Origin of the sequence: Micromonospora citrea, from assembly GCF_900090315.1 — a bacterium.
In the GTDB taxonomy this organism is placed as follows: domain Bacteria; phylum Actinomycetota; class Actinomycetes; order Mycobacteriales; family Micromonosporaceae; genus Micromonospora; species Micromonospora citrea.
In genome coordinates, this window is record NZ_FMHZ01000002.1 from 5227272 (window position 1) to 5457957 (window position 230686).

Annotated in this window: 207 protein-coding genes and 4 pseudogenes (2 of these 211 only partly in view); 124 read left to right on the forward strand and 87 right to left on the reverse strand. The window is 74.8% G+C overall.

Features of this window, described 5'->3' with window-relative positions:
• The 3 genes from GA0070606_RS23985 to npdG form a co-directional block, all read left to right on the forward strand.
• Nucleotides 1-858, forward strand: the 3' portion of a protein-coding gene (locus GA0070606_RS23985) for a hypothetical protein (RefSeq protein WP_091104500.1). It extends 9 nt beyond the left edge of the window; only the last 858 of its 867 coding nucleotides appear in the window; its start codon lies off the left edge, out of view; its stop codon occupies nt 856-858.
• Between the two features lie 193 nt (nt 859-1051).
• Nucleotides 1052-2485 carry an RNB domain-containing ribonuclease gene (locus GA0070606_RS23990; protein ID WP_091104502.1) on the forward strand — a complete coding sequence of 478 codons (1434 nt, stop codon included), beginning with the start codon at nt 1052-1054 and terminating at the stop codon, nt 2483-2485.
• A 112-nt stretch (nt 2486-2597) separates the two neighbouring features.
• Nucleotides 2598-3296: an NADPH-dependent F420 reductase gene (gene npdG, locus GA0070606_RS23995; protein ID WP_091104504.1), complete on the forward strand. Its 699-nt coding sequence runs from the start codon at nt 2598-2600 to the stop codon at nt 3294-3296.
• A gap of 34 nt (nt 3297-3330) precedes the next feature.
• On the opposite strand, the gene GA0070606_RS24000 is transcribed toward npdG, so the two are convergent.
• The 5 genes from GA0070606_RS24000 to GA0070606_RS24020 all read right to left on the reverse strand — a co-directional run bounded on the left by GA0070606_RS24000 (nt 3331) and on the right by GA0070606_RS24020 (nt 7422).
• Nucleotides 3331-3726, reverse strand: a complete 396-nt coding sequence (locus GA0070606_RS24000) for a RidA family protein (RefSeq protein WP_091104507.1) — start codon at nt 3724-3726, stop codon at nt 3331-3333.
• A gap of 16 nt (nt 3727-3742) precedes the next feature.
• Nucleotides 3743-4018, reverse strand: coding sequence for an MFS transporter (locus tag GA0070606_RS24005; protein WP_342672193.1), 276 nt, complete (start codon nt 4016-4018; stop codon nt 3743-3745).
• A 9-nt stretch (nt 4019-4027) separates the two neighbouring features.
• Nucleotides 4028-4513 (reverse strand): RrF2 family transcriptional regulator, encoded by a 486-nt coding sequence (locus GA0070606_RS24010; RefSeq protein ID WP_091104509.1) that lies wholly within the window; start codon nt 4511-4513, stop codon nt 4028-4030.
• Between the two features lie 161 nt (nt 4514-4674).
• The gene (gene panB, locus GA0070606_RS24015) at nt 4675-5520 is read right to left on the reverse strand and encodes a 3-methyl-2-oxobutanoate hydroxymethyltransferase (protein ID WP_091104512.1); all 846 of its coding nucleotides are present in this window, start codon (nt 5518-5520) and stop codon (nt 4675-4677) included.
• Nucleotides 5521-5661: 141 nt separating this feature from the next.
• Nucleotides 5662-7422: an NAD+ synthase gene (locus tag GA0070606_RS24020; protein ID WP_091104514.1), complete on the reverse strand. Its 1761-nt coding sequence runs from the start codon at nt 7420-7422 to the stop codon at nt 5662-5664.
• A 257-nt stretch (nt 7423-7679) separates the two neighbouring features.
• Between GA0070606_RS24020 and glnA (GA0070606_RS24025) the strand changes: the two genes are divergently transcribed.
• From glnA (GA0070606_RS24025) to GA0070606_RS24045, 5 genes are all read left to right on the forward strand, one after another.
• Complete coding sequence (glnA, locus tag GA0070606_RS24025; protein WP_091104517.1) at nt 7680-9029, forward strand: type I glutamate--ammonia ligase; 1350 nt, start codon at nt 7680-7682, stop codon at nt 9027-9029.
• A 90-nt stretch (nt 9030-9119) separates the two neighbouring features.
• A complete protein-coding gene (locus GA0070606_RS24030) occupies nt 9120-9545 on the forward strand; it encodes a DUF350 domain-containing protein (protein WP_091104520.1) in 426 nt (141 codons plus the stop codon).
• A gap of 97 nt (nt 9546-9642) precedes the next feature.
• Complete coding sequence (locus GA0070606_RS24035; protein WP_091104523.1) at nt 9643-10338, forward strand: helix-turn-helix transcriptional regulator; 696 nt, start codon at nt 9643-9645, stop codon at nt 10336-10338.
• Between the two features lie 73 nt (nt 10339-10411).
• Nucleotides 10412-13747, forward strand: coding sequence for an NACHT domain-containing protein (locus GA0070606_RS24040; protein ID WP_091104525.1), 3336 nt, complete (start codon nt 10412-10414; stop codon nt 13745-13747).
• Nucleotides 13748-13854: 107 nt separating this feature from the next.
• Nucleotides 13855-14229 (forward strand): VOC family protein, encoded by a 375-nt coding sequence (locus tag GA0070606_RS24045; RefSeq protein WP_091104528.1) that lies wholly within the window; start codon nt 13855-13857, stop codon nt 14227-14229.
• Between the two features lie 230 nt (nt 14230-14459).
• On the opposite strand, the gene GA0070606_RS24050 is transcribed toward GA0070606_RS24045, so the two are convergent.
• Entirely contained in the window at nt 14460-14930 is a 471-nt protein-coding gene (locus GA0070606_RS24050; RefSeq protein ID WP_091108095.1) for a hypothetical protein, read from the reverse strand.
• Between the two features lie 197 nt (nt 14931-15127).
• Here GA0070606_RS24050 and GA0070606_RS24055 point away from each other — a divergent pair, with 197 nt between their 5' ends.
• A complete protein-coding gene (locus tag GA0070606_RS24055) occupies nt 15128-16021 on the forward strand; it encodes a Vgb family protein (protein WP_245724787.1) in 894 nt (297 codons plus the stop codon).
• A 19-nt stretch (nt 16022-16040) separates the two neighbouring features.
• On the opposite strand, the gene GA0070606_RS24060 is transcribed toward GA0070606_RS24055, so the two are convergent.
• On the reverse strand, nt 16041-16916 hold the full coding sequence (locus GA0070606_RS24060) for a S66 peptidase family protein (RefSeq protein ID WP_091108099.1): 876 nt from the start codon (nt 16914-16916) through the stop codon (nt 16041-16043).
• A gap of 166 nt (nt 16917-17082) precedes the next feature.
• On the opposite strand from GA0070606_RS24060, the gene cpt reads away from it, so the two are divergent.
• The gene (gene cpt, locus GA0070606_RS24065) at nt 17083-17616 is read left to right on the forward strand and encodes a chloramphenicol phosphotransferase CPT (RefSeq protein WP_091104530.1); all 534 of its coding nucleotides are present in this window, start codon (nt 17083-17085) and stop codon (nt 17614-17616) included.
• Nucleotides 17617-17644: 28 nt separating this feature from the next.
• Here the strand turns inward: cpt and GA0070606_RS24070 are convergent, their stop codons facing one another.
• A complete protein-coding gene (locus GA0070606_RS24070) occupies nt 17645-18061 on the reverse strand; it encodes a VOC family protein (protein ID WP_091104533.1) in 417 nt (138 codons plus the stop codon).
• Between the two features lie 77 nt (nt 18062-18138).
• Here GA0070606_RS24070 and GA0070606_RS24075 point away from each other — a divergent pair, with 77 nt between their 5' ends.
• The 3 genes from GA0070606_RS24075 to GA0070606_RS24085 all read left to right on the forward strand — a co-directional run bounded on the left by GA0070606_RS24075 (nt 18139) and on the right by GA0070606_RS24085 (nt 22814).
• Nucleotides 18139-18729, forward strand: coding sequence for a TetR/AcrR family transcriptional regulator (locus tag GA0070606_RS24075; RefSeq protein WP_091104536.1), 591 nt, complete (start codon nt 18139-18141; stop codon nt 18727-18729).
• A 300-nt stretch (nt 18730-19029) separates the two neighbouring features.
• Complete coding sequence (locus GA0070606_RS24080) at nt 19030-19797, forward strand: type 1 glutamine amidotransferase (protein WP_091104539.1); 768 nt, start codon at nt 19030-19032, stop codon at nt 19795-19797.
• Nucleotides 19797-22814, forward strand: coding sequence for a bifunctional [glutamine synthetase] adenylyltransferase/[glutamine synthetase]-adenylyl-L-tyrosine phosphorylase (locus GA0070606_RS24085; RefSeq protein ID WP_091108101.1), 3018 nt, complete (start codon nt 19797-19799; stop codon nt 22812-22814). Before GA0070606_RS24080 ends, GA0070606_RS24085 begins: the two co-directional genes overlap by 1 nt.
• A gap of 63 nt (nt 22815-22877) precedes the next feature.
• Here the strand turns inward: GA0070606_RS24085 and GA0070606_RS24090 are convergent, their stop codons facing one another.
• Together GA0070606_RS24090 and GA0070606_RS33470 are read right to left on the reverse strand one after the other, a co-directional pair.
• Entirely contained in the window at nt 22878-23585 is a 708-nt protein-coding gene (locus tag GA0070606_RS24090; protein WP_245724788.1) for a class I SAM-dependent methyltransferase, read from the reverse strand.
• A gap of 173 nt (nt 23586-23758) precedes the next feature.
• Nucleotides 23759-25603 carry a hypothetical protein gene (locus tag GA0070606_RS33470; RefSeq protein ID WP_091104542.1) on the reverse strand — a complete coding sequence of 615 codons (1845 nt, stop codon included), beginning with the start codon at nt 25601-25603 and terminating at the stop codon, nt 23759-23761.
• Nucleotides 25604-25647: 44 nt separating this feature from the next.
• Between GA0070606_RS33470 and mptB (GA0070606_RS24100) the strand changes: the two genes are divergently transcribed.
• Both mptB (GA0070606_RS24100) and mptB (GA0070606_RS24105) read left to right on the forward strand, forming a co-directional pair.
• Complete coding sequence (mptB, locus tag GA0070606_RS24100; RefSeq protein WP_176737406.1) at nt 25648-27066, forward strand: polyprenol phosphomannose-dependent alpha 1,6 mannosyltransferase MptB; 1419 nt, start codon at nt 25648-25650, stop codon at nt 27064-27066.
• Nucleotides 27067-27209: 143 nt separating this feature from the next.
• A complete protein-coding gene (gene mptB, locus GA0070606_RS24105; RefSeq protein WP_141721786.1) occupies nt 27210-28751 on the forward strand; it encodes a polyprenol phosphomannose-dependent alpha 1,6 mannosyltransferase MptB in 1542 nt (513 codons plus the stop codon).
• 214 nt (nt 28752-28965) lie between these two features.
• Here the strand turns inward: mptB (GA0070606_RS24105) and GA0070606_RS24110 are convergent, their stop codons facing one another.
• From GA0070606_RS24110 to glnA (GA0070606_RS24120), 3 genes are all read right to left on the reverse strand, one after another.
• Entirely contained in the window at nt 28966-29964 is a 999-nt protein-coding gene (locus tag GA0070606_RS24110; RefSeq protein ID WP_091104548.1) for a hypothetical protein, read from the reverse strand.
• Nucleotides 29961-30320, reverse strand: a complete 360-nt coding sequence (locus tag GA0070606_RS24115) for a PadR family transcriptional regulator (RefSeq protein WP_091104551.1) — start codon at nt 30318-30320, stop codon at nt 29961-29963. Before GA0070606_RS24115 ends, GA0070606_RS24110 begins: the two co-directional genes overlap by 4 nt.
• 268 nt (nt 30321-30588) lie before the next feature.
• Nucleotides 30589-32013 carry a type I glutamate--ammonia ligase gene (gene glnA, locus GA0070606_RS24120; RefSeq protein ID WP_091104553.1) on the reverse strand — a complete coding sequence of 475 codons (1425 nt, stop codon included), beginning with the start codon at nt 32011-32013 and terminating at the stop codon, nt 30589-30591.
• Nucleotides 32014-32275: 262 nt separating this feature from the next.
• On the opposite strand from glnA (GA0070606_RS24120), the pseudogene GA0070606_RS24125 reads away from it, so the two are divergent.
• Nucleotides 32276-32671: pseudogene (locus GA0070606_RS24125) on the forward strand (RDD family protein); the annotation flags it as partial.
• Nucleotides 32672-32903: 232 nt separating this feature from the next.
• On the opposite strand, the gene GA0070606_RS24130 reads toward GA0070606_RS24125, so the two are convergent.
• Entirely contained in the window at nt 32904-33593 is a 690-nt protein-coding gene (locus tag GA0070606_RS24130) for a DUF4191 domain-containing protein (RefSeq protein ID WP_091104556.1), read from the reverse strand.
• A gap of 196 nt (nt 33594-33789) precedes the next feature.
• Between GA0070606_RS24130 and GA0070606_RS32670 the strand changes: the two genes are divergently transcribed.
• The gene (locus GA0070606_RS32670) at nt 33790-33960 is read left to right on the forward strand and encodes a hypothetical protein (RefSeq protein WP_176737407.1); all 171 of its coding nucleotides are present in this window, start codon (nt 33790-33792) and stop codon (nt 33958-33960) included.
• Between the two features lie 308 nt (nt 33961-34268).
• Nucleotides 34269-37166, forward strand: a complete 2898-nt coding sequence (locus GA0070606_RS33770) for an ATP-binding protein (RefSeq protein WP_281191024.1) — start codon at nt 34269-34271, stop codon at nt 37164-37166.
• 304 nt (nt 37167-37470) lie between these two features.
• Here GA0070606_RS33770 and lipA read toward each other — a convergent pair whose 3' ends face one another.
• Nucleotides 37471-38520 carry a lipoyl synthase gene (gene lipA / locus GA0070606_RS24140; RefSeq protein WP_091104560.1) on the reverse strand — a complete coding sequence of 350 codons (1050 nt, stop codon included), beginning with the start codon at nt 38518-38520 and terminating at the stop codon, nt 37471-37473.
• Between the two features lie 390 nt (nt 38521-38910).
• On the opposite strand from lipA, the gene aspS reads away from it, so the two are divergent.
• Nucleotides 38911-40197, forward strand: coding sequence for an aspartate--tRNA(Asn) ligase (gene aspS, locus GA0070606_RS24145; protein WP_091104562.1), 1287 nt, complete (start codon nt 38911-38913; stop codon nt 40195-40197).
• A 130-nt stretch (nt 40198-40327) separates the two neighbouring features.
• On the opposite strand, the gene GA0070606_RS24150 is transcribed toward aspS, so the two are convergent.
• The 3 genes from GA0070606_RS24150 to GA0070606_RS24160 form a co-directional block, all read right to left on the reverse strand.
• Complete coding sequence (locus GA0070606_RS24150) at nt 40328-40720, reverse strand: VOC family protein (RefSeq protein ID WP_091104565.1); 393 nt, start codon at nt 40718-40720, stop codon at nt 40328-40330.
• Between the two features lie 3 nt (nt 40721-40723).
• Nucleotides 40724-41365 (reverse strand): lipoyl(octanoyl) transferase LipB, encoded by a 642-nt coding sequence (gene lipB, locus GA0070606_RS24155; protein ID WP_091104568.1) that lies wholly within the window; start codon nt 41363-41365, stop codon nt 40724-40726.
• A 91-nt stretch (nt 41366-41456) separates the two neighbouring features.
• Nucleotides 41457-43277 (reverse strand): TgpA N-terminal domain-containing protein, encoded by a 1821-nt coding sequence (locus GA0070606_RS24160; RefSeq protein WP_091104571.1) that lies wholly within the window; start codon nt 43275-43277, stop codon nt 41457-41459.
• Between the two features lie 161 nt (nt 43278-43438).
• Between GA0070606_RS24160 and GA0070606_RS24165 the strand changes: the two genes are divergently transcribed.
• On the forward strand, nt 43439-44674 hold the full coding sequence (locus GA0070606_RS24165) for an extracellular catalytic domain type 1 short-chain-length polyhydroxyalkanoate depolymerase (protein WP_091104573.1): 1236 nt from the start codon (nt 43439-43441) through the stop codon (nt 44672-44674).
• Between the two features lie 110 nt (nt 44675-44784).
• On the opposite strand, the gene GA0070606_RS24170 is transcribed toward GA0070606_RS24165, so the two are convergent.
• Nucleotides 44785-45687 carry a TIGR01777 family oxidoreductase gene (locus GA0070606_RS24170; RefSeq protein WP_091108108.1) on the reverse strand — a complete coding sequence of 301 codons (903 nt, stop codon included), beginning with the start codon at nt 45685-45687 and terminating at the stop codon, nt 44785-44787.
• Nucleotides 45688-46077: 390 nt separating this feature from the next.
• Here GA0070606_RS24170 and GA0070606_RS24175 point away from each other — a divergent pair, with 390 nt between their 5' ends.
• Entirely contained in the window at nt 46078-47712 is a 1635-nt protein-coding gene (locus GA0070606_RS24175) for a cellulose-binding protein (RefSeq protein WP_245724789.1), read from the forward strand.
• 183 nt (nt 47713-47895) lie between these two features.
• On the opposite strand, the gene GA0070606_RS24180 is transcribed toward GA0070606_RS24175, so the two are convergent.
• Nucleotides 47896-48258, reverse strand: coding sequence for a MerR family transcriptional regulator (locus GA0070606_RS24180; protein ID WP_091104575.1), 363 nt, complete (start codon nt 48256-48258; stop codon nt 47896-47898).
• 63 nt (nt 48259-48321) lie between these two features.
• Between GA0070606_RS24180 and GA0070606_RS24185 the strand changes: the two genes are divergently transcribed.
• Nucleotides 48322-49125: an aminotransferase class IV family protein gene (locus tag GA0070606_RS24185; RefSeq protein WP_091104578.1), complete on the forward strand. Its 804-nt coding sequence runs from the start codon at nt 48322-48324 to the stop codon at nt 49123-49125.
• A 128-nt stretch (nt 49126-49253) separates the two neighbouring features.
• Here GA0070606_RS24185 and GA0070606_RS24190 read toward each other — a convergent pair whose 3' ends face one another.
• From GA0070606_RS24190 to lpdA, 6 genes are all read right to left on the reverse strand, one after another.
• On the reverse strand, nt 49254-50174 hold the full coding sequence (locus tag GA0070606_RS24190; RefSeq protein WP_091104580.1) for an LLM class flavin-dependent oxidoreductase: 921 nt from the start codon (nt 50172-50174) through the stop codon (nt 49254-49256).
• Nucleotides 50175-50578: 404 nt separating this feature from the next.
• A complete protein-coding gene (locus GA0070606_RS24195; RefSeq protein WP_091104582.1) occupies nt 50579-50995 on the reverse strand; it encodes a type II toxin-antitoxin system VapC family toxin in 417 nt (138 codons plus the stop codon).
• Entirely contained in the window at nt 50985-51254 is a 270-nt protein-coding gene (locus GA0070606_RS24200; RefSeq protein WP_091104584.1) for a type II toxin-antitoxin system Phd/YefM family antitoxin, read from the reverse strand. The genes GA0070606_RS24195 and GA0070606_RS24200 overlap by 11 nt, the downstream gene beginning before the upstream one ends.
• A 59-nt stretch (nt 51255-51313) precedes the next feature.
• A complete protein-coding gene (locus GA0070606_RS24205) occupies nt 51314-52645 on the reverse strand; it encodes a low temperature requirement protein A (protein WP_091104587.1) in 1332 nt (443 codons plus the stop codon).
• Between the two features lie 299 nt (nt 52646-52944).
• Nucleotides 52945-54759 (reverse strand): 2-oxoglutarate dehydrogenase, E2 component, dihydrolipoamide succinyltransferase, encoded by a 1815-nt coding sequence (gene sucB / locus GA0070606_RS24210; protein WP_091104589.1) that lies wholly within the window; start codon nt 54757-54759, stop codon nt 52945-52947.
• Nucleotides 54760-54825: 66 nt separating this feature from the next.
• A complete protein-coding gene (lpdA, locus tag GA0070606_RS24215; RefSeq protein WP_091104591.1) occupies nt 54826-56217 on the reverse strand; it encodes a dihydrolipoyl dehydrogenase in 1392 nt (463 codons plus the stop codon).
• 177 nt (nt 56218-56394) lie between these two features.
• On the opposite strand from lpdA, the gene GA0070606_RS24220 reads away from it, so the two are divergent.
• Complete coding sequence (locus tag GA0070606_RS24220; protein ID WP_091104594.1) at nt 56395-56724, forward strand: hypothetical protein; 330 nt, start codon at nt 56395-56397, stop codon at nt 56722-56724.
• Between the two features lie 69 nt (nt 56725-56793).
• Here the strand turns inward: GA0070606_RS24220 and GA0070606_RS24225 are convergent, their stop codons facing one another.
• Nucleotides 56794-58365: a leucyl aminopeptidase gene (locus GA0070606_RS24225; protein ID WP_091104597.1), complete on the reverse strand. Its 1572-nt coding sequence runs from the start codon at nt 58363-58365 to the stop codon at nt 56794-56796.
• 161 nt (nt 58366-58526) lie between these two features.
• Here GA0070606_RS24225 and gcvT point away from each other — a divergent pair, with 161 nt between their 5' ends.
• Nucleotides 58527-59651 (forward strand): glycine cleavage system aminomethyltransferase GcvT, encoded by a 1125-nt coding sequence (gcvT, locus tag GA0070606_RS24230; protein ID WP_091104599.1) that lies wholly within the window; start codon nt 58527-58529, stop codon nt 59649-59651.
• 21 nt (nt 59652-59672) lie between these two features.
• Here gcvT and GA0070606_RS24235 read toward each other — a convergent pair whose 3' ends face one another.
• From GA0070606_RS24235 to GA0070606_RS32675, 4 genes are all read right to left on the reverse strand, one after another.
• A complete protein-coding gene (locus GA0070606_RS24235; RefSeq protein ID WP_091104602.1) occupies nt 59673-60968 on the reverse strand; it encodes a DUF2314 domain-containing protein in 1296 nt (431 codons plus the stop codon).
• Nucleotides 60969-61034: 66 nt separating this feature from the next.
• Complete coding sequence (locus tag GA0070606_RS24240; protein WP_091104605.1) at nt 61035-61808, reverse strand: adenosylcobinamide-GDP ribazoletransferase; 774 nt, start codon at nt 61806-61808, stop codon at nt 61035-61037.
• Nucleotides 61798-63786 carry a bifunctional adenosylcobinamide kinase/adenosylcobinamide-phosphate guanylyltransferase gene (locus tag GA0070606_RS24245; RefSeq protein ID WP_091104608.1) on the reverse strand — a complete coding sequence of 663 codons (1989 nt, stop codon included), beginning with the start codon at nt 63784-63786 and terminating at the stop codon, nt 61798-61800. The genes GA0070606_RS24240 and GA0070606_RS24245 overlap by 11 nt, the downstream gene beginning before the upstream one ends.
• Before the next feature lie 230 nt (nt 63787-64016).
• Nucleotides 64017-66116 (reverse strand): serine/threonine-protein kinase, encoded by a 2100-nt coding sequence (locus GA0070606_RS32675; protein WP_091104611.1) that lies wholly within the window; start codon nt 66114-66116, stop codon nt 64017-64019.
• A 152-nt stretch (nt 66117-66268) separates the two neighbouring features.
• Between GA0070606_RS32675 and GA0070606_RS24255 the strand changes: the two genes are divergently transcribed.
• Both GA0070606_RS24255 and GA0070606_RS24260 read left to right on the forward strand, forming a co-directional pair.
• Nucleotides 66269-66469: a hypothetical protein gene (locus GA0070606_RS24255; protein ID WP_091104613.1), complete on the forward strand. Its 201-nt coding sequence runs from the start codon at nt 66269-66271 to the stop codon at nt 66467-66469.
• Nucleotides 66469-67266, forward strand: coding sequence for a site-2 protease family protein (locus GA0070606_RS24260; RefSeq protein ID WP_091104616.1), 798 nt, complete (start codon nt 66469-66471; stop codon nt 67264-67266). The genes GA0070606_RS24255 and GA0070606_RS24260 overlap by 1 nt, the downstream gene beginning before the upstream one ends.
• Nucleotides 67267-67442: 176 nt before the next feature.
• On the opposite strand, the gene GA0070606_RS24265 is transcribed toward GA0070606_RS24260, so the two are convergent.
• Both GA0070606_RS24265 and GA0070606_RS24270 read right to left on the reverse strand, forming a co-directional pair.
• The gene (locus GA0070606_RS24265) at nt 67443-68441 is read right to left on the reverse strand and encodes an aldo/keto reductase family protein (RefSeq protein ID WP_091104619.1); all 999 of its coding nucleotides are present in this window, start codon (nt 68439-68441) and stop codon (nt 67443-67445) included.
• A 73-nt stretch (nt 68442-68514) separates the two neighbouring features.
• Nucleotides 68515-70209 carry a WG repeat-containing protein gene (locus tag GA0070606_RS24270; protein WP_245724790.1) on the reverse strand — a complete coding sequence of 565 codons (1695 nt, stop codon included), beginning with the start codon at nt 70207-70209 and terminating at the stop codon, nt 68515-68517.
• Between GA0070606_RS24270 and GA0070606_RS33485 the strand changes: the two genes are divergently transcribed.
• The 4 genes from GA0070606_RS33485 (at nt 70172) to GA0070606_RS24290 (ending at nt 77645) form a co-directional block, all read left to right on the forward strand.
• On the forward strand, nt 70172-71782 hold the full coding sequence (locus GA0070606_RS33485) for a hypothetical protein (protein ID WP_245725012.1): 1611 nt from the start codon (nt 70172-70174) through the stop codon (nt 71780-71782). The genes GA0070606_RS24270 and GA0070606_RS33485 overlap by 38 nt on opposite strands.
• A 3229-nt stretch (nt 71783-75011) precedes the next feature.
• The gene (locus GA0070606_RS24280; RefSeq protein WP_091108118.1) at nt 75012-75860 is read left to right on the forward strand and encodes an ABC transporter permease; all 849 of its coding nucleotides are present in this window, start codon (nt 75012-75014) and stop codon (nt 75858-75860) included.
• On the forward strand, nt 75853-76686 hold the full coding sequence (locus GA0070606_RS24285) for an ABC transporter permease (protein WP_245724791.1): 834 nt from the start codon (nt 75853-75855) through the stop codon (nt 76684-76686). Before GA0070606_RS24280 ends, GA0070606_RS24285 begins: the two co-directional genes overlap by 8 nt.
• Entirely contained in the window at nt 76683-77645 is a 963-nt protein-coding gene (locus tag GA0070606_RS24290) for an ABC transporter ATP-binding protein (protein ID WP_245724792.1), read from the forward strand. The genes GA0070606_RS24285 and GA0070606_RS24290 overlap by 4 nt, the downstream gene beginning before the upstream one ends.
• Nucleotides 77646-77764: 119 nt before the next feature.
• On the opposite strand, the gene GA0070606_RS24295 is transcribed toward GA0070606_RS24290, so the two are convergent.
• On the reverse strand, nt 77765-78325 hold the full coding sequence (locus GA0070606_RS24295) for a helix-turn-helix domain-containing protein (RefSeq protein ID WP_091104622.1): 561 nt from the start codon (nt 78323-78325) through the stop codon (nt 77765-77767).
• A 66-nt stretch (nt 78326-78391) separates the two neighbouring features.
• Here GA0070606_RS24295 and GA0070606_RS24300 point away from each other — a divergent pair, with 66 nt between their 5' ends.
• Nucleotides 78392-79291, forward strand: a complete 900-nt coding sequence (locus GA0070606_RS24300; RefSeq protein WP_091104625.1) for an AzlC family ABC transporter permease — start codon at nt 78392-78394, stop codon at nt 79289-79291.
• Nucleotides 79285-79593 (forward strand): AzlD domain-containing protein, encoded by a 309-nt coding sequence (locus GA0070606_RS24305; protein ID WP_091104627.1) that lies wholly within the window; start codon nt 79285-79287, stop codon nt 79591-79593. Before GA0070606_RS24300 ends, GA0070606_RS24305 begins: the two co-directional genes overlap by 7 nt.
• Before the next feature lie 124 nt (nt 79594-79717).
• Here the strand turns inward: GA0070606_RS24305 and GA0070606_RS24310 are convergent, their stop codons facing one another.
• The 3 genes from GA0070606_RS24310 to nadA all read right to left on the reverse strand — a co-directional run bounded on the left by GA0070606_RS24310 (nt 79718) and on the right by nadA (nt 83161).
• Nucleotides 79718-80326, reverse strand: a complete 609-nt coding sequence (locus tag GA0070606_RS24310; RefSeq protein WP_091104629.1) for a DUF3043 domain-containing protein — start codon at nt 80324-80326, stop codon at nt 79718-79720.
• 72 nt (nt 80327-80398) lie between these two features.
• Nucleotides 80399-81754: a UDP-N-acetylglucosamine 1-carboxyvinyltransferase gene (murA, locus tag GA0070606_RS24315; protein ID WP_091108122.1), complete on the reverse strand. Its 1356-nt coding sequence runs from the start codon at nt 81752-81754 to the stop codon at nt 80399-80401.
• Between the two features lie 210 nt (nt 81755-81964).
• The gene (nadA, locus tag GA0070606_RS24320; protein ID WP_091108124.1) at nt 81965-83161 is read right to left on the reverse strand and encodes a quinolinate synthase NadA; all 1197 of its coding nucleotides are present in this window, start codon (nt 83159-83161) and stop codon (nt 81965-81967) included.
• Nucleotides 83162-83229: 68 nt separating this feature from the next.
• Between nadA and GA0070606_RS24325 the strand changes: the two genes are divergently transcribed.
• The 4 genes from GA0070606_RS24325 (at nt 83230) to GA0070606_RS24340 (ending at nt 86552) form a co-directional block, all read left to right on the forward strand.
• Nucleotides 83230-84369: a glycerate kinase family protein gene (locus GA0070606_RS24325; protein ID WP_091104632.1), complete on the forward strand. Its 1140-nt coding sequence runs from the start codon at nt 83230-83232 to the stop codon at nt 84367-84369.
• A gap of 161 nt (nt 84370-84530) precedes the next feature.
• Nucleotides 84531-84899: an iron-sulfur cluster insertion protein ErpA gene (gene erpA / locus GA0070606_RS24330; RefSeq protein ID WP_091104634.1), complete on the forward strand. Its 369-nt coding sequence runs from the start codon at nt 84531-84533 to the stop codon at nt 84897-84899.
• A 172-nt stretch (nt 84900-85071) separates the two neighbouring features.
• Nucleotides 85072-86049 (forward strand): carbohydrate kinase family protein, encoded by a 978-nt coding sequence (locus tag GA0070606_RS24335; RefSeq protein WP_091104636.1) that lies wholly within the window; start codon nt 85072-85074, stop codon nt 86047-86049.
• Nucleotides 86046-86552, forward strand: coding sequence for a P-loop nucleotide/nucleoside kinase family protein (locus tag GA0070606_RS24340; protein WP_091104639.1), 507 nt, complete (start codon nt 86046-86048; stop codon nt 86550-86552). Before GA0070606_RS24335 ends, GA0070606_RS24340 begins: the two co-directional genes overlap by 4 nt.
• Nucleotides 86553-86580: 28 nt before the next feature.
• Here GA0070606_RS24340 and GA0070606_RS24345 read toward each other — a convergent pair whose 3' ends face one another.
• Both GA0070606_RS24345 and GA0070606_RS24350 read right to left on the reverse strand, forming a co-directional pair.
• Nucleotides 86581-86814, reverse strand: coding sequence for a sulfurtransferase TusA family protein (locus GA0070606_RS24345; RefSeq protein ID WP_091104641.1), 234 nt, complete (start codon nt 86812-86814; stop codon nt 86581-86583).
• Nucleotides 86811-87962 carry a cysteine desulfurase family protein gene (locus GA0070606_RS24350; RefSeq protein ID WP_091104644.1) on the reverse strand — a complete coding sequence of 384 codons (1152 nt, stop codon included), beginning with the start codon at nt 87960-87962 and terminating at the stop codon, nt 86811-86813. The genes GA0070606_RS24345 and GA0070606_RS24350 overlap by 4 nt, the downstream gene beginning before the upstream one ends.
• 196 nt (nt 87963-88158) lie before the next feature.
• Between GA0070606_RS24350 and ctaC the strand changes: the two genes are divergently transcribed.
• The 3 genes from ctaC (at nt 88159) to GA0070606_RS24365 (ending at nt 90270) form a co-directional block, all read left to right on the forward strand.
• Nucleotides 88159-89130 carry an aa3-type cytochrome oxidase subunit II gene (ctaC, locus tag GA0070606_RS24355; protein ID WP_091104646.1) on the forward strand — a complete coding sequence of 324 codons (972 nt, stop codon included), beginning with the start codon at nt 88159-88161 and terminating at the stop codon, nt 89128-89130.
• 10 nt (nt 89131-89140) lie between these two features.
• Entirely contained in the window at nt 89141-89569 is a 429-nt protein-coding gene (locus tag GA0070606_RS24360) for a cytochrome c oxidase subunit 4 (protein WP_091104648.1), read from the forward strand.
• A 248-nt stretch (nt 89570-89817) separates the two neighbouring features.
• Entirely contained in the window at nt 89818-90270 is a 453-nt protein-coding gene (locus GA0070606_RS24365) for a GNAT family N-acetyltransferase (protein ID WP_091104651.1), read from the forward strand.
• A gap of 139 nt (nt 90271-90409) precedes the next feature.
• Here GA0070606_RS24365 and GA0070606_RS24370 read toward each other — a convergent pair whose 3' ends face one another.
• The 4 genes from GA0070606_RS24370 to GA0070606_RS24385 all read right to left on the reverse strand — a co-directional run bounded on the left by GA0070606_RS24370 (nt 90410) and on the right by GA0070606_RS24385 (nt 93467).
• The gene (locus tag GA0070606_RS24370; RefSeq protein ID WP_091104653.1) at nt 90410-90619 is read right to left on the reverse strand and encodes a hypothetical protein; all 210 of its coding nucleotides are present in this window, start codon (nt 90617-90619) and stop codon (nt 90410-90412) included.
• A 188-nt stretch (nt 90620-90807) separates the two neighbouring features.
• Nucleotides 90808-91854 carry an anthranilate phosphoribosyltransferase gene (trpD, locus tag GA0070606_RS24375; RefSeq protein WP_091104656.1) on the reverse strand — a complete coding sequence of 349 codons (1047 nt, stop codon included), beginning with the start codon at nt 91852-91854 and terminating at the stop codon, nt 90808-90810.
• An 83-nt stretch (nt 91855-91937) separates the two neighbouring features.
• Complete coding sequence (locus tag GA0070606_RS24380) at nt 91938-92333, reverse strand: response regulator (protein WP_091104659.1); 396 nt, start codon at nt 92331-92333, stop codon at nt 91938-91940.
• A 189-nt stretch (nt 92334-92522) separates the two neighbouring features.
• Nucleotides 92523-93467, reverse strand: a complete 945-nt coding sequence (locus GA0070606_RS24385) for a cytochrome c oxidase assembly protein (RefSeq protein ID WP_091104662.1) — start codon at nt 93465-93467, stop codon at nt 92523-92525.
• Between the two features lie 108 nt (nt 93468-93575).
• Here GA0070606_RS24385 and ctaE point away from each other — a divergent pair, with 108 nt between their 5' ends.
• From ctaE to GA0070606_RS24410, 5 genes are all read left to right on the forward strand, one after another.
• The gene (gene ctaE / locus GA0070606_RS24390; RefSeq protein ID WP_091104664.1) at nt 93576-94175 is read left to right on the forward strand and encodes an aa3-type cytochrome oxidase subunit III; all 600 of its coding nucleotides are present in this window, start codon (nt 93576-93578) and stop codon (nt 94173-94175) included.
• A 72-nt stretch (nt 94176-94247) separates the two neighbouring features.
• Complete coding sequence (gene qcrC / locus GA0070606_RS24395) at nt 94248-95081, forward strand: cytochrome bc1 complex diheme cytochrome c subunit (protein ID WP_091104666.1); 834 nt, start codon at nt 94248-94250, stop codon at nt 95079-95081.
• 67 nt (nt 95082-95148) lie between these two features.
• Nucleotides 95149-96237: a cytochrome bc1 complex Rieske iron-sulfur subunit gene (gene qcrA / locus GA0070606_RS24400; protein ID WP_091104669.1), complete on the forward strand. Its 1089-nt coding sequence runs from the start codon at nt 95149-95151 to the stop codon at nt 96235-96237.
• Nucleotides 96234-97856: a cytochrome bc1 complex cytochrome b subunit gene (gene qcrB, locus GA0070606_RS24405; protein WP_091104671.1), complete on the forward strand. Its 1623-nt coding sequence runs from the start codon at nt 96234-96236 to the stop codon at nt 97854-97856. The genes qcrA and qcrB overlap by 4 nt, the downstream gene beginning before the upstream one ends.
• 209 nt (nt 97857-98065) lie before the next feature.
• Nucleotides 98066-98743 (forward strand): DUF4142 domain-containing protein, encoded by a 678-nt coding sequence (locus GA0070606_RS24410; protein WP_091104673.1) that lies wholly within the window; start codon nt 98066-98068, stop codon nt 98741-98743.
• Nucleotides 98744-98823: 80 nt separating this feature from the next.
• Here GA0070606_RS24410 and GA0070606_RS24415 read toward each other — a convergent pair whose 3' ends face one another.
• From GA0070606_RS24415 to GA0070606_RS24435, 5 genes are all read right to left on the reverse strand, one after another.
• Complete coding sequence (locus GA0070606_RS24415) at nt 98824-99111, reverse strand: Lrp/AsnC family transcriptional regulator (protein ID WP_091104676.1); 288 nt, start codon at nt 99109-99111, stop codon at nt 98824-98826.
• A gap of 36 nt (nt 99112-99147) precedes the next feature.
• On the reverse strand, nt 99148-99993 hold the full coding sequence (locus GA0070606_RS24420) for a nucleotidyltransferase family protein (protein ID WP_091108126.1): 846 nt from the start codon (nt 99991-99993) through the stop codon (nt 99148-99150).
• A gap of 182 nt (nt 99994-100175) precedes the next feature.
• Nucleotides 100176-100718 carry an NUDIX domain-containing protein gene (locus tag GA0070606_RS24425; protein ID WP_091104678.1) on the reverse strand — a complete coding sequence of 181 codons (543 nt, stop codon included), beginning with the start codon at nt 100716-100718 and terminating at the stop codon, nt 100176-100178.
• Between the two features lie 55 nt (nt 100719-100773).
• Nucleotides 100774-102561 (reverse strand): RelA/SpoT family protein, encoded by a 1788-nt coding sequence (locus GA0070606_RS24430; protein ID WP_091104681.1) that lies wholly within the window; start codon nt 102559-102561, stop codon nt 100774-100776.
• A 130-nt stretch (nt 102562-102691) separates the two neighbouring features.
• The gene (locus GA0070606_RS24435) at nt 102692-104446 is read right to left on the reverse strand and encodes a DEDD exonuclease domain-containing protein (RefSeq protein WP_091108128.1); all 1755 of its coding nucleotides are present in this window, start codon (nt 104444-104446) and stop codon (nt 102692-102694) included.
• A 127-nt stretch (nt 104447-104573) separates the two neighbouring features.
• Here GA0070606_RS24435 and GA0070606_RS24440 point away from each other — a divergent pair, with 127 nt between their 5' ends.
• From GA0070606_RS24440 to GA0070606_RS24455, 4 genes are all read left to right on the forward strand, one after another.
• A complete protein-coding gene (locus GA0070606_RS24440; RefSeq protein WP_091104684.1) occupies nt 104574-105995 on the forward strand; it encodes an NYN domain-containing protein in 1422 nt (473 codons plus the stop codon).
• A gap of 289 nt (nt 105996-106284) precedes the next feature.
• Nucleotides 106285-106500: a hypothetical protein gene (locus tag GA0070606_RS24445; RefSeq protein WP_091104687.1), complete on the forward strand. Its 216-nt coding sequence runs from the start codon at nt 106285-106287 to the stop codon at nt 106498-106500.
• Nucleotides 106501-106792: 292 nt separating this feature from the next.
• Nucleotides 106793-108052: a M48 family metallopeptidase gene (locus tag GA0070606_RS24450; RefSeq protein WP_091104689.1), complete on the forward strand. Its 1260-nt coding sequence runs from the start codon at nt 106793-106795 to the stop codon at nt 108050-108052.
• Nucleotides 108049-109173, forward strand: a complete 1125-nt coding sequence (locus GA0070606_RS24455) for a glycosyltransferase family 4 protein (protein ID WP_091104692.1) — start codon at nt 108049-108051, stop codon at nt 109171-109173. The genes GA0070606_RS24450 and GA0070606_RS24455 overlap by 4 nt, the downstream gene beginning before the upstream one ends.
• A gap of 45 nt (nt 109174-109218) precedes the next feature.
• Here the strand turns inward: GA0070606_RS24455 and GA0070606_RS24460 are convergent, their stop codons facing one another.
• The 5 genes from GA0070606_RS24460 to GA0070606_RS24480 form a co-directional block, all read right to left on the reverse strand.
• Entirely contained in the window at nt 109219-110874 is a 1656-nt protein-coding gene (locus GA0070606_RS24460) for a putative bifunctional diguanylate cyclase/phosphodiesterase (RefSeq protein WP_091108130.1), read from the reverse strand.
• 115 nt (nt 110875-110989) lie between these two features.
• Nucleotides 110990-111799, reverse strand: coding sequence for an SAM-dependent methyltransferase (locus tag GA0070606_RS24465; RefSeq protein ID WP_091104694.1), 810 nt, complete (start codon nt 111797-111799; stop codon nt 110990-110992).
• Between the two features lie 183 nt (nt 111800-111982).
• A complete protein-coding gene (locus GA0070606_RS24470; protein ID WP_007072219.1) occupies nt 111983-112651 on the reverse strand; it encodes a response regulator transcription factor in 669 nt (222 codons plus the stop codon).
• Between the two features lie 7 nt (nt 112652-112658).
• The gene (locus tag GA0070606_RS24475) at nt 112659-114353 is read right to left on the reverse strand and encodes a sensor histidine kinase (protein WP_091104696.1); all 1695 of its coding nucleotides are present in this window, start codon (nt 114351-114353) and stop codon (nt 112659-112661) included.
• 14 nt (nt 114354-114367) lie between these two features.
• Entirely contained in the window at nt 114368-116182 is a 1815-nt protein-coding gene (locus tag GA0070606_RS24480) for an AMP-dependent synthetase/ligase (RefSeq protein WP_091108132.1), read from the reverse strand.
• A 190-nt stretch (nt 116183-116372) separates the two neighbouring features.
• Between GA0070606_RS24480 and GA0070606_RS24485 the strand changes: the two genes are divergently transcribed.
• The 6 genes from GA0070606_RS24485 to GA0070606_RS24510 all read left to right on the forward strand — a co-directional run bounded on the left by GA0070606_RS24485 (nt 116373) and on the right by GA0070606_RS24510 (nt 121696).
• Nucleotides 116373-116828: an SRPBCC family protein gene (locus tag GA0070606_RS24485; RefSeq protein ID WP_091104699.1), complete on the forward strand. Its 456-nt coding sequence runs from the start codon at nt 116373-116375 to the stop codon at nt 116826-116828.
• A gap of 31 nt (nt 116829-116859) precedes the next feature.
• Nucleotides 116860-117516: a hypothetical protein gene (locus GA0070606_RS24490; RefSeq protein ID WP_091104702.1), complete on the forward strand. Its 657-nt coding sequence runs from the start codon at nt 116860-116862 to the stop codon at nt 117514-117516.
• Nucleotides 117517-117593: 77 nt separating this feature from the next.
• The gene (locus GA0070606_RS24495) at nt 117594-118541 is read left to right on the forward strand and encodes an ROK family glucokinase (protein WP_091104705.1); all 948 of its coding nucleotides are present in this window, start codon (nt 117594-117596) and stop codon (nt 118539-118541) included.
• 9 nt (nt 118542-118550) lie between these two features.
• A complete protein-coding gene (locus GA0070606_RS24500) occupies nt 118551-119258 on the forward strand; it encodes an endonuclease/exonuclease/phosphatase family protein (RefSeq protein ID WP_091104708.1) in 708 nt (235 codons plus the stop codon).
• Nucleotides 119259-119350: 92 nt separating this feature from the next.
• Nucleotides 119351-120760 carry a flavin-containing monooxygenase gene (locus GA0070606_RS24505; RefSeq protein ID WP_091104710.1) on the forward strand — a complete coding sequence of 470 codons (1410 nt, stop codon included), beginning with the start codon at nt 119351-119353 and terminating at the stop codon, nt 120758-120760.
• 132 nt (nt 120761-120892) lie between these two features.
• A complete protein-coding gene (locus GA0070606_RS24510) occupies nt 120893-121696 on the forward strand; it encodes an alpha/beta hydrolase (protein ID WP_091108134.1) in 804 nt (267 codons plus the stop codon).
• Between the two features lie 91 nt (nt 121697-121787).
• Here the strand turns inward: GA0070606_RS24510 and GA0070606_RS24515 are convergent, their stop codons facing one another.
• Together GA0070606_RS24515 and GA0070606_RS24520 are read right to left on the reverse strand one after the other, a co-directional pair.
• Nucleotides 121788-123206 carry an alpha,alpha-trehalose-phosphate synthase (UDP-forming) gene (locus GA0070606_RS24515; RefSeq protein ID WP_091108136.1) on the reverse strand — a complete coding sequence of 473 codons (1419 nt, stop codon included), beginning with the start codon at nt 123204-123206 and terminating at the stop codon, nt 121788-121790.
• A gap of 174 nt (nt 123207-123380) precedes the next feature.
• A complete protein-coding gene (locus GA0070606_RS24520) occupies nt 123381-124229 on the reverse strand; it encodes a DUF308 domain-containing protein (protein ID WP_091104713.1) in 849 nt (282 codons plus the stop codon).
• A gap of 368 nt (nt 124230-124597) precedes the next feature.
• Here GA0070606_RS24520 and GA0070606_RS24525 point away from each other — a divergent pair, with 368 nt between their 5' ends.
• A complete protein-coding gene (locus GA0070606_RS24525) occupies nt 124598-125302 on the forward strand; it encodes a lysophospholipid acyltransferase family protein (protein ID WP_091104715.1) in 705 nt (234 codons plus the stop codon).
• 54 nt (nt 125303-125356) lie between these two features.
• Here the strand turns inward: GA0070606_RS24525 and GA0070606_RS33775 are convergent, their stop codons facing one another.
• Nucleotides 125357-128920 carry an ATP-binding protein gene (locus GA0070606_RS33775; RefSeq protein WP_091104717.1) on the reverse strand — a complete coding sequence of 1188 codons (3564 nt, stop codon included), beginning with the start codon at nt 128918-128920 and terminating at the stop codon, nt 125357-125359.
• A gap of 165 nt (nt 128921-129085) precedes the next feature.
• Between GA0070606_RS33775 and GA0070606_RS24535 the strand changes: the two genes are divergently transcribed.
• Nucleotides 129086-129301, forward strand: a complete 216-nt coding sequence (locus tag GA0070606_RS24535; RefSeq protein ID WP_091104720.1) for a hypothetical protein — start codon at nt 129086-129088, stop codon at nt 129299-129301.
• Nucleotides 129302-129376: 75 nt separating this feature from the next.
• Here the strand turns inward: GA0070606_RS24535 and GA0070606_RS24540 are convergent, their stop codons facing one another.
• Nucleotides 129377-130069 carry a Crp/Fnr family transcriptional regulator gene (locus GA0070606_RS24540; RefSeq protein ID WP_091104723.1) on the reverse strand — a complete coding sequence of 231 codons (693 nt, stop codon included), beginning with the start codon at nt 130067-130069 and terminating at the stop codon, nt 129377-129379.
• A 384-nt stretch (nt 130070-130453) separates the two neighbouring features.
• On the opposite strand from GA0070606_RS24540, the gene GA0070606_RS24545 reads away from it, so the two are divergent.
• The 4 genes from GA0070606_RS24545 (at nt 130454) to proC (ending at nt 133615) form a co-directional block, all read left to right on the forward strand.
• Nucleotides 130454-130951 (forward strand): polyadenylate-specific 3'-exoribonuclease AS, encoded by a 498-nt coding sequence (locus tag GA0070606_RS24545; RefSeq protein ID WP_091104726.1) that lies wholly within the window; start codon nt 130454-130456, stop codon nt 130949-130951.
• A gap of 61 nt (nt 130952-131012) precedes the next feature.
• A complete protein-coding gene (locus GA0070606_RS24550; protein ID WP_091104729.1) occupies nt 131013-131516 on the forward strand; it encodes a pyridoxamine 5'-phosphate oxidase family protein in 504 nt (167 codons plus the stop codon).
• A gap of 177 nt (nt 131517-131693) precedes the next feature.
• Nucleotides 131694-132722 (forward strand): ATP-dependent 6-phosphofructokinase, encoded by a 1029-nt coding sequence (locus GA0070606_RS24555; protein ID WP_091108138.1) that lies wholly within the window; start codon nt 131694-131696, stop codon nt 132720-132722.
• 74 nt (nt 132723-132796) lie between these two features.
• Nucleotides 132797-133615, forward strand: coding sequence for a pyrroline-5-carboxylate reductase (proC, locus tag GA0070606_RS24560; protein WP_091104733.1), 819 nt, complete (start codon nt 132797-132799; stop codon nt 133613-133615).
• A 121-nt stretch (nt 133616-133736) separates the two neighbouring features.
• Here the strand turns inward: proC and GA0070606_RS24565 are convergent, their stop codons facing one another.
• Complete coding sequence (locus GA0070606_RS24565; protein WP_091104736.1) at nt 133737-134285, reverse strand: flavoprotein; 549 nt, start codon at nt 134283-134285, stop codon at nt 133737-133739.
• Complete coding sequence (locus GA0070606_RS24570; protein WP_091104738.1) at nt 134282-135529, reverse strand: helix-turn-helix transcriptional regulator; 1248 nt, start codon at nt 135527-135529, stop codon at nt 134282-134284. Before GA0070606_RS24570 ends, GA0070606_RS24565 begins: the two co-directional genes overlap by 4 nt.
• A gap of 195 nt (nt 135530-135724) precedes the next feature.
• On the opposite strand from GA0070606_RS24570, the gene GA0070606_RS24575 reads away from it, so the two are divergent.
• From GA0070606_RS24575 to GA0070606_RS33495, 8 genes are all read left to right on the forward strand, one after another.
• Entirely contained in the window at nt 135725-135979 is a 255-nt protein-coding gene (locus tag GA0070606_RS24575) for a hypothetical protein (RefSeq protein ID WP_091104741.1), read from the forward strand.
• Entirely contained in the window at nt 135970-136332 is a 363-nt protein-coding gene (locus tag GA0070606_RS24580) for a globin family protein (RefSeq protein ID WP_245725013.1), read from the forward strand. The genes GA0070606_RS24575 and GA0070606_RS24580 overlap by 10 nt, the downstream gene beginning before the upstream one ends.
• Nucleotides 136329-137411: an FAD-binding oxidoreductase gene (locus GA0070606_RS24585; protein ID WP_245724794.1), complete on the forward strand. Its 1083-nt coding sequence runs from the start codon at nt 136329-136331 to the stop codon at nt 137409-137411. The genes GA0070606_RS24580 and GA0070606_RS24585 overlap by 4 nt, the downstream gene beginning before the upstream one ends.
• Nucleotides 137411-137665, forward strand: a complete 255-nt coding sequence (locus GA0070606_RS24590) for a DivIVA domain-containing protein (protein WP_091104743.1) — start codon at nt 137411-137413, stop codon at nt 137663-137665. The genes GA0070606_RS24585 and GA0070606_RS24590 overlap by 1 nt, the downstream gene beginning before the upstream one ends.
• Nucleotides 137666-137773: 108 nt before the next feature.
• Nucleotides 137774-138511: a hypothetical protein gene (locus tag GA0070606_RS24595; RefSeq protein ID WP_141721791.1), complete on the forward strand. Its 738-nt coding sequence runs from the start codon at nt 137774-137776 to the stop codon at nt 138509-138511.
• Complete coding sequence (locus GA0070606_RS32150; RefSeq protein WP_141721794.1) at nt 138508-139677, forward strand: hypothetical protein; 1170 nt, start codon at nt 138508-138510, stop codon at nt 139675-139677. The genes GA0070606_RS24595 and GA0070606_RS32150 overlap by 4 nt, the downstream gene beginning before the upstream one ends.
• Nucleotides 139664-140152 carry an NUDIX domain-containing protein gene (locus GA0070606_RS24600; protein ID WP_141721795.1) on the forward strand — a complete coding sequence of 163 codons (489 nt, stop codon included), beginning with the start codon at nt 139664-139666 and terminating at the stop codon, nt 140150-140152. The genes GA0070606_RS32150 and GA0070606_RS24600 overlap by 14 nt, the downstream gene beginning before the upstream one ends.
• A 459-nt stretch (nt 140153-140611) precedes the next feature.
• Nucleotides 140612-141334 (forward strand): McrC family protein, encoded by a 723-nt coding sequence (locus GA0070606_RS33495; protein ID WP_245725014.1) that lies wholly within the window; start codon nt 140612-140614, stop codon nt 141332-141334.
• A gap of 28 nt (nt 141335-141362) precedes the next feature.
• Here the strand turns inward: GA0070606_RS33495 and GA0070606_RS33500 are convergent.
• The 5 genes and pseudogenes from GA0070606_RS33500 to GA0070606_RS24630 all read right to left on the reverse strand — a co-directional run.
• Nucleotides 141363-141716 (reverse strand): annotated as a pseudogene (locus GA0070606_RS33500) (hypothetical protein); the annotation flags it as partial.
• On the reverse strand, nt 141640-142026 hold the full coding sequence (locus GA0070606_RS33505; protein ID WP_091104754.1) for a hypothetical protein: 387 nt from the start codon (nt 142024-142026) through the stop codon (nt 141640-141642). The pseudogene GA0070606_RS33500 and the gene GA0070606_RS33505, both read right to left, overlap by 77 nt.
• A gap of 131 nt (nt 142027-142157) precedes the next feature.
• Entirely contained in the window at nt 142158-143453 is a 1296-nt protein-coding gene (locus GA0070606_RS24620) for an exo-beta-N-acetylmuramidase NamZ family protein (protein WP_091104757.1), read from the reverse strand.
• Between the two features lie 251 nt (nt 143454-143704).
• Entirely contained in the window at nt 143705-144391 is a 687-nt protein-coding gene (locus GA0070606_RS24625) for an NADPH-dependent F420 reductase (protein ID WP_281191026.1), read from the reverse strand.
• A gap of 232 nt (nt 144392-144623) precedes the next feature.
• Nucleotides 144624-145115 carry a glutathione peroxidase gene (locus GA0070606_RS24630; RefSeq protein WP_091104763.1) on the reverse strand — a complete coding sequence of 164 codons (492 nt, stop codon included), beginning with the start codon at nt 145113-145115 and terminating at the stop codon, nt 144624-144626.
• Nucleotides 145116-145281: 166 nt separating this feature from the next.
• Between GA0070606_RS24630 and GA0070606_RS24635 the strand changes: the two genes are divergently transcribed.
• The 4 genes from GA0070606_RS24635 to GA0070606_RS24650 all read left to right on the forward strand — a co-directional run bounded on the left by GA0070606_RS24635 (nt 145282) and on the right by GA0070606_RS24650 (nt 150223).
• Nucleotides 145282-146907: a glycosyl hydrolase family 18 protein gene (locus tag GA0070606_RS24635; protein ID WP_091104765.1), complete on the forward strand. Its 1626-nt coding sequence runs from the start codon at nt 145282-145284 to the stop codon at nt 146905-146907.
• A 267-nt stretch (nt 146908-147174) separates the two neighbouring features.
• Nucleotides 147175-147654: a hypothetical protein gene (locus GA0070606_RS24640; protein ID WP_091108146.1), complete on the forward strand. Its 480-nt coding sequence runs from the start codon at nt 147175-147177 to the stop codon at nt 147652-147654.
• An 87-nt stretch (nt 147655-147741) separates the two neighbouring features.
• Complete coding sequence (locus tag GA0070606_RS24645) at nt 147742-149148, forward strand: class II 3-deoxy-7-phosphoheptulonate synthase (RefSeq protein ID WP_091104767.1); 1407 nt, start codon at nt 147742-147744, stop codon at nt 149146-149148.
• Between the two features lie 55 nt (nt 149149-149203).
• Complete coding sequence (locus GA0070606_RS24650) at nt 149204-150223, forward strand: threonine aldolase family protein (protein WP_091104770.1); 1020 nt, start codon at nt 149204-149206, stop codon at nt 150221-150223.
• 82 nt (nt 150224-150305) lie between these two features.
• On the opposite strand, the gene GA0070606_RS24655 is transcribed toward GA0070606_RS24650, so the two are convergent.
• Nucleotides 150306-151184 (reverse strand): deoxyribonuclease IV, encoded by an 879-nt coding sequence (locus tag GA0070606_RS24655; RefSeq protein WP_091104773.1) that lies wholly within the window; start codon nt 151182-151184, stop codon nt 150306-150308.
• Nucleotides 151185-151186: 2 nt separating this feature from the next.
• Nucleotides 151187-153178: a Stk1 family PASTA domain-containing Ser/Thr kinase gene (locus tag GA0070606_RS24660; protein ID WP_091104777.1), complete on the reverse strand. Its 1992-nt coding sequence runs from the start codon at nt 153176-153178 to the stop codon at nt 151187-151189.
• A gap of 164 nt (nt 153179-153342) precedes the next feature.
• Here GA0070606_RS24660 and GA0070606_RS24665 point away from each other — a divergent pair, with 164 nt between their 5' ends.
• Complete coding sequence (locus GA0070606_RS24665; RefSeq protein WP_141721797.1) at nt 153343-153735, forward strand: Rv2175c family DNA-binding protein; 393 nt, start codon at nt 153343-153345, stop codon at nt 153733-153735.
• Nucleotides 153736-153922: 187 nt separating this feature from the next.
• Here the strand turns inward: GA0070606_RS24665 and GA0070606_RS24670 are convergent, their stop codons facing one another.
• Together GA0070606_RS24670 and GA0070606_RS24675 are read right to left on the reverse strand one after the other, a co-directional pair.
• A complete protein-coding gene (locus tag GA0070606_RS24670; RefSeq protein ID WP_091104779.1) occupies nt 153923-155005 on the reverse strand; it encodes a polyprenyl synthetase family protein in 1083 nt (360 codons plus the stop codon).
• An 86-nt stretch (nt 155006-155091) separates the two neighbouring features.
• Entirely contained in the window at nt 155092-156663 is a 1572-nt protein-coding gene (locus GA0070606_RS24675; RefSeq protein WP_091104781.1) for an NsdA family TPR-like regulatory protein, read from the reverse strand.
• Nucleotides 156664-157115: 452 nt separating this feature from the next.
• Between GA0070606_RS24675 and metF the strand changes: the two genes are divergently transcribed.
• The gene (gene metF, locus GA0070606_RS24680) at nt 157116-158033 is read left to right on the forward strand and encodes a methylenetetrahydrofolate reductase [NAD(P)H] (protein WP_091104785.1); all 918 of its coding nucleotides are present in this window, start codon (nt 157116-157118) and stop codon (nt 158031-158033) included.
• Nucleotides 158034-158076: 43 nt separating this feature from the next.
• Nucleotides 158077-158766: a CDP-alcohol phosphatidyltransferase family protein gene (locus GA0070606_RS24685; RefSeq protein ID WP_091104788.1), complete on the forward strand. Its 690-nt coding sequence runs from the start codon at nt 158077-158079 to the stop codon at nt 158764-158766.
• An 89-nt stretch (nt 158767-158855) separates the two neighbouring features.
• Here the strand turns inward: GA0070606_RS24685 and GA0070606_RS24690 are convergent, their stop codons facing one another.
• The 7 genes from GA0070606_RS24690 to GA0070606_RS24725 form a co-directional block, all read right to left on the reverse strand.
• Nucleotides 158856-160343 (reverse strand): phytoene desaturase family protein, encoded by a 1488-nt coding sequence (locus GA0070606_RS24690; protein WP_091104791.1) that lies wholly within the window; start codon nt 160341-160343, stop codon nt 158856-158858.
• Nucleotides 160344-160354: 11 nt separating this feature from the next.
• Nucleotides 160355-161482, reverse strand: coding sequence for a glycosyltransferase family 2 protein (locus tag GA0070606_RS24695; protein WP_091104793.1), 1128 nt, complete (start codon nt 161480-161482; stop codon nt 160355-160357).
• Nucleotides 161479-162513: a carotenoid biosynthesis protein gene (locus GA0070606_RS33510; RefSeq protein WP_245724795.1), complete on the reverse strand. Its 1035-nt coding sequence runs from the start codon at nt 162511-162513 to the stop codon at nt 161479-161481. The genes GA0070606_RS24695 and GA0070606_RS33510 overlap by 4 nt, the downstream gene beginning before the upstream one ends.
• Before the next feature lie 44 nt (nt 162514-162557).
• The gene (locus tag GA0070606_RS24710) at nt 162558-163124 is read right to left on the reverse strand and encodes a GNAT family N-acetyltransferase (RefSeq protein ID WP_091104796.1); all 567 of its coding nucleotides are present in this window, start codon (nt 163122-163124) and stop codon (nt 162558-162560) included.
• Entirely contained in the window at nt 163121-163876 is a 756-nt protein-coding gene (locus GA0070606_RS24715; RefSeq protein ID WP_091104799.1) for a monooxygenase, read from the reverse strand. The genes GA0070606_RS24710 and GA0070606_RS24715 overlap by 4 nt, the downstream gene beginning before the upstream one ends.
• Nucleotides 163873-164361, reverse strand: a complete 489-nt coding sequence (locus GA0070606_RS24720) for a YbaK/EbsC family protein (RefSeq protein ID WP_091108149.1) — start codon at nt 164359-164361, stop codon at nt 163873-163875. Before GA0070606_RS24720 ends, GA0070606_RS24715 begins: the two co-directional genes overlap by 4 nt.
• Nucleotides 164362-164674: 313 nt before the next feature.
• Nucleotides 164675-165643 carry an EamA family transporter gene (locus GA0070606_RS24725; RefSeq protein ID WP_218106045.1) on the reverse strand — a complete coding sequence of 323 codons (969 nt, stop codon included), beginning with the start codon at nt 165641-165643 and terminating at the stop codon, nt 164675-164677.
• Between the two features lie 504 nt (nt 165644-166147).
• On the opposite strand from GA0070606_RS24725, the gene GA0070606_RS24730 reads away from it, so the two are divergent.
• From GA0070606_RS24730 to GA0070606_RS24755, 7 genes and pseudogenes are all read left to right on the forward strand, one after another.
• Nucleotides 166148-166597, forward strand: a complete 450-nt coding sequence (locus GA0070606_RS24730; RefSeq protein WP_091104805.1) for an SAV_6107 family HEPN domain-containing protein — start codon at nt 166148-166150, stop codon at nt 166595-166597.
• Between the two features lie 91 nt (nt 166598-166688).
• Nucleotides 166689-167411 (forward strand): annotated as a pseudogene (locus tag GA0070606_RS24735) (hypothetical protein); the annotation flags it as partial.
• A 170-nt stretch (nt 167412-167581) separates the two neighbouring features.
• A complete protein-coding gene (locus GA0070606_RS24740) occupies nt 167582-169144 on the forward strand; it encodes a DNA polymerase Y family protein (protein WP_091104808.1) in 1563 nt (520 codons plus the stop codon).
• 93 nt (nt 169145-169237) lie between these two features.
• Nucleotides 169238-172591: an error-prone DNA polymerase gene (locus GA0070606_RS24745; RefSeq protein WP_091104810.1), complete on the forward strand. Its 3354-nt coding sequence runs from the start codon at nt 169238-169240 to the stop codon at nt 172589-172591.
• 97 nt (nt 172592-172688) lie between these two features.
• On the forward strand, nt 172689-172862 hold the full coding sequence (locus GA0070606_RS32680; protein WP_176737409.1) for a hypothetical protein: 174 nt from the start codon (nt 172689-172691) through the stop codon (nt 172860-172862).
• A gap of 39 nt (nt 172863-172901) precedes the next feature.
• Complete coding sequence (locus GA0070606_RS24750) at nt 172902-173666, forward strand: methyltransferase domain-containing protein (protein ID WP_091104813.1); 765 nt, start codon at nt 172902-172904, stop codon at nt 173664-173666.
• Complete coding sequence (locus GA0070606_RS24755) at nt 173618-174814, forward strand: alkaline phosphatase family protein (RefSeq protein WP_091104815.1); 1197 nt, start codon at nt 173618-173620, stop codon at nt 174812-174814. Before GA0070606_RS24750 ends, GA0070606_RS24755 begins: the two co-directional genes overlap by 49 nt.
• A gap of 63 nt (nt 174815-174877) precedes the next feature.
• Here GA0070606_RS24755 and GA0070606_RS24760 read toward each other — a convergent pair whose 3' ends face one another.
• Nucleotides 174878-175450, reverse strand: coding sequence for a TetR/AcrR family transcriptional regulator (locus tag GA0070606_RS24760; protein ID WP_091104818.1), 573 nt, complete (start codon nt 175448-175450; stop codon nt 174878-174880).
• 84 nt (nt 175451-175534) lie between these two features.
• On the opposite strand from GA0070606_RS24760, the gene GA0070606_RS24765 reads away from it, so the two are divergent.
• From GA0070606_RS24765 to GA0070606_RS24775, 3 genes are all read left to right on the forward strand, one after another.
• Nucleotides 175535-177073 carry an MFS transporter gene (locus GA0070606_RS24765; RefSeq protein WP_245724796.1) on the forward strand — a complete coding sequence of 513 codons (1539 nt, stop codon included), beginning with the start codon at nt 175535-175537 and terminating at the stop codon, nt 177071-177073.
• 74 nt (nt 177074-177147) lie between these two features.
• Nucleotides 177148-178407: a DNA polymerase IV gene (locus GA0070606_RS24770; protein ID WP_091104821.1), complete on the forward strand. Its 1260-nt coding sequence runs from the start codon at nt 177148-177150 to the stop codon at nt 178405-178407.
• Between the two features lie 115 nt (nt 178408-178522).
• Nucleotides 178523-178921 (forward strand): DUF3040 domain-containing protein, encoded by a 399-nt coding sequence (locus GA0070606_RS24775; protein ID WP_091104824.1) that lies wholly within the window; start codon nt 178523-178525, stop codon nt 178919-178921.
• 453 nt (nt 178922-179374) lie between these two features.
• Here the strand turns inward: GA0070606_RS24775 and GA0070606_RS24780 are convergent, their stop codons facing one another.
• From GA0070606_RS24780 to GA0070606_RS24790, 3 genes are read right to left on the reverse strand one after another with little or no spacing between them, the layout of a single operon-like run.
• Nucleotides 179375-181843: a transglutaminase TgpA family protein gene (locus GA0070606_RS24780; RefSeq protein WP_091104826.1), complete on the reverse strand. Its 2469-nt coding sequence runs from the start codon at nt 181841-181843 to the stop codon at nt 179375-179377.
• A gap of 16 nt (nt 181844-181859) precedes the next feature.
• A complete protein-coding gene (locus GA0070606_RS24785; protein ID WP_091104829.1) occupies nt 181860-183158 on the reverse strand; it encodes a DUF58 domain-containing protein in 1299 nt (432 codons plus the stop codon).
• Nucleotide 183159: 1 nt separating this feature from the next.
• On the reverse strand, nt 183160-184215 hold the full coding sequence (locus tag GA0070606_RS24790; RefSeq protein WP_091104831.1) for an AAA family ATPase: 1056 nt from the start codon (nt 184213-184215) through the stop codon (nt 183160-183162).
• A gap of 561 nt (nt 184216-184776) precedes the next feature.
• Between GA0070606_RS24790 and leuS the strand changes: the two genes are divergently transcribed.
• On the forward strand, nt 184777-187614 hold the full coding sequence (gene leuS / locus GA0070606_RS24795) for a leucine--tRNA ligase (protein ID WP_091104834.1): 2838 nt from the start codon (nt 184777-184779) through the stop codon (nt 187612-187614).
• Nucleotides 187615-187727: 113 nt separating this feature from the next.
• Here leuS and GA0070606_RS24800 read toward each other — a convergent pair whose 3' ends face one another.
• The gene (locus GA0070606_RS24800) at nt 187728-188582 is read right to left on the reverse strand and encodes an ABC transporter permease subunit (RefSeq protein WP_091104836.1); all 855 of its coding nucleotides are present in this window, start codon (nt 188580-188582) and stop codon (nt 187728-187730) included.
• On the reverse strand, nt 188579-189493 hold the full coding sequence (locus GA0070606_RS24805) for an ABC transporter ATP-binding protein (protein WP_176737410.1): 915 nt from the start codon (nt 189491-189493) through the stop codon (nt 188579-188581). The genes GA0070606_RS24800 and GA0070606_RS24805 overlap by 4 nt, the downstream gene beginning before the upstream one ends.
• Before the next feature lie 132 nt (nt 189494-189625).
• Between GA0070606_RS24805 and GA0070606_RS24810 the strand changes: the two genes are divergently transcribed.
• Nucleotides 189626-190879 (forward strand): sensor histidine kinase, encoded by a 1254-nt coding sequence (locus GA0070606_RS24810; RefSeq protein WP_091104838.1) that lies wholly within the window; start codon nt 189626-189628, stop codon nt 190877-190879.
• Nucleotides 190876-191532, forward strand: coding sequence for a response regulator (locus tag GA0070606_RS24815; RefSeq protein WP_091108155.1), 657 nt, complete (start codon nt 190876-190878; stop codon nt 191530-191532). The genes GA0070606_RS24810 and GA0070606_RS24815 overlap by 4 nt, the downstream gene beginning before the upstream one ends.
• 152 nt (nt 191533-191684) lie before the next feature.
• Here the strand turns inward: GA0070606_RS24815 and GA0070606_RS24820 are convergent, their stop codons facing one another.
• From GA0070606_RS24820 to GA0070606_RS24835, 4 genes are read right to left on the reverse strand one after another with little or no spacing between them, the layout of a single operon-like run.
• On the reverse strand, nt 191685-192533 hold the full coding sequence (locus GA0070606_RS24820) for a phosphotransferase (protein ID WP_218106047.1): 849 nt from the start codon (nt 192531-192533) through the stop codon (nt 191685-191687).
• Between the two features lie 7 nt (nt 192534-192540).
• The gene (locus GA0070606_RS24825) at nt 192541-193275 is read right to left on the reverse strand and encodes a VTT domain-containing protein (RefSeq protein WP_425413111.1); all 735 of its coding nucleotides are present in this window, start codon (nt 193273-193275) and stop codon (nt 192541-192543) included.
• On the reverse strand, nt 193218-193937 hold the full coding sequence (locus tag GA0070606_RS24830) for a type 1 glutamine amidotransferase (protein WP_091104844.1): 720 nt from the start codon (nt 193935-193937) through the stop codon (nt 193218-193220). The genes GA0070606_RS24825 and GA0070606_RS24830 overlap by 58 nt, the downstream gene beginning before the upstream one ends.
• The gene (locus GA0070606_RS24835; protein WP_091108158.1) at nt 193927-195174 is read right to left on the reverse strand and encodes a Mur ligase family protein; all 1248 of its coding nucleotides are present in this window, start codon (nt 195172-195174) and stop codon (nt 193927-193929) included. The genes GA0070606_RS24830 and GA0070606_RS24835 overlap by 11 nt, the downstream gene beginning before the upstream one ends.
• Before the next feature lie 356 nt (nt 195175-195530).
• On the opposite strand from GA0070606_RS24835, the gene mraZ reads away from it, so the two are divergent.
• The 24 genes and pseudogenes from mraZ to GA0070606_RS24955 all read left to right on the forward strand — a co-directional run bounded on the left by mraZ (nt 195531) and on the right by GA0070606_RS24955 (nt 221263).
• Complete coding sequence (gene mraZ, locus GA0070606_RS24840; protein WP_091104847.1) at nt 195531-195962, forward strand: division/cell wall cluster transcriptional repressor MraZ; 432 nt, start codon at nt 195531-195533, stop codon at nt 195960-195962.
• Between the two features lie 202 nt (nt 195963-196164).
• Nucleotides 196165-197278 (forward strand): annotated as a pseudogene (gene rsmH, locus GA0070606_RS24845) (16S rRNA (cytosine(1402)-N(4))-methyltransferase RsmH).
• Nucleotides 197268-197873: a cell division protein FtsL gene (gene ftsL / locus GA0070606_RS24850; RefSeq protein WP_091104850.1), complete on the forward strand. Its 606-nt coding sequence runs from the start codon at nt 197268-197270 to the stop codon at nt 197871-197873. The pseudogene rsmH and the gene ftsL overlap by 11 nt, the downstream one beginning before the upstream one ends.
• A gap of 5 nt (nt 197874-197878) precedes the next feature.
• Entirely contained in the window at nt 197879-200089 is a 2211-nt protein-coding gene (locus GA0070606_RS24855) for a peptidoglycan D,D-transpeptidase FtsI family protein (protein WP_091104852.1), read from the forward strand.
• A 52-nt stretch (nt 200090-200141) separates the two neighbouring features.
• A complete protein-coding gene (locus GA0070606_RS24860) occupies nt 200142-201704 on the forward strand; it encodes a UDP-N-acetylmuramoyl-L-alanyl-D-glutamate--2,6-diaminopimelate ligase (protein ID WP_091104855.1) in 1563 nt (520 codons plus the stop codon).
• On the forward strand, nt 201701-203125 hold the full coding sequence (locus tag GA0070606_RS24865) for a UDP-N-acetylmuramoyl-tripeptide--D-alanyl-D-alanine ligase (RefSeq protein ID WP_091104857.1): 1425 nt from the start codon (nt 201701-201703) through the stop codon (nt 203123-203125). The genes GA0070606_RS24860 and GA0070606_RS24865 overlap by 4 nt, the downstream gene beginning before the upstream one ends.
• Entirely contained in the window at nt 203122-204249 is a 1128-nt protein-coding gene (gene mraY / locus GA0070606_RS24870) for a phospho-N-acetylmuramoyl-pentapeptide-transferase (RefSeq protein WP_091104859.1), read from the forward strand. The genes GA0070606_RS24865 and mraY overlap by 4 nt, the downstream gene beginning before the upstream one ends.
• A 327-nt stretch (nt 204250-204576) precedes the next feature.
• A complete protein-coding gene (locus GA0070606_RS24875) occupies nt 204577-205989 on the forward strand; it encodes an FtsW/RodA/SpoVE family cell cycle protein (RefSeq protein ID WP_176737574.1) in 1413 nt (470 codons plus the stop codon).
• The gene (gene murG / locus GA0070606_RS24880) at nt 205989-207095 is read left to right on the forward strand and encodes an undecaprenyldiphospho-muramoylpentapeptide beta-N-acetylglucosaminyltransferase (RefSeq protein WP_091104862.1); all 1107 of its coding nucleotides are present in this window, start codon (nt 205989-205991) and stop codon (nt 207093-207095) included. Before GA0070606_RS24875 ends, murG begins: the two co-directional genes overlap by 1 nt.
• Before the next feature lie 31 nt (nt 207096-207126).
• Complete coding sequence (gene murC / locus GA0070606_RS24885) at nt 207127-208671, forward strand: UDP-N-acetylmuramate--L-alanine ligase (RefSeq protein WP_091104865.1); 1545 nt, start codon at nt 207127-207129, stop codon at nt 208669-208671.
• Entirely contained in the window at nt 208668-209483 is an 816-nt protein-coding gene (locus tag GA0070606_RS24890) for a cell division protein FtsQ/DivIB (RefSeq protein ID WP_091104868.1), read from the forward strand. Before murC ends, GA0070606_RS24890 begins: the two co-directional genes overlap by 4 nt.
• Before the next feature lie 252 nt (nt 209484-209735).
• Nucleotides 209736-210854, forward strand: a complete 1119-nt coding sequence (ftsZ, locus tag GA0070606_RS24895) for a cell division protein FtsZ (protein WP_091104870.1) — start codon at nt 209736-209738, stop codon at nt 210852-210854.
• Between the two features lie 9 nt (nt 210855-210863).
• Complete coding sequence (locus tag GA0070606_RS24900) at nt 210864-211610, forward strand: YggS family pyridoxal phosphate-dependent enzyme (RefSeq protein WP_091104872.1); 747 nt, start codon at nt 210864-210866, stop codon at nt 211608-211610.
• A gap of 193 nt (nt 211611-211803) precedes the next feature.
• Nucleotides 211804-212499 carry a cell division protein SepF gene (locus GA0070606_RS24905; RefSeq protein WP_091104875.1) on the forward strand — a complete coding sequence of 232 codons (696 nt, stop codon included), beginning with the start codon at nt 211804-211806 and terminating at the stop codon, nt 212497-212499.
• A 30-nt stretch (nt 212500-212529) separates the two neighbouring features.
• Nucleotides 212530-212835 (forward strand): YggT family protein, encoded by a 306-nt coding sequence (locus GA0070606_RS24910; protein WP_091104877.1) that lies wholly within the window; start codon nt 212530-212532, stop codon nt 212833-212835.
• 44 nt (nt 212836-212879) lie between these two features.
• A complete protein-coding gene (locus tag GA0070606_RS24915) occupies nt 212880-213680 on the forward strand; it encodes a DivIVA domain-containing protein (RefSeq protein ID WP_091104880.1) in 801 nt (266 codons plus the stop codon).
• 75 nt (nt 213681-213755) lie between these two features.
• Nucleotides 213756-214367: a hypothetical protein gene (locus GA0070606_RS24920; protein ID WP_091104883.1), complete on the forward strand. Its 612-nt coding sequence runs from the start codon at nt 213756-213758 to the stop codon at nt 214365-214367.
• A gap of 8 nt (nt 214368-214375) precedes the next feature.
• Nucleotides 214376-214681 (forward strand): DUF167 domain-containing protein, encoded by a 306-nt coding sequence (locus GA0070606_RS24925; protein WP_091104886.1) that lies wholly within the window; start codon nt 214376-214378, stop codon nt 214679-214681.
• Nucleotides 214682-214703: 22 nt separating this feature from the next.
• Nucleotides 214704-216203, forward strand: a complete 1500-nt coding sequence (locus GA0070606_RS24930; RefSeq protein WP_091104889.1) for a potassium/proton antiporter — start codon at nt 214704-214706, stop codon at nt 216201-216203.
• Between the two features lie 223 nt (nt 216204-216426).
• Nucleotides 216427-216846: a TraR/DksA family transcriptional regulator gene (locus GA0070606_RS24935; RefSeq protein WP_091108162.1), complete on the forward strand. Its 420-nt coding sequence runs from the start codon at nt 216427-216429 to the stop codon at nt 216844-216846.
• Nucleotides 216847-216912: 66 nt separating this feature from the next.
• On the forward strand, nt 216913-217524 hold the full coding sequence (lspA, locus tag GA0070606_RS24940) for a signal peptidase II (RefSeq protein WP_091104892.1): 612 nt from the start codon (nt 216913-216915) through the stop codon (nt 217522-217524).
• Complete coding sequence (locus GA0070606_RS24945; RefSeq protein ID WP_091104893.1) at nt 217521-218465, forward strand: RluA family pseudouridine synthase; 945 nt, start codon at nt 217521-217523, stop codon at nt 218463-218465. The genes lspA and GA0070606_RS24945 overlap by 4 nt, the downstream gene beginning before the upstream one ends.
• A gap of 285 nt (nt 218466-218750) precedes the next feature.
• Complete coding sequence (locus GA0070606_RS24950) at nt 218751-220283, forward strand: MinD/ParA family ATP-binding protein (protein ID WP_091104896.1); 1533 nt, start codon at nt 218751-218753, stop codon at nt 220281-220283.
• A 56-nt stretch (nt 220284-220339) separates the two neighbouring features.
• Nucleotides 220340-221263: a DUF2567 domain-containing protein gene (locus GA0070606_RS24955; protein ID WP_425413069.1), complete on the forward strand. Its 924-nt coding sequence runs from the start codon at nt 220340-220342 to the stop codon at nt 221261-221263.
• Here GA0070606_RS24955 and GA0070606_RS24960 read toward each other — a convergent pair.
• On the reverse strand, nt 221178-221882 hold the full coding sequence (locus tag GA0070606_RS24960) for an LON peptidase substrate-binding domain-containing protein (protein WP_091104899.1): 705 nt from the start codon (nt 221880-221882) through the stop codon (nt 221178-221180). The genes GA0070606_RS24955 and GA0070606_RS24960 overlap by 86 nt on opposite strands.
• A gap of 106 nt (nt 221883-221988) precedes the next feature.
• Between GA0070606_RS24960 and hisD the strand changes: the two genes are divergently transcribed.
• From hisD to hisF, 12 genes are all read left to right on the forward strand, one after another.
• On the forward strand, nt 221989-223311 hold the full coding sequence (gene hisD / locus GA0070606_RS24965; RefSeq protein WP_091104902.1) for a histidinol dehydrogenase: 1323 nt from the start codon (nt 221989-221991) through the stop codon (nt 223309-223311).
• 49 nt (nt 223312-223360) lie between these two features.
• Complete coding sequence (locus tag GA0070606_RS24970) at nt 223361-224449, forward strand: histidinol-phosphate transaminase (RefSeq protein WP_091104905.1); 1089 nt, start codon at nt 223361-223363, stop codon at nt 224447-224449.
• A gap of 37 nt (nt 224450-224486) precedes the next feature.
• Nucleotides 224487-225098: an imidazoleglycerol-phosphate dehydratase HisB gene (gene hisB / locus GA0070606_RS24975; RefSeq protein ID WP_091104907.1), complete on the forward strand. Its 612-nt coding sequence runs from the start codon at nt 224487-224489 to the stop codon at nt 225096-225098.
• A gap of 58 nt (nt 225099-225156) precedes the next feature.
• Complete coding sequence (locus GA0070606_RS32685; RefSeq protein WP_176737412.1) at nt 225157-225330, forward strand: hypothetical protein; 174 nt, start codon at nt 225157-225159, stop codon at nt 225328-225330.
• Nucleotides 225331-225415: 85 nt separating this feature from the next.
• Nucleotides 225416-226048 carry an imidazole glycerol phosphate synthase subunit HisH gene (hisH, locus tag GA0070606_RS24980; RefSeq protein ID WP_091104910.1) on the forward strand — a complete coding sequence of 211 codons (633 nt, stop codon included), beginning with the start codon at nt 225416-225418 and terminating at the stop codon, nt 226046-226048.
• A gap of 54 nt (nt 226049-226102) precedes the next feature.
• Entirely contained in the window at nt 226103-226426 is a 324-nt protein-coding gene (locus GA0070606_RS24985; protein ID WP_091104914.1) for a hypothetical protein, read from the forward strand.
• Between the two features lie 16 nt (nt 226427-226442).
• Nucleotides 226443-227168, forward strand: a complete 726-nt coding sequence (priA, locus tag GA0070606_RS24990; RefSeq protein WP_091104916.1) for a bifunctional 1-(5-phosphoribosyl)-5-((5-phosphoribosylamino)methylideneamino)imidazole-4-carboxamide isomerase/phosphoribosylanthranilate isomerase PriA — start codon at nt 226443-226445, stop codon at nt 227166-227168.
• Nucleotides 227165-227554, forward strand: a complete 390-nt coding sequence (locus tag GA0070606_RS24995; RefSeq protein WP_091104919.1) for a RidA family protein — start codon at nt 227165-227167, stop codon at nt 227552-227554. The genes priA and GA0070606_RS24995 overlap by 4 nt, the downstream gene beginning before the upstream one ends.
• 80 nt (nt 227555-227634) lie before the next feature.
• Entirely contained in the window at nt 227635-228081 is a 447-nt protein-coding gene (locus GA0070606_RS25000) for a MarR family winged helix-turn-helix transcriptional regulator (RefSeq protein WP_091104921.1), read from the forward strand.
• A 5-nt stretch (nt 228082-228086) separates the two neighbouring features.
• Complete coding sequence (locus GA0070606_RS25005; protein WP_091108165.1) at nt 228087-228512, forward strand: organic hydroperoxide resistance protein; 426 nt, start codon at nt 228087-228089, stop codon at nt 228510-228512.
• On the forward strand, nt 228509-229510 hold the full coding sequence (locus tag GA0070606_RS25010; RefSeq protein ID WP_091104924.1) for an NADP-dependent oxidoreductase: 1002 nt from the start codon (nt 228509-228511) through the stop codon (nt 229508-229510). The genes GA0070606_RS25005 and GA0070606_RS25010 overlap by 4 nt, the downstream gene beginning before the upstream one ends.
• Before the next feature lie 91 nt (nt 229511-229601).
• Nucleotides 229602-230369: an imidazole glycerol phosphate synthase subunit HisF gene (gene hisF, locus GA0070606_RS25015; RefSeq protein WP_091104927.1), complete on the forward strand. Its 768-nt coding sequence runs from the start codon at nt 229602-229604 to the stop codon at nt 230367-230369.
• A 122-nt stretch (nt 230370-230491) separates the two neighbouring features.
• On the opposite strand, the gene GA0070606_RS25020 is transcribed toward hisF, so the two are convergent.
• On the reverse strand, nt 230492-230686 hold the end of the coding sequence (locus GA0070606_RS25020) for a hypothetical protein (RefSeq protein WP_091104929.1). The gene runs 267 nt beyond the window's last position; the window shows 195 of its 462 coding nt (coding positions 268-462); the start codon falls outside the window, past its right edge; it ends in the stop codon at nt 230492-230494.

The following is a 230686-nucleotide window of genomic DNA, read 5'->3' on the forward strand; positions in this document are numbered from 1 at the left end:
GCACAGCAGGCCACCACCCGCCCGGCCGCCGGACGCACGACCGCCAGGAAGACCGCCGCGGCGGAGCGGTCCGCGGGCGCGGCACGGACCGTACGGCCGTCCGGCTCGACCACCGCGGCGAAGAAGGCGCCGGCCAGCAAGGCGACGGGCGGCGCCGGGCGGGCCCCGGCGAAGAAGACCGCCGCCGCGAAGGCCCCGGCGAAGAAGGCCCCCGCGAAGAAGACGGCGACCAAGGCCGCCACCGGGGCGAAGAAGACGACGGCCGCGGCGAAGAAGACGGCCGCCGCGACCGCGAAGAAGGCACCGGCCGCGGCGAAGAAGACGACGGCGGCGGCCAAGAGCACCGCCACGAGGAAGACCACCTCGGCGAAGACGCCCGCCTGGCAGGCGGCGACCAGGGCGACCACCGCGGCGAAGAAGGCCGCCGCGCCGGCGAGGAAGACCACCGCCCCCGCCAGGAAGGCCCCCGCCAAGACGACCGCCGCCGCCCGCAAGGTCACCTCGACGGCGAAGAAGACCACCGCGACGGCGGCGAAGAAGACCACCACGGCCGCGAAGGCGCCGGCCCGGAAGGCCGCCGCCAAGAAGACGACGCCGGCCCGGAAGACGGCCGCGACCCGCCCCACCGGCGGCGCGCGCAAGGCGGCCGCGAAGAAGGCCCCGGCGAAGAAGGCCACCGCGACGTCGTCGGCCACCACCCGCAAGGCGGCCGCGAAGAAGGCGCCGGCGAAGAAGACGACCGTCGCCAAGGCGCCGGCCAAGAAGGTCACCGCCCGGAAGGCACCGGCGCGGACGACGGCCGCCCGGGCCACCGCGCCCCGGGGCGCGCGGGCGGCCGCGCGGAAGGCGACCGGCTGACCGTCGCCCGGGCCACCGCGCCCCGGGGCGCGCGGGCGGCCGCGCGGAAGGCGACCGGCTGACCGCCGCCCGGGTCACCGTGCCCGGGGGCGCGCGGAGGGCCGCGCGGAAGGCGACCGGCTGACCGTCGACCCGTGACTCCCGGCGCGCGCCCGGGGAGCGGATCATCCGCCACGCTGTCAGGATTGACCCCGTGGTGATCCGACGCGTACTCGCGCCCCGCATCGACTTCGGCGCGCTGCGCCGCGAGCTGGGACTGCCCGAGGGGTTCCCGGCCGCGGCGCAGCGTGAGGCCGACGCCGCGGCGGCGGCGCCGCCCAGGCCGGCCGTCGACCGCACCGACATCCCGTTCGTCACCGTCGACCCCGCCGGCTCCCGCGACCTCGACCAGGCGATGCACCTCGCCCGCCGCGTCGGCGGCGGCTACCGGGTGTCGTACGCGATCGCCGACGTGGCGGCGCACGTGCGCCCCGGCGGCGCGTTGGAGGAGGAGACCTGGCGGCGCGGGCAGACCGTCTACCTGCCCGACGGGACGGTGCCGCTGCACCCGGAGACCCTCAGCGAGGGCGCGGCGAGCCTCCTGCCGGAGGTCGACCGGGCCGCCGTCGTGTGGACCGTCGACCTCGACTCCGAGGGCGGCACCGTCGGGGTCGAGCTGGAGCGGGCGCTGGTGCGCAGCCGGGCCCAGTTGGACTACGCCGGCGTCCAGGTTGCCGCCGACGCCGGCCGGCTGCCCGACCCGATCGCCCTGCTGCCCGAGATCGGGGCCCTGCTCACCGCCCGCGGCCTGCGCCGGGGAGCGATCAACCTGCCGCTGCCCGAGCAGGACGTGGAGGCGGACGGCGACGGCTGGCGGCTGGTGCTGCGCGGGCCGGTGCCGATGGAGGAGCACAACGCGCAGATCTCCCTGCTGACCGGGATGGCCGCCGCCGAGATCATGCTGGCCGGCGGGGTCGGCCTGCTGCGCACGATGCCGGCCCCGAAACCCGAGGCGGTGGCGCGGCTGCGCGCCGCCGCCGCCCCGCTGGGCGTGCACTGGCCCGAGGGGGCCGGCCCCGGCGAGGTGCTCGCCGGGCTGGACCCGTCGCAGCCCCGGGCCGCCGCCTTCGTCGACCAGGCGGCCGAGCTGATGCGCGGCGCCGCGTACACGGCCTTCGACGGCGCACCGCCGGAGCAGCGGGAGCACGGCGGGGTGGCGGCCGCGTACGCCCATGTCACCGCGCCGCTGCGCCGCCTGGCCGACCGGTACGCCACAGAGGTCTGCCTGGCGCTGCACGAGGGCCGGCCGGTGCCCGACTGGGCCCGCGCGGCGCTGCCCCGGCTGCCCGAGGTGATGGCGACGACCGACCGGGTGGCCTCGGCGGCCAGCCGGGGCGCGATCGAGCTCGCCGAGGCGGTGCTGCTCCGGCACCGGGTCGGGGAGACCTTCGACGCGGCGGTGCTCGACGCCGACGCGGTCCCGGAGGGCAAGCCCCGCCCGGGTCGCCGGCCCGGCGGCACGGTGGCGCTCGACGACCCGCCGGTGCGCGCCCGCTGCCTGGGCGAGCTGCCGCTCGGGGAGCGGGTCCGGGTCCGGCTGGTCACCGCCGACCCGGCGACGCGTTCGGTGGCCTTCGAACGAGCCTGACGCCGGCTGCCCGTCGTGCCGGTCTTCGGTGCCGATGGGGGCGGGGCGGCAGCGGGGTTTGTCACAGTGCTCGCCCCTGCTGACGCGGGGCCGGGTTTGCGAGGATGACGGCATGGCTTACGACGCGAGCACGCTGCCCGACGTGTCCGGGCTGACCGTCGGCATCATCGGCGGCACCGGCGACCAGGGACGGGGGCTCGCCTACCGGTTCGCCCGGGCCGGCCAGTCCGTGCTGATCGGGTCGCGGTCGGCCGAGCGGGCCGCACAGTCCGCGCAGGAGATCGCGTCGCTGCCCGGCGTCCCGGCCGGGGCCGAGGTCGCGGGCGCCGGCAACGAGGAGGTGGCCCGGCGCAGCGACGTGGTCGTCGTCGCGGTGCCGTGGGACGGGCACGCCGCGACCGTCGCCGCGCTCGCCGAGCCCCTCGCCGGCAAGATCGTCATCGACTGCGTCAACCCGCTCGGCTTCGACAAGCAGGGCCCCTACGCGCTCGCCGTGCCGGAGGGCAGCGCCGTCCAGCAGGCCGCCGGGCTGCTGCCCGACTCCCGGGTCTGCGCCGCGTTCAACCACGTCAGCGCGCCGCTGCTGGCCGACCCGGAGATCGACCGGATCGACCTCGACGTGCTCATCTGCACCGAGGACCGGGATCTGGTCGGCGTGGTCGCCGCCCTCGCGGCCCGGATCCCCGGCATGCGCGGCATCTACGCCGGCCGGCTGCGCAACGCCCACCAGATCGAGGCGTTCACCGCCAACCTGATCGCCATCAACAAGCGCTACAAGGCGCACGCCGGGATCCGGGTCACCGACCTCTGACGTCCGGCGGCGTGCCGGTCCGGCGGTGGCCCGCTCAGGGCCGGGCGGCGACCGCGTCGACCTCGAAGAGCATGTCGGGCAGCGCGAGGGCGGCCACGCCGGTGAGGGTCTGCGTGGGCGGCGTGGCACCCCAGATCTCGCCGATGACCCCCGCGACGACGGCCAGCTTGTCGGCGTCGTGGTCCACGATGTGGGTGCGCAGCTGCACGATGTGGCGGTGCTCCAGCCCCTCGGCGGCCAACGCCTTCCCCAGGTTGGCGAACGACTGCCTCACCTGTGCGGCGAAGTCCGGGGAGGTGACCTGGCCGGTGGCGTCTGAGGCGTACTGGCCGGCGACGAGGACCAGTTCTCCCGAGACGCGGGCGACGTGGCTGTAGCCGTAGCTCACCGGGTCGTGCAGGGTGTCGGGGTTGCTGATGGTGTGTGGCATGGTGGTCCTTCCGTGGTCAGGCGGTGCGGTCCCGCCGGGCGGCGGCGACCGTGACGGTCGTGAGCAGGGCGAGGACGCCGGCGACGCCGAACGCGGCGCGCCAGCCGAGGAGGTCGCCGACCACCGTGCCGGCCGGCACGCCGAGGACGGACGCGGTGGAGACCCCGCCGAAGATGACGGCGGTGGCGGGCGCGACGTGCCGGGCCGGCACGAGGCGGACCGCGAGGCCACCGGCGATCACCCAGAGGCCGCCGACGCTGAGGACTGGTGGACGGGAGCGCCCCGCGGGAATGGGCGTAGGTCAGCCCCGCAGGGCGGTGAAGCGGTTCCGGGTCTGGCCCGGCGCGGCCGGGAACCGGTGCTCCACGGTGGCCTTGATGTCGGCCAGGCTCTGCGCGGCCAGCTCCCGCCGCCAGCTCAGCTCCGCCCGGCGCATGGCCTGGGAGATCACGCAGGTCTGCCGGTAGTCGACGTCCGGCTGGCCGCCGGGCCCCTGGCGCAGGATCTCGCTGCACCGGAACGCCTCCTCGGTGCCCTCGATCGCGACCACCACGTCCAGCAGGGTGATCTCCTCCGGCCGACGGGCCAGCCGGAAGCCGCCCCTCGGGCCGGAGGTGGAGGTGACGATGCCGGCGCGGGCCAGCGCCTGGAGCTGCTTGTTCAGATAGGCGGGGGGCAGCTCGTAGAACGCGGCGAGGGTGGTCGCGCGGATCGCCCGGCCGTCGGTGACCCAGGACAGGTTGAGGCAGGTGTGCAGGGCCCACTCGACGCCCTCGCTCATCTTCATAACATGGACGTTACTTGTCCAGGATCGCTGTGGCAACGTCTCCGGCGGGTCGGCCCGCCTCGGCCGCGGGGGGAGAGGCCCACGCCCGGCGGGCGGCCCGGGGGCCGTGTGCGCGTCCCCGGGCCGCCCGGCCGGCATCAAGAGGCGTCGGCCGACCGGCGTCAGAAGGTGTGCTCGGCGGCGGGGAAGTCGCCGCCACGGACCTCGTCGGCAAAGCGCCGGGTCGCGTCGGCGAGGGTGCCGGCCAGGTCGGCGTAGCGCTTCACGAAGCGGGGCGCCTTGCCGGCACGCAGGCCGGCCATGTCCTGCCAGACCAGCACCTGGGCGTCGGTGTCCGGGCCGGCGCCGATGCCGACGGTCGGGATCGGCAGCTCCGCGGTGATCCGCTTGGCTACCTCGCCGGGCACCATCTCCAGCACCACGGCGAACGCGCCCGCCTCGGCCACGGCGCGGGCGTCGGCGATGACGTCCTCGGCCGCGTCGCCGCGCCCCTGGACCCGGTAGCCGCCGATGGCGTGCTCGCTCTGCGGGGTGAAGCCGATGTGCGCCATCACCGGGATGCCGGCGCCGGTGATCGCGGCGATCTGCCCGGCACAGCGCCGGCCGCCCTCCAGCTTCACCGCGTGGCAGCCGCCCTCCTTCATGAACCGCACCGCGGTGCGCAGCGCCTGCGTCGGACCCTCCTCGTACGAGCCGAAGGGCAGGTCGCCGACGACCAGCGTGTGCCGGGTCGCCCGCACCACCGCGCGGACCAGCGGGAGCAGCTCCTCGGCGGTCACCGGCAACGTCGTCTCGTAGCCGAAGACGTTGTTCGCCGCCGAGTCGCCGACCAGCAGCACCGGGATGCCGGCCTGGTCGAAGATCGAGGCGGTGTACTGGTCGTACGAGGTGAGCATCGGCCACCGCTCGCCGCGCTCCTTGGCGGCGATCAGGTCGCGGGTGCGTACCCGCCGGGTGGCCGGGCCGCCGTAGAGGGCGGTCACCTCGGACGGGGTGGACTCCACCATGACTCTCTCCTTCCTCGAGGCCGCGTGCGCGGTCCCCGGGTTCCGTCGCGATCGTCGCACCCGACGACCGGCCGGCGGCAGAGCCCAGTGGAGGATGTCACTCCCGGGCCGGCGTGGTGACCGGCCCGGGAGCGACCCGGCTCAGCCGTCCTCGCGCCACCGGTTCGTGATCGGCAGCCGCCGGTCCCGCCCGAACGCCTTCATCGAGATCTTCGTGCCCGGCGCGGACTGGCGGCGCTTGTACTCGGCGGTATCCACCATCCGCAGCACCCGGTCGACGATGGCCGGGTCGTGGCCGGACGCGACCAGCCCGTCGCGGCCCAGGTCGCCGTCGACGTAGCCGATCAGGATCGGGTCCAGCACGTCGTAGTCGGGCAGCGTGTCGCTGTCGAGCTGGCCCGGGCTCAGCTCGGCGCTCGGCGGCTTGCCGATCGAGTTCTCGGGGATGGGCGGGGTCTCGCCCCGGCGGGCGGCGTCCGCGTTGCGCCACTTCGCCAACCGCCACACCAGCGTCTTCCACACGTCCTTGACGGGGTTGAAGCCGCCGACCGAGTCGCCGTAGAGGGTGGAGTAGCCGACCGCCAGCTCGCTCTTGTTGCCGGTGGTGAGCACCAGGTGCCCCTCCTGGTTCGACAGGGCCATGAGGATCACCCCGCGCACCCGCGCCTGGAGGTTCTCCACCGAGACGCCGGAGAGCGACATGTTGGCCAGGAAGGTGTCCACCATCGGCTGGATCGGCTCGACCCGGTAGTCCAGCCCGGTCCGCTTGGCCAGCTCCGCCGCGTCCTCGCGGCTGTGCTCGGAGGAGTGCTGGCTGGGCAGCGACACGCCGACCACCCGGTCGGGCCCGAGCGCGTCGACGGCCAGCGCGGCCACCACCGCCGAGTCGATGCCGCCGGAGAGGCCCAGCACCACCGACGGGAACCGGTTCTTGTCGACGTAGTCGCGCAGCCCCAGCACCAGCGCCTGCCACACCTCGGCCTCGTCGGCCACCGGGGCGATGATGCCGCCCGTGGCGGCGGGCCCGCCGGCCGGTGGCGGGACGGCGTCGACCGCGGCGCGGACCACCCGCATGTCGTCGGCCAGCGCCTCGTCGGGGCCCGCCGACTCCCGGGCCGGCGGCAGGTCGACGTCGTGCACCAGCAGGTGCTCGACGAACTGCGGCGCGCGGGTGAGCAGTTCGCCGTCCGCGGTCACGATCATCGAGTCGCCCTCGAAGACCAGCTCGTCCTGGCCGCCGATCATGTTGACGTACGCGATGGTGGCCCCCGCCTCGGCGGCCCGGCGCCGCACCAGCGGCAGCCGGATGTCGTCCTTGTTCAGCTCGTACGGCGAGCCGTTGATGTTCAGGACCAGACCGACGCCGGCCTGGCGGGCCGCGGCGAACGGGCCGCCGGCCTGCCACAGGTCCTCGCAGATGGTCAGCGCCACGTCCACCCCGCCGACGCGGACGACGGTCAGCTCCCGGCCGGGGACGAAGTAGCGGTCCTCGTCGAAGACGCCGTAGTTGGGCAGGTGGTGCTTGAAGTAGGTGGCCACGATGCCGCCCCGGTGCAGCAGCGCGGCCGCGTTACGGGCCCCGCGACCCGGTTCGGCGTCGCCGCTGACCTGCGGCGGGCCGTCGGCGTCCAGGTATCCCACCAGCACCGGCAGCTCGCCCAGCCCGTCGGCGGCGAGATCGGCGGCGAGCCGGTCCAGCGCGGCCCTCGACGCGGCGACGAAGGACCGCCGGAAGACCAGGTCCTCGACCGGGTAGCCGGTCAGCACCATCTCCGGGAACGCGACGAGCTGGGCGCCGGCGTCGGCGGCACGGCGGGCCCAGGCACGGACCAGGGCGGCGTTGCCGGCGAGGTCGCCGACGGTCGGGTTGACCTGGCACAGGGCGAGACGCAGGGTGGGCATGCCCTCATCTTGCCCCAGCGGTGCGGACCCGACACGCGCGGCGGGACGAGACCGCGGCGGGGCGGCGACCGGCCCCGGCGCCGGGTGTCGGGGCGGTGCCGGCGGGCGGCCACGGCCGGGCCGGCGGGTGCCGCGGGACAGGGCGGGACGAGGGCCGGCCGGTCGCGTAACGTCGGCGTAACGAGGCGGGTGGAGACTGGTCGGTCAGGCCGGGTCGACCCCGGTCGAAGGCGGACAACGTGTCGCGAGGGGTGGAAGTGGACCGTCAGCAGGAGTTCGTCCTCCGTACGCTGGAAGAGCGGGACATCCGGTTCGTCCGGCTGTGGTTCACCGACGTGCTGGGCACGCTCAAGAGCGTCTCGGTGGCCCCCGCCGAGCTGGAGGCGGCCTTCGAGGAGGGCATCGGCTTCGACGGCTCGGCGATCGAGGGCTTCGCCCGGGTCTTCGAGTCCGACATGGTCGCCATGCCCGACCCGACCACCTTCCAGGTCTTCCCGTTCGAGGGCGGGGTCAGCGGCGAGAGCGCCCGGATGTTCTGCGACATCCTGCTGCCCGACGGCGGCCCGTCCTGGGCCGACCCGCGGCACGTGCTGCGCCGGGCGCTGTCGAAGGCGGCCGAGAAGGGGTTCACCTTCTACACCCACCCCGAGATCGAGTTCTTCCTGCTGGAGAACGGCCCGCTGGACGGTTCGGTGCCGGTCCCGGTCGACACCGGCGGCTACTTCGAGCACACCACCCACGCGGTGGCCCGCGACTTCCGCCGCCAGGCCGTGCTGGCGCTGGAGCGGATCGGCATCTCGGTGGAGTTCAGCCACCACGAGGTGGCCCCCGGCCAGCAGGAGATCGACCTGCGCTACGCCGACGCGCTGACCACCGCCGACAACATCATGACCTTCCGGCACGTGGTGAAGGAGGTGGCGCTCTCCACCGGAGTGCAGGCCACCTTCATGCCGAAGCCCTTCACCGACCAGCCCGGCAGCGGCATGCACACCCACCTGTCGCTGTTCGAGGGGGAGCGCAACGCGTTCCACGACGGCGGCGACCCGATGAAGCTGTCCAAGGTGGCCCGCGCCTTCATCGCCGGGCTGCTGGTGCACGCCAGGGAATACACGGCCGTCACCAACCAGTGGGTCAACTCCTACAAGCGGCTCTTCCCGCAGGCGCTGCCCGACCGGGTCACCGAGAGCCCCGCGTACGTCTGCTGGGGTCACCTGAACCGGTCCGCGCTGGTCCGGGTCCCGGCCTACGGCAAGCCGAACTCGGCCCGGGTCGAGGTCCGCTCGCCCGACTCGGCGGCCAACCCCTACCTGGCCTTCGCGGTGCTGCTCGGGGCCGGGATGAAGGGCATCGAGGAGGGCTACGAGCTGCCGCCGGGCGCCGAGGACGACGTCTGGTCGCTGACCAGCGCCGAGCGGCGGGCGATGGGATACGAGCCGCTGCCGGAGAACCTGGCCGAGGCGATCGACGTGATGGCCGGCTCCGAGCTTGTCGCCGAGGTGCTCGGCGAGCACGTCTTCGACTTCTTCCTGCGCAACAAGCGGGCCGAGTGGGAGCAGTACCGCCGCGAGGTCACCCCCTACGAGCGGCAGCGCTACCTGTCGCTGTAGGGCAGGGCTCCCGCCGCTGGCGCGGTGCCGCTATCGTCTCGATCACCGCGCCGGCACCCCGCCGGGCGTAGGACGGTCGGGAGGCAGTCGGTGCTGGAGGACCTGCTCAGCGGAGCCTGGCAGAGCGTCGTGTTCGGGGTCGTCGGGGTGGCCCTGATGGCGGCCGGGTTCGGGCTGGTCGACGTGCTCACTCCCGGGCGGCTGCGCGAGCTGATCTGGGTGCGTCGCAACGGCAACGCCGCGCTGCTGCTCGCCGCCAACCAGCTCGGCATCGCCGGGATCGTGTTCACCGCGATCCTGACCAGCTACAGCGACTTCGCCAAGGGGCTGGCCTCGACGGTCATCTTCGGCCTGATCGGGCTGGCCATCATGGCGCTGGCGTTCTTCGTGCTGGACCTGCTCACGCCGGGCAGGCTCGGTGAGATCATCTGCTCGGACGAGCCGCACCCGGCGGCCCGGGTCAGCGCCGCCACGCACTTCGGAGCCGCCCTGATCGTCTGCGCCTGCATCGCCTGAGCCGTCGCCCGCTCCCGCGTCGCCCACGCCGGCTGTGCGCGCCGCCGCCTGACCGGGGCGGAGCGGTTCCGTCGGACCCCCGTCGTAGGTTGCGGGAGTGAACCGGACGGATCGTCTCTACGCACTGGTGGAGGAGCTGCGCGCCGTGTCGCCCCGGCCGCGCAGCGCCCGCTGGCTCGCCGAGCGCTTCGAGGTGAGCACCCGCACGATCGAGCGCGACATCAACGCCCTCCAGGAATCCGGCGTGCCGATCTGGGCCGAGCAGGGCCGCACGGGCGGCTACGCGCTCGACCGGGCGCGCACGCTGCCGCCGGTCAACCTGACCCCCGGCGAGGCCGTCGCCCTGGCGGTGGCGCTGCACCGGATGCGCGGCACCCCGTTCGCCGCCGCGGCCGGCTCCGCGCTGCGCAAGCTGGTCGCCGTGATGCCGGCCGCCGACGCCGCCGAGGCACACCGGCTGGCCGCGCGGGTGCACCTGATCGGCGAGGGCCCGGCGACACCCGTCCCGGCCGGCGTCGCCGACGCCGTACGCGCGGGGCGCGTGCTGCGCATCCGCTACGCCGACCGGGCGGGCGCCGGCTCGCTGCGCGACGTGGAACCGTTGGGCTACCTCGGCAACGCCCGGCACTGGTACCTGCTGGCCTGGTGCCGGTTGCGCGGCGGCATCCGGGCCTTCCGCACCGACCGGATCAGCACGGTCACCACCCTCGGCGAGCGGGTGCCGGAGCGGGAGCTGGCTGTCGACGACCTCGACATCCCCCGGGAGCGCATCCGCCGGCTCAGCCTGGTCTGAGACGGGACAGCGCCGGCCGCCGGGCGCACGGCATGCTGTCCCATCTGGACGTTCCGTGGGAGGAGTCACCGACGTGCCCGACACGCTCAGCTACGCCGACGCCGTACGCCTGCTCGGCGGGGAGAAGAGCAGGTTCGTCGACTGGTTCGACAGGCTGACCGGCTGGTCGCTGCTCGGCGCCTCCGCCGCCGGCGTCCCGGGCGCGCTGGGCATCTTCGACGCGAAGGCGGAGTTCGTCCGGCTCGGCCACGAGCTGGTGCGCGGCGTGGTCGAGAAGCGCTCCGGCCTGTCCCGGTACGGCCGGACGCAGCGGCTGGAGGCGGCGCACGCGGTGATCGCGGTGACCGCGTTCTTCGAGGCGCTCGACGAGATCGACCTGCCCTTCGACGTGGCGGGCGCCCGGATCGGCAAGGCCGAGCAGTTGTCGCTGGCCGGCGCGGGCGCGGTGCACGAGGCGGCTGTCACCGACGCGTTCTTCGCCACCACCGCGCCCCTGCCCGGCCCGCACCTGCCCTGTCCGGCGTTGCGGCACGCCCTGGTCGCCCACTACGACGTGCTCGTCAACCGGCTGCTGCACTTCCTGCGCGGCCTGGCCGTGTGGGAGGCCACCGACGAGGGGCGGCGACGGGCGACGGAGGAGGGGCTGCTCCGGCTGCCCGCGGCCGCCGCAGACCGGCACCGGGACCTGCTCACCCGGCTCGCGGTCGACTTTTCCGAGGTGTCGTTCTGGATCGGCCTGCACGAGCACGAGGCGACCCGGGAGCAGGTCCGTGCCCTGTCGACGGGGCTGGCCGAGATGCGGCAGGCCCTCGCCTCGCTCTCCACCGGCCGCTCGCCCGACGACCGTCGCGCGGCGCTGGCCGCGGCGTACACGGCCGAGCTGGGGCGGCCGATCATCTCGTCCGGGGACGTGCCGGCCGGGCTGACGGTGCCCACGCTCGGCCAGGCGTACGTGCCGCCGCTGTGCCGGATCGAGGAGCTGCTCGCCGACGCGCGGCCGAGCGACGAGGCGTGGTGGGACGAGCGGCCGCTGCGGAACGACCTGTGGCAGTCCCTGGTCGTACACCTCACCTCGCCAAACGCCGTCCGGGCCCCGCTGCTGGTGCTGGGCCAACCGGGCTCCGGGAAGTCCGTGCTGACCCGGGTCGTCGCCGCGCAGCTGCCGGCCGCCGACTTCATGGCGGTGCGGGTGGTGCTGCGGGACGTCTACGCCGCCGGGGAGCTCCAGGACCAGATCGAGCAGGCGGTCCGCAACGACACCGGCGAGCGGGTGGACTGGCCCGCGCTGTCCCGGTCGGCCGGCGACGCGCTGCCGGTCGTGCTGCTCGACGGTTTCGACGAGCTGCTCCAGGCCACCGGGGTCAGCCAGACCGACTACCTGCGCCGGGTGGCGTCCTTCCAGCGCCGAGAGGCCGACCAGGGGCGACCGGTGGCGGTGCTGGTGACCAGCCGCACCAGCGTCGCCGACCGGGCCCAGCCCCCGCCCGGCACGGTGGCGGTGCGGCTGGAGCCGTTCGACGACGACCAGGTGAGGGCCTGGATCGCCACCTGGAACCGGGTCAACACCGTGGCGTTCCGGGCGACCGGCGGGCGGCCCCTGGAGCCGGCGACGGTGCTGGTCCACCGCGAGCTGGCCGCGCAGCCGCTGCTGCTGCTGATGCTGGCGCTCTACGACGCCGAGGGCAACGACCTGCGGTCGGCGGGCGAGCTGCGCCGGAGCGAGCTCTACGAGCGCCTGCTGCGCAGCTTCGCCCGGCGGGAGGTCGTCAAGCACCGGCCGGGCCTGTCCGAGCGGGAGCTGGGCCGGGCGACGGAGGACGAGCTTCGCAGGCTGTCGATCGTGGCGTTCGGCATGTTCAACCGGGGCGTCCAGTGGATCACCGAGAACGACTTCGAGGCGGATCTCGCCGCGCTGCCGTTCCTGGGTAGCCGCCCGGCGCCCGTCTCGACCGACGGAAATCTCCGCACGCCGCTGCGAGCTGCCGAGATCGTTCTCGGCCGCTTCTTCTTCGTGCACCGCTCACAGGCGACGCGGGACGACACCCGATACCGGACGTACGAGTTCCTGCACGCCACCTTCGGCGAGTTCCTGATCGCCCGGACGACCGCGCTGGTGCTGGGCGACCTGGCGGCCCGGGAGGCGAGCGCCCTGCTGGGAGCCACGCCGACGGACGACGACCCGCTGCACGCCCTGCTGTCCTTCGCGGCACTGACCGGACGCACCCCGATCGTCACCTTCCTCACCGAGATCCTGACGTCCTGGGACGAGAGCCGGCGGGACGCCGTCGTCGACATGCTGTTGCGGCTGTTCCGGGGGGTGTGCGATCGGCGACCGGCTCGGCACTTCGAGTCGTACCAGCCCCGGCGGTTGTCGGTCCCGGCACGCCACGCCCTGTACGGCGTGAACCTGCTCGTGCTGCTTCTCGCGGCGACCGGGCAGCTGCGGGGGGCCGAGCTCCATCCGGACAGCGGCGACGGGGTGTCCGGGTGGAACCGGCAGGCTCTCTTCTGGCGTTCCCAGCTCAGCTACGGCGAGTACGACAGCCTCCTGAGCGTCGTGCGGGTCAGCCGGACGTGGACGGGGACCCGAAGAGATCTCGTCCTCTCGCTCCGGGAGGGCCGGGAGGAGCCGCCCCCACCGGCGAACGATCCTCGCTGGTTCATCGCCGCAATCAGGGACGACGGCCCTGCGGAGGACGCGGAGAGCTACTACCTGACGACCGGAACCGACTTCGCCCTTCTCGCCCGGACCGCCCACTTCGAGTGCGACCCGGACCTCGACACGGCGCTGCACGCGCTGGGACCGCTGGGCGACCCGCTCGACGCGCTCGACGGCTTCTGGACGTTCACGGACGGCGATCGGTCGGAAGCCCGGCTTCTGCTCGACGTGTCGCTCCTTCCGATCCTCGGCGCGAAGGTTCCGCAGCGGGAACGGGAGCGGGCCTACGAACGCCTGCTGGCCACCGTGGACGAGGAGGACGAGGTGCCGCAGCCACCGGTGGCGAGGTTCGTGCTGGATCGGATCTCGACCGACCCCGAGTTGTCCGCCGAGTTCGTCGCCGATGTGCTGGGTCGTCTCCAACGGGACGCGACGATCGTCGGCTCTCTCCTGACGTCGGCCGCCCGCTGCGTCCTCGCCTTCCTCGGCCGCGACCCGCAGACCGACCTCAGGCTGGGTGAGCAGGTCGACGGCCTGATCGCCGGCGCGCGTTGGTTCGCCGCCGCCGGCGGCCGTCGGCTCGACTGGCTGGGCATCGACACCGCGGAGCTGGTGGTCCGCACCTACGAGGCGGGCGTTCGGCGGTATCCGGTGTCGGTGGCCGAGGCGGAGAGCTTCCGCACCCGGCACGGTTCCCACCGCCCAGACCTGGTTGCGCGGATGCGTCCGCTCGCCGACCCGGCCGAATAGCGGCCGGTTCGGCCGGAAACACCGACAGGACGGTGTCGTGGAGGGGGCGGAGGCTTTCTCCCGACGACGCCGGCCGAGGGGGCCGGCGTGCGAACGGGAGGCGAGAGATGTCCGCGATCACCAGCGGGGTCAACTGGTTCGAGGTCGGCACCGACCGGCCGGAGGAGACCAGGCGGTTCTACACGGAGTTGTTCGGCTGGGCGTACGGCGAGCAGGGCACGCCCGAGGAGCCCTACCAGGTGGTCGAGCCGGGGCCGGAGGGCTCCATCCAGGGCGGGATCCGCGAGATTCGCGGGGCGGGCCCGAACTACGCGGTCTTCTACGTGCAGGTGGCCGACGTGGCGCAGACCTGCCGGCAGGCGGAGTCGGCGGGCGGCAGGGTGCTGGTGCCGGCGACAGAGAACCACAACGGGCTCACCTTCGCCCACCTGCACGACCCGGCCGGCAACCTGATCGGCGTCTACAGCCCGCCCGGGGCCTGACCCGGTCCGCCGTCCGCCCCGGCCGGATCCGCCGCGTGCGTCGGTGTCGGTCCGCCGTCCGCCCCGGCCGGATCCGCCGCGTGCGTCGGCGTCGGTCCGCCGTCCGCCCCGGCCGGATCCGCCGCGTGCGTCGGTGTCGGTCCGCCGTCCGCCCCGGCCGGATCCGCCGCGCGCGTCGGCGTCGGATCGCCGTCCGCCCCGGCCGGTTCGCCGGGGCGGACGGCGTGCGGTCACCTGCCGGCCGGGCCGCCGCGACCGCCCGGGCCGGGCAGGACGCCGGCCTCGGCGGCGGCGCTGACGGCGTCCGCCTGCTCCTGGGTGAGCTTGCCGTCCTCGACGGCCTGCGCCAGGCGTTCCTTCAGCGCGGCCCGACGGTCGGCGGAGTCGCCCTTCTCGGGCCGGTCGCCCTTGTCGCCCCTACCGGGCCGGTCGGCCGGCTTGTGCTCCTCGCGCAGCTTCTTCAGCGCTGCCGTGACCTTGTCGGTGTCGACGCCCAGCTCCTTGGCCAGCTTCTCGGCGAACTCCGCCTGCCGGTCGGCCCGCTGCTGCTGGCGGTCGCCGTCCTCGGTGGTGCTGGCGCTCGGCGTCGGGGTGGCGCCGTCCGCGGCGAACGCGACCGTCGGGGCCGCGACGCCCACGCCGAGTACGCCGGCCGCGGCCAGCCCGGCCAGCAGGTGCTTCTTCCTCATCGTGCGGGACACGTCGTCCTCCATCTGGTCGGTGGTGGTGCGAAGACCTCACCTACAGTGACCAGTCGGGCTGGGTGGAAGCCGTGGCGAGCCTGTCAGCGAGCTGGCAATCCGGGGCGCCCGAGCGGACAAACGGGTTGCATCGGCGCGCGGGGACGGCGAGGGTGGACGATCGGCACGGCCCCGCCGGGGCTGTAAGGTAACGGAAGGTGACCCTCTTGACGACCTCCGCGAAGATCCGGGAAGTCCCGCTGGCCGGTGCGGGCACCGGCCCGTACGCCGTCACGGTCGGCCCCGACGGCGCGCTGTGGCTGACGCTGGTCCACGCCGGCGAGATCGCCCGGGCGGGTGCCGGCGGTGAGCTGCGGACCTGGCCGGTGGCGGCCGACAGCCGACCGTTGATCATCACCGCGGGCCCCGACGACGCGCTCTGGTTCACCCGCTCCGGCGACGACCGGATCGGCCGGATCACCACCGACGGGGAGCAGAGCGCCGTCGCGCTCCCGGCCGGGACCGGCCCCTGCGGCATCGCCGCCGGCCCCGACGGCGCCCTCTGGTACGCGGCGATGAGCGCCGACGCGATCGGCCGGGTCACCGTCGACGGGCAGGTCACGCGGTTCCCGCTGCCGGTGAGCGGCGGCTTCCCCTCGATGGTCGCGGCCGGCCCGGACGAGGCCGTCTGGTTCACGCTCAACCAGGCGAACGCGGTCGGCCGGATCGGCATGGACGGCGCGGTGACGCTGCACCCGCTGCCGACCGAGGGAGCGGCCCCGGTCGGCATCACCGCCGGCGTGGACGGCGCGCTCTGGTTCGTCGAGATCGGCGCGGGTCAGCTCGGCCGGATCACCCCGGACGGGCGGATCGACGAGTACCCGCTGCCGGACCGGGCCGCCCGGCCGCACGCGATCGTCGCGGACCCCGCCGGCGGCTGCTGGTACACCGAGTGGGGCGGCAACCGGATCGGCCACGTCACCCCGGGCGGCGCGATCACCACCCATGACCTCCCGACCCCGGCCTCCGAACCCCACGGCCTCACGGTCGCCCCCGACCACACCGTCTGGGTCGCCCTGGAGACCGGCGCCCTGGCCCACCTGACCCCCTGACCCACGGGGGTGGGGCGGGTCAGCGGACGGCGGGGGAGACCGTGAGGGTGGCGGTGGAGGTGTCGAGGGTGGCCCGGGTGCCGACCGGGACGGTGAGCTGACCGACGCCGTGGCCGATCGGCAGGCCGCCGAGGACCGGGACGCCGAGGTCGCCGAGGCGCTCGGAGAGCACGTCGGCGACGGTGACCGTCCAGCCGTCGGCGCAGCCGGTGAACTGGCCCACGGCCACGCCGGCCAGCCCGTCCAGCGCGCCGGCCCGCCGGAGCTGGGTGAGCATCCGGTCCACCTTGTAGGGCGGCTCCTGCACGTCCTCCACGAGCAGGACCGCCCCGGTCAGGTCCGGCATGTCCGGGGTGCCCAGCGACGCCACGATCAGGCAGAGGTTGCCGCCGAGCAGCGGGCCGGTCGCCCGTCCCGGCACGCGCACCGGGAAGGTCTCCTCCTCGGCGACGGCGGTCACCGTCACGGGCTCGGTGGTCATCAGGGCGGCGTGCAGCGACTCGGCCGAGCGCAGCGGTGTGCGTTCGTCCAGCCAGGCGGCCCCGGGCCCGTGCACGCCCGCCAGCCGGGCGCCCCGCCACAGCGCGAACTGCAACGCGGTGATGTCGGAGAACCCGGCGACCACCTTCGGGTCCCGGCGTACGGCGGCCATGTCGATGGCGTCGACGATCCGCTGCGCGCCGTAGCCGCCGCGGGTGCAGATCACCCCGCGCACCTCGGGGTCGGCGAACGCGGCGTTCAGGTCGGCGGCCCGTAGCTCGTCCGCGCCGGCGAGATAGCCCTGCCGGGCGTACGCGTTCGGCGCCAGCACCGGCCGCAGGCCCCAGCCGGTGAGCAGCTCGACGCCCCGCGCCACCCGCTCCGGACGGGTCGGCCCCGACGGGGACACCAGCATCACCGTGTCGCCGGGGCGCAGTGCCGGCGGTCGGAGGACGGCTGGCTGCTCGGGCGCGGTGCGGTCGGACACAGCGGCAGAGCCTAGCGCCGGCACGGGTCGTAGGGCAGAGCGACGGTGCCGATTATCGTTCCGTGCCGCGCGGCACGCGCCCTACCATGGCGCGATGGCGGCTCAGATGATCATCATCAACGGTGGTTCCAGCTCGGGGAAGTCCGGGATCGTCCGGTGCCTGCAGGCCGTCCTGCCGGATCCGTGGCTGGCGTTCGGGTGCGACTCGTTCGTCGACGCCCTGCCCGCCCGGATGCAGGCCGGGGACGGGGGGATCGAGATCGCGGCGGACGGCGAGGTGAGCGTCGGGGCGGACTTCCGGGCGCTGGAGGCGGCCTGGACGGAGGGCGTCGTCGCGATGGCCCGGGCCGGGGCCAGGATCATCGTCGACGACGTCTTCCTCGGCGGCGCGGCGTCCCAGCGGCGGTGGCGCAAGGCCCTGGGCGGAGTGCCCGTGTTGTGGGTCGGCGTCAGGTGCGACAGCGCGGTGGCCGCCGGCCGGGAGATCGCCCGGGGGGACCGGGTGTCCGGGATGGCCGCGTTGCAGGCGGACCTGGTGCACGAGGGGGTCTCCTACGACCTGGAGGTGGACACCACGCACACCGAGTCCATGGCCTGCGCGCGGGCCATCGCCGCCCACGTCGGCTGATCTCCTGGTCGGCCCGCCCTGCGGCGGATCAGCCGTCGAGGTACTGCTCGGCGTACGCCGCCGACGGCGGGATGGGCGTGATGACGTCGATCAGGACGCCGTCCGGTGCGGCGACGATGAAGTGCCGCTGCCCGAAGTCCTCGTCGCGCAGCGCCAGTTCGGCGTGCAGCCCACCGTGGACGACGAGCCGTTCCCACTCGGCGTCGACATCGGTCACCTCCAGGTTGAGCAGCAGGCCTCGCACCGGGGCCCGGTACGCCTCCGGCAGGGTCGGGTGCCGGTGGTCGAGCAGCGCCAGCTCGTACGCCGGCGGTCCCGGCCGCCGCAGGCTCACGTACCAGTCGGCCTCGAAGGTCGTCTCGAAGCCGAAGAAGCGCCGGTAGAACTCGTGCGACTCGCCGAGCCGGGACGTGCAGACGACCGGGTAGAAGCTGGTCAGATTCACGGTGGATCCTTTCGCGTACCATCGGTATGTCAGTACCGTAATTCGCATACCGTTGGTATGTCAATGGAGGGGACGCGATGACCGAGGGCATCCGTGTCCGGCAGCGGGAGCAGACCCGGCGGGCGCTGCTGGACGAGAGTCGGCGACTGTTCGCCACCCGGGGGTACGCGGCGGTCGGCCTGGCCGAGATCGTGCGCGTCGCCGGGGTCACCAAGGGCGCGCTCTACCACCACTTCGCCGGCAAGGCCGAGCTGTTCCGGGCCGTGCTGGCGGAGGTGCAGGGGGACGTGGCGCGGCGGGTCGCGGGGGCCGCCGACGCCGAGCGCGACCCCTGGGCCCGGTTCACGGCGGGCTGCCAGGCGTTCCTGACCGCGAGCACCGACCCGGAGATCCAGCAGATCATGCTGGTCGACGGCCCCGCCGTGCTCGGCTGGGCCGACTGGCGCGCGCTCGACGAGGCCGCCTCGGGACGGCACCTGGCCGAGGAGCTGAGCCTGCTGGTCGAGCGAGGGCTGATCGCGCCGCAACCGGTCGCGCCGCTGACCCACCTGCTGTCCGGCGCGATGAACGAGGCGGCGCTCTGGCTCGCCCGCGCGACCGACCCGTCCGCCCTGGACGACACCCGCGCCGCTCTCGACCGGATGCTCGACGCGCTGCGCGCCCGCTGACCCGACGCCGCGCACCCCGCCGCGCTGCTGCCGTCCGCCGCGCCGCGCACCCCGCCGCGCTGCTGCCGTCCGCCGCGCCGCGCACCCCGCCGCGCTGCTGCCGTCCGCCGCGCCGACCGCCCCGCCGACCGCCTGCCGGAACGTCCGCCGCGCCGCGTGCCTGCCGGCCGTCCGCCGCGCCGCGTGCCGGCGACCCTGACCGTCGCGCCGTGCCCGCCGGGGTGACCCGACGGCGGGGGTCACCGCCGCGCCGTGGAGGCGTTCCGGGGGGCGTCGGGGTCACCGGCTAGCCTCGACGTCGTGGCTACCGCGTTGGTGATCGAGAACGACCCGACCGACGACGTCCGCCGGCTCGGCGAGTGGCTGACCGAGGCGGGCCTCGACCTGTGGGTCGTACGCCCGCACGCCGGCGACGAACTCCCCGCCGACCTGGAGGGATGTTCCGCGCTGGTGGTGCTCGGCGGCGAGCAGCAGGCCTATCCGCTGGCCGACGGCGCGCCCGGCGCGCCCTGGTTCCCCGCCGTCGAGGGGCTGCTGCGCAAGGCCGTCCGGCACCGGGTGCCCACCCTGGGCATCTGCCTGGGGGCGCAGCTGCTGGCGACCGCGCACGCCGGGCGGGTGGAGCGCAGCCCGTCCGGGCCGGAGATCGGGCCCGGCCTGGTCGGCAAGCGGGACGCCGCCGACACCGACCCACTGTTCCGCTACGTCCCCCTGATGCCCGACGTGCTCCAGTGGCACTCCGACGAGATCACCGAGCTGCCCCGGGGCGCCACCCTGCTGGCCGCCTCCACGCGCTATCCGCACCAGGCGTTCCGCCTCGGCGATCGGGCCTGGGGGCTCCAGTTCCACATCGAGTGCGACACCGCGATGATCACCGACTGGGCCACCGACTCGACCGTCCTGGCCGAGCTGGGGCACGACCCGGATCTGGTGGTGGCGGCCTGCCACGCGGTCATGGTCGACGTCGAGGAGGTCTGGCAGCCGTTCGCCGCCCGGTTCGCCGCGCTGGCCCTCGGCGAGCTGGTCGACGAGGCCCCCCGCCGCAGCCTGCCGCTGCTCGGGCAGTGATGAGCCGACCGACCAGCGCCGCGGGCCGGCTCGCCCGCTACGGGTTCGGCACCGACGGCGACCGTGCCACCCGCGCGGCCGACCTGCTCGGCCCGGACGGACTGTGCCTGTGGCGGCCGGACGTGCAGGAGCCGACCGACGACCGCGCGGCGGAGCTGCTGGGCGCGCTCTCCCGCGCCGCCGACCCTGACCTGGCGCTGCGCCAGCTGCACCGCATCGTCGAGGCCGAGCGCCGGGCCGCCGGTCCGGAGGCCGCCGGGTCGGCGCTGCTGGCCGCGCTCGTCGACGATCCGGGGCTGCGCGGCCGGCTGATCGCCGTCCTCGGCGCCTCCTCCGCGCTCGGTGACCACCTGGTCGCCAACCCCGACCAGTGGCCCGCGCTGCGGACCGCCCCGGACGGGCTCGCCCCGACCGCCGAGGGGCGGCTCGACCTGTCCGGCGACGGCAAGCCGATCGCGGTGCTGCGCAGGGCGTACCGGCTGGCGCTGCTGCGGATCGCGGCGGCCGACCTGACCGGCGGCCGGGGCTTGGAGCAGACGATGGCCGCGCTCTCCGCGCTGGCCGACGCGACCCTGACGGCGGCGTACGAGATCGCGGTGGGCGAACTGCCGGAGGGCACGCCACGGCCACGGCTGGCGGTCGTGGCGATGGGCAAGTGCGGCGGCCTCGAGCTGAACTACGTCTCCGACGTGGACGTCATCTTCGTGGCCGCCGAGGACGACGACCTCGCCGCCGCCACCACTGTCGCCACCCGGCTGATCCACGTCTGTGGCCTGGTCGCCTGGCCGGTCGACGCCGCCCTGCGCCCCGAGGGCAACCGCGGCCCGCTGGTGCGCACGCTCGCCAGCCACCTCGCCTACTACCGGCGCTGGGCGCGCACCTGGGAGTTCCAGGCGCTGCTCAAGGCGCGGCCGGCGGCCGGCGACCTGGCGCTGGGCCGGGAGTGGATCGACCAGCTCGCCCCGCTGGTCTGGCGGGCCGCCGAGCGGCCGGAGGCGGTCGAGGACGTCCGCGCCATGCGGCGCAAGATCATCGACAACATCCCCCCGAAGGAGCTGGAACGCGAGATCAAGCGCGGGCCGGGCGGGCTGCGCGACATCGAGTTCGCCGTCCAGCTGCTGCAACTGGTGCACGGCCGGGGCGACGAGTCGCTGCGGGCGCCCGGCACCATCCCGGCGCTGCGCGCGCTGGTCGCCGGCGGCTACGTCGGGCGCGCCGACGGCGAGGCGCTGCTGCGCGGCTACCGCTTCCTGCGCGGCGTCGAGCACCGCCTCCAGCTCCAGGGGCTGCGCCGCACCCACACCGTGCCGACCGAGCCGGCCGCGCTGCGGTGGCTGGCCGCCGCGCTGGGCCACGTGGCCACGCCCGGGCGCAGCGCCGTCGAGGAGTTCCGCGCCGAGTGGGTCACCCACGCCACCGAGGTACGCCGGCTGCACGCCAAGCTGCTCTACCGGCCGCTGCTGGAGTCGGTGGCCCGGGTGCCGGCCGACGGGCTGCGGCTGACTCCCGAGGCGGCCCGGCACCGGCTGGAGATCCTCGGCTTCGGTGACCCCGCCGGGGCGCTGCGCCACCTCCAGGCCCTCACCGGCGGGGTGAGCCGCACCGCCGCCATCCAGCGCACCCTGCTGCCGGTGCTGCTCAGCGAGTTCGCCGACGCCCCGGAGCCGGATCGCGGCCTGCTCAACTACCGGCAGGTCTCCGACTCCCTCGGCAGCACGCCCTGGTACCTGCGCCTGCTGCGCGACTCCGGGCCGGTGGCCCGCCGGCTGGCCCGGGTGCTCTCCTCCTCCCGGTACGCCGCCGACCTGCTGGCCCGCGAGCCGGAGGCGCTGCGGCTGCTGGCGGAGGAGAGCGAGCTGACCCCCCGTCCCGCTGCGGTGCTCTGCGAGGGCTTCGCCGCCGCGGCGGCCCGGCACGTGGACCCCGTCGAGGCCACCCGGGCGATCCGCGCGCTGCGCCGCCGGGAACTGGTCCGGATCTCGTGCGCCGACCTGCTGAGCCGGGCCGGCTCGCTGGCCCCGTCGCCGCCCCGGCCCGACGGCGCGCGGGCCGCGCTGGGGCTCGCCGACGTGACGGCCGTCGGCACCGCCCTGGCGGACGTCACCGACGCCACGCTGGCCGCCGCGCTGCGGGCCGCGCGCGCGAACCAACCGCCGATGCCGGGGCTGCGCTTCGCCGTTATCGGCATGGGCCGGCTCGGCGGGTACGAGTCGAACTACCTCTCCGACGCCGACGTGCTCTTCGTCTACGACCCCCCGGCCGGCGCCGACGAGAGCGCGGCCAGCGCCGCCGCCCACGCGGTCGCCGAGGAACTGCGCCGGTTGCTGGGCATGCCGGCCCCCGACCCGCCGCTGGGCGTGGACGCCGACCTGCGCCCGGAGGGCCGGCAGGGGCCGCTGGTGCGCAGCCTCGCCGCGTACGCGCACTACTACGCCCGCTGGTCGAAGGTGTGGGAGGCGCAGGCGCTGCTGCGCGCCCGGTTCGTCTGCGGCGACGCCGACCTCGGCGCCGAGTTCGAGGCGATGGTCGACCCGGTCCGCTACCCGGCCGACGGGCTGACCCGCGAGCAGGTGGTGGAGATCCGCCGGATCAAGGCGCGGGTGGAACACGAGCGGCTGCCCCGGGGCGCCGACCCGGCCACCCACACCAAGCTCGGGCGGGGCGGCCTCGCCGACGTCGAGTGGGCCGTGCAGCTGCTCCAGCTCCGGCACGCCGGGGCGATCCCGGCGCTGCGCGGCACGCGTACGCTCGACGCTCTCGCCGCGGCCCGCGACGCGGAGCTGGTCGACCCGACGGACGCCACCGAGATGGCGGCCGGCTGGACGCTGGCCGCGCAGGTCCGCAACGCGCTGATGCTGGTGCGGGGCCGCGCGGGCGACCAGCTGCCCCGGCACGGCGTCGAGCTGGCCGGGGTGGTCCGGCTGCTCGGCCGCGACGATCCCGGCGAGTTCCTCGACGAGTACCTCCGCACCTGCCGCCGCTCGCGGGCGGCGATGGAACGCGTGCTCGACGCCTGATGCCTGACGCCTGACGCCGTTGGCGCGGACGCGGGCCGGCCCGCCGGTCCGCGTCGCCCGGCGTCAGCGCTCGCGGCGGACCAGCACCACGTGGTCGACGAGGGTGCCGACCTGGCCGTCCGGGCCGGTGGCCTGCCGACGCGGGGCGTCGAGCCGTTCGGTGACCCACCGGTCGGGGTCGAGGTCGAGATCCGCGAGCGTCTCCTGCGGAGTGGGAAAGCGCGGGTGGTGGTGTTCGTGGCGACCCCACGGCGGGACCTCGCCGTGCTCGACGATCAGCAGCCGGCCGCCGGGGGCCACCGCCCGGGCCGCCGACCGCAGCACCTCGGCGCGCGGGAACTCCAGCGGCGACTGGAGGAACTGCGCGGACACCAGGTCGAACTCGCCCGACGGGAAGGCCCGGGTGAGGTCGTGCCGCCGGAACTCGATGCGGGACGCCACCCCGGCCTCGGTGGCCGCCGCCGACGCCCGGTCGAGGGCGGTCTGTGCGACGTCGACGGCGGTCACCCGCCAGCCCCGCCCAGCCAGCCAGATCGCGTCGCCGCCCTCGCCGCAGCCCAGGTCGAGCACGCTGCCGGGCGCCAGCGGCCCGACGACGTCGACCAGGACGGGATTCGCCCGCCCGCTCCAGAACCTGTCGCGCTGCGCGTAGAGCTCCTCCCAGTATCGTGCGGTCTCCTCGTCGACGTCGCGGTGCCGGTGCTCGCCGGCCATGCCCGTCGCCGTTGCGTCCTCGTGCCGGTGCTCGCCGGCCGTCGCGTCCTGGTGCACCTTGCTCGTCCTCCTGGTCCGCTGGGGCGACCCACCGTGGGCGGCGCCCCGTCTGGTCAGAAGCGTGCGCCCTGGCGACGGCGGGTGGCAAGAAACGTTGCCGGACCAGCAAAACGCGGACGTCGTCGTGCTCCTCGCGAACCGCATCCCGTACGCGGTGTCGCCGGCGCGGGTCAGCTACCGAGCCGGTACGTGCCGGCGCGCGGCACGGTCACCGCCGTCCACTCGCCGTCGGCGGTGACCGTGGCGTCGCCCGAGGCGGTCAGCCAGCGGCTGTGCCGGACCCGGACCGGCACCGTGGCGGCGGACGTGGTCCGGAAGGTCACCGACGCGCCGTCCTGCGCGACGGGTTCGGCCGGCGCGCCCACGACGGGCGTGGGGTCGGCGACCGCCCAGACCCGCCAGTGCGGGCCCGACCAGACGGGCGTCAGGTAGGGCAGCCCGCCCGTGACGAGCGCGGCCTCGGCCCGCCCCACCCAGGACAACGGGGCGTCGGGTACCGCGACGAACTGCACGGCGTTCTCCGCGAGCCAGCTTCGGTAGCTCGCGGCGGTCAGCGGCACCCCGGTGCCGGTCGCGCCCGGGACGGTGGTGAAGAAGAGCGGGTTGCGGTCGATGTCGGCCTGCCGCAGCCAGCCCCGGGCGAGCGGCACCTCGCCCAGCGCCGCCGCCTCGCGGTAGTTGCGGGTCGGCGGGATCTCCACCCGGCCGGTGAGCCGCTGGCCGTCGAGGAACTCCCGCAGCGGCGCGAAGTAGGCGGCCCGGCCCGTCGGGTCGTCGACGCTGCCCAGGTCGGCGGGGGGCACCGGGGGCTGCCACCAGCACACGGCCGCCAGCAGCGCGGCCAGCGTGACAGCGCCCGGCACCCGCCCCCGGACGCGCGCGCCGACGGGTCGCCCGGGCGGGTCCGCCCCGGGTGCTCCGGCCGTCTCCGCCCCCGGCCGGCGGGCCGGTGTGGCCCCGGCTCGCCCGGCCGTCTCCGCCCCCGGCCGGCGGGCCGGTGTGGCCCCGGCTCGCCCGGCCGACTCCGCCCCCGGCCGGCCGGTGGGGGGCGCCGTCCGGGGCCGGCCGCCCCGGGCCAGCCACCCGGGCAGCCGGGCCAGCCACCCGGGCAGCCGGGCCAGCCACCCGGGCAGCCGGGCCGGAGGGCGGGCGGCCGCCGCCAGCAGCGGCAGGGCGAACATGACGGCCAGCCGGGTGGCGTTCAGCCCGACCGGGGTGTGCACGAGCGCCGCCGCCAGGACCCCCGCCGCCGAGAGCAGCGCGCCCACCCGCACCGGCGCGTACGCCACCAGCGCGGCCACCAGCAGGCTGGTCAGCACGGCGCGCAGCGTGTCGGAGCGGCTGATGTTCATCCAGCCGCCGTCGCCGAAGAGCAGCGCGGTCACCCCGAGCGGCAGCGCGGCGGCGACCCCGAGCGTCAGGCCGTCGGCGTACCGGCGGGTCAGCAGCAGCGCCGCGCCGGCCAGGCCGACGAAGAGGCCCGCCACCGGGCTCGTCGCCGAGGCCAGCACCGCCCCGGCCGCCGCCAGGCCGAGCCGTACGAGCCGCCGTCGCCGCGCCCACCGGCCGGCAGTGGCTCCGGTGGAGACCCGGGGCAGGGTGAGGGCGAGCAGCGCGCCGAGACCGAAGGCCACCCCGACGCCGTACGTCACCCGGCCCGAGACCAGGTTGCCGGCGATCGTGACCACCCCGACCAGGCTGCCGAGCAGCGGGCGGGGCACCCCGGTGCGTACCAGCAGCGCCGCGAACGCCGTCGCCGCCGCCACCAGCGCCAGCACCCCGGTGACCCGCACCCCGAGCAGCGCCATCACCGGCTGCGAGACCAGGCTGTAGCCGAACTGCTGGACCCCGCCGTACCAGCGCAGGTCGACCGGCGCGAGACCGTGGGCGGCGAAGAAGTCGGCCCGGGCGACCTGCGCGGCGAGGTCGGAACCGGTGGGCGGGAGGGCGAGATACGCCACCCCGGCCAGCACGGCCGACGCGGCGGCCACCGCCACCACCCGACTGCGCCGCATGCCCACCTCCGTACCGCGACCACCGTACTGGCAGCATGTCCCGCGTGCCTCACCACCTCGCGCGCTGGACCGGCCTGGCCGGCTCGACGCTGCTCGCCCTCGCCGCGTTCCTCGGCGGAGCGCTGCCCGACGGCGACCTGCGCCCCACCCCGGTCAGCATCTGGCAGGGCCCGCACGGCCCGCTGATCATCGCCGCCTGGGCGGTCGGCACCGGGCTGATGGCGTACGCCTGGTGGGCCCTGCGCGGCCGGGTGCCCTCGACCCGCTGGGCCCTGGTCACCGTCGGGCTCTGGCTGCTGCCGTTCCTGGTCGCGCCGCCGCTGGGCAGCCGGGACGTCTACGCGTACGCCTGCCAGGGCGCCAGCTACGCCGCCGGGATCAACCCGTACGAGCAGGGCGTCTCGGCGCTGCCGTGCCCGTGGCTGGACACCATCTCCTACATCTGGCGGGACACCTCGGCGCCGTACGGGCCGCTGTTCGTGCTGCTCGCCGGGGCGGTGGTCGAGGCGACCGGGTCGCTGTACGGCAGCATCGTGCTGTTCCGGCTGCTCGCGGTCGCCGGGGTGGGGCTGACCGCGGCCTGCCTGCCGGCGCTGGCCCGGCGCTGCGGGGTGCCGGCCGGTCGGGCCGTCTGGCTGGCGCTGGGCTCGCCGCTGATCGGCGTGCACCTGGTCTCGGGCGCGCACAACGACGCCCTGATGGTGGGGCTGCTCGTCGCCGGGCTGGCGGTGGTGGCCGCCCGGCCGGGGCGCCCCGGTCCGCTGCTCGCCGGGGGAGCGCTGCTCGGGCTGGCCGGCGGGGTCAAGGTGACCGCGCTGGTCGTGGTGCCCTTCGCCGCGCTCGCCGCGATCGTCGGGGCGTACTCGATCAGGGCGCTGCTGCGCGACGGCGGCTGGGTGGTCGGCGGGGCCGTCGCGGCGGTGGTCGGGGTGACCCTCGCCGCCGGGCTGGGCTTCGGCTGGGTCACCGGGCTGGAACAGGGCGGCCTGGTGATCGCGTGGACCTCGCCGTCGACGGCGGTGGGGCAGACCGTCGGCTACCTCGCCGCGCCGTTCGGCTGGCACGGCGACCCGCTGCCGGTCACCCGGGGCATCGGGATGGCGGTGCTCGCGCTGGTGCTGGTCTGGCTGTGGTGGCGGGCCCGCACCCGGGAGCCGCTGTGGCACGCCGGCCTGGCGCTGGCCGCCACGGTCGCGCTCGCCCCGCTGTTCCACCCCTGGTACTGGATCTGGCCGCTGGCCGTGCTGGCCGCCACGTCGCGGCGCACCGGCTGGTACGCGGTCGTCGCGATCGTCTCGGCGTTCCTGGTCCTGCCGGACGGCACCGGCCTGGCCCGGTACAGCAAGACGGTCGGCGCGCCGCTGATGACGCTGTTGGTGATCCTGGCGGCCGTCCGCTTGGTACGGTCGGCTCGGGCGGCCCGCCGGCCGGCCGCCGTGCACGGAGGAGAGGCCCGCCGGTGACCGCTCCCGGCACCCCGCCGACCCCGTCCGGCACCCCACCACCCGCACCCGGCGTGTCGCCGTCGCCCGGTGTTTCGTCTGCATCCGATGTTTCGCGTTCGCCCGGTGTTCCGTTCTCGCCCGGTACTTCGTCTTCGCCCAGGGTGTCGCCGTCGGCCGGCGGGCCGCCGCCGGGGCGGCCCCCACGGTCCGGTGCCCCGTCGCGGTGGCCCGGGGCGGCCCGGCTCGCCCGCTACGCCGGCCTGGCCGGGGCGGTGCTGCTGGCCGCCGCCGGCTGGCTCGGCGGCGCGCTGCCCGGGGCCGCCGCGGCGCGCGGCGGCCGCCCCGCCGAGGAGCCGTGGACCGTCGCGCTCTGGCTGGTCGGTACCGGGCTGATGGTGGGCGCCTGGTGGGCGTTGCGCCGGGGCGCGCCGTCGACGCGGTGGGCGTACCTCACCGCCGGGCTGTGGGCGCTGCCGCTGCTGGTCACCGCGCCACTGGGCAGCCGGGACGTCTACTCGTACGCCTGCCAGGGCTGGGCGTACGCGCACGGCGCCGACCCGTACGCGACCGGCGTGGCCGAGGCCGGCTGCCCCTGGGTGGAGTCGGTGGCCCCGATCTGGCGGGACACGCCCGCGCCGTACGGGCCGTTCTTCGTGCTGCTCGCCGCGCTCGCGGTGACCCTCGGCGGCGGCCTGGCGGGCGCGGTGGTGGCGTTCCGGCTGTTCGCCGTCGCCGGGATGCTGCTGGCCGCCCTCTGTCTGGTCGGGCTCTCCCGGGCCGCCGGGGTGCCCACCCGCCGGGCGGCCTGGCTGGCGCTGGCCTGCCCGCTGGTCGGGGTGCACCTGGTGGCCGGCGCGCACAACGACGCGGTGATGCTGGGTCTGCTGACGCTGGGCCTGCTGGTGCTGGTCCGCCGCCCCGGCAGGCCGAAGCCGCTGCTGGTGGCCGGGGCGCTGCTCGGGCTGGCGGTCACGGTCAAGGCGACCGCCGTGGTGGTGCTCCCGTTCGCGGCGCTCGCGGCGGTGCTCGGCCGCTACACCGTACGGGCGCTGCTGCGCGACGCCGGCTGGCTGGCCGGCGGGGTGCTCGGCGCGGTGGCGGTCACCTCCCTGCTCTCCGGCCTCGGCCTCGGCTGGGTCGGCGGGCTGACGCGCAGCGGCGACTCCGAGCAGTGGACGTCCCCGCCGACGGCGGTCGGCTTCGTCGCCGACTACGTGGGGGCGCTGCTCGGCCGGGAGCCGGGCGCGGTGCCGGTGACCCGCGCGGCGGCGCTGCTGCTGCTCGCCGTGGCGGTGGCGACGCTGTGGTGGCGGGCCTGGTCGGGGCTGCGCCGCCTGAACGACGTCCGGCAGCGGGTGGCCCGCCTGGAGGCCGCCCGACCCAGGGCGGCCCTGCTCGGCGCGGGCCTGGCGCTGGCCGCCACGGTGCTCCTCGCCCCGGTCTTCCACCCCTGGTACGCCACCTGGCCGTTGGCCCTGCTCGCGGTCGCCGCGACGCGGACCGCCTGGTTCGCGGCGCCCTGCGCGGCGGCGGCCTTCCTGACCCTGCCCGACGGCGCCAACCTGGCCCGGTTCAGCAAGGCCCCGGGCGCGCTGGCGATGACCGCGCTGGTCGTCGGGCTGGCGGTGTGGGCCCTGCTCCGGCGTCGCCGCCCCCGCGCCGCGCACCCGGCTGACGCCCCGGGTGCCGCCAGTCCCACCTGACGCCCGCGGCTGATGCTCCCACCTGACGCCCCGGGTGCCGTCCGCCCCGCTGACGGCCCCTCCGAGTCGCCCGACGTCCGGCCCCTCCGAGTCGCCCGACGTCCGACCCCTCCGAGTCGCCCGACGTCTCGCCGCGCCGTGAACCCTGGCGAGATCTTGGTATGAAAGCGCCCCCGGAAGGGCCGTTTCTTGCCAAGATCTACATGCGCGGCGGTCAGCGGGTCGCCCCGCAGGACGGGCAGCGGTCGCCGGATCCGACCGCCCGGGGCCCGCGCCGCCCCCGCACCGCGAGCGCCAGGGGCAGCAGCGCCGGCCCGGCCAGGGCGACCACGACCGTCACCACGGCGAGCGTGGACCAGTCCGGGGTGGCCGGAAACCCCAGCAGTTGGCCGTACAGCGCGTCGGCCAGCGGATGCACGAGAAACAGGCCGATCGGGGTGAGCAGGATGAGCAGGGCCCAGCCGCCCCGGTGGTCGGCCCGCAGGGCCAGCCCCGCCGCGAGCAGCAGCACGACGACGAGCAGCGTCACGGCGGCGCCGGGCAGGATTCCGCTCGCCGTCCAGCCGTGGTAGCCGACGTGGGAGTCGTAGCGGGGTAGCAGGTTGACACCCGCGAGGGCGGCGACGACGACGGCGAGTAGGGGCGCCGCCCGTACCGCCACCGGCAGCCGGTCCGGCAGGCCCAGCGCCACGACGCCCAGCGCGACCTGCGGCAGCAGCACGTACAGTGGCGGGCGCGGCGCTCCGGCGAGAGCCGCGACCGGCACCACCGCGGCGGTGACCAGCAGGGCGAGGGCCACGGCGCGACGGGTCCACCGACCCGGGGCCACCGTGTGCACCGCCGCGGCGAGCAGCCAGGCGGCCCAGACGCCGATCCCCAGCGAGACGAACGGTCCGGCGTGCGGTATGCCCCACCGGGTCACCGGCGGGTGCAGTTCCAGCACCGACCATGCCCCCGCCAGCGCGGTCGCGGTGAGGAAGGCGAGGACGGCGGCGAGGCGTACGCCCGGGAGGACGTCGGCGGCCCCGGCGGCCCGCAGCCGCTGACGGAGGCCACCGCGCAGCAGGTCGGCGGCGTCCGCCGGCGAGGGCCAGCGCCGGCCCGGGTCGGCGAGGTCGAGGTACGTGCCGACGATCTCCGTGCCGCGCGCCCGGCGGTACTCGGCCGGGTACGCCCGCAGCAGCCGGTGGTAGCGCCGCTCCAGCTCGCTCATGCCAACCCCCCGGCGGCACGCGGGGCGAGCGGCCGGGCGGCGCGGGCGCGCAGCCGGGCGGTGGCCGCCTCGACGTTGCGGCGCAGGCGCTCGGTCTCGGCGGTGAGCGTGGCGTCGCCGGCGGGGGAGAGGCGGTAGTAGCGGCGCAGCCGGCCGTCCACCACCTCCTCCCGGTCGACCTCGACCAGGCCGGTGTCGACCAGCCGGTCGAGCGCGCCGTAGAGGGTGCCGGGGCGCAGCGAGACGCGCCCGTCGGAGAGGGCGGCGACCTCGCCGATCAGCCCGTAGCCGTGCAGCGGCTCGCCGGCCAACGCGGTGAGGATCAGGAAGGTGGGTTCGCGCAGAGGTGTGTCCACTCCCGCAATGTAACGGACGCGAAGGTATATCGGTGGCCGTTACGTGACCGACCGACCGCCTCGCGCCTCGTGCCTCGCGTCTCGCGCAACTTCGGGGAAAGCGCTGCATCCGCGCGCGCGCGCCGAGACGGCAACTTTCCCGAAGTTGCGTGGGGCGGCTGCGTGGGGCGGGACGATATCGGGCGGCTGGCGGGTGAGTTGACGGCACGAAGGAAGGCCCCGGGCACGCCCGGGGCCTTCCTTCGGTGGAACTTCGGCGGGTGCTGGATCAGCAGTCGAAGTACATGGCGAACTCGTGCGGGGTCGGGCGCAGGCGCACCGGGTCGACCTCGTTGGTCCGCTTCCACTCGATCCAGGTCGAGATCAGGTCGGGCGTGAAGACCCCACCGTCGAGCAGGTAGTCGTGGTCGGCCTCCAGAGAGTCCAGCACCGCCGACAGCGAGCCCGGCACCTGCTTGACGTCGCCCCACTCCTCCGGCGGCAGGTCGTACAGGTCCTTGTCGATCGGCGCCGGCGGCTCGATCTTGCTCTTGATGCCGTCGAGACCGGCCATCATCATGGCCGAGAAGGCCAGGTAGACGTTGGCCGACGGGTCCGGCACGCGGAACTCGACCCGCTTGGCCTTCGGGTTGCTGCCGGTCACCGGGATGCGGGTGCAGGCGGAGCGGTTGCGCTGCGAGTAGACCAGGTTGACCGGTGCCTCGAAGCCCGGCACCAGCCGGCGGTACGAGTTGACCGTCGGGTTGGTGAAGGCCAGCAGCGACGGGGCGTGGTGCAGCAGGCCGCCGATGTACCAGCGGGCGGTGTCCGACAGGCCGGCGTAGCCGGTCTCGTCGTAGAACAGCGGCTCGCCGTTGAGCCAGAGGCTCTGGTGGGTGTGCATGCCGGAGCCGTTGTCGCCGAAGAGCGGCTTGGGCATGAACGTCGCGGTCTTGCCGTTGGCCCACGCCTCGTTCTTCACGATGTACTTGAAGAGCTGGAGCTGGTCGGCCGCGTGCAGCAGCGTCGAGAACCGGTAGTTGATCTCGGACTGGCCGGCGGTGCCCACCTCGTGGTGCGAGCGCTCCACGGTGAACCCGCTGTCGACCAGCCGACGCACGATGCTGTCGCGCAGGTCGGCGAGGTGGTCGACCGGCGGCACCGGGAAGTAGCCACCCTTCATCGCGGTCTTGTAGCCGCGGTTGCCGCCCTCCTCGACCCGACCGGTGTTCCAGGCGCCCTCGATCGAGTCGATGTAGTAGTACGACTGGTGCGCCGAGGTCTCGTGGCGGATGGAGTCGAAGATGTAGAACTCCGCCTCGGCGCCGAAGTACGCGGTGTCGGCGATACCGCTCGCGGCGAGGTACGCCTCGGCCTTCTTCGCCACGTTGCGCGGGTCCCGGGAGTAGGCCTCCCGGGTGAACGGGTCGTGGACGAAGAAGTTGAGCGCGAGGGTCTTCTGCGCCCGGAAGGGGTCGATGAAGGCGGTGGCGACGTCCGGGAGCAGGAGCATGTCCGACTCGTGGATCGACTGGAAGCCGCGGATCGACGAGCCGTCGAAGGCCAGGCCCTCGGTGAAGAATTCGTCGTCGACCGACTCGACCGGCAGGTTGAAGTGCTGCATCACACCGGGCAGGTCACAGAAACGTACGTCGACGAACTTCACGTCCTCGTTCTTGAGGTATCGCAGGAGTTCCTCGGGATTGGCGAACACACGTCCTCCTGGCACGTCCACGGGTGGCTAGGCTCCTGGCGACGCTATGGCCGCGCGGTTGCCCGGCCGTGTCTTGAGTGTTTCTGCCGTGTTACGTCCCTCGCGGAGCGTCATCCGCGCCGCTCGGGCGGGGCGATCGGGCGAAGGGACGCCCCCGGCTGTGCCAGTGTAGTGACACTTGCTCGCTTTGGTCCCTTTATGCGCTGCGGGTACCCGCGACCACACCCGACCCGCCCGTACGCCCTGGATACCCTTGACCGTTGTGACCAACCCGCATGACCGGCCCGCGCCGCCCGCCTCCGATCCCACCTTCACCCCGCCCAGCCTGGGCCGCCGCTTCGGTGCGCTGGTGATCGACTGGGTGCTCTGCCTCCTGGCGGCCCGGGGCTTCGCCGACCCGGTACGCGACGGCTGGGCGCCCGTGCTGGTGCTGATCCTGGAGTACGGCTTCTTCCTCGGCCTGTTCGCCCAGACGCCCGGCATGTTCATCACGAAGATCCGTTGCGTCGCGTGGGCCGACGGCGGCCGCATCGGTCTGGTCCGGGGGCTGCTGCGCGGCCTCCTGCTCGCCCTCGTCGTGCCGGCCCTGCTCATGGACAACCACCGCCGCGGCCTGCACGACCGCCTGGCAGGCTCCGTCATCACCCCCACCCCCGCCCCTGACGCGCCCCCCGCCCCCACCCCCCGCCCGCCCCCGCGATCTTGTACTTTCTGCCCCGGCGAAACGGGCACAAGCCGCGAAGCGGGGGCCGAAACTGCAAGATCGCCGAGGCGAGGGGTGGGCGATGGACGGGGCGCGGGCGAGGGCGGGGCGGCGGGCGGTGGGGAGGGCGCGAAAAGTACGAGAGCCGGGCCCGACGGGGCCCGGCTCTTCGCGTACGTCTGTGTCGTCAGCGACCGCGCGACTGGCGGAACGCGCCGCGCGGGGGCCGCATGTTCTTCGGGATCGCGCCCTTGGGCATCTGCGGGCGGGCGGTGAGCGCCTTGAGCCGCTTGTCCAGCGAGTTGACATCCTTGCCGGTGAGGTTGCGTGGCAGCCGCATCAGCGTCATCCGCAGCTTGCGGATGGGCAGCTCGCCCTCCTCCTGCCCGATCACGTAGTCGTAGAGCGGGGCCGAGCCGATGACCTTGGCCAGCCGCCGCTTCTCCTGGCCGAGCAGGCCGCGCACCCGCTGCGGGTTGCCCTCGGCCAGCAGGATCACGCCGGGACGGCCGATGACCAGGTGGACCATGTCCATCTGCGTGGTCGAGCTGACCGCCGGGGTGACCCGCCAGTCGCCGCGCATGCTCTCCATGATCTGGGCCGCGGCGCCCGGCTGCCCCTCCGCCGCGTTCATCATCGCCCGGTTGGAGCGCAGGTTGAGCACGACCAGCAGGCATAGCAGGGCGAACAGGATGCCCAGCGGCAGCCAGATCCAGCCCCAGAGCAGGACCGCGACCACGGTGAGCGCGAGCGGGATCAGCACCGCGGCGGCGGCCAGCGGGGCGAACCACCTGTCCTGCTTGGCGGTGAACTTGAACACCATCCCGATCTGCTTAAGCCGCTGGCCGAACGAGACCTTCTCCTGGGGCTTTGCCATGCCGGTGAGTCTAGTGGTCGCCGCACGCCGCGATCACCCGCGGCCGGGCTGAGTACCTTACGCCGTCGTACCGCCCCCGGGCGGCCGGAGTAAGGCACCTCGGCGGGTGAAGATTAGGCGGCACACCCATGCCGCGGGGCCACCTTCACGCGGAGAGTCAGAGTCGACAGCTGACGACGACCGCAGGGAGCCCGAGATGTTCGCCACGGACGCAGACCTCATCCTCTCCATCCACCGTACGCACGCCGCCGAGTTGCGCGCCGAGGCCGAGGCCGACCGGCTCGCCCGGAGCCTGCCGCGCCGCTCCACGCGCGGCTGGTTGAGCCGGCGGCACCACGCGAGCCGTCGCGCCGACGGCCGCCGGTGAGCGCCCCCGTGCCCCCGGCGGGCGACACCGGCCCACCGGGGGCCGTGACCGTCGCGACGACGGTCCTGATCGAACCGACGACGGCTGGCGCCGACCCACCCCGGGTCGGCGCTGGCCCTCGTTCCGCGCCCTCCGGCGCGCCCGCGCCGTCTCCCGGCGTCCGGCCGGTCTCGGCGGTCGGGCCGTCTTCCGGCGTCCGGCCGGTCTCGGCGGTCGGGGCGCCCGTTCCGGCAGCGCCGGGGCCGTCGAACGCTGACCGGCCGGTCAGCGGAATCGGCGGCGGCGCGGGGCGTGGCATGCTCGGTGCCGTGACCGTACGCGCCGCCAGCACCGTCCTCGTGGGCCGCCAACCGGAGATCGCGGCCCTGCGCGACGCGCTCGGCCGGGCCCGCGCGGGGGAGCCGACCACCGTCCTGCTCGGCGGCGAGGCCGGGGTGGGCAAGACCCGTCTGGTGGAGGAGTTCGGCCGGTCGGCCGCCGAGGCCGGCGCCCGGCTACTGGTCGGCCAGTGCCTCGAACTCGGCGAGGCCGGCCTGCCCTTCGCGCCGTTCGCCGCGGCGCTGCGCGCGGTGCTGCGCCACGACGGCCCCGGCGTCTTCGACGGGTACGAGGCCGAGTTCGCCCGCCTCCTGCCGGAGCTGGGCCGAGGGCCGGTCGGTGTCGCCGCGCCGGCCCCGGCGCCGCTCTCCGACGCGCCGCGCGGCTACCTGTTCGACCTGGTCGCCGAGCTGTTTCAGCGGCTGGCCGCCGGGCAGCCCCTGGTGCTGGTGATCGAGGACCTGCACTGGGCCGACCGGTCCACCCGCGACCTCATCGCCTTCCTGGTGCGGGCCGCCCGCACGGCCCGGCTGCTGCTGGTCTGCACCTACCGCACCGACGAACTGCACCGCGGGCACCCGCTGCGGCCCTTCCTCGCCGAGCTGGACCGGGCGCGCGGCGTCGAGCGGATCGAGCTGGGCCGGCTCGACCGGGACGGCACCGGCGCGATCCTGGCCGACCTGCTCGGCGCCGAGCAGCACGCCCGGGCGGTCGACGACATCCACGATCGCACCCAGGGCAACCCGTTCTTCATCGAGGAGCTGGCCGCCGCCGGTGGCCCGATCGGCTGCGCCGCGCTGCCCGAGACGCTGCGCGACCTGCTGTTGGCCCGCGTGGACCGGCTGCCCGAGCCGGCCCAGCGCGTGCTGCGCATCGCCGCCGCCGGCGGCACCCGCTTCGCCCACCAGCTCATCGCCGAGGTCGCGGGGCTGCCCGAGCCCGAGCTGGAGGACGCGCTGCGCGCCGCCGTCGCCGCCCAGCTCGTGGTGGCCGACCCGGAGGGCGACTACGAGTTCCGGCACGCGCTGGTCCGCGAGGCGGTGCACGACGAGCTGCTGCCCGGCGAGCACGCCCGGCTGCACGCCCGCTTCGCGGCGGCCATCGAGGCACAGCCGCACCTGGTGGCGGCCGGCCGCGCCCCGGCCGAGATCGCCCACCACTGGTACGCCGCGCACGACCACCCCCGTGCCCTGGTGGCCGCCCGCGCAGCCGCGTGCGCTGCCGCCGACCGGTACGCGTACGCCGAGCAGAGCCGGCTGCTGGAGCGGGTGCTGGAGTTGTGGGAGCTGGTGCCCGACGCGGGTGACCGGCTCGGCATGGACCACCTCGCGGTGCTGGAGGAGACCATCGCGGCGGCCACCACGGCCGGCGACTACCAGCGGGCGCTCACCCTCACCCGGGCGGCGCTGGCCGAGGTGGACACCGACGCCGAGCCGCTGCGCGCGGCGCTGCTGCTGGACCGGCGCGGCCGGATGCTGGCCATGCTCGGCAAGAGCGACGGCACGGTCGAGCTGTGGGAGGCGTACCGGCTGACGTCGGCGGTGCCGGACGGGCCGGAGCGGGTCCGGCTGCTCGGCGACATCGCGGCGCACCTGATGAGGACGGATCCCGAGGACGCGGCCGCGCTCGCCGCCGAGGCGAGGGCGGCGGTGGAGGCGTACGGGGACGACCCGGAGCTGCTGCCGACCCGGATCACCATCCTCTGCCGTACCGCGCCCTCGCCCGAGCGTCGCCTGGCCGGGTTGCGCCTGGCCGAGGACCGGGCCCGCGCCGCCGGCTCCGGGCCGGCGCTGGTGAGCGCGCTGGTCCACCTCTCCGACGTGCTCTGCGAGCTGGGCCGGTACGCCGAGTCGGCCGACGCCGCCGCCGCCGGGGTGACGGAGGCGCGGCGGGTGGGCATCAGCCGTTCCACCGGGGCCTACCTGCTGTCGAACCAGGCCGAGGCGCTGATCGCGCTGGGTCGCTGGGACGAGGCCGACGCGGCGTGCGCGGAGGCGGCCCGAATCGACCCGCCGGGCGTGTCGGGGATGCACTGGCTCGAGCTTCGCGCCGGCCTGCGACTGGCCCGGGGCCACCCGGGCGCGGACGAGCTGGTGGGCCGGGCCCTCAGCTTCCTCGCCCGGCCCTTCCTGTGGCCGAACCACCGGTTGCCGTTGCGGGAGCTGCGGATCGAGGCGGCGCTGGCGGCGGACGACTCGACCGAGGCCGTGTGCGCGTCCCACGCCGCCCTGGCCGACGAACGGCTGCCGCAGGAGCCCCGCGAGGGCTGGCCGGTGCTCAGCGCCGTCGCCAGGACCGCCGCGCGGGCCGGCGACTCCGGGCTGGCCGCCCAGGCCGCCGCGCTCGCCGCCCGCCTGCCGGCCCGCGTCCCGGCCGAGCGGGCGCACGCCGCCCAGGTCGGCGCCCTCCTCTCGGCAGGTGCCGAGGCGCTGCCGGCGTGGCGGGCGGCGGTCGAGGCGTGGCGCGCGGACGGGCAGCCGTACCCGCTCGGACGGGCGTTGCTGGCGCTCGCCGAGGCGGCCGCCGCGGCGGGGGAGCGGGACGACGTGGCGGCGGCGGTGGCCGAGGTCGCCGCGATCGCCGACCGGCTCGGCGCGACGCCGCTCGCCGAGCGGGCCGCCACCCTGGCCCGCCGGGTGGGCCTGCGCGGGGCGACCCGTGGCCGCCCCGGCGCCGACCTGCTCACCCTGCGGGAGCGGGAGGTGCTGCGGCTGGTCGCCGAGGGGCACAGCAACAGCCGGATCGCCGAGGAGCTCTTCATCTCGCCGAAGACGGCGAGCGTGCACGTCTCGCGGATCATCGCCAAGCTCGACGTGAGCAACCGGGTCGAGGCCGCCGCGCTGGCCCACCGTCTCGGCCTGCTCGGCGAGCCCACCGCCCCCCGCTGACGGGGCGGCGAGCACCGCCGGCCGGGTGAGCCGGGGCCGGCGAGCGCCGTCTCCGGCTCGGCGGCGAGAGCCGTTCCGGATGGAAGCGGGGCGGCGAGAGCCGTTTCGGATGGGAGCGGGGCGGCGAGAGCCGTTTCGGATGGGAGCGGGGCGGCGAGAGCCGTTTCGGATGGGAGCGGGGCGGCGAGCGCCAGACCGGATGAGCAAGGCGGCGAGTACCACCGCCGCATCGGCGGGGCGGCGCGCACCGCTGCCCCGCCGGCCATCGGTCGGCGGGACGGCGGTCAGGCGGTGCCGGGCCGGGTCAGCCGGCGGTGACCGGAGCGCCCTCGCGGGCCTCCAGCGCCTGCCGGTAGAGCCGGCCGGCGCGGTAGGACGAGCGCACCAGCGGCCCGCTCATCACGCCCGCGAAGCCGATCTCCTCGGCCTCCTCGCGCAGCTCGACGAACTCCTCCGGCTTGACCCAGCGGGTGACCGGGTGGTGCCGGGGGGTGGGGCGCAGGTACTGCGTGATGGTGATCAGCTCGCAGCCGGCCGCGTGCAGGTCGCGCAGCGCCTGGGAGACCTCGGCGCGCTCCTCGCCCATGCCCAGGATCAGGTTGGACTTGGTGACCAGCCCGTCGGCGCGGGCCTGGCGGATCACGTCGAGCGAGCGCTCGTAGCGGAACGCCGGCCGAATCCGCTTGAAGATCCGCGGCACGGTCTCCACGTTGTGCGCGAGCACCTCCGGCCGGGCGCCGAAGACCTCGGCGAGCTGCTCGGGGACCGCGTTGAAGTCGGGGATCAGCAGTTCGACGCCGCAGCCGGGCTGGAGGGCGTGGATCTGCCGGACGGTCTCGGCGTAGAGCCAGGCGCCGCCGTCGGGCAGGTCGTCGCGGGCCACGCCGGTGATCGTCGCGTAGCGCAGGCCCATCGAGACCACCGACTCGGCGACGCGGCGGGGCTCGTCGGCGTCGAACTCGGCCGGCTTGCCGGTGTCGATCTGGCAGAAGTCGCAGCGCCGGGTGCACTGGTCGCCACCGATGAGGAAGGTGGCCTCGCGGTCCTCCCAGCACTCGTAGATGTTGGGGCAGCCGGCCTCCTGGCAGACGGTGTGCAGCCCCTCGCGCGAGACGAGCCCGCGCAGTTGCGTGTACTCCGGCCCCATCTTGGCCTTGACCTTGATCCACGGCGGTTTGCGCTCGATCGGCGTCTCGGCGTTGCGCGCCTCGATGCGGAGCAGACGCCGCCCCTCGGGGGCGGGCGTCGCGGTGCGCGCTGCCTGGCCTGTCGTCGGCGCGGAGTGCTCGATCGTCACGAAACCGAGCCTACGCCCGACGGCGGCCGTCGATGTACCGCGGGCGACCGGCGTCACGCCGGAAGTCTTGTGACGCCGCACACCGCGACCGGGAAAACGGCGTCACACGGGACGTCCGCGAGGTGCTAGCGTGCCGGGCAGAGCTGTGACGGAGCCGAGTAGCGCCCCGATCCGCCAGTTGAAGAGAGCCGCCGGTTGCTGCGAGGCGGTCTGGCGCCGGCGTGCGAAGACCCTCCCGAGCTGCGGGAAGAACGGCCGGCGACCGGCGCCTCGCGACCACGCGGACGCGCCACCCCCGCCCAGTAGAGCCCGCCCGGCTGGCCCCGGTGAAAAGGCGACGAACGAGGCCCCCGCCACGGCGGGGGCGAAGGTGTGGTGGCACCGCGAGGTTCCCGCTCGCCCACACCTCCCGGGGATCGCGTTGCGATTGATCGAGGAGGTAACGCCGTGCAACGCATCCTTTCCCACCAGCTCTCCGCCCATGTCGGCGAGGACGTCCGCATCGCCGGCTGGGTGCACCGCCGCCGGCTGCTCAAGTCGGTGGCCTTCCTGATCGTGCGGGACTCCGCCGGCCTCGCCCAGGTGGTGGTCACCGACCCGGCCGTCCGCGCCGAGCTGGGCGAACTCGGCGAGGAGACCGTCGTCGAGGTGAGCGGCACGGTGGTCGCGAACCCCACCGCGCCCGCCGGGGTCGAGCTGACCGCCCCGACGGTACGACCGCTCGGCCCGCCCGCCGTGTCGCCGCCGTTCGACCTGTACCGGCCGGCGCTGACCGCGAGCCTGCCCACCCAGCTCGACCACGCTTCGGTGGCCCTGCGCCACCCGACCCGCGCGGCGGCGCTGCGCGTCTCGGCGGCGGCGGTGGCCGGCTTCCGGGCCGCGCTCGACGCCCGCGACTTCGTGGAGATCCACACCCCGAAGGTGGTCGGCTCGTCCACCGAGAGCGGGGCGAACGTCTTCGCGCTGGACTGGTTCGGCCGGCCCGCGTACCTGGCCCAGTCGCCGCAGTTCTACAAGCAGCTCATGGTCGGCGTGTTCGAGCGGGTCTACGAGGTGGGGCCGGTGTTCCGGGCCGAGCCGCACGACACCGTCCGGCACCTGGCGCAGTACACCTCGCTCGACGCCGAGCTGGGCTTCGTCGCCGACCACCGGGACGTGATGGTCGTGCTGCGCGACACGCTGGCCGGGATGCTGGGCAGCGTCACCGAGCGGGCCGGGGCCGCGCTGGCCACGCTGGGCGTGACCGCACCGGAGGTGCCGGCGGAGATCCCGGCCGTGCACTTCACCGAGGCGCTGGGGATCGCCGGCGCGCCGGCCGACGAGCCGGACCTGGCGCCGGCGCACGAGCGGGCGCTGGGGGAGTGGGCGCGGCGGGAGCACGGCTCGGAGTTCCTCTTCGTGACCGGCTACCCGATGGCGAAGCGCCCCTTCTACACCCACCCCGACCCGGCGCGGCCCGCGTACTCCAACGGGTTCGACCTGCTGTTCCGAGGGCTGGAGCTGGTGACGGGCGGGCAGCGGCTGCACCGGCACGCCGACTACCTGGCGGCGCTCGCCGCCCGGGGCGAGCCGGTCGAGCCGTACGCCGGCTACGTCGACGCGTTCCGGCACGGCATGCCGCCGCACGGCGGCTTCGCCATCGGGCTGGAACGCTTCGTGGCCCGCCTCACCGGCGCGACCAACGTCCGCGAGGTCACCGCCTTCCCCCGAGACCTCCACCGCCTGACCCCCTGACCCCGACCCGCCCCGCCCCGCCCTGGCCCTCCAGGCTGTGGTTGATCATGACGTTGGCGGCGTCGGTGTCGGCGTGTCGCGCCGGCAACGTCATGATCAACGCGGCGGGGTCGGGGGTGGGGGTGGGGGGTCAGGGTGGGCCGAGGAGGTCCCAGAGGTTGCCGGCGATGTCGCGGAAGACGGCGACCCGGCCGTACGGCTCGGTGCGGGGCGGCTTCACGAACTCGACGCCCGCCTCGACCATCCGGCGGTGGACGGCGTCGAAGTCGTCGACGCGGAGGAAGAAGCCCACCCGGCCGGCGACCTGGTCGCCCACCGCCCGCGCCTGCCGGTCGCCGTCGGCGCGGGCCAGCAGCAGCCCGGTCTGCCCGCCGGGCGGCCGGACGACGACCCAGCGCTTCGGGCGGCCGTCGTTGGTCAGCGAGGGCGAATCCTCGACCAGGTCGAAGCCGAGCACCTCGGTGAAGAACGCGATGGCCGGGTCGTACTCGGCGACGACGATCGTGACCAGGTCGATCCGCACCGGTCAGGCCGTGACGAGGGTGGGCAGGTGGCGCTCGACGACCGGCAGCACGTCGGCCACGGTGACCGGGCGGCCCAGCTCGGCGGTGAGCGAGGTGACCCCGGCGTCGCGGATGCCGCAGGGCACGATCCGGTCGAAGTACGCGAGGTCGCAGTCGCAGTTGACCGAGAAGCCGTGCAGGGTCACCCCGCGGGCGACCCGGATGCCGATGGCGGCCACCTTGCGGGCCGGCCCCCGGTCGTCCTCGGGCACCCAGACCCCGCTGCGCCCCTCGACCCGGCCGGCGGTCAGCCCGAACTCGGCGCAGACGTCGATCAGCAACTGCTCGGTGCGGCGGACGTAGGCGACCACGTCCACCGGGTCGGGCAGCCGCAGGATCGGGTAGCCCACCAGCTGCCCGGGGCCGTGCCAGGTGATCTTGCCGCCCCGGTCCACGTCGACGACCGGGGTGCCGTCCATCGGCCGGTCCCACGGCTCGGTGCGCTTGCCGGCTGTGTAGACGCTCGGGTGCTCCAGGAGCAGCACGGTGTCGCCGCGCTCCCCGGCCACCACCGACTCGTGCAGTCGACGCTGCTCGTCCCAGGCGGCCTGGTAGTCGAGGACGCCGGCGCGGACGGCCGTGAGGCCGGGGGTCGTCGTGGTCACGCCGCCAAGCCTAGACCCGTACCGACCGGTCACCTCCGGTGACGCGGCTCACGAGGAGGACCCGGCGACGGGGCGGCCCGGGTGACCGGGCTCAGCCCTGCGGGACGCGCCAGAGCCACACGTCGTCGACCCGCTCGGGCGGGCCGAGCAACGCGGTCACGGTGCGCCGGATCGCCTCTTCGTCGACCGGCCACTTCGCCCCGTGCACCTCGTCGGCCAGCACGATCGTCTCGATCCGCCAGTGCCGCAGGTCGGCGCGGACCTCCTGGATGGTGCCCTCGGTGACGATCGGCACCAGCCCGGTCCGTCCCGCCTGGTCCACCAGCGCGCCGAACGGGCGCGGCGTCGGGCCGATCCGGCCCCGGCCGTCGGGGCCGCCCGGCCCGAGGAAGAAACCGGAGGGGATGGCGAACTCGCCCTGTCGGTGCGCCAGGGCGTACGCCTGCCAGCGCTGCCCGTCGGGATAGACGTCGAGGGTCAGCGGCACCGGGGTCAGCACCCCGCCCGGGGAGACGTGGTCGCGCCAGGTGCCGGCGGTGACGAACCGGGGGATCGGCTCGCGCTCGATGGTCAGCAGCGGGGTCGGCAGCAGCGGCAGCAGCGCCACCGCGAACGCCGCCCACCAGGCCCGCCGGGCGGCCGGACGCCGGGGCGGGTCGGCGCGCAACAGGTCGACGGCGTACGCGAGCAGCACCCCGATCACCGGCGCCACCACCAGCGCCAGCCGGGCGGGCAGGGCGGCGTTCACCACCGGCAGGTGCCCGAGCAGGTCGAACGGCATCGGCAGGTCGGTGCGCCGCCCGTCGACCTTGGCCTCGGGCCCGAACGAGAGCACCGTGAAGACAACGGCGGTCACGCCCAGCGCCCACAGTGTCGCCCGGCGACCCGCGTCGGCCCGGCGCCACAGCGCCACGAAGCACGCGACGGCGAGCAGCAGCAGGGGGAGCCCGAAGAACGAGTTCTCCTCCGTCGGGTTGGGCGCCAGCCGGGTGCCCAGCCCCACCTCGCCGGCCAGCGAGCGGCGCGGGTACGCCCCGAACGCCACCACGTCCTCGGAGTGGATGACGGCGTCGAAGCCGGTGCCGTGGAAGCGCTGCGGGCCGGCGAAGTGCAGCCAGAGCGGGTACGCCAGCAGCACCCCGGCGACCACGGCGGTCGCCGCGAGCCCTCGCAGGAAGCCGGGCAGCGCCGCCCGCGCCTCGGCGCGGTGGGCCGGGTGCAGCGCCCAGACGGCGACGAAGACGCCGAGCGCCAGCGCGGTGAAGAAGAGCCCCTCGGCGGCGATGGAGAAGGCGACGGCGACGAGCAGGCCGAGGATCGCGCCGTCGCGCAGCGGGCGCCGGGAGCCGCGCAGCGCGAAGGTCCGCCAGACCAGCAGCGGCACCAGCCAGCCGGCGGTCCAGTTCAGGTGGGCGTTGGCGTGCGAGACCATGCCGGGGGAGAAGCCGATGAACAGCCCGCCGACCGCGGCGGCGAGCGGGCTGCGGACCAGGTGCCGGGAGAGCAGCCAGTACCAGGCGAGCGCGGTGGCGGCCAGGTTGAGGGTGAGGATCACCAGGAACGTCGCCGAGGGGCCGACGAGGAACGTCAGCGGGGCGAAGACCACCGCGTACACCGTGATCGAGGTGTTGACCGCGAGGTTGACCCCGTCGGGGACGTTGACCAGGTAGGTGAAGAGCGGGTTGTCGCCGTGGGTCACCGCGTGCCCGCCGAAGGCCAGCAGCCACTCGAAGAGCGCCTGGTCGCTGGAGTTGACCGTGATGGCGCGGGCGTTCGGGTCCCGCCACAGCCCGCTGGTCACCCAGACGGCGAGGGCCAGCGCGACCAGCGCCACGATCAGGTCGGCCCGGCGGTTCCGGGTGACGCGGGGCGGCGGGGTCGGCGCGGGCGCCACGGACGGGGAGGTCGGCACGCAGCGGACGTTACCAACCGGACCTGGACACGCCGGTCAGGACGCACATCCTCTCGACGGTGAATGTGTGAGCGTGGCCCATGTCACACCATCGACGCATCGACGTAACGTCTCGGCAATTCGCGGGTGACCCAGTTCACAAACCGTCCCCAGGAGGCCCCGTGCGCCGCTCCCCGTCCCTGTCCACCCGGCTGACCGGTGCGGTCGCTGGGCTGGTCCTCGCCGTCACCGCGGCGGTGACCCTCGCCGCCCCCGCCCAGGCCGCCACCCTCACCCAGGTCACCGGCTTCGGCTCCAACCCCGGCAACCTCGCCATGTACGCGTACCGACCGGACAACCTGCCGGCCGGAGCCCCGGCGGTCGTGCTGCTGCACGGATGCACCCAGAACGCCGCCGGCTACTTCGCCAACTCCGGTTGGCAGAAGTTCGCCGACCAGTGGAAGTTCGCCCTGATCGTGCCGCAGCAGTCCAGCGCCAACCAGCCGCTGAGCTGCTTCAACTGGTTCGTCGAGCAGGACATCACCCGGGGCTCCGGCGAGGCGCTGTCGATCAGGCAGATGGTCGACCACGCCCGCGCAAATTTCGGCACCGATCCGAGCCGGGTCTTCGTCAGCGGGCTCTCCGCGGGCGGGGGGATGAGCGCGGTCATGCTCGCCACCTACCCGGACGTCTTCGCCGCCGGCTCCGTCATCGCCGGCCTGCCGTACCGCTGCTCGCCGCCCGCCTCCACCAGCACCTGCCAGTACAGCGGGGTGAACAAGAGCCCGCGGGAGTGGGGCAACCTCGTCCGGGCCGCCCACCCAGGGCACACCGGGCCGCGCCCGCGGGTCGCCATCTGGCACGGCACCTCGGACTCCACCGTCGTGCCGGCCAACGCCACCGAGCTGCGCGACCAGTGGACCGACGTGCGGGGCGTCTCCCAGACTCCGACCAGCACGGCGTCGCTGCCGGCCAACACCAGCCTCGAGGTGTACGGCGACGACGACGTGCGGGTCTACCGGATCTCCGGCATGGGCCACGGCACCCCGGTGGACCCCGGTGCGGCCGCCGACCAGTGCGGCACCGCCGCCCCGTACCTGCTCGACACCATCTGCTCCGCCTACCACGACGCGGTCTTCTTCGGCCTGAACGGCGGGACCACCCCGAGCCCGACGCCGACCGCCTCCCCGACCGCCGGCCCCACGGCGTCCCCGACGGTGACTCCCACCGCGTCCCCGACGGCGTCCCCGACCTGCGTCACGGCCAGCAACTACGCCCACGTCACCGCCGGCCGGGCCTACCACTCCGGCGGCTACGCCTACGCCAACGGCTCCGGCCAGCGGATGGGCCTCTACAACACCTTCTACACCAGCACCCTCAAGCAGACCGGCCCCAACCACTGGGTGATCGGCTGCTGACCCCCCACCGACCCGCTACCACTCCGACGCGTTGATCATGAAGTCGCGACGCGCCGAGCGCGGCGACCCCGACTTCATGATCAACGCCGAGAGGGAGGGGAGGGGCGGGGTCAGGGGGTGGTCAGGGCCGCGTGGAGGGCGGTGGACAGGGTGGGGTGGCGGTAGGCGAAGCCGGCCTCCGTGAGCACGCCGGGGAGGACGCGGGTGCTCGTCAGCGCCTCGTGGGCGAAGCCGCCGAGCGCCACCTTCAACGCCACCGCCGGGATCGGGATGATCGCCGGCCGGCGCAGCTGCCGGGCCAGCTCGCGGGTGAACTCGGCGTTGGTCACCGGGGCCGGCCCCACCCCGTTGACCGGTCCCGCGATGTCGTCGCGGGCCAGCAGGAACGCCGCCGCGTCCAGCCAGTCCGCCATGGAGATCCACGGCAGCCACTGCCGCCCGCTGCCGAGCCGGCCGGCGATGCCCAGCCGGAACGGCAGCAACTGCGGCTTGAGCAGCCCGCCGTCGCGGTGCAGCGGCAGCCCCGTGCGCAGCCGCACCACGCGTACGCCCGCGTCCTCGGCCGGGCGGGTCGCGGCCTCCCAGACCCGGCAGACGTCGGCCAGGAAGCCCTGGCCGGCCGGAGCGTCCTCCTCGACCGTCCGGTCGCCGGTGTTGCCGTACCAACCGACGGCCGAGGAGTTGAGCAGCACCCGCGGCCGGTCGCCGTCGGGCAGCCTGGCGATGGTGATCGCCAGCGTGGTGGTGCTGTCGACCCGGCTGGACCGGATCAGCTGGCGGTACCGGTCGTTCCACCGCCGGTCGCCGACGCCCGCGCCGGCCAGGTTGACCACCGCGTCCGCCTCGGCCACGACCGCCGGGTCGAGCTGCGCGGCGGGCGGGTTCCACTGCCGCTCGTCGGGGGTGCGCGGTGGTCGGCGGACCAGCCGGGTGACCTGGTGCCCGTCCGCCGTGAGCCGGTGGGCCAGCCGGGTGCCGAGGAAACCGGACGCGCCGGCCATGAGGATCCGCATGCTCATATCTTCGGGTACGGACCGACTCCTGGATGCGGTCAGCCGGACGAAGCCCTGCCGAAGGCGCTGTGAAGCCGCCGGCGACCCGGCTCGGCAGGATGGCTCCCCCGCGCCGTCAGCGCACCGGTGCCCCGGTCCCCGCCCGGCGGTCGACGTCTGGTCGTGCCCGCAGCGCTGGATGCAACAAACCTGCACGTGCCCGCCCTTGCCTTGCGGCAAGCGCTTTCCTAGCCTGTAACCCATTGATGCCTCTGATTCTCGACCGGGTCGAGAGTGTCGGAGCCACCTGCGGCGTCGGGCGGCAAGGCAGCGCCCGCGCCGTGCCTACTCCTGAGGAGTCCAGCAGTGAAAACCGCAACGCGACAAAAGCTTCTCGCTGGCGGCGCCGCCGTGGCCGCCGCAGCCGCGGTCGCCGTGGCGCTACCGATGACCCAGGCGTCGGGTGCGTCCGGCGGTCCCGGTCCCGCGTCGGTCGGTGCCGACGCGACCAACCTCAGCCTCGGGGCAGGCTCCGACGGCTCCAGCAAGGCAAGCGGTACCAGTTACGGCAACGTGCGCGACGGCGACATGGGCACCTACTGGTCGCCGGCCGGCTCGACCGGCCGCATCTCGATCAAGTGGGACACCGCCACCACCGTGGCCTCGATCAACATCCGGGAGGCGGCCGGTGCCGTCGGAGCCATCGGCTCCTGGCGGGTCGTCAACAACGACACCGGCGCCACCCTGGCCAGCGGCGCTGGGGCGGGGGCCATCACCTTCGCCGCCACCTCGCTGCGCAAGATCAACTTTGAGATCACCAGCTCGACCGGTACCCCGCGGGTCGCCGAGTTCGAGACGTACGCCCCGGGCGGGACCACTCCGCCGCCCACCACCCCGCCGCCGACGACTCCGCCGCCCACCACCCCGCCGCCGACCACGCCCCCGCCGACCACACCCCCGCCGTCAGGCGGCACGCTGTACGTGGCGCCGACCGGCACCGACGGCGCGGCCGGCACGGAGGCCAACCCGACGACGCTCACCTCCGCGATCACCCGGATCGCCGCCGGCGGCACGATCTACCTGCGCGGCGGCACCTACCGCTACTCGCAGACCATCACCATCGGGCAGGGCAACAACGGCACGTCGAGCGCGCGCAAGAACATCTTCGCCTACCCGGGCGAGACCCCGATCCTGAACTTCTCGGCCCAGAGCGAGGACCCGGCGAACCGTGGCCTCGCGGTGGGCGGATCGTACTGGCACATCCGCGGCATCATCGTCGAGCGGGCCGGGGACAACGGCATCCTGCTCGCCGGAAACAACAACATCATCGAGCGTACGGTGACCCGCCACAACCGGGACTCCGGGCTCCAGCTCTCGCGGCTGGTGGCCAACGCGCCCCGCGACCAGTGGCCCTCCAACAACCTCGTGGTCAGCACCGTGTCGCACGACAACGTCGACTCCGACGGTGAGGACGCCGACGGTTTCGCCCCGAAGCTCACCGTCGGCCCCGGCAACGTCTTCCGCTACACCGTGGCCCACAACAACATCGACGACGGCTACGACCTCTACACCAAGAGCGACACCGGGGCCATCGGCGCGGTGACCATCGAGTCCTCGCTCGCCTACGGCAACGGCACCCTCAGCAACGGCGGCCAGGCCGGGGCCGGCGACCGCAACGGCTACAAGCTCGGTGGCGAGGACATCGGGGTGAACCACATCGTCCGGGGCAACATCGCCTACGACAACGGCAAGCACGGATTCACCTACAACCGCAATCTGGGCACCATGCAGGTGTCGAACAACGCCAGCATCGGCAACACCGAACGCAACTTCACCTTCGATGGCGGCTCCTCGGTGTTCCGGAACAACACCTCGTGCGACGGCGGCTCGAACGACAAGATCGTCGGCAACTCCGACAGCTCGAACCAGTTCTGGTCCGGCACCAACGGATCCCGGTGCTCCCAGTACTCCGGCGCCCTGGGCTGGTCCTTCGCGTCCGACGGCCGCCTGGTCGTGACCTTCGGCGGCAGGGTGGTCATCCCGTGAGGGGTGGGACGCCGTCGCACCGCCGGGGTGACGGCGTCCCACCAGACCCACGTACCCCGGCCGCACTCCCCGTGGGACGCGCTGAGAGCGGGATCGGTGGCCGTTTCCGGCATTCCGCCACACCTGCGTGCCGAATCCGGCGCACCCTTGTGACGACGTTGCTGCGGCTGGCGAAGTCAGCGCCTAACCGGGTACCGCTCCGTCGGGGGCGGTGGTGGCGAGGATGCCGGCGAGTGCGGACCGTGCGTCCTGCAGGGCGGAGATCTTGCCGTCCAGGCTGTCGAGCTGTACGCGCAGCGTCGGCGCCGCACAGTGCTCCAACTCCAAGCCCGGGCCCTCGACGCAGGGCAGCACCTCCCGGATGACGCTGGTGGGCAGGCCGGCGGCGAGCAGCGCCCTGATGTGACGGACGGTGGCCACGGCGTCCTCGGCGTAGCGCCGGTGGCCGCCTCCGGCGCGATGCGAGGTGAGCAGCCCCTGCTCCTCGTAGTAGCGCAGCAGGCGCGGGCTGACGCCGGTCGCACGCGCCAGATCCCCGATCTTCATGTCGTGTGATCCCCCTCATGCGCGCTTGAAACTCACACCGGTGGCAGATTCTACGGTCCGGACATGACCTCTTTCGTAGTTCACCGCAACGGCCGGGCGGCAACCGCCGAGGACCTCGCGCCGCTCGCCTTCGCCGGCTATGCCCACTTCACCGCCATGCAGGTGCGCGACGGCGGGATCCGGGGCCTCGACCTGCACCTGGAACGGCTGCGCTCCGCCTCCCTCGAGATGTTCGGCCAGGCGCTGCCCGACGATCGCGTGCGGTCCTTCCTCCGCGCGGCGGTGGCGGCCGGTCCGGCCGACCTCTCACTGGTGGCCACGGTCTACTCGCCGGCGGGTGAGTTCACCGTCGCGGGTGCCGACATCGAGCTGGAGGTGCTGGTCCGCACCGGGCCGGCCGCGTCCGGTCCGGAGGGCCCGCTGGCACTGGCGACGGTCGAGCACGAGCGAGTCCTCCCCACCTTCAAGCACGTCGGCGAGGTCGCCAAGACGTACTTCCTCCGTCAGGCCGTCGGGCAGGGTTTCGACGACGCCGCCTTCGTCGACCGTCGGGGTCGGCTCAGCGAGGCGTCCATCTGGAACCTCGCCTTCTGGGACGGCACCGCCGTGGTGTGGCCGGAGGCCGAGGTGCTGGGCGGGACCACCATGGGCATCGTCCGCCGCCAGTTGGACCGCCTCAGTGTTCCCCAACGCGTCCGGGAGGTCACGCTCGCCGACCTGCCCACGCTGGCCGGGGGCGTGGTCATGAACTCGTGGACGCCGGGCGTGGCGCTGCGCCGGATCGACTCCGTGCCCCTGCCGGAGGCGCCGGGCTTCGTGGAGCTGCTCCACCGTGCCTACCGGGCCGAGCCGCTCACCTCGCCGTAGCGCTGCTCCCCGCCGGCGGTCGAGGGGACCGGCCGGTGCGGCGCCCGGGCGCCGGCGGGGACGTCTGCTGGACCCGCGGCGCCCCGGGCCCCGGATCAGCAGTGGCGGGCGGCGTCGGTGACGATCGCTCAGCCGGTGGCCGTCAGGCGGGCCAGCACCGGCGTGAGCGGGTCGAGCGCGTCGGCGCGGACGACGAACCGGGTGACGCCCCAGCGACGGCGGTGGGCGGCGACCGCCGCGACGATCTCGTCCTCGGTGCCGATCAGCACGAACGGCGTGGCCATCAGTTCGGCGACGGTCAGGCCGGTCTGCCCGGCGAACTGCGCGGCGGCGGCCTCGGCGTCGTCGGTGACGGCGACGTGCTGCACGAGCGCCTCCAGCACCGGCGGTTCGGCGCGCCCGGCCGCCCCGGCCGCCACGCAGGCCAGTTGCGCCTCGATGTCGGCCTCGCGCCAGCGCACCTCGTGCATGTAGCCGTCGGGCAGGGTGCGGCCCAGGCCGGCCAGCCCGACCACGTCGGCGTGGGCGCCGGCCCAGCGCAGCAGCGCCGAGTTCGCCGTGCCGAGCGTCAGCGGGACGCGCCGCACCGGGCGCGGCGTGTCCAGCCGAGCGCCCCGCACGACCAGGTCGGGGGTGTCGACGGTGACCTCCTCACCGTCGAGGAGGGCGCGGACGGCCTCGGCGACGGCCAGGCAGCGACGCACCCGGCCGGCGACGTCGGGGCGTTCCCGCCCGACCGCGCGCCACTCGGCCGGGGTGTGGCCGGCGCCGAGGCCGAGCCACGCGCGCCCGCCGGAGAGCAGGTCGAGGGTGGCCACGTCCGAGGCGAGCAGCATCGGCTCCCGGATGCCGGCGTTGGAGACGTACGAGCCGAGGCCGATCCTCGACGTCACCGCCGCGGCGGCGGCCAGGGCGACGAACGGCGAGGTCGTCCGGCCCGGGTGGTCGGCGGTGGAGAGGCTGTCGAAACCGGCGGCCTCGGCGCGGCGGGCCAGGTCCAGCCAGCTCGGGCCGTCGGACGGGGTGGCCTGGAGGGAGAAGATCGCCATGCGCCCACCCTGCCGGGCGGGAGGCGGTCCGACCAGCCCGACGCCGCTGATTCTGCTACCGGCAGACCTGCCCGCCCTCGGGCGGCGGGACGGGGGCCCGAGGAGACCTCCGGTGGTGCCGGTGGTCAGCGCCGCGCAGAAAGGCCAGGCAGTGGGTCCGCAGGTCCCGGGGTCGTACACCGGGCTCGCCCAGCCCGTCGCGAGTGCGGGTGAGCTCCTCGCGGAGTCAGAGGTGGATCTCGATCAGCTGGTTGCCGAAGGCCCGCAGGCACTCGTCCGGCGTGGATGGATGCACATGTGTCCCACGCTGTCCCGCGCCTCCGTGCCCTCGGCGGTTTACTTGCCGGGTGCACCGCGACGCTGCGGCCAGCCTACGACAGTGAGGGCGGGTGCGACGAAACCGTTCAGGGACGCCGGACGGACATGACCTCTACCAGCTTCTCCAGTCCCACGAAGTCGCTCGGGTTGGTGGTGTAGAGCGACAGGCCGTTCGTGTACGCGATGGAAGCGATCATCAGGTCCGCCAGCCGACGGCGAGTGGTGCGCCCGGTCGTCAGCACCGCACTGGTGATCATGCCGAAGGCCCGTGCCGCCTCGGCGTCGAAGGGTAACGGTTCGAACATGGCCTCGGCGTGTTGCAGAACGCTGGTCCGTCGGGCCCGCTCGGCGCGGTCGTCGGTGTGGTGCGGGCCTGCGGACAGTTCCGCGAGTGTCACCGCACTGATGACCATCTCGTCCGGCAGTTCCTCCGGAGCCAGGGCGCTGAGGTGGATCACGATGTTCGTGTCGATCAGGCCACGAACCGGCGGCTCACCACTCACGGCTGAACGGGTCCTGCTCCACCGACGAGTCGATGTCTGCGCGGAAGGCCTCGGCGTCGAGCACGGGGGCCGTGGCGAAGGCGGCGAGCACCTCGGCCCGCGGCACGAAGGTGCGCCGGCGCAGCGGGATGAGCTTTCCGATCGGCGTGCCGTTTCGTGTGATGACGAAGGATTCGCCACGCTCGACGTTACGCATGATCGCGCCCGACTCGTTGCGCAGCTCTCGTTGCGTTATCTCCCGATGAGCGTGGTCTGCCACGGAGTAATTCTAGGTCGGTGTGCTACGAAGTGCTACGACCCGCGGGATTCCTTGCGGTGTCAGGTCGACGGCTCCTCGGGGGCGCGCTCGCGCCAGCGGCCGCGCCAGGCGGCCTCGTGCGCCTCGTGGGTGGTCCGCTCCTCGAAGACCGCCTCGCGGAGGGCTCGTCGGGAGTCCGCCATCACCACCGCCTCGACCGCCACCATGCCGACGCAGATCGCCGTGAGCAGGGCGAGGGTGGCCAGGCCCGGCAGCCGGTAGCCCACCGGTACGGCGGCGGCGAGCAGGACGACGGTGCCGACCCTGGTCCAGGAGAGGGTGTGCAGGGTGCGCAGCTGGAACAGCATGTTCGCGCACAGGAAGCAGATCACCCCGCCGAAGAGCAGCGCCACGCTGGGGCCGGCCACCGGCTCGGCGATGGGCACCTCCGGGTCGGCGACGGCGTGCACGATCTCCTCCGCGCCGAGCGCGAACAGGATGATCCCGGCGATCATCGGCAGGTGGAGGTAGGCGTACGCGTCCCGGGCCATCGCCACCCGGGAACGGCCCTCCGCCGCGTGCAGGGCGATCCGGGCGGCCGGACCGATCACGTCGTAGTGCGCCCACCACAGCGCGGCCGTGAAGAAGATGCCGAGCACCGCCGCGGTCACCGCCGACCAGGTCGGGGGCTGGCCGAGCAGGTCGCTGCCGACGCCGACGGAGATGACCGACTCGCCCAGCGCGATGATCAGGATGAGGTCGTAGCGCTCGGTCCAGTGCTCGGCGGAGGTCACCGTCCAGCCCCAGGCGCCGGCGACCAGGCCCATGCCGTACTGGAGCACGACGACGCCGATCCAGAGCCCGTCGCGCACCAGCGCGGCCCGGCCCGGGTCGTCGATCTGCGGCGGGATCAGCGCGGCCGCCGTGAGCAGCAGGGTGCTGGTGGTCAGCTCGGGGGAGTACTTGAGCAGCATCCGGCGTTCGCCGGGTCGCTCCCGTGCGACGTGCCAGTACAGCAGCACGTGCACGAGCCGGATCACCAGGTAGCTCAGCGCGACGACCATCGGCCCGGCCGAGACCTCCCGCACGTCGCCGAACGCCTGGGGGAGGGAGAGCGCGAAGCAGAACAGCGCGGCCATCCCGACCACCATCAGCGCCGGCACGAAGCCCTCGCCGAGCCGGACGCGGGTGGCCACCACGCAGTGCACCACCCACACCCACCAGAGCACGGTGAGCACGAGCAGGGCGTGGAACAGTTGTTGACCGGTGACGTGGGCGGCGGTGGCCCTGGTGATGATGAAGAACGAGAAGACGAAGACCAGGTCGAAGAAGATCTCGAACCGGTCGACCCGGGCGCCTGGGGCGATCGCGACGGCGGGGCCCAACCGCTTGCCCCACCGGAAGCCGCCCACCAACCCACTCTGGCAGCGTCCCGGCCGTGCCGCGCCGGAATCGGGCCACCGAGGATCCCCGGCCGGCGGCCGCCACGGCGCGGACTCCCGTCCTCCCACGCCGGGCGGCGGCCCAGGCGTCGCTGGACCCGCCCGTGGCCACCGACGCGATCTTCTACGGCACCGACGGCGTCACCAACCTCGTCGCCGCCGCGCGAGGGCCGCGACCGGCGCCGAGGGCCGGGGCGGGCTCGGACGGGTCGACGACGACGAGGGCGCCCCGGCCGGTGACCGGGGCGCCCTGGCGTGTCGTGCGGGAACTACAGGCCCAGCTCGGCCTCGAAGTTGCCGGCCTCCAGCCGCTCCTTGATCGCGACCAGGAAGCGGGCGGCGTCCGCGCCGTCGATCAGCCGGTGGTCGTACGACAGGGCCAGGTAGACCATCGACCGGACGGCGACGACCTCACCCAGCTCGGGGTCGTTGACCACGACCGGGCGCTTGACCACGGCACCCGTGCCGAGCATCGCCGACTGCGGCGACGGCACGATCGGGGTGTCGAAGAGCGCACCCCGGCTGCCGGTGTTGGTCAGCGTGAAGGTCGCGCCCGCGATCTCGTCCGGGCTGATCTTGTTGGTGCGGGTGCGCTCGGCCAGGTCGGCGATCCGCTTGGCGATGCCACCCAGGTTCAGGTCGCCCGCGCCGTGGATGACCGGGACCATCAGGCCGCGCTCGGTGTCCACCGCGATGCCGAGGTGCTCGGCGTCGGGGTAGGTGATCGTGCCCGCCTCCAGGTCCATGCTGGCGTTGACGATCGGGTAGGTCTGCAACGCCTCCACGGCCGCGAGGGCGAAGAACGGCAGGAACGACAGCTTCACGCCGTGCCGCTGCTGGAACGCGTCCTTGGCGCGGGCCCGCAGCTTGGCGACCTTGGTGACGTCCACCTCGACCACGGTGGTCAGCTGCGCCATCTCGTGCAGCGACTGCTGCATCCGCTTGGCGATGGTGGCGCGGATGCGGGGCAGCTTCTCGGTGGTGCCGCGCTTCGCGCTCGGCTGCGGCTTGGCGGCCGGCTTCGCCGCCGGGGCCGCGGCGGGCTGCTGCGCGGGAGCCGGCGCGGCCTTGGCCGCCTTGGCCTTCTCCGCCGCCTCCAGCACGTCCTGCTTGCGGATCCGGCCGCCGACGCCGGTGCCGTTGACCGAGGCCAGGTCGACACCGTGCTCGCTGGCGAGCTTGCGCACCAGCGGGGTCACGTAGCCGGCCGCCTCCTCGCCGCCGCCCTGGGCGGGTGCCGACGGGCGCTGCGGCGCGGGGGCCGACGGCACGGCCTTCTGCTCGGCCTGTGCCGGCTGCGCCGACACCTCGGCCTCCGCCGACGGCTCGTTGTAGGACATGCCCGGGGTCGGCTCCGTGACCTTGGGCTCCGGCTTGGCCTCGGCCTTCGGTTCGGGCTTCGGCTCCGGCTTCGGTTCCGGCTTGGCCTTGGGCTCCGGCTTGGCCTCGGCGGGGGCGGCGCCGGCCGCGCCGATGACGGCCAGGTCCGCGCCGACCGCGGCGGTCTCGTCCTCGGCGACCTTGATCTCCAGGACGGTGCCGGCGACCGGCGACGGGATCTCGGTGTCGACCTTGTCGGTGGAGACCTCCAGCAGCGGCTCGTCCACCTCGACGGTCTCGCCGACCTGCTTGAGCCAGCGGGTGACCGTACCCTCGGTGACGCTCTCGCCGAGGGCCGGCATCTTGACCGGGGTGCCCTCGCCCGACGGCGCCGGGGCGGCCTGCGCCTGCGGCTCCTCGACGGCCGGCTGCTCCGCCTCTGCCTGCGGCTCCGCGGCGGCCTCGGCGGCCTCCTCGGCCGGCTCCTCCTGCTGCGGGGCGGTCTCGCCGCCGCCGGTCGACTCGCCCTCACCGGCGATCACGGCCAGCTCGCTGCCGACCTCGGCGGTCTCGTCCTCGCCGACCACGATCCGGCTCAGCACGCCCGCCGCCGGGGACGGGATCTCGGTGTCGACCTTGTCGGTGGACACCTCGAGCAGGGGCTCGTCGACCTCGACGGTGTCGCCCTCCTGCTTGAGCCAGCGCGTGACGGTGCCCTCGGTGACGCTCTCGCCGAGCCGGGGCATGGTGACCGATACCGGCATCTTCTAAGACTCCTTCATTCCCCTGGTGGGATCATCGCCCGTCGCCGGACGCCGCGGTTTTCGTGGTCAGGCGTGCGCGTGCAGCGGCTTGCCGGCGAGGGCCAGGTGCGCCTCGCCCAGGGCCTCGTTCTGCGTCGGGTGGGCGTGCACGAGCTGCGCCACCTCGGCCGGGTACGCCTCCCAGTTGTAGATGAGCTGCGCCTCGCCGACCATCTCGCCGACCCGGGCGCCGACCATGTGCACGCCGACGACGGGGCCGTCCTCCACCCGGACGAGCTTGACGAAGCCGGCCGTCTTGAGGATCTGGCTCTTGCCGTTGCCGCCCAGGTTGTAGTTGTAGGTCTTGACCTTGTCGGCGCCGTACTGCTCCTTGGCCTTCGCCTCGGTCAGACCGACCGACGCCAGCTCCGGGTCGGAGTAGGTGACCCGGGGGATGCCGGCCTCGTCGATCACGGCCGGGTTCTGGCCGGCGATCTCCTCGGCGACGAAGATGCCCTGCTGGAAGCCGCGGTGGGCGAGCTGGAGGCCGGGCACGATGTCGCCGACCGCGTAGACGTTCGGCACGCTGGTGCGCAGCCGCTCGTCGGTCAGCACGTAGCCGCGGTCCATCTTGACGCCCTGCTCCTCGTAGCCGAGGTCTGCCGTGTTGGGGCCGCGGCCGACGGCGACCAGCAGCAGCTCCGCCTCGACGGTCTCGCCGCCGGCGATGGTGACCTTGACGCCGCTGTCGGTCTTCTCGACCTTCTCGAACGGCTTGCCGACCTTGAAGTTGATCTTCCGCTTGCGGAACGCCCGCTCCAGCGCCTTCGACGACTCCTCGTCCTCGGCGGCGACCAGCCGGGGGAGCGCCTCGATGATCGTGACGTCGACCCCGAAGGACTTCCACACACTGGCGAACTCGACGCCGATCACGCCGCCGCCGAGCACGATCGCCGACGACGGGACCCGGTCGAGGGTGAGCGCGTGGTCGCTGGTGATGACCCGCTCGCCGTCGACCTCCAGGCCGGGCAGGCTCTTCGCGTACGAACCGGAGGCCAGCACCACGTTGCGGCCGGTGTAACGCTTGCCGTCGACCTCGACGACGTTCCTGCCGACCAGCTTGCCGTGGCCCTCGATGACGGTGACCGACTTGTTGCTCTTGAACATGCCCTGCAGGCCCTTGTAGAGCCGGGCGATCACGCCGTCCTTGTACGAGTTGACCGCGGCCATGTCGATGCCGACCAGCTCGGCCTTCACGCCGAACTGCTCCGACTCGCGGGTCTGGTCGGCGATCTCGGCGGCGTGCAGCAGGGCCTTGGTCGGGATGCAGCCGTTGTGCAGGCAGGTCCCGCCGAGCTTGCCCTTCTCGACCAGCGCGACCGTCAGGCCCAGCTGGGCGGCGCGCAGGGCGGTCGCGTAGCCGCCGCTGCCACCTCCGAGGATGACGATGTCGAAGGTTGCGTCGTTCGGCTCGCTCACGCTCAACTCCCAGGTCGCGTCGCTGCATCGGGGGTCACGGCAGGATCACGGAACACACCCCACCTCGGTCATCTTGTCACCACCGGGCACAGGGCGCGTAGTGAGGTGCCCAACGACACGTCCGTGACACGTACGCTTGGCACTGCCTTCGATGACGAAGCTTGGGGGAGAAAGCCGGTGGGACTGTTCCGACGACGTAAGAAGGCGCGCGCGGTGAGCCTCGACCGCGCCGCCGACCGCGCGGATCTGGATCACCTGGCGAACTTCGTCCGGAGCCGGCGCGGCGTCGAGGCCTACATCGAGCCCCGCACGACCGTGACCGAGACCACCGTCATGCTGATCGCCGACGACGGGGAGTGGACCCGCCGCCGCATCGACGGCCCGGACGGCGCGCGCCGCTTCGCGTACCGGATGGGCATCCCCGTCTACGACGTCCGGCTGATGGGCTACCCGCAGCGCATGCGCGACTACAACGAACGCCGCAAGCGCCGCCCCGAGCTGTTCTGAGCCGGCGTCCGCGCCCGGCCGGGAGACACGGAAGGGGCCCCTCGGCGCCGAGGGGCCCCTTCGCGTACGTCAGCCGTTGGCGGCGACGTCCTCGACGAGCTGGACCAGCGTGCGGACCGGGACGCCGGTGCCGCCCTTGGTCCAGTAGCCGGTCGCCTCGCCCGAGTGGTAGCTCGGGCCGGCGATGTCGATGTGCGCCCACGCCACGTCCTCGGTGACGAACTCCCGCAGGAACACGCCGCCCTGGAGCATGTGACCGGCCCGGTCCATGCCGGCGTTGACCTGGGAGATGTCGGCCACCTCGGAGTCCATGCCCTTGCGCACGTCGTCCGGCAGCGGCATCGGCCACGTCGGCTCGCCGACGGCGTCGCCGGCGTCGCGGACCCGCTCGCACAGCTCGGGGGTGCCCATCACGCCGGCGATCCGCTTGCCGAGCGCGACGACCTGGCCGCCGGTGAGGGTGGAGGTCTCGAAGAGGTAGTCGCAGCCGTCCTCGCAGGCCCGCGCCATGGCGTCGGCCAGGATCATCCGGCCCTCGGCGTCGGTGTTGAGCACCTCGACCTTCTTGCCGTTGTACATGCTGATCACGTCACCCGGCCGGTACGACCGCCCGGACGGCATGTTCTCGGCCATCGGCAGGTACGCGGTCACGGCCACCGACGGCTTGAGCGCGGCGATCGCCAGCATGGTCGCGGCCACCGCGGCGGCGCCGCCCATGTCGGACTTCATCTCCCACATGCCCTGCGCCGGCTTGATCGAGATGCCGCCGGTGTCGAAGGTGATGCCCTTGCCGACCAGCGCCACCCGCTTGCCGTTGCCGCCGCCGGCCGGGGTGTAGCTCAGCTTGACCAGGCGCGGCGGGGCGTCCGAGCCCTGCCCGACGGCGATGATGCCGCCGTAGCCGCCGGCCGCCAGGGCGTCCTCGTCGAGCACCTCGACCGCCAGGCCGGCCTCCCGGGCGGCGTCCGCCACCGAGTCGGCGAAGGACGGCGGGCGCAGCTCGTTGGGGGCGGTGTTGACCCAGTCCCGGCTGCGCCGGACGGCGCCGCCGACCACCTGGGCCCGGGCGATCTCGGCCTGGGCGCCGGCGTCACCGGCGTCCGGGACGGCGACCAGCACCTCGGCCACCGGCTCGCGCCGGGACGGCTGCGGCCGGGTCTTGTAGCCGGCGAACCGGTAACCGCCGAGCAGCGCCCCCTCCGCGACGGCGCGCAGCGCGGCCGGCGCGTCGGCGTCGTCCGGCAGCGGCAGGGCCAGCGCCACCCGGGGCGCGCCGGCGAGCGCCCGGACGGCCGCGCCGGCCGCCCGGCGCAGGGTCTCCGGTGCCGGGGCGGCGCCGGTCGGCTCCGGGCCCAGCCCGACCGCGGCGACCACCGGGGCGGTGACCGTGCCCAGCGTGGCCAGCTTGATCACCTCGCCGGGGCCGCCGGTCGCGCCGAGCAGCGCCAGCGTCTCGGTCAGCTTGCCGTCGAAGGCGGCGGCGATGCTCTCCGCGCCGCTGGCCAGGAGCAGGGTCCCGGCGAGTCCGCTGGTGGCGTCCTGCTCTCCGGTCTGGCTGTGCACGCCGATCACGATCGCGTCGACGGCGAGCTCGGCGGGGTCGGTGTCGACCAGGCTCAGGGTGGTGCTGGGCGATGTCACTGAAGCTACTCCGGGCGGGCCGGGCCGGCCGCGTCGTCGCGTACCGGCGATGAAGGTCTCCGGCGGAACGTACCCGCCGGAGGTCGGGGCTGTCCCGCCGACTGCTCCGACGGGTCCCGCCGATGCTAACCAGCCCTCCCGACCCCGGTAAGTTCCCACCCATGACCGACGCGACCCCCGACGCCGCCGCGACCCGGCTGCGCCGTTCCCCCCTGCACGAGCGGCACACCGCTGCGGGCGCCAAGTTCGCCCCGTTCGGCGGCTGGGAGATGCCGCTGGAGTACGCCGGCGGCGGAGTGCTCAAGGAGCACACCGCGGTGCGCACCGGCGTCGGCGTCTTCGACGTCTCCCACCTCGGCAAGGCGCGGGTGACCGGGCCGGGCGCGGCCGGGTTCGTCAACGCCTGCCTCAGCAACGACCTGCGTCGCATCGGGCCGGGCCGTGCGCAGTACACCCTCTGCTGCGACGACGTCACCGGCGGCGTGGTGGACGACATCATCGCCTACCTGCACTCCGACGACCACGTCTTCCTCATCCCCAACGCGGCGAACACGGCCGAGGTGGTACGCCGGCTCCGCGCCGCCGCGCCGTCGTCGGTCACGGTCACCGACGAGCACGAGGCGTACGCCGTCCTCGCCGTGCAGGGGCCGCGCTCGGCCGAGCTGCTCGGCGCGCTGGGCCTGCCGACCGGGCACGACTACATGAGCTTCTCCACCGCGACGCTGGACGGGGTCGAGCTGACGGTGTGCCGTACCGGCTACACGGGAGAGCTGGGCTTCGAGCTGGTGACGCCGGCCGAGCACGCCGTGGCGGTCTGGGACGCGCTCTTCGCGGCGGGCGTCGACCTGCGGGCCTGCGGGCTGGCCGCCCGGGACACCCTGCGCACCGAGATGGGATACCCGCTGCACGGGCAGGACCTGTCGCCGGAGATCACCCCGGTGCAGGCCCGCTCCGGCTGGGCGGTCGGCTGGGACAAGCCGGCGTTCTGGGGCCGTGCCGCCCTGCTCGCGGAGAAGGCCGCCGGCCCGAGGCGTACGTTGCGCGGCCTGGAGGCCGTCGACCGGGCGATCCCGCGCCCCGGTATGACCGTGCACGTCGGCGACGCGCGGGTCGGCACGATCACCAGCGGCACGTTCTCCCCGACGAAGAAGCAGGGCATCGCCCTGGCCCTCCTGGACACCGACCCGAAGCTGACCGACGGCGACGTCGTCGAGGTGGACATCCGCGGCCGCCGCGCCCAGATGCGCCTCACCCGTCCCCCGTTCGTCACCCCCTCGGTGCGCTGACCCCGCCCCGGCCCCCCGGGTTCAGACCGGGGGGCCGGGGCGTTCGCCGGCGTCCAGGACGGCCTGGGTCCAGCCGCCCTCGATGACGCCGGTGCCGTCGAGCACGGCCCAGTCGACCACGTCGGCGGCCTCCACCACGACCGGGGAGCCGATGCGCACCGTGGGGTCGCTGTCGGCGTCGCTGGCGCTGGCCGCCTCGATGCGCTCCGGGGCGTCCCACGAGGTCACCCCCGCCCAGACGAACTCCGGGCCGTCGTCGCCGGGCAGCCCGTACTTCACCACGAGCTGCGTCTCCGGCGGGAGCTGCCCGGCGAGGAAGCGGGCGCGGATGTCGCCCAGCCCGGCACGCGCGGTGGCGATCGCCTTGCTCATCGCGTCGCCCGGGCGGGCGTAGCGCACGTCCGGCTGGATGCCGGCGAAGAGGGTGGCGCAGGCGGCGGCGTAGTAACGGCCGTCCGGCCCCGGGTGCCCGGCGGGCGGGCGCAGGCTGAGGAACGAGTCGGCGTCCGGGTCGGTGGCCGGGTCCAGCTCCAGGCGCAGCAGCACCGGCGCCGTCGCCCCGTGCTGCTCCGGATTGCCGTACGCCACCGCGATGTCGTGCCCGGTCACCGTGGCGAGCACCGGCAGCTGCACGAACGCGGGCACCTCCTCGCCGGCGAGCCCGTCGGTCCAGTCCCGCAGCAGCCGCCGCGCCGCGCCGGTCATCACCGCGCCCCACGCCCGCGTCAGGTGGTCCGGCACGCCCTGGGTCTGCAGCTCCAGCAGCCCGAAGCGGCGCAGCCCCTTCGTGGTGAACCAGAGCCCCTCGGCGTCGGAGGAGTAGGGCACCAGCACCCAGTCGACCAGCCGGATGCGCCCCTGGGCGTCCGGCAGCGAGCGCAGCGCCGACGCCGGGTCGAGGAACTGCAGGCCGAACACGTCCACCACGTCGCCGTCGACCGACTCGGCCACGGCGGCGGCCACCGCCCGCGCCGCCCACTCGTGGGCCGGCGGCCAGCCGGGCCGGTACTCGGCCTGCACCACGACCAGGTGGCTCGCGGCGGCCAGCCGGGCGAGCTGCGCCTCCGTCGCGCCGAACGCGGTGAGCAGGTCCGGCGGCAGCGCGGGGAACTCGTCGATCGACCGGGTGTCCACGCTCATCAGCGGGCTGTCCAGCATCTGCCGGGCCAGCCCGTGCACCGGCTCGGCCAGCCGGCCGCTGAGCCGCTGCACGGCGGTCTTCGCGCTCACCTTCGGCAGCCCCGTCATGGGCACCAGATAGGTCGCGCTCAGCGACTCCGGGACGGGTACGGGCAGGAAGTCGTCCGTGATGAGCATGTCGTCCCCCGGTTGGCCGCGCCGGTGCTGTCGTGGGAGAACGCTACCCGCCGCGGCGTGCCCCGTTCAGCCGGACAGCACCAGTCCCAGGTAGACCAGCGTGGTGACCACCTCCACGGTCGCGCCGAGCACGTCGCCGGTGACGCCGCCGAGCCGGCGTACCACGTGGCGCAGCAGCCCCACCGCGACGGCGAGGGCGGCGGCGACGGCGAGCGGCCCCTGCCACGGGCGGCCCGGCACGGCGGCGACCGCCACCAGCGCGACGGCGACCGCCCCGGCGGCCAGCGCGACCGGGCCGACGGTGCCGGCCACCAGCGCGCCGAGCCCCTCCGGGCGGGCCGCCGGCACGCCGCGCCGGCAGGCCACCGCCACCCCGAGCCGGCCCGCCGCGGTCGCGGCCACGACCGCCGCGAGCGTCGCCGACCACGACCGCCCGACCAGCTCCGCGAGGGCCGCCGCCTGCAGCAGGAGTACGACCACCAGCGCGGCCACCCCGAACGGGCCCACGTCCGGCTTCTTCATGATCTCCAGCGCGGCCGCCCCCCGCCGGTACGAGCCCAGCGCGTCCACGGTGTCGGCCAGCCCGTCCAGGTGCAGCCCTCGGGTGAGCAGCGCCCCGGCGCCGACGGTCACCACCGCCGCGACCAGCGGGGGCGCGAGCGCGGCGGTCGGCAACAGGATCGCGGCGAGGACGACGCCGAGCAGCGCGCCGACCGCCGGGGCCAGCGCCATCGCCGTCCCCGCCACCGCCCGGTCGATGCGCCCGGCGCGCACCGGAAGGATGGTGAAGGTGGTCAGCGCCAGCCGCGCCCCGTCGGCGAGCCGCGACTCAGCCGGCACGCCGGCCGGAGGGGTCCACCGGTTCCGTCCGCGTTTCGGCGCCGGTCGGCGGTTCCGTGCTGGTCGGCCCGGGGCCGGCCGGCTCCGGCTCGCGGAAGTCGGGCTCGTCGGGGCCCGGCTCCGGCTCGGGCTCACCGTCCTCGTCGTCGTCACCGCCGCCGAGGGACGGGCGGGCCGGCAGCGCGGCGGCCAGCGCCAGCACCGAACGCAGCAGCGGCAGCGCGGCCAGCGCGTTCGCGCCCTCACCCAGGTCCAGCCGCACGTCGAGCAGCGGGGTCAGGCCGAGCACGTCGGCGGCGAGCCGGACGGCGGGGTCCCCGCGGTGGTCGGCCAGCAGGCACCAGTGCCGGGCCTGGCCGGCCAGGTCGCGGCTGACCATGGCGGCGGCCACGCCGACCGGCCCGTCCAGCATGACCGGCAACCGGCGGGCGGTCGCGCCCAGCAGGATCCCGGTCGCCACGGCGACGTCCCCGCCGCCCAGCTCGGCCAGCACGTCCTTGGCGCCGCGCGGCGAGCGTCGGGTCCGGTGCAGCGCGTCCCGCACCGCCGCGCACCGCCGCATCCAGGCCGCGTCGTCGATCTCGCCGGAGCCGGTGACCACCCGGCCGAGCACCGCCGGGGTCTCCGCGCCGGCCGTCGCGGCCAGCACCGCCGCCGCGGCGGCCTCGGTGCCGGCGCTGCACGCGCCCAGCACCAGCAGGTGCGCGCCCGCGTCGGCGGCCTCCTCGGCGAGCCGCCAGCCGTCCCGCAGGGCCGCCTCGACCTGCTCGCCGGCCAGGGCCGGCTCGTCCTCCATCGGGGCGGACACGGGGGTCTCCACGACGTGGACGTCGGCGCCGCTCTCGGCGGCCAGCCGGGCCAGCACCCCCCTGCCGGCGCGGGCCTGCCGCGCCCGGCGCGCGGACTCGCCGTCGACGGCGCCGGCGGCGGCGTCACCGAGGTGGTCGCCGTGCAGCAGCAGCACCCGTACGGAGCCCCACGGGGCCGGCGTGGCGGTGCCCTGGGTGGCGGCGGCGAACCCGACCACCCGTTCCAGCGCCCCCAGCCCCGCCCCGGGCACGTCCAGCGTGGCGAGCCGCTCGATCGCCTGCGGGCCGGCGTACTCGTCGGGCATGGGAAGTTCCATCCCGGGCTGGATGACCAGGCCGGTGGCGACCATCGGCAGCGCCATGGTCGGCGCCGCCCAGGCCGTGCCGGCGGGCCCGCCCGCGGCGACCCCCGGCGTGCCCGTCGAGCCGCTGGCCGTCGTGGTGGCGGGCGTGCCCGCCGGGCCGGTGGCGGCAGCCGGTGTGCCCGTCCGGCCGGTGGCGGGCGTGGCGGTGGCCGGGCCGGGCGTGGCGGTGGCCGGGCCGGCCGTGGCGGTGGCCGGGCCGGCCGTGGCGGTGACGGGGGCCGGGCCCGCCTGGGCCGGCACGACGCCCGGCTGTGCCGCGCCCGGCTTCAGCCAGGCCGCCTGGCCGGCGACCACCAGCACCACCGCGTCGCAGGCGTCGGCGACCGCCCGGTTGGCCGCGCCCAGCGCGTCGGTGAACGCCCGGCCGAGCGGGGTGGTCGGCACCAGGGAGAGCCCCACCTCGGGGCTGACCAGCACCAGCCGCGCCGCGCAGGCGCGCACCGCCGCCGCCAGTTCCGCGATGGTGGCGGTGTCGTCGGCCGGCTGGTGGGCCGGGTCGAGCAGCACCGTCACCCAACCGCCGATGTCGTCGACGAGCAGCGTCTCGTTCGGGCCGGCCGAGGCGATCACGTCCGCCAGCCGACGCGGGTCGGTCGCGGTCTCCTCGGTCGTCCAGGTCTCCGGTCGGCGGGCGCGGTGCGCCGCCAGGCGTGCCGCCCACTCCGCGTCGTCGGCGGGCGCGTCGGCTGCGGTGGCCACGTAGCGGACCGTCGGCGCATCGGCGACCAGGGACTCGGCGAACTCCGACTTCCCGGACCGGATACCGCCGAGCACCAGGACCGTGTTCCACCCGTCAACGGACATGCCCGTACTTTAGAGCCAGCGCCCGGCGCGCGGCCCCCGGAGGTGCACAGCACTGGCGGCCCTCGACGGGCGAGCGGGCCCGGGCGGCCGGTCACCGACCGGCGAGGCCGGCCGGGAGCGACCGGCGGCCGGCCCCGGAGCGACCGGCGCGCCCCGCCCCGCCCCGGCGGACCCGGCCCCCCGCCGGTACGGCGGATCAGGTGCCGCGGGTCAGGTGCCGCCGGCAGGGTTCAGCCGCAGTGCTCGAAGCCGCTGCCGTAGCTGGCCCCGCCGGCCGACCCGCCCCACTTCACGCAGACCCGGGCGGCCTTGGCCCGCACCGGCCCGGCGTAGTACGCGAACGACCCGCTGTCGGTGCTGCGCGCCCGCCCCTGCACCTCCAGCCACGCCGAGGCGGACGTCGCCGTGCCCACGGCCGACTCCTTCATCGTCACCACGCAGTTGGTGCCCGTGCCGGCGTGGTAGAGCAGGTAGACCTTTCCCTTGCGGACGCCCGAGACGGTCAGCGGGGCCGAGTCGATCACCTTGTACCCGCTGCCGCACGCCTGGACCGGCGTGTACGGGTTCGGCTTCGACGGCTGACTGGTCGTCGGGCTGGAAACGGGCCGTCCCGACGAACTGGCGCTGGGCTCCCCGCCGCCCCCAGGAGTGGGGGCGGGGCCGGACGGCGACGCCGACGGGGCCGCCGAGCGGGTGGCGGCGGACGAGGTCTGGTTGCGGAACTCGCCCGTGCCCTCGTCGCCCGCGGGCGCGGCCGACTGCTCCGTGGACCCGCCGGTCAGCGCGGCCGGCACGTCGCCGCCGTCGGGGCCGTCGCCGGAGAAGACCGCCGTCGCGCCCACCACTCCGGCCAGCACCACGAAGACGGTGGCCGCCGCGCCGAGCAGCGACGCCCGGCGTCGCGGGACCCGACCCGAGCCGATCGGGTCCTCCCGGGTCGGCGGCGTCGATCCCCACGCGCCGCTGCCGGTGTCCGGCTCCAGGTGGCCGAAGGGGCCGCCGGCGGGCGGCAGCGGTGCGGCGCCGGGCACGGGCGGCACACCGGCCGGCGGGAACGGCGCGCCGGGGGCCGGGAAGACCGGACCGGCGGGCCGGACGGGCGATCCGGTCGGCGGATACGGCGTGCCGGCGGGCGGGGTCGACATGTCGGTGGGCGGGGTCGGCGTGCCGGCGGCCGCGAAGGACGCGTCGGCCGGTGGACCGGTGGCCGCGAACGGCACGCCGGCGGGGTACGACTGGTGCCCGCCGACGGCGGGACGCGCGCCGTCGTGGGCCGGGGGGCGCGACACGGGAGTGACGGGGGGCAGCGGCGCCCAGGGGTCCGGCGGGGCGAGCGGCCCGGTGACGCCCGACGGTGCGGCGGGGGCGCCGCCCGGATCCGTCCGAGGGGTCGCCACGTCGGCGGCGCCGGTGCCGCCGCCGACCGGGCCCGCCTGCGCGGCGGGGCCCGGCCCGGCGATCGCCCACGGCGGGCGGGCGGAGTCGGGAATCACGGCCAGGGTCGCCTCCCGTGCGCCGGCGGCGGCGTCCGCCATCGCCGCCGCGTCCGGGAAGCGGTCCCCGGGGCGCTTCGCCATCGCCTGCTCCACCAGCGCCACGACCGCCGGCGGGGTGCCGGGCGGCAGCGGCGGCGGTGCCTCGTGGACGTGCCGCAACGCCACCTGGAGCGGGTTGTCGCCGTCGAAGGGGGGCTGCCCGGCCAGGCAGAAGTAGGCCACTGCGCCCAGCGCGTAGACGTCCACCGCCGGGGAGATCGGCTGGTTGGCCGCCTGCTCCGGGGACATGTAGGAGGCGGTGCCGAGCATCACGTTGGCGGCGGTGATGCCCGCCGTCGTGCCCGACCGCGCGATGCCGAAGTCCATCAGGACCACCCGGCCGTCGGACTTGACCATCAGGTTGCCCGGCTTCACGTCCCGGTGCACGATCCCGGCGAGGTGGGCGGCGTGCAGGGCGTCGGCGGCCTGCGCCACCACCGACATCGTCGACGCCGGGTCCAGCCGCCCCGCGCGCCGCAGCCAGGCGCTCAGCGGCCGGCCGTCGACGTACTCCATTACCAGGTAGTGCAGCGGGCCGCCGTCGGCGAGGGTGGCCAGGCCGACGTCGTGCACCGCGACCACGCCCGGGTGGCGCAGCGCCGCCAGCATCCGCGCCTCGGCCCGGAAGCGGGCGGTGAACTCGGGGTCGGCGGACAGCGCCGGCAGCAGCACCTTCACCGCGACCACGCGCTCCAACATCAGGTCGGTGCACCGCCAGACCGCGCCCATGCCGCCGGTGCCCACCCGCTCGTCCAGCCGGTAACGCTCGCTGAGCACAGCTCCTTCAGTCAGCACCGCGCCACGGTACCGGGCGGACCGGACACTGTCCGTCGGCCGGGCCGGACACCGTCCGCCCGCCGGACGGACGTCGGGCCACCCCGTGCCCGGCCGACTACGCTTGCGGGAGTCCGTCCCGAGGACGGTGGAGCGGCGAGGGGAGACGCGGCATGGCGTGGAGTTGGCGGTACGAGGGCGCGGACGGCGCGTCGGTCGACGGTCCGGTGGAGTCGTTCGGCAGCCAGGCCGACGCCGAGTCCTGGATCGGCCAGACCTGGCGGGAGCTGGCGGCGTCCGGTGTCACCTCGGTCGCGCTCGTGGAGGACGACCGGGTGGAGTACCGCATGAGCCTGCTGCCCCCGGCGGAGTGATGACCGGCGACCGCCCGGGGAACGAGCCGCTGGTGCTCGGCGTGCCCCGGGCGGCGTTCCGGCCCAGCCCGGTCTTCGTGACCCTGGTCGCGCTCTTCGTGACCAGCGGCGTGCTGACCTGGAACGGGTTCGGCAACGTCCGGCTCGACGTGTTCCTCTTCGTCGTGTCCGGCTGGCTGGTGTCGCTCTGCCTGCACGAGTACGCGCACGCGGTCGTGGCGTTCCGGGCCGGCGACCGCAGCGTGGCGCACCGCGGCTACCTGACGCTGAACCCGCTGAAGTACAGCCACCCGCTGCTGTCGATCGCGCTGCCGGTGCTGGTGGTGCTGCTCGGCGGCATCGGCCTGCCCGGCGGGGCCGTCTGGGTGGACCGGCACGCCATCCCCGGGCGGCTGCGGCACACCCTGGTCAGTCTCGCCGGCCCGGCCACCAACGTGCTGTTCACGCTGGTCCTGGTGGTCGCCGTACGACTCGGGGCGGGCGGCGGCGGGCCGGTGGAGTTCTGGGCGGCCGTGGCGCTGCTGGCGTTCCTCCAGCTCACGGCCAGCGTGCTCAACCTGCTGCCGGTGCCCGGCCTCGACGGCGGCAACATGATCCAGCCGTGGCTGAACGCGCAGTGGCGCAGGATGTACGACCTGTTCGCCCCGTTCGGCTTCATCCTGCTGTTCGCGCTGTTGTGGAACCCGCGGCTCAGCGACTGGTTCTTCGGCGCGGTCTTCGCCGTGGGCGACTTCCTCGGCCTGCCGCCGTGGCTCTACGCCCTCGGCCTGGACCTGATCCGCTTCTGGCAGGGCTGACCCGGGGAGCCTCCCGGCGGCACCGGCCGGGCCGTAGTTCCGTCCGGGTCTCGGCCGACGTTTCCGTCCGGTCCCGGCCGACGTGCCCGGTCCCCGGCCGACGTGCCCGGTCCCCGGCCGACGTGCCCGGTCCCCGGCCGCGCCCCGCAGGGGGACGGCCGGGGACCGGGGCGGGGTCAGGGACGCTCGGCGGGGGACTCGGTCCGGGCCGGGTCGCGCTCCACGATCGGGTCGATGATCTCGTCGATCGCCTTGAGCAGGCCGGCGTCGAGCCTCACGCCGGCGGCCTTGACGTTGTCGTGCACCTGCTCGGGGCGGGACGCGCCGACGATCGCCGAGGAGACGTTCGGGTTCTGCAGCACCCAGGCGATGGCGAGCTGCGCCATGCTCAGGCCGGCCTGCTCCGCGAGCGGCTTGAGCCGCTGCACCCGCGTCAGCACGTCGTCGGTCATGAACTTCGCGATGAAGCCCGCGCCCGACTTCTCGTCGGTGGCCCGGGAGCCGGCCGGCGGCGGCTGGCCCGGCAGGTACTTGCCGGAGAGCACACCCTGCGCGATCGGCGACCAGACGATCTGCCCGACGCCCAGCTCCTCGCTGGTCGGGACCACCTCGGACTCGATGACCCGCCAGAGCATCGAGTACTGCGGCTGGTTGGAGACCAGCGGGATGCGCAGTTCCCGGGCGAGCTGGTGCGCCTCGCGGATCTGCGACGCCTTCCACTCGGAGACGCCGATGTAGAGCGCCTTGCCGGAGTGCACGACGTCGGCGAACGCCTCCATCGTCTCCTCCAGCGGCGTGCTGTAGTCGTACCGGTGGGCCTGGTAGAGGTCCACGTAGTCGGTGCGCAGCCGGCGCAGCGAGCCGTTGATCGACTCCATGATGTGCTTGCGGGACAGACCCCGGTCGTTGCGGCCCGGGCCCGTGGGCCAGTACACCTTGGTGAAGATCTCCAGCCCCTCGCGCCGCTCGTTCTCCAGCGCGCGACCCAGCACGTCCTCGGCGCGGGTGCCCGCGTACACGTCGGCCGTGTCGAAGGTGGTGATGCCGGCGTCGAGGGCGGCCCGGACGCAGGCGAACGCCGCGTCCTCCTCCACCTGCGAGCCGTGGGTGATCCAGTTGCCGTACGAGATCTCGCTGACCAACAGGCCGGAGCGGCCCAGGTGACGGAATTCCATGCGTCCGACCCTACTCCGACCGATCATGACCGGCCGGGGACGCGGCTCAGATCATGACCGGCCGGGACGCGGCTCAGAGCACGGGGTGGGTGTCGGTGAGCAACCGCTCGATCTCGGCGACGACCTCGTCGCGGTCGCGGTGCACCGGGTCGATCAGCGGTTCGCCCCGCCGATCGAGCGCTCCCCAGTGCCCGGTGCCGTCGTCGACCAGGAACGCGACCGGGTGGATGACCACCGCCGGGTGGGTCGGCGGCACCAGCACCTTGCCGGTGCGGTCCACGACGCCCCGCCGGCCGGCCACGTCCACCACGGCCAGGCCCTCGTCGGTAAAGCCGTCGACGTAGCGGCCGTCGGCCAGGACTGTGGCGAAGCCGTGGTACCGGGTGGGCACCACGATCCGGCCGTTGCTGTCGACCGCGCCCCAGCCCTCCCGCCGCACCACGGCCACGCCGCGGTGGAACGGGCGTACGTCCGCGAAGCCGTGCGGCACGATCACCTCGCCGGTGGCGTCGATCGCGACCCAGCCGGAGGCGCCGTCGGACACCCAGGCCAGCCCGTCGGTGAACGGGCGGACCACCGGGTACGCCGGCCCCAGCACGGTGGCGCCGGCGAGGTCGACCAGCGACCAGCGGTCGGTCTCCGGCCGCCGTACCCAGGCCAGCCCCTCGCGGAACGACTGCGCCTCGGCGTACTCGGCCGCGACGACCATGTCGCCGTCCGGGTCGGCGAAACCCCACAGGTCGCCGTCGCGCGCCGGCACCGGGGGCCGGTCGCGCTCCAGCACCTCTTCCCGACTCCGGGGGTACGGCCCGAAGCCCGTCTCCGCCACCCGCTCCGCGACCGCGTCCAGGCTGAGCCGGATCCGCGCCTGAAGCTCCGGGTCACCGTCGCCGCGCAGGTCGAGGGCCCGCTCGAAGTGGTGGCACGCCTCCATCAGCCGGCCCTGGTCGTAGCAGGACCGCCCGGCGTGCTCGTGCAGCGCCGCGCGCAGCCGATCGGGCAACTCGGTCGAGTTCGCCTCGGCGAAGAGCCGGTCGGCCTCCGCGAACTCGCCACGCCACCGCAGCACGTGCGCCAGCCGCGCCTGCGCCACCGCCGTGCGCCGCAACTCGCCGGTGGCCTCCGCGTACGTGAGGGCGAGCCGGCCGTCGGCGAGCGCGTCGTCCAGCTCGCCGAGCAGCCGGGAGACCACCGCCCGCAGGCTCAGCAGCCGGGCGCGGGACCGGTTGTCGACAGCCGCGCCCAACTTCTCCGTGAGGCGTCGCCGGATCGTCCGGAACTCGTCCGGCTCGTCCACCACCTCGCGCAGGGTCTCCGGGTCGAGCCGCCAGCGGTAGGTTGCCAGCACCTGCTCGGGGTCACCCTGTACCGCAGCCGGCCGGTCGGCGTCCCGCGTCTCCGGACGGTGGACCTCCGGGCCGCGTACCGCGTCACGCCGTTCCGTGCTGGTCGGCTCGCGCCGCTCCGTGGCAGCCGGTTCGCGCCGCACCGCAGTGGGCGCCGTAGCCGGTTCGCGGTGCTCCGCCGTGGGCGGAGTGGTCGGCTCGTGGTGCTCCGCGGTGGGCGCAGTGGTCGGCTCGTGGTGCTCCGCGGTGGGCGGAGTGGTCGGCTCGTGGTGCTCCGCGGTGGTTGGTTCGCCTCGCTCCGCGATGACTGGTTCGAGTCGCTCCGCGCTGGGCGCGGTGGCGGGTTCGCGTCGCTCCTCCGTGGTCGGTTCGCGCTGCCCCGTGGTGGCCGGCGAGGTCTGCGCCGTCGACGGCGCGGACATGGCCGGCACGTGCGGAGCAGGCGGCGCCGACACGGGCGTTGCCGGGGTCGGCGGTGCCGGAGCGGCCGGTGTGGAGGCCGGCGGCGCCGACACGGGTGCCACCACGGGCGGTGCCGCCGAGGCGACCGGTGCGGTGGTGGGCGGTACGGCGGCCGGCGGTGCCGACACGGGTGGCGCCGGAATGGCTGGCGCGGTGGCGGGTGGTGTCACCGTAGGCGTCGTCGGGGCGGGCGGTGTGGAGGCCGGCGGTGCCGACACGGGTGGCGCCGGGACGACCGGTGCGGTGGCGGGCGGCGACGACACAGGCGCTGCGGCCGGCGGTGCTGGTGCCACGGTGGTGGGTGGGGGCGCCGTGGTCTCCGATCCGGCAACGGGTGACGCGGGCACCGAGGGCGCGAAGGCGGGCGGGGCGGGTGGCACGGTTACCGCCCGCGTCGAGGTGGCGGGGGACGACGCGGAGACGGGCTGCGCCGCAGGCGTGGCCGGGGGCGCGAGATCCGGTCGGGCGGGTGGCTCGGACGCCGGCGGGGGCGGTGCGGCCGGGGCCGACGTGGCCGAAGGGACGACAGCGGGTGCGCTGGTGTCCGTACCGGCTGCGGTGGCGACGCCGCGCGGATCGGCTGGTTCCGGCGAAGCGTCGGCGCTCGCGGGAGCCGAGGCCGCCGGCATCTGCCCGGCCATGCCGTTGAGCGGCGTGGAACCCGATCGGTCGGCGGCAACGGTTGGTCCGGGCACCGGGGCTGCCAGGTCGACGGGTGGCGCGGGCACCGACGGCGGATTCGTCGCCTCGGGTGGAACACCATGGTGGTCACGACGCCTCGGTGACAACCATGGTGTTCCACCGATGGGCTCGGCTGCGGGCGCGGTGCCGGTGTCGAGGGTGCGCGGGGCCGCTGGGGCTGGGTCGGGCGACAGGGCGGCGGGCGCGTCCGTGAGAGGCGCCGGGAAGGAGCTTGCCGATGCTTCCGGCTCCGAGCGGTCCGCCTGGAGATCGGCCGACGCGGTCGGGGCAGGCGCCGGGAAGGGGGTTGCCGATGCTTCCGGCTCCGAGCGGTCTGCCTGGGGGTCGGCGGGCGCGGTCGGGGCAGGTGCCGGCAGCGGGTGTGCCAGGGGTTCGGGCTCGGAGCGGTCCGCCGGAAGATCGGCGGGCGCGGTCGGGGCGGCGTCGACCTGCTCCGGTGTCCGGTCGGACACCGGCCCGATCGGCGTGGGTGAAACCGGACGGGCGACGGGCGGCACCGACCCGGCTGCGGCCGGTGGGACCGCATCCGGAGCGGTCACGCCGGCCGGCGGCGCGGGAGTCGGTTCTTCCGACGCGACCACGCCGTCCGCCGGCGCGGTTGCCGGCTCGTTCGGCACGGTCCTGGCCGCCGGCGCCGGATGCACCGGCCCGTGCGCGGCGGCCGGCGATACGGGGGCCGGGACGCCGGAGATCCCGTCCGGCTCTCCGCTCCGACCAGCGGCAGCGAACTGGTCGACGGGAGGTGGCCAGGGCGACGGCGCAGGCGGCGTCGGCTCCGACCGATGGTGCGGCGCCGGTTCGGGTTGGACCGAGGGCACCGGTTCGGGCTGAGCTGGCGGTGCCGACGCGACGGGCGGTGTCGGACTCGACGGGGTGGTGAGCGTCGCCGAAGCAGTGTCGGCGGGACTGCTCGGACGGGCGGGATCGGCCGGTGCGGGCGGCGTGGGTGGCGCGGAGACGGGTCGGGCGGGCGGGCCGGACACCGGCGAACCGACGGCCGCCGAGTCCGGTGCCGCCGAGTCCGGTACCGGCGGCGCCGGCACCGCTGGCGTGATGGCGTCCTGCACAGCGGGACGGTCGTGGAAGGGCTCGGACGACGGGCGGCCGTCCTGCGCGGGCTGCGGCGCCGGCGGGTCGAGGGACGCCGGCGCGGCGGCGGGACGAGCATCGGCCGACTCGGCCGGCGGCGTCACGGGCTTGGCGGGGCGGAACCAGGCGTCTGGGCCGCTGGGCGCCGGCGGCTCGGGTCGGGGCGGGACCGCCGATGCCGGCGGTTCGCTCGACGGCGGCGGGACGTACACCCGGGGCATGCCGGGTGCGAGCGGCATCGATGGTGCGGGCACCTCGGACGGGACCGCCGCCGCAGCCCGGTCCACGGGCGCGATGTCCGGTGCGGCCGCCGGGCGGTCGACAGGTGGCATGGTGGGCGGGCGCCCGATCACGGGTTCGGCGTCGCGGAGCGAGGCGTCCGGGCCCGGGTGCGCTGCCGGAACGTCGGGATGTGCCGGGGCCGCGCCGGTCGTCGTGCTGGACGTGGCCTCCGGCGCCGGCAGGAACTCCAGGCGCAGCCGGGCGGCGGGCGGTCCCGAGACCGGCGCGTCGTCGGGAGCGGGGTGCGGCGTCCCACCGCTGGATCGGAAACCCTCCTCGGCGGCGGGCACCGGTGGCCGAGGCCGGGCAGCCGGCGGCCCGTCGACGGGTTCCGCCGGGGGTACGGGTCGACCGGTGCTCGGGCTCGGCGGCCGTGTCGCGTCACCGCTGAGCGCGCCTGCCGGTGAGACGGGGCGGCTGGTGGTCGGGCCTGCCGGTGACACGGGTCGGCCGGCGGCCGGGCCCGGGGACGGTGCCGCGCTCTGCCCGAGCGGACCGGCCGGCGAGGTGGGGTGGCCGGCGACGGGGGCGGCCGGCGAGACGGGTCGGCCGGTAGCAGGACCGGCTGGCGAGACGGGGCTGCCGGCGACGGGGCCGGCTGGCGAGGTGGGGTGGCCGGCGACGGGGCCGGCTGGTGAGACGGGTCGGCCGGTGGCCGGGTTTGCGGGCGGCACAGAACGGCCCGGGAGGGGACCGGCGGGCGGAACCTGCCCGGCGACGGGAGCCGGCCGGGGGACGGGTTCGGCGGGGGGAGCCGGCCGGGGGGCGGGGCCGGCCGGTGACACGGGCAGGTCGCGGGACGGAGCGGTGGCGGCGGGCCGGTCGACGATCGGGGCGTCCCGGTACGGGGCCGGGGAGACCGGCCGGCCGGGGGCCGGAACGTCGCCACGCGGGGTGACGAAGCCCGGTGGCCCGGAGACCGGTGCGCCGGAGACGGGTGCGCCGGAGACGGGTGCGCCGGAGACGGGTGCGCCGGAGTTCGGGCGGTCATTGCCGGCGACGCCCTGACCCGGAGCCGGGTACGGGCGTCGTTCGTCGTGCCGGGGCTGGGCCGGCGGCGGGGTGGCCTCGTGCGGGCCGCCGTGGTGGGGGTGGTCGGCCGGCTGCCGGTCCTCGGGGCGCGGTTCGGCGCGGCGGGCGGCGGCCCGGTCGAAGCCCGGTCGCACCGGGCCGGGCGGCGGCCAGGGCAGCCTGCCGTCCTGCTGCGGGTGAACGCGCGGCTCCCGGTACGCCTCGGGGTCCCGGTACGCCTCGGGCCGGTTGGGCTCGTGGGGGCGCCGCTGCGGGTACGCCTCGGCGCGGGCCGCCGCCTCGCGTGCCTGCCACCGCTCGTCCGGCTCGGGTTGCCGTCGCTCCCCGCCGCTGTACGGCTGGCCGTGCGGGGCCCGGTCGGCGCGTTGCCACCCCTCGGCGGGTACGCCCGGCTGGTGGTCCCGTCCGGTCGGGGTGCGCTCGTCCGGCCGCTCCGTGTGCCGCTCCCACTGCCCCGACGCGGTGCGCTCCCACGGCCCCTCGGCGGACCGACGTCCGTCGGACGGTCGCTCCCACGACTGATCGGGAACGCGCTGCTGGTCGGGAACGCGCTGCTCGGTGGGCGCGCCCCACTGGTAGCGGGGCCGGCGCGGGCCCTCGTCCGTACGGCGGTCGTCGCTCGTCTCCGGTCGGCGGCCGAGGCCCGACTCGGCCCGCGGGTGGTGCTCGCGCTGCGGGCGGTGGTCCTGGCCGCGTGGGGGCTGGCCGTCGTGGTCGCGCCCGGTCCGGCGGTCGTGCCCACCCGTGAGCTGACCGTCGTCGTACCGGCCGTCGTGGGCGGGTTCGGGCCGGAGGTCGTGGTCCCGGTCCAGCCGCGCCGAGGGGCGACGCGGGCCCTCGTCCGGCTCGGGGAGCCAGCCCGGCTCGGATCGGGCGGCGGGGGAGACGGGGCGGTCCCGCCCGGTCGGCTCGTGCCGGGGCGGGCGGGGGTCGTAGCGCTCGTGGCCGGCGTGGTCACGCGAACGGGCGGGGTCGACCGGCCGGCCAGGGCCGGCCCGGCCGGGGCCGTCGTAGCCGTCCCTGGCGTTGCGGTGCGGCGGCTCCTGCCGGTGGGGCGCCTGCTGGTCGTCGGGCCAGGTCGGCTCCGCGTGCGGGCGGCGGTACGGCTCGTCGTCGCGTCGCCGGCTGCCGGGGCCGTCCTGCCGGCCGTTCCGTCCGTCGTGCCGGCCGCCCCAGCCCTCGGGCTCGTCGTCCCAGGACCGGCCGAGGTAGGTGCCGTCGGGCCGGGTCGGCGCCAGCGGGGGCACCTCGGCGCGGCCGACGACCGCCGCCCGTCCCCGGGGCGCGGGCGGCGGGGCGTGCTGGATGCCGATGTCACCCGGGTAGCGCTGGCCCGGGAACTGCGGCTGCCACTCGGTGGTCGGCTCGACCATCCAGGAGGGCTCGGCGGGGTCGTGCCACCGGTCGGCGTAGCGGCTCATCCCGAGGACCTGTCGCCACGGCGGGTGAGCGGAACGGCCGCGGCGCACCGTCGGTGAGCGGGCGCGCCCAGGTCACCGGCTAGCGTCCGCCCGCTCACGGCGGCGCCCCGGTGGCCGGCTCGCGTCCGCTCGCTCACGGCGATGTCACCTCGTTGGAAATTGTCGCGCTGGGCGCCCCACGTGCCGGTAGAGTCGCCCGTCCCGGCATGGCGTGGCTGCGGAAGGAGGGTAGCGGCGTGGGCTCGCTCACCGCCACTGTGGCACCGCCCACCACCTCAAACGTTATCCCATGGTTCCGGACATTTGGGGCTATAGCCGGATCAGGTTTCCGACGTTACGCCACGTATCGGCAGGCGACCGTGGCGGGTGTCGTCACCAACACGGTCTTCGGTTTCCTGCGCTGCTACGTGCTGCTCGCCGCGGCCGGCGCCGCCGGCACGGTGGCCGGCTACGACCGGGGTCAGCTCGCCACCTTCGTCTGGGTGGGCCAGGGCCTGCTCGCCGTCGTCCTGCTCTGGTGGACGGAGCTGGCCGACCGGATCCGCACCGGCGACGTCGCCGCCGACCTGCTCCGGCCGGTGCACCCGGTGACCAGCTACCTCGCCGCCGACCTGGGCCGGGCCGGCCACGCCGCGCTGGTCCGGCTGCTCCCGCCGGTGCTGGTCGGACCGGTCTTCTTCGAGGTGTACGTGCCCCACCGCTGGTCCACCCCGCCGCTCTTCGCGCTCTCCGCCGTCGCCGCCGTGGTGCTCTGCTTCGGCTGCCGGTTCCTGGTCAACGCGAGCGCGTACTGGTTGCAGGACGTCCGGGGCCCGATGATCCTCTGGACCCTCGCCTCCGGCGTGCTCGCCGGGCTCTACTTCCCGCTGCGCTTCCTGCCGGAGTGGCTCCAGTACGCGCTCTGGCTGGGCACCCCCTTCCCGGGCCTGCTGCAGACACCGCTCGACGTGCTCGTCGAGCGAGACCCGCCCGCCACCCAGGTCGGGCTGGTCGGCCTCCAGCTCGCCTGGGCGGTGGTGATCCTGGCCGCCTGCCGGCTGGTGCAGCGCCGCGCCGAACGCCGCCTGGTGGTGCAGGGTGGCTGACGGGACGGTCGCGCGGGGCCGCGCGGGCGGGGCGCTGGCCGCGTACCGGGCGCTGCTCGGGGCGCAGGCGCGCTCGCAGACGGCGTACCGGACCTCGTTCGCGATCGACGTGGTGGGCAACGTCGGGTCCACGGTCTTCGACGTGCTCACCGTGCTGGTGATCTTCGGAGTCACCCGGGAGCTGGGCGGCTTCACGCTCCGCGAGACGCTGGTGATCGTCGGCCTGTCGAGCTGCGCGTTCGCCACCGCCGACCTGCTGGTCGGCAACATCGAGCGGCTTCCCCGCTACGTGCGCACGGGGCTGTTCGACGCCGTGCTGGTTCGCCCGCTCGGCGCGCTGCCGCAACTGCTGCTCATGGACCTGCCGCTGCGCAAGGCGTCGCGCGCGGTCTTCGGGCTCGCCGTGCTGGTCGTCGCGGTCGGCTCGGCCGGCATCGAGTGGACCCCGGCCCGGATGGTGCTGGTGGTCGTCGCTCCGCTGGCCGGCGTCGTCTTCTTCGGGGCGATCTTCGTCGCGACCGCCACCGTGTCCTTCTGGTGGGTCGACTCGGGCGAGCTGGCGAACTCGGTCACCTACGGCGGTCGGGACTTCACCTCGTACCCGGTCACCGTCTTCGGCGGCTGGTTCCGCGCGGTGTTCGCGTACGGCCTGGGCTTCGCCTTCGTCAGCTACCACCCGGCGCTGGCGCTGCTCGGCCGCGCCGACCCGCTCGGCCTGCCGGCCTGGGTCGGCTGGGCCGCGCCGGCCGTCGCGCTGGTCGCCGCCGCCGGGGCCGCGGCGGCCTGGCGCACCGGGGTCCGCCACTATCGGAGTACGGGGTCGTGAGCGACGACGTCATCGTGGCCGACGGGCTGCGCAAGGAGTTCGTTGTCCGGGTGCGCGCCGGCCGGCTGCGCCGGGAGAAGCGGCGGGTCACCGCCGTGGACGGGATCGACCTGCGGGTGCCCCGGGGCGAGATGCTCGGTTACATCGGGCCCAACGGCGCGGGCAAGTCGACGACGCTCAAGATGCTCACCGGCGTGCTGACGCCCTCCGCCGGCGAGGTGCGCGTCTGCGGCCTGCGCCCCGTCGCCCAGCGCACCCGGCTCGCGCTGCGCGTCGGGGTGGTCTTCGGCCAGCGCTCACAGCTCTGGTGGGACCTGCCGCTGCGCGAGTCGTTCGCGCTGCTGCGGCACGTCTACCGGGTGCCGGCCGCCGCGCACGCCGCCCGGCTGCGCCGCTGCCGGAGTCTGCTCGACCTGGACTCCTTCCTGGACACCCCGGTCCGGCAGCTCTCCCTCGGGCAGCGGATGCGCGGCGAGCTGACCGCCGCCCTGCTGCACGGCCCGGAGGTGCTCTTCCTCGACGAGCCCACGATCGGTCTGGACGTGGTGAGCAAGCAGGCCGTCCGCGGCTTCCTCGGCGAGCTGGGCCGGGCGGGGGACACCACGCTGGTGCTCACCACGCACGACCTGGCCGACATCGAGCGGCTCTGCCGCCGGCTGGTGGTCGTAGACCACGGCCGGGTGGTGCACGACGGGTCGATCGCGGCGCTGCACGAGCGGTACGGCTCGCGCCGCGTGCTCGTCGCCGACCTGGAGGCCCCGCTGCCGGAGCCGCCGGTGCTGGCCGGCGCGCCGCTGCACCGGGTGGAGGCTGACGGGCGCCGGCTGGCGTTCGCGCTGGAGTCGGCGAGCGTGGCGGAGGTGGTGTCGGCGCTGGCCGCGCTGGGCACGCTGCGGGACGTCTCCATCGTCGAGCCCGACATCGAGGACGTCGTGGCCCGGCTCTACCGGGGGAGTTGAGCCCGCCGACGGAGCAGGTCCGGCCGGTCGGGGTCCTACCGGGGAGTTGAGTCGGTTGGGGGAGCCGGTGGTTGTTCGGGGTGCGCCGCCACCGGCCCGGCGACGGAGCCGGGAACCGGTCAGGGGTGCTCCATCACCAGCACGGCGAAGGTGCCGGCAACCAGCGCCTCGTAGCGGTGCGGGGTGTCGCCGGGGAAGGTCGCGTAGTCGCCGGGGCCGAGCTCCACCGGGTCGCCCTCCGGCCCGACGCGCAGCCGCCCGGCGCCGACCACGATGTGCTCGACGCTGCGCGGGGTGTGCGACTCGGCGGTGCGTACCGTCCCGGGCTCAAGTTCGAGCAGGTAGACGTCCCGGCGGGCGTGGGCGGTGCCGGCGGCGAGCAGCGTCGCGGTGAGGTCGGAGTGCTCCGAGCGGATCCGGGGCCCCTCTCCGGCCCGGACGACCCGCACGGCGGCGGCCGGCGGCTCGACCAGCCGGCTGAACGGCACCCCGAGTGCCACCCCGAGCGCCCAGAGGGTCTCCACGCTCGGGTTGCCGACTCCCGATTCCAGCTGGGAGAGCGTGGACTTGGCGATGCCGGCCCGCCGGGCCAGTTCGGTGAGCGAGATGCCGACGCGGTCGCGCTCACGACGCAGCGCGACGGCGATGGTGGCCAGCGGAGGAGCCGGTTCGGGGGACATTGTTCGCTCCATTGTTCTGTTTGTTCGGTTTGACGAACGGCGGCGGCGTGTTCATCATGATGGACCATGCGTACGGTACAGCGAACGGTCGACCGCGCGGCAGCCCGCGACGTCGCCGCCCTCGGGGCGGCGATGGTGGCGGTCGGCGCCTCGTTCGGCGCGGTGGCGGTGGCCGCCGGCCTGCCGGGCTGGGCGGCCGTCGCGATGTCCCTGGTGGTCTTCGCCGGCGGCGCGCAGTTCATGGCGGTCGGGCTGGTGGCGGCCGGCAGTCCCCTCGCGGCGGTGCTCGCCGGGCTGATGCTCAACGCCCGGCATCTGCCGTTCGGGCTGGCGCTGGCCGACAGCATCGGCCGGCGGCCGTGGCGCCGGCTGCTCGGCAGTCACCTGATGACCGACGAGGCGACCGCCTTCGCGCTGGCCCGTCCCGCCGGGGTGGCCCGCCGACGGGCGTTCTGGCTCGCCGCCACGGTGCTCTTCCTCACCTGGAACCTCGGCACGGTGCTCGGGGTCTACGCCGGCGGCGTGATCGGCGACCCTGCCGCGTTCGGCCTGGACGCCGCGTTCCCGGCCGGCCTGATCGCCATGCTGCTGCCCTCGCTGCGGGACCGGGACACCCGTCGGGTGGCGCTTGCCGGAGCGGTACTGGCGGTGCTGGCCACCCCGTTGCTCCCGGCCGGGCTGCCGGTGCTGCTGGCGCTCGCCGGGCCGGCGGTGCTGGCCGTGGCCGCCGTCCGCCGCGGCCGGCGCGCGGACCGTGCCGGCGCGGTCGGCGGTACGCCCCTTCCACGGGCGCCACACGGCCGAGGGGGGACCGGTCCCCGCGAACAGGTCGACGGTTCCGCGCCGGTCGCCGGGCCGGACGGGGCACCGGCGACCGGCGGTGAGCCGGGTGGGCCGGGGCGCCCGGCGGACGGGACGCCCGCCCGGTCGGTGCCGGTCGGCGGGACGGGGGAGGGCCGGTGCTGATCGCCGTGATCGTGGCGCTGGCGGCCGGGACGTACGGGTTCCGGGTCGCCGGGGTGCTGCTGCGCGACCGGGTCGACCTGCCGGAGTGGGCCGCGCGGCTGCTGCCGGTCGGGGCGGCCGCCCTGCTGGCCGCGCTCGGGGCCACCGCCGCGCTGACCGAGGCCGGCCGGTTCGCCGGCTGGGCCCGGCCGGCGGGCGTGCTGGTCGGCGTGCTGCTGGCCTGGCGCCGGGCGCCGTTCGTGCTGGTGGTGCTCGCCGCCGCCGGCACCACCGCCCTGCTCCGCCTGCTCGGGATGCCCTAGCACGCCGTCTGCCGCCTGCTCGCGCCGCCGGGCATCCGCCCGGGGAGGTCGGGGCGCACCCGGGTGCCGCCGAACGACGAACGGCCCCTCGCCGCGGGGCGGGAGGGGCCGTTCGTGTGGCGGATCAGACCGGGTCGCCGATGTTGACCCGGGGCTCGGGGGCGCGCATGCGGCGGAAGGTGATCGACCTCATGATCGCGTAGAGGTAGAGCGAACCCATCCGCTGCCCGGTGTTCGGGAAGCGTTCCCGGACCAGCTTCCGGATCTTGCGCGAGATCAGGAACGAGTCGACGACCACGCCCAGGGCGAGCGCGCCCCAGAGGATGTTGGAGACCAGGCGGACGACCGCGGGCATCGCCGCGTTCGAGCCGATCAGCACGATCAGCGCGCCGCCGAAGAACCAGGTGCCGACCGTACGCCGGGAGTCGACCACGTTGCGGGCCAGCAGCCGCTCCGGGCCGCGGTCGCGGGGCCCGCCCTCGCGGCGGAACTCCGCCGCCGCCTCGGCCCGCAGCCGGCGCCGGTGCTCCCGCTGCTCCTCCTTGGTCATCGGCTTGGTGGCCGCGGCCGGTCGGCGACCGGCGCTGGGCCGCTTCGGCGTGACCTTGCCCAGTTCCTTCTTGCTCGGGGTGTAGCCCCGGGGCTGGGCGGTCGAGGACTCCTCGTCGGGGGTCACCGGGGTGACGGCCTCGTTGACGAGGTCGGTGGACTTGCGGCGAAACAGCGACGGCACGCGGAAAGGGTAGCCAAACGACGGCGCCCGGTGCACATCGCGGTGCACCGGGCGCGGTCGGAGTGGTCGACGTTACGGGCGCTCGACGTGCGCGCCGAGGTCGGCGAGCTTCGCCTCGAAGTCCTCGTAGCCCCGGTTGATCAGGTCGACGCCGTAGACCCGGGAGGTGCCCTCGGCGGCCAGCGCCGCGATCAGGTGGCTGAAACCGGCCCGCAGGTCGGGGATGACGAGGTCGGCGGCGTGCAGCTTGCTCGGCCCGGCGATCACCGCGGAGTGCTTGAAGTTGCGCCGGCCGAAGCGGCACGGGGTGCCGCCCAGGCAGTCCCGGTAGACCTGGATGTTCGCGCCCATCGAGTTCAGCGCCTCGGTGTAGCCCAGCCGCTGCTCGTAGACCGTCTCGTGGACGATCGACAGGCCCCGGGCCTGGGTGAGCGCCACCACCAGCGGCTGCTGCCAGTCGGTCATGAAGCCGGGGTGCACGTCGGTCTCCAGGGCCACCGACTTCAGCTCGCCGCCCGGGTGCCAGAACCGGATGCCGCCCTCCTGGCCGGGGTCGCCCAGCTTCGGTGGCCGGGCGTCGGTGACCTCGTACTCGCCGCCGACGGAGCGGAAGACGTTCAGGAAGGTCATCATGTCGGCCTGCTGCGCGCCGAGGACCTCGACGTGACCACGGGTGGCCAGCGCCGCCGCGGCCCAGCTCGCGGCCTCGATCCGGTCGGGGATCGGCCGGTGGGTGTAGCCGTGCAGCCTCGGCACGCCCTGGATCTCGATCACCCGGTCGGTGTGCACCTTGATGATCGCGCCCATCTTCTGCAGGACGCAGATCAGGTCGATGATCTCCGGCTCCACGGCCGCGTTGCGCAGCTCGGTGACGCCCTCGGCCATCACCGCCGTGAGCAGCACCTGCTCGGTGGCCCCGACGCTCGGGTACGGCAGCGCGAACTTCGTGCCGTGCAGCCCGTTCGGCGCCGACAGGTGCAGCCCCTCCGGGGTCTTCTCGACCGTCGCCCCGAACTCGCGCAGCGCCTGGAGGTGGAAGTCGATCGGGCGCGGCCCGATGTGGCAGCCGCCCAGGTCGGGGATGAAGGCGTGGCCGAGGCGGTGCAACAGCGGCCCGCAGAACAGGATCGGGATCCGGCTGGAGCCCGCGTGCACGTTGATCTGGTCGGTGCTCGCGCTCTCCACGTTCGCCGGGTCGAAGACGAGCTCGCCGTCCTCCCCGCCGTCGGTCACCTTCACGCCGTGCAGGCCGAGCAGGCCGCGGACCACCTCGACGTCGCGGATCTTCGGCACGTCGAACAGTCGGCTCGGGCTGTCGCCCAGCAGAGCGGCGACCATCGCCTTCGAGACCAGGTTCTTCGCGCCGCGCACGCGGATCCGCCCTTCAAGCGGAGTACCTCCGTGTACGACCAGGACGTCGTCGGTCAACGCAACCTCCAGCGCGTCGGTGCTGCCGTGTTGATGGTGGGCCCGCGATCTCATCGCTACCCGGAACGCGGCCATGTCGAAACGGCCCGCGTGAGTCTTCGCTCCGGCAGCATAGCCCTCCGTGACGAAAATGGAACCGGTCAGATCGTCCGGGAGGGCACTAATCGGTGATCGAGCCCATTTCCGTACCAGTGGTGCTACCGAGGGTGATCAGTTCGTCGTCGGCGGGGTGTCGGCCCCGGGCAGGGCGAGCATCTGGTCCAGCGCCACCCGGGCGTGGTGCGCCGTGTCCGGGTCGACCGTGATCTGGTTGACCACCCGGCCGGCGACCAGCTCCTCCAGGGCCCAGACCAGGTGGGGCAGGTCGATCCGGTTCATGGTCGAGCAGTAGCAGACGGCCTTGTCCAGGAACATGACCTGCTTGTCCGGGTGGGCCAGCGCCAGACGCCGGACCAGGTTCAGCTCGGTGCCGACCGCCCACGCCGAGCCGGCCGGGGCCGCCTCGATGGTCCTGATGATGTATTCCGTCGAGCCGACGAGGTCGGCGGCGTTGACCACCTCGTGCCGGCACTCCGGGTGGACCAGCACGTTCACCCCGGGCACCCGCTCCCGCACGTCGTCGACGCTGTCGAGGGTGAACCGGCCGTGCACCGAGCAGTGGCCCCGCCAGAGGATCATCCTGGCGTCGCGCAGCTGCTCCGGGGTGAGCCCGCCGTTCGGCTTGTGCGGGTCGTAGAGCACGCAGTCGTCCAGCGAGAAGCCCATCTCCAGCACCGCCGTGTTGCGGCCCAGGTGCTGGTCGGGCAGGAAGAGCACCTTCGAGCCCTGCTGGTACGCCCAGTCCAGCGCCCGCTTCGCGTTGGACGAGGTGCAGACCACGCCCCCGTTGCGGCCGACGAAGCCCTTGATGTCCGCCGAGGAGTTCATGTAGGTGACCGGGACGGTCTGCTCGGCGATGCCCAGCTCGGTGAGCACGTCCCAGGCCGTCTCGACCTGCGACAGCACCGCCATGTCCGCCATCGAGCAGCCGGCGGCCAGGTCCGGCAGGACGACCTTCTGCGCGTTCAAGGTGAGGATGTCGGCGCTCTCGGCCATGAAGTGCACGCCGCAGAAGACGATGTACTCCGCGTCGGGCCGGGCCGCCGCCTCGCGGGCCAGCTTGAACGAGTCGCCCGTCACGTCGGCGAACTGGATCACCTCGTCGCGCTGGTAGTGGTGCCCCAGCACGAAGACCTTGTCGCCCAGCGCCGCCTTCGCCGCCGCCGCCCGGGCCACCAGGTCCGGGTCGCTGGGCGCCGGAAGGTCGCCCGGACACTCGACGCCGCGCTCGGTGGCGGGGTCGCTGCCCCGGCCGAGCAGCAGCAGTGCCGTCGCGGTGTTGGATGGTTCCACCCAGGTCGAAGTCACGTACCCCATGGTCCCACAGGGCGGCCCGCGCGCAGCCGCCACCGGTGTGTCCTGCCACACTGCTGCGCATGCGCGTGCTGCTCTGCCCGGACAAGTTCGCCGGCACCCTCTCGGCCCCGGAGGTCGCCGACGCCGTGGCCGCCGGCTGGCACGAGGTGGCCCCGGGCGACGACCTGCTCGCCCGGCCCCTGTCCGACGGCGGCCCGGGCTTCCTCGACGTGCTCGCCGACGCGCTCGGCGGGCGCCGAATCCCGGTGCGGACCGTCGACCCGCTGGGCCGTCCGACGGCCGGTGAGATCCTGCTCACCGACGACGGGGCGACCGCCTGGCTGGAGAGCGCCCAGGCGTGCGGCCTGCACCTGCTCGACCCCGCCGAGCGCGACCCGAAGGCCACCACGTCGTACGGCCTGGGGGTGCTGGTCGTCGCGGCGGTGGAGGCCGGCGCCCGGACGGTGGTGATCGGGCTGGGCGGCTCCGCCACCAACGACGGCGGCGCGGGGATGCTCACCGCGCTCGGCGTGACCCCGCTCGACGAGGCGGGGCGGGCCCTGCCGTACGGCGGAGCGGCGCTGGCCGCGACGGTCGCGCTCGACGGGGCGCCCCGGCTGCGCGAGGCCCGGCTGGTGGCCGCCACCGACGTGGACAACCCGCTGCTCGGCCTGCACGGGGCGAGCAGCGTGTTCGGCCCGCAGAAGGGCGCCGACCGGGCCGACGTGCTGCTGTTGGACGCCGCGCTGGAGCGCTTCGCGGCCGTGCTGGAGCGCGACCTGCCCGGCTGCCCCGACCGGCTGGGCGCCCTGCCCGGCGGTGGCGCGGCCGGCGGCCTCGGCGCGGCCGTCCTGGCGCTCGGCGGGCGCTGCGAGTCGGGCATCGGCCTGGTGACCGGCGCGATCGGGCTGGACGCCGCGCTGGACACGGTCGACCTGGTGATCACCGGGGAGGGCTCGTTCGACCACCAGTCGCTGCGCGGCAAGGTGGTCGCCGGGGTCGCCGGCGCGGCCCGCGACCGGGGCCTGCCCTGCGTGGTGCTGGCCGGTCGGGTCAGCACCGGACGGCGGGAGGCCGGCGCGGCGGGGGTGACCGACGCGTACAGCCTGGTCGAGCACTTCGGGGGCGAGGAGCGCGGCGGGCTGGCCGCCGCGCTGGAGCGCCCGGCCGAGGGGCTGCGGGCGCTCGGCGCCCGCCTGGCCCGGCAGTGGAGCCGCTGACCGGGGCGACGGCGCCGCCGTGACCCGCCGGCGCACGTCACGGCGGCCGGGTGGCGTCGGCCGTGGCGGCGTACCATCGGGATCGGACCACACCGGGAATGACTGGGCGACGTGAGATGTTGGCCAGTGCGTCCGGACCCAACCGCGCAGGGAGATTTCACGTGACCACGCCAGCGCAGACCGAGTCGACCGAGGCCAAGGCCCCCACGTCCGTCGTCCTCACCGACGTCGCGGCGCAGAAGGTCAAGGCCCTGATCGAGCAGGAGGGCCGCGACGACCTGCGGCTCCGGGTCGCCGTGCAGCCGGGTGGCTGCTCCGGCCTGCGGTACCAGCTCTTCTTCGACGAGCGCTCGCTCGACGGTGACGTCGTCACCGACTTCGACGGCGTCGAGGTCGTCGTCGACCGGATGAGCGCCCCCTACCTGGCCGGCGCCACGATCGACTTCGCCGACCGCATCGACGCCCAGGGCTTCACGATCGACAACCCCAACGCGGGCAACTCCTGCGCCTGCGGCGACTCGTTCAGCTGAGCCGACCTCCGCTCGCGACCAGCGGGGCCGTTCCTCCCGGGGCGGCCCCGCTGCCGTGTCCGGGCCGGTTTCCCGCAACCGGCGAGGGTGACCGGCCTCGGACCGACGGGTGATCCCGGGCGGGCCGGGCCGGTAGGCTGACCGGCGCCCTGCTCCCGACCCCGAGGTTGACATGAAGATCGCCGTGACCGGCTCGATCGCCACCGACCACCTGATGAGCTTCCCCGGCCGCTTCGCCGACCAGTTGCTCGCCGACCAGCTGCACAAGGTGTCGCTCTCCTTCCTGGTGGACGACCTGGTGCTGCGGCGCGGCGGGGTCGCGGCGAACATCGCCTTCGGCATGGGGCAGCTCGGCCTGCGCCCGGTGCTGGTCGGCGCGGTCGGCGCGGACTTCGCCGACTACCGCTCCTGGCTGGAGCGGCACGGGGTCGACTGCGACTCGGTGCACGTCAGCGAGGTGGCGCACACCGCACGGTTCGTCTGCACCACCGACACCGACATGTGCCAGATCGCCTCGTTCTACGCTGGCGCGATGAGCGAGGCCCGCAACATCGAGCTGGCGCCGGTGGCCCGCCGCCTCGACGGGCTGGACCTCGTCCTGGTGGGCGCGAACGACCCCGAGGCGATGCTGCGGCACTCCGCCGAGTGCCGGGACCGGGGCTACCGCTTCGCCGCCGACCCGTCCCAGCAGCTCGCCCGGATGGACGGCGAGGACGTCGTCGGGCTGATCGAGGGCGCCGACTACCTGATGACCAACGACTACGAGAAGTCGCTGCTGCAGAGCAAGGCCGGGCTGACCGACGCCCAGCTGCTCGACCGGGTCAGGGTGCGGGTCACCACGCTGGGCAAGCACGGCGTGGAGATCGCCGGGCGGGACTTCGACCCGATCCACGTGCCGATCGCCCGCGAGATCCGCGCGGTCGACCCGACCGGCGTGGGCGACGGCTTCCGGGCCGGCTTCTTCACCGCGCTCTCCTGGGGCCTCGGGCTGGAGCGGGCCGCCCAGGTCGGCTCCCTGCTCGCCACCCTGGTGCTGGAGACCGTCGGCACCCAGGAGTACGAGGTCCGCCGCGACCTCTTCGTCAAGCGGATGGCCGAGTCGTACGGCGACGAGGCCGCCGAGGACGTCCGAGGGCACCTGGTGCCGTGACGTCGGTGCTGGTGGCGTTCGCCGGGCTGCCGGGGGTGGGCAAGAGCACCCTGGCGGCCCGGCTGGGCGCGGCCCTGTCCGCCCCGGTCCTGCCGGTCGACCCCGTCGAGCGGGCGCTGGCCCGGCACGGCCTGCTCGGCGACGCCGCCGGGATGGCCGCGTACGGGGCGGTGGCCGCCCTGGCCGAGGTCCAGCTCGGTCTCGGGCTGCCCGTGGTGGTCGACGCGGTCAACCCGGTGGCCAGCGCCCGAGGGCTGTGGCACGACGTCGCGGAGCGCGCCGGCGTTGCGCTGCGGCTGATCGAGGTGCACTGCGGCGACGAGGCGGAGCACCGCCGCCGGGTGGAGGCGCGCCTGGCCGCCGAGCCCGGTCCGCCCGCCCCGACGTGGGAGCAGACGCTGGTGCGTCGGGCCGAGTACCAGCCGATCATCGGCCCCCGGCTGGTGGTGGACACCGCCGTCGACGCCGACCCGCTGCCCGGCATCCTCGCCTACGTGCGCTGACACCCACCCCGGTGCGCGCGGGGCGCCCTCAGTGCAGGCGACGGACGTCGTACGCGGGGCCGTCGGGGCCGGTGATCGTGGTGAGGAACTCGTGGCCGCGCATCCGGCACCAGGCCGGGATGTCGACCGCCGCGGCCGGGTCGTCGGCCAGCACCCGCACCACCGTGCCGACGGGCAGCTCGGGCAGCCGCCGGGCCACGGCGATCACGGGCAGCGGGCAGCGCTGACCCCGGCAGTCGAGGATCTCCGCCGGCGCGGTCACAGCCCCACCACTCCCGCCTCGGCGCGCAGCTCCGCCACGACGCCCGGCAGTTCCGCGAGGAACCGCTCGACGTCGGCCTCCGTCGTGTCCCGGTGCAGCGAGATCCGCACGTTGCCGTGGGAGAGCACCCCCATCGCCTCCAGCACGTGCGACGGGCGCAGCGTCGAGGAGGTGCACGACGAGCCGGAGGAGACGGCGAACCCCCGCCGGTCCAGCGCGTGCAGCAGGGCCTCGCCGTCGACGTAGAGGCAGGAGAACGTCACCAGGTGCGGGAGGCGGTGGTCGGGATCACCCACCACCTCCACGTCCGGCACCTCCGCCGCCACCCGGGCCCGGATCCGGTCCACCAGCGGCGCCAGCCGGGCCGCCTCCGCCGCCGCGTCGGCCGCCGCCGCGCGCAGGCTCGCCGCCGCCGCGACCACCGCCGGCAGGTTGAGCGTTCCCGGCGTACGCCCGGCCTCCCGGTCGTCGGCCGGCCAGGGCGACTCCCAGCGGGTGCCCTTGCGCACCACCAGCAGCCCCACCCCGGGCGGGCCGCCCCACTTGTGCGCGCTGGCGGTCAGCACCGACCAGCCCGCCGGCACCGGGGCCCGGCCCACCACCTGGGCGGCGTCCACGTGCAGCGGTACCCCGGCCTCGGCGCACCCCCGCGCGGCCTCGGCGACCGGTTGCAGCGTGCCGACCTCGTGGCTGGCGGCGATCAGCGCGGCCAGCGCCACGCCCGGCGCCCGGACCGCCGCCGTCCACCGGTCCAGGTCGAGCCGGCCCAGCCGGTCCACCGGTACCGAGGTGGCGGCGCCGCCCGTCGCGACGTGCCTCTCGGCGGCGTGCAGCACCGCGGAGTGCTCGATCGCGGAGTGCACCAGGGTCCGGCCGACCCGCCGCCGGCCGGCCAGGCCGCCGAGCACCGCGGCGTGCGCGGCCGTCGTACCGCTGGGGGTGAAGGAGAGTTCGTCGGCGCGGACGCCGATCGTGGCCGCGGTGGCCTCGCGGGCGGCGTCGAGGAGCTGGCGGGCGCGGCGGGCCTGCGTGTAGAGCCTGCCGGGGTCGGCCCAGCCGTCGTCGAGGGCGGCCAGCAACGCCTGCCGGGCGACCGGGTGCAGCGGCGCGGCGGTGGCCGCGTCCAGGTAGACCGGGGGAGCGCTCACGGAAGCCAACGCTATCGCGCCGGTACGCCCAAGATCCCCCCGATGGGGGCGGAGAGTGACCCCAACACGGTCGAGCCCGTCATGGTCGAGTAATCTGCGACCGTCGGTGACGCCTTTGCCGCCGGTGCTGTCGCTCCGCCCGGCGGAGGGTGGCAGACAGAACAGACACCGCGGCGCGCTAGGGAGGCAGGACCAGGTGGTCGCAAGGAGTTCGGAGGTACGGCCGTCGGCCGTACGGCACAGCGCTTCCCCAGGAGCCGGTGGGCGCCGGGGACGTGGTGCTGGTCGGCTCGCCGGGCTCGGTCTCGGCGGAGCGGCGCTGCTGGTCCTGCTCACGGGCTGCGACGTCGGCTCGACGTTCGGCGGCTTCGGTTGGCCGCAGGGCGGCATCACGCCCGAGGCGCACCGGATGTACGACCTGTGGATCGCCTCGTGCATCGCGGCGCTCGCGGTCGGCGTCTTCGTGTGGGGCCTGATCTTCTGGTGCATCGTTCGCTACCGCAAGCGGGGCAACGAGCTGCCGGTGCAGACCCGTTACAACATGCCGATGGAGTTCCTCTACACCATCGCGCCGATCCTGATCGTCTCCGTGCTCTTCTACTACACGGCGGTCGTGCAGACCGACGTGGTGCGGACGACCAAGAACCCCGACGTCACGGTCGAGGTGGTCGCGTTCAAGTGGAACTGGCAGTTCAACTACCGCGACGGCCAGGGGCAGGACGCCAACACGGTCGCCTCGGTGCTCGGCACCAGCGAGGTCATCCCGGTCCTGGTGCTCCCGACCGACCGGTCCATCCGGTTCGAGGAGACCAGCCGCGACGTCATCCACTCCTTCTGGGTGCCGGAGCTGCTGTTCAAGCGGGACGTCATGCCGGGCAAGGTCCGTAACGTGTTCGAGGTCTCCAAGATCGACACCGAGGGCGCCTTCGTCGGTCGCTGCGCCGAGCTGTGCGGCAGCTACCACGCGTTCATGAACTTCGAGCTGCGGGTCGTCTCGCCGGAGAAGTACGACCAGTTCCTGGCGGCCAAGCGGGACGGCAAGTCCACGCAGGAGGCGCTGACGGCCATCGGCGAGGAGCCGTACGCGACGACCACGCGGCCGTTCGAGACCCGCCGCACCGAGGCCAACTTCAACCCGGACGCCGCGTCGGCCGGCGCGGGAAAGTGAGGGGGCGGGCATGAAGACCGAGTGGCGCATCTTCCTGATCATCTCCGGGTTCCTGCTCTTCGCCACCGCCCTCTACGGCGGCTGGACGGCCGCCGACTCCGGCGGCCAGGTCGAGTGGGTCGGCACGGTCGCACTGCTGCTGAGCTTCCTGCTCTGCGCGATGTGCGGCGGCTTCTTCTGGTTCGTCTCCCGGCGGATCGACCTGCGGCCGGAGGACCGGCCGGACGGTGAGATCGCCGACGGCGCGGGCGAGATCGGCTTCTTCAGCCCCGGCAGCTACTGGCCGTTCGGGCTGGCGCTGTCCGCCGCGATCACCGGATTCGGCCTGGTGTTCTGGCAGTACTGGCTGCTGGGCCTCGGCGGCGTGGCGGTCATCTTCGCCGCCTGCGGCCTGCTGTTCGAGTACTACACCGGCACCCGGCGCACCGCCGAGCACTGAGCCGGCGACGGCCCGGCACGAAGGCCCGTCTCCCTCGGGGAGGCGGGCCTTCGTCGTCACCGGCGCCAACCCCGGCCGGCCCTTCACGCGCAGCCGACGACATGCACGTCAGTCCGTGACGGCGGCACAGGGCCGACGCCCGGGGTCGCGTCACCGCTGTTACGCCCTTGCCGCGCAGCGCCTCGGAGGCGCCCGCTTGTGCAGAACCCGGTAGCTGAGTTCGCCTCCCGCCCGCCAGGGTCCTCCGCGTGCGGCTCGAGAAGATCACCCCGGAGAACTACGAGGCGGCCCTCGCGCTGTCCGTGCGGCCCGATCAGGAGGACCTGGTCGCGCCCGTGGTCAAGTCGCTCGCCGAGGCATTCGTCTTCCCGGAGCACGCCTGGCCGAGGTTGGTCTACGACGGCGACGTGCTGGTCGGATTCCTCATGGCCTTCCTGGACATCCGGTGGGACCGGAACGCTGACGACCTGCGCTCCGGCCTCTGGCGGCTGAACGTCGCGGCCGACGTCCAGGGGCGCGGCCATGGCCGGTTCGCCGTCGACGCCGCGTGTCGAAAGATCCGCTCCAGGGGCGGCAGACGGGCGTACGTCACGTGGGAGCCACGGGCCGGCGGACCGGAGGACTTCTATCTCAAGTTGGGTTTCCGGCCGACCGGTGAGAAGAGCGGTGGCCAGATCGTCGGCGTTCTTGACCTCTGCTGACGTGTCACGTCGAAGCCGCTGGCGGGACGTCGGAACGTGGAGCGGGAGGGGCGTCGAGCTGACCGGCATGCTGTGGGCGCCCTGGGCCCGTGCAGCCCCTACCGGGTCGGGCGTGCCCGACCCCCGGCGGGGCGGCCGGTCAGGCGGCGCGGCGGTGGGGCGACGGGAGGCGGCGCGACGGCCGCTCCAGGCGCGGGGCGCGGAAGGTGAAGGTGGCGACGAGCACAGCCTCGCCGCAGCCCGTGCAGGCCAGCTCGGGGCAGTCGGCGCCGTGGTCGTCGACACACGGCGGCGCCTCGAACGGCCGAACGCCCTCGCAGGTGTCGCAGTAGAGCTCGCGCTCCGACACGGGCGTCTCCTCTCGCTCCGGTCCCGTCGGGGGATTGCCGCGCGACGGGACTGCCGCGCCGCACGGCGCACGACGGACGTGCTGCGGTGAACAGCGCATGATGGAAGTGGAAAACTACTCGGCTGTAGTTTCCCACGGGGGTCCGACAAACTTCCGCGGGCCGCCGTGGCCCGGTGCCGACGCCGAGGTCAGTCGGCGCGGGCGACCTCGATCCAGCGGTCCAGGACGCGGGCGGCGGCCCCGGAGTCGACGGAGTGGGCGGCCCGGTCCATCCCGGCACGCAGCGCCTCGGTCAGGTCGCCGTCGAGCGGGCCCTGGGTGGCCAGCGCCGCCGCCGCGTTGACCAGGACGGCGTCGCGCACCGGGCCGGTCTCGCCGGCGAGCAGCCGGCGCACCACGTCGGCGTTGTGGGCGGCGTCGCCGCCCCGCAGGTCGGCCAGGGTGGCCCGCGACACCCCGAGGTCTGTCGCGTCGAGCAGCGCCTCCCGCACGGTGCCGCCCTGGACCGCCCAGACGCGGGTGGGCCCGGCGGTGGTGAACTCGTCCAGCCCGTCCTCGCCGCGCATCACCAGCGCCGAGTCGCCCCGGGCGGCGAAGACGCCGGCCATCACCGGGGCCATCCGCAGGTCGAAGCAGCCGACGGCGGCGGACCGGGGGCGGGCCGGGTTGGTCAGCGGGCCGAGGAAGTTGAAGAACGTCGGCACGCCCATCTCCCGGCGTACCGGGCCGGCGTGGCGCATGCCGGGGTGGTAGCGGGCCGCGAAGCAGAAGCCGATGCCGGCCTCGGCGACGCACCGGGCCACCCCCTCCGGCCCCAGGTCCAGCGGCACCCCGAGGAACTCCAGCACGTCCGCCGTGCCGCAGGAGGAGGAGGCCGCCCGGTTGCCGTGCTTGACCACCCGGACGCCGGCGCCGGCCACCACCAGGGAGGCCATGGTGGAGATGTTCACCGTGTGCGCGAGATCACCGCCCGTGCCGACGATGTCGAGGGCGGTGTCGCGCAGCGTGTCGGGCAGCTCGACCGGGACCGCCCGGCCGAGCATCGCCTCGACCAGGCCGGCCAGCTCCGCCGAGGTCTCGCCCTTGGCCCGCAGCGCGACGGCGAAGCCGGCGATCTGCGCCGGGGCGGCGGCGCCGGACATGATCTCGCCCATCGCCCAGGCGGTGTCGGCGGTGGGAAGCTCCTCGCCACGCAGCAGCGCGGCGAGGAGGTGCGGCCAGGTCCGATCGCCCATGGGGGGCCTCCCGAGCGTGCGAAGCGGGTGGGACGGAACCGGCGCCGGTGGTCCGGCGCCGAGAGCGGGCCGGAGCGGGGACGTCAGGCGGGGGCGTGCGTCCGCAGCAGTTCGGCCACCGTGGTGCCGGTGGTCACCGGGTCGAGCGGGTGCACCAGGGTGGCGTCGACCTCGGCGTAGGCCGCGAGCCATCGGTCGGCGGCGCGGGCGATCACCACGCAGGTCGGGGGAGCGTCGTCCCGGTCGTCCTTGATCTGCCGGGCGATGCCGATGCCGCCGCCGGGGGTCGCCTCGCCGTCGAGCAGCAGCAGGTCGATCTCGTAGTCGTCGACCAGCCGGACGCACTCCGCGTAGGTGGAGGCGTCGACGAACTCGACCTTCAGGCCGGGCGCGGGACGCGTGCCGACGGCGAGCCGCATCCGGTCACGGACCTGCGGGTCGTCGCTGTAGAGCAGGATGGTGCAAAGACGATCGCTCATGCCGGCACTCCGCTTCGCCGAAGGGTCCGGGCCCCGGCCGTGCCGGCGTGTCCCACGGTGGTTCGTTCGTTGCGCTCACTCATTGGCTGGACTGGCTCCCACCTCGTAGCTGCCCGCTGATCGTACCGTTCGGTGTGAGGTAGGCGACGTCCGCCCGCCGGTGCCGCCGGGGCGTACCGTCGGCGCAGCTCAGGCGGCCGACTCCGCCGCGCGCTGGCGGGCCTCCTGCCGATCCAGCTCGCGGTCGAGCCGGCGGGCCTCCCGCTCGGCGTGGCGCATCCACTGCACGACCAGCACGGCCAGCATGGTCACGCTGACGAACTCGCCGCCGGCCCAGAGGATGCCCCCGGCGACCACCTGGTCCTGCCACGGGTCCGACCAGGTCAGCCCCAGCGACGGGTACCAGTCGCCGCCGAAGAGCGTGCTGCTCTGCATGATGGTGAGCCCCAGCACGGTGTGGAACGGCACGGAGAGCAGCATCAGCAGCGCCCGCGCCGGGTACGGCCAGCGCCCGGGCAGCGGGTCGAGGCCGAGCAGCGGCCAGAAGAACACGCAGCCGGTCATGATGAAGTGCGCGTGCACGACCTCGTGCGCCCACGCGTGTTCGAGCGTGTAGCGGTACAGGTCGGTGAAGTAGAGCGCGAACGGGTTGACCACGAAGATGGTGAACGCCACCAGCGGGAAGCTGTAGATCCGCGCGATCCGGCTGTGCACGATCGCCAGCAGCCGCTTGCGCGGACGCTGCGGCAGGGTGCGCAGGGCCAGCGTCACCGGCGCGCCCAGCGCCAGGAAGATCGGCGAGATCATGGAGAGCACCATGTGCTGGACCATGTGCACCGACAGCAGCGCCGTGTCGTAGGCGTGCAGGCCGCTGACCGTGACCGACGCGATCCCGCCGAGGCCGGGGCCCAGGAAGAAGACCGTACGCGCCACCGGCCACCTGTCGCCGCGGATCCGCAGCCGGTGCACCCCGTAGAGGTAGATGCCGGCGGCCAGCACGAGGCCGACGGCCAGCCAGCTGTCCAGCCGGGTCTCGGTGAACACGGAGGTGACGGTGAACGGCGGCGGGGTGGCCGCGAGCACCGTCGGCGCGGCGGCCGAGGCTACGGTGGAGATCGGATCGACGTGCAGCACGCTTTTCAGCCTAGGTCAGGCGAACCGGACGACCCCGATCGGGCTGCCGATGCCACGGGTTTGGCACCCCGCTGATCGCCGGCCCCGGTCAGGGGCAATAATGACCGCGTGACTGCGGCCCCAGCCATTGACAAGAGCCGGATCCACTCCCTGACCCGACCCAACATGGTCAGCGTCGGGACGATCGTGTGGCTCTCCAGCGAACTCATGTTCTTCGCGGCGCTGTTCGCGATGTACTTCTCCATCCGCGCGGCGGCACCGGAGCAGTGGGCGGAGCACACCGAGCACCTGAACATCCCCTACGCGACCACCTTCACGGTGATCCTGGTGTTGTCCTCGGTGACCTGCCAGCTCGGTGTGTTCGCCGCCGAGAAGGGTGACGTCCACGCCCTGCGGCGCTGGTTCACGATCACCTTCGTGATGGGCCTGATCTTCGTGCTCGGTCAGGTCAACGAGTACCGCGAGCTGGTGCACGAGGGCATCAAGATCAACTCGGACGGTTACGGGTCGATGTTCTACCTGACCACCGGGTTCCACGGTCTGCACGTGACCGGCGGTCTGATCGCCTTCATCATCTTCATGATCCGCACGACCATGGGCCGGTTCACGCCGGCGCAGGCCACGTCGGCGATCGTCGTGTCCTACTACTGGCACTTCGTCGACGTCGTGTGGATCGGGCTCTACGCCATGATCTACTGGCTTCAGTGATCTTGGCGCGTCACGAACCGCGCCGCTGCTCCGTCCCCTGAGACAAGGTCCAACCGGTTAAGGACACAGGTCATGACTTCTGACAACGACCGCCGACGCGGTCTGCTCGCGCGGCTGCGCGAGCGGCCCGCGGCGCGCAGCAGGGGCCGCCGCCGGCTGGGTGCCGCGGTCCGGCTGTTCGCCGCGCTGATGCTGGCCGGCGGCGCCTACACCGTCTTCGCCCCCGGCGTGCAGGCGCAGGACACCCCGCTCACCGGCGCCGCCGCGGAGGGCAAGGCGCTGTTCGACGTGAGCTGTGTGACCTGTCACGGTCGCAACGCCCAGGGCGTCGAGGGACGCGGGCCGAGCCTGGTCGGCGTCGGCGCGGCCTCGGTGGAGTTCCAGGTCGGCACCGGCCGCATGCCCATGGCCCGGCAGGAGGCCCAGGCGCAGCGCAAGCCGGAGCTCTTCACCGACGAGGAGATCCGCCAGCTCGCGCAGTACGTCCAGGAACTCGGCGGCGGCCCGGTCGTGCCGAACGGCGACGACCTCCACTCCGAGGGCAACATCGCCGCCGGCGGCGAGTTGTTCCGGATCAACTGCTCGCAGTGCCACGCCTTCGGCGGTGGCGGCGGCGCGCTGTCCTCCGGCAAGTACGCGCCGAGCCTGCGCCCGGCCAGCGACCGGCAGATCTACGCCGCGATGCTGAGCGGCCCGCAGAACATGCCGGTCTTCGGCGACAACCAGATCTCGCCGCAGCAGAAGGCCGACATCATCGCCTACATCCAGGAGACCCTGAAGCACGACCAGGACCCGGGTGGCTTCAACCTCGGTCGGTACGGGCCGTCCACCGAGGGGCTGGCGATCTTCCTGGTCGGCATCGTCGCGCTCGTCTTCGCGAGCCTGTGGATCGCGGGCAAGTCGTGACCGGACGGATCATCCGATTCAGTGCTGTGGTGCCGGGGGCCGGCACCGCCCGTAGCGAGGTGACGGCATGACCACGCACACCGAGCACCAGGCCCAGCAGGGCCGGGAGCCGCTCGACGTGAGGACCCCCGGGCTCAGCCAGTTCGACATCGTCCGCGAGGGCGCGCGCCGGGACGACATCGAGATCGTCCACTACGAGCCGCAGGTCGCCCCGGGCAGCAAGGCCGAGCGCCGGCTGACCCGCACCGTCGCGTCGTTCTTCCTGCTGACCGGCCTGGCTGCGACCGCCTTCCTGGTGATCTACATCTGGTGGCCGTGGGAGTACGCTCCCGGCCGCGGCGGCGACAAGTGGTACACCCCGCTGCTCGGCCTCACCCTCGGCGTGGCCCTGCTCGGCATCGGCTTCGGCATCCTGACCTGGGGCAAGAAGCTGCTGCCCAAGGAGGTGTCGATCCAGGACCGGCACGAGGGCACCGTCAGCGAGGACGACCGGATCATCACCGGTCAGACCATGCTCTACATGGCCGACGAGCTGGGCGTGAAGCGCCGGCCGCTGCTCGGCATCTCGCTGCTGGCCGGTCTCGCGCCGGTCGGCGCGGTCGCCGCCGCCCCCCTGGTGGGCGGCCTGATCTCCCAGCCGCACAAGAACAACCAGATGTTCACCACCGGGTTCGCCCCGACCGAGGGCGGCGAGAAGGTGCGGCTGGTCCGCGAGGACGGCCGGCCGGTCCGCCCGGCGGACATCAGCGCCGGCGGCCAGATCACCGTCTTCCCCGGCATCCCGCACGGCGTGAGCAACCTGCACGCCGACTCGCCGACCCTGCTGATCCACCTGCGGGACTCCGACGCGCAGGAGTCGCGCCGGGCCAACGAGCGGGTCGGGCACGGCGACTACATGTGGGGCAACTACGCCGCCTACTCGAAGATCTGCACGCACGCCGGCTGCCCGGCGAGCCTGTACGAGCAGCAGACCAACCGTCTGCTCTGCCCGTGCCACCAGTCGCAGTTCCTGATCACCGACAACGCCCGGCCCATCTTCGGTCCGGCCAGCCGGCGGCTGCCGCAGCTGCCGATCGAGGTGGACTCCGAGGGCTACTTCGTGGCCAAGTCCGACTACACCGAGACCGTCGGGCCCGACTTCTGGGAGCGGCCGTGAAGCGGCGCAAGTTTGACAAGGCAGCAGTCCCGGGGAACGTCGCCCGGGGAGTGGACGACCGCTTCCAGGTGGCCACCCCGCTGCGCCGGCTGCTGAACAAGGTCTTCCCGGACCACTGGTCGTTCCTGCTGGGCGAGATCGCGCTCTTCTCGTTCGTCGTCCTGCTGCTGACCGGTGTCTTCCTGACCTTCTTCTTCGAGCCGGCCATGACCGAGGTGGTCTACAACGGCAGCTACGCCCCGCTGCGGGGCACGCCGATGTCGGCCGCGTACGCCTCCAGCCTGGACATCTCGTTCGACGTCCGCGGCGGCCTGATCATGCGGCAGATGCACCACTGGTCGGCGCTGCTGTTCATGGCCGCGATCGTGGTGCACATGCTCCGGGTCTTCTTCACCGGCGCGTTCCGCAAGCCGCGTGAGACCAACTGGATCATCGGCTCGCTGCTGTTCTGGGTCGGCTTCCTGGCCGGCTTCACCGGCTACTCGCTGCCGGACGACGGTCTGTCCGGCACCGGTCTGCGGATCGCCTCGGCGATCATGCTCTCCATCCCGGTGATCGGCTCCTGGGTCACCTCGTCGATCTTCGGCGGCGAGTTCCCGGGCACCATCATCATCAGCCGGTTCTACATCGCCCACGTGCTGCTGATCCCGGGTCTGCTGGTCGCGCTGATCAGCGTCCACCTGGGCCTGGTCTTCAAGCAGAAGCACACCCAGTGGCCCGGCCCCGGCCGGACCAACGGAAACGTGGTCGGCGAGCGGATGTTCCCCCGCTACGCGATCAAGCAGGGCGGCTTCTTCATGGTCGTCTTCGGCGTGATCGCGCTGATGGGCGGCCTGTTCCAGATCAACCCGATCTGGCTGTTCGGCCCGTACGAGGCGTGGGTGGTCTCGGCCGCCAGCCAGCCCGACTGGTACGTCATGTTCCTCGACGGCTCGACCCGTCTGATGCCGGCCTGGGAGATCAACATCCCGATCGGCGACGGGTACGTGATCCCGCCGCTGTTCTGGCCGACGGTCGTGCTGCCGGGCATCCTGGTGGGGCTCTCCACGCTCTACCCGTTCCTGGAGGCCCGCCGCCTCAAGGACACCCGCAGCCACAACCTGCTGCAGCGGCCCCGGGACGTGCCGGCGCGCACCGCGGTCGGCGCCATGGCCGTCGCGTTCTTCATCGTGCTGACCCTCTCCGGCGCCAACGACGTCATCGCCGACAAGTTCCAGATCAGCCTGAACGCGATGACCTGGGCGGGCCGGATCGGTCTGCTGATCCTGCCGCCGCTGGCGTACTACGTCACCTACCGGATCTGCCTGGGCCTGCAGCAGCACGACCGGGAGGTGCTCGCCCACGGCGTGGAGACGGGCATCATCCGGCGGCTGCCCGACGGCCGGTTCGAGGAGGTCCACCAGCCGCTCGCCCCGGGCGACGGCCACGGCCACGGCCTGGAGTACGCCGGCTGGGTCGTGCCGAAGAAGATGAACCGGCTCGGTGCCCTCGGCCCGGCCATCCGGGGCTTCTTCTACCCGATCGAGAAGCCGGCCGAGGCGCCGGTCTCACCGGGCCACCCGCCGGTCGAGCCGCGGCCCGACCGGGAGCAGATCGGCAGCGGCGAGAGCCGTCGCTGACCTCGCGACACCCTGACGTGGCGCTCACCGGAGTCCTCCGGTGGGCGCCACGCCCGTTTCCGCACCCCGCGACGGGTCGAAAGAAGCCGGAGCCCGGCAGGCCGGCCGCGACGTGTGCCGTGTCGTCCGCCGCCCCGGGGGCGGGGATCGCAGGAATAACCCCGGTCAGCCGGGTATCCGTGCGGTCCAACGTCTCAAGGGGGGGAAGCATGTTGGGAATCAAACGCCTCGGCCTGCTGGCCGCGCTGGTGCTGGTGGGAATCGCGCCGGCCGCGGCGGCACAGGCCGCGGTGCAGCCGTCACAGCAGGACACCCAGTACCTGGAGGCCGTGCACCAGATCAACCTGTTCGAGATCACCTCGGGTGACCTGGCCCAGCAGAAGGGCCAGAACCAGGGGGTCAAGGACCTGGGTGCCCGGTTCAAGACGGACCACACGCAGCTGGACCAGACGGTGCAGCAGACCGCGTCCCAGCTCGGGGTGGAGCTGCCGAGCGAGCCCACCGCCGACCAGCAGGCCGTCATCGACCAGCTGAACAACGCCAGCGGCGAGGAGTTCGACCGGCTCTGGGTGACCAGTGAGCTGGCCGGCCACGTCCAGGCCATCCAGGCCACCCAGACGGAGATCTCGCAGGGCTCCGACCAGTCGGTGGTCCAGCTGGCCCAGACCGCCCTGCCGACCCTGCAGGCGCACTACGACGCGCTGGTGCAGCTCGCCGAGCAGCTGGGCATCCCGGTTCCGCAGGTCAGCGGCACCGGCACGCCGAGCCCGGGCGGCACGACCCCGGCTCCGGGCGGCACCACCGGGACCCCGGCTCCGGGCGGCACGACCGAGTCGCCGGCTCCGGGCGGCACCGTCACCGAGACGCCGGCTCCGACGCAGAGCTGACGTCGCCGTACCACGACGGCCGGTCCACCTCCGGGTGGGCCGGCCGTCGCGCGTGCCGCGCCGGGACGCGGCGCACGCGCTCAGTCGGCGTTCGCGAGCCCGATCGCGAACGCCTCCTCCAGGTCGTGCTGGGAGTACGCCCGGAAGGCGATGTGCGACTCGGTGTTCAGCACGCCCGGCACCTTCGAGATGCTGCCGGCGATCACCTGGGCGATCTGGTCGAACTCCCGGACCCGGACCATGGCGATCAGGTCGACGTGGCCGGCCACCGAGTAGACCTCGCTGACGCCGGGCAGGGCGGCCAGGGCCTCGGCCACCTCGGGGATGGAGTCGGTGGCGCAGTCGATCAGCACGATCGCGGTGATCACGGGACATTTCTCCGTTCGTCGGCGTCGTCGCCCATGCTAGATGTTTCCCGGCCCGACGGACGGGGGTGTGGCGGGGACGGTGACGCCGTCGTCCGCGCGGATCGCGTCACGCAGGCGCTCGCCGGATCCGACGGTGGCGCCCGGCCAGACGACGACGCGTGCCACGTCGCCGTGCACGACGGCACCCGCGCCGATCACCGCCTCCCGGCAGCGGCCGGTCACCGTGGCCGTGGGCGCCACGAGACTGCCGCCGCCGGCCGCGTGCAGGTTGGCCGCCAGGTAGTCGACCGGGGTGCCGGTGTCGAAGAACGTGCCGGGGTAGGGCACCACGCTCAGCGCCCCGGCCGCCTCCGCCGGCCGCCAGACCGCGCGGACCAGGTCCCCGAACTCGACCGGCAGCTCCCGCACCAGTCGCCAGGGCAGCAGCGAGAACCCGGTGAACACGTGGCCGTCGAAGGTGCCCGGCGCCGCCGGCTCGGCGGCGGGCTGGCCGAGCAGGCGTACGGTCTCGCCGTCCCAGCCGTCGAGCAGCGCGGCCACGTCCGGCCCCGGTGGGCGCGCGGGGTCGGCGAGGTAGGCGTCGGCGTTGCCGACCAGCACCCCCCGCCCGGCGATCCAGTCCCGCAGCTTCGCGACCCCGCCGGCGGTGCCCAGCGGCGAGCCCGGCTCGACCGACAGGTGGGCGCGGTCGCCGACGTGGGCGACGACCTGTTCGCCGAGGTAGCAGGCGTTGACCGCGACCCGGGCCGGCCCGGCCAGGCCGAGCCCGGCCAGCCGGTGCAGCGCCCGGTCCAACAGTGGCACGTTGCCCACCGGGCAGAGCGCCTTCGGCACCCGCTCGGTCAGCGGGCGCAGCCGGGTGCCCTCGCCGGCGGCGAGCACGACCGCGCAGACGTCGGCCCGCGCGGCGGCGGCCGGGCCGGGGCCGGGCTTGGAGGTGGTGGCCGGGCCGGGGGCGTTCCGGGCGGTGCGGGCCGCGCCGGGGCGGCCCCGGCCGGTGGCGGCCGGGCCCTGGTCGACCCGGCCGGCGGCGGTGGCCCCGCCGTCGGCGGTGCGGTCGGCGGTCACGGCTTCGCGTCGGGCACCGGGGGCGGGAACTGGCCGGCCAGCGGCCCGATGTCGTAGTACGCGAGCAGCCGGGCCGTCGGCCAGGTCAGCTTCGGCAGGTCGTCCAGCGGGTGCCAGGCGGCCTCGAAGACCTCCGCGCCGTCGACCTTCAGCTCGGTGCGCGAAGCCGGCACCTCGGCGGTGAACACCACGTCCACCCAGCCCTTGGCGTGCACCACGGCGTTCGGAACGGCGGGGCTCAGGTCGCGGGGGGAGAGCCGGATGCCGGACTCCTCGTACAGCTCGCGGGCCGCCCCCACTACCGGCGCCTCGCCCTTCTGCAACAGGCCGGCGGGCAGCCCCCACCCCTTTCCGGGCGGCTGACGCAGCAGCAGCAGCCGGCCAGCGCCGTCCGCCTCGCTGTCCCGGACCAGGGTGACCGCGCCGACGATGTACTTCGGCACGGCCAACCGGACCAGGCGGCGGCGTACCGGCAGCGGCAGCCGGTAGAAGACCTGGTAGGCGACGGCCCGGCCGGTGGCGCGCGAGCGGGGGATCATGACCCCAGGCTAGTGGCCGCGAGGAACGTTCGGACGACCCGGGCCCGAGGAGGAGTCACTGCCGGTGGTCGACCAGGTCGATGAGCTGGCGTACGACAGCGTCCGGCTCGATCACCCGGTCGAAGACCGCCACCAGCAGCGTCTCCAGGTCGGGGTAGCCCAGCTCCTCCGACAGCCGCAGCAGGGGCAGGTCGCTGGCCAGCCCGCGGTCGTGCTTGCGCAGGGCCAGCCCGATGGTGGCCCGGCCGAGGCGCACCTTGTCGGTGATGGAGATGCCGGGCTCGGTGTGCTCGGCGAACCACCGGCTGATCTGCATCTGCGCGTGCGGCGACTTGACGAAGTCGAGCCACTCCCGGCGCGGGCCGCGGGGGGCCACGTCGGCGTCGAAGCCGTTCGCCGCGTCGGTCTCGGTGAAGATCTCCACCACGTCGCCCTCCTCCAGCGCGGAGGAGAGCGGCGCCAGCCGGCCGTTGATCCGCGCGGCCAGGCAGTGGTCGCCGCGCTCGGTGCCCAGCTCGTACGCGAGGTCGACCGGGGTCGCCCCGGCCGGCAGCACCACCTGCCGCCCGTCGGCGAAGACCTGGACCTGCGCCTCGGCGAGGTCGCAGCGCAGCGACTCGAGGAACTGGGCCGGGTCGGCCGCGTCCTGCTCCCAGTCGAGCACCCGGCGCAGCCAGTCGAGCTGCTCCGCGCACGCCGCCGTGCCGCCGGGGCGCGGGAAGCGGAAGTCGGCGGCGACGCCGTACTCGGCCGAGCGGTGCATCTCCTCGGTGCGGATCAGCACCTCCACGGTGCGGTCCCTGGGGCCGCAGACGCTGGTGTGCAGGGAGCGGTAGAGGTTGTTCTTCGGGGAGGCGATGAAGTCCTTGAACCGGCCGGGGACCGGCCGCCACAGGCCGTGGACCGCGCCCAGCGCCGCGTAGCAGTCGGTGGCCGGGCCGTCCACCACGATGGCGATGCGGGGCAGGTCGTAGGGGGCGGTGTGGCCGCCCGACACGGTGTCCTTCCAGATCGAGTAGAGGTGCCGGGGGCGGGGGGTCACCTCGGCGTCGACCCGGTTGCGGCGCAGCGCCGACCGCACCCGGGCGACCACCTCGTCGAGGTACGCGTCCCAGCCGGGCCGGTCGTGCACGTGCCGGGCGATGCGGGCGTGCTCCTCCGGCTCCAGGTGCAGCAGCACCACGTCGTCGAGCTCCCGCTTGAGCATCTGGATGCCCAGCCGGTCGCAGAGCGGGATGAGCACCTCCTGCGTCTTGCGGGCGATCCGCTCCCGGGACGCGGCGGACCGGACGCCGAGCGTGCGCATGTTGTGCAGCCGGTCGGCCAGCTTGATGATCAGGACCCGGACGTCCTTGCCGGCCGCGATGATCATCTTGCGGATGGTCTCGGCCTCGGCGGCCTTGCCGTAGAACGCCTTGTCGAACTTGGTCACCCCGTCGACCAGGTGGGCCACCTCCCGCCCGAAGTCCTCGGCGAGCGCCTGGAGCGTGTAGCGGGTGTCCTCCACCGTGTCGTGCAGCAGCGCGGCGACCAGGGTGGTGGCGTCCATGCCGATCTCGGCGCAGATCTGGGCCACCGCCAGCGGATGGGTGATGTAGGGCTCGCCGCTCTTGCGGAACTGCCCGCGGTGCATGTTCTCCGCGATCGTGTAGGCCCGGCGCAGCACGGAGGGCTCGGTGCCCGGATGGATCGTCCGATGGGTACGGACGAGGTGGCTCACCGGGTCGGTGTCGGCGGTGGGCCAGCTCAGCAGCGACCGGAGCCGGCGGGCCAGCGGCAGCTCGCCCGGTTGGGTCGGAAGCGCGCCCCCCAGGGCGGCGCCGCGTCCGGCGTCGACGTCCACGCGGGACACCTCCTCACCCCGGCCCCACGGCTGCCGAGACCCCGGCAACCGGGAGCAGGCCCACGAAACGGGCAGGACTGCACTTCTCTAACAGACTAAGCGAGTCGACGTAGTCCGATCGGTCACTTGGTCATGAGCGTTCGGTCGAGAGTTGGTGGGACGCGGCGTTCTCGGCTTTGCTCAGCAGGTCGCGGAAACGTGCCGCGCCGGTCACCGGGGACGCCCATCCGGAGGACATCTCGACCAGCCGGGTCTCCGGGCGTTCCAACCAGGACAGGATCCGTTCGGTCTCCTCGGCCGAGGCGCGCGGGATCGGGCCGTGGCCGGGCGGGACGGTCTCGGCGGTCGCCCGGATCGCGGCGATCGTCGGTCGCGGGTGGACCCCGGGCGGCGACACCCCCGCCCCGGCCAGCCGGCCGTGCCGCACCAGCGCCAGCTCCCAGCCGCCCCGGGCGGCCGGGCGGGCGGCGGCCAACTCGGCGATCCCGGTCAGCGCGGCCAGCCGCTGCATGCGCACCGTCGCCCGCAGCACCGCGGTCAGCCGGGACCGCACCACCGCCGCCTCCTCGTAGCGCTGGTCGCGGGAGAGCACCTCGATCCGGGCCAGCAGCGCGTCGACCACCGGCTGCGGGTCGCTGGCGGTCGCGGTACGGAACGGCTCGACCGCGCGGGCGTCGTACTCCTCCGGGGTGATCCGGTGCTCGCAGGGCGCCGGACAGCGACCCAACTCGGCCAGCGCGCAGGCCGGCGTGACCGTGCGCAGCGAGAGCCGGTGGGTGCACTGCCGCAGCGGCACGGCGTCGTGGAAGCCGGCGGCGGCCAGCTCCGCCGTGCGGCGGGAGCTGAACGGGCCGAGGTAGCCGGTGTCGCCGGGGGAGATCCCCCGGACCACCGACAGCCGGGGATAGGGCCCGTCGGTCAGCTTGAGCCAGACCGCCCGCTCCGGGAACTTCGACCGCCGGTTGTACGGCGGGGCGTGCGCCCCGATCAGCCGCAGCTCGCGGACCTCCGCCTCCAGCGAGTGGGCGCACTCGACCGCCTCGACGCGCTCCGCCGCGGCGAGCATCTCCGAGATCCGGGCCCGCTTCTCGGCGGCGGTGAAGTAGCTGCGCACCCGGGTGGCGATGTCGCCGGAGGTGCCGACGTAGAGCGGCCGGTCGTCGGCGGCCCGGAAGATGTAGACCCCCGGCGCCTTGGGCAGCCCTTCGGCCAGGTGCCGCTTGCGCCGCTGGGTGGGGGTGACCGCACGGGCGAACTCGATGGCGTCGCCGATCGTGTCGACCCGGTGCCCGCCGAGCCGGGCGATCAGCCCGTGCAGCACGTCGACGGTGGCCTTGGCGTCGTCGAGCGCCCGGTGGGTCGGCTGGGTGGCGGTGCGGAAGTAGGCGGCGAGGGTGCCGAGCTTGCGGTTGGGCACCTCGTCGCGGGTCAGCACCCGACGGGCCAGGGCGGCGGTGTCGAGGACCCGGGGGTTGGGCCAGCGGTAGCCGTGCGCGGCGCAGGCGGCCTTGAGGAAGCCGACGTCGTAGGGGGCGTTGTGGGCGACCAGCACGGCGTCGGAGATGAACTCCAGGAAGCTCGGCAGCACCTGCTCGATCGGCGGTGCCGGCACGAGCATGGCCTGGGTGATGCCGGTGAGCACCGTGATGAACGGGGGGATGGGCACGCCCGGGTTGACCAGGGTGGCCAGCACGCCCAGCTCCTCGCCGCCGCGCACCTTCACCGCGCCGATCTCGGTGATCCCGCCGCCGTCCGGCGCGCCGCCGGTGGTCTCCAGGTCGACCACCACGAACGTCGTCGCGTGCAGCGGCAGCGCCGGATCGATCCCGCCCGCGCCGGGGTCGAAACCGGCCAGCGGCTCTTGGACGTACTCCGTCTGTGCCATCGGCGGCACGCTAGCGTCCCGGTCCGACACTCCCGTCCCAACGGCACCAGGCGTCGCCATCGGTCTAGGATGAGAGATCGGCTCACTCACCGGGCGGTGGGCCCGGTCGCGGTGGGAGACTTGCCACATGCCCCTCACCGAGCCGCACGACGACCGTCTCCCGCAGGAGGAGTCGGTCGACGCCGCGCGCGGCGCAGGCGGCGACCTCACCGAGGGCGCCGCGGGCGAGGGGGCCGCTCCCGAGCCGGAGCCCGTCCTGCCCGAGCCGGTCCGCCAGCGGATCGTGGCGCTCACCGCCGCCGTGCTGCCCGGGCTGCCCGCCGACGAGGTTCCGGTGCCGCTGCGCCGGGTCGCGAAGTTCGCCCCCAACCGCCGGGCCCGGCTCGGTGCCCCGGCGATCGCCGCCCAGCTCACCGGTGATCCGCTGTTCCGGCAGCGGATCACCGCCCGGGTGCTCGCCGACACCGGTGACCTCGGGGCGGCGGTGCTCGAGGGCACCGCGCCCGCCGCCGCCGACCCGGTCGAGGTGGCCGCACTGGCCTACCTGGCCCGCCCCCGGGGGTGGCGGGAGCTCATCGAGGCCAGCGGCGCGGCGGTCCGCGCGGAGGCCGACAGCGCGGTCGTCGCGGAGCTGGTCCGCGAGGCCGAGCAGCGGGCCACCCGCGCCGAGCACGACCGGGCGGTGGCCCGGGTGGAGGCGGAGAAGCTCCGCGACGAGCTGGCCCGGGTCCGCGAGGAGCTCGGTCAGCTGCGCGAGGAGGCCCGGCAGCTGGGCCGGTCGCTGCGCGAGACGCAGGCCCGCGAGCGCAAGGCCACCGAGCTGCTGGCCACCGAGCGGGGCCGCGCCGCCCGCGCGGCGGCCGACGCCGACGCGGAGCTGCGCCGGGTCCGCGCCCGGCTGGCCGAGGCCGAGGCGGCGGCGGGGGTCGCCCGCGCCACCGCCAAGGAGGCCCGCTCCGTCGACGACGCCCGGCTGTGGCTGCTGCTGGAGACCATCGGGCAGGCGGCCGTCGGGCTGCGCCGCGAGCTGGCGCTCGACCCGGTCGACAAGCTGCCCGCCGACTTCGTCGCCGACGCCTTCGCCGAGCAGCCCACCGCGCCGGCGGCCGGCGCCGCCACCCGCGCCCGCGACACCGACGACCCCGCCCGGCTCGACCAGTTGCTGGCGCTGCCCAGGGCGCACCTCGTCGTCGACGGCTACAACGTCACCAAGCGCGGCTTCGGCGAGATGTCGCTGGAGCAGCAGCGCAAGCGGCTGATCACCGGCCTGGGCGGGATCGCCGCGCAGACCGGCGACGAGGTCACCGTGGTCTTCGACGGTGCGGAACGGGTGCACGGGCTGCCGCCGTCGCCGCGCGGGGTCCGGGTGCTGTTCTCCCGCAAGGGCGAGACCGCCGACGAGCTGATCCGGCGCCTGGTCCGCGCCGAGCCGCCGGGACGGCCGGTGGTGGTGGTCTCCTCCGACCGGGAGGTCGCCGACGGGGTACGCCGGCACGGGGCGTACCCGCTCGGCGCCGACTCGCTGCTGCGCCGCCTGGCCCGCTCCTGACGTTCCCCGCCGTCCCCGCTGACGGGCCGGGGATCGTCGCGCCCACCGACCGGAAGGCGGCTTGCCGTTCCGCGCGCGCCCGACGTCGCTGTCGCGGGCTTGCCCCTGTCCGACCCGGACTGACCCGGCACGCCGCCGGACGCCCGTCCGGGCTGCTTGATCGCATTCGAGGGCTCCGGGGCCGGTTGTCCGTTTCTGTCGTACCCCTCCCGTAGCGTCGGGATGACCGACGGTGGTCGGGCGGTGACGCCGGTGTCCCGCCCGCCGCCGCTGCGCATCAGGAGGCGAGATGCTCATCGACTGCGACGGGTGCGGGGTGCGGGGCGACGGCTGCGCCGACTGCCTGGTGACCGCCCTGTTCGACGCGTCCCCGGCCGACGGGCTGGGCGGCGCCGAGGTCCAGGCGATCGAGGTGTTCGCGCGGGCCGGGTTCGAGGTGGAGGTGCTTCCCGGGCCCCGGCGTCCGGGCGACCGCGCCCGTTCCGCCGGTCGCCGCGCGGCCTGACGCCGCCCGCCGCCGCGGCCGGTGCGGGTCCGGCCCGGGCGGGCGCCGCCGACGCGGGCAATAGGATGGGCGCTCACGGCGGGAGGGAGCGGCGCATGACGCGGTTACGGCGCGGTGGCGGCAGCCCCGGCGCGATCGTCGGCGTCCCCGCCCTCCGACGGGCGCGGGCGGTGCCGCCGGCGGCCCTCCGAAGGGCACGGGCGGTGCCGCCGGTGGGCCCACGGCGTTCGTGGCCTGCCTGCCTCGGACGGTCCCGGCCGGCGAGCCGGCGCCCGGTGCCGGGAGGGTCGCGGTGAGCCCGCGCGGCTGGGCGGTGCTGACCCTGGCCGGCCTGACCGTGGCCCTGGTGGTGGCCGCCGTGGTGCTGATCCCGTGGCAGCGCCCGCCCGCGCCCCGGGCCGACCAGTTGGCCGCGCTGGGCGACCTCCCCGCCGAGCAGGTGGCCCGCAGCCGGGAGTTCCGCTCGGCGCTGCGCCCCGCCGGCTGGGCCGCGATCGCGATCGGCCTGCTGGTCGCGCTGGCGCTCGGCCTGACCCCGCTGGGCGGCCGGCTCGTGGAGCTGGCCGGTCGCCCGTTCGGGGGCCACTGGGCCGCCCAGGCCGTCGTCGGCGGGCTCGCCGTGGTGCTCGTCGCCGACCTGGTCACCCTTCCGTTCGCCGCCTGGCGCCAGAGCGTGCTCACCCGCTACGGGCTGAGCACCAACGGCTGGAGCGGCTGGACGGTCGACCTGCTCAAGTCGTACGCGGTCAGCGCCGTCATCGGAGCGGTGGCGCTGCTGGGCTTCTACACCGTCATCCGGCTGTCGCCGCGCTGGTGGTGGGCGTTCGGCGCGGCCGGCGCGGCGACCCTGGTGGTGCTGCTCTCGTTCGTGCTGCCCGTGCTGGTGGAGCCGGTCTTCAACAGGTTCACCCCGATGGAGCAGGGCCCGCTGCGCACCCAGCTCGTCGAGATGGCGGCTCGCGACGGCGTGCCGGTGCGCGACGTGCTGGTCGCCGACGCGTCGCGGCGCACCCGGGCGGTGAACGCGTACGTCTCGGGGCTCGGGCCGACCCGCCGGGTGGTCGTCTACGACACGCTGCTGCGCGAGGCCACGCCGGCCGAGGTGACCGCCGTCGTGGCGCACGAGCTGGGGCACGCCAAGGACCGCGACGTGGCCGTCGGCACCCTGACGGGGGCGTTGGGCGCCGCCGCCGCGGTGGTCGCGCTCTACCTGCTCGGGTCCTCCGGCCCGTTGCTGCGGCTGGCCGGCGTCGACTCGGTCGCCCAGCCGCGCGCGTTCCCCCTGCTCGTCGCCCTGGTGACGGTCGCGGGGCTGGTGTCCGCGCCGGCGCAGGCCCTGATGTCCCGGCGGGTCGAGGCACGCGCCGACGCGCACGCGCTGGCCCTCACCGGCGACCCGGCCGCCTTCGAGGCGATGCAGCGCCGGCTCGCCGGGATCAACCTCGCCGACCCCGATCCGCCGCGCTGGGAATACCTCTACTCCGCCACGCACCCGTCCACGGTCGAGCGGATGGCCGCCGCCCGCGCCCACGCCAGGGAGGCCGGCCGATGAGCCGTACGCTGCTGATCACCAACGACTTCCCGCCCCGTCCGGGCGGCATCCAGTCCTTCGTGCACAACCTCGCGGTGCGTCAGCCCGCCGGCTCGGTCGTCGTCTACGCCTCGACCTGGCGCGGCGCGGCGAAGTTCGACGCCGACCAGCCGTTCGAGGTGGTCCGGGAGCGCACCAAGGTGCTGCTGCCCACCCCGCTGGTGGCGCGGCGGGCGGCGCGGCTGGCCCGGGCGTACGACTGCGACACGGTGTGGTTCGGCGCGGCGGCTCCCCTGGGGCTGCTCGCCAGCGGCCTGCGCCGCCGGGCCGGCATCCGCCGGGCGGTGGCGCAGACCCACGGGCACGAGGTCGGCTGGGCCGCGCTGCCGGGTGCGCGGGCCGCGCTGCGTCGGATCGGGCGCGGCGTGGACGTGACCACCTACCTGGGCGAGTACACCCGGGTGCGGCTGGAGCGGGCGCTGCACGGGGTGACCGAGCTGCACCGGCTCGCGCCCGGGGTCGACGTGGACGCCTACCATCCGTCGGTCGACGGCCAGGCGGTCCGGCTCCGGCTCGGGCTGGCCGACCGCCCGGTGGTGGTGTGCGTGTCCCGGCTGGTGCCGCGCAAGGGGCAGGACATGCTGATCCGGGCGATGCCCGCGATCCGGCGGCGGGTGCCCGACGCCGCGCTGCTGGTGGTCGGGGGCGGGCCCTACCGGGCCACGCTGGAGAAGCTGGCCCGGCAGGTGGGCGTCGAGCGGGACGTGGTCTTCACCGGCTCGGTGCCGTCGGCCGAGCTGCCGGCCCACTACGCCGCCGGCGACGTCTACGCGATGCCCTGCCGCACCCGCAACCGAGGCCTGGACGTCGAGGGGCTCGGGATCGTCTACCTGGAGGCCTCCGCGACCGGCCTGCCGGTGGTGGCCGGCGACTCCGGCGGGGCGCCGGACGCGGTGCGCGAGGGCGAGACCGGGTTCGTGGTCCAGGGTCGCGACGTCGCCCAGCTCGCCGACCGGGTGGCCACGCTGCTCGCCGACCGGGACCTGGCCCGCCAGTTCGGCGCGGCCGGTCGCGCCTGGGTGGAGCGGGAGTGGCGCTGGGAGGCGCAGGCGCAGCGGATGGCCGCCCTGCTCGCAGGCTGACCGCCCGCTGCCGCCCACGGGACGCGACAGCGGGTGTGGCCGGCGTCAGTGCAGGCGGGCCAGGAGGCGCTCGGCGGAGTCCGGGCGGCCGAAGTGCCAGCCCTGGGCGGCGTCGCAGCCGATCGCCCGCAGCCGGTCGGCCTGCCCGGCGGTCTCCACGCCCTCGGCGGTGACGGTCAGGTCCAGCGCGTGCGCCAGCGACACGAGCGAGGCGAGGATCCGCTCGTCGGCCCGGCTCTCCGGCGCCCGCAGCCCGGCCACGAACTGTCCCGCCACCTTCAGCTCCGTCACCGGCAGGTCCCGCAGGTAGGCCAGGTTGCAGTAGCCGGTGCCGAAGTCGTCGATGGCGATCCGCACGCCGAGGTCGGCCAGCGTCCGCAGCGCCCGGACGGGCTCCTCGGCGGTGCTCATCATGGTGCTCTCGGTGATCTCCAGCTGGAGTCGCTCCGGCGGCAGGCCGGTGCTCCGCAGCAGTCCGCGGACCTCCTGGACCAGGCCGGGACGGCGGACCTGCCGCACGGCCAGGTTGACGCTCACGAACGGGGCCGCTCCGACCGCGGGGGACCAGCTTCCCGCCTGCCGGCACGCCTCGGCCAGCACCCACCCGCCGAGCGGGACGATCAGCCCGGTCTCCTCGGCCAGGCCGATGAAACTGTCCGGCCGCAGCACGCCCAGCTCCGGGTGGCGCCAGCGCACCAGCGCCTCCACGCCGACCACCCGGCCGTCGCGCAGCGACGTCAGCGGCTGATAGTCGAGGTAGAACTCGCCCCGCTCCAGGGCGGCGGGGATGGCCGCCGAGAGCGCGTACCGGGCCAGCTCCCGGCGGTCGCGGTCGGCGTCGTAGAGCGCCCAGCGGGCGCCGCCAGCGGCCTTCGCCCAGTGCAGCGTGCTGTCGGCCGCCCGCATCAGGTCACCGGGGGAGGTGCCGGCCACCGGCCGCTCCACGATGCCGATGCTCGCCGACACGCACAGCTCGTGCCCGTCCACCAGCGCCGGCTCGCGCATCGCGGCCAGCGCCGCCTCCGCCACGGCGACGACGTCGTCGGTGCCGGTGGTGCCCTCGACCAGCACGACGAACTCGTCCCCGCCGAGCCGGGCGACCAGATGCCCGTCGAGGGCGGCGCGGAGCCGGTCGGCCACGGTGACCAGCAGGCCGTCGCCGACCTGGTGCCCGTGCGAGTCGTTGACCACCTTGAACCGGTCCAGGTCCAGGAAGCAGACGCCGACCCGCTCCGCGCCCCGGCCCGGCGAGTCGACCGCGGCGCTGAGCCGCTGGGTGAACAGGGCGCGGTTGGGCAGGTCGGTGAGCGGGTCGTGGGTCGCCTGGTGGCGGAAGCGGGCCTCGCTGGCGCGCAGCGCCCGCTCCGCCTGCGCCCGAGCGGTCATCGCGGCCCGCCGGATCGACTCCTGCTCGTCCAGCGTCCGGTCCCGCAGCGCGCGGGAGTACCCGGTGGCCACGGCGGCCAGCAGCCGCGCCAGCCGGTCCCCGACCTCCTCGCCGACCAGCCCGAGGTCGCGGGCCAGCCGGAGCTGGACGACCTCGACCGTACGCCCCAGCGCCTCGGGCGACGCGATGTGCGCGGCCACCAGCTCGGTGGCGACCCGGTGCCCGACCCGCAGGTCGAACGGCTCGGACAGCAGCGCCGCCGCGAGCTGGTCGGTGAGGTGTTGCAGCAGCGCCTCCAAATGCGCCTGGGTCATCGGCAGGTAGCTGGTGCCGGAGAGGGCCTTCGCCCAGGCCCGGGCGAAGACGCCGGGGCGGGACGGGCCCGTGGCGGTCGCGCCGGGCGGGGCGGTGACCGTCGCCCCGGGCGGCTCACCCACCGAGTCGCCCGACGCCGCCGATGAAGGCCGCGCGCTCCGCGTCCTCGGCGCTGTCGGCGGTCTCCGGTCGCCACTGCGGCACCCAGACCACGCCGGGATCGACCAGCTCGAAGCCGTCGAAGAGGGCGGTCAGCTCGCTGCGGCTGCGCATCCACAGCGGACTGTCCGTGCGCCGGTAGACCCGCTCGGCCTCGGCCCGCTCGTCGTCGCCCCGCCCGTCGGCGCTGGTCTGCGAGAGCACCAGGTAGCTGCCCGGCACCAGCGCCCCGCGCAGCGTCCGCAGCAGTTCGGCGGGCCGGTCGTCGTCGGAGACGAAGTGCAGCACCGCCACGATCAGCACGGCGATCGGCTGGTCGAAGTCGAGCAGCCGGCGGACGTCGGGATGGGCGACGATGCGCTCGGGACGGCGCAGGTCCTCCTGCACCACGACGGCGCGGTCGTTGCCGTGCAGGATCTCCCGGCTGTGCGCCACCGCCACCGGATCCACGTCGACGTAGACCACGCGGGCGTCGGGCGCGTCGCGCTGGGCGATCTCGTGCACGTTGCCGACGGTCGGGATGCCGGAGCCGATGTCCAGGAACTGCCGGACGCCGGCGTCGAGCAGGAACTGTACCGCCCGGCGGAGGAAGGCCCGGTTGGCCTGTGCCATCAGCGGCGCCTCCGGCACGGCGGCCACCATCGCCTGGGCCGCCGCCCGGTCCACCGCGAAGTTGTGCGAGCCGCCGAGGTAGTAGTCGTACATGCGGGCCACGCTGGGGCGTTCGATGTCGATCTCGTCGGGTGCCCAGTCCGGCCGCTGCATGCGCTCACCCCTCATGTCGACGGTGCGGACGCCATTGCCCGCGCCGGTATTCTGTCGGTTCGCCGCCGGGGAGACCATAGCGCGTCACCCACAACCCGCGACGCCGGTCGATACGATGACAGGTCCGCGCCGGCGTCGGCCGGGCGCGGACCTGTCGGTGGTGCGTCGATGGGGCCCGGGCGGTCAGAACTTCGGGGCGTCCGGCGCCTCGAGCAGGCCGAGCCGCAGCGCGGTCATCAACGCCTGCGCCCGGTTGGCCGCGCCCAGCTTCTCGTAGAGCTTCGAGATGTGGGTCTTGGCGGTGGACTCGCTGACGAAGAGCTGCTTGGCGATGCCCGCCACGCTCATGCCGTCGGCGAGCAGCCGCAGCACCTGACCCTCGCGGGGAGAGAGCTGCGGCCCGGACGGGGCCAGCCGGCGCTTCATGGCCTCGGCCAGGTCGGCGGCGGTGAAGGCGCTGGGGGAGGAGGCGGCGTGCCGGGCGGCGGCGACGACCTCGTCGGCCGGCGCGGTCTTGGGCACGAAGGCGCTCGCCCCGGCCTCCAGGGCACCGAAGAGCTGGTCGTCGCCGGCGTACATGGTGAGCACGACGATGCCCATCGAGGCGCTCGACTTGCGCAGCGCCCGGGTGGCCTCCAGGCCGCTGCCGTCGGGCAGCCGCAGATCCATGATCACCACATCCGGCTGCAGCGCACCGGCCTGGCGCACACCCTCCGCCGCCGTGGCGGCCTCGCCGACGACCTCGAACTGCCGGTCACGCTCGAACGCGTGCCGCAGGCCCTTGCGGATCAGGTCGTGATCGTCGACAAGGAGGACCTTGGTACGGGTGGCCGGTGTCGGACTTGTGGTCATCCTCGGGTTACTCCCCTTCTGCTGCCGCTGCGCTACCGCGCACGTTATCGCGCCGGGGCGAGGAGCCGAGCACCACCGCGACGGTCGTGCCGCTCGGTTGGCGCGGCCTGATCTCCAACCGGCCCCGGATACGTTCCGCCCTCTCGGCCATGATCGCAAGACCGTAGTGCCCGTCCGAGCGCTGGTCAGCGATCCCCTGACCGTCATCCGACACTTCGATCTGCGCGTACGGCGGGTCGACCTCGCAGGTTACCCAGAGATTCGACGCCCCGGCGTGCTTGCGCGCGTTGGTGACCGCCTCCTGGGCGATGCGCAGCAGCTCCGCCTCGGTGGCGGCGGGCAGCCGGGCGGTGGACTCGTCGAGGGACAGATGCACCCGCAGCCCGCCCGAGGCGCCGACCGTGCGGGCGTACTCGGCGATGGCGGCGGCCAGCCCGCCGTGCCGGTCGACCTCGCTGCGCAGCTCGAAGAGGCTCAGCCGCAGCTCGGTGATCACCCGGGTCACCTCGCCGCGCAGCGTGCGCAGCGCCTCGGCGGTCTCCTTCGGGTCCTCGTCGACGTACGCCAGGGCGTTGTCGATGCCGTAGCCGACCATCACCAGTTCCTGCGCCACCCCGTCGTGGATCTCCCGGGCCAGCCGCTGCCGCTCCTCGTTGGTGGCCAGCGAGCGGACCTCGTCGAAGAGCAGCGCCGCCTCCAGCCGGAGCGCGGCCGGGCGGGTCAGCCCGGTCACCCGGGCCACCACCCCGGCCGGGTACGCCTGCGCGGCGTCCGCCTCCAGCACCACGAGACCCACCGTACGCACCCCGGCCACCAGCGGCACGATGAGCGCGGAGACCTCCCCGCCGCGGTGCGACCGGGCCTGCGAGCGGGCGGCGGTCTGCGGCTGCTGGCTGGCCCAGGCGTCGGCGATCGCCGAGTCCGCGTCCAGCGTCGTCTCCCAGTCCACCCGGTCCACGCCCACCTGGGCGAGCACCACGAGCCGCCCGCCGCCGCTGGCCGACAGCACGGCAGCCCGGTCGGCCCGGGCCACGGTGCGCAGCTCCTCCAGCAGGTGCTCCGAGATGCCGCCCGGGTCGAGGGTCGCCCCGGGCAGCTGCCGGGCCACCGTGCGCAGCTGGGTGAGCAGCCGGGTCGCCTCGGCGTACGGCTGGGGCTTGCCCTCGTCGCGGACCCGCATCACCCGGTGCAGGGTGCTGGCCGTGTAGAGGCCGAGCCCGGCCAGGAGCAGCCACTGGGCGCAGACCGCCAGGTAGCCGAGCTGGGCGATCTGCCGGACGCCGTCGGCCTCGGTGAGCGCGCCGGCCACCAGCAGGGTGGCCGCGGTGACCGCCAGCAGTGCGGCCCCCTCGGCGAACCGGCGGCGCAGCGCGGTGACCGTCACCGGGACCGCCAGGTAGGGCAGCACCGCGGAGGCGCCCAGCCCGCCGGTCTCCCCGCCGATGGTCGCCACGGCGGCGACCTGGCTCGCGGCCAGCCCCAGCACCACCACCTCGGCCACCCGACTCAGCGGGCCGACCAGCCGGTGCTCGGGCGCCAGCAGCGCCGGCAGCCCGGCGGCGGCGAGCAGCGCGACCCACCAGAGCTGGGCGGGGTCGCGCGTGGCGAACAGGGTCAGGACCGCGACCAGCGCCAGCAGGACCACGCGCGCCGCGGCGGCGAGGGGATGCGGGTGGGGCCGGGTGGGCGTCGAGTCGGGCACGTGACGGATGGTAGTCAGCCCCGGTAGATGTCGGCGATCTCCGCCGCGTACGACTTGTGCACGACCTGGCGCTTGACCTTGAGCGACGGGGTCAGCTCCCCGGTCGCCTCGGTGAAGTCGCGGGGCAGGATCCGGAAGACCTTGATCGCCTCGGCCTTGGAGACCGCCTGGTTGGCGACGTCGATCGCGCCCTGGATCTCGGCCCGCAGGCCCTCGTGCTCGTGCAGCTTCTCGACCGGGGTGTCCTCCGGCAGGCCGACGGAGGCCAGCCACCGCGGCAGCGCCTCCTCGTCGAGGGTGACGAGCGCGGCGATGAACGGCTGCCGGTCGCCGACCACGAGGCACTGGCTGACCAGCGGGTGGGCCCGGACCTGGTCCTCCAGCACGGCCGGGGCGACGTTCTTGCCGCCGGCCGTCACGATGATCTCCTTCTTCCGGCCGGTGATGGTCAGGAAGCCGTCGTCGTCGAGCGTGCCGAGGTCGCCACTGCGGAACCAGCCGTCCGGGGTGAGCACCTCGGCGGTGGCCTCCTCGTTGCGCCAGTAGCCCCGGAAGACGAGGTCACCGGCGATCAGGATCTCGCCGTCGTCGTCGATCCGGATCGTCACGCCCGGCAGCGGTCGACCGACCGAGCCGATCCGGGTGGCGTCGGGCAGGTTCGCGGCGGCGGCGGGGGAGGTCTCGGTCAGGCCGTACCCCTCGCAGATGCTGACGCCGATGCCGCGGAAGAAGTGGCCCAGGCGCGCGCCGAGCGGGGCGCCGCCGGAGATGGCGTCCCGGCACCGACCGCCCATGGCCGCCCGCAGCTTGCGGTAGACCAGCTTGTCGAAGAGCGCGTGCTGCGCGCGCAGCGCCAGGCCGGGCCCGCCGGAGGTCTCCAGCGCCTCGCTGTACGCGATGGCGACCCGCTCCGCCCGGGCGAAGATCCTGCCCTTGCCCTCGGCCTCGGCCTTCTGCTTGGCCCCGTTGTAGACCTTCTCGAACACCCGGGGCACCGAGAGCACGAAGGTGGGGCGGAAGTCCTGCAGCTCGGCGACCAGGTCCCTGGTGTCCGAGCAGTGCCGCATGGTGGCCCGCGCGTGGACGACGCCGATCTGGATCAGCCGGGCGAAGGCGTGCGCCAGCGGGAGGAACAGCAGGGTCGACGCGCCGGGGCGGAAGAGGTTCGGCAGCACCGGCACCGCGTTGGCGATGTCGGCGTACATGTTCCGATGGGTGAGCTCGCAGCCCTTCGGGCGGCCGGTGGTGCCGCTGGTGTAGATGATGGTGGCGAGGTCGTCGGCCCCCACGGCGGCGCGCCGCCGCTCGACCTCCGCCGCGTCGACCGTCGCGCCGGCCCGGACGAGGTCGTCCACCCCGCCGAGGTCGATCTGCCAGACCTGCCGCAGCTCCGGCAGCCGGTCCCGTACGCCGGCGACCAGCGTGGCGTGGGCGTTGCTCTCCACCACGCAGGCCACCGCGCCGGAGTCGGCCAGGATCCACGCGGCCTGCTCGGCGCTGGAGGTCTCGTAGATCGGCACGGTGACCGCGCCGGCCGTCCAGATCGCGTAGTCCAGCAGGGTCCACTCGTAGCGGGTGCGGCTCATCAGGCCGACCCGGTCGCCGGGCTGCACGCCGGCGGCGACGAGCCCCCGGGCCGCCGCGACCACCTCGTCGCGGAACTGCCGGCAGGTGACGTCGGCCCACGTCTGCCCGCCGCCGGTCGCCGTGCCGCCGGGCCGGACGAACTGGACGTCGTCCGGGGCGACCTCGGCGTTGTCCCAGACCGGGTCGGTGAGGTTGGCCGAGTCGCCGACGGTGACGATCGGCGGAACGGAGAACTCGCGCACCTGCACTCCCTCGTGCTCACTGGCCGTGCCGGCCGCCACCACGGGTCGGCTCTGTCGAAACCTACCCGCCCCGGCGGCCGGGCTGAAAAGGCAGGTCGCCCCCCGGGCGGCCGGCGCGGCCGGACGCGCCCGCGGACGCGTGCGGGGGCGGCGCGGCGTGCCGGCGGCCGGCGCCGGGTAGCCTCCCCCCATGGCGGACACCTCCACCCAGTCGATCGTCGTCGGCGCGCCACCGGAACGGGTGGCGGCGGTCATCTGCGACTTCCCGCGCTACCCCGAGTGGACCGAAGCGGTGCGGCGGGTGGAGGTGATCGAGGAGTACGAGGACGGCTACGCCAGCCAGGTCCGGTTCGTCATCGACGCCGGCGTGATGGCCGACGAGTACGTGCTGGCCTACGAGTACGCCGAGGACATCTCCCGGATCGAGTGGCACCTGGTGGCCCCGTCGAAGATGCAGAGGTCCCAGCGCGGCTCGTACGACCTGACGGGCAACCCGGACGGCACGACCACGGTGACCTACACGCTGGAGGTCGAGCTGTCGGTGGGGATGCTCGGCATGTTCCGCCGCAAGGCCGAAAAAATGATCATGGACACCGCGTTGAAGCAGCTCAAGCGCCGGGTAGAAGAACCCGGCGCGGCGCAGTGACGCGGCCGGCGGCAGGGTAGAGGAGCCGACCATGGGTGCGACGGATCCGGGTTCGGCCCGGGAAGAGGCGGAACGGCTGGTCGCCACGCTGCTGGCCGGCGCCCGGCTCGCCACGGCCGGCGGCGCGAACGGCCCCTGGGGTCCGCTCGGTGGGATCGTCTCGGGTGTCCTCGGTCACAGCGGCGGGGCGGGCGGCTCGGCCGGGGCGTCCGGTGGCGGTTTCGCCACCGGCGCGCCCGAATGCTGCGTCTGCCCGGTCTGTCGCGGCATCGCGGCGCTGCGCGACCCGAGTCCCGAATTCGCCGAGCGTCTCGCCACCGGCGCGGGCGACCTCGCCGCCGGGGTGGCCAGCCTGCTGCGCGCCTTCGCCCCGCCGGAGCCCGCCGCCGAACCGGCCGGGTCGCCCGCCGAGCCCGCCGCGTCGCCCGCCGGGACGGGTGGCGCGGACGACCACGTGTGGCGCGAGGCCACCCGTAGCGGGCATGATTCTCAGCCGGCAGCGGAGCGGGACGTCTGGTCCGCCGCCACCCGGGCGGAGGACGTGGCCGCTCCGGCCGCCGCACCGCCCGCCGACGCAGCCGGGCCGGCCGCCGCGGCGACCGTGCGGACCGCCGCCGACCGTCCCGTGGTGCCCGCGACGCGGGCGCCCGGCGACGTGGCCGAGCATCCACCAGGCGACGCGGCCTGACCATCGCACATCCCGACCACGCGCCGGCCGTCCGGCGGCGCGGGCGCGGGGCAGCACAGCAGAGGGGAGTGGCAGCGGTGACGCTGACCATCGGAGTCGACGTCGGTGGCACGAAGGTGGCCGGTGGTGTCGTGGACGCCAGCGGCGCGGTCCTCGTGCAGGCCCGTCGGGACACCCCCGCCGACGACGTGGCCAAGACGCGCGACGTCATCATCGAACTGGTCAGCGAACTGGCCGTCGGGCGGTCGGTCGAGGCGGTCGGCATCGGCGCGGCCGGCTGGATCGACGCGACCCGCTCGACCGTGCTCTTCGCCCCGAACCTCGCCTGGCGCGACGAGCCGCTGCGGGAGTACGTCGGCGCCGCGACCGGCCTGCCGGTGATCGTGGAGAACGACGCCAACGTGGCCGCCTGGGCGGAGTTCCGCTACGGCGCGGCCCGCGACGCCGACGACTCGATGGTCATGTTCACCATCGGCACCGGCGTCGGCGGCGGCATCGTGCTCGGCGGGGAACTGCTGCGCGGTGCCAACGGCATCGCCGCCGAACTGGGCCACATGCTCACCGTGCCCGACGGCCACCAGTGCGGCTGCGGCCGGCTCGGCTGCATCGAGCAGTACGCCAGCGGCAGCGCCCTGGTGCGGTTCGCGCGCGCCGCCGCCCGGCAGGAGCCGCACCGCGCCGCCGCCCTGCTGGAGCTGGCCGGCGGCGACGCCGAGGCGGTCACCGGCCCCATGGTCACCGCCGCGGCGCAGGCCGGCGACCCGGTGTCCACGGAGGCGTTCGCGCAGGTCGGGCGCTGGCTCGGCACCAGCCTCGCCGACATGGCGCAGATCCTCGACCCGCAGGTCCTCGTGGTCGGCGGGGGTGTGATCGACGCCGGCGACCTGCTGCTCGGCCCGACGCGCCGGTCGTTCACCGACGCCCTCGCCCAGCGCAGCCGGCTGCCGGTTGCCGAGATCCGCCCGGCCGAGCTGGGCAACACCGCCGGCGTGATCGGCGCCGCCGACCTGGCCCGCCGGATCTGAGGCGCCGCCGTGACGCAGAGCCCGGGCGTGCCGCTGCGCGTCGTGTCGTACAACATCCACAGCCAGCGCGACGACACCGCCGCGCTGGCGGCGGTGGTCCGCGCCGCCCGGCCGGACGTGGTGGTCGTGCAGGAGGCGCCGCGCCGGTTCCGGTGGCGGCAGAAGTCCGCCTCGCTGGCCGAGTCGTTCGGCCTGGTGGTGGCCGCCGGCGGGCTGCCCGCGCTGGGCAACCTGCTGCTGACCAGCCTGCGGGTGCGGGTGTCGGCCACCCGGTGCCGCCGCTTCCCGCTCACCCCGGGCCGGCACCTGCGCGGGGCCGCGTACGCCGAGTGCGTGGTCGCCGGCGGCGCCCGGTTCACGGTGGCCGGCTCGCACCTGTCCACCGACCCGGCCGAGCGCCCCGGGCAGGCCGCGCTCTTCAAGCGCGACCTGGACGACGCCGCCACGCCGGTGATCGCCGCCGCCGACCTGAACGAGGGGCCGGACGGGCCGGCCTGGGCGACCGTCGCGCGGGGGCTGACCGACGCCGCCGTGGCGATGGACCGGGCCGACCGGCTCACCTACTCCTGCGCGGACCCCCGGCGGCGGATCGACGCCCTCTTCGTCGACCCGCGGATCACGGTGGTCGACTACGACGTGGTCGACACCCCGCAGACCCGCCGGGCCAGCGACCACTTTCCGGTCCTGGTCGACCTGCTGCTGCCCGGGGCCGACTGACCGTTCCGCGCGCCAGGGCTGGACATCCCGCTCGGATGTGGGAAGGATTCTGCGCGACCCGGCACTCGTGCCGCACAAAAGGAGATCTCCCGGTGTCCACCTCCACCGACCACGGCCGGCCCGACCCGGAGGCGAGCACGCTCGCCCTGACCAGCGACGGCCGGCCGGTCTCCGACCGGGGCGACACGGTCTGCGTGATCGGCGCCGGGGCCAGCGGCCTCGCCGCCGTCAAGAACCTCAAGGAGCACGGGTTCGGCGTCGACTGCTACGAGCGGGAGACCGGCGTCGGCGGGGCCTGGAACTGGCGGCACGACCGCAGCCCGGTGTACGCCAGCACGCACCTGATCTCGTCGCGGCCCTTCACCCAGTTTCCCGACTTCCCGATGCCGGACGACTGGCCGGACTACCCGCACCACAGCCGGTTCCTGTCCTACCTGGAGCGCTACGCCGACCACTTCGACCTGCGCGGGCACGTCTGGTTCGGCACCGAGGTGATCCGGGTGGAGCCGGTCGACGGCGACCGCTGGGACGTGACCACCCGCAGCACCGGCGGCTACGGCCCGGAACGCACCTCCCGTTACGCGGCGGTGGTGGTCGCCAACGGGCACAACTGGTCGCCGAAGCTGCCCCGCTACGAGGGGCTGGAGGAGTTCCGGGGCGAGGTGATGCACGCCTCGTCCTACAAGGACCCGGCGCAGCTGCGCGGCAAGCGGGTGCTCGTCGTCGGCGCCGGCAACACCGGCTGCGACATCGCCGTCGAGGCCGCCCAGCAGGCGTCGCGCTGCTGGCACTCCACTCGCCGGGGCTACTGGTACGCCCCGAAGTACGTCCTGGGCCGCCCCGCCGACCAGGTCAACGACGCGCTGCTGGCGTTGCGGGTGCCGTTGCGGGTGCGGCAGTGGCTCTACCACTGGACGCTGCGGCTGACCGTCGGCGACCTGACCCGGTTCGGCCTGCCGAAGCCCGACCACCGGGTCTACGAGACGCACCCGATCGCCAACAGCCAGCTCGTCTACTACGTGGGCCACGGCGGGATCGCCCCCGTGCCGGACGTCGCCCGCTTCCACCCGTACGCCGTCGAGCTATCCGACGGCCGGGAGATCGACCCGGAGCTGGTCGTCTTCGCCACCGGCTACCTGCCGCGCTTCGAGTTCCTCGATCCCAAGGTGCTCGGCGACGACGCGGGGACGGGCCGGCCCACGCTCTGGCTCAACGCCTTCGCCCCGGGCCACCCCACGCTCGCCGTCGCCGGCCTGGTGCAGCCGGACTCGGGCATCTTCCCCCTGTCGCACTGGCAGACGGTGCTCTTCGCCCGGCTGCTGCGGCTGCGCCTGACCCGTCCCGACCGGGCGGCGGCCTTCGCCGCCCGGGTCGCGGCGAAGGCGGGGGAGCGCTACTCCGGGCCGGTCAAGGACAGCAGCCGGCACTGGTTCGAGGTGGGTCACGCCGACTACCTGCGCGCGGTCCAACGCGCGCTGCACGACTTGGAAGGTTCCCGATGAGCGCGAGGAGTGCAGCGCAGCGGAGCCCCGCAGTCGCGAGTGGAAGGTGGGCTCGGTGAGCGCGAGGAGTGCAGCGCAGCGGAGCCCCGCAGTCGCGAACGAAAGGCCGGAACAGTGAGTCAGGTGCGGGTCATGCGAGGGCGGGAGTGGGCCCGCCCGGTCCGTCCGGTCCGGCGTGAGGTGCTCGGCGTGGCCCCCGAGCTGGAGGAGGGGCGCCCGCCGCTGCTGTTCGTGCCGGGCTTCGGCCACGGCGCCTGGGCGTTCGCCGAGCACTGGCTGGGCCACGCCGCGTCGCGGGGCTTCCCGGCGTACGCGCTGAGCCTGCGCGGGCACGGCGGCAGCGGCCCGGCGCCGGAGGCGACGCTGCGGGCGTACGCCCACGACGTGACCCAGGTGGCGGCGGGGCTGCCGCGCCAGGCGGTGCTGGTGGGGCACGGCGCCGGGGCCCTGGTGGTCGCGCACGCGTTGGCCCGCTACCCGGCCCGGGCCGGGGTGCTCGTGGCGCCGGTGCTCGGTGGCTGGGCGACGTTCGGGGCCGCGTTGCGCCGCAACCCGCTCGGCACGCTGTCGGCGGTGTTCGGTGGGCCGCTGCGGTTGCACCGCCGCCAGCTGTTCAGCCGTGAGCTGCCGGAGGCGGAGGCCCGGGGGTACGTCTCCCGGCTGGGCCGGGCGGGCCGGCGGGCGCAGTGGCAGCTGCTGGCCGGGCGGGACGCGGAGCCGGCCGTGGGCGATCCGCCGGTGCTGGTGCTGGGCAGCCCGGACGACCGGGTGGTCCCGGCGGCGGCGCTGACCCGGGCGGCCCGCCGGTACGGCTCGGCCCCGCTGCTCTTCCCCGGGATGGGCCACGACATGATGCTCGACGCGCGGTGGCGGGAGCCGATCGACGCGATCCTGGACTGGCTGGAGAAGGATCCGGCGCCGGACGGCCGGCCCTGAGCGCAGGCCGATCCCCGCGCCGGTGAGCACGCCGACGAGGGCCGGCCAGGCGCGGCCCTGACGCCCGCCCCGGCGGCCCCGGCGCCCGGCGTCAGCCGGCGGCGCCCAGCCGGGTCAGCAGCGAGCCGCTGTCGTCCAGCGCGGAGAGGTAGGAGCGGGCCCAGGCGCGGATGTCGTAGCGGTGCAGGTGCGAGCGCATGGCGCGGATCCGCGCGCCGACGTCCTCGGGGCCCGCCCGGAGCGCCGAGAGCAGCCCCTGCTTGAGCCCTTCCAGGTCGTGCGGGTTGACCAGGTAGGCCTGCGGCAGCTCGGCGGCGGCGCCGGCGAACTCGCTGAGCAGCAGGGCGCCCGTGTCGTCCACCCGGGCGGCCACGTACTCCTTGGCGACCAGGTTCATCCCGTCGCGCAGCGGGGTCACCGCCATCACGTCGGCGACGCGGTAGAGGGCGGCCAGCTCGGCGCGGTCGAAGGGCTGGGTCAGGTAGTGGATCGCCGGCTCGCCGACCCGGCCGAACTCGCCGTTGATCCGCCCGACCTCGCGCTCCACCCGCTCGCGGAGGATCTGATATTGCCCGACCCGTTCCCGGCTCGGCACCGCCACCTGCACCAGCACGGTGTCGCGTACCTTGACGTGCCCGGCGGCGAGCAGCTCGCTGTACGCCTTGAGCCGCTGCTCGATGCCCTTCGTGTAGTCCATCCGGTCGACGCTGAGGATCACCTGCTCGGGGCTGCCGAGGTCGTGGCGCAGCCGGCGGGCCCGGTCGGCCACGTCGGGCCGGGCGGCGAGCGCCGCCATCTCGGCGGTGTCGATGGAGACGGGGAAGGCGCCGATGCGGACCACCCGGTCGTCGACGGCGATCCGGCGGTCCGTGGCGGGCAGCTCGAGCACCTTGGCCACCAGTTGGGCGAAGTTGTGCGCGGCCTGGGCCCGCTGAAAGCCGACGAGGTCGGCGCCGAGCATGCCGCGCAGCAGCTCGGCCCGGCGGGGGAGCTGCATGAACAGTTCGGGCGGCGGGAACGGCACGTGCAGGAAGAAGCCGATCCGCAGGTCGGGCCGGAGCGTCCGGAGCAGGCCGGGCACCAGTTGGAGGTGGTAGTCCTGCACCCAGACCACCGCGCCGGGCTCGGCCACCTGGGCGGTCGCCTCGGCGAACCGCTGGTTGACCCGCTGGTAGGCCTCCCACCAGCGTCGGTGGTGCTCCGGCTGCTCGACGGAGTCGTGGTAGAGCGGCCAGAGGGTGGCGTTGGCGAAGCCCTCGTAGTGGTCGCGCAGGTCGTCGCCGCTGAGCGGCACGGTGTGCATGCGTACGCCGTCCACGTCCGGCACGGCGGGCGCCGGCCCGGTGCCGCCGGCCCAGCCCACCCAGGTCGCCGGGGTGTGCCGCAGGAGAGGATGCAGGGCGCTGACCAGGCCGCCGGGGCTGCGGCGCCATTCGCAGGCGCCGTCGGGGGCGGCGCCGTCGTCGATGGGCAGGCGGTTGGCCACCACCACGAGGGAGCTCTGTCGCATCTCGGGCATTCCGATCCGCAGGGGGTGTGACCGCCGCGAGCGAGGAAAAACCGGGCAGCCAGCGAGGGAGTGACGGACAGCGGTATTCCTACTGACAGTAAGTTACACCACTGTTACGCGCGTGGCGTGGGGCCGCCAGCGTCCCGGGATGCGGGCGCGCTCCCGTGCCGCCGGTCAGACGACCGCGCCGTCGTCGGGGTCGCGGTCGTCGTCCTCGCCGCCCGGGCGCAGCCGCCAGATCAGCGCGACGAAGCCGGCGAGAATGCCGGTGAAGCCGAACAGGTTGACCACCGAGGGGTCGGCCACCGGGAAGACGGACGGGAACAGGAACAGCACGAAGCCGACCACGATCGCCAGCACGCCGACCACGGCGTACTTCGAGAAGCGCGGCAGGGGCGGGGGCGGCGGCGGGGTGTAGCGCTCGTCGTCGGCCTCGTCGTCGGGCAGGTCCGCCCCGAAGGTGTCCAGCCCGTCGAGCAGCGACGGCTCGTCCTGCCGGGCACGGCCGACGGAGATCCCCGAGATGTCCGCCGCGTACGGCAGCCGGCGCACGTCGGTGGCAGTCGGCCCGGCGGGCTCGTCGGGCGCGGCGAGGGGCGCCGGGCCTGTGGCCGGCCCCGGCGGGTCGTCCACGTCCTCCGCCGCGGGCCACGGGTTGTCGCCCGGTGCGGGAGCGGTGTGGAAGCCGGCGACGATCCGCGCCCACTCGGCGTCGATGTCCGGCTCCGCCTCGCGGGGCCGCTCGGCGGGCGTCTCGTCGGCGAGCTGGGTCAGGTAGTCGCGGGCGGTGGTCAGGTGCGACCGGTCGACGTAGAGCCGGTCGACGGGGCGGGCGGGCACGGTGGTGGTGCGGGTGACCGGGTTCAGGTCGGCCGAGGGCTGGAGGTAGGCGGCGATCCCACCGGCGGCGAGGACGTCGAGCAGGTGCTCCCCGACGCGCGGATCCACGTCGCCGGCGACGGCGTACTCGCTCGCGTCGAGCCCGTTGTCCCGCCGTCCCCGGCGGGCGCCACCCGCTGACACCGGACACCCTCCTCATCACGCGCCCGCGGCGCGGTCGCCTGAGCCCCCTCGGCGCCGTCCCCGACGCCGTGCCTTGAATCGTGACACGTCGGGGGCCGGTTCCGGGAGTGCCTTGTGGCGCGGCGTACGAACCCGGCGCCCTGCCGCAGGTCGTGCCCGGGGACCCTATGTCCGTTCTTGCTGCATGCTGGCCGCCGCCGCCGCCGCCGCCGCCGACGACGACGCCGACGCCGACGCGGGGCGGGGCGGTCGGCGGTGGGTGGCCGCGCGGGCCCGGGAGGCCGTTGTGACAGCGGGCACGGGTTCGTAGGCTGGCGCCCACGACCGAAACGCGGTGGCGTCGCGACCACCTCTGGGAAAGGACGCCGGTGCTGTACTGGCTGATGAAGTACGTCCTCCTCGGCCCGCTGCTGAGGCTGGTCTTCCGCCCGCAGGTCGAGGGGCTGCACCACGTGCCCGACACCGGTCCGGTGATCCTGGCCAGCAACCACCTGTCGTTCTCCGACTCGATCTTCACGCCGCTGATCGTGAGGCGGCGGGTGACATTCATCGCCAAGGCCGAATACTTCACCGGCAAGGGCGTCAAGGGCTGGCTGACGAAGATGTTCTTCGTCGGCTCCGGCACCATCCCCGTCGACCGCTCGGGCGGCCGGGCGGCCAGGGCCGCGCTGGACACCCAGCTGCGGGTGCTCCGCGCCGGCGGCATCGCCGGCATCTATCCCGAGGGCACCCGGTCCCCGGACGGCCGGCTCTACCGGGGCAAGACCGGCGTCGCCCGGCTGGCCCTGGAGAGCGGCGCCCCCGTGGTGCCGATGGCGATGCTCAACGCCGACGAGATCCAGCCGCCCGGCAAGCTCATCCCGAAGATCGCCCGGGTGCGGATCCGGTTCGGCCCGCCGCTGGACTTCTCCCGCTACGCCGGGATGGCCGGCGACCGGTTCGTCGAGCGCGCGGTGACCGACGAGATCATGTACGAGGTGATGGAGCTCTCCGGCCGCGAGTACGTCGACATGTACGCGCAGAAGGCCAAGGGCCCCGCCGTCACCGCGCCCCGCGAGCCGGTCGCCGCCTGACGGCACGGTCCACCAGCTCGTGGCCCCCTGGCGGCCGACCGGCCGGGGGACGGCTCAGCAGGCCAGGGCGGGGTCGGCGGGGGCCGCCGGGGGCCGGGCCACGTCCAGCAGGGCGGGGGCGTCGTTGCGCAGCGCGAAGGCGCGCAGCTCGGCCAGCTCCGGCCGCCCGGCCGTCGGCTCGCCGGCCCGCTCCAGCTCCACCGCCGCGAACGTGAGCGCCAGCATCCGGTCGGTGACGTCCGGGATGCCGGCGTAGATGTCGGCCCCCGCCAGGTGCAGCTCCGCGGCCCGCCGGTGGTCGCCGCCCGCCGCGGCCAGCGCCCCCGTCACCGTCCGCAGCGCGGCTTCCGACCAGGGCGTGCGGTGGCCCACCCGGTCCAGCATCGTGCGCACCCGGGCGGCCGCGTCGCGCCCGGCGAGGCTGGCGGCGTACGCGGCCGCCGCGATCCACTCGCCGCTGGCCAGGGCGGGCACCGCCGACCAGGAGGTGGCCAGCTCGTCGATGAGCGTCGCCGCCTCGTCGCGGCGCCCCTGCAACGCCCGGCAGAGCGCACCCATCGCCAGCATCGTCCAGTGCAGCCGGTGGAAGCCGCTGCGCCGCGCGGCGTCCAGCGCCGCCGCGACGTCGTCGGCGGGCGCGTCGTCGCCCGGGTCGGTGGGGGCGGCCGCCGGCGGCACCGGCTCGCCCCGCAGCACCAGCAGGCAGGAGCGCAGGCCCCGGACCTGCATGTCCCAGCTGCCGGTGGGAGTGTCCACGAACGCCTCGGCGGCGCTGAGTAGCCGGCCGAAGTCGCCCTCGAACCACGCGCGCATGGCCTCCGCGGAGGAGATCGTGGTCAGCGTCTGCCCGCTGGCCGTACGCGCCGGCGACGACGAGAGCAGGGCGTCCGATCGCAGCCAGTCGCCCTCCTCGCAGACGGCGTACGCCAGGTTCTGGATCGCCCTGGGCAGCGCGATCAACTGGTTGGCCCGGCTGACCTCGACGATCGTGTGCAGCTCGTCCAGGCCCGAGCGGTCGCCCGCCTGGTAGCGCGCGATGGCCGAGGTGATCCGCGCGTTGGTGCGGGTCTCGGTGAGCCCCAGCCGCTCGCCGATCTCCGCCGCCCGGTCGGCCGCGGCGACCGCCGGGTCCCGCTCGTAGTTGAGCATGTGCAGCCGGCCCAGCTCGGCGTAGGCGTCCGCCTTCTGCGAACTGTCGGGCAGCGGGGCGAACAGCTGCACGGCCCGGCCCAGGCAGGCCAGCGCGGCGGCCCGGTCGGCGCGCAGCCACGCGGCCTGGCCGAGCAGCGTCCACGCGCGAGCCGCGCAGGCGTCGTCGCCGTGCGACAGCAGCCGCTCGGCGAGCGCCTGCACCTGCTCGGGCCCGCCGCCCGAGAGGAAGGCGTTGCCGTCCCGGTAGAAGGAGATCTCCGTGCTGAGCAGTTCCAGCTGGAGCCGGCCGACCGGGTCGGACTCGTCGGCCAGCCCGAGCGCCCGGCCCGCGTGGCTGGCCGCGGCGTCGAGGCTGTGCAGCGCGTACGCCCGCCGGGCGGCCCGGTGCAGGGCGGCGCGGGCGGGGCCGGCGTAGCGGGCGGTGTCCATGCCCAGCGTCCGGGCGATCTCGTGCGCCGCCCAGCGGTGGTGCGCCAGCACCTCCGCCAGGTCGGTGTCCCGGCTCTGCGACAGCGTGTCCAGCCACTGCGCCGTGCGTTCGTGCCGCGCCACCCGCTCGGTGCGGGGCAGCCGCTGATAGCACACGTCGCGCACCAGCACGTGCCGGAACCGGTACTCCGGCTGCCCCGCCATGGTGGAGGCGGCCTGCTCGTGCACGAAGTCGCGCTGCTCCAGCCGGCGCAGGGCGCGTTCCACCGACTCCACCGGCTGTCCGAGCGCGGCGGCCACCGCCCCCGGCCAGAACTGCACACCGACCACAGCGGCGGCCAGCAGCACCGTGCGCTCGGTGGCGTCGAGCAGGTCGATCCGGTTGGCGATGACGGCGTGCACGCTCTCCGGCATCGGCAGGTCGAGGTGCTTCTCCAGCGACCAGCCCCGCCCGGACTGGCGCAGCGCGCCCTGCTCGATGAGCATCCGGACGTACTCGTGGGCGTAGAGCGGGTTGCCGCCGGCCACCTCGACCAGCGGCGTCAGCATGTCGGCGGAGAACGCCGCCTGGCCGAACATGTGGGCGTACAGCGACGCGATGCCGGTGTCCCGCAGCGGCGGCAGCGTGATGGTCACCGAGCCGGTGATCGTCCCCGCCCAGCTCGGGTCCCGGTCGACCAGCTCCGGCCGCGCGGTGCAGAGCAGCAGCAGCGGCACGTCGCGGGCGGCCGCGCCGAGCAGCTCCACGAAGCGCAGCATCGCGTCGTCGGCCCAGTGCAGGTCCTCGAAGACCAGCACCGTCGGTCGGCGCACCGCCAGCGCGAGCAGGAAGCGCCGCCACGCCGACTCGGTCTCCTCGGCCGGCAGCGGGGTCCCCGGGAGGCCCACCAGGGGCCGCAGCGCGTCCACGAGGCGGGCCCGCTCGCCCGGGCCGACCAGCTCGTCGACGGCCGAGGCGAGCCGCTGGGCGGCGGTGGACGCCGGGTCGGTGTCCAGGATGCCGGCCTCGGCCTTGACGATGTCGGCCAGCGCCGCGAAGGCCACGTTCTCGCCGAACGGCGGGCACCGCCCGGTACGCCAGGTCAGCGGCTCGTCGACCAGCCGGTCCACGTGCCGGTACAGCTCGCGCACCAGCCGGCTCTTGCCGAGCCCGGCCCGGCCGAAGACGGTCACCACCTGGGGGCGCCGGTCGCGCAGCGACCGGTGCAGCGCGTTGACCAGCATCCCCAGCTCGTGTTCCCGGTCGATCAGCGGTGTGGTGTCCGGCTGCCGGTCGGTGGGCTGCCGCCGCACCGGGGAGAGGGCCAGCCACACCTCCGTCGTCGTCGACCGCCCGCGCAGCACGACCGGTGGCTGCTCCGCGTAGCGGATGCTGTCCTGGGTCAGCGCGTAGGTGGTGCCGCAGACCAGCACCCCGCCGGGCGGCGCGACGGACTGCATCCGGGAGGCGGTGTTGACCACGTCGCCGGCCACGATCGCCTGGCCGCCGTCGCGGGCGGCGGCCACGTCGACCAGCGCCTCGCCGGTGGCCACGCCGACCCGGAAGCGCAGCGCGTCCGCCCCCGTCGGGGTGAACCGGGTCAGCACCCGTTGCAGCTCCAGGCCGGCCCGGACGCAGCGCAGCGCGTCGGTCTCGGTCGCCACCGGCGCCCCGAACAGGGCCATCACCGCGTCGCCGATGTACTTCTCGACCACGCCGCCGTACTGGCCGACGACGCGGCGGGCGGCCGAGAAGAACCCCGTCTGCATGCCCCGCACCAGCTCCGGGTCGGCCCGCTCGACGTACGGGGTGAAGTCGATCAGGTCGACGAAGAGCACGCTGACCCGGCGGCGGTCCTCCTGCGGGGCGGCCGCCCGCCGGTCGGTTCCCGGCCGGGGCGCGCCGCAGGACGTGCAGAACGCCACGTCCCGGGCGAGCGGGCGGAGGCAGTGCGGGCACACCGCGCCCAGCTCGTTGCCGCAGCCGCCGCAGAAGCGGTCGCCGGCGGCGGCTGTGCGTCCACAGCGGTCACACTGCGTGGCGATGACAGCCTCCACTTGTGGTCCCCCGGGCGCCGGTGTCGGCGCCGTTCCGCCTGCCAGTATCGCCGTCGCTCCAGCTGTCGGGTACCGGGCTGTTGGCTTGTGGACAGTCCACCGGCCGGTCCTGCGGCTACAGTCAGGCGGCTGATTCACCGACCAACGACCACAGGGGGACATCCGATGGTGTACGTGATGCTGCAGAGCGACTGGACCGACAGCAACGGGGTGAGCCACCTCGCGGGCGACTCCGTCGACGTGGACGCCGCCACGCTGGCGACGCTCCAGGCGCAGGGCATCGTCAGCGAGCAGTCCGGCGGCGGCAGCAAGGACGGCACCGAGTGGGTCGGGCCGGGCAGCACGACCAACTGGGTCGGGCCGGGCAGCGCCACCCCCTGACGACCGCGCGGGCAGCGGGGGCCGGAGCAGCCGCTCCGGCCCTTTTCGCGCGTGGCGGGCCCGGTCGCGTACGCCTCAGCGGTCGCTCATGCCGGCGCGGCGGCGCAGCGCCGCCACGTCGGTGACCACGATCCGGCGGCCCTCGGTGCGCAGCCAGCCGCGGTTGGCGAACGAGCCGATCGCCTGGTTGACGCTCTGCCGCGAGCCGCCGGCCATCTCGGCGAGCTGGCTCTGGTTGAGCTCGATGGTGATCATCGGGGCCTGGCTCTCGCCGGCCAGCCGCACCAGGGTCTTGGCGACCCGGCCGGGCAGGTCGAGGAAGACGTGGTCGGCGTTCTGCTCGGTGAGCCGGCGGATCAGCCCGCCCAGCGAGCGCATCACCGCGTCGAGGATGCGCGGGTTGGAGTGGACCAGCTCCATGAACGCGCCCCGCGACAGCGCGAGCGCGGCGCAGTCCTCGATCGCCTCGGCGGAGGCCGAGCGGGTGGACGCGTCGAGCAGGGAGACCTCGCCCAGCACGTCGGGCGGTCGGATGACCGACAACACGGCGCGCTCGCCGGTCGGCGCGGTGCGGAAGACCGCCACCGCGCCCCGGCGCAGCACGATCAGCGACTCGCCGGGATCGTTCTCCACGAACAGCAGCTGGCCCTTGCGGTACGTCCGGGGGACCGCCGCCGCGATGACCCGTTGCCGGACCTCCGGCTCGAGCCCGGCGAACATCTCCACACCTGTGAGCGCGTCACCCGGCTCCGGCAGGCGCATCTCCACGGCCCAACCCCTCCCCGGTCAAGGACCACAACTCGCTCACCGGGTGAACCTGAAGGCCCTCGACGAGGTGAACTGACACCGGTTCGGCGTCCGGTAGCGGTACACATCAGATCATGACGGTCCTGTCGCTTGCTGTACACCCCTCAAATCACTTCCGTGACACTGCCGAGCTGCGGTGACCGGCATCGTGGGAGGCGGATCCGGTTCCCGGGCGGAGCCGCCGGGGGGCGGAGGCGGATCCGGTCGCACCGGCGACCACGGCCGACGGGCGCGGGAGGCGGGACCACTGCCGTGCCCGCCGGCGGCCGGTGTCGGTGCCGCCGGCGGCCGGGCGCGGCAACCCCGGTCGCCGGCACACGACCGACGTGGGCGAGGATGTCGGCGATGGTCTACCGCTACTTCTACGACTGCGAGTTCATCGAGGACGGCCGCATCGTCGACCTGGTGTCGATCGGCGTCGTCGACGAGTACGGCCGCGAGTTCTACGCCGTCTCGACCGAGTTCGACGACTCGCGGGCCGTGCCCTGGGTGCGCCGCAACGTGCTCGACAAGCTGCCCTCCCCGGCGGACCGCGCCTGGCGCTCCCGGGAGCGCATCCGCGACGAGCTGTACGACTTCCTCGTCGAGCCGGTCCGCGACCGCCCGGGCGAGCAGCTGGAGCTCTGGGCCTGGTACGCCGCCTACGACCACGTGGTCCTCGCCCAGCTGTGGGGGGCGATGCCGGCACTGCCCCGGGAGATCCCCCGGTTCACCAAGGAGCTGCGTCAGCTCTGGGACGACCGGGGCCGGCCGCCGCTGCCGGACGCGGCGTCGGCCCGGCACGACGCGCTCGTCGACGCCCGGCACAACCTGGCGCGCTGGCGGGCGATGACCGGTTCGTAGGTTTGGTCTGTTCTGTCCCGGGCACCGGTGCGCAATCGAGCCGATGCGAGGGAGTGGTCCCATGAGCAACGAACCGAGCAGCGCCGCCGAGGCCCGTCGCCGGGTGACCGAGCTGGCCCGGGAGGCGCGGATCTGCATGCTGACGACCATCGGCGTGGACGGCCGCCTGGTGAGCCGGCCGATGGGCCTGCAGGAGGCCGAGTTCGACGGCGACCTGTGGTTCTTCGCGTACGCGGACTCCGCCAAGGTCCGCCAGATCCGGGTCAACCCGGAGGTGAACGTGGCCTTCTCCGACTCGAAGCGCAACTCCTGGGTCTCGATCGCCGGAACCGCGCAGGAGGGCTACGACCGGGCCAGGGCCGAGCAGTTGTGGAACCCGCTGCTCAAGGCGTGGTTCCCGGACGGGCTGGAGACCCCGGGGATCACGCTGGTCAAGGTCCACGCCAGCTCGGCCGAGTACTGGGACTCGCCGTCCAGCACCGTGGTCAACCTGTTCGGCTACGCCAAGGCGGCGGTGACCGGGAAGCCGCCGAAGGCGGGGGAGAACCACGAGGTCAGCTACTGACCGGTAGGCCGACCGCCGGTGGGATCGGCCCGGGGCGCGATGTCGGCGCACACCCGCGGCGACTACAGTGCGCACTGACGGCCCGCCCCGGGCCGGCAACGGCGCCGATGGTCTGATCCGACACATATCCTGGGGCAAATCGGGCTTCACCTGATGCTCCAGGAGGATGAGCAGATCATGCGTATCGGCGTGCTCACCGGCGGCGGCGACTGCCCAGGTCTCAACGCGGTCATCCGGGCGGTGGTCCGCAAGGGCGTCGCCAGCTACGGCCACGAGTTCGTGGGTTTCCGGGACGGTTGGAAGGGTCCGCTGGAGGGCCTGTCCCGCCCGCTGGGCATCGCGGACGTCCGCGGCATCCTGCCGCGCGGCGGCACCATCCTCGGTTCGTCGCGGACCAACCCCTTCAAGATCGAGAACGGCGTCGAGCGGATCAAGGACAACCTCGCCGCGCAGGGCGTCGACGCGCTCATCGCGATCGGCGGCGAGGACACCCTCGGCGTGGCCACCAAGCTGCACGAGCTCGGGGTGCACGTGATCGGCGTGCCGAAGACGATCGACAACGACCTCGGCGCCACCGACTACACCTTCGGCTTCGACACCGCCGTCAACATCGCGATGGAGGCCATCGACCGGCTGCACACCACCGCCGAGAGCCACCACCGCACCCTCGTGGTCGAGGTGATGGGCCGGCACGCCGGCTGGATCGCCCTGCACGCCGGCCTGGCCGGCGGCGCCAACGTGATCCTGCTGCCGGAGCGGCAGTTCGACGTCGACCAGGTCGCCGGCTACGTCGAGAAGCGCTTCCAGCACCAGTACGCCCCGATCGTCGTCGTCGCCGAGGGCGCCCACCCGCTCGAGGGCCAGATGGTGCTGCACAACCAGGAGCTCGACGCGTTCGGCCACGTCCGCCTCGGCGGCATCGGCCAGTGGCTCGCCGAGCAACTGGAGGCCAAGACCGGCAAGGAGGCCCGCACGGTCGTGCTCGGGCACATCCAGCGCGGCGGCACCCCGACCGCCTTCGACCGGGTGCTCGCCACCCGGCTCGGCCTGCACGCGATCGACGCCGCGCACGAGGGCGACTGGGGCAAGATGGTCGCCATGCAGAGCACGGACATCGTCCGCGTGCCGCTCGCCGAGGCCACCCGCGAGCTGAAGACCGTGCCGCTGGAGCGGTACGCCGAGGCCGAGGTCTTCTTCGGCAGCTGATCCATCCACGGCGTCGCGGCGGGCCGTCCAGGGCCCGCCGCGACGCCGGCTCACGGCGAGGGGGTACGACGGCGATGGCGGGTTCGGTGCACACGGTCGCGGTGATCGGGGCGGGCAAGATCGGCGAGCTGATGCTCTCCGGGCTGCTGCGCTCGGGCTGGCCCGTCGACCGGCTGCTGGCCACCGCCCGTCGGCCCGCCCGCGCCGAGGAGCTGACCGCCCGCTACGGGGTGCGGGTGGTCGACAACCTCGCCGCGGTGGACGAGGCCGAGGTGCTCGCCGTCTCCGTCAAGCCGCAGGACGCGGCGACGCTGCTGGAGGAGATCGGGCCGAAGGTGCCCGCCGACAAGCTGGTCATCTCGCTCTGCGCCGGCCTGCCGACCAGCTTCTTCAACCGCCGGCTGCCCGAGGGCACCCCCGTCGTGCGGGTCATGACCAACACCCCCGCCCTGGTCGACGAGGCGATGACCGCGATCTCCGCCGGCGCGCACGCCACCGGGGCGCACCTCGCGCTGGCCGAGGAGATGTTCAAGCCGCTGGGCTCGACCATCCGGGTGCCCGAGTCGCAGCAGGACGCGGTGACCGCCCTGTCCGGCTCCGGGCCGGCGTACTTCTACCTGCTGGTCGAGGCGATGATCGACGCGGGCATCCTGCTCGGCCTGCCCCGGCAGGTCGCGCACGAGCTGATCGTGCAGACCGCGATCGGCTCCGCCGTGATGCTGCGCGACTCCGGCGAGCACCCGGTGAAGCTGCGCGAGGCGGTCACCTCGCCGGCCGGCACCACCATCTCCGCCGTGCGCGAGCTGGAGAAGCACGGCGTACGGGCGGCGCTGCTCGCCGCCCTGGAGGCGGCCCGCGACCGCGCCCGCGAACTGGCCGCTCAGGCCGACTGACTTCCCCGGCCGACCCTCGCGCTGGCCTGAACGTGGCACCGGGAGAGATCGCTACCTTCGGGGTCTCCGACGACCTGGGAAGGCTGATCATCGACGTTGCCCAGGCGTCCCTGCGCGCCGATCAGCTCCGTTGGCTTGCCCCTCGCCAGGCCGGGCGCTGCTGATTCAGCGCGTCCGCCACGTTCCGCCAACTGTACGTGTCTCCTCGCCTCTGCAAACTCCATGGTGCCCCTGCGGCGATGTTCACGCCGGCCACCCTGAGTCGCTGAAGGTGCGTGCCGTAGGCCGGATGGGAAGCGAGGGCGTCCTTGGCGTACGGGAAGGCGACGATCGGCAGGCCCGCGCCGATTGTCTCGTTGAGGATGCCGAGGGCGAGGTTGTCGCTGATGCCCAGCGCCCACTTGTTGATGGTGTTGAAGGTGGCTGGCGCGACCATCACCGCGTCAGCCCTTGGGTGCACGTCCGGTTCACCCGGCAGTCGCCACTCGGACCGCACCGGGTAGCCGGTCTGCTCGGTCAGAGCCGCCTGGTCTAACCATCGTGCTGCCGTGGGCGTGGCGATCACGCAGACTGTCCAACCGTCCTGCTTCAGCAGTTCGACAAGCTCCCCGATCTGGAGCGCCGGGGGAGCGGCGCAAACGACGAGATGCAGGACTCGCGGATCCGTCACGCCAGCAGCCCCGCTCGCTCAGCCAACGGTCGAAGCCCCGGCGTCGCGGCTCGACGCTCCCTCGACAGCAGATCCGTCAGCAGGTTTCGTGCCTGGGCGTTCGCGCGTACGACCTCGGGCGCGACCCGCTCCGCCTCCAGGATGTGTAGTACAGCCAGCGGACTTTCCTTCGCGCCCATCGCGGTGGCGGCGGCCAGATCGACATGCACTTGGGCCCGTCGACCGACGAGCGCGGCCGGCAGCCGAGAGGTGTCGAGGCGGCTTGCGATGTCGAAGGCCCGTTCCGCGTCTCTGCTCTCCACGGCGGCGGAGACGGTGTGGATGACGACGTTGGTGGGCCCGAAGCCGGTCCACAGCCGATTCTGGTCCGAGCCCAGCTCAGCTGCCAGCCCTTCGGCTTGAACCAGCAGATCGTCGGCATCCTTGCGCCGATCCCGTCGGGCGGCGATCACCGCGGCCAGGAGCAGCAGCGCGCCATGAGCGGAGAGTAGGTCCGGATCCTTGGCCCGCCCGTCGCGAACCAGGTGCTCGATGCTGGTCTGCGTCATCGCTGCGGCCTCGTCAGCCCGACCGGGCAGCCTCAGCAGTCCGCAGGCAGCCTGATATGCGGCCAGCGCCGCGAGGGCTCGATGGTTGGCGAGCCGGGCTGCGGTCCACGCACGGTCGGCGGCCAACAGGGCGGTGTCGCCGTCGCCCACCTTGCTGGCGAGCTTCGACGCCGCGAGGTAGGCGGCGGCGAGGAGCCGGAAGGCGTCGATGCGGCGCGCTCCGGGTGCCCTGTCCGTCAGCTCGGTGGCCTGGCGTAGTACTTCCGGCAGCAGCCGGGCTGCTGAGCTGTAGCTCGCCCTCTGATAGAGGGTGTGCACTCGGACCACGCCCCGGCGGACGTCAGCCAGGGATGGCGTTGGCTGAGCGGGTGGATCGTGCAGGTAGCTGGTGAGGAACGCGCGCAGGCCGATCAGCAGCTGGGACCGAATCGCAGATGCGGGGTTGCAGGTGTCGTCTCCCATGGCCTGCCCTCGACCTGTCGCTACTGAGACGTCGACGAGCATGTCGTCGAGCTGTTCGAGCGTAACGTGCAATGCGGCAGCGATCCGGGTCCGATGCCACGGTTGAGGATCGGTCTCCGCGCTCTCCCAGCGAGCGACGGTCGATCGTTCGACCCCGAGTGCTTCGGCCAGGCGTTCCTGACTGAACCCGAGCGCCTTTCGTCGCTGACAGAGCCGATGTCGCTTCAGAGCCACGGCAGCCCTCCCTCCCTACGCCGGCGACTGTAGTAACCCTCCGTCTATCAGACGGGTACGCGGACGCCGCATTTGTGCGTCAGTTCAGCCGCTCGGACGCTGTAGTGCCTGCTTCGCCCCAGGACCAGGGTGGACGCATGGCCCGGGGCGGGTGCTGGGCTCCGGTGGGGGGCGTATTTCGGCGGAAGGGCTTCGATGGCGGCGGTGCTGGACGACTTCCCGGTGTTCACGCCGGTCAGCGACGACGAGGTGGCGCTGGCCCTGCGGGCGGTGCTGGTGCACGCGCCGGAGCAGTGGCCGGCGGGTCCGCTGTGCCGCAGCGAGCGGGTGCCGCACCCGTGCCGGCTGGCCCGCTGGGGCCGGAGCACGCTGCGGGCGGCCGGGGTCACCGACGCTCGGGTCGACGAGCTGGTCGCTGCCGGCGACCTGGGTGCCTGGCCGTGGGCGTGAGCGGGCTCGGGGCGTACCCCCGGCAGGGCTGGTTCGATCCGGCGGGCGTGCGGGACGCGGTCGCCCGGTGGCTGCGGGCGGTGGCGGCGGACGCCGAGCTGGCCCCGTACTTCATCGGGGTCGATCGGGCCCGGCTCGGCGGGCACCTGGCGCTGACCCTCACCGTGGCGCTCGGCGGGCCGGCCGGCGACCTCGTCCGCCCGGCGGCCGGGGCGTGGCGCGGCCTCGGCCTGACGGAGGCGCAGCACCGCCGGGTGGTCGACTACCTCGCCGGGGTGCTCCAGGCGCTCGACGTGCCGCCTGACGCGGTGGTCGCGGCCCGGCGGGCCTTCGCCGACGAGGCCGGCTCGTGACCGCCGTCCTGGCCGCCTCCTGGTCGACCACCATGCGGTACGTCCGCCAGGCCGCCGACGACTTCTGGTGCGCGGTCGAGGAGCGCTGCCCGGGGCTGCTGCCGGAACGGGAGGCAGGCGTGTTCCTCGCCGCGTTGGGGCGGGTGGCCAGCGGCGGCGACGACCCGGCGGGGCGGGCGGCGCTGCTGGCCGTGCTCGGCCGGGCCCACCGCCGCTACGGACTGTCGCCCCACCAGCGGACCGTGGCGCTCATGTTGGCGGCCACCGTCGCCCGCCATGCCGCGCCGCTGCCATCCGGACTGTCGGCGGCATGGCAACGGGCCGGCGAGCGTGCGTTGGCGGCGACTGCCGGCTGCGCCGAGCGCGTCGGCGACGGCCCGGCCTGGTGGCCGGCCCAGGTCATCGCGCACGACCGGGCCGCCGACGGCCTCGCCATCCTGACCGTACGCCCCGTGCGGCGGGTGCTCTTCCGGCCCGGCCAGGCGGTGCCCCTGTGCACCGAGCGCCGGCTGGGCCGGTGGCGCTGGTATGCACCGGCCAACGCCCCGCGCCCGGACGGCACGCTGGAGTTCCACGTCCGCGCCGTCGCCGCCGGCTCCGTCTCCCGCACCCTCGTCCACGCGGTACTCCCCGGCGACCAGCTCTGGCTCGGCCCGCCCGACGGCACCGGGCTGACCCTCGACGAGTCGTCGCGGTCGGATCTGCTGCTGGTGGCCGGAGGCACCGGGCTGGCGCTGCTGCGCGCCATCGTCGAGCAGGTGGCCGCCGCGCCGGCCGGGCGGCGGGTCACCCTGGTCGTCGGGGCCCGCTCCTTCGCCGACCTCTACGACTCGATCAGCCTGGACAAGTTGCAGTGCGCCCACGACTGGCTGACCGTCGTGCCGGCGTTCTCGCACGACGTCGCCGCCGCCCCGGCCGAGCAGGCCGACGCGCTCACCATGGCGCTTGACCACCACCGACCCAACCAGGAGGTCTACGTCTGCGGGCCGCCCGCGATGATCGCCGGGGCGCGACTGCGGCTGCTCGCCGCCGGCGTGCCGGCCGAGCGGATCCACCTGCCCGACGGGTACGCCGGCTGATGGCGGTCTACCGCAGCCGCAACGCGCTCGCCGGGCCGCTCACCTCGAGCGGCGTCCGCGAGCTGGCGCTGCCGCGTACCCGGCTCGGTCGGCGTGGCTACCGGCCTGAGGACGTCGACGCCCTGCTGCACCGGCTCGCCCACGAGGTGGGTGAGCGGAGTCGCCGACTCGACCTTCTCGAACAGGAGAACCAGCGCCTCAAGCAGGCCCTGCGCACCTGGCAGAGCCGTCTGGGGAGGCGCGCGACCCGATAGATAACGCCTTACCTGTCGGCATTTGTCGTCTCTACGCGACCGTTCTCCTGGCGGCATGACTGACGCGATAATGCGCAGCACATGCCTTCGGGAAGGTGGCGGTCACCGGTGGCGATTCACGAGCGTCGCGATCGCCTGCGCCAGGTGATCAGGCGGGCGCTGACACCAGGCCGCACCGGTGACCTCACCGCTGCTGTGGATCAGGAACAGTCGGGCATCGATGTGGAGACTGCTCGCAAGATGCTCCTGATCGACTTCGAGCAGGCGTTCATCCTGCACAACGACTACAAGGACGCGGAGCGTGATCTTTACAAGCTGAGCCTCCGCATCCTGGCGTTCCCCGTCCTGGTCGCGGGAGCCCTGGTGTCGGCGAAGCTGATCTCGTCGGTCGGTCAGGTGGGCACCGTGTTGCGACTACCCATCATCTATGCCGCAGCGCTGGTCGCCGGCGTGCTGAACACGATCGTCCTGCGTGCGTACGTGGTCACCGACCGAGTGCAGACCGAGGCGAAACACCAGGTGAACCGGCTACGCAGCCTGTACCTGCACGCGCTCGCCGCCGAGTTTCCCGAGGGCTGGAAGCCGGTGTGGGGTTCGACCAACCCCTATCTGGAGAGCCGTCGCAAGCTCAAGGCGGCGGCGCTGACCTCGGTGGTGATCGGCCTGCTGAATGCCGGTTACGTCGCTGTCGGCGTCGACCGCCTGACCACGTACGGGTCCGACATCTCGTGGCCGGTGGCACTGTCGGTGGCCCTGTGGCTCATCTACTTCCTGTTTCAGATGGAATTCACCTGGGACTTCCTACGGAGGGCTCAGCGGGCCCGGTCGAAACGAGCCGCCAGGTGAGGCGCTTCCTGCCGGGCAGTGACCCGGTCGACTACGACTTCCAGACCACCGTCGGCCTTCTCGCCCGGTACGGCGAGCCGATCTTTGTCGCGCTTGATCGGCTTCGCGAGGTGGACTTTCTCTTTTCCCGCATGGCGTTGCTGCATCAGGACGCCATCGACCCGGAGTTGTTGTTTCGGCAGACGCTCCCGCCGGTGGCGGTGGGGACCCGGCTCGGTCTCGAACCCACTGCACTGGCTGAGTACGTGAGGATCTATGCCCTGGGTCAGACGCTCGTCCTGAACAACATGGACCGCCACCTCGACCTGTCGGCGTCCTACTCCCTGAGGGACCCGGCGCTGCTGCTCGCCGACGTCAACTCGACGATGTGTTTCGCGGTGACGAGCGTCCTGACGATGATCCGGGAAGCGTCGCTCAGCCCGGCCGGCAGACGAGCGCTTCCGGTGATGGCGAGGGTCACCGCCGGGATCGTCCAGTCGATGCACGACAACTACGCGGGCAGATTCGACGTGGCGGCGCTCGACCATCCCGAGAGGCTGGTTGCCTGGTACCGCACGGACGACCGCTCCCGTCATCTGGGCTCCGGCTTCTATTCGTCGGGGCTGCTCGGTCTGCTGGCCTACGCTGCGCAGCCTGTGCCGGACGGGCTGGGCGAGGTGCTGCGGAAGATGCGCCGGCTACGGCAGCGGGTGGACGAGTTGGCCGATCTGTTCGAGGACGCCGCGACCGGGCTGGTCAGTTACCCGGTAGCCCGAGGGCTCGCCGACCCGTCGGTCTCGGCCGATCTGCGGGTGCTGATCGACCGGCTCTGGGCACGCGCACGGCACGTCATCGGTGCCCGGCGTGGCGACGCCGCCGAACTCAACCGGGCACTGGTCGGCGACCTCGAGTTGGTCGAGGTGCACCGCGCCGTGTTGGAAACGCTCATATCGAGTGGCATCATGCGGGAGTGCCGCCAGGAGGCGGACGGGCTGTGGAGCGAGATCGCGCTCGACCTGGCCGCGGCGGACCCGCGGTTCGGCGAGCCGCTCACGGCAGTCATCGACCTCAAGCGAGCCCTGCTCGACCGCTTGGAGAGCAACGGCTGGCAGGACGACCCGCCTCCGCACACCTTTCTGGACATGGTCGAGGCGGCGGGAATGGAAGGACGACATGGTGAGCGGTGACGGTCGGCTCGAAAATTCTGCCAAGGCCATCATCCAAAATGGCGACAACGTGCTCGTGCTCAGGTATGTGGACCGGAAGATGGGCCTCGGCGTCTGGTATTCGCTGCCCGGGGGGCGGCAGGAGTTCGGCGAGACGCTGGAAGAGACGTTGGTGCGGGAATGTCAGGAGGAGATCGGCGCGGAGGTGGTGCCGGGGCGACTCCTCTTCGTCCGGGAGTACATACATGGCCGGCACGCGCTCGCCGGAAAGGGACGAGACCAGCACAAGGTCGAGTTCTACTTCCTGGCTCAACTCAAGTCGGACCTCCGCGCCGACTACATCGCGGCCGACGACGTCTCCGACGAGGGCCAGCAGGGGATGCGGTGGTGCAGTCTCGCGGATCTGCGGGAGCTGAACATCTTTCCCACCGGCCTGCGTCAGCTGGGGGAACTCATGAACAGAAGCACCGATACCTACTGGGGCGATACCTACTGACGCCTGCCCTTCGCAACGGCCTCGGAGAGGTTCCCGGCATCGACCCTGTCTCCTACGACCTGGCCGCCACCGAATCGGTGCGGCGACTGGCCAACGCGAAGTACCTCTACCTGCGCGACGCGGACGCCGACTTCGCGAAGCGGCGGGCGCGCGGCGCGGTGTCCATCGCGCGCCTGATCGGAGTGGCTCGGTCCGTTGCTGCGCGAGCTGCGCTACGGCGAGTACGAGCCCCTGCCCGGCGGCATCTCCGTGGACCAACGCTCCTTCCCGTCAGCCACCGCTGGCGGCACGGGGCAAGACGTATCTGGCGCAGCAGTTGGCCGCCCGGGTGACCGAGCCGCACGCGGTGAAGCTGATCCAGTTCCATCCCTCCTACACCTACGAGGACTCCTTCGAGCTTCCGGCCGGAAAGCGGCGACGACGGCACCCTGCGGTTCAAGCTCACCTCCGGGCCGCAGCGTGCGCGCGGGCAGGAAGATCGGCGCGGCCCGGATCGGCCGGGTCGAACTGCACATCGAGCCGAAGGTGCCAATCGCGCGCCTGCTCTTCCTCGTCGGCTACGCCCGCAACCCGAAGGGCTGGCGCGACGAGAGCGTGTCGCTCACAGAGCACGACGGCCTGGTGCCGGCGCTCGCCGCCGCCCTGTCCCGGCAGACCGATCGGACACTGCGCCAGGGCCCGCTCCACCGCAGTCGATCGCTTGCTGCGCGTGCCCGGGGTCGACGCCGGATCACGGCGGGTGCTCCGCCACCTCGCCGCGCGGCTCGCCGGGGTCACCCGGCTGCGGCAGGGGAGCCCGTGCCGGACTGGCGGCCGACCCGGCTCAACGAGCGGCTGCGTATCGTCCTGCGGCTGGCCGAGTTGGTGCTCGCCGGCGCCTCCGTCGAAGCGGGCCGGGGCGGCGTGCTCAGCAACGCATTCCTGTTGGACAGTGGCGGGTCTTCGATCGAGGATGCCTACCAGATGCTGGCCTACTGCGTCGCCTACGGGCTGACGCACGGGCATCTGATCTACGCCTCCGGCGACCGTCACCGGTCCGTCACATCGTCCGCAACGCCGGGATCGAGATCGTCTGCCATGCGCTCGACCTCGACGTCGACCCGGGCCAGTCTTCTTGCCCGGGTCGACGCCTTGGCCGGCGGAATCGCCGGTAGAGCAGTTGGGGCTCCCGCCGGCGGTTGAACTCGGCAAGCTCGTCGGCCCAGGCGCCGACCACGTCGGCCACGTCGGCGCCCGCGTCGATCATCGTGCGCAGCCGCGGCGACCCGGTGAGCTTGTCGATCCAGTACGGACGCGCGGCGTCCCACGAGTCGCGCCGCCACGCGAACGCGTCGTACCGGTGCGCCTCCACCAGCATGGCGACCGCCGTGCGGATCGGGTCGTACGTCGCCCGGTCGACGACCTTGACCTCGACCCCGGCGCAGAGCTTGTTGAACAGCGCCGGCTTCTGCCCGGCGGACGTCGGCGTGAAGCCGGCCGTGGAGGCGCTACTCGTTGAACTCCTCGCTCCACTGGCACGACACGATCGGGTCCCAACCGTTCCAGCACAGCCGCATCTGGTAATAGCCGTCGTTTCCGACGTTGTATCCCGACTTGTCGCAGCCCGAGTCGCCGCCGTCGTCGACGGTGAGCACGCGCCTGCTCGTCGGTTCGAGCCACGACCGGTAGAACAGCTCGCCGGTGACGCCATGACCGTCCGCACGGGTGTCGCAGACCTGGAACATGTCGCCGTCGTCGATGAAGGTCATCGTGCCGCGTCCCCCCGAGAGGGACAGGGACTTGTTGCTGGCGAGGGCGGGAGCGGTGGAGCCGACGATCGTCGCGACGACGATGCCGCCGACCACCGCCGCACGGGCGAACCAGGGTTTCGACATGTGGGTTACTTCCCTATCGATCGAGGTTGTGGAGCCTTGCAGGGAAGTTAGCCGAGGCGTGCGGGACCGTCGATCGACCGCGTCGATCCTTGAGTGAACCTTGAACTTCATCCATAGTGGACGCGACGGCGTCACCGGTAGAGCAGGTGGGGCTTCCGCCGGCGGTTGAAGTCCGCCAGCTCGTCGGCCCAGGCGCCGACCACGTCGGCCACGTCGGCGCCCGCGTCGATCATCGTGCGCAGCCGCGGCGACCCGGTGAGCTTGTCGATCCAGTACGGACGCGCGGCGTCCCACGAGTCGCGCCGCCACGCGAACGCGTCGTATTTGTGCGCCTCCACCAGCATGGCCACCGCCGTGCGGATCGGGTCGTACGTCGCCCGGTCGACGACCTTGACCTCGACCCCGGCGCAGAGCTTGTTCAGTAGCGCCGGCTTCTGCCCGGCGGACGTCGGCGTGAAGTACGCCTCGCGGAACTCGACGCCGGGCAGTTCACGCGCGTTGAGCCGGTCGGACCAGTGGTAGTCGAAGTCGTCGGCGAGGCCGCCGATCAGCTCGAACGGCCGGCAGGTGCCCCGGCCCTCGGTGATCGAGGCGACGCCCTCGAACAGGCCGGTGCCGGGATAGACCAGCGCGGTGTCCGGGGTGGGCATGTTCGGGCTGGGCATCACCCAGGGCAGGTCGGTGTCGGCGGCGAGCCGGTCGCGCTTCCAGTGGCGGCACGTGACGACGTGCAGGTCGACCGGTCGCCCGGCCGCGGCGGGCAGGAACTCCGCGTTGAAGTACCCGGCCAGCTCGCCGACGGTCATCCCGTGCTGCTGGACGATCTCCTTCAGCCCCACGCCGGAGGTGTAGGCAGGCGTCATCATCGGCCCGTACGCCCGGCCGCCGACGGGGTTCGGCCGATCCAGCACGACGTACCGCTTGCCGACCCGGGCGGCGGCCACCATGGAGGTGTACATCGTCCAGATGTAGGTGTAGAAGCGGACGCCCACGTCCTGGATGTCGAAGACGACGGTGTCGACGCCGGCCTCGGTGAACATGGCCTCCCACCTGGCCTGCGAGGCCCCGTACGCGTCGTAGACGGTGATCCCGGTGCGGGCGTCGACGCCGGTGCCCTCGCTGCCGCCGGCCTGCGCGGAGCCGCGGAAGCCGTGCTCGGGGCCGAACGCCGCGGCCAGCCGCACCGCGTCGGAGGCGTGCATCAGGTCGACCAGGTGCCGGTAGGACGCGTCCACGCCGGTGGGGTTGGAGATCACGCCGACCCGCTGGCCGGCGAGGTCCCCGAAGTCGGACGCGACGAGCACGTCGAGGCCGGTCTCCACGCGGCGGATGCCGGGCACCGCGCCGCCGGGCGTGCCGGGGGCCGCCGCCGCGACCGCGCCCGCGGTCACCGCACCCGCCCCGGCCAGGAACTTCCTGCGCTCCATGTCGACCTCCCGTCGGTTGGTCGAAACTTAGCTACATATCGATGGTCAGTCAAGGAAAGTTAGCTACAGGCTGCCGGCCGGTGCCCTGGTGCCGGACTGGAGAAGGGCTGTGGCGAGGGCCGACGCCGGGCCGGTGACCGGCGTTCGCCGCCGTACGACTGCCGGGTCGTCGGGACGGCGCGCGGCGACGGCCCGGCAGCAGACAGGGGCGGGCCGCCCGGGACGGCCCGCCCGATCGTCGGATGTGAGGCTCAGCGGGTGGCGGCGGCCAGCGCGTCGCGCACCGTGGCGGCGTCGGCCGGCGTCTCGTGCTCCCAGTTCGCCGGGTCCACGGAGTAGATGGTGCCGTAGGCCGGCGTGTCCGGCTGGTAGCGCCAGCTCTCGGCGAGCGTCCCGGCGTCGACCGCGTCGTAGCCGATCCGGTCGAGGAAGGCCGTGGCATCGGCCTTCGCCGCCGCGTCGTCGCCGGCGATCGGCAGCGCGCTGCGGTCGGCGGCGCCGGCGGGTCGGGCCAGCGCGTGCAGGTGCTTGAAGAAGATGTTGTTGAAGACCTTGACCACCCGCGACCCCGGCAGATGGCGCTGGAGCAGCTCGCTGCTGGTGGCCGAGCCCGAGTCCAGCTCGGGGATGTTGCCGTCCCGCTCCGGGTAGTAGTTGTTCGTGTCGAGCACGACCTTGCCGGCGAGCGGCTCGACCGGCACGTCCCGGTACGCCTTGAGCGGGATGGTGACGACCACCAGGTCGCCGGCCTCCGCCGCCTCCGCCGGGGTGGCCGCGCGGGCGCGCGGGCCGAGCTCGTCGACGAGGTCCTTGAGCGTCTCCGGGCCGCGCGAGTTGCTCAACACCACGTCGTAGCCGGCTGCCACCGCCAGCCGTGCCACCGTGCCGCCGATGTGTCCACTGCCGATGAGTCCCACAGTTGTCATGTCGATCCCCAACCCCGTTCGCCGTGGCCGTATTCCCTATCGCCGTGGTCGACAATCGCGACCGTCGTCCGGCGCTGCGGCGTACGGCCGGGCCGGCCGCGTCGGCGGGCCCCCACACCGGAGGGTGCCACGGTTGAGGCGGCCGGCCCGGGAAGCGGCGCTCGTGTCGGCCGGCGCGCTGCCCGGGGGGACGACCTCGCTGGATGCGGTGCGGGCGTCGGGCCGGCCCGGGGCGGGCGGGCGGTCAGGCCGGGGGCAGCACCTTCTCGATCGCGGCGCGCAGGTCGGCCGAGTCGGGCTGGACGGTCGGCGCGAACCGGCCCGCCACCGTGCCGTCGGGGGCGACCAGGAACTTCTCGAAGTTCCATCGCACGTCGCCGGTGTGCCCCTCGGCGTCGGCCGTGCCCACCAGCGCGGCGTAGAGGGGGTGGCGGCCGGGGCCGTTGACGTCGACCTTCTCCGTCAGCGGGAAGGTGACGTCGTAGTTGACCTGGCAGAAGTCGCTGATCTCCTCGGCGGTGCCCGGCTCCTGGCCGCCGAACTGGTTGCAGGGCACGCCGAGGACCACCAGGCCGCGGGCGGCGTACTCGTCGTGCAGCGCCTGGAGGCCGGCGTACTGCGGGGTGAGGCCGCAGCGGGAGGCGACGTTGACGACGAGCAGCGCGCGGCCCCGGTGCCGCGCGAGGTCGGCCGGGCCGCCGGTGAGGGCGTCGATCTGAGTGTCGAAGACGGTCATGGGCCGAGGCTACGCGGGCCGCCGGGCCGCCCGCCGGAGGGCGGACGGGAGCCGGCACCGCTCCCACCGGAAATCGATAGATGCGCATCTTGACTAAGTGATGACGGCGTGAGTAGCGTCTCACCATCATTTTGGAAAGTTTCCTAACTGTTTGGGGAGACGCCACATGAAGAGATCCCTCCGCCGTGCCCTCTGGGTCGGCGCCGTCATGGCGGTGACGGCCGCCACGGTCCCGATGGCCAGCGCGTTCGGCGACGGCAGCGTGACCGCCGCGTTCGCCAAGGCGCAGGACTGGGGGACCGGCCACGAGACGCGGGTGACCATCACCAACGGGTCGAGCGCGTCGGTCAGCACCTGGCGCATCGAGTTCGACCTGCCGGCGGGCACCAGCATCAGCAGCTCCTGGGACGCCGACGTCACGCGCACCGGCGACCACTACGTCGCGGTCAAGAAGAGCTGGGCCGGCCCGCTCGCGCCGGGCGCCAGCTTCAGCTGGGGCTACAACGGCACCGGCGCGTACCGGGCGCCGCTGAACTGCACGATCAACGGCGTGGCGTGCGGTGGCGGCACCACCCCGCCCACCACCACGCCGCCCACCTCCACCCCGCCGACCTCGGCGCCGCCGACCACCCCGCCGCCGACCACGCCGCCGCCCACCACGCCCCCGCCGGACCCGGGCGGCAAGAAGGTCGTCGGCTACTTCGCCCAGTGGGGCGTCTACGGCCGCAACTATCACGTCAAGAACATCCACACCAGCGGCTCCGCGGCCAAGCTGACCCACATCCTGTACGCCTTCGGCAACACCACCGGCGGCCGCTGCACGATCGGCGACAGCTACGCCGACTACGAGAAGGCGTACACGGCGGCCGACAGCGTCGACGGCGTCGCCGACACCTGGGACCAGCCGCTGCGCGGCAGCTTCAACCAGCTGCGCAAGCTCAAGAAGATGTACCCGCACCTGAAGGTGATCTGGTCCTTCGGCGGCTGGACGTGGTCCGGCGGCTTCACCCAGGCCGCGCAGAACCCGGCCGCCTTCGCCGAGAGCTGCCACAACCTGGTCGAGGACCCGCGCTGGGCGGACGTCTTCGACGGCATCGACGTCGACTGGGAGTACCCGAACGCCTGCGGGCTCACCTGTGACAGCAGCGGCCCGAACGCCTTCAAGAACGTGGTCGGCGCGCTGCGGTCGAAGTTCGGCGCCTCCGCGTTGGTCACCGCCGCGATCACCGCGGACGGCAGCAACGGCGGCAAGATCGACGCCACCGACTACGCGGGCGCCGCGCCGCACCTCAACTGGATCATGCCGATGACGTACGACTACTTCGGCGCGTGGGCCGCCCAGGGTCCGACCGCCCCGCACTCGCCGCTCACCTCGTACGCCGGCATCCCGCAGCAGGGCTTCTGGTCCGACGCGGCGATCCAGAAGCTCAAGAGCAAGGGCATCCCGGCCAACAAGCTGCTGCTCGGCATCGGCTTCTACGGTCGGGGCTGGACCGGGGTGACCCAGGCCGCCCCGGGCGGCACCGCCACCGGCCCCGCCCCGGGCACCTACGAGCAGGGCATCGAGGACTACAAGGTCCTCAAGAACACCTGCCCGGCCACCGGCACCGTCGCCGGCACGGCGTACGCCAAGTGCGGCAGCAACTGGTGGAGCTACGACACCCCGTCCACCATCGGCGGCAAGATGACGTACGCGAAGAACCAGGGCCTCGGTGGCGCGTTCTTCTGGGAGCTCTCCGGTGACACCGGCAACGGCGAGCTCATCGGCGCCATCAAGGGCGGTCTCGGCTAGCCGCAGGCCGACGTACCCCCACACGGCGGGGAGGGACCGCGCACCGGTCCCTCCCCGCCCGGCCGTCCCCCGTCGCGCCCGCCCGCCGCGCCCCCGGGCGCTGCCCCCGGCTCGCACGCCGATCGCCGGTCGGCGGTCGGCGCGGACCCGGCCGGCGCGGGGGAGTGACCGGACTCCCGGCGCGGCGCGGCGGACTGCCGGGCACGCCCGTCGATGTGACAGACTCGCCGATCAACGGGTTCGATGTCCACGGCGACGGAGGTGGCGATGCGCGCGACGCACGGGAGGCTGGCGGCGGGTGCCGTGCTGCTCGGAACCCTGCCCCTCGCCCTGCTCGGCTGCGGCATCGGCGAGGACGACGACTCGACCAAGCCCGGGCGGGCGCCGGCCGAGGAGGCCGCCGCCAAGTCGCGGGAGCGGGTGCAGGCCTACCTCGACGCGATGACCGCCAAGGACGTCGCGGCCGGCCGCAGCCAGCTCTGCGCCGTCCTCCAGGAGAGCTTCGACGCCGCCGCCACCGGCCCGAACGGCGACTTCGCCGACCACTTCAAGGTGCCGCAGGCCGAGATCACCGACGTCCGCTCCGGCCCCCGGGGCCAGGAGGTCAGCGCCACGGTCTCGGTCACCGTCGGCTCCCGCACGGCCACCCGGCCGCTGCTGTTCACGGTCACCCGCGACGGGGCCGACTGGTGCATCGCCGCCGAGGCGCCGGGCGGCAACACCCCGGCGCCGGCCGTGACGCCCTGACCTGCGCTCCGGTGAGTCATCTCTCACCTGCCGGAACCCTCCCCCTCGCCGGTCGGCCGCTCCGGCGGTCGCCGTACGCTTTCTGTCATGCGCCATGAGTGGCATCAGCTGAGCCATCCGGCGGTGGGCAGCCCTGGGCTGCAGACCAGCCGACCGACCGTCGACTCCGCCGAGGACGCGGCCCTCGGCCTCGACCGCTGGCGGGAGCTGCCCCGCGCGCAGACCCCGCCCTGGCCGGACCCGGCCGGGGTCGCCGAGGTCTGCAAGGTGCTCGACACCGTGCCCTCCGTGGTGGCGCCCTACGAGGTCGACCAGCTCCGCCAGCGGCTGGCGCTGGTCTGCGAGGGCAAGGCGTTCCTGCTCCAGGGCGGCGACTGCGCGGAGACCTTCGCCGACAACACCGAGAGCCACCTGCTGGCCAACGCCCGCACCCTGCTCCAGATGGCCATCGTGCTCACCTACGGCGCCTCGCTGCCGGTGGTCAAGGTCGCCCGGGTGGCCGGGCAGTACACGAAGCCCCGGTCGCTGCCCACCGACGCGCGCGGCCTGCCGGCCTACCGCGGCGACATGATCAACTCCCTGGAGGCCACGCCGGAGGCGCGCGCCGCCGACCCGCAGCGCATGATCCGGGCGTACGCGAACTCGGCCGCCGCCATGAACATGCTCCGCGCCTACCTGGCAGGCGGGCTGGCCGACCTGCACGCGGTGCACGACTGGAACAAGGGCTTCGTCAAGAACTCCCCGGCCGGCGAGCGCTACGAGGCGATCGCCCGGGAGATCGACCGGGCGCTGGCCTTCATCCGCGCCTGCGGCATGACCGACGACGAGGCGCTGCGCACCGTCACCCTCTACTGCTCCCACGAGGCCCTCGCCCTGGAGTACGACCGGGCGCTGACCCGGGTCTCCGACAGGCGGGCCTACGGCCTGTCCGGGCACTTCCTCTGGATCGGCGAGCGCACCCGCCAGATCGACGGGGCGCACATCGACTTCATCTCCCGCATCGCCAACCCGATCGGGGTCAAGCTCGGCCCCACCACCACCCCGGACGAGGCGATCGAGCTCTGCGAGAAGCTCAACCCGGACAACGTCCCCGGCCGGCTCACCCTGATCAGCCGGATGGGCAACCACCGCGTCCGCGACGCCCTGCCGCCGATCGTGGCGAAGGTGACCGCCGCCGGCGCCAAGGTGGTCTGGCAGTGCGACCCGATGCACGGCAACACGCACGAGTCGTCCAACGGCTACAAGACGCGGCACTTCGACCGCATCGTCGACGAGGTGCTCGGCTACTTCGAGGTGCACCGGGCCCTGGAGACCCACCCCGGCGGCCTGCACGTCGAGCTGACCGGCGAGGACGTCACGGAGTGCCTCGGCGGCGCCCAGGGCATCGAGGACCTCGACCTGCCCGACCGGTACGAGACCGCCTGCGACCCGCGGCTGAACACCCAGCAGTCGCTGGAGCTGGCCTTCCTGGTGGCGGAGATGCTCCGTGGCTGAGTCCTCCGCGAGCGTGGGCGGCGCGCCCAGGAGCCCCTCGGCCGCGGGCCGGGGCATGGTCGATCTTCGTTCCGACACGGTGACTCGGCCGACCGCCGGGATGCGCGAGGCGATGGCCACCGCCGAGGTCGGCGACGACGTCTACGGCGAGGACCCGACGGTCAACGCGCTGGAGGCCGAGGTCGCCGCGCTGTTCGGGCACGAGGCGGCGCTGTTCGCCCCCACCGGGTCGATGGCCAACCAGATCGCCCTGCAACTGGTGGTGCCGCCCGGCAACGAGCTGCTCTGCGACGCCGACGCGCACGTGGTCACGTACGAGATCGGGGCCGCCGCCGCGTACGGCGGAATCTCCTCGCGGACGTGGCCGGCGGTCGGCGCGGACGTCGACCCCGACGCGGTCGCCGCCATGATCCGTCCCGACGGCTACTGGGCGGTGCCCACCCGGGCCATCGCCGTGGAGCAGACCCACAACCGGGGCGGCGGCGGGGTGATCCCGCTGGCGACCCTGCGCGAGCTGCGCCGGGTCGCCGACGACGCGCAGGTCGCGCTGCACTGCGACGGCGCCCGGATCTGGCACGCGCACGTCGCCGACGGCGTGCCGCTGGCCGAGTACGGCGCCCTCTTCGACACCCTGTCGGTCTGCCTCTCCAAGGGGCTCGGCGCGCCGGTCGGCTCCCTCGTGGTCGGCAGCGCCGACAAGATCGAGCGGGCCCGGTTCATCCGCAAGCGGATGGGCGGCGGAATGCGTCAGGCCGGCGTCCTCGCCGCAGCCGGCCGCTACGCGCTCGCCCACCACATCGACCGGCTCGCCGCCGACCACGCGAAGGCGGCCCGGCTGGCCGAGGCGATCGCCCCGTTCGGGGTGCTGGCCGGCCCGGTGCGGACCAACCTCGTGCCGCTGGACCTGACGAAGTCGCCCCTGGACGCGCACGCCCTGGCCGCCGCCGCCCGCGCCGAGGGCGTCCTGGTCTCGGTGCTCGGCCCTCGCGTCGCCCGCCTGGTCACCCACATGGACGTCGACGACGCCGGCATCGACCGGGCCGTCGAGGTCGTCACCGGCATCCTGCGGGGCTGACCCGGGCGGTCAGCGTCACGGCCCGGGCGGTGAGCGGCTCCGCCCGGGCGGTCGGCGTCTTGCAGGGGTGCCGGGCGGCTTCTCAGGGGTGCAGGCGCCGGAGGGTGGCGATGTCGGCGGCGTGCCCGACGTGCCTCTCCGTCGGCGTCTCCACCACGACCGGGACGCCGGCGGTGGCCGGATGCGCCATCAGCTCGGCGAACGCCGGCTCGCCGATGGTGCCCTTGCCGATGTTCTCGTGCCGGTCCCGGGTGGAGCCGCACAGGTCCTTCGAGTCGTTCGCGTGCACCAGCCGCAGCCGGTCGGCGCCGACCGTCGCCACCAGCGTGTCCAGCGTCGCGGTCATGCCGCCCTCGGCGGCCAGGTCGTGCCCGGCGGCCCAGGCGTGACAGGTGTCGAAGCACACCCCGAGCCACGGGTGCCGGTCCACCGCGTCGAGGTACGGCCCGAGCTGTTCCACCCGGGAGGCCAGCGATCGTCCGCCACCCGCGCTGGGCTCGACCAGCAACCGCGGGCCGCCCGACGTCGCCGCCTCGTCGAGCAGCGGCAGCAGGGTCTCGCGTACCTGCCGCATCGCGGCCTCGGCGTGGCCCTCGTCGACGGCGCTACCGGCGTGGAAGACCACGCCCTCGGCGCCGATCGCCCGGCCCCGGCGCAGCGCGTGGGCCAGGGTCTCCGCCGAACGTTCGACCGTGTTGGGCGTGGGGGAGCCGAGGTTGACCAGCAGCGACGCGTGGATGAAGACCGGCAGGCCCCGCTCGCCGCAGCCGTCGCGGAACAGCGCGTCCTGGGTCGGGTCGCCGGCCGGCAGCGCCCAGCCCCGCGAGTTGGAGACGTAGACCTGCACGACCTGCGAGCCGGCCGCGTCGGCGTACGGCAGCGCCGCCCTCGCCAGGCCGCCGGACGTGGGCGTGTGAGAGCCGACCGGCCGGCGCCGCGCCGCGGTCTCGTGAGTCGTCATCGTCACAGGCATCCGATGGTGACCTGGGTGCCCGGCGGCACCTGCGTGTTCTCCGGCGGGTTCTGGAACCGGGCGACGCCGTTCGGGTTGAACTGGATCACCACCGGGAACTGCTGGCTCTCCAACACCTGCTTGGCCTGCTGGCACGGCAGGTCGACGACCCGGGGCACGGCAACCAGCGGCGGGCCCTTGCTGAGCTCCAGCCTGACCTTGGCGCCCCGCTCCACCCCGCTGCCGTCCGACGGGCTCTGCCCGAGGACCTGGTCCCGGGGCTTGTCGGAATCCTTGTAGGTGGGCGGCTCCACCAGCACCAGGCCCAGCTGGGCGAGGATCGTCCGGGCCTCGGCCAGGCTCTTGCCGACCAGGTTCGGCACCGAGATCGGGGCCTTGCCCTTGCTCAGGATCACGGTGACCTTGTCGCCCGGCTTGACCTCGGCGCCCACCTTCGGGTCGGTGTCCACCACGACGCCGGCCGGCAGGTTGTCGTCGTAGCGGGCCGCGCCCTTCGCCACCACCAGCTTCGCGTCGAGCAGGTCGGCCTCGGCCAGCTCGAACTCCTTGCCCACCACGTCGGGCACCGGGAACCGCTCCGGGCCCAGCGAGAGGGTCAGCGTGATCGTGCCGCCCTTGATGATCCGGGCGGCGGAGACCGGGTCCTGCGCCAGGACGGCGTCCTTCGGGACCTTCTCGTCGTAGCGCGGCTCGGCGTAGGCCAGGACGAAGCCGGCGCGGGCGGCCTGCGACTCCGCGTCGGCCTTGCTCAGCGTCACCAGCTGGGGCGCCACCGTGTAGCGACCGAACCCGAACCACCAGCCGCCACCGGCGGCCACGAGCGCCAGCACCACCATGGCGGCGATCACCGCCATCCGGCCCCGCGGGTCGCCCATCACCCGGGCGCGCAGCGCGGACAGCCGCGACCCCAGGCTCTCGCTCTCCTCCGGCACCGCCCGGCGCCGGCCGCTCCGGGCGGCCCCGCCGTCGGGCAGCCGGGCCCAGGCCGGCCGCTCGGCCGGCCGGACCGCCGCGACCACCATCGTCGGCTGGGCCACCGCCGGCTCGTCCGCCACCCGACGCAACACGGCGGTACGCGTGTTCGCGTCACCCAGGTCGTCCCGCGCGACCTGCACCTCGGCCAGCAGCGCGCCGGCGTCGGTCGGCCGGCTGCCCGGATCGCGCCGGGTGGCCCGGGCGACCAGGTCGTCGAGGGACTTGGGCAGGCCCGGCACCAGCGTCGACGGTGCGGGCACGTCCCGGTCGACGTGCTGCCAGGCGATGTCGACGGGCCGGTCACCGTCGTAGGGCACCCGGCCGGTGAGCATCTCGAACAGCACGATCCCGGCGGAGTAGACGTCGGTGCGGGGGTCGGCGTGCCCCTCGGTGACCAGCTCCGGGGCGACGTACGCGACCGTCGCCATCAGCTGGTTGCCGTCCTCGTCGTCGGCGCTCGCCTCGACCGCCCGGGCCAGCCCGAAGTCGGCGACCTTGACCACGCTGTCGACGAGGTTGGCCGCGCCGCCGGTGGGCGCCTCGGCGACCAGCACGTTCTCCGGCTTCACGTCGCGGTGCACCAGGCCGGCCCGGTGCGCGGCGGCGATGGCGGCGAGCATCTGCTCGGCGATGGCCAGCGCCTCGTCGGGATTGAGGCGGCGCCGCTCGGCGAGCACGTCGCGCAGGGTGCGACCGCGGACGTACTCCATCACCAGGTAGGGCAGGCCGGCGTGGGTGCCCTGGTCGTAGACCGCGACCACGTTCGGATGCGTCAGCCGGGCGATCGTCTTCGCCTCGTCGGTGAACCGCGCCACGAAGCTCGCGGCCCGCGACCGGGCATCGGGAGTCTGGGACGGGTGAATGATCTTGACTGCGACGGTGCGCTCGAGGCGCTCGTCGGTGGCGGTGTACACGGTCGCCATGCCGCCGCGGGCCACGCGACCGCGGATGCGGTAGCGCCCGTCGATCAGCGAGCCCAGCAACGTGTCGGCGACCTGTGTGTCCATCGGCAGGGAGTCTATGTGTCCAGGGGGTGAAGGTTGAACAGGATGCTACAGCCGGGCTGCGACCACAGCGGTCTCGCCGCGCTCGCGCCGCCTGTCCGCCCTGTTCAACCCGCTTCCCGGGGTGCCGTTGGCCGGGGCCGGCCGGGGCATGGCAGGGTGGTCGGGTGACCGACTCCGTACCCGCCGACCGGGCCGTGCCCGGCCCCGAGACCGCCGGCCCCGCCGACGCCGCCGACTGGCTGACCCTGCCGGACGTGGCCGAGCGCCTCGACGTGTCGATCAGCAAGGTCCATCAGATGATCCGGGACCGCGAACTGATCGCGGTGCGCCGGGACGGCATCCGCCGGATCCCGGTCGACCTGGTGGCCAACAAGACCGTGCTCAAGCACCTGCCCGGCGTGCTCAACCTGCTGGCCGACGCCGGCTACGACGACGAGGCCGCCATGCGCTGGCTCTACGAGCCGGACGACACCCTCCCCGGCGCCACGCCGGCGAAGGCACTCGCCGGCGACCAGGCCCGCGAGGTCAAGCGCCGCGCCCAGGCCCTCGGCTTCTGACCCACCCCACCCCACCCCACCCGCTGCGCCCTGCGCGCTGTGCTGCCGTGCCCGCCCCGCGCTGCCGCCCCCGCGATCTTGCACATCCGGCCCCCGCTCTGTCGCGCATGTCTGGTATGCCGGGGCAGAAAGTGCAAGATCGCGGGGGGAGGGAGAGGGCGGAGGCGGGGGACAGGGGCGGGGCAGGTCAGTCGGTGCGGCGGGTGGCGGCGATGGCCAGGTCCACGAGGGCCTGCCGGGCCTCGGTGTCCAGGTCGACCGTGGCCAGCGCGGCCAGCGCGGTGTCGGTCAGCGTGGCGATCCGCCGCTCGGTACGCTCCAGCGCGCCGCTGTCGCTGATCATCTCCCGCAGCCGGTCGACGCCGGCCTCGTCCAGCCCGGGGTCGCCGAGCCCGCCGAGCAGCAGTTCGCGCCCGGCGGCGTCGGTCGTCTCGAGGGCCGCCGCCACCAGATAGGTGCGCTTGCCCTCGCGCAGGTCGTCGCCGGCCGGCTTGCCGGTCTGGGCCGGGTCGCCGAACACACCCAGCACGTCGTCGCGGAGCTGGAACGCCTCGCCCAGCGGCAGCCCGTACGCCGAGTACGCCGAGCGGACCTCGGCCGGCGCGTCGGCCAGCGCGGCACCGAGCAGCACCGGGCGCTCGACCGTGTACTTCGCCGACTTGTAGCGGGCGACCTTGCCGGCCCGCTCCAGCGAGGTGTCGCCGGTGGCCTGGGTCAGCACGTCGAGGTACTGGCCGACCGTGACCTCGGTGCGCATCTCGTCGAAGACCGGGCGGGCCCGGGCGACCGTCCGCGGGTCGAGCCCGGAGGAGTGCAGCAACTCGTCCGACCAGACCAGGCAGAGGTCGCCCAGCAGGATCGCCGCGGCGTCGCCGAAGCCGTCGGCGTCGCCGCCCCAGCCGGCGGTCCGGTGCCGGGCCGCGAACCGGCGGTGCACCGCGGGCTCCCCGCGCCGGGTGTCGGAACGGTCCATCAGGTCGTCGTGGATCAGCGCACTGGCCTGCACGAACTCCAGCGAGGCCAGGGTGGTGACCACCTGGTCGGAGTCCACCCCGCCGGCGCCCCGGAAGCCCCAGTACGCGAACGCCGGCCGTAGCCGCTTGCCCCCGCCCAGCACGAACGCCTCGATCGCCTCGGCGACCGGCAGCAGGGCGTCGTCGACGCCGGTCATCCAGGTGCGCTGGGTGGTCAGGAATTCGGCCAGGGCCTTGTCGATCCGTTGGCGCAGCCCGGCGCGGTCGACCGGGGAAACGGGAGCAGCGTGGGTCACGCCACGACGCTAGCCGGTCGGGATCGGCCCCGCCGCACCACCGGGGTCCGGCGCGCCGGGCGGGGTCGACCCCGACCGGCGAGGCATCAGCCGCGGGCGCGGGTGGGGCGCCGGCCGCCTGGGCGCGACGGCCCGGGGCGGGGCAGGTAGGGGCCGGCGGCGGCGACCAGTTCCCGGTACCGCCGGACGGCCGGCTGGTCGCCGTGCCCGGCCAGCCGCCGGCGCACCTCGGTCAGGTGGCCCAGGGCCCGGGGGGACCCGGCCCGGACGGCGTCGAGCAGCGCCTCGCCGGCCACCGCGCAGGCCCGTTCCACCTCGCCGAGCTGGAGGTAGCACCGGGCCAGCCAGCTGCCGTAGATCGCCCAGGTGCGGGGGTGACCGCGCTGACGTACGGCGCGCAGCGGCGTCTCGGCCGGGCGCGGCCGGCCGAGCGCGACGAGCGTGCGCCCGGTCATGGCCGCCAACTCCGGGCCGTCGAGCCAGTAGAGCCACGGCGGTTCCCGGCCCGGGTCCGGTGCGCCGGTCACGCGGTGGGCCTCCTCGAGGGCCTGCCGGGCGGCCCCGGCCCGGCCGCCGAGCGCCGCGGCCAGCGCCATCCGGTGCAGCAGGAGGGCGCGCAGGCCAGGGGTGGCCCACCGCCGTGCCCCGGCGTACGCCGTGCCGGCCAGCAGCAGCGCGCCCTCCGGGTCGCCCAGGCCGGCGAGCAGGTGACTGGCCGAGCCCAGCACGTGCCCGGCGAACGCCGGGTCGCCGGCGCTGGCGGCGGCGCGCAGCGCCAACCGGTAGGCGTCCAGCGCGCCGGCCGCGTCCCCCGCGTCGGCGGCGAGCCACCCGGCGAGCTGGGCCGACTCGGCCACCTCGGCCAGCAGCCGGCGGCGTCCGGCCGGCCCGCACCCGGCCAGCGCCCGCACCGCCCGCCCCAGCCGGTACGCCCCGAGCCCGGCCAGGTCGGCCCCGCCCGCGAGGTCGTCCAGCCGGCGCAGCTCCGTCAACCGCACCGGCCCGGGGCAACCGCCCGCCACCGGCGTCACCAGCGTTAGCGGCCGGGCCGAGGGCCGTGCGCCGGCCGGTCCGGTGCCCGGCCCGCTCCGGCCGTCATCCCGAACGTCGGCCGGCCGAGAGGTCGGCAGCTCGTCGCCGGGGTCGGCACCCTGCGGGGTGGGCGCGCCGCGCAGCAGCACGTCGCCGGGTTCGGCTACCTGCGGGGCGGGTGGTAGCGCGTCGCCGGGGTCCGCTGCCTGCGGGGTGGGCGGGGCGGGTGGTAGCGCGTCGCCGGGGTCCGCTGCCTGCGGGGCGGGCGCGCCGGGCAGCAGCGCGTCGCGCGGGTCGGCCAGCCAGCGCTGGGCCAGGGCGAGCAGCGCCGCCCGGGACCGGGCGCCGCCGAAGGCGGGTGGCGGGCCGAGGCGCCGGGTGCGGGCCGCGGCGTCGGCCAGCAGGTCGGCGGGCACCGCGAGGACGACGGCGAGCCAACCGAGCCAGAACTCGCCGGGCAGCCGCAGCTGCCGTTCCCACCGGGAGATCTCGTGCCGGCTCAACGTCGGCACCCCGGAGACGCGGCAGAGCTCGGCGGCGAGCCGTAGCTGGCTCCAGCCTCGGGCCAGCCGGAGCTGGGCGAGCAGCGGCCCGAGCAGCTGCGGGCCGGGCGGGGGCGGCGTCATCGGTCCTCCGGCGGGCGTCGGCGTGGCGGCGGCGCGGGCCCCGGACGGGCCGGTGCGCCACCGGTGGAGATGCTGACCCCCGCGCGTGCCCCCGCCGAGCCGACCTGAGGCCGACCGTCCCGCGCTGCACCATGACTACTCCGGGGGTGTGACGCTTTCCGGCCCTCCCGGCCGCCCCGGCGTGCGCCCGCACCCTTCCGGCGGTCCCGGGCGTACGCCCGCACCCTTCCGGCGGGCCCGGCGTACGCCCGCACCCTCCCGGCCGCCCCGGCGTACGTCCGCACCCTTCCGGCGTGCGCCCGTACCCTTCCGGCGGGCGCGGCGTGCGCCCGCACCCTCCGCCGCCCGTCGGTCCCGCGCGGGGGTCGGGTCCGGCGTGCGGGGCGCGCGGCCGGTGTCTCCCGCTGTGGGAAGATCCCGGCGCGGCGTGTCCCGCCCGCTAGAGTCGTGGGGTGGCGCTCGGTCTTCCCTCGGTCCTCCCCAACCCGCAGCCGGCGATCGGGGAGCTGATCCGCGAGCACCAACCGACCTTCTCGTTCGAGTTCTTCCCGCCCAAGACCGAGCAGGGCGAGCGGCTGCTGTGGCAGGCGATCCGCGAGCTGGAGTCGCTGCGTCCGTCGTTCGTCTCGATCACCTACGGCGCGGGCGGGTCGACCCGCGACACGACGGTCGCGGTCACCGAGCGGATCGCCACCGAGACCACCCTGCTGCCCATGGCCCACCTCACCGCGGTCGACCACTCCGTCGCCGAGCTGCGACACGTCATCGGCCGGCTCGCCGGGGTCGGGGTGCGCAACGTGCTCGCCGTGCGGGGCGACCCGCCGGGCAACCCGGGCGGCGAATGGGTCCGCCATCCCGAGGGCGTGCTCTACGCCGAGGACCTGGTCCGCCTGGTGCGCGACGCGGGCGACTTCAGCGTCGGGGTGGCCGCCTTCCCGTACAAGCATCCGCGCTCGCCCGACGTGGCCAGCGACACCGAGCACTTCGTCCGCAAGTGCCGGGCCGGCGCCGAGTTCGCCATCACCCAGATGTTCTTCGACGCCGACGACTACCTGCGGCTGCGCGACCGGGTCGCCGCGGCCGGCTGCGACACCCCGATCCTGGCCGGCGTGATGCCGGTGACCCAGATCGGCACGATCGAGCGCTCGGTGCAGCTCTCCGGGGCGCCCTTCCCGCCCGCCCTGGCCGAGCGGTTCTCGAAGATCGCCGACGACCCGGAGGCGGTGCGCCGGCTCGGCGTCGAGCAGGCCAGCGAGATGTGCCGGCGACTGCTCGACGAGGGCGTGCCGGGGATCCACTTCATCACCCTCAACCGTTCCACCGCCACCCGCGAGGTCTGGCAGAACCTCCAGGTCGGCGCGCGGGTGTGACCCCGACGCCGCGACACCTGAGCGCCGGTGCGACGGTTGTTCCGTGGTGGGCACACAGCTGAACTGGGACGAGTACGCCACGGCCTGGGCGCGACTGCACGGGGGCTTCGACCCCCGGGCGGCGGCCCCGGTCGTCCGCGCCTGGCTGCGGTTCGCCTACCACGTCGGCTTCGTGCTGGGCCGGCTGCGGGTCGGCCCGACCCCGGTCACCGTGGTCGGCGTGCTGCTCTGCGCCTGCGTGCCGCTGTTCGCCGTACGGCCGCAGGACGGCCCCTTCCTCGGGGCGCTGTTCGTGCTGCTCGCCGCGGTGGCGGACAGCGTCGACGGCGCGGTGGCGGTGGCCACGCGCCGGACCACCCGGCTCGGCTACGTCTACGACTCGCTGGCCGACCGGCTCGGCGAGGTCGCCTGGCTGGCCGCGTTCTGGCTGATCGGGGCGCCCGGGGCGCTCGTCGCGACCGCCGGGGCGCTGTCCTGGCTGCACGAGTACGTCCGTGCCCGAGCCGTCTCCGCAGGCATGCGGGAGATCGGCGCGGTCACCGTGGGGGAGCGCCCCACCCGGGTCTCGGTCGCCCTGGTCGGGCTGCTGCTGGCCGGGCTGACCGGGCTGATCGAGCCGGACCTGGCCGCCGGCACCATCACCATGGCGACCGCCGTCTGGGTGCTGCTGGCCGGCTTCGGGCTGGGCCAACTCCTCTCCGCCGTCCGCCGCGCCCTGATCGACGCCGGCTGACCGCGCGCCGACCCGGGCGGGCTGACCCGGCCCGCCCGGCCGCCGGGAAGGCCCCGGGAGCCGACATGCCGCCCTGCACCCGTCGGCGGCTACCAGGCGGGGCCGATCTCGTCGGCGACGATCTGGGCGGAGAGCGTCACCATCGGCAGGCCACCGCCCGGATGGCTGGAGCCGCCGACCAGCCACAGCCCGTGCGCCGGGCCCCGGTTGGCCGGGCGGAGCAGGCCGCCGGCCGTGCCGTAGATCGACCCGCCCGGCGCGCCGGTCGCGTCGTCCAGGTCGGCCGGGGTGCGGACCTCCCGGAACGCCAGCCGGTCCCGCACGTCGACGCCGCGCTCGGCCAGCACGTCGAGGACCCGGTCGGCGTACGCCTCGGCGAGGCCGGGCCGGCGCCAGTCGACGGCCCCGGCGGCGGTGCCGTGCCGGGGTGCGTTGACCAGCACGAACCACGCCTCGTGGCCGGCCGGGCGGACCATCGGGTCGTCGGCCACGGTGACGAAGACGGTGGGGTCGGCCGCCGGACGGGCCCGCACGCCCCGCCCCGGGTGGCCGAAGACCGCGTCGAACTCGGCGTCGTAGTCGCGGGGGAAGAACACGCTGTGGTGGGCCAGGCCCGAGTCTCCGGTGACGCCGAGCAGCAGCACGAACCCGGCGAGGCTGCGGTCGGTCAGCCCGGCCAGCCGGCGCGGGCTGGGCAGCAGGTCCCGGTAGAGGGTGAGCGCGTCCACGTTGGCCACCACCACGTCGGCGGGGACCGGCGCGGCGACGCCGCGCAGGCGTACGCCGTGCACCCGGCCGCCCGCCGCGTCGATCCGGGTGACCGTGGCGCCGGTCTGCACGACCACGCCGAGGTCCAGGCAGCGGGTCAGCAGCGCGTCGGCGAGCGTGCCCAGCCCGCCGCGCAGGTACCAGCCGCCGAAGGCCAGCTCGGCGTAGGGAACGGCGACCAGCGCCGCCGGCGCCCGGCGCGGGTCGGCCCCCGTGTAGGTGGCGTACCGGTCGAGCAGCATCCGCAGCCGGGGGTCGGAGAGGTGCCGCCGGCCCAGCCCGCGCAGCGTCCGGCCCGGGCCGATCGCGGCCAGGTCGCCCAGCCGCCAGGCCAGCGCCGCCAGGTCCAGCGGCGAGTCGATCGGACGGCGCAGGATGTCGCGGTGCGACGCCTGCCACACCCGCTCCGCCCGGCGCCACAGCCGCTGCCAGTCCGCGGCGGCCCGGTCGCCGAAGGCCGCACCGATGCGGGCGGCGAACTCGGCCGGGTCGGCGCACGAGTCGAGGGCCGGGCCGCCGCCGGGGAAGACGTGCCGCACGATGGGGTCGATCGGCGCCAGGTCCAGGTACTCGTCGAGCTTCGCGCCGGTCGCCTCGAACAGGTCGTGGAAGACGTCGGGCAGGGTGAGCAGGCTCGGCCCGGTGTCGAAGTGGAACGGGCCGGCCGGGGTGTCGTGGACGTACCGGCCGAGCTTGCCGCCCACCGTGTCCGCGCGTTCGAGCACGGTGACCTGGTGTCCGGTGGCGGCCAGCCGGGCGGCGGTGGCCAGTCCTCCCACGCCGGCGCCGACGACCACGATCCGCGCCATGGCGCGCCTCCCTAGGTGACGGGGCGGCCACGCCAGGACAGGCGGCGCCGCTTCCGCAGATGGTACGACCGCAGGGTCAGCCAACCGAGGACCACGACCGACACGGGGTGTGCCAGCGCGTCGGGCCACCACCGGCCGCCGGTGGCGCGCGCGGTGACCGCCCGCCCGGCCACCCCGAGCAGGTACGCGGCGCAGGCCGCGGCGGCCACCGCCGGCGCGCCGGCGGCCAGGGCGGCGACCGCCAGCAGCGGGGGAGCGGTGTAGAGCAGCAGCAGCACGGCCAGCACGGCGGCTGCGGTCGCGGGGTGGCCGAAGGTCGCCCAGAGCGACTTCGAGTAGCCGTCGCGCAGCTGCGGCCAGTCCTCGTACATCCGGCAGGCCGCCAGCCGTGAGCCGTCGGCGAGGGCGATCCGGCCGCCGGCCCGCTTGACCGCGCGGGCCAGCTCGATGTCCTCCAGGATCCGGTCCGCCACCGCGGCGTGCCCGCCGGCCGCGTCGTAGCCGGCCCGGTCCACCACCAGGAACTGCCCGCCGGCGGCGGCCAGCGACGGCCGCGGCGAGCGCTCCATCGCCCGCAGCGGCAGGAAGGTCAGCCACAGCCACTGCAACAGCGGCTGGACCAGGCGGTCGGCCGCCGTCGCCACCAGGATCCGGGGGTACGGCGACAGCAGCGTCACCCGCGCGGCGCGCAGCTCGGTGACGGCCGCCGCGACCGCGTCCGGGGCGAGCACCACGTCGGCGTCGACGAAGACCAGCGCGGTCGCGGCGGGGTCGGCCCGGGTGGCGAGCTGCCAACAGGCGTGCGGCTTGCCCAGCCAGCCCGGCGGCGGGGCGACCCCGTCGAGCAGGGTGACCCGGGGGTCGTCGCCCGCGACCGCGCGGACCACGTCCGCGGTGCCGTCGGTCGACCCGTCGTCGAGCACCACGACGCGCAGCTCCCGTACGCCCCGCTGGGCGAGCAGCGCGCGCAGGCAGGGGGTGACCCGCGCGGCCTCGTCGCGCAGCGGCAGCAGCACCGCCACGGGCTCGGTGACCGGCGCCGGCCGCTCGGCCGGGCGGCGCAGCCAGCGGCCGGCGTTGACGAGGGTGTGCGCGGTCAGTGCGGCCACGCCGAGCAGCAGCGCGAGGACGGCGGTCATGCCGTCGCGTCGACGCCGGGGCGCTGCGGCTGGTGGGGCCGGTGCCGGTCGTCGCGGCGGGAACGGAGCAGCGTGACCGCCAGCGGCACGGCGGCCACCGACATGCCGGCCGCGCCCCACAGCGCCGAGGCGGGCAGGTCGAGGAAGACCGCGTGGGCCAGCACGCTGGAGAAGTACGTCCACAGCCACAGCGCGAACATCGGGGCGTCCCGCCCGTCGGTGGTGGCCACGGCGGGCCCGGCCAGCGGGCGCAGCGCGCCCATCATCAGCACGGCGAAGAGCAGCCAGCCCAGGTAGTTGCTCACCGGGATGCCGGGCAGCCCGGGCAGCGCGGGCGTGGCGTCCCGCCAGACCCAGTAGCCCTCCGCCACCATCTGCGGGTCGAGGAAGAGGTCCCAGGCGGCCAGCCCGACGGCGGCCAGCGCGATCCGCCGGACGGGGAACCGGGTCCCCCGCCGACCACCGGCGTCGCCGCCGCTCCCCGGCCCGCCGCCGGTTCCGGGCCCGCTGGCGATGCCCGGCCCGCTGCCGGTCTCGGGCCCGCTGGCGATGCCCGGCCCGCTGCCGGTCTCGGGCCCGCTGGCGATGCCCGGCCCGCTGCCGGTCTCGGGCCCGCTGGCGATGCCCGGCCCGTCGCCGGGGGTGCGGGCGTCCCTCAGCGGCCCGCCACCGGTCAGCCGGGTGGCGGCCAGCCAGGCCGGCCAGGCCATCCAGGTCCAGGCCAGCGGGATGATCAGGGGCACCCCGGCCAGCTTCGGCCCCAGCTCGCCGGAGTAGTCGTAGCTGCCGAACGGGAAGCCGGTGGCCACGCCGAGCGCCTCGATGGCGAACCCGCCGACCATGGCCACCGCCACCAGCGCCGCCGCCGTACGCGGGCCCCGGCTGAGCAGCGCGTGGCCGACCGAGAGCAGGTAGCCGAGCACGACGGTGGCGACGGTCAGCCGGGCCCGGGTCTGCCCGGCGGTCAGCGGGTAGCAGATCTGCGCCAGCACCAGCACGGCCAGCAGCGTCCAGGACAACCGCCCGGTCACGGCGCGGCCCCGGCCGGACCGGGTGGGCGCCGGTGGCTCCCGGGTCACGGCGCGGCCCGGTCGGGCGCCGGCGGCTCCAGCGGCAGGTCCCGGCCGAGCACGCCGAACGGGCGCTCGTCGCCCGGGAAGTGGAAGTGGCGCAGGACGTCGACGAAGCCGAACCGGCGGTACAGCCGCCAGGCCCGGGACCGCTGCTCGTCGGCCTCCGGGGTGGACAGCAGGGTGGTCGTCCCCTCCGCCAGGGTGAGCAGTGCCCGCAGCTGTCTCGCGCCCAGGCCGTGCCCCTGCGCGGGCGGCCGGACGTGCAGCTCGACCACCTCGAAGCAGTCGGTCAGCCAGCGCTGCCGGGCGGGCGGGTTCAGCGCCCGCCACACCTGGTCGTGCCACCACTGCCCGGGGGCGCCGAGGTAGCCGTAGCCGAAGCCGGCCAGGTGCCCCTCGCTGGTCAGGCTGGCGACGGCGCGGAAGCCGGGCCGGCGTACGTGGGTGGCGATGTAGCCGCGCCGCGCCTCCAGCAGGTCGGTGCGGTACCCCATCGCCTCGCCGTAGACGGCCACCACGTCGTCCAGCCGTCGGACGAGATCGTCCGGTGTCCACCGCACCAGCCTCATGCCCGTGCACCCTCCGCCGTTTCCTGGTCGTCGTCGTCCGCGACCCACCCCAGCACCGCCCGCTCACCGACCACGTCGCGCACCTCGAACCGCGCGAAGAGCTCCTCCGCGTACCACCCTTCGGTGGGGGTCCGCATGATCGCGGCGCGGTGCTCCGGGTGACGGTACGCGAACGCCACGAGGTCCGCCGGGTCACGCCACACGCTCACCGTGCCCTGCCAGCCCAGCGGTGCCTCGCCGACGCCGAACCGGGCCAGCAGACCGGGCGCGGCGTGCAGCGCGGCGGCGACCGGGGGGATCGCCCGCCAGAAGGTGGCCGCCCGCCGGGGACGCAGCCGGGCCCGGGTCAGGGCCAGCACCGGACCGGTGACCCGGCCGCCGGGCGGCTCGCCGAACGGCCGGCGGCCCGACCACTCGCCCCGGCTGCTCAGCGGGCGCAGATCGACCCGGACGGCCGCGCGGGCGATCCGTGCCCACGCACGCCCCACCGGCGAGCCGTCGAATCCGGCCGCGGCGGCGGGGGAGTCCCACACGGTCAGCGCGGCCCACCGGGTCAGGTCGGCGTCGCCCGGCCCGAATCCGGTGCCGGTCCCGGTGCCGAGCAGCTTGCCGAACCGTACGCCGGGCAACGCGCGCAGCCGGCGGGGGTCGACCGCCATCCGGGTCAGCGCCCTGGGCAGCGCGGCGCGGGAGGTGCGCCACACGTGCAGGGTGACCAGCCCCGGGACGGTTGGTTCGCTCCGCTCGCTCACGCCACGTCGGCCGGGGTGCCGCCGGTGACCCGCAGCAGTTCCGGGTACGTGGTGGGGAAGACCGCCTGCGGCACGCCGCCGGCCGCCCAGATCTCGTCGTACGACCTCAGGGCGGTGTCGACCAGGGTGCGCAGCGGGCGCGGGTGGCCGACCGGGGCGACCCCGCCGATCACCTGCCCGGTGTGCGTGCGGACGAAGTCCGGGGTGGCCCGGCGCAGCCGGGTGACCCCGATGGACGCGGCCAGGCCGGCGGTGTCCACCCGGTGCGCGCCGGAGGTGAGCACCAGCAGTGGCGCGCCGTCGGCCTCGAAGACGAGCGAGTTGGCGATCTGGCCGACTCCGACGCCGAGCGACTCGGCGGCGGCCGCGGCGGTGTGGACCGCGTCGGGCAGCAGACGGACGGCGCTCGGCGCGCCGGACCCGTCCCGCGCGCCCGCGGCGTCGAGCACGTCCTGCACCGCGCGTACGTTCGGGTGTGGCTGCATGCGGCCATTGTTCCCGGCGCGCCCGGCGCCGGCCCACCCGGCCACGCCGACCTTGGTTCCGGCCCGTCCGCCGCGCCGGCCTCGACTCCGGCCCGCCCGGCCGCGCCGACCTTGGTTCCGGTCCGTCCGCCGCGCCGGCCTCGACTCCGGCCCGCCCGGCTGCGCCGACCTTGGTTCCGGTCCGTCCGCCGCGCCGGCCTCGGTTCCGCCCCCGCCCGGCCGCGCCGGTGCTGGCCCGCCCGGCCGCCTCGGCGCCGGCCCGGCTGGGCCGGAAGCGGGCGGTCGGCCCAGCGGGCCGGGAGGGACGGCCGGTTCAGCGGGCGACGGTGACGGTGACGGGCGCCGGCGGGGCGGCGGCCCGGGCCGGGGCGACCCGGGCCGTCTCGGCCAGCGCGACGCCGACCAGCACCAGGAACCCGCCGGCGAGCTGCGCGGTGTTGAGCGCCTCGCCCGCGCCGAGGACGACCCAGGCCACCGCCGAGGCGAGCACCGGCTCGACCATGCCGACGATCCCGACGCTGGTCGCCGGCAGATGCCGCATCGCCCCGGCCACCAGCAGGTACGGCGCGATCGAGCCGAGCACCACGACGTACCCGCAGAGCAGCGCCACCGGCACGCCCCCGTCGGTGTCGGCGGTCAGCGGCTCCCACCCGCCGGTGCCCACGGTGACCGCGCGGGTGAGCAGGCCGGCGACGGCGGAGGCGCCGAACGCCCAGGTGCACAGCGACAGCGTGTCCCGCCGCGTCACGCCGTGCGCGCCGAGGACGTAGTAGCCGGCCAGGAAGACCGCGGCGCCGAGCCCGGCGAGCACGCCGAGGCCGTCCAGCTTCAGCTCGCCCCACACCTCGGCGACGCAGCCGAGGCCGAGCAGGCTCAGCGCCAGGCCGGCCCAGAGCCGCGGGCGTACCCGGTGCCGCTGGCCGAACCGGGCCCAGAGCGCGACCAGCAGCGGGGCGGTGTACTCGAACAGCAGCCCGATCCCGACCGGCAGCCGGGAGATGGCGACGAAGTAGAGCATCGGCACGGCGAAGAAGCCGGTCAGCCCGTACCCGATCAGCAGCGGCAGCTGACGGGGGGTGACCCGGAGCCGGCGGGCCCCCGGGCGCAGCAGCAGGCTCAGGGCCAGCAGCCCGGTCACGGCGCCGACGGCGCGTAGCAGGGTGAGCTGCGGGGCGTCCAGGCCGGCGCGGAGCACCAGCTTGGAGACCGTGCCGTTGACGGCGAACAGCGCTCCCGAGCCGAGCACCATGGCGACCCCGAGGACGGGGCGGGGGGTTGTCACGGAGCGGAGGCTACCGCTGCCGCGGTCAGGGTCGTATGCCCGACCAGTCGTTACGTCGGTCGACGAGGCCCCGCCGCCCGGCGGATGGCGTGCGGGGCACCGCCCGGCGTCCGCGCGTCACACGTTGCATTTTCGTCGGAGGGAGGGTGTACTGTCAGCAGCAGTTAGAACGAGTGTTCGATTGCCTCGAACGTTCGTTCCAACCAGCTCGGGCGGTGTTTCGCGGCGCCGGTCCCGGGCGGGTGCGGCTCCGCGGGCCGCACCCGGGTCACGGGCAGTCGCGAGCCCCGACCCGTCAGGCAGGAGCGTCGCCCGCCGCCCACGACCCCCGGGCGGCGGGCGACGAACCCGCCGGTTGTGCCGGCCGGGTGTGGTGTGGGGAAGCGTCCACACCCGGCCGGCCCCCACCCGGTGCGTCTTCCTCCGCACCACTCGACCCGGCGTCCCGCCGGCGGACCTGTCCGCCACGGGGCGGCGCCTCGGCCACGTGGAGGAGACAGTTCCATGCCGACCAACCCGGCTCAGGCACCGACGGTGCCGGCGCACGTGCTGCCGCACCGCACCCCCGCCCAGCTTCTCGCGGTGGCCCGCCACGGGCTGGCCGATGCCGCCCAGACCCGCCCCGACGGCCTCCGCTACGCGGCCGCCCACCTCGCCGCGCTGCGCGCGGCGGCGGCCCTGCTCGCCGCCCGGGCGCGTCCCGCCCCCGCCCGGCGCAACCGGATCACCAGCGTCTGGGTCCTGCTCTCCGCTGTCGCCCCCGAGCTCGACGAGTGGGCCCGGTTCTTCGCCCTCGGCGCCGGCAAGCGTGCCGCCGCCGAGGCCGGCATCCCCCGGGTCGTGACCGCCCGGGAGGCCGACGACCTGCTGCGCGCCGCCGAACAGTTCGTCACGGTGGTGGAGACCGCGCTCGGCGTGGCCCATCAGCCGGCGTTCGACGGTCTCGCCGCCTGACCCGTGTCGCGCCCGGCCGCCGGCGGGGGGAGCCGGGCGGCCGGGCGCGACACGCGCACATCGATCGACAGCATGACGGGGGGTAGGTCCGATGGCGGGCCGGATGGTGGTCGGTTCCGCCGCACTGGCCGCTCTGGTGCGTCCGGCGAGCGCGCCGGACCCGGCGGGCGGCCACCGGTTGCTGCCGGTGGCCCCGGAGCTGACCGGGCTGCTGCCCAACCGAGGGCTGCGGCGGGGCAGCACGATCGCGGTCGCCACCGGTCAGCCCCGCCGCAGCGGCGGCACCTCACTGGTCCTGGCACTGCTCGCCGAGGCGTCCCGGGCCGGCTCGTGGTGCGCCGTGGTGGGAGTGCCGACGTTCGGGGCGAGCGCGGCCGCCGAGCTCGGCATCGCGCTGGACCGGCTGGCCCTGGTGCCCCACCCCGGCCCGGAGTGGGCCACCGTCATCGCCGCGCTGATCGACGGGGTGGACGTCGTGGTCACCGCCGTACCGGCGACGGTCTCCGCCTCGGTCGCCAACCGACTGGCGGCCCGCGCCCGGCAGCGGGGCAGCGTCCTTCTGCCGTACGGGCGGTGGGACGGTGCGGACGTGACCCTCCAGGTGGTCCGGGGAGCATGGGAAGGGCTCGGGCCGGGCCGGGGTCGGCTGCGCCGCCGCGAGGTGACCGTCTCGGCGCGCGGGCGCGGGGCGGCGGCCCGCCCCAAGGAGATCAAGGTCTGGCTGCCCGGGGACGGGCTCACCCGGGTCATTCCCCGATCGGCCGCCGGCTCCGCCGGCCGGCGCCGTCCGGTCCTCCCGCCCACCTCCGCGCCCGCCGGCACCTCCGGGTCCGCCGGCACCTCCGGGTCCGCCGGCACTTCCGGGTCCGCCGGCACCTCCGGGTCCGCCGGCACCTCCGGGTCTGTCGGTGGTTCCGCGCCCGGTGGTGGCTCCGGGCCCGCGGGCGCCTCCCGGCGTGGAGCGCTCACCCTGGTCGGTCCGGCATGACCGGTGCGCCGGTGCGGACCCTGCTGCTCTGGTGCCCGGACTGGCCGGTGCTCGCCGCCGAGATCGTCGACGGGGTGCCCGCCACCGGCCCGGTCGCCGTACTGCACGCCAACCGGGTGGTCGCCTGCTCGGAACAGGCCCGCGCCGACGGGGTGCGCCGAGGGCTGCGCAAACGGGAGGCGCAGGGGCGCTGCCCGCAGCTCACCGTCGTCGAGTACGACCCGGGGCGGGACACCCGGGCGTTCGAGCCGGTGGTCGCGGCGGTCGAGGAACTGGTCGCGGGCGTCGAGGTGGTGCGTCCCGGCGCGTGCGCGGTGGCGGCCCGGGGCCCGAGCCGCCACCTCGGGGGTGAGGAGGCGGCCGCCGAGCGGATCGTCGAGCACGTCGCGCAGTCCTGCGGGGTGGAGAGCCAGGTCGGCATCGCCGACGGGATCTTCGCCGCCGGGCTGGCCGCCCGCGCCGGGCGGGTCGTCCCGCCCGGCACGAGCCCACGGTTCCTCGCCGACCTGCCGGTCGAGGCGCTCGGCCGGCCGGCCCTGACCGACCTGCTGCGCCGGCTCGGCGTACGCACCCTGGGTGACTTCGCCGCGCTGCCCGCCGGCGACGTGCTGGCCCGGTTCGGCTTCGACGGCGCGCTGGCCCACCGGCTGGCCGCCGGACGGGACCACCGCCCGCTGGCCGTCCGGCAGCCCCCGGCCGACCTCGCCGTCACCGCCGACCACGACGATCCGCTCGACCGGGTCGACGCGGCGGCCTTCGCCGCCCGGGCGCTGGCGGAGCGGCTGCACGACCGGCTCGCCGCGCACGGCCTGGCCTGCACCCGCCTCGGCATCGAGGCGGTCACCGCACACGGCCAGGAACTGCACCGGGTCTGGCGGCACGACGGCCTGCTCACCGCGGCGGCCATCGCCGACCGGGTGCGCTGGCAGCTCGACGGCTGGCTGTCCGGCGGCACCGGCCGGGGTGGCTCCGGCCCGGCCCGGCCGACGGCGGGCATCATCCGCCTGCGGCTGGTTCCCGACGGGGTGATCGCCCAGGCCGGCCTGCAACCCGGCCTGTGGGGGGAGGCCGGCGAGGAACGGGAGCGGGCGCACCGCGCGCTGAGCCGGGTGCAGGGCATCCTCGGTCCCGAGGCGGTGGTCACCGCGGTGCTCGGCGGTGGGCGCTCGCCCGCCGACCAGGTGCGCCTGGTGCCGTGGGGGGACGAGCGCCTGCCGGCCCGCCCCGGTGAGCCGCCGTGGCCGGGCCGGCTGCCACCACCCGCGCCGGCCGTGGTGCTGCCCGATCCGCTCGCCGCGACCGTGCACGACGTCGCCGGTGAGCCGGTCGTGGTCAGCGCGCGGCTCCAGGTCAGCGCCGCGCCGGCCCGGCTGACCGTGGGCACGGCCCGGCCGGCCGAGATCGTCGGTTGGGCCGGCCCGTGGCCGGTGGACGAGCGGTGGTGGGCGCCGGCCGAGGCCCGTCGGCGGGCCCGGTTCCAGGTCTGCCTGGCCGACGGCACGGCCCTGCTGCTCGCGGTCGAGGCCGGACGGTGGCTGGTGGAGGCGATCTATGACTGAGCCGCAGGAGCAGCGGTCGCGGCGCTCTGAGCGGCTGCGGTGGTCTGGGCAGGCGCGGCTGCCTGGGCAGGGGCCTGGGGAGGTGTGGCGCGGATGAGTTTCCACAATCCCAAGCTGCCCTGGTCGGAGCTCGAGGGCGTGCTCTCCGGCCGGAAACCCCGCACGGAGCGGCACCTGCACGTGGTGGACCCGCTGGCCGTGGACGCCGACGGCGGCGACGCCCCCGCCTGGAGCCGCAGGCGGGAGCACTACCGGCCGCCCGAGCTGGCCCGACCCGACGGCGTGGTGCCGTACGCCGAGCTGCACGCGCACACCAACTTCAGCTTCCTCGACGGCGCCAGCCACCCCGAGGAACTGGCCGAGGAGGCCGCCCGGCTGGGCCTGACCGCGCTCGCCGTCACCGACCACGACGGCTTCTACGGGGTGGTGCGCTTCGCCGAGGCGGCCCGCGCGCTGCACCTGCCGACGATCTTCGGCGCCGAGCTGTCCCTGGGTCTGCCCGGCCCGCAGAACGGCGAGCCCGACCCGCTCGGGCGGCACCTGCTGCTGCTCGCCCACGGCCACGAGGGGTACGCCCGGCTCGCCTCGACCATCGCCCGCGCCCAGTTGCGCGGCGGGGAGAAGGGCCGCCCGGTCTACGGCGAGCTGGAGGAGGTCGCGGCCGAACTGCGCGACCACGTGCTGGTGCTCACCGGCTGCCGCAAGGGGCACGTGCCGGCGGCGCTGCTCACCGAGGGGGTGGACGCGGCGGCCCGCGAGCTGGACCGGCTGACCGCCCTCTTCGGCGCGGAGACGGTGGCGGTGGAGCTGACCGATCACGGGCACCCGGTCGACGCCGACCGCAACGACGCGCTCGCCGAGTTGGCGGCGTCCGCCGGCCTGCCCACGGTGGCCACCAACAACGTGCACTACGCCACCCCCGGCCGGCGGCGGCTGGCCACCACCGTCGCCGCCGTACGGGCCCGGCGCAGCCTGGACGAGATCGACGGCTGGCTGCCCGCGGCAGGCACCGCCCACCTGCGTGGCGGCGCCGAGATGGCGGCCCGGTTCGCCGCGTACCCGGGGGCGGTGGCCCGGGCCGCCGAGTTCGGCGCCGAGCTCGCCTTCGACCTCCAGCTCGTCGCGCCGCGGCTGCCGGCGTACCCGGTGCCGCCGGGGCACACCGAGATGAGCTGGCTGCGCCACCTGACCGAGCAGGGCGCCCGGGAGCGCTACGGCCCCCGCCAGGCGCACCCGAGGGCGTACGCGCAGCTGGACCACGAGCTGGACATGATCGAGAGGCTGGGCTTCCCCGGCTACTTCCTGGTGGTCTACGACATCGTCACGTTCTGCCGCGAGCAGGACATCTACTGCCAGGGGCGGGGCTCGGCGGCCAACTCGGCGGTCTGCTACGCGCTGCGGATCACCAACGTGGACGCGGTCCGGCACCGGCTGCTCTTCGAGCGTTTCCTCGCCCCCGAGCGCGACGGCCCGCCGGACATCGACGTCGACATCGAGTCCGACCGCCGGGAGGAGGTGATCCAGCACGTCTACGCCCGCTACGGCCGGGAGCACACCGCCCAGGTAGCCAACGTCATCTCCTACCGGCCCCGCTCGGCGGTGCGGGACGTGGCCAAGGCGTTCGGGTTCTCGCCCGGCCAGCAGGACGCCTGGAGCAAGCAGATCGACCGCTGGGGCTCGGTCGCCGCGGTCGACGTCGAGGACATTCCCGAGCAGGTGGTCGCGTACGCCGACGAGTTGCAGACCTTTCCCCGGCACCTGGGCATCCACTCCGGCGGGATGGTGATCTGCGACCGGCCGGTGATCGAGGTCTGCCCGGTGGAGTGGGGGCGGATGCCGGGCCGCAGCGTGCTCCAGTGGGACAAGGACGACTGCGCCGCCGTCGGCCTGGTCAAGTTCGACCTGCTCGGGCTCGGCATGCTCTCCGCCCTGCACTACGGCTACGACATGATCGGGATGAGCCTGGACCTCGGCGGCATGACGCTGGACGACCCGGAGGTCTACGACATGCTCTGCCGGGCCGACTCGGTGGGGGTGTTCCAGGTGGAGAGCCGCGCCCAGATGGCCACCCTGCCCCGGCTGAAGCCCCGCGAGTTCTACGACCTGGTGGTCGAGGTGGCGCTGATCCGGCCCGGCCCGATCCAGGGCGGCTCGGTGCACCCGTACATCCGGCGCAAGAACGGCGAGGAGCCGGTGGAGTACGCCCACCCGCTGATGCGCAACGCGCTGGAGAAGACCCTCGGCGTGCCGCTGTTCCAGGAGCAGTTGATGCAGCTAGCCATCGACCTGGCCGGCTTCGACGCCGCCGAGGCCGACCAGTTGCGCCGGGCGATGGGCGCCAAGCGCTCCGCCGAGCGGATGGCCCGCATCGCCGACCGCCTCTACGCGGGCATGGCGGAGCGGGGCATCACCGGCGAGCTGGCCGACGACGTCTACCGCAAGCTCTCCGCGTTCGCCAGCTACGGCTTCCCGGAGAGCCACGCGATGAGCTTCGCCTACCTGGTGTACGCCAGCTCCTGGCTCAAGCGCTACCACCCCGGGCCGTTCCTGGCCGCGCTGCTCAACGCCCAACCGATGGGCTTCTACTCGCCGCAGACGCTTGTCGACGACGCCCGCCGGCACGGGGTGGAGGTGCGCCGGCCGGACGTCAACGCCAGCGGCGCGAAGGCGGTGCTGGAGTCCACCCCGCAGACCCGCTGGGGCAGCGCGCCGGGGGAGCCGCCGCACGCCTGGGGGCTGGGCGGCCCGGCCGTCCGGCTCGGGCTGTCCGGCGTGCGTACCCTCGGCGACGGGGTGGCCGAGCGGATCGAGGCCGAGCGGGCGGCGCACGGGCCGTACCGCGACATGCCGGACCTGGCCCGGCGCGTGGGTCTCACGGCCGCGCAGCTGGAGGCGCTGGCCACCGCGGACGCCTTCGCCTGTTTCGGGCTGTCCCGGCGGGAGGCCCTCTGGGCGGCCGGCGCGGCGGCCCAGGACCGGCCGGGCCGGCTGCCCGGCACGGTGACCGGCGCGACCGCGCCCACCCTGCCCGGCATGGAGGCGGTGGACCGGCTGGTCGCCGACGTGTGGGCGACCGGGTTGTCGCCGGAGAGCCACCCGGCCCGCTTCATCCGCCCGCAGCTCGACGCCCTGGGGGCGGTGCCGATCGCCCGGCTCGGCCGGGTGGATCCGGGTCGGCGGATCCGGGTCGGCGGGATCGTCACCCACCGGCAGCGCCCCGCGACCGCCGGCGGGGTCACCTTCCTCAACCTGGAGGACGAGACGGGGATGCTCAATGTCACTTGCTCCCCGGGGCTCTGGCAGCGCTACCGTCGAATCGCCCGCACCAGCGCGGCACTGGTGGTGCGCGGCCGGTTGCAGCGGCACGAGGGAGTCACCAACCTCGTCGCCGACCGGCTGGACGCCATCGAGCCGCCGGTCAGCCCGGCATCGCGCGATTTCCGCTGACGACAGTGATCCACATTACGGTTTTCCGCGCCCGATGGCGGGAGACTCCTGCTCGCGCGGGCAGAGTGGCCCGCGTCAGCATGAGGGGGACGAACCGATGACGGGGAATCACGAGTACAGCGGAGTGGCCAACTCCCGGCGGACCCGGCTCAGCGCCGGCTGGACCCCGACGCACCACACCGAGCCTCGCGAGTACGAGATCACCGATGGCCCGGTGGCCAACGCTCTGCGGTCGCGGGCCGAGGAGGACGCCGCCAACGGCGAGTCCTGACCGCCGCCGGCGGGCGGCCCGGAGTCGGGGCTGGACCGGGTGACTAGGCTCGATCGGGTGGAGCAGACCCCAGGCCGGCTCGCCGGGCCGCCGTTGACCCCCCGTACCGCCGTGATCTGGTCGGTGCTGCGCGCCGAGCTGGAGCGCCGTGGCGACACCGCGCTGACCGTGCTCGACGTCGGCGGCGGCACCGGCGGCTTCGCCGTCCCGCTCGCCCAGGCCGGGCACCGGGTCACCGTGGTCGACGCCAGCCCTGACGCGCTCGCCGCGCTGACCCGCCGGGCCGCCGAGGCCGGCGTCGCCGAGCGGGTCCGTGCCGTGCAGGGCGACGGCGACGCGCTCGCCGGGCTCGTCGAGCCGGGCGGCGCGGACCTGGTGCTCTGCCACGCCGTGCTGGAGGTCGTCGACGACCCGACGCCGGTGGTGGCCGCGCTGGCCGCCGCGCTGCGTCCGGGGGGCGCCGCGAGCGTGCTGGTCGCCGGCCGGGCCGCCGCGGTGCTCGGCCGGGCGATGAACGGTCACCTGGACGTCGCCGCCGCGCTGGCCGCCGACCCGGCGGGCACCGCGGGGGCGCGGGACACGCTGCGCCGACGCTACGACACCGAGGGCGCCGCCGCGCTGCTCGGCGCCGCCGGGCTGGTGGTCGAGGAGATCCACGGCGTACGCGTGCTCGCCGACCTCCTTCCCGCGGCCGTGGCCGACGGTCAGCCGGCCGCCCTGGTGGAGCTGGAACGGGCGCTCGCCGCGCGGGCCCCGTGGCGGGACCTCGCGGCCCAGCTGCACCTGTTCGCCCGCCGACCGTGACCGACCCGCTGGGGGTCGTCGGGCCCCGCTACGGCGACGGCAGCCTCGCCGACGTCCTGCCCAGCGCGCTGGCCGTGCTCGGCGTGCCCGGCGCCGCCGACCCGCTCGGGCTGGGCCCCGCGCTGGCCGGGGTGCGTCGGGTCGCGGTGCTGCTCGTCGACGGCCTCGGCTGGCACCAGATCCCGACCGCCGCGCCGCACGCGCCGACCCTGGCGGGCCTCGCCGCGGCCGTCGGCCGGCCGCTGACCTCCGGTTTCCCGTCCACCACGCCGACCAGTCTGGTGACGCTGGGCACCGGTGCCGCGCCCGGGGCGCACGGCGTGCTCGGCTTCACCGTGCGGGTGCCCGGTACCGACCGGGTGCTCAACCACGTCGAGTGGGCGGCCGAGCCGGAGCCGTTGCGCTGGCAGCCCGTCCGCACCCAGCTCGAACGGGCCCGGGCGGCCGGGGTCGCCGTGACGGTGGTCAGCCGGCCCGAGTTCGGCGGCAGCGGGCTGACGGTGGCCGCCAACCGGGGCGGCGACTACCGGGGCGCGGCCGGTGTCGACGCGCTCGCCGCGCGGATGCTGACCGCCCTGGCCGCCGGGCCGGGGCCCACCCTGGTCTCCGGCTACCACCCCGACCTGGACCGGCACGGCCACCTCACCGGCGTCGACTCGGCGCCCTGGCGGCTCGCCGCGGCCGAGGTGGACCGGCTGCTCACCCGGCTCGTCGACGGGCTGCCGTCCGACGCCGCCCTGCTGGTGACGGCCGACCACGGGCAGCTCGACGTGCCGGCCGGGCACCGCGTCGACCTGGACACCGACCCCCGGCTGCGCGCCGGGGTGGCCGTGGTCGCAGGGGAGCCCCGGGTCCGCTACCTGCACGTCACGCCCGGCGCCCGGGACGACGTGGTGGCCGCCTGGTCGGCGGTGCTCGGCCCCGCGGCCCGCGTCCGCACCCGGGAGGAGGTGGTGGCCTCGGGCTGGTTCGGCCCGGTGCCCGAGGAGCACCTGGCCCGCATCGGCGACGTCGTGGTGATCTGCAACGGCACGTACGCGGTGACCGCCTCCCGGTCCGAGCCGCCGACGGTCTCCCGGCTGGTCGCCTACCACGGGGCGGACACGGCCGCCGAGATGACCATTCCGCTGCTGGTCGTCCGGGGCTGAACGGCCGGCGTCCGTCCGGTCGCGACGTACGGCCCACCGTCGGTCCCGGGCCTCCGGGCGCCGTCACCGCCCGTGGCCGGTGAGCCCCTCGACCGCCAGCACGAGGTCGTCGGCGGAGGGCGCGGACGTGGGGTCGAGCAGCAACTGGAGCATCGCGCCGTTGATCAGCGCCAGGGCGAGCGAGCCGTAGCGGCGCGCCTGCTCCGCCGACACCTCCGTCGGCGCGACGTCGAGCGTCAGCGCGGCCAGGTCCCGCCGGCTGGCGACGTACCCGGCCGCGAGCTGGGCACGCACCTCGGGCGCGAACTCCGCCTGGGCGTACGCCTGCACGCTCGCCACCAGCACGGCGCGCTGCTCGTGCGCCGCCTCGAACACGCCCTGCAGGAACCGGCGCAGGCGGTCCAGCGGCGCGCCGCCGGGCTCGGCCACGACGGCGGCGCCGATCGCGTCCCCCCACGCGTCGAAGATCTCCAGGACAGCGGCGTTGAGCAGGGCCTCCTTGCTGCCGAAGTGGTAGCCGATGGAGCCTAGGTGGGCGCCGGCCGCCGCCACGATGTCGCGGGCCGTGGTGTGGGCGTAGCCCTTCTCCGCCAGGCACCGCTTCGCCCCCGTCAGCAGGTCCTCTCGCTGTCCCATGGCGACAGTGTAGCCACGCTCTTGAACATCCGTATTGTACGAGCGTCTTGTACATACGTCTTGTACGCCTGTACAGTCCCCGCCGTGACCATCTCCGTTTCCCACCGTGCCGGCGGGCGCGAGTGGCTCGGCCTCGCCGCCCTCGTCATCCCCGCCCTCCTCGCGTCCATGGACCTCTCCGTCCTGTTCATGGCCGCGCCCTGGATCAGCGCCGAACTCGAACCGAGCACCGGCCAGTACCTGTGGATCATGGACATCTACGGCTTCGTGATGGCCGGCCTGCTCGTGACGATGGGCAGCCTCGGCGACCGCGTCGGACGCCGCCGGCTCCTGCTCGTCGGCGCCGTAGCGTTCGGCGCGGCATCCCTCCTGGCCGCGTTCGCCACCACCCCGGAGCAGCTCATCGCCGCCCGGGCCCTGCTCGGCCTGGGCGGGGCGACCCTGGCGCCGTCGACCCTCTCCCTCATCCGCGGCATGTTCGTCGACGACAACCAGCGGCGTACCGCGGTCGGGATCTGGACGGCCGGCTTCACCGGCGGCATCGCGATCGGCCCCATCGTCGGCGGCTTCCTGCTGGAGCGCTTCTGGTGGGGCTCGGTGTTCGTCATCAACGTCCCCGTCATGCTCCTGCTGCTCGCCGTCGGGCCGTTCCTGCTGCCCGAGTCGAAGGACCCGGCCCCGGGCCGGTTCGACCCGCTCAGCTCCGTGCTCTCCCTCGGCGCCGTCCTGCCGGCCATCTACGCCGTCAAGCACCTCGCCGAGGAGGGCCCGAACGCGTCGTCGCTGGTGGCCCTCCTCGTCGGCCTGGCCGTCGGCGCCCTCTTCGTGCGCCGGCAGCGCCGTGCCGAGCACCCGATGATCGACGTGCGGCTCTTCTCGAGGAGCTCCTTCTCCGCCGCCATCGGCGCGAACACGGCGATCGCCTTCGCCAGCGCGGGCATGGGCCTGCTCGCGGTCACGTTCATGCAGACGGTGCTCGGCCTGAGTCCGTTCGACGCCGCGCTCTGGATGCTCCCGACCATCCTGGGCAGCGTCGTCGGCGTCGCCGTCGCGTCCGCGCTCGCGCCGCGCGTCCGCCCCGGGATCCTCGTCGCGGCGGGACTCGCCGCCGCCGCCACCGGATTCCTGCTGGTCAGCACCATGCGGGCCGACGCGCCGGTCTGGTGGCTGATCGCCAGCTACGGGCTGCTCACCCTCGGCGTCGGGATGACCAGCACCCTGGCGACATCACTCGTGCTCACCACGGCCCCGCCCGAGCGGGCGGGGGCCGCCTCGGCGATCTCCGAGACGAGCACCGAGTTCGGCGGCGCCCTCGGCATCGCCGTGCTGGGCAGCATCTCCGCGGGCATCTACCGCTCGGAGATGGCGGCCGAGGCGCCGGCCGGGCTCGACGACGAGCTCGCCCACACCGCGACCGACACCATCGGCGGCGCCCTCGCCGTGGCCGGCCAGGCCCCGGCCGAGGTGGCGGGCCTGCTGCTCGACCGGGCGTTCGCCGCCTTCACCGACGGCTTCACGGTCACCGCCGTCGTCGGCGCGGCCATCCTGCTCGGCGGGGCGCTCGCCAGCGCCGTCGCCCTGCGACGCGTGCCGCCGGGTGAGCCGCCCGCCGAGCGAGCCTGACGACCTGGGCCGCCGCACCGCGTCCGTCCGGGCGGGTGCGGCGGCCTGTCGGGGGTGGCGGCTAGCCTGCGGGGATGGGCCGCAGCCAGTCGTTGCCCCGGGGCGGCGATCCCCGGTTCGGGCCGGACGCCGACGACACCGGCTGCCCGATCCTGCACGTCGACATGGACGCGTTCTTCGCCTCGGTCGAGGTCCGTCGGCGGCCGGAGCTGCGCGGCCGGGCCGTCGTCGTCGGCGGGGTCGGGCCGCGCGGCGTGGTCAGCTCCGCCAGCTACGAGGCCCGGCGCTACGGCGTCCGCAGCGCCATGCCCACCGCGCGGGCCCGGGCGCTCTGCCCGCACGCGGTCTACCTCCCGCCGGACTTCGCGCAATACTCGGCGGCCTCCCAGGCGGTAATGCGGATCTTCCGGGACGTCACCCCGCTGGTCGAGCCGCTCTCGCTCGACGAGGCGTTCCTCGACGTGGCCGGCGCCAGACGGCTCTTCGGCCCCCCGGCCGCCATCGCCCGGCACATCCGCGAGCGGGTCGCCGCGGAGCAGGGGCTGACCTGTTCGGTCGGGGTCGGGCCGAGCAAGTTCGTGGCCAAGCTCGGGTCGACGCGCGCCAAGCCCGACGGTCTGCTCGTCGTGCCGGCCGCCCGGGTGCTCGACTTCCTGCACCCGCTGCCGGTGTCGGCGCTGTGGGGGGTGGGGGAGCGCTCCGCCGAGACGCTGCGCCGGCTCGGCCTGGCCACCATCGGCGACCTGGCCGAGGCGCCGGTCGGCATGCTGCGCAAGGCGCTCGGCGAGGCCTCCGCCGCCCACCTGCACGAGCTGGCCTGGGGGCGGGACCCGCGCCGGGTGAGCCCCGAGCAGGTGGAGAAGTCGATCGGCGCGGAGGTGACCTTCGACGCCGACGTGGCCGACCCGCTGGAGATCCGCCGGGCGCTGCTCGCCCTCTCCGAGAAGGTGGGCGTCCGGCTGCGCCGGGCCGGGCAGGTCGGGCGTACGGTGTCGCTGAAGGTGCGGCTGGCCGACTTCCGCACCGTGAACCGGTCGCGCACGGCGGGCGCGCCGACCGACGTCGCCCGGGAGATCTTCGACACGGTCTGGGCGCTCTACACCGCCCTCGATCCGGGAGAGCGCGTCCGTCTGGTCGGCGTACGCGTCGAGGGCCTCGCCGCGGCGCGGGAGACCCCCCGTCAGCTCGCTCTCGGCGCGCCCGAGCGGGGTTGGCGCGAGGCGGAAGCCGCCGCCGACGCCGCGGCTGCCCGTTTCGGGCGGTCCGTCATAGGTCCGGCCAGTCTGCTCGGGGCCCGGAACGGGCGACGAAATGAAAATCCACCCCGGCCGTAGGTCGTCCCGCTTTCCGACGCGCGAGGGCCCTCGTAGACTTGCGGGTAAGCAGCCGGTTGGCTGCCACGGTCTGTCGGCCCGCCCGGGCCGACCCACGTGACCGGGGAGGAGTGCCGTGCCGCTCTCGGAGCACGAGCAGCGGCTGTTCGAGCAGATCGAGCGGTCGCTTGCCGAGGACCCCAAATTCGCCTCGGCCGTGCGCGCCAGCGATCCGCGTTTCCACGCGCGGCGTCGCCTGCTCGTCGCCGCCGGCGTGATCATCGCTGGGCTGGCCCTGTTGGTCTACGGCGCGGTGATCAAGACTCCGCCGCTGGCAGTGGCGGGTTTTGTCGTCATGCTGGCCTCGGCCGCGTTCGCGGTGCAGTCGCACCGCCGGGCGCAGTCACCCGACCTGCACGTCGTGGGAGGGACGACGAGCCGTCGCCGCCCCCGTGGCGGTCGGGCAGGTCGCCGGCCCTCGATCCTCGACCGGATGGAGGACCGGTGGCGGCAGCGCCCGGAGGGGCACCGCTGACCCCGCCGCGCCGCTGAGGCGGATCGTGCCGCCGCGACGACGAACCGCGTCGCCGGAACTCTCCGGCGACCCCTGACGTTTCCGCGCGCCCTCGGGCGCGCCTCACCGCTTCGTCACGACAGGAGCGCGCGGCTTCCGCGCGCTCCTGTCGCGTCACACGGCTCCGGACTCGCGCCGCCGCCTCCCCGCGCGCTCCCGCGGGCGCTCGCGGGCGGGGTGGGGCGGCCGGCGTGCTGCTCACCGCGACGCGGCATCACCCGCGCTCCTGCCATGTCCCACGGGCTCCGGACTCGCGCCGCCGCGTCCCGCGCGCTCCCGCCGTTCCACAGGCTCCGGGTACGCGCCGCGAGACGCCCCGCGACGGGCGCGTGACGGAGGGGGCCGGGGGTGACGAAAGCGGGCCGGGAGCGGCGAGGTCGCCACTCCCGGCCCGCGCGGCCGTCCCGTCCTGGGTCAGCGGGCCATGCGGTTGGTGAGCAGACGGCGCGGGTTCCAGCGCATCAGCCGCGAGCGGCTCCGGCCACGCGCGGCCAGCAGCCGGGTCGACGCGTCGGTCGCGGCGTTCCGCCAGCTCAGCAGCACCGACGGCGGCAGCGCCGCCGCCATCAGGCGGGTCCGCCGGCCGGCCCCCGCGGCGAGGGCCCCCCGGACGGCGCGCAGGGCCGGCAGGAGCTCCTCGCCGGTGAGCGGGTCGCGAGCGTAGCGGGCGCGTTCCTCGGCGCGGCCGAGCAGCCGTACGGCCGTGGTCGCCTCGGCGTCGGTGGTCAGCGCCTCCCGCGACAGCCGGTCGGCGGTGGCCCGGGGCGTCTCCGTCCGGTCCACCCGCACCCGGTAGTCCACCAGTGTGTCGAGCAGCTCGTCCCAGGCGGCGTGCGCGTCCGCCCGGGCCCGGTCGGCGTCGGCCAGGACCACCATGCGCCGCCCGTCGGCGGGCGCGTCGTCGGCCGCCCCGGCGCGTACGGCCGCCGGGGCCGGCGCCGCCGCACCGCTGCGCCGCCGGCGCAGGGCCAGCCGGCGCAGCGCCGGCAGGGCGAGCAGGGCCAGCAGGAGCAGCACCGCGCCGGCGACGTACCAGGGCCAGACCGGGGCCTGCTCGACCGGGGCCTGCCCGGCGATGGCGAGACCGGAGTCGGGGTCCTCCTCGGGCCCCTCCGGGCCAGCCGGGCCGGCCGACGGGTCGACCGCACCGGCGGGGGCCGACGGGCCGGGGGCCGGCGCGTCGTCCTCCCGTGCGTCGACGTCGGGCGCCCACGCCGACCGGGTCGAGCCCTGCACGCCGTACGCCGGGGTCGCGTCGAACGGCACCCAGCCGACCTTGTCGAAGTAGACCTCCGTCCAGGCGTGCAGGTTCCGGTTGGTCAGCGTGTAGGTGCCGCCGCTGGAGTTGCTGCCGTTGGTGAACCCGAACGCCACCCGGGCCGGGATCCCGGCGGCCCGCACCAGCCACGTCATCGCGGCGGCGTACTGCTGGCAGAAGCCGACCTTGTTGTTGAGGAAGTCGACGATCTCCTGCCCGCTGGTGCCGCCCTTGGTGCTGAACGAGTAGGTGAAGCCGTTGTCGGCGGAGAAGTAGTCGTAGATGCCGCGCACCTTGTCGTACTCGGTGTTCTTGCCCGCCACCAGGGTGCGGACCAGCTCCTCCACCTCGGGGATCGGCGGCGGCGCGGGATGGTTGCGCCGCGCCGCGTGGTCCGACGGCAACGGTCGCGCCTGCCGCAGGAGCGTCGGGGTGTACGACGAGCGCACGTACTCGAACGAGTAGCGCTTGCCGCGGGAGTCGTCCCGGTTGGAGAAGACCACCTGGAGGTTCGGGTCGTACGACCAGGCGCCGTTGAGGCCCTCCGCGCGCACCGGCTGGCTGTAGACCGGCAGCAGCGGCATGGTCAGGTTCTTCGTGACCTCGACCGTGGCCCGGTACGTCCGCTGCTCGACGCCCCCGCCGGTCGGCGCCGGCAGGTTCTGCACCGAGCGCCCGGTGGGGTTGCCCACGTCGAAGCCGCTCGACTTGAGCTCGTCGGCGACGCCGAAGCGCAGGTAGAACGGGCTGGACTCGTTGGTGGTGACCTTGACCAGGTCGGTGACCTCGGACTGGTTGAGCTGCCCGCTCAGTGCCGCGAACAGGTCGATCCGGCCCGGGGCGCCGCCCTGCCCGGGCCGCCCGTTGCCGTTGCCGTTGCCGGACCCGTTGGCGAGGGTGTCGAGCAGCCCGCCGGTCATCCCCGGCACGGCCAACGGCAGCACCACGGCCAGCGCCACGCCCACCACCGCGAGGCGCCGGCCGGCGGCGGCCAGCGGCGAGGCCTCCCAGACGTCGACGTCGCGGCCGTCGCCGGTGAACCGCCGGCCGAAGCGGCGTACCCGGTCGACGTTGTCGGTCACCAGCAGCCAGAGGTAGCCGGCGGCGCCGACGACGAACGGCACCGCCGGGACGCTGTCGACGTAGACGGCGACCGGCACGGAGTAGATGGCGAGCATCGGCAGGCCGGCCAGCGCCGGTCGGCGCAGCCCGACGGCGAGCACGTCGACGACCACCGCCACCGCGCCGATCCCGAGCACGGTGACGAAGAGCAGCGGGTCGGTGTCGGGCACCTTCACGCCGTAGGAGCGCATGTCCTCCAGCGACCCGCTGAGCAGCTCGCCGAAGTGGGCGAAGGTCGACGGGGTGGGCACGACGGCGAGCAGTTCGGCGCCGCCGGGGAAGAGCCAGGTCAGGGCCAGCGTCAGGCCGGCGAGCATGGCGAGCGCCTGCCCCCACAGCGGCACCCGGGCCAGCCGGGCGAGGGCGGCCACGGCCGCGACCACGGCCACGGCGATGGTGGCCTCGATCAGCCACGTCCAGCGTTCGAAGATGGCCGACAGCGGCGCCGCGGCGAGCAGCGTCGCCGCGGCGGCCACGAAGCCCAGGTTCCGGTGGGCGATCATGAGGGGAGCCTTCCGTTCATCGCACGCCGCCGGCCACCGTCTCGGCCATCGCCGCCCGCACGGCGAAGCCCTGCGAGCCGCGGGCCGCCTGCGGCCACAGCGCCGGCAGCCGGGCGCCGTGGTCGACCCCGATCACCCGCCAGCCGCTCTGCAACAGGGCCAGCGCCGCGGCGCCGTGCGCGTGGTCGGCCTCGGCCCGCGCCTTGTCGGGCAGGTGCAGCCAGGTGGAGCTGTCCAGCAGGAATCCGACGCAGGTCGCGCCGTTGGCCCGCAGCCCGGCCAGCAGCTCCGCCTCGGCGGTGCTCACCGACCCGAACAGGCCGATGATCAGGCCGCCGTCGGCCCGCTGCCGGACCCGTTGCACCAGGGTGGTCAGCTCGATGTTCTTGTCGAGCCGGACCTCCGCGAGGTGGTCGAGGAGCAGCCCGTCGCCGGTCACCTCGGAGGCGTCGACGTCGGCACCGGAGCCGGTGACCAGGCGCAGCTTGTAGCCGGCCTGCCGCAGGTGCACGGCGATGCTCGCGGTCGCGGAGACCGCCCACTCGAAGGACGCCGTCGGCCCGTCGCCCCGGTGGCCGTACGCGCGGGTGTCCAGCACGACGGTCGCCCGGCTCTCCCAGGGCTGCTCCTCCCGGCGCACCATCAGCTCGCCGGTGCGCGCGGTCGACTTCCAGTGCACCCGGCGCAGGTCGTCGCCCATCCGGTATTCGCGGGTGGCGGCGTCGTCCTCGCCGTGGACCGCGACGGACCGGGCCCGGCTGTCGCCGCTGCCGGCGTACTCGCCCGGGAGGCGCACCGAGGGCAGCGGGGTGACCTGCGGGATGACGGTCAGGTGGTCGACGCTCGGGAAGGCGCGGCTGAGCTCGCACAGCCCGAACGGGTCGGTCATCCGGACCACCAGCGGGCCCACCTCGTAGCGCCCGCGCACGTCGGCCCGCACGGTGTAGGCCACGGAGCTGGCCTGGTGGGCGCCGAGCCGCTCCAGCACCACCCGAGGGCGGCTGCCCAGCGCGTAGGGCAGCCGGTCCTCCAGCAGCAGGGTGCCGGTGGGCAGCCGGGACATGTTCTGCAGCCGCAGCACCACCCGGGAACTCGCCCCGACGGGCACCCGGTGCGGGTCCAGCGACCGGTTGCAGGCCAGCTTGTAGCGGCTGCGCCCGACGTAGGCCGCGGCGAGCAGCGGCAGGACGGCCAGCAGCACGGCGACCCGGAGCAGGTCCTTCTCGCCGAGGATGCCGGCGGAGATCGCGGCCGCGACCGCCGCGGCGAGGAACGATCGGCCGCGGGTGGTCAGCCCTCGCAGCCCGTCGCGCACGTCACCGCCTCCGCGGCTCGTAGGGGGCTCGGCCGTTGCCCTCACCCGTGGGTCGGGTGTCGTACGGGGAGCGCTTGCGGTCGTGCGGCAGCGGCAGCCGGTGCACCAGCTCGGAGACGATCGCGTCGGTGGTGCGCCGGGCCAGCTGGGCGTCGGCGGTCGGGATGATCCGGTGCGCGAGCACCGGCACGGCCAGCGCCTGCAGGTCGTCGGGGAGGACGTAGTCGCGCCCCTCCAGGGCGGCGACCGCGCGGGCGGTGCGCAGCAGCTGGAGGGTGGCCCGGGGGGAGGCGCCGAGGCGCAGGTCGGGGGCCTCGCGGGTGGCGGTGACCAGGTCGATCGCGTACTGCTTGACGGCGTCGGCGACGTGCACCTGCCGGACGTGACCGATGAGTTGGCGCACCGTGTTGGCGTCGGAGACCGGCCGCAGCTCGTCCAGCGGGTCGGTGGCGCCGTGCCCGTCGAGCATGGCCAGCTCGGCGTTCGGATCGGGGTAGCCCATCGCGATGCGGGCGGTGAACCGGTCGCGCTGCGCCTCGGGGAGGGGGTAGGTGCCCTCCATCTCGATCGGGTTCTGCGTGGCGACGACCATGAACGGCGTCTGGAGGTGGTAGGTGACGCCGTCGACGGTGACCTGGCGCTCCTCCATGCACTCCAGCAGCGCGGACTGCGTCTTCGGCGAGGCGCGGTTGATCTCGTCGCCGACGACCAGGTTGGCGAAGACCGCGCCGGGGCGGAACTCGAAGTCGTGCGTCTCCTGGTTGTAGACGCTGACGCCCGTGACGTCGCTGGGCAGCAGGTCCGGCGTGAACTGGATGCGGCGCACCGAGCAGTCGATCGAACGGGCCATGGCCTTCGCGAGCTTGGTCTTGCCGACGCCCGGCACGTCCTCGATCAGCAGGTGGCCCTCGGCGAGCAGGACGGCCAGGGCGAGCCGCACGGTGGCGGTCTTGCCCTCGATGACCTGCTCGATGTTCGAGACGATGGCTTCGCTGGCGGCGCGGAACTCGTCGTGCGGCAACAGGCCGCCCACCTCGTCCCAGGTCTGTTGTGTCACGGGCCTCCTCCTCGTCGCCGGACGGCAGCTCTGAATAGAGCAGCTGGACCCGCCGTTGGGTTCGCGACGCCGAGCCTCGTCTGCCGCAGAAATCTCACTGGTCTCTCAGGCTAACCATGTTTGTCGCTGTCGCCGACCCCCGCAGGTGGACCGCCGGTTACGCCCCGAATATTCGCCGGGTCGGGGGATCCGCCGGTCGCTGTCGGTGTCGACCATGATCACGATGGGTCCGTCGGGCGGGGCTGCGTCCCGACCCGTGGTAGCGGGCGACGTGCGGGACCGGACGGCGGGGTACACTCCCGGTCATGGCCGGATTCTTCCTGCTTCTTACCGGGCCGTGCTGATGCGCTGACGCGCGACAGCACGGCGGCCCCTCCTGCGCGAGGGGCTTTTTTGTGCCCTCCGCCGGGCGACCCGGCGGTCGGCACCGGTGCCGGGCCCGGCGGCGCGGCACCGGCGGCGAGCAGACCCGATCCAGACCGACATGACCGCGCCGAGCGAGGTCAGCATCCAGCCCGGCCGTGGCGTGGCCGGCGGCGACGAGCGAAGCGAGGAGACGCCATGAGTGAGGCAGCACCGGCGGGCGACATTCCCCCGTTCCGGTACACCGCGGCCCTGGCCGAGGAGATCGAGCAGCGCTGGCAGGACACCTGGGAGCGGGAGGGCACCTTCCACGCCCCCAACCCGACCGGTCCGCTGGCCGACCCCGACCATCCCCGCGCCGGCGCCGAGAAGCTGTACGTCCTGGACATGTTCCCCTACCCGTCGGGCGCCGGCCTGCACGTCGGCCACCCGCTGGGCTACATCGGCACCGACTGCTTCGCCCGCTACCAGCGGATGGCGGGGCGCAACGTGCTGCACGCGATGGGCTTCGACGCGTTCGGCCTGCCCGCCGAGCAGTACGCGGTGCAGACCGGCACCCACCCGCGGACCACCACCGTGGCCAACATCGAGCGCTACAAGGCGCAGCTGCGCCGGCTGGGCCTGGCCCACGACGAGCGCCGCTCGGTGGCCACCATCGACACCGACTTCTACCGCTGGACCCAGTGGATCTTCCTGCAGGTCTTCAACTCCTGGTACGACGCCGAGGCGAAGCGGGCCCGCCCGATCGCCGAGCTGATCGCCGAGTTCGAGGGCGGCAACCGGCCGACCCCCGACGGCCGCCCGTGGGCGGAGCTGTCCGTCGCCGAGCGCCGGGCCGTCGTCGACGACCACCGGCTGGCGTACGTGTCGCAGGCGCCGGTCAACTGGTGCCCCGGGCTGGGCACCGTGCTGGCCAACGAGGAGGTCACCGCCGACGGCCGCTCGGAGCGGGGCAACTTCCCGGTCTTCAAGCGCAACCTGAAGCAGTGGATGATGCGGATCACCGCGTACGGCGACCGGCTGCTGGACGACCTGGACACGCTGGACTGGCCCGAGCCGATCAAGCTGATGCAGCGCAACTGGATCGGCCGCTCCACCGGCGCGCACATCGACTTCCCGACCGCCGTGGAGCCGATCCGGGTGTTCACGACCCGGCCGGACACGATCTTCGGCGCCACCTACATGGTGCTGGCCCCCGAGCACGAGCTGGTCGACGCGCTGGTCCCGGCGGCCTGGCCGGAGGGGACGAGGGACGCGTGGACCGGCGGGCACGCCAACCCGCGCGCGGCCGTCGAGGCGTACCGCAAGGCGGCGGCGGCCAAGACCGACGTCGAGCGGCAGGCCGACACGAAGGAGAAGACGGGCGTCTTCGTCGGGGCGTACGCCACCAACCCCGTCAACGGGGCGCAGGTCCCGATCTTCATCGCGGACTACGTGCTGGCCGGCTACGGCACGGGCGCGATCATGGCGGTGCCCGCCCAGGACGAGCGGGACTGGGCGTTCGCCGAGGTCTTCGAGCTGCCGATCGTGCGCACCGTGCAGCCGGCGGAGGGCTTCGACGGCAAGGCGTACACCGGGGACGGGCCGGCGATCAACAGCGCCGCGCCCGAGCGCGGCCTGGACCTGAACGGCCTGGGGGTGGCCGACGCCAAGGCGGCGATCATCGAGTGGCTGGAGGCCAACGGTCACGGCGCCGGCGCGACGACCTACCGGCTGCGCGACTGGCTGTTCTCCCGGCAGCGCTACTGGGGCGAGCCCTTCCCCATCGTGTACGACGAGACCGGCGCCGCGATCGCCCTGCCGGAGGAGATGCTGCCGGTCGAGCTGCCCGAGGTGGACGACTTCTCGCCGCGCACCTTCGACCCCGACGACGCCGACAGCGACCCGGAGACGCCGCTGTCGCGCCGCCGGGACTGGGTCGAGGTGGAGCTGGACCTGGGCGACGGGCCGAAGCGCTACACCCGCGAGACCAACGTGATGCCGCAGTGGGCCGGCTCCTGCTGGTACGAGATGCGCTACCTGGACCCGACCAACGCCGAGCGGTTCGTCGACCCGGAGAACGAGGCGTACTGGATGGGCCCGCGCGGCGAGGGCGACTGCGGCGGCACCGACCTGTACGTCGGCGGCGCCGAGCACGCCGTGCTGCACCTGCTGTACGCCCGGTTCTGGCACAAGGTGCTGTACGACCTGGGGCACGTCTCGTCGTACGAGCCGTTCCGCAAGCTGTTCAACCAGGGCTACATCCAGGCGTACGCGTACACCGACGCCCGGGGCGCCTACGTGCCGGCCGAGGAGGTCACCGAGCGCGACGGCGGGTTCTACCTGGGCGACACGGCGGTCAAGCGCGAGTACGGCAAGATGGGCAAGTCCCTGAAGAACGTGGTCACGCCGGACGAGATGTGCGCCGCGTACGGGGCGGACACGTTCCGGGTCTACGAGATGTCGATGGGCCCGCTGGAGGTGTCCCGCCCGTGGGAGACCCGGGCGGTGGTCGGGTCGTACCGCTTCCTGCAGCGGGTCTGGCGGGCGATCGTCGACGAGCAGACCGGCGCGCTGCGGGTCACCGACGCCCCCGCCGACGACGCGACGCGGCGGCTGCTGCACAGGGTGGTCGACGGGGTCCGCGCCGACATGGAGGCGATCCGGTTCAACACGGCGATCGCCAAGCTGATCGAGCTGACCAACGGGCTGACCCGGCTGGCGGAGACCCCGCGCGAGGTGGCCGAGCCGCTGGTGCTGATGCTGGCGCCGTTCGCCCCGCACGTCGCCGAGGAGCTGTGGCGCCGGCTGGGGCACGACACCTCGCTGACGTACGCGGACTTCCCGACCGCCGACCCGGCGCTGCTGGTCGCGGAGACGGTGACGTACCCGGTGCAGGTCAACGGCAAGGTGCGCGGCCGGGTCGAGGTGCCCGCCGACGCGCCGGAGGAGGCCGTCCGCGCGGCGGCCCTGGAGGCGGTCGCGTCGTCGCTGGCCGGCAAGGAGCCCCGCAAGGTCATCGTTGTCTCCGGCCGGATGGTCTCCGTGGTCGCCTGACGTGTCGCGGGCAGGGCCGTCGCGGGTGTCGCACGCGACGGGCCCTGCCCGGCTCCGCCGGCCGGCGGAGCCTGCCCGACCCCGACGGCGGCGGGCCCCGCCGCCGTCGGCGACTACGGGTCCCGGCGGTGGACGACGACCACGGCGACCAGCGTCGCGACCAGGGACCAGCCGGCGAACGCGAGCCAGGAGCCGGCGACCGTGGCCGGGAACGGGTCCGGGTTCAGGACGTCGGGGTGCACCTCGATCAGCCGCTGCCAGGCGGGGACGGGCAGCACGTGCCGGAGTTCGGCGATCCACCGGTGCGTGTCGCTGTCCACCACCAGCGGCAGCAGCACGAGCAGCACGGTGGCCGCCACGACCGCCCCGGCGGCGTGCCGGATCACCGCGCCCAGTCCCATGCCGATCAGCGCGCAGACCGGCGCCAGCAGGGCGCTGCCCAGGACCGCCCGCGCCACCCCCGGGTCGCCGATCGACCAGCCGGCGTCCCGCCCGGACAGGATCGCCTGGGACACCCAGAACGCGGTCGCCGCGGTGACCAGGCCCAGCACGAGCATCACCGCGGCCAGCACGGCCGCCTTCGCGACCACCACCGACCGGCGGGCGGGAACGGCGGCGAACGTGGCCCGGACCAGCCCGCTCTGGTACTCGCCGACGACGGTCAGCGCGCCGACGCTGGTGGTGGCGAGCATCAGCAGCAGGTAGCCGGCCTCGGGGAAGGCGTCCCGCGCCGGCCCGTACAGGTGGAACATCTCCCGGCGCCCGTCCGGGTAGCTCGGCCAGTTCCGGTGGTCGGCGAGGCTGGCGTGCACGCTCACCCCGACGACGAAGAGGAACACCAGCGGCAGCGTCCACCGGGTCGAGCGCAGCGACCACAGCTTGATCCACTCGGCGGCGAGCAGGTCGCGGAACCGGGCCGGCGCCTCGGTCACGGTCGACCGGCGGGTCGGTTCGATCGTCGCGGTCATCGGGTCTCCTCCCCGGCGTGGTACTCGACGCTGTCGGCGGTCAGCTCCATGAAGGCCTCCTCCAGCGAGGCGGTGCGGGTGGTCAGTTCGTGCAGCCCGATGCCGTGGGCGAGCGCGAGGTCGCCGATCCGGGCGGCCGTCAGGCCGGTCACCACGAGGGCCCCGGCGTCGGCCGGTACGACCCGCGCGCCCTCGGCCGCCAGCACGACGGTCAGCGCGGCCGGGTCGGGCGTACGCACGGTCACGCTGGCGCGGGTGCCGCGGGCGGCGAACTCGGCGAGGCTCTGCTCCGCGATCAGCCGGCCGCGGCCGAGCACCACGAGCCGGTCCACACAGTGCTCCATCTCGCTCATCAGGTGGCTGGAGACGAAGACCGTCCGGCCCTCGTCGGCCAGCCGCCGGAACAGGTTCCGCACCCAGCGCACGCCCTCCGGGTCGAGGCCGTTGAACGGCTCGTCGAACAGGAGCACGGGCGGGTCGCCGAGCAGGGCGACGGCGATGCCGAGCCGCTGGCGCATGCCGAGGGAGAACCCGCCGATGCGCCGGGCCGCGGCGCCGGCCAGCCCCACCTCCCGCAGCACCGCGTCGACCCGGGCCCGGGCGATGCCGTTGCTGCGGGCCAGCGCGGACAGGTGCGCCGCGGCCGTACGTCCGGCGTGCACGTCGCCGGCGTCGAGCAGCGCGCCGGCGTGGTGCAGCCCGCGCGGCCGGTCGGCGAACCGGACCCCGTCCACCGTGGCGCTGCCGCTGGTCGGCGTGGTGAGGCCGAGGATCATCCGCAGCGTGGTGGACTTGCCGGCCCCGTTGGGGCCGAGGAAGCCGGTCACGTGGCCGGGGCGCACGGTCAGGGTGAGGTCGTCGACGGCCGTCCTGTCGCCGTACCGCTTCGTCAGAGCGTTCAGTTCGATCACGTGGCCCACGGTGCCGGGCGGCGGCCGGCGCGACGTCGCCCCGGCGGCCACAACCGGCGGCCGGCGACTGGCCCCCGGGCGTACGCCCGTGGGCCGATGCCGGGGCGACGGCGCGCCGGATAGCTTGTCCGCATGGATGCCACCGTGCCGCGCCCGCGTCGCGTCTCGTCGCTGGTGCGGACGGTGCTGCCCTGGGCCGGCGTCGCGCTGCTGCCGGTCGCCGTGGTCATGGCGCCGCGGACGGCGTCGAGCCGCGGCGGCGTGGGGTTCGGCGACTGGTGGCTTCCAGAGCGCTACCTGGTGCCGCTGCTGGCCGTGGGGCTGCCCGCCGGCCTGCTGCGCCGCCGCCCGGTGCTGGCCCTGGCGCTGATGCTGGTCGCGGCGTGCGCGGTCACCGTGAGCGTCAACGTCCCGGAGGCCGGCTACCTGGCCGACATCTGGTACGCGCAGTTCCTGACGATCGACGCGGTGGTGGGGCTGATCGCGGCGAACCGGTCGCGCCGGGTCTCGGTGCCGGTGGCCGTCGTGACGCTCGCCGTGCAGATCACCGCGAGCTTCGTGAACCCCTCCCTCGACCCGCTGAGCCGGGCCATGATCTCCGTGCTGGCGGTCGTCACCGCCTGGACGGTCGGCAACTCCGTGCGGGCCCGGCGCGGCTACGCCGAGGCGCTCCGGTCGCACGCCGCCGCCGAGGCGGTCACCGCGGAGCGGCTGCGCATCGCCCGCGAGCTGCACGACATGGTCGCCCACAGCATCGGAGTGATCGCCATCCAGGCCGGCGTCGGCGCCCGGGTCATCGACACCCAGCCCGCGCAGGCGCGCGCCGCGCTCGCCACGATCGAGCAGACCAGCCGGGAGACCCTGGCCGGCCTGCGGCGTACGCTCGGCGCGCTGCGCCGGCCGCAGTCGGAGTCGGCGTCGCTGGACCCGACGCCCGGGCTGGACGACCTCGACCGGCTCGTCACGGCCGCCGCCGACGCCGGGGTGCGGGTGGACCTGCGGCGCGGCGGCGAGCGGCGGAGGGTCCCGGCCGAGGTCGACCTCGCCGCGTACCGGATCGTGCAGGAGGCGCTGACCAACGTGGTCCGGCACTCGGGCAGCGACCGGTGCCGGGTCACCGTCACCCACGGCCCCGACGAGATCGCGGTGGAGGTCGTCGACGACGGTCGGGGCGGCACGGTCGGCGGCGAGGGGCACGGCATCGTCGGGATGCGGGAACGGGTTGCCCTCGCCGGCGGCCGGTTCCAGGCCGGACCGCGCCCCGAGGGCGGCTTCCGGGTGGCGGCGTGGCTGCCGGCGCCACCGGCGGAGGAGCGTTCCGGCGCGAGCGCGGCGGCGGGGGAGCGGTCGGCGGCGACGGAGCGGGCCGGGACGGGGGCGCGATGAGCGTCCGGGTGCTGCTCGTCGACGACCAGCCGCTGGTCCGCGCCGGGCTGCGGGTGCTGATCGCCGACGCGCCCGACCTCGACGTCGTCGGGGAGGCCGGCACCGGCGCCGAGGCGGTCCGGCTGGCCCGCGATCTCGCGCCCGACGTGGTGCTGATGGACCTGCGGATGCCGGGCACGGACGGCATCGCGGCCACCCGCGAGATCACGGCGCAGGGCGGGCCGGCGCGCGTCCTCGTGCTCACCACCTTCGACGACGACGCGCACGTGCACGCCGCGCTGCGCGCCGGCGCGAGCGGCTTCCTCGTCAAGGACATGGCGGTGGACGACATCCTCGCCGCCGTCCGGGTGGTGGCCGCCGGGGACGCGCTGATCGCCCCCGGGGTCACCCGCCGGCTCATCGCCGAGTTCGCCCGCCGGCCCGCGCCGGCCCACCGGCCCCGGGCCCTGGCCGGGATCACCGAACGGGAACGCGAGGTGCTCACCCTCGTCGGCCGGGGCCTGTCCAACGGCGAGATCGCCGCCGAGCTGGTGATCAGCGCGGCCACCGCCAAGGCGCACGTGGCCCGGCTGTTCAGCAAGCTCGGCGCCCGCGACCGGGTGCACCTCGTGATCGCCGCCTACGAGGCGGGATTGGTCTCCCCGGCGGGATGAGACACGCGACCGGGTGGGGCGGGCGCGCTCCGGGCGGTCAACGCAGCACGGCCGTCGGTCAGTGCGGCGCGGAGCCGGTCAGCACGCCGTCACCGCCGTGCGGGCGCGGAGCCGGTCAGCACGCCGTGGCCGCCGTGCGGGCGCGGAGCGGGTCAGCGCAGCACGGCCGTGACCACCCGGCGGTGCTCGGCCAGCCAGTCGTGCCAGCCGCGCACCATGTCGGCGACCCCCGCCTCGCGGAGCCGGCGCATGGCCGGGTCGCCCCGCTCCGCGCCGGCCGCGATCCCGCGCCAGGTCCCGTCGATCTGGGCGAGCATCACGTCGACCAGCTCGGCGCGGGGCAGCGCGGGCGACCCCGTGCCGGCCGCCTCGTAGGCGTCGCAGAGCAGCCGGGCGCGCCGGCCCAGCTCCACCGGGTCGGCTCCCGGCCCCGGCGCCGCCCAGTGCCAGGCGGCGACGGCGACATCCTCGACCCGCCGGCCGGGCGCGGCGAGGTCCCAGTCGATCAGCGCCACGGGCAGCGGGCCGGCGGCGGAGTCCCGGTACACCGTGTTCTTCGGGGACAGGTCGCGGTGGCAGACCGTCTCGGCGTCCCCGGCCAGCGGGCTGCCCGCGCAGGCGTCGTGCAGCCGCCGGACCAGCTCGGCCAGCCGGGTCAGCGCCGGGTCGGCGAAGTACGCCGGATCCTCCCTGTCCCGCCACGGCACCCGGCCGTCGACGTGGCTGAGCACCTGCCGACCCTGCTCGTCCGTGCCGAGGTGGCGGGGCGCGACGTCCGCGCCCACTCGCTCCAGGTGCCGCAGCAGCGCGGCGACGAACTCGGCGTTCTCCGGCGGCGTACGCCGGACGGTGTCGCCGACCCGGACCACCTCGGCGATGAAGCCGCCGCGCAGCCGCTCCCCGGCGACGGTGGGGTCGGCGCGGCCGGTGGCGCCGCTCGGCTGCCGCCCCTCGTGTTCCGGCCCGGTGTCCTCGCCCGCCCCGGGGGACCCGCTGCGCACGCCGGCCTCAGCCCGGCCCGAGCCGGCGCTCCCGCTCGGCGCGCCACCAGCGTCGGATCAGCACCGCGCTGGCGACCAGGCCGAGCGCGGCGGGGGCGGCGGCGAACCAGTTGACGTCGCCCGGGGAGGCGGCCGCAGCGCCCACCGCCGCGTAGCCGAAGGCCGTGGGGGCGGAGGCGAGCACGCTGCCGACCAGGAACGGCAGCACCCGGGCGCCGGTGGTGCCGTAGCCGTAGCTGACCAGGCCGAAGCCGGCGATCGGCAGCAGCCGTACGCTGACCACGCCGAGCACGCTCTGCCGGGCGAACCAGCCGTCGAGGCGGGCCAGCCGGCCGCGTACCCGCTCGGCGACGAACTCCCGCCCCAGGACGCGGCCGACCGCGAAGCCCAGCGCCGCCGCCAGCAGCGCGGCGCCCAGCGCGTACGCGGCGCCCTCGAGCGCGCCGAAGATCGCCCCCGAGGCGAGCGTGATGAACGTCCGGGGGACGAGCGCCACGAGCAGCAGCGCGCCGCCCAGGACCGCCGCCACGGGGGCGAGGTCGCCCAGCCGGTCGGCCAGCCCGGGCAGCTCCCCGGCCTCGGGCAGGTCGACGACGAGCAGCACCGTCCCGCACGCGGCGAGCAGGAGCAGCAGCAGCGCGAACCGGACGGCCGACGGCTCGCGCAGCAGCCGTCGGACCGGGTTCATGCCCGGGCGGCGGCCACCGCGGCGCGGCGTTCGGCGCGGAGCCGGTCGGGCCAGGTGTCGTCCAGCGGCGGGAGCTGGTGCGCGCCGGTGGCCCAGCGCAGCAGCAGGTCGGCCAGGGCGGGGTTGCGGGCCAGGGCGGGGCCGTGCGAATAGGTGCCGAGCAGCTTGCCCCGCCAGGCTCCCTCGGTGGCGCCGTCGTTGCCGACCCCGGCGGTGACCCGGGCCAGCGGGGAGACCCCCGGGCCGAGGTGGGTGCGACCGCCGTGGTTCTCGAACCCGGTCAGCGCCGGCACGCCCAGCCGCGGGTCGATCTCGCCGGCCAGCTCGCCCACGGCCCGGGTCGGCCCCCGGTCGGAGGAGAAGTCGAGCAGCTCCAGCCCCGCGCACCTGGTGCCCTTGGCGAAGAAGGAGGTGCCGAGGAGCTGGTAGCCGGCGCAGACGCCGAACACCACCGAGCCCTGGGCGACCGCCCGGTGCAGGCCGCCGTCGGCGAGCAGCCGCTGCGCGCCCAGCGCCTGGGGGCCGTCCTCGCCGCCGCCGATGAGGTAGATGTCGGCGGTGGAGGGGAGGCGCTGGTCGGAGCGGACCTCCAGCACCTCGACCGGGAAGCCGCGCTGGCGCGCCCGGCGGGCGAGGATCAGCGCGTTGCCCCGGTCGCCGTAGGTGGAGAGCAGGTCGGGGTAGATCCAGACGATACGCAGGCTCTCAGTTGACACGGTCCAACTCCGCTCGGATGTCCTGGAACGCGGTGTAGTTCGCGATGACCTCCAGGCGGCCCGGAGGCACCGCCCGGACGGCGTCGTGGAACGTCCGCACGTGCTGGAACGGCACGTCGTTGACCTCCAGCCGGACCGCCAGGTCGTACGCGCGGTCGCCGGTGATCAGCACCTGCCGGCCGCGCAGCGGGGCGAAGTCGACGTCGAAGAGCCAGGAGGTGTCCAGCCCGTCGGGGTCCCGGGCGTTGATGGAGAGCAGTGTCGGGGCGACGTCGGCCATGTCGAAGGCCTCCAGCCAGCTGGCCGGGTTCTTAGCCAGCAGCAGCCGGATGTTGCGCCCGTCCCGCTCGACCTGCGCGTAGCGGCCCGCCACGGAGGTGACGGTGCCGAGCTGGAGCACCGCGTCCACGGGCCGGACGCCGAACTCGGCGGCGACGGCCAGCGCGGTCGCGGCGTTGCCGACGTTGACCTTGCCGGGGAGCTGGAGCTTGACCTTGTGCCAGGCGCCGGTCGGGTCGATCACGCCGTCGTCCTCCACCGTCCACTGCGGCTGCGGGCGGCGCAGCGGGCAGCCGCTGCACCACCACTGGTCGCCGGAGCGCTGGATGGTCGAGCCGCACTCGGGGCAGACCCACGAGTCGTCGTGCCAGCGCTGCCCGGCGCTGAACCAGGTGACGTGCGGCGGGGCGATGCGGTGGTCGTGGTTGGGCGGCGGCGTCGCGGCCCACACCACCATCGGGTCGTCGGCGTTGGCGACGATGCGGACGTCGGTGTGCCGGACCAGCGCGGCGCGCCAGAGCTGCGCCATCATGGCGACCTCCTTGGCCCGGTCGAGCTGGTCGCGGGAGAGGTTGAGCAGCGCCACCACGTGCGGCTCGGTGGCCTCCAGCACCTGGGCGAGGTAGTGCTCGTCGACCTCCAGCACGGCGTAGGGGGTGCTGCCGGCCTTGGCGAGCGCGGAGGTGTGCCCGGTCGGCATGTTGGCGCCGAACGAGTTGGTGGCGACGCGGCCGAGCACCCCGACCGCCGCGGCGGTGAGGCGGGTGGTGGTGGTCTTGCCGTTGGTGCCGGAGATCAGGGCGATCGCGCGCCCGGCCGACAGGTGGGCCAGCAGGTCGGGGTCGATCTTCAGGCCGATCCAGCCGCCGATCACCGAGCCGTCACCGCGCCCCGCGGCCCGCGACAGCGCCGCGGCGGTCCGCGACACCGAGCTGGCCACCTTTGCCCGCAGGGGCATCTTCGCGTCCGTCACCCGAGCGAGGTTACCGGACCGGCGGGCCCACCAGATCGCCGCCGACGGCGAACCGTTCGGCCGGGGTGATCCGTCGGGCCGGCCGGATCGCGCTCGGCCGGACGGAGTCGATCTATGTCGGAAAGCAGACCGGGCCCGGGGGCCCCCGCCGCCCTCCACTCCGCTCCACCCCCTCTGACGTGCGGTTTCGCGCGGCGGTAGGGCGCGCCACGCGGGCGATTCTGGTTGCGGGTGGAGGGAAGTGGAGTAGAGTGGGGCGCAATGGTGAGGCCGGGAGGGCCCACCGGCCCGGGGGGTCAGCGGCGCCGCGAACGCCGCTCAAGGGCGAGGGGGTTGGGCCGATGTTCCTCGGCACCCACACCCCACGCCTGGACGACAAAGGCCGGTTGATCCTTCCGGCGAAGTTCCGGGACGAGTTGGCGGGGGGTGTCGTGATCACCAAAGGGCAGGAGCGCTGCCTCTACGTCTTCCCGATGCCCGAGTTCCAGCGGATCGCGGAGCAGTTGCGCGCGCAGCCGATGACGCACAAGGCGGCCCGGGCCTACAGCCGGGTCTTCTTCGCCAGCGCGCACGATGAGGTGCCGGACAAGCAGGGCCGGGTGACGATCCCGGCCCACCTGCGGTCTTACGCCGCTCTCGACCGGGACCTGGTCGTGATCGGCGCGAGCACCCGGGTGGAGATCTGGGACAGGGCCGCCTGGGAGAACTTCCTCGCCGAGAGCGAAGACGACTTCGCCGACATCTCCGAGGGGGTGCTGCCCGGCGGTCTGTAGGGCGTGACGCGCCCGACGTACTGCGAGATCTCCACCCGCTTTCGAGTTCCTGGCACCCCTTCCCCGGTGCCAGGCGCACGATCCGACAGGAGGGCCGCGGCCTCCGGCGGGCGGGAGCGGATGGGGATCTGGCGGTACGACGGCACGGCGTCGCCCGACGACAGGCGCAGAAGGACGAGGGTTTCAACCAGTGGGGGTCGACATGGGGGAGCTGCGCGGCACGCACGTGCCGGTACTGCTCGAGCGGTGTCTCGAGTTGCTGGCCCCCGCGCTGGACCGGGGCGGGCGGACGGTCCATGTCGACGCGACGCTGGGCCTGGCCGGGCACGCCGAGGCGGTGCTGGAGGCGCACCCGGAGACGGTGCTCATCGGGCTGGACCGGGACACCGAGGCGCTCGCGCACGCGCGCGCCCGGCTGGCCCGTTTCGCCGACCGGATCCACCTGGAGCACGCCGTCTACGACGAGCTGCCCGAGGTGCTCGACCGGCTCGGCTATCCGGGCATCGACGGGATCCTGTTCGACCTGGGGGTCTCGTCGCTGCAGCTCGACGCACCCGACCGCGGGTTCGCGTACGCGCAGGACGCCCCGCTGGACATGCGGATGGACCAGACCCGGGGGGTGACCGCCGAGGAGGTGGTCAACACCTACGCCCACCCGGACCTGGCCCGGGTGCTGCGGGTCTACGGCGAGGAGAAGTTCGCCGGCCGGATCGCCTCGGCGATCATCCGGGAGCGCGAGCGGGCCCGGATCACCTCGTCGGCGCGGCTGGCGGAGCTGGTCCGGGAGTCGATTCCGGCGCCAGCCAGACGAACCGGGGGACACCCGGCAAAGAGAACGTTTCAGGCTTTACGGATCGAGGTAAACAGGGAACTGGCAGCGCTGGAGACGGCGCTGCCGGCCGCGCTCGACAAGCTCAACGTGGGCGGCCGCATGGTGGTCCTGTCCTACCACTCGCTGGAGGACCGGCTCACCAAGGCGGCGCTCGCCGACCGGGTCCGCAGCAAGGGCCCGGTCGACCTCCCGGTCGAACTGCCCGGGTCGGGTCCGACGTTCCGGCTGCTCAGCCGGGGCGCCGAACTGCCCGGGGAGAGGGAGGTCGCCGCGAATCCGCGGGCCGCCTCCGTGCGGCTGCGGGCGGCGGAGCGGCTCGACCCGGACGCGGCCCAGCAGGGGCGTACCGACCGCGAACGGTACCGCCGGCGGGTCAAGGCGATGCACCAACCGGGGGCGGGGCCCACCGGATCCGCGACGGATCCGACGGGCCCCGGGGGACGGGACAGGGACGGACGAAGAGGGGGAGGGACATGACTATTGACAAGCGCGACCGCCGGGACGTGACCGGCGGCGGGCAGCGCGCACCGCGGTCGGGGGGCCGGATCGCGGCGGAGCGGGCCACGCGCACCGGTGCCGGCACGCCTCGGGCGGACCGGACGAGCCGGCTGGGGGAGACTCGCGCCCGGGGGGCGCGCGAGTTCCCGACGCAGGGCAACGCCGCGCTGCGGCCGGCCGAGCGGGATGGTTCCGCCGCCGCCCGCCCGCCCCGGCTGCGGGTGGCGCCGCCGCCGCCGGTGAAGGTGCCGCGCGCGCCGTTCGCGGCGCTGGTGCTGGTGCTGGTGGTCGGCGGGGTGCTCGGGATCCTGGTGGTCAACACCAAGATCAATGAGAACGCGTTCCGGCTGGAGAAGCTCCAGGAGCAGCAGGCCAAGCTCGACCTGGAGCAGCAGCAGCTCAACAAGCAGATCGCCGACGCGGAGGCCCCGGGCAACCTGGAGGCACAGGCCCGCAAGCTCGGCCTGGTGGAGGCCGGCGAGCCGGCGTACATCCGGCTGCCCGACGGCAAGGTGATCGGCGTGCCGCAGCCGGCCGACGGCCAGCCGTCGATCACCAGCCAGCAGGGCGCGGGAGGCTGACGACCGTGCCACCGAGATCGGAGGAACCGCGCCGGGACGCCACGGGCTCCCGGCGCGGTTCGTCCCGTGACGTCGGTGCCCGGGGCGCCGCGCGTCGCTCCGGCGAACCGGGGGCCGGTGGCATCTCCGACGCCCGGGCGTACACCCCGCGCGGGCGCACCGTCCGCGAGCAGCGCACCGGCGGCCGGACCGACCGCGACGACGACGCCGGCCGCACCGAGCAGCGCCGGACCCCCCGCAGCACCCGCTCGGGCGACCCCTTCCGGCCCGCCCTCCAGGTGCTCGACGGCGGGCGCGCGGGCGCCGGCCGCACCGGCCGGCGGGAGCCCGCGGGCCGCTCCGGCGTCGTCCGCACCGTCACGCCCCGCGCCCCGCGCGAACCCCGCCACGACGACGAGCCGCCGGCGCCCCGCCGCCGCGCGCCGCGCCGCCCGGACCGCCCGGCCGCCCGACGACCGTCCCGCAAGCCGCCGAAGCCGCCCCGGCTGGCCGACCCCCGCCGCCGGCTGCGGCTGGGCACCGTGCTGACGCTGGCGCTGTTCGCCGTCATCGGCATCCGGCTCGTCGTCCTCCAGGCCGTGGACGCCCCGGCGTACGCCGGCGGCGGCGTCGCCGACCGGCTGCGCACCGTGACCCTGCCGGCGGCGCGGGGGGCGATCTACGACCGGGACGGCGCCCCACTGGCGCACAGCGTCGAGGCGCGCTACGTCTACGCCGACCCGACCCAGGTCAAGGACATCCCGGGCACCGCGAAGGCGCTCTCGCCGCTGCTCGGCATTCCGGCCTCCGAGCTGGCCGGGAGCATGAAGCCGCGCAAGCGGGTCAACGGGGTCGACTCACAGTTCGAGTACCTGGCCCGGGGGGTGGACATCGACCGGGCCCGGCAGATCACCGCGCTGGAGCTGCCCGGCATCTACACCCACCGCGACGAGCGGCGCGAGGTGCCCGGCGGTGACCTCGCCGCCAACCTGCTCGGCTTCACCAGCCAGGACATGGTCGGCCTGGAAGGGCTGGAGGCCCGCTACGACGACGTGCTGCGGGGCGAGGACGGCAAGCGGGTCTACGAGGTCGGCCTCGGCGACCTGGCCGCCCCGATCCCCGGCGGCTACAGCGAGACGACGAAGGCCAAGCCGGGCAGCTCCCTGCGGCTCACCATCGACCGCGACCTCCAGTTCATGACGCAGCGGATGCTGGCCCGGCACATGGCGAGCAGCAAGGGCAGCACCGGCGCGGCCGTGGTCCTGGAGGTCGGCACCGGCGAGGTGCTGGCCCAGGCCAGCCACCCCACCTACAACGCGGCCAAGCCCGTGCCGAGCGACCCGACCGACCGGGAGGACGCGGCCACCAGCTTCGTCGTCGACCCCGGCTCGGTGCACAAGGCGATCACCTTCGGCGCCGCCCTGCAGGAGCGGGTGATCACCCCGGACACCACGCTGCCGATCGCCAACGCGATCCGCAAGGGCGACACCTGGTTCGCCGACACCCACCCGGCCGAGGGCCGCCGGATGAGCCTGCCCGGCATGATGGCGTACTCCTCGAACGTGGGCACCATCGAGATCGCCGACAAGCTGGGCCCGGAACGGCTGATCGACTACCAGAAGCGGTTCGGCCTCGGCGAGCCGACCGGGGTCGGCATGCCCGGCGAGGCCAGCGGGCGGTTGCTGCCGGCCGACGAGTGGAGCGGGTCGTCGGCCGGGTCGGTGCCGATCGGGCACAGCGTCGACGCCACGCCGCTGCAGATGGCCGCCGCGTACGCGGCGATCGCCAACGACGGCACGTACGTGCAGCCGCGGCTGGTCAGGGAGGTGATCGGGCCGGACGGGAAGCGCAGGCCGACCGACCCGCCCGTCACCCGGTCGGTGCTCAGCCCCGACAACGCCGCCGCCCTGCGGCACATCCTGGAGGCGGTCACCACCGTCGAGGGCGCCACCGGCCGGGCCGCGGCGCTGCCCGAGTGGCGGGTCGCCGGCAAGACCGGCACCGGCTGGCGGCTGGTCGACGGGCGCAAGCAGCCCGGCGAGGTGGCCTCCTTCATCGGCATGGCCCCGGCCGAGAATCCCCGCTACGTGATCGCGGTCTTCGCGCACACCCCCGCCGGCGGGGGCGGCGACATCGCGGCCCCCGCGTTCCGGGACATGATGCAGTTCACGCTACGTCACTACGGGGTGCCGCCGAGTGGGGAGAAGGCCCCGAAGTTCACGGTCTATCCGCGCTGAGCGGTCACGCCGGGACATCATCGGTGAGTGCGGACGAACCACCGGGGCGGCTGTGCGGCCGGAACCGGACGACCGGGTAGGGTCTGACGCCGTGCCCGGCAATCCTCGTCCCCGTACCGTGATCGGTGTCCGGCTCGGCGACCTCGCCGCCCGGCTCGCCGTCGAACCCCCGGAGGGGGCCGCCGAGCTGGTGGTGACCGGGGTGACCCACGCCAGCCAGGAGGTCCGCCCCGGCGACCTGTACGCGGCCCTGCCCGGTGCCCGCCGGCACGGCGCGGAGTTCGCCGCCGGCGCGGCGGCGGCCGGCGCGGTCGCCGTGCTGACCGACCCGGCGGGCGCTCCGGCCGCGACCGCGGCGGGCCTGCCGGCGCTGGTGGTCGCCGACCCCCGCGCGGTGCTGGGCGACCTCGCCTCGGCCGTCTACGGCGACCCGACCGAGGGGCTGACGGTGATCGGGGTGACCGGCACGGCCGGCAAGACCTCCACCGCCTACCTGGTCGAGTCCGGCCTGCGCGCCGCCGGCCACACCACCGGCCTGATCGGCACCGTGGAGACCCGCCTGGGCGACCTGGTGGTCGACAGCGTGCGCACCACGCCCGAGGCCACCGACCTGCACGCCATGCTGGCCGCCGCCCGCGAGCGCGGCGTCACCGCCCTGGTCATGGAGGTCTCCAGCCACGCCCTGGCGATGGGCCGGGTCGGGGGGGTCCGGTTCACGGTCGGCGGCTACACCAACTTCGGCTCCGACCACCTGGACTTCCACGCCGACTCGGCGGACTACTTCGCCGCCAAGGCGCAGCTGTTCGACGGCCGCTGCGCGGTGGAGGTGCTCAACCACGACGACCCGGCGCTGAAGCCGCTGTACAAGCCGGCGACCGTCACCTACTCGGCGGCCGGCGACCCGGGCGCCACCTGGTGGGCCGACCAGGTCGGCGGCGAGGGGTACGCGCAGCGCTTCACGGTGCACGGCCCGGACGGGCTGGCACTGCCGGCCGGGGTGGCGCTGCCGGGGCGGCACAACGTCGCCAACGCCCTGCTGGCCATCGCCGTGCTGGTCGCCGCCGGGGTGGACCCGAGGACCGCCGCCGCCGGCGTGGCCGCCTGCGGCGGCGTGCCCGGGCGGCTGGAGCTGGTGGCCGCCCCCGGGCCGGTGCGCGGCGTCGTCGACTACGCGCACAAGGCGGACGCGATCGTCGCCGCGCTGGCCGCGCTGCGCGAGTACGGCGCCGGCCGGCTCGTCTGCGTGATCGGCGCCGGCGGCGACCGGGACCGGGGCAAGCGGCCGGTGATGGGCGCCGCCGCGGCGGAGGGAGCGGACGTGGTGCTGGTGACCGACGACAACCCGCGCACGGAGGACCCGGCGGCGATCCGCGCCGAGGTGCTGGCCGGCGCCCGGGCGGCCGGGACGACGGCCCGCGTCGAGGAGGTGCCCGGCCGGCGGGCGGCCATCGACGCGGCGGTCCGGCTGGCCGAGCCGGGCGACGTGGTCGCGGTGCTGGGCAAGGGCCACGAGCGCGGCCAGGAGATCGCCGGCGAGGTGCACCCGTTCGACGACCGCACCGAGCTGGCCGACGCGCTGCGCGCCCGCTTCGCCGACGAGGCGGGTCAGCGGTGATCGCGCTCAGCCTGGCCGAGGTCGCCTCGGCGGTCGGCGGGCGGCTGGTCGCCGCCGACCCGGACGCCACGGTCACCGGCCCGGTCGAGTTCGACTCCCGCAAGGTGCGCGCGGGCGCGCTCTTCGTGGCGTTCCCCGGGGAGAAGGTGGACGGGCACGACTACGCCGCCGCCGCGGTGGCCGCCGGCGCGGTGGCCGTGCTCGGCACCCGGGAGGTGCCCGGCGTGCCGATGGTGCTGGTCGACGACGCGCTGGCGGCGATGGGCCGGCTGGCCCGGGCGGTGGTCGACCGGCTGCCCGGCCTCACCGTGATCGGGCTGACCGGCTCGTCGGGCAAGACCACCACCAAGGACCTGATCGCCCAGCTGGCCGCGCGGCTCGGCCCGACCGTCGCCCCGCCCGGCTCGTTCAACAACGAGCTGGGGCACCCGTACACGGCGTTGCAGGCCGGTCCGGAGACGCGCTACCTGGTCATGGAGAAGGGCGCCCGCGGGGTGGGGCACGTGCGCTACCTGTGCGACGTGGTGCCGCCGCGGATCTCCGTGGTGCTCAACGTCGGGGTCGCCCACATCGGCGAGTTCGGCTCGGTGGAGACCATCGCGCTGGCCAAGGGCGAGCTGGTCGAGGCGCTGCCCGCCGACGGCCTGGCGGTGCTGAACGCCGACGACCCGCTGGTCGACGCGATGGCCTCGCGCACCGTCGCCCGGGTGATCCGCTACGGCGAGGCGGCGCACGCCGACGTGCGGGCCGAGGACGTGACGCTGGACGACCGGGGCCGGGCCGCGTACACCCTGGTCACCCCGGAGGGGACCGCGCCGGTGCGGCTCGGGCTGACCGGCCGGCACCAGGTCGGCAACACCCTCGCCGCCGCGGCGGTGGCCCGCGAGCTGGGCATGCCCCTGACCGAGACGGCCGTCGCGCTGGGCGAGCTGGGGCTGGTCTCCACCCGTCGGATGGACGTCTTCGAGCGCGCCGACGGGGTGACCGTGATCGACGACTCGTACAACGCCAACCCCGCGTCGATGGCGGTCGCGCTGCGTGCGCTGGCCGGCATCGGGCGGGAGCGGCGCACCGTCGCGGTGCTCGGCTACATGGCCGAGCTGGGCCCGTTCGAACGCGACGGGCACGCCGAGGTCGGCCGTCTCGCGGCCGAGCTGGGCGTCGACCGGCTGCTCGTGGTGGGCGAGCCGGCCGCGCCGATCCACGAAGGCGCGACATCGGTAGGTGACTGGGGAGGAGAGTCGGTGCTGCTCACCGATCAGGCGGCGGCCGTCGAGATGCTGCGCAGCGAGTTACGACCGGGCGACGTCGTCCTGGTGAAGGGCTCCCGGTACCGCACCTGGGAGGTGGCCGACGCGCTGCGCGCCGACGCCGCCGGGGACGGATCCGGCCCGACGGCGACGGGGGGCGGCGCCGCATGAGGGCGGTCATCGTCGCCATCGGGGTGGCCTTCCTGGTCTCGCTGTTCTGCACCCCGATCGCGATCAAGGTGTTCGCCCGGCTGAAGGCCGGCCAGCCGATCCGATCAAACCTCGGGCTCGCCAGCAACGAGGGCAAGAAGGGCACGCCGACGATGGGCGGCGTGGTCTTCATCCTGGCCACGGTCATCGCGTACGTGGCCGGTCACCTGGCGCTGACGACCCTGCCGGACGCGCAGATCGCCCAGGTCGAGCCGACGATCACCGCGCTGGTGCTGCTGGGGCTGATGGTCTTCTCCGGCGCCGTCGGCTTCATCGACGACTTCCTCAAGGTGCGCAAGCGGCACAGCGGCGGTCTCAACAAGCGCGGCAAGCTGCTCGGGCAGATCCTGGTCGGCGCGGTCTTCGGGGTCGTGGCCCTCTACTTCCCGAGCACCATGACCGACGCCTCGGGGGCCGAAACCAACACCGAGACAGTGGGCAGCACCACGCTCAGCTTCATCCGGGACATCCCGGCGCTGGACATCACCAAGGTCGGCGCGGTGGTTCTCTTCATCTTCGTGGTGATGGCCGCGACCAACGGCGTCAACCTCACCGACGGCCTCGACGGCCTGGCGACCGGCGCCTCGGTGATGGTCCTCGCGGCGTACGCGCTGATCGCCTTCTGGCAGTACCGGCACTGGTGCGCCGACCCGGACTACACCCAGGACTACTGCTACACCGTCCGGGACCCGCTGGAGATCGCCCTGATCGCCGGCGCGGCGGCCGGCGCCTGCGTCGGCTTCCTGTGGTGGAACACCTCGCCGGCGCGGATCTTCATGGGGGACACGGGTGCGCTGGGGCTCGGCGGCCTGATCGCCGGCATGGCGATGTCCACCCGGACGATCCTGCTGCTGCCGATCATCGGCGGCCTGTTCGTGATCATCACGATGTCCGTGGTGATCCAGATCATCTCGTTCCGCACCACCGGCAAGCGCGTGTTCCGGATGTCGCCGTTGCAGCACCACTTCGAGCTCGCCGGCTGGAGCGAGGTCAACATCGTGGTCCGGTTCTGGATCATCGCCGGCATCGGCGTGGCCATCGCGCTCGGTCTCTTCTACAGCGAGTTCCTCGCCAACATGACCTGAGCCGGCCGGTCGAGGCGGCTCCGGCGGGGTCGCCTCCCGTCGCGGGGCCCGGGCGCGCGCCGCCCGGGCCCCGCGACGTGTCCGGGGGACGCCGACCGCGGACGGCGCGGCGCGCGAGCCCGACACGCCGACCGGCCGGTTGCGCCGGTGGCGACCCCGGGAAACCGCGATGATGGTCGGGTGGGGGAGGGCAGAGGCATCGAGGGCAGGACAGAGGCGACGCCCCGGCGGTCACCCGGAGCCACCCGTACGCGCGACGCGCCCGCCGCGACGCGGGGGCCGGACGAGGCCGGGGGCCGGCCGCGCGGGGTGGACGCCGCCGGTGGGCTGGCCGCGCTGCGTGGCCTGCTGGACCGCCCGCTGGCCTCCTACTACCTGCTGCTGTCCAGCGCCGGGCTGCTGCTGTTGATCGGCCTGACGATGGTCTTCTCGGCGACCAGCGTCCGCGAGTACGCCGAGGGCGGCAACGCGTTCGCCGCGCTCACCAAGCAGGCGATCTTCGCGGTGATCGGCATCGTCGCCTTCTGGGCCTGCCAGCGGCTGCCGGCCAAGACCTACCGGGTGCTCGGCCGGCCGCTGCTGTTCACCGCCGTCGGCCTGCTGCTGGTGCTCAACCTGCTGCTCGCGTACGCCCGGCTGACCAACCAGGACTCGGCCCGGATCGGCCCGATCGAGGCCCGGCTGCTGTGGCTCTTCGTCGGCGGCATCCAGGTGCAACCCTCCGAGTTCGCGAAGTTCGCGCTGGTGCTCTGGGGGGCGCACGTGATCGCCCGCAAGGGTGCCGCGCTGGGCTGGTGGCGCGAACTGGCCACGCCGCTCTTCCCCGTCGTCGGCCTGCTCTTCGTCCTCGTCGGCTACAACGACCTCGGCACGATGCTCTGCCTGCTCGCCGTGGTGGTGGGGCTGCTCTGGGCGGCCGGGGTGCGGATGCGGGTCTTCGGCACGCTCTCCGTGCTCGGGCTGGTCGGCGTCGGCCTGCTGATCGCCGTCGCCTCGCTGGGCGCCGGCTCCGGTGAGCGGGGCGAGGAGAACTACCGCTTCGCCCGGCTGATGTCGTTCTTCAACCCGCCCGCGCCGGACGAGTGCAAGCTCGAGGGCTGCTACCAGATCTACCAGGGGCGGCTGGCCATCGAGCACGGCGGCTGGTTCGGCGTCGGGCTCGGCAAGTCCAGCCTCAAGTTCGGCTGGCTGCCCGAGGCGCACAACGACTTCATCTTCGCGATCATCGCCGAGGAGCTGGGCGTGATCGGCTGCGTGGTGGTGCTCAGCCTCTTCGCCGTGCTGGCCTACACCGGGCTGCGGATCGCCCGCCGGGTCGACGACCCGTTCCGCCGGCTGGCGGCCGCCGCGGCGACCACCTGGCTGGTCAGCCAGGCCGTGATCAACATCGGCGGGGTGGTCGGGCTGCTGCCGATCACCGGCCTGCCGCTGCCGTTCATCTCCGACGGCGGAAGCGCCCTGGTCGTCACGCTCGCCGCGATCGGGATGCTCGCCTCCTTCGCCCGCGCCGAACCCGACGCCGCCAGAGCGCTGCATGCCCGTCCGCCGGCCCGATGGGTCCGACTACTCTGGGCCCCGTTGCCGCCGCTTCCCGGGCGGCGGCGCCGCCCGGCGTCGCCCCCGGCTGCCCGAGGGTCCGTGCCCCGGTCGCGCCAGCGGCGGCCCGACGACCAGGCCGCACCGCGCGGGGTCCGGCTCGCCCGGACCCGCCGCGGGTCGGCGGACGAGAGGAGACGTTGATGGGTCCGCTGCGTTCGGTGGTGCTCGCGGGAGGTGGCACCGGGGGGCACATCTACCCGCTGCTCGCCTTCGCCGACTGCCTGCGCCGACACGACCCCGGCGTCCGGATCACCTGTCTGGGCACACCGAAGGGCCTGGAGAACGAGCTGATCCCGCCGCAGGGCTACGACCTGCGGCAGATCCCGGCCTACCAGCTGCCCCGGTCGGTCAACATGAACCTGGTCAAGACCCCGGGCCGGATGTGGACGGCGGCCCGCGCGGCGGGCAAGGTGATCGACGAGGTGCGCGCCGACGTGGTCGTCGGCTTCGGCGGGTACGTCTCCGTGCCGGCCTACCTCGCCGCCTGGCGACGCGAGCTGCCGATCGTGATCCACGAGGTGAACGTGCCGCCGGGCGTGGCCAACCGCCTCGGCATGAAGTTCACCCGGCACGTGGCGGTCGGCTTCCCGCACCAGCCCGCCCAGGCCGAGGCGCTGCGCGACGCGCGGGTCGTCGGCGTGCCGCTGCGCCGGGGCATCGCCGGGCTGGACCGGGCCGCCATGCGCAACGCGGCGCGGGCCCACTTCGGGCTCCGTCCCGACCTGCCGGTGCTCTTCGTCGCCGGCGGCTCGCAGGGCGCCCGGTCGATCAACCTCGCGGTGGCCGGGGCGGCCAAGGAGCTGGCGCGCAACGGGGTGCAGGTGCTGCACGTCATCGGCGCCCGTAACGAGCCGGTGCCGGTCCCCACCGACCTGCCGGTGCCGTACGTGACGCTGCCCTACCTCAGCGAGATGGAGGCCGGCTACGCCGCCGCCGACCTGATGCTGGGTCGGGGCGGGGCGATGACCTGCGCCGAGGTGGCCGCGATCGGGCTGCCCACCATCTACGTGCCCTACCCGCACAGCAACCAGGAGCAGAAGCGCAACGCGCTGCCCGTGGTGGAGGCCGGCGGAGGGCTGCTCGTCGACGACGCCGAGCTGACCCCCGACTGGGTCGAGCGGACGGTCATCCCGCTGATCCGCGACCCCCACCGGCTGCACGCGATGGGCACCGCCGCGGCCGCGTACGGGCGTCGTGACGGCGACGAGGCGCTGCTCAACTTCGTCTACGAGGCGGTGGCCCGATGACCGGGCGCACCGCGACGGGAAGGTACTCGGCATGAACACCGCACAGTTCACCCCGGCCGGCACGCTCACCGCGGAGGACCTGGGCACGATCCACCTGATCGGGGTGGGCGGGGTCGGCATGAGCGGCCTGGCCCGGCTCTTCCTGACCCGGGGCATCCCGGTTTCCGGCAGCGAGCTGCGGGAGTGGCCGTCCCTGGCCGGCCTGCGGGCGCTCGGCGGCACCATCCACATGAGTCACGAGGCGTCCAACCTCGACGGCGTCGACACGGTCGTCTACTCCTCGGCCATCCCGCAGGACCACCTGGAGATGGTGGAGGCGCGCCGGCGCGGCCTGCGCGTGCTGCACCGCTCCGAGGCCCTCGCGGCGGCGATGACGGGCCGCCGGACGGTCGCGGTCGCCGGCACCCACGGCAAGACCACCACGACCTCGATGGTCACGATGGTGCTCCAGCAGGCCGGGCAGGATCCGTCCTTCGTGATCGGCGGGGAGATCTCCGAGGTCGGCTCGGGGGCCCACCACGGCACCGGCGAGTACTTCGTGGTCGAGGCTGACGAGAGCGACCGCTCCTTCCTGATCTACCGCCCGTACGTGTCGATCATCACCAACATCGAGGCCGACCACCTCAACACCTACGGCGACCTCGCCAACCTGGAGGCGGCCTTCGCCGACTTCGCCCGGCTCACCGACCCGGACGGCTTCATCATCACCTGCGCCGACGACGCCGGCGGGCGGCGGTTGGCCGAGACGCTGCGCGCCGAGGGGCGGCGGGTGCACACGTACGGCGAGGCGGCCGACGCCGACCTGCGGCTGACCGACATCGCCTCCTCCGCCCGGGGCGTCCGCTACCTGGCGGGCATCGACGGCCGGTCGCTGGGCGAGTTCCGGTTGCCGGTGCCCGGCCGGCACATGGGGCTCAACAGCGCCTCGGCGGTGCTGGCCGCGTACCTGCTGGGGCTGCCGCTGGAGGCGGCCGAGGCCGCGCTCGCGGCGTTCCCCGGCGTGCGGCGGCGCTTCGAGCGCAAGGGCGTCGCGGACGGCGTGCTGGTCTACGACGAGTACGCCTACCACCCGACGTCGATGACGCTGGCGTTGCAGACGCTGCGCGAGGTGGCCGGGGACGGCCGACTGATCGTGGTGTTCCAGCCCTACCGGCTCTACCGCACCCGCGACCTGCAGGCGGAGATCGCCGAGGCGCTGGCCATCGCCGACGAGCTGGTGCTGCTGGAGGTCTTCGGCCCCGGCGAGCTGCGCCAGCCGGGGGAGGGCTCGGCGGCGCTGGTCGAGGCGGTGTCGCTGCCGGCGGAGCGGAAGGTCTTCGTGGACTCGTGGGAGGCGGCGCCGGCCGAGGTGGCCCGGCGCGCCCGGCCCGGCGACGTCGTGGTGACCATGGGCGCCCCGCCGATCTCGCTGATGGGGGACCAGCTGCTCGACGCGCTGTCGGCGCGGGCGGCCGACCCGGCGGCCCCGGCGGGCACCACGCCCGGCGGGGAGGCCGGCGGGGCGACCACCATCGGCGGCACCGTCCCCGGCGTCGGCGGCACGGTCCCGGACGGCGCGGCGCCCGCGGCCGGATGAGCCCCGGTCCGACGCGCGGGCGCACCACCGGCGCGGACGGCGGTGGCCGCCGCGGACCGGTGCGCCGATGGCAGCTGGTCCGGGCCGGCAGCGACGCCGTACCGGCCTCGACCCGGCGGTTCATGGCCCGGGCCCGGCAGCGCCGGATGCGCGCCGCGCTGCCGTGGGCGATCGCCGCCGGCGTGCTCGGCCTGGCCGGGCTGGTGGCCTGGACGCTGCTCGGCACCGGCCTGTTCGGGGTGCGCGAGGTCCGGGTGGAGGGCGCCGAGCTGGTCAGCGCGGTGCAGGTGCGGGACGCGGCAGCGGTGCCCGACGACGCCCCGCTGGCCCGGGTGGACCTGGCGGCCACGGCGCGCCGGGTCGGCGGGCTGCCGGCGGTGGAGCGGGCCGTGGTGACCCGGGACTGGCCGGACGCGCTGGTCGTCCGGGTGACCGAGCGCACCGGCGTGGCGGTGGTGCCGCGTGGGGAGCAGTTCGTCGTCCTCGACCGGTCGGGCGTGGTGTTCCGGACGCTGCCCCGGCCGCCGGACGGCCTGCCGGTGGTCCGGCTCGCCGAGCCGGGGCCCGACGACGGGGCGACCCGGGCCGCGCTGGAGGTGCTGACCGTGCTCACCCCGAAGCTGCGCGCCGAGTTGGTGGACGTGACCGTCGAGGGGCTGGCCCGGATCAAGCTCCGGCTGCGCGACGACCGGGTGGTGGTCTGGGGGGACGCGACGCGGGGGCCGGACAAGGCGCGGGTCGCCACCGCCCTGCTCGACCGCGAGGCCGACACGATCGACGTGAGCGCGCCGGACGTGGTGACCCTGCGGTGACCGGTGTCCGGTCCCGCCGGCGCGACGTGACCCACCCCGCTCCGCGGGCGACACGCCGTGCGGGTCCTTGGTTCACGGCGTGGGGGCGCTTACGTTGCCCCGAAGGGGATCAGTGGTTGACATAACTGTAAGCCTCTAGTAGAGGGTGAGGGTTTAATCCTGATCCTCGCTGGTGACAGCTGTCGTCGGCCGCTGGTCTGGCCAGGCCGTACCGGGTCGGCCCATGCCAATCTCGAAGGGAAAGGACCGAGGATGACACCTCCGCACAACTACCTGGCGGTCATCAAGGTCGTCGGCATCGGTGGCGGCGGCGTCAACGCCGTCAACCGGATGATCGAGGTTGGGCTCAAGGGCGTCGAGTTCATCGCGATCAACACCGACGCGCAGGCGCTGCTGATGAGCGACGCCGACGTCAAGCTCGACGTCGGTCGCGAGCTGACCCGCGGGCTCGGCGCGGGCGCCAACCCCGACGTCGGTAAGAACGCCGCCGAGGACCACCGCGACGAGATCGAGGAGGTGCTCAAGGGCGCCGACATGGTCTTCGTGACCTGCGGCGAGGGCGGCGGCACCGGCACCGGCGGCGCACCCGTCGTGGCGAACATCGCGCGCAAGCTCGGCGCGCTGACCATCGGCGTGGTGACCCGGCCGTTCTCGTTCGAGGGCAAGCGCCGCCAGGTGCAGGCGGAGTCCGGGATAGACGAGCTGCGCAACCAGTGCGACACGCTCATCGTCATCCCCAACGACCGGCTGCTGGCGCTCGGTGACCGCAACATCAGCATGATGGACGCGTTCCGCACCGCCGACCAGGTCCTCCTCTCCGGCGTCCAGGGCATCACCGACCTGATCACCACTCCGGGTCTGATCAACCTGGACTTCGCCGACGTCAAGAGCGTGATGAGCGGCGCGGGCAGCGCGCTGATGGGCATCGGCAGCGCCCGCGGCGAGAACCGCGCCGTCGAGGCGGCCGAGGCGGCCATCTCCAGCCCGCTGCTGGAGCAGAGCATGGACGGCGCGCGCGGCGTGCTGCTCTCCATCGCCGGCGGGTCCGACCTGGGCCTGTTCGAGATCAACGACGCGGCCCAGCTCGTCACCGACGCGGCCCACCCGGACGCCAACATCATCTTCGGCGCGGTCATCGACGACGCCCTCGGCGACGAGGTGCGGGTCACCGTCATCGCGGCGGGCTTCGACGGCGGCGCACCGGCGTACAAGGCGGCCGAGCCGGCGGCCCGCAAGCCCAACCAGAACCAGCCGGCGCAGCCCAACCCGCCGGTCGCGCCGCCGACCACCATGCCGGCCCCGCAGCAGTCGCCCCGCCGGGTGCTCTTCGACGACGTCGACGTGCCCGACTTCCTCAAGAACGGTTCCTGAGTTCCGCCGATGACCGACAGCCCAGCCACGGTGCGCCCGGACCGGCGCGCCGAACTCGCGGCCGGCCTGGCCCGCGTACGGTCCCGGATCGCGCAGGCGTGTGCCGACGCGGGACGGGACACCTCCGAGGTCACCATGATCGCGGTGACCAAGACCTACCCGGCCGGGGACGTCGTGGCCCTGGCCGGCCTCGGCGTGCTCGACGTGGGGGAGAACCGCGACCAGGAGGCGGCGCCCAAGGCGGCCGAGGTGGCCGCGGCCGGGGTGACGCCCCGCTGGCACTTCATCGGGCAGTTGCAGCGCAACAAGGCGAAGTCGGTGGTCCGCTACGCCGACGTGGTCCACTCCGTCGACAGTGTCCGGCTGGCCGGGGCGCTCGACCGGGCCTCGGCGTCCGGCCGGGACCGGCCGCTGGACGTGCTGGTCCAGGTCAGCATCGACGGCGACGCGGCCCGGGGCGGGGCGCTGCCGGGCTCGGCCGATCCGGACGCCGGCCTCGACGCGGTGGCCGAGGCGGTGGCGGGCGCCGAGGCCCTGCGGCTGACCGGCCTGATGGCGGTGGCGCCGCTGGGCTGGGAGCCGGAGCGGGCGTTCGCCCGGCTGGCCGAGGTGGCCGCCGGGTTCCGGAGGCTCCACCCGGGAGCCGGGGCGCTCTCCGCCGGCATGAGCGGCGATCTGGAGATCGCCCTCCGTTACGGCGCGACACATGTCCGCGTCGGCAGCGCGTTGCTCGGAATGCGTCCCACGCTGCGGTAGCCTGACCGCGAGAGAAGCAAATTACATCTGTGTTGTTTGAAGGGGCGGCGTCCCGTCATCGGGGGTCGTGGCGTGCGACGCGAATCGCGCGTCAGGGGATTGCCGCACCAGTCCGGTGGGCAGAAGTGTTCCACTCGCGACAAGCGACACGGCACGGGGGCGCGTGCCGCACGGCGGACGGGAAGGGCGCGGGATGGGTGCACTGCGCAAGGCGGGGGTCTGGCTCGGTCTGGTCGAAGAGGACGACGAGCGGCCCTACGACGACGGTGGCTACGACAAGGGTGGCTACCGCGATTCGCGCTACCGGCAGAGCCGGTACCCGGAGGACTTCGCCGACGACGAGGAGGACGACTCCGAGGAACCGCCGGCGCCCCGGTCCCGCCTCGGCGACCGCGGCCGGCTCTCCGAGCGGGTCGCCTCCCGCGCCTCGGACGCCGACCGGGCCGACGCCGACCGCCCGGAGCGGGCGGAGCGGTCCAGCGTCCGCTCCATCACCCGGTCGACGGCCGGCGAGACCAGTGGGGCGCTGACCTACCACACCCGGGACAACCTGGCCCTGGCGCCCCAGACGCAGCCGCGCGAGCGGGCGGTGGTCGCCGAGGAGGAGCAGCGCTACCAGATCACGACGCTGCACCCGACGACCTACCGCGAGGCGCGCACCATCGGCGAGCACTTCCGCGACGGCGTTCCGGTGATCATCAACCTCACCGAGATGGACGAGGCGGACGCGCGTCGACTCGTCGACTTCGCCGCCGGCCTCGCGTTCGGCCTGCGCGGTACGATCGAGCGCGTGACCAATCGGGTGTTCCTGCTCTCACCGGCCAACGTCCAGGTCACCGCGGAGGACAAGGCCAAGATCGCCGAGGGCGGCTTCTTCAGTCTGAGCTAGCCCCGCCCGACCCGAGGGACGTCGCCTGTCGTGTTGTCGATCGTGCTGCAAGTGCTGTACCTGGTGCTCTATGTCTTCCTCATCACCCTGCTCGCCCGGTTCGTCCTGAGCGCCGTCCTGCAGTACGGCCGGCGCTGGCAGCCGGGGCGCGGGGCATCGGTGGGGCTGGAAATCGTGTGGAGCGTCACTGATCCCCCTCTCAACGCGTTGAGGCGTGTGATCCCTCCGCTGCGAATTGGTACCGTGAGCATCGACCTGGCCTCACTTGTGCTCCTGGTTATCCTGTTCGTGCTGATGGAGTTCGTGTTGAGGCGGTCGATCATGAGCCTTGGCTGATGACCGACGCGCTTTCGCGGCCGCAACTGACCCGAGGAGTTTCGATGCCGCTGACCCCGGCCGACGTCCACAACGTCGCCTTCAAAAAGCCGCCGATCGGCAAGCGGGGGTATGACGAGGAGGAGGTCGACGCCTTCCTGGACGAGGTCGAGCGCGAGCTTGCCCGTCTCATCGAGGAGAACAACGAGCTGCGTGCCCAGGTGGAGCGCGGCGGCCGTGGCGGCGCCCCCGCCGGCCCCGGCGGCGACGCCCGTCTCGCGGCGGAGCTCAACGACGTCAAGGCCCAGCTCGACCGGGTGCAGCGCGACAAGGCGGCGGCCGAGCAGGCCGCCCGGGCGATGCAGGCGGAGCTGGAGCAGGTCCGTTCGGCCGGTGGGCCGGCGGTCACCGGCGACGGCGAGCAGCAGGCGTTGCGGGTGCTGATGATGGCCCAGCGGACCGCCGACGACCACGTCTCCGACGCCCGTCGCGAGGCCGACCAGCTGCTCTCCGAGGCCCGCACCAAGGCCGAGGAGGTCACTCGCGAGGCTCGCGCCAAGGCCGACGCCCTCGAGCGCGACGCGCGCCAGCGGCACCAGGAGGCCATGGGCGGCCTGGACGCCAAGCGCACCGCGCTGCAGAAGCACATCGAGGAGCTCAAGCAGTTCGAGCGTGAGTACCGCACCCGCCTCAAGGCCTACCTGGAGAGCCAGCTGCGCGACCTCGACGGCCGCGGCCAGGGCCTGGAGGTCGAGATGACCCGCGGTGAGGGCGGCCGGGCAACCGGCGGCAACGGCCTCGCCGCCGCCGGTCTCGCCGGTTCCTACGGCGGCGGTCGCTCCGGCGCTCTCGAATCCGGCCGCTGATCATCGGTCGGCGGCCGTCCGCACCGTGACGGTCGCCGACCGCCCCTCATCGGTACGACGCGGCGGGGGTGAGCCGTGATAGTCGCGAGTCTCCTGCTCATCCTCGTCGCGGTGGTACTGCTGGTGGCCGGCCTGGCCGGGGGCTCCAGCGTTCTTCTCGTCGTCTCCATCGCGGCCAGCCTGCTGGCCGCCGTCGCGCTGGTCGTGGGCGCCCGCCAGGCGGCCGCAGACCGGGCGGCGGCGCAGCGGCCGCAGCGGCCGTCCCGCACGGCGACCCCACCGGCCGACCCGGCCTTCGCGTACGGGCCACCGGTGGAGCCGGAGATCCCCGTCCAGCACGTTCCTCCGACGGTCGACGCCGGCGGCCCCGGGTGGCGGCAACCGCCCGAGCCGCCGGTGACCGACGTCGGGGCCCCGGTCGTCGGGCCCGGCATGGTGCCGGCGACCGACGACGACGAGCCGGGCGCGCAGGACGTCCCGCCCGCGCAGGCCGCCCTGGTCGCCCGCCTCGACGCGGAGGTGCGGGTGGTCGACGGGCGTCCCCGCTACCACCTGGCCCACTGCGCCCACCTCGCGGGCCGCGAACACGAGCCGCTGCCGGTCGGCGAGGCCGTCGAACTCGGCTTCACCCCCTGCGCCCACTGCGCGCCGGACACCGTCCTGCTCGCCGACGCCGACCGGATCTGAGCGGCCCGGTGGCGACGGACGACGCGCTGACCGTGGCGGTCCGGGTGAAGCCCGGCTCCGCCCGCGCCCGCGTCGGCGGCCGCCACGACGGTCCGCACGGCCCCGCCCTGGTGGTCGCGGTGAACGCGCCGGCCGTGGACGGCCGGGCCACCGAGGCGGCCCGGCGGGCGCTGGCCGGCGCGCTGGGCGTACGGCCGGCGGCGGTGTCGCTGCGGGCCGGCGCGGCCAGCCGCGACAAGCTCTTCACGGTCGCGGGTCGCGCCCCGGAGCTGACCGAGGCGCTGCGCCGGCTGCGCGACGGGGCCGCCGGGTGACGCACGCCCGGGCCAGGCGACCGTGACGCCGGGGCTGGATCTCGCGCTGCTGCTGGGCGCGGCCGTCCTGCTGGTCGCGGTCGGGGCGGTGCGGCTCTCCACCCGGCTCGGCGTGCCGAGCCTCCTGGTCTACCTCGCGCTCGGCGTCGCGATCGGCGAGGCCGGGTTGGGCATCCGCTTCGACGACGCGGAGCTGACCCGTACCCTCGGCTTCTGCGCGCTCATCGTGATCATCGCCGAGGGCGGGCTGACGGCGCGGTGGAGCACGCTGCGCCCGGTGCTCGGGCTCGCCGCCCTGCTCTCCACCGTCGGCGTGGTGGTGAGCATCCTGGTCGTCGGTCTCGCCGTGCACCTGCTGCTCGGGCTGGACTGGCGGCTGGCCCTGCTCTACGGCGCGGTGCTCTCCTCCACCGACGCGGCGGCGGTCTTCGCCACGCTGCGCCGGCTGCGCCTGCCGCCCCGCCTGGTGGCCACCCTCGAGGCCGAGTCGGGGATGAACGACGCCCCGGTCGTGCTCCTGGTGGTGCTGCTGTCCCGGGAGGGGGTGACCCACCCGTGGTGGTACGAGACCGCCCTGGTCAGCTACGAGTTGGGTGTCGGCGCGGCCGTGGGCCTGGCGGCCGGCGTCGGCGGGCGGTGGGCGCTGCGGCACGCCGCGCTGCCGTCGGCGGGGCTCTACCCGATCGCGGCGGTCGGGCTGACGGTGTTCGCGTACGCCGCCGGGGCGGTGCTGCACGCCTCGGGCTTCCTCGCCGTGTACGTCGCCGGGGTGATCCTCGGCAACGCCCGGCTGCCGCACCGGCAGGCGATCCTCGGCTTCGCCGACGGGCTGGCCTGGCTGGCGCAGATCGGGCTGTTCGTGCTGCTCGGGCTGCTCGTCACGCCGAGCCGGCTGGGCTCGGCGGTGCTGCCGGCGGTGGTTGCCGGGTTGGCGCTGGTGCTGCTCGCCCGGCCGCTGTCGGTGGCGGCGTCGGCGCTGCCGTTCCGGTTCGGCCTGCGGGAGCAGGCGTTCCTGTCCTGGGCGGGGCTGCGCGGCGCGGTGCCGATCGTGCTCGCGACCATTCCGCTGTCGGAGCGGGTGCCCGGCGCCGACCGCCTCTTCGACTCGGTCTTCGTCCTGGTGGTGATCTTCACGCTGCTCCAGACGGGGACGCTCGCGCCGGTGGCCCGCCGGCTGCGGGTGACCGCCCCGGCCGAGGCGGCGGAGATCCGGGTGGAGACCGCCCCGCTGGAGCGCATGCGCGCCGACCTGCTCCAGGTCGAGGTGCCGCCCGGTTCGCGGCTGGCCGGGGTGCACGTCGACGAGTTGCGGCTGCCGCTGGGGGCCTCGGTGACGCTGGTGCTGCGCGACGGGGTGGGCGTGGTGCCCGGCCCGGACTTCCGGCTGAAGACCGGCGACAGTCTGCTGATCGTGGCGACCGCCGGGGTGCGCGACGAGGCGGAGCGGCGGCTGCGGGCGGTGAGCCGGCGCGGCCGACTGGCCCGCTGGTTTGGCGAGTACGGCGAGGATCGCGACGGCTGATCTGCTAGCGTTCCCTTTGTCCTGATAAGTCATAAGTCGGGGCCGAGCGGCGGTGCGTCGGTGCGGCACGTTGTCGGACGCCTGTACGTTCCGTATTCTTGCGAATCTCCGGAGTGCGCGGCCCCGTGGCCGCGCGCCCGTTTTGTACCTGGGGTGCGCCGGTGCCGGCGGCCCCTGTCGAGGTGCCGCGGTCCGCCGCGGTCCCGTGGCCGAGGGAGCGACGATGGCGAAGCCAGCCGAGACCAGGACCGCCGGCCGCAAGCCGGTGGTGAAGGCCACCCGCAGCGCGGCGGAGACCGAGAAGATCCGGGCGGCCCTGGCGGCGCGACGTGACGAGTTGCGCGGCGAGTACGATCAGACGCTGAGCGAGATCACCGAGCTGCAGCGCGACCGGCTGACCGACTCGGCCGGGGACGACCAGGCCGACACCGGGACCAAGACGTTCGAGCGGGAGCAGGAGATCTCTCTCGCCAACAGCATCCTGGAACGGATCACGCAGGTCGAGCGGGCGTTGGAGCGGCTCGACGAGGGTGGCTACGGCTGGTGCGAGCGGTGCGGCAACCCGATCCCGGTGGAGCGGCTCGCCGCGTTCCCGTCGGCCACCCTCTGCGTGACCTGCAAGCAGCTGGAGGAGCGGCGCTGACGCCCGCTCCCCGGCGGCCATGGGAGGCGGCGCGCCAGCGCCGCCGCGAGCGTCGATGGGGAGCAGATGTCCGAAGCACCGCCCGCCGGGCCCGGCAGCGCTGAGCCGGGCGGCGGCACGCCCCGCCGCCGGGCCGTCACCATCCTGCTCGGCGTCGCGTCGACCGCCCTCGTGGCCGACCTGGCCACGAAACACCTCGCCCTGGCCACCCTCTCCGACCGGGAGCCGGTCGAGCTGCTCGGCGGCGCGGTCTACCTCACCCTCACCCGCAACAGCGGCGCGGCCTGGAGCATCGGCTCCGACCACACCTGGGTCTTCCCGCTGATCACCATCGGCGTGGTCGGCTGGATCCTCTGGATGGCCCTGCGGCTGCGCTCGCTGCCCTGGGCGATCTCGCTCGGCCTGGTGCTGGGCGGGGCGCTCGGCAACCTCACCGACCGGATCTTCCGCGCCCCGGGCTGGTTCGTCGGGCACGTGGTGGACATGGTCAGCCTCTTCGACCCGTACGGCCGGGTCTGGCCGGTGTTCAACCTGGCCGACAGCGCCCTGGTCTGCGGCGTGGTGCTCGCCGTCGCGCTGGAGCTGACCGGGCGCCAGCGCGACGGCAGCCGGATCGGCAAGGACGAGCCGGCCAAGCCGGCGACGCCCGCCGACGCGGGTCAGCGGGGGCCGGCATGACCTCCGCCTTCTCCGCCGGCCGCGACCACCGCTCCCTGCCGGTCCCCGACGGCCTCGACGGCACCCGGCTCGACCAGGCCGTGTCGCGGCTCTTCGGGCTCTCCCGCACCGCCGCCGCGGCCCTGGTCGACGCCGGCGACGCCTTGGTCGACGGGGTCGCCCGGGCCAACTCCCACAAGGTCAAGGCCGGCTCCTGGCTGGAGGTGACCCTGCCCGCGCCGGCCGCCCCGCCCGCCGTGGTGCCGCAGGCGGTGCCCGGGCTGCGGGTGGTGTATGCCGACGACGACATCGTGGTGGTGGACAAGCCGGTCGGGGTCGCCGCCCACCCGAGCCCCGGCTGGACCGGCCCCACCGTCATCGGCGCGCTGGCCGCCGTCGGGCACCGCATCTCCACCAGCGGCGCCGCCGAGCGGCAGGGCGTGGTGCACCGACTCGACGTGGGCACCACCGGGATCATGGTGGTGGCCAAGAGCGAGCAGGCCTACACCTCGCTGAAGCGGGCGTTCAAGTACCGCGAGGTGGAGAAGCGCTACCACGCCGTGGTGCAGGGGCACCTCGACCCGCTGCGCGGCACCGTCGACGCCCCGATCGACCGGCACCCCACCCACGACTACCGCTGGGCGGTGGTCTCCGGCGGCAAGCCCAGCATCACCCACTACGACACGGTCGAGGCGTTCCCGGCGGCGAGCCTGGTCGACGTCCGGCTGGAGACCGGCCGCACCCACCAGATCCGGGTGCACTTCTCCACCCTGCGTCACCCGTGCGTGGGCGACCTGACGTACGGCGCGGACCCCACCCTCTCCGCCCGCCTGGGCCTGACCAGGCAGTGGCTGCACGCCCGCTCATTGAGCTTCCTGCACCCGCGGACGGGAGACGAGGTGCGCTTCGTCAGCGACTACCCCGACGACCTGGCCCGGGCGCTGGAGATCCTGCGCGACTGAGCGTCGTACCCCGCCGGCGCGACGGCGGCGACGGCCGGGACCGGGCACGCCGGCGGTCCCGGCCATGGGCGAAACGTCGGAACCCGCACTTCGGGTGACGGATTCGTCACCGTTCCCGTCCGGCCCGGCGCCGGCAGGAATCCCGTCGCCGGCCCGCCCCACCTCGGCAGACACGACCGCCGGCGGCGTCGCGGGACCCGCCGGGTGCCGGTGGGCAGGACCGGAGGTGCGCGGACGGGTGTGGTCCGAATAGGGTTTCGTTCGTAGCCTGTCAGGCGGACGTCGATGGCGCTGGGAGGGCGAGCCGTGGAGGGCAGCGAGACCGGCTGGGCGCGGCCGGCCGAACCAGCACCGCGGTGGCGGGCGCTGCTCGACCGCGCCCGGCACGGCGGTCGCCCGGCCGAGCAGGCCGAGACCGACCGGCACGCCGCGCCGCCGGTCCCGCCGGTCCCGCCGGAGCCGCTGCCCCGCCGCTCGTCGGGCCACGGCTACGCCGCGCGGGTGCCGGCCATCGGCCGGGCGCCCGAGCCGCCGTACGCCGCCGAGCCCGGGGGGTACGCGGCCGAGCCCGGACCGCAGACCTACGGCGCGGAGTACGGCCGCCGGGTCGACGCGGGCTACCGCGCCGAGGCCACCTACCGGGTCGAGCCGGCCTACCGGGTGGACCCCGCCGAGCCCGCCTACCGGGTGGACCCCGCCGATCCGGGCTATCCCGCCGATCCGGGCTATCCGGTCGAGCCCGACCACCGTGTGCCGCCGGCCCACCAGTCCGAGCCGACGCCCGTCGTGCCGGCGCAGCGGCGCGGGCGCGAGCCCGTCGAGTCCCGCTACGCGCTGCTGGACAACGGCTACCGGCACGAGCCGCCCCCGGTCGAGTCCCGCTACGCCCCTCTGCTGGACGGCGGCTACCGGCCCGAGACCGCCTACCAGCCCCCGGCCCCGCCGCCCGCCGCGCCCGTGGCCGCCAGCTACCCGGCCCGGGTCGAGTGGCGCCCGCGCGGCGCGGAGAGCGAGCTGGAACGCGCCGCCGGGGTGCTCCGCCGCGACCTGGGCACCCCCCGGGTGCTCGCGTTCGCCAACCCGAAGGGCGGCGTGCACAAGACCACCGCCACCGTGCTGGCCGCCGCGACCGTCGGCAGCGTACGCGGGCGGGGCGTGCTGGCGTGGGACGACAACGAGCTGCGCGGCACCCTCGGACTGCGCGCCGGCAGCGCCCGGCACGCCCGCACCATCCGGCACCTTGTCAGCGACCTCGCGCACATCGAGATCAAGGAGGGGCCGGAGCTGCTGGAGCACCTGGACGACTACCTCAGGCACGCCTCCGACGGCTCGTACGACGTGCTGGCCGGCGAGGAGAGCCCCCGGTTCGCCCAGCGGCTCGACCAGTTCACCGTCCGGCGGGTGCTGGAGCTGCTGCGCCGCACCCACGACGTGGTCTGCGTGGACACCGGCAACAACGTGGAGAGCGCCAACTGGCGCACCGTCATGCAGGCGGCCGACCAGCTCGTGGTCACCACGGTGCCGCGCGAGGACGCCGCGTTCAGCGCCGACTGGATGCTGGACCTGCTGCACGAGGTGGGCATGGGCGAGCTGGCCGACAACGCCGTGACCCTGATCTCCTGCCCCACGCCGGGCCGCTCGTCGTTGCAGGACGACCTGGAGCGGCACTTCGCCACCCGCACCCGGGCCGTCGCCGTGGTGCCGTACGACCCGGCGCTGGAGACCGGCTCCTCGATCGAGTACCACCAGCTCCAGCAGGAGACCCGGCAGGCGTGGCTGCGGGCCGCGGCGGTGATGCTGGAACCGTTCGCCCGGTGAGCGGGTGTGCCGCCACCGGCCACCCGCGCCGCCGTCCGGCCTGAGAGGATCACCGGGTGAGCGCGGACACCCCCGAACCCGACCGGCCCGGCCGCCGCACCGACGAGCCGGGCACCCCCGCGCCGGCGGCCCCGGCGGAGCACGCCGTGCCGTCCCCGAGCGCAGCCGCCGACCCGTACGCCCCGCCCGGCGCCGGCCCGTACGGCACCCGGGAGCCCGGCGGCCCGCCCGCCCCGTGGGGCCCCGGCGCGCCGCGCCCGCACGAGGGGCCCGGCGCCGTCCCGTACGGCCCGGTCCACGGGGTCGGCCACCCGGTCCCGCCGGCCGAGCCGGAGCCGCCGCGCGGCCGGGTGGCGCGGCTCGCGGCGGGCACGGTGCTCGCGCTGACCGCCCTGGGCGTGCCGCTCGGGCTGCTCTGGGCCGCGCTCGCCCCGGACACCCCGGTGGTCAAGGTGCCCGACGGCGCGATCTACGCCGAGCCGCAGCCCGAGCAGCCGGTCGCCGCCGACGGCTGGTTCAGCCTGCTCGGGCTCGGCTTCGGGGTGCTGGCCGCGCTCGCGCTGTGGTTCGTGCTGCGCCGCGTGCGGGGGCCGGTCGGCCTGCTCACCGGCGTGCTCGGCACCTTCGGCGCGGCGCTGGTCGCCTGGCAGGTCGGGCGGCGCGTCGGGCTGGCCGGATACCAGCGGCTGCTGGAGACCGCCCCGGACGGCCGGGCCTTCAGCAAGCCGGCGGACCTGCGGGCCGGCGGGATCGACCTGGTGTTCGGCGTGCTGCCCGTGCCGCACGGCAACCTGCTGCTGCCCGCGTTCGGCGCGGCCGTGGCGTACACCCTGCTGGCCGGCTGGTCCCGCTGGCCGTCGCTGCGCCCGGAGCCCGAGCCCGGCGAGCCCGGGGTCAGTTGGGAGTCGGCGGGGACGCCAGCTCCGCCAGGGGCACCGGAACCGCCCGCACCTGGCGCAGCAGCGCCGCCTCGCGGTTGAGCAGGCGCAGCTCGGCGCGGAGCCGGGCGGCGGTGTCGTCGATGGCGAGCAGCCGCTGCCGGTCGGCCACGGTCAGCGCCGCCGTCGCGGCGACCAGGTGGGAGAGCACCGTCGGATCCTCCGGCAGCTGCTCGGACAGCTCCTCCTGGTCGGCCCGGATCAGCCCCAGGTACTGCCGGAACACCGAGATCACCCGGGCGGCGAGCAGGTCGGCGACCTCGTCCGGCCCGCCCGGCTCGGGCAGCCACTCCACCTCGGCGGTGAGATAGGGCGCGGCCTCGCGGTCGACGCCGGCGATGCGGAACCTGCGTCTGCCCACGGTGACGATGTCGAAGCCCCCGTCGGGGCGCTCGGTGACCTGGCGCAGCTCGGCGGTGCAGCCCACCTCGTGCAGGGTGACGTCGCCGCCGCCCGGCACCGGCCGGCCGTCCGGCGCGGTGGGCGCGACCTCCCAGCCGGCCTGGATGGCCACCACGCCGAACTCGCGCGGGGCGCCCTCGGGCAGCCCGACCAGGTGCCGGACGAGGGCGCGGTAGCGCTCCTCGAATATGTGCAGCGGCAGCACCAGACCGGGGAAGAGGACCGTCCCGAGCGGAAACACCGGCAGCCGCGCAGTCACGCGTCGAGCCTAGCCCGATCCCGGCGCGGCGGCGTGTCCCGGCTCACCGTCCCGGCGTACGGGCGGCGGCGGTCGACGTCCGGACGGGCCGCCTAGACTCGCAAGGGTGTTGAACCGGATCGACCTGCGCGGCGGCGTCCGTGACCCGCGCCGCCTGCTGCCCCGTGCCCAGCTCGACGTCTCCGTGGCCGTCGAGAGGATCCGCCCGCTCGTGGAGGCGGTCCGGGAGCATGGCTACCCGGCCATCCGGGAGGCCAGCGTTCGGTTCGACGGGGTCTCGCCCGAGGTGCTGCGGGTGCCCGCCGAGGCGATCGCCGAGGCGGAGGGCACCCTCGACCCGGGGGTGCGCGCCGCGCTGCTGGAGTCCATCGCCCGGGCCCGGAGGGTGCACGCCGACCAGCGCCGCAGCGACCACACCACGCAGGTGGTGCCGGGCGGCACGGTGACCGAGCGCTGGGTGCCGGTCGACCGGGTCGGGCTCTACGTCCCCGGTGGCCTGGCGATGTATCCGTCGACCGTGGTGATGAACGTGGTGCCGGCCCAGGCGGCCGGGGTCCGCTCGCTGGTGGTGGTCAGCCCGCCGCAGAAGGACAACGGCGGCCTGCCCGACGCCCGGGTGCTCGCCGCCTGCGCCCTGCTCGGCGTCGACGAGGTCTACGCCGTCGGCGGCGCCCAGGCCGTCGCGATGCTGGCGTACGGCGCGGCCGTCGACGCCGAGGGCACCGCCCACTGCGACCCCGTCGACATGATCACCGGCCCGGGCAACATCTGGGTCACCGCCGCCAAGCGGCTGCTGCGCGGCGTCGTCGGCATCGACGCCGAGGCCGGCCCGACCGAGATCGCCATCCTGGCCGACGACACCGCCGACGCGGCGCACGTCGCGGCCGACCTGATCAGCCAGGCCGAGCACGACCCCCTCGCGGCCAGCGTGCTGGTCACCCCGTCGGTCGAGCTGGTCGACGCGGTCGAGCGGGAGCTGGCCCGACAGGTGCCGGCCACCAAGCACGCCGAGCGGGTCACCACCGCGCTGACCGGCGAGCAGAGCGGCGTCGTCCTGGTCGACGACCTCGACGCCGGGCTGCGGGTGGTCGACGCGTACGCGGCCGAGCACCTGGAGATCCAGACCCGGGACGCCCGCGAGTGGGCGCTGCGGGTGCGCAACGCCGGGGCGATCTTCGTCGGCGCCTGGTCGCCGGTGTCGCTCGGCGACTACTGCGCGGGCTCCAACCACGTGCTGCCCACCGGCGGCTGCGCCCGGCACTCCTCCGGGCTGTCGGTGCAGTCCTTCCTGCGCGGCATCCACCTGGTCGAATACACGCGGGAGGCGCTGCGCGAGGTGGCCCCGCACGTGGTGACCCTCGCCGGCGTGGAGGACCTGCCGGCCCACGGGCAGGCGGTCAGCGTCCGCTTCCCGGGAGCCGCGTCGTGAGCGCGCGCGGCCCCCGCCGGGGCGGCGCCGGGCGCAGCGGGGTGGCGGCGTGACCACCCTCGACGACCTGCCGATCCGCGACGACCTGCGCGGGCTGTCGCCGTACGGGGCGCCGCAGCTCGACGTGCCGGTGCGGCTGAACACCAACGAGAACTCCTACCCGGTGCCCGAGCCGGTGGTGGACGCGATCGGCAAGGCCCTCGCGGCGGAGCTGCGCGACCTCAACCGCTACCCGGACCGCGACGCCGTGGCGCTGCGCGCCGACCTCGCCGGCTACCTGGGCCACGGGCTCTCCGTCGAGCAGGTGTGGGCCGCCAACGGCTCCAACGAGATCCAGCAGCAGCTGCTCCAGGCGTTCGGCGGGCCGGGGCGCACCGCGCTCGGCTTCGTCCCCGCGTACTCGATGCACCCGCTGCTGGCCCTGGGCACCGGCACCCGGTGGGTGCCGGCCCGGCGCGGCGTCGACTTCGGGCTGACCGCCGCCGAGGCGGTCGACCAGGTCCGCGAGCACGCGCCGGACGTGGTCTTCCTCTGCTCGCCCAACAACCCGACCGGCACCGCCCTGGATCCGGCGGTGGTCGCCGCGGTGCTCGACGTCGCGCCGGGCATGGTGGTGGTCGACGAGGCGTACGCCGAGTTCGCCCGACCCGGCACGGTCAGCGCCCTGGCGGTGCTGCCCGGGCACCCGCGCCTGGTGGTGACCCGGACGATGAGCAAGGCGTTCGGGTTCGCCGGCGGCCGGCTGGGCTACCTGGCCGCCGACCCGGCCGTGGTGGCGGCGGTGCAGCTGGTCCGGCTGCCCTACCACCTCTCGGCGCTGACCCAGGCCGCGGCCCGGGCGGCGCTGGCGCACCGCGACGCCCTGCTCGGCACCGTGGCCGCGATCTCCGCGCAGCGCGACCGGATCGTGGCGGAGCTGCGCGGCGCGGGGTTCCGGGTCGCCGACAGCGACGCCAACTTCGTCCTGTTCGAGGTCGGCGGCGACCAGGCCGCCGCCTGGCGCACCCTGCTGGAGCACGGCGTGCTGGTCCGCGACGTCGGCCTGCCCGGCTGGCTGCGGGTCACGGCCGGCACCCCCGCCGAGACCGACGCGTTCCTCGCCGCGGTGCGGCAGCTCCCGAGGGGGCGCGAGGAGTGAGCGTGCGAGCCCCGCAGTCACGATGGAAAGGTAAGCAATGAGCCGAACCGCCCGGGTGGAGCGGATCACCAAGGAGACGAAGGTCCTCGTCGAGATCGACCTCGACGGCACGGGCCGGGCCGAGATCGGCACCGGGGTCGGCTTCTACGACCACATGCTGCACCAGATCGCCCGTCACGGCGGCTTCGACCTCACCGTGCGCACCGTCGGTGACCTGGAGATCGACGCCCACCACACGATGGAGGACACCGCGCTCGCCCTGGGTGCCGCGTTCGACCAGGCGCTGGGGGACAAGGCCGGAATCCGGCGGTACGGCTCGGCCACCGTGCCGATGGACGAGGTCCTCGTCCGGGCCGCGGTCGACCTCTCCGGCCGCCCGTACGTGGTGCACGACGAGCCGGTGCTCGCGCCGTACATCGGCCCGGTCTATCCGACCAGCATGACCCGGCACATCTGGGAGTCCTTCGGTCAGGCGGCCCGGATCACCCTGCACGTGGACGTGCTGCGGGCGGCCCGCCCCGGCGGCCACCCCGACGCCCACCACGTGGTGGAGGCACAGTTCAAGGCCGTCTCCCGCGCGCTGCGGGAGGCCACCGCGATCGACCCGCGCGCCGCGGGCGCGATCCCCAGCACGAAGGGCGCCCTCTGATGGGCGCGCGGAAGGCGGCGCGGCGGCCGGCCGTGGTCGCGGACGGAGGGCGGGGCTGATGGGCGAGGTGCTGCCGACGTTGCTGCTGATCCTGGCCGGCGTGCTGGTGGGCGGCACGTGGTCGCTGCACAAGCAGGGCGCGCCGCGCGGCGCGGTGGTCGTCACCGCGCTGCTGGCCGTGCTGGCCACGGCCGCCGGCGTGCTCTGGCTGCTGCCGGGGGAGGGCTCGTGACCGGGTTGACGGCGATCCCCGCCGCGCACACGACGCGTCCCGCCGGGCGGTTCGTGGCGCCCGCCGGGCGGGCGGGGGTGTCGGCGTGAGCGACGTCGTGGTGCTCGACTACGGGTCGGGCAACCTGCGCTCGGCGGAGCGGGCGCTCGCCCGGGCCGGCGCGGACGTGACCGTCACCGACGACCTGACCGCCGCCGCCGAGGCCGACGGCCTGGTGGTGCCGGGCGTGGGCGCCTTCGCGGCGTGCATGGCCGGGATCGAGGCGCTCGGCGCCGGGCCGGTGATCGCCGAGCGCGTCGCCGCCGGCCGTCCGGTGCTCGGCATCTGCGTGGGCATGCAGGTGCTCTTCGAGCACGGCGACGAGCACGGCGTGGTGACCAAGGGCCTCGGGCTGCTCCCGGGCGGGGTGACGAGGCTGGCCGCCGCCCGACTGCCGCACATGGGCTGGAACACGGTGTCCGCGCCGGCCGGTTCGGTGCTCTTCGCCGGGCTGCCCGCCGACAGCCGGTTCTACTTCGTGCACTCGTACGCGGTCGGGGACCCGGGGGCGCTGGCCGCGGCCGGGGCCACGGTCACCACCGCCCACCACGAGACGGACTTCGTGGCGGCGGTGGAGCGGGGCGCGCTGTGCGCCGCGCAGTTCCACCCCGAGAAGTCCGCCGACACCGGTGCCGCGCTGCTGCGCAACTGGCTCGCCACGCTTCCCACCGGTGACTGAGCGGCTGCCCCGGGCGGCGCGCCGGTCCGCCCCCGGCGGCCGGCGGGGGACGCCGTGAGCAAGGAGCGGGCCCGCCGCCGGGCGGCCCGGGAGGCCGAGGCGGCCCGCGAACGTCTCGTCCGGCAGCGGCGGACGGCCCGCCGGCAGCGCCGCCGCGCGCTGGTCCGCCGCCTCACGCCCGTGCTGCGCCGCCGGCGTGCGGGCCGGCTGCCCCGCCACAGCCGGGGTGAGCGGGCCGCGATCGTGCTGCTGACCCTGGCGGCGATGCTGCTGATCTGGTCGCTCGTGGACGACCTGGCGCTGCGGATCGCGCTGGTCGTGCTGTTGCTGCTCGTACTGCCGGCGATCGTGGTGATCGCCCTGGACCGTCGTACCTGAACCGAGGAGAAGAATCGTGAGCCTCACCCTGTTGCCCGCCGTGGACGTCGCCGACGGCCAGGCCGTCCGCCTCGTGCAGGGCGCCGCCGGCAGCGAGACGACGTACGGCGACCCGCTGGAGGCCGCCCTGGCCTGGCAGCGGGACGGCGCCGAGTGGATCCACCTGGTCGATCTCGACGCGGCGTTCGGCCGGGGCTCCAACGCCCACCTGCTGGCCGAGGTGGTGCGCCAGCTCGACGTCAAGGTGGAGCTCTCCGGCGGCATCCGCGACGACGAGTCGTTGCAGGCCGCGCTCGGCACCGGCGCGGCGCGGGTGAACATCGGCACCGCCGCCCTGGAGGACCCGGTCTGGTGCGACCGGATCTGCGGCGAGTACGGCGACCGGGTCGCGATCGGGCTGGACGTGCGGGGCCGTACCCTCTCCGCGCGGGGCTGGACCCGCGACGGCGGCGACCTCTACGAGGTGCTGGAGCGGCTGGACAAGGCCGGCGCGGCGCGGTACGTGGTCACCGACATCACCAAGGACGGCACCATGCGCGGGCCCAACCTGGACCTGCTGCGCGAGGTCTGCTCCCGCACCGACGCCCCGGTGATCGCCTCCGGTGGGGTCTCCACGCTGGACGACCTGCGGGCGCTGGCGACCCTGGAGCCGATCGGCGTGGAGGGCGTGATCGCCGGCAAGGCCCTGTACGCGGGCGCCTTCACCGTGGCGCAGGCGCTGGAAACCCTGGCGGCGGCGTGACCGTCACCCGGCTCGGCTCCGGCGGCCCCTGGGAGTCGGTCTACGGCTACAGCCGGGTCGTCCGGGCCGGCGACCTGGCCTGGACGGCCGGCTGCACCTCCACGGTGGACGGGGTGGTGACCCACGTCGGCGACGCGGCGGCGCAGACCGCCCAGGCGTTGCGGATCGGCCTGGACGCGCTCGCCGAGGTGGGCGCGGCACCCGGCGACGTGGTGCGTACCCGGATGTACGTGACCGACCGCGCGTACGCCGACGAGGTGGGCCGGGCGCACAACGCGGTCTTCGGCGCCGTCCGCCCGGCCGCCACGATGGTGGTGGTGGCCGGCCTGATCGATCCGGATCACCTGGTCGAGGTGGAACTGGAGGCGTACCTCGGCGACCGCTGACCGTCCCCGGCGCGGGTGGGGACGGCCACAGCGCGCCCCGATCGGTTGTGCGCAATTGAATTGCGGGCTATGTTTCCGGGGTGACCGATGATCTGGTGCTGCGCCGGCAGGTGTGCTTCGCGCTCTACGCGGCGTCGCGCGCCCTCACCGACGTCTACCGGCCCGTCCTCGACGAGTTCGGCCTGACCTATCCGCAGTACCTGGTGCTGCTGGTGCTCTGGGAGCACGGCGACGACGCCCCCACGGTCTCCGAGCTCGGCGCCGCGCTGCGGTTGGACTCCGGCACGCTCTCCCCGCTGCTCAAGCGGCTGGAAGCGGCGGGCCTGGTGGTCCGGACGCGGTCGGCGCGCGACGAGCGGCGGGTGGAGGTGGGTCTGACCGGCGACGGCCGGGCCCTGCGGCGGCGCATGCACGACGTGCCGCTGCGGGTCGCCCGCGCCACCGGCCTCACCGAGGCGGAGCTGGTCGCCCTGCGCGACACCCTCACCCGGGTCACCGAGACGATCCACCGACAGAAGGAGCAGTGACCACCATGCAGGTGCTCTACACCGCGTCCGCCCGGGCCACCGGCGACGGTCGGGACGGCCACGTCCGCACCTCCGACGGCACCCTCGACCTCGGCCTGGCCGTGCCGAAGGAGATGGGTGGCGCCGGTGACGCCGCCAATCCCGAGCAGCTCTTCGCCGCCGGCTACGCCGCCTGCTTCCACTCGGCGCTGCGCCTGGTCGCCCGCAAGGCGAAGGCCGACGTCACCGGCTCGGTCGTCGAGGCCGAGGTCGGCATCGGCCCGAACGGCGGCGGGGGCTTCGGCCTGACCGTCGCCCTCGTGGTCGACCTCCCGGCCGTGGCGCGCGACGCCGCCGAGCAACTCGTCGCGCAGGCCCACCAGGTCTGCCCCTACTCGAACGCCACGCGCGGCAACGTCGAGGTCGCCCTCACCGTCGGGGAGGCGCGGTGAGCACCCGCAACCGGGAGATCCACCTCGCGTCCCGCCCGCAGGGCTGGCCGACCGCCGACAACTTCCGCCTCGTCGAGACCGAGGTGCCGACCCCCGGCCCCGGCCAGATCGTGGTCCGCAACCGCTACCTGTCGGTCGACCCGTACATGCGGGGGCGGATGAACGACGTCAAGTCCTACGTGCCGCCGTTCGCGCTCGACGCGCCGCTGGACGGCGGGGCGGTCGGTGAGGTCGTGGCCGGCGAGGCCGGGGGCCTGCGGCCCGGCGACACCGTGCTGCACGGCCTCGGCTGGCGCGAGTACGCCCTGCTCGACGCGAAGGCCGCGCGGAAGGTCGACCCCGACCTCGCCCCGGTCACGGCCTACCTGAGCGTGCTCGGGATGACCGGCCTGACCGCGTACGCCGGGCTGCTGGAGGTCGCGGGGATGAAGCCGGGGGAGACCGTCTTCGTCTCCGCCGCCGCCGGCTCGGTCGGCAGCCTCGTGGGGCAGATCGCCAAGCTGCGGGGCGCCGGCCGGGTGGTCGGCAGCGCCGGCTCGGCGGCCAAGGTCGAACGGCTGCGCGCGCTCGGCTTCGACGCCGCGTTCGACTACCACGACGGGCCGGTGCGCGACTCGCTGAGGGCCGCCGCGCCCGACGGCGTCGACGTCTACTTCGACAACGTCGGCGGCGACCACCTGGAGGCGGCGATCTCCGCGATGCGGGTGCACGGCCGGGCGGCGATCTGCGGCATGATCGCGCAGTACAACGACACCGAGCCCCCGGCCGCGCCGCGCAACCTGGCGCTGGTCATCGGCAAGCGGCTCACCCTGCGCGGCTTCCTGGTCGGCGACCACGGCCACCTGCGCGACGAGTTCGTCCGGGAGATGGCCGGCTGGCTGCGCGACGGGAAGGTCTCCTACGACGAGACGGTGGTCGACGGCATCGAGAACGCCCCGGAGGCGTTCCTCGGCCTGCTGCGCGGCGAGAACCTGGGCAAGATGCTCGTCCGGGTGTGAGGAGGGCGCCGCGCGGCGTCGGAGCGTTCGACGGCGGTGGCCGGCCTCACAGGCCGGCCACCGCCGTGGCCGGGAAGGATAGGCTCGCGGCATGACGGTGGCGGTACGGGTGATCCCCTGTCTCGACGTGGACGCCGGGCGGGTGGTCAAGGGGGTCAACTTCCTCGACCTGCGCGACGCCGGCGACCCGGTGGAGCTGGCCGCGGCGTACGACCGGGCCGGCGCGGACGAGCTGACCTTCCTCGACGTCACCGCCTCCTCCAGCGACCGGGGCACCATGCTCGACGTGGTCCGCCGCACGGCCGAGTCGGTCTTCATCCCGCTGACCGTCGGCGGCGGCGTCCGGCAGGTGGCCGACGTCGACACCCTGCTGCGCGCCGGCGCGGACAAGGTCGGGGTGAACACCGCCGCGATCGCCCGCCCCGAGCTGATCGCCGAGATCGCCGACCGGTTCGGCCGGCAGGTGCTGGTGCTCTCGCTCGACGTGCGGCGCGCGCCGGCCGGCGGCACACGCAGCGGCTTCGAGGTGACCACCCACGGCGGCCGGCGCGGCACGGGGCTGGACGCGGTCGAGTGGGCCCGGCGCGCCGCCGAGCTGGGGGCGGGCGAGATCCTGCTCAACTCGATGGACGCCGACGGCACCAAGGCCGGTTTCGACCTCGAACTCATCGGCGCGGTGCGCCGGGTGGTCGACGTGCCGGTGGTGGCCAGCGGCGGCGCGGGCGAGGTCGCGCACTTCGCGCCGGCGATCGGCGCGGGGGCGGACGCCGTGCTCGCGGCCAGCGTCTTCCACTTCGGCGAGCTGACCGTCGCCGAGGTCAAGGACGCGCTGCGCGGGGCCGGCCACCCCGTCCGCTGACGGACCCGCCCGCCCCTGCGGCGTCGGTCGTCGGCGGGCCGGTCCCGACGCCTGCCCGCCCGTCCGGCGTCGCTCGTCGGTGGGCCGGTCCCGACGCCCGCCCGGCGTCGCTCGTCGGCGGGTCAGTCCCGGCGGGACCGGTTCTCCGGGGAGCGCCGCGGCGCCGGGATCGACCGCACCACGTATTCCTGGACGGCCGCGGCGTGCTCCTCCTCGTCGAGGTGCCACTCCGCGCTGCCCGGGGTGTGTCGCCGGCTGAGCACGCCCTGCACCGTGTCGACGGTGGTGGCCAGCCCGGCGCTCGGCCGGGTGCGCCA

Bases quoted from the DNA above. Each gene is read 5' to 3' on its own strand.
- npdG (WP_091104504.1), top strand. From the start codon at position 2,598: ATGGCTTACGACGCGAGCACGCTGCCCGACGTGTCCGGGCTGACCGTC.
- GA0070606_RS24000 (WP_091104507.1), bottom strand. From the start codon at position 3,726: ATGCCACACACCATCAGCAACCCCGACACCCTGCACGACCCGGTGAGC.
- GA0070606_RS24010 (WP_091104509.1), bottom strand. From the start codon at position 4,513: ATGAAGATGAGCGAGGGCGTCGAGTGGGCCCTGCACACCTGCCTCAAC.
- panB (WP_091104512.1), bottom strand. From the start codon at position 5,520: ATGGTGGAGTCCACCCCGTCCGAGGTGACCGCCCTCTACGGCGGCCCG.
- GA0070606_RS24020 (WP_091104514.1), bottom strand. From the start codon at position 7,422: ATGCCCACCCTGCGTCTCGCCCTGTGCCAGGTCAACCCGACCGTCGGC.
- GA0070606_RS24045 (WP_091104528.1), top strand. From the start codon at position 13,855: ATGTCCGCGATCACCAGCGGGGTCAACTGGTTCGAGGTCGGCACCGAC.
- GA0070606_RS24060 (WP_091108099.1), bottom strand. From the start codon at position 16,916: ATGCTGGTGTCCCCGTCGGGGCCGACCCGTCCGGAGCGGGTGGCGCGG.
- cpt (WP_091104530.1), top strand. From the start codon at position 17,083: ATGGCGGCTCAGATGATCATCATCAACGGTGGTTCCAGCTCGGGGAAG.
- GA0070606_RS24075 (WP_091104536.1), top strand. From the start codon at position 18,139: ATGACCGAGGGCATCCGTGTCCGGCAGCGGGAGCAGACCCGGCGGGCG.
- GA0070606_RS24085 (WP_091108101.1), top strand. From the start codon at position 19,797: ATGAGCCGACCGACCAGCGCCGCGGGCCGGCTCGCCCGCTACGGGTTC.
- GA0070606_RS33470 (WP_091104542.1), bottom strand. From the start codon at position 25,603: ATGCGGCGCAGTCGGGTGGTGGCGGTGGCCGCCGCGTCGGCCGTGCTG.
- GA0070606_RS24110 (WP_091104548.1), bottom strand. From the start codon at position 29,964: ATGAGCGAGCTGGAGCGGCGCTACCACCGGCTGCTGCGGGCGTACCCG.
- GA0070606_RS24130 (WP_091104556.1), bottom strand. From the start codon at position 33,593: ATGGCAAAGCCCCAGGAGAAGGTCTCGTTCGGCCAGCGGCTTAAGCAG.
- GA0070606_RS32670 (WP_176737407.1), top strand. From the start codon at position 33,790: ATGTTCGCCACGGACGCAGACCTCATCCTCTCCATCCACCGTACGCAC.
- GA0070606_RS24170 (WP_091108108.1), bottom strand. From the start codon at position 45,687: ATGCGGATCCTCATGGCCGGCGCGTCCGGTTTCCTCGGCACCCGGCTG.
- GA0070606_RS24180 (WP_091104575.1), bottom strand. From the start codon at position 48,258: ATGAAGATCGGGGATCTGGCGCGTGCGACCGGCGTCAGCCCGCGCCTG.
- GA0070606_RS24185 (WP_091104578.1), top strand. From the start codon at position 48,322: ATGACCTCTTTCGTAGTTCACCGCAACGGCCGGGCGGCAACCGCCGAG.
- GA0070606_RS24190 (WP_091104580.1), bottom strand. From the start codon at position 50,174: ATGGCGATCTTCTCCCTCCAGGCCACCCCGTCCGACGGCCCGAGCTGG.
- sucB (WP_091104589.1), bottom strand. From the start codon at position 54,759: ATGCCGGTATCGGTCACCATGCCCCGGCTCGGCGAGAGCGTCACCGAG.
- gcvT (WP_091104599.1), top strand. From the start codon at position 58,527: ATGACCGACGCGACCCCCGACGCCGCCGCGACCCGGCTGCGCCGTTCC.
- GA0070606_RS24235 (WP_091104602.1), bottom strand. From the start codon at position 60,968: ATGCTCATCACGGACGACTTCCTGCCCGTACCCGTCCCGGAGTCGCTG.
- GA0070606_RS24245 (WP_091104608.1), bottom strand. From the start codon at position 63,786: ATGTCCGTTGACGGGTGGAACACGGTCCTGGTGCTCGGCGGTATCCGG.
- GA0070606_RS24255 (WP_091104613.1), top strand. From the start codon at position 66,269: ATGGCGTGGAGTTGGCGGTACGAGGGCGCGGACGGCGCGTCGGTCGAC.
- GA0070606_RS24260 (WP_091104616.1), top strand. From the start codon at position 66,469: ATGACCGGCGACCGCCCGGGGAACGAGCCGCTGGTGCTCGGCGTGCCC.
- GA0070606_RS24265 (WP_091104619.1), bottom strand. From the start codon at position 68,441: ATGGAATTCCGTCACCTGGGCCGCTCCGGCCTGTTGGTCAGCGAGATC.
- GA0070606_RS24270 (WP_245724790.1), bottom strand. From the start codon at position 70,209: ATGTCCGCGCCGTCGACGGCGCAGACCTCGCCGGCCACCACGGGGCAG.
- GA0070606_RS24295 (WP_091104622.1), bottom strand. From the start codon at position 78,325: ATGTCCCCCGAACCGGCTCCTCCGCTGGCCACCATCGCCGTCGCGCTG.
- GA0070606_RS24300 (WP_091104625.1), top strand. From the start codon at position 78,392: ATGCGTACGGTACAGCGAACGGTCGACCGCGCGGCAGCCCGCGACGTC.
- GA0070606_RS24325 (WP_091104632.1), top strand. From the start codon at position 83,230: ATGCGCGTGCTGCTCTGCCCGGACAAGTTCGCCGGCACCCTCTCGGCC.
- GA0070606_RS24335 (WP_091104636.1), top strand. From the start codon at position 85,072: ATGAAGATCGCCGTGACCGGCTCGATCGCCACCGACCACCTGATGAGC.
- GA0070606_RS24360 (WP_091104648.1), top strand. From the start codon at position 89,141: ATGAAGACCGAGTGGCGCATCTTCCTGATCATCTCCGGGTTCCTGCTC.
- trpD (WP_091104656.1), bottom strand. From the start codon at position 91,854: ATGGGCGATCGGACCTGGCCGCACCTCCTCGCCGCGCTGCTGCGTGGC.
- GA0070606_RS24380 (WP_091104659.1), bottom strand. From the start codon at position 92,333: ATGAGCGATCGTCTTTGCACCATCCTGCTCTACAGCGACGACCCGCAG.
- qcrC (WP_091104666.1), top strand. From the start codon at position 94,248: ATGACTTCTGACAACGACCGCCGACGCGGTCTGCTCGCGCGGCTGCGC.
- qcrA (WP_091104669.1), top strand. From the start codon at position 95,149: ATGACCACGCACACCGAGCACCAGGCCCAGCAGGGCCGGGAGCCGCTC.
- GA0070606_RS24410 (WP_091104673.1), top strand. From the start codon at position 98,066: ATGTTGGGAATCAAACGCCTCGGCCTGCTGGCCGCGCTGGTGCTGGTG.
- GA0070606_RS24425 (WP_091104678.1), bottom strand. From the start codon at position 100,718: ATGATCCCCCGCTCGCGCGCCACCGGCCGGGCCGTCGCCTACCAGGTC.
- GA0070606_RS24435 (WP_091108128.1), bottom strand. From the start codon at position 104,446: ATGGCACAGACGGAGTACGTCCAAGAGCCGCTGGCCGGTTTCGACCCC.
- GA0070606_RS24440 (WP_091104684.1), top strand. From the start codon at position 104,574: ATGCCCCTCACCGAGCCGCACGACGACCGTCTCCCGCAGGAGGAGTCG.
- GA0070606_RS24445 (WP_091104687.1), top strand. From the start codon at position 106,285: ATGCTCATCGACTGCGACGGGTGCGGGGTGCGGGGCGACGGCTGCGCC.
- GA0070606_RS24455 (WP_091104692.1), top strand. From the start codon at position 108,049: ATGAGCCGTACGCTGCTGATCACCAACGACTTCCCGCCCCGTCCGGGC.
- GA0070606_RS24460 (WP_091108130.1), bottom strand. From the start codon at position 110,874: ATGACCCAGGCGCATTTGGAGGCGCTGCTGCAACACCTCACCGACCAG.
- GA0070606_RS24465 (WP_091104694.1), bottom strand. From the start codon at position 111,799: ATGCAGCGGCCGGACTGGGCACCCGACGAGATCGACATCGAACGCCCC.
- GA0070606_RS24470 (WP_007072219.1), bottom strand. From the start codon at position 112,651: ATGACCACAAGTCCGACACCGGCCACCCGTACCAAGGTCCTCCTTGTC.
- GA0070606_RS24485 (WP_091104699.1), top strand. From the start codon at position 116,373: ATGGCGGACACCTCCACCCAGTCGATCGTCGTCGGCGCGCCACCGGAA.
- GA0070606_RS24490 (WP_091104702.1), top strand. From the start codon at position 116,860: ATGGGTGCGACGGATCCGGGTTCGGCCCGGGAAGAGGCGGAACGGCTG.
- GA0070606_RS24510 (WP_091108134.1), top strand. From the start codon at position 120,893: ATGCGAGGGCGGGAGTGGGCCCGCCCGGTCCGTCCGGTCCGGCGTGAG.
- GA0070606_RS24515 (WP_091108136.1), bottom strand. From the start codon at position 123,206: ATGCGACAGAGCTCCCTCGTGGTGGTGGCCAACCGCCTGCCCATCGAC.
- GA0070606_RS24535 (WP_091104720.1), top strand. From the start codon at position 129,086: ATGGTGTACGTGATGCTGCAGAGCGACTGGACCGACAGCAACGGGGTG.
- GA0070606_RS24545 (WP_091104726.1), top strand. From the start codon at position 130,454: ATGGTCTACCGCTACTTCTACGACTGCGAGTTCATCGAGGACGGCCGC.
- GA0070606_RS24550 (WP_091104729.1), top strand. From the start codon at position 131,013: ATGAGCAACGAACCGAGCAGCGCCGCCGAGGCCCGTCGCCGGGTGACC.
- GA0070606_RS24555 (WP_091108138.1), top strand. From the start codon at position 131,694: ATGCGTATCGGCGTGCTCACCGGCGGCGGCGACTGCCCAGGTCTCAAC.
- proC (WP_091104733.1), top strand. From the start codon at position 132,797: ATGGCGGGTTCGGTGCACACGGTCGCGGTGATCGGGGCGGGCAAGATC.
- GA0070606_RS24575 (WP_091104741.1), top strand. From the start codon at position 135,725: ATGGCGGCGGTGCTGGACGACTTCCCGGTGTTCACGCCGGTCAGCGAC.
- GA0070606_RS24590 (WP_091104743.1), top strand. From the start codon at position 137,411: ATGGCGGTCTACCGCAGCCGCAACGCGCTCGCCGGGCCGCTCACCTCG.
- GA0070606_RS24600 (WP_141721795.1), top strand. From the start codon at position 139,664: ATGGTGAGCGGTGACGGTCGGCTCGAAAATTCTGCCAAGGCCATCATC.
- GA0070606_RS33505 (WP_091104754.1), bottom strand. From the start codon at position 142,026: ATGTCGAAACCCTGGTTCGCCCGTGCGGCGGTGGTCGGCGGCATCGTC.
- GA0070606_RS24620 (WP_091104757.1), bottom strand. From the start codon at position 143,453: ATGGAGCGCAGGAAGTTCCTGGCCGGGGCGGGTGCGGTGACCGCGGGC.
- GA0070606_RS24630 (WP_091104763.1), bottom strand. From the start codon at position 145,115: ATGACCGTCTTCGACACTCAGATCGACGCCCTCACCGGCGGCCCGGCC.
- GA0070606_RS24635 (WP_091104765.1), top strand. From the start codon at position 145,282: ATGAAGAGATCCCTCCGCCGTGCCCTCTGGGTCGGCGCCGTCATGGCG.
- GA0070606_RS24640 (WP_091108146.1), top strand. From the start codon at position 147,175: ATGCGCGCGACGCACGGGAGGCTGGCGGCGGGTGCCGTGCTGCTCGGA.
- GA0070606_RS24645 (WP_091104767.1), top strand. From the start codon at position 147,742: ATGCGCCATGAGTGGCATCAGCTGAGCCATCCGGCGGTGGGCAGCCCT.
- GA0070606_RS24650 (WP_091104770.1), top strand. From the start codon at position 149,204: ATGGTCGATCTTCGTTCCGACACGGTGACTCGGCCGACCGCCGGGATG.
- GA0070606_RS24655 (WP_091104773.1), bottom strand. From the start codon at position 151,184: ATGACGACTCACGAGACCGCGGCGCGGCGCCGGCCGGTCGGCTCTCAC.
- GA0070606_RS24660 (WP_091104777.1), bottom strand. From the start codon at position 153,178: ATGGACACACAGGTCGCCGACACGTTGCTGGGCTCGCTGATCGACGGG.
- GA0070606_RS24675 (WP_091104781.1), bottom strand. From the start codon at position 156,663: ATGACGCCGCCCCCGCCCGGCCCGCAGCTGCTCGGGCCGCTGCTCGCC.
- GA0070606_RS24690 (WP_091104791.1), bottom strand. From the start codon at position 160,343: ATGGCGCGGATCGTGGTCGTCGGCGCCGGCGTGGGAGGACTGGCCACC.
- GA0070606_RS24695 (WP_091104793.1), bottom strand. From the start codon at position 161,482: ATGACCGCCGTCCTCGCGCTGCTGCTCGGCGTGGCCGCACTGACCGCG.
- GA0070606_RS24710 (WP_091104796.1), bottom strand. From the start codon at position 163,124: ATGAGGCTGGTGCGGTGGACACCGGACGATCTCGTCCGACGGCTGGAC.
- GA0070606_RS24720 (WP_091108149.1), bottom strand. From the start codon at position 164,361: ATGCAGCCACACCCGAACGTACGCGCGGTGCAGGACGTGCTCGACGCC.
- GA0070606_RS24730 (WP_091104805.1), top strand. From the start codon at position 166,148: ATGCCGACCAACCCGGCTCAGGCACCGACGGTGCCGGCGCACGTGCTG.
- GA0070606_RS24740 (WP_091104808.1), top strand. From the start codon at position 167,582: ATGACCGGTGCGCCGGTGCGGACCCTGCTGCTCTGGTGCCCGGACTGG.
- GA0070606_RS24745 (WP_091104810.1), top strand. From the start codon at position 169,238: ATGAGTTTCCACAATCCCAAGCTGCCCTGGTCGGAGCTCGAGGGCGTG.
- GA0070606_RS32680 (WP_176737409.1), top strand. From the start codon at position 172,689: ATGACGGGGAATCACGAGTACAGCGGAGTGGCCAACTCCCGGCGGACC.
- GA0070606_RS24760 (WP_091104818.1), bottom strand. From the start codon at position 175,450: ATGGGACAGCGAGAGGACCTGCTGACGGGGGCGAAGCGGTGCCTGGCG.
- GA0070606_RS24770 (WP_091104821.1), top strand. From the start codon at position 177,148: ATGGGCCGCAGCCAGTCGTTGCCCCGGGGCGGCGATCCCCGGTTCGGG.
- GA0070606_RS24780 (WP_091104826.1), bottom strand. From the start codon at position 181,843: ATGATCGCCCACCGGAACCTGGGCTTCGTGGCCGCCGCGGCGACGCTG.
- leuS (WP_091104834.1), top strand. From the start codon at position 184,777: ATGAGTGAGGCAGCACCGGCGGGCGACATTCCCCCGTTCCGGTACACC.
- GA0070606_RS24800 (WP_091104836.1), bottom strand. From the start codon at position 188,582: ATGACCGCGACGATCGAACCGACCCGCCGGTCGACCGTGACCGAGGCG.
- GA0070606_RS24810 (WP_091104838.1), top strand. From the start codon at position 189,626: ATGGATGCCACCGTGCCGCGCCCGCGTCGCGTCTCGTCGCTGGTGCGG.
- GA0070606_RS24815 (WP_091108155.1), top strand. From the start codon at position 190,876: ATGAGCGTCCGGGTGCTGCTCGTCGACGACCAGCCGCTGGTCCGCGCC.
- GA0070606_RS24835 (WP_091108158.1), bottom strand. From the start codon at position 195,174: ATGCCCCTGCGGGCAAAGGTGGCCAGCTCGGTGTCGCGGACCGCCGCG.
- mraZ (WP_091104847.1), top strand. From the start codon at position 195,531: ATGTTCCTCGGCACCCACACCCCACGCCTGGACGACAAAGGCCGGTTG.
- ftsL (WP_091104850.1), top strand. From the start codon at position 197,268: ATGACTATTGACAAGCGCGACCGCCGGGACGTGACCGGCGGCGGGCAG.
- mraY (WP_091104859.1), top strand. From the start codon at position 203,122: ATGAGGGCGGTCATCGTCGCCATCGGGGTGGCCTTCCTGGTCTCGCTG.
- murG (WP_091104862.1), top strand. From the start codon at position 205,989: ATGGGTCCGCTGCGTTCGGTGGTGCTCGCGGGAGGTGGCACCGGGGGG.
- murC (WP_091104865.1), top strand. From the start codon at position 207,127: ATGAACACCGCACAGTTCACCCCGGCCGGCACGCTCACCGCGGAGGAC.
- GA0070606_RS24890 (WP_091104868.1), top strand. From the start codon at position 208,668: ATGAGCCCCGGTCCGACGCGCGGGCGCACCACCGGCGCGGACGGCGGT.
- ftsZ (WP_091104870.1), top strand. From the start codon at position 209,736: ATGACACCTCCGCACAACTACCTGGCGGTCATCAAGGTCGTCGGCATC.
- GA0070606_RS24900 (WP_091104872.1), top strand. From the start codon at position 210,864: ATGACCGACAGCCCAGCCACGGTGCGCCCGGACCGGCGCGCCGAACTC.
- GA0070606_RS24905 (WP_091104875.1), top strand. From the start codon at position 211,804: ATGGGTGCACTGCGCAAGGCGGGGGTCTGGCTCGGTCTGGTCGAAGAG.
- GA0070606_RS24915 (WP_091104880.1), top strand. From the start codon at position 212,880: ATGCCGCTGACCCCGGCCGACGTCCACAACGTCGCCTTCAAAAAGCCG.
- GA0070606_RS24935 (WP_091108162.1), top strand. From the start codon at position 216,427: ATGGCGAAGCCAGCCGAGACCAGGACCGCCGGCCGCAAGCCGGTGGTG.
- lspA (WP_091104892.1), top strand. From the start codon at position 216,913: ATGTCCGAAGCACCGCCCGCCGGGCCCGGCAGCGCTGAGCCGGGCGGC.
- GA0070606_RS24945 (WP_091104893.1), top strand. From the start codon at position 217,521: ATGACCTCCGCCTTCTCCGCCGGCCGCGACCACCGCTCCCTGCCGGTC.
- GA0070606_RS24950 (WP_091104896.1), top strand. From the start codon at position 218,751: ATGGCGCTGGGAGGGCGAGCCGTGGAGGGCAGCGAGACCGGCTGGGCG.
- hisB (WP_091104907.1), top strand. From the start codon at position 224,487: ATGAGCCGAACCGCCCGGGTGGAGCGGATCACCAAGGAGACGAAGGTC.
- GA0070606_RS32685 (WP_176737412.1), top strand. From the start codon at position 225,157: ATGGGCGAGGTGCTGCCGACGTTGCTGCTGATCCTGGCCGGCGTGCTG.
- GA0070606_RS25005 (WP_091108165.1), top strand. From the start codon at position 228,087: ATGCAGGTGCTCTACACCGCGTCCGCCCGGGCCACCGGCGACGGTCGG.
- hisF (WP_091104927.1), top strand. From the start codon at position 229,602: ATGACGGTGGCGGTACGGGTGATCCCCTGTCTCGACGTGGACGCCGGG.